The organism is Avrilella dinanensis, from assembly GCF_002807015.1.
Taxonomy (GTDB): domain Bacteria; phylum Bacteroidota; class Bacteroidia; order Flavobacteriales; family Flavobacteriaceae; genus Flavobacterium; species Flavobacterium dinanensis.
In genome coordinates this window covers 2071598-2273643 of sequence record NZ_NIPO01000001.1, presented here as the reverse complement: position 1 = coordinate 2273643, position 202046 = coordinate 2071598, and the positions used below count along the sequence as shown (strand labels likewise).

198 protein-coding genes, 3 tRNA genes and 1 pseudogene (1 of these 202 cut by a window edge) are annotated in these 202046 nt (G+C 37.6%); 102 read left to right on the top strand and 100 right to left on the bottom strand.

Features of this window, described 5'->3' with window-relative positions; all coding sequences use genetic code 11:
- The first annotated feature begins 384 nt into the window (after positions 1-384).
- The 3 genes from CDL10_RS11045 to CDL10_RS11035 all read left to right on the top strand — a co-directional run bounded on the left by CDL10_RS11045 (position 385) and on the right by CDL10_RS11035 (position 2913).
- Positions 385-1029 (top strand): carbonic anhydrase, encoded by a 645-nt coding sequence (locus CDL10_RS11045; protein WP_100678739.1) that lies wholly within the window; start codon positions 385-387, stop codon positions 1027-1029.
- 57 nt (positions 1030-1086) lie between these two features.
- Entirely contained in the window at positions 1087-2133 is a 1047-nt protein-coding gene (locus CDL10_RS11040) for a PA0069 family radical SAM protein (protein ID WP_100678581.1), read from the top strand.
- Between the two features lie 138 nt (positions 2134-2271).
- Positions 2272-2913, top strand: a complete 642-nt coding sequence (locus tag CDL10_RS11035) for a hypothetical protein (protein WP_100678580.1) — start codon at positions 2272-2274, stop codon at positions 2911-2913.
- Between the two features lie 79 nt (positions 2914-2992).
- Here CDL10_RS11035 and CDL10_RS11030 read toward each other — a convergent pair whose 3' ends face one another.
- From CDL10_RS11030 to CDL10_RS11000, 7 genes are all read right to left on the bottom strand, one after another.
- A complete protein-coding gene (locus CDL10_RS11030) occupies positions 2993-4789 on the bottom strand; it encodes an acyl-CoA dehydrogenase family protein (protein ID WP_100678579.1) in 1797 nt (598 codons plus the stop codon).
- A gap of 47 nt (positions 4790-4836) precedes the next feature.
- On the bottom strand, positions 4837-5205 hold the full coding sequence (locus CDL10_RS11025; RefSeq protein ID WP_100678578.1) for a DUF4180 domain-containing protein: 369 nt from the start codon (positions 5203-5205) through the stop codon (positions 4837-4839).
- 141 nt (positions 5206-5346) lie between these two features.
- Complete coding sequence (locus CDL10_RS11020; RefSeq protein WP_100678577.1) at positions 5347-6534, bottom strand: acetyl-CoA C-acyltransferase; 1188 nt, start codon at positions 6532-6534, stop codon at positions 5347-5349.
- A 46-nt stretch (positions 6535-6580) separates the two neighbouring features.
- Entirely contained in the window at positions 6581-7066 is a 486-nt protein-coding gene (locus CDL10_RS11015; RefSeq protein ID WP_165773011.1) for a GNAT family N-acetyltransferase, read from the bottom strand.
- 34 nt (positions 7067-7100) lie between these two features.
- A complete protein-coding gene (locus tag CDL10_RS11010) occupies positions 7101-7496 on the bottom strand; it encodes a RidA family protein (RefSeq protein WP_100678576.1) in 396 nt (131 codons plus the stop codon).
- Positions 7497-7500: 4 nt separating this feature from the next.
- Positions 7501-9891, bottom strand: coding sequence for a 3-hydroxyacyl-CoA dehydrogenase/enoyl-CoA hydratase family protein (locus tag CDL10_RS11005; RefSeq protein WP_100678575.1), 2391 nt, complete (start codon positions 9889-9891; stop codon positions 7501-7503).
- 74 nt (positions 9892-9965) lie between these two features.
- On the bottom strand, positions 9966-10394 hold the full coding sequence (locus CDL10_RS11000; protein ID WP_100678574.1) for a MarR family winged helix-turn-helix transcriptional regulator: 429 nt from the start codon (positions 10392-10394) through the stop codon (positions 9966-9968).
- 148 nt (positions 10395-10542) lie between these two features.
- Between CDL10_RS11000 and CDL10_RS10995 the strand changes: the two genes are divergently transcribed.
- The 9 genes from CDL10_RS10995 (at position 10543) to dgt (ending at position 17296) form a co-directional block, all read left to right on the top strand.
- Positions 10543-11118: a hypothetical protein gene (locus CDL10_RS10995; RefSeq protein ID WP_100678573.1), complete on the top strand. Its 576-nt coding sequence runs from the start codon at positions 10543-10545 to the stop codon at positions 11116-11118.
- Between the two features lie 374 nt (positions 11119-11492).
- Complete coding sequence (locus CDL10_RS10990) at positions 11493-11951, top strand: carboxymuconolactone decarboxylase family protein (RefSeq protein ID WP_100678572.1); 459 nt, start codon at positions 11493-11495, stop codon at positions 11949-11951.
- Between the two features lie 47 nt (positions 11952-11998).
- Entirely contained in the window at positions 11999-12418 is a 420-nt protein-coding gene (locus CDL10_RS10985; protein WP_243389340.1) for a RidA family protein, read from the top strand.
- A 98-nt stretch (positions 12419-12516) separates the two neighbouring features.
- Positions 12517-13353 (top strand): sigma-70 family RNA polymerase sigma factor, encoded by an 837-nt coding sequence (locus tag CDL10_RS10980; RefSeq protein ID WP_100678570.1) that lies wholly within the window; start codon positions 12517-12519, stop codon positions 13351-13353.
- Positions 13354-13412: 59 nt separating this feature from the next.
- Positions 13413-14015, top strand: coding sequence for a hypothetical protein (locus tag CDL10_RS10975; RefSeq protein WP_133119491.1), 603 nt, complete (start codon positions 13413-13415; stop codon positions 14013-14015).
- Between the two features lie 3 nt (positions 14016-14018).
- Positions 14019-14399 carry a nuclear transport factor 2 family protein gene (locus tag CDL10_RS10970; protein WP_100678568.1) on the top strand — a complete coding sequence of 127 codons (381 nt, stop codon included), beginning with the start codon at positions 14019-14021 and terminating at the stop codon, positions 14397-14399.
- Positions 14400-14574: 175 nt separating this feature from the next.
- Entirely contained in the window at positions 14575-15114 is a 540-nt protein-coding gene (locus tag CDL10_RS10965; protein ID WP_100678567.1) for an STM3941 family protein, read from the top strand.
- A gap of 141 nt (positions 15115-15255) precedes the next feature.
- Complete coding sequence (locus tag CDL10_RS10960) at positions 15256-15966, top strand: AAA family ATPase (RefSeq protein ID WP_100678566.1); 711 nt, start codon at positions 15256-15258, stop codon at positions 15964-15966.
- Between the two features lies 1 nt (position 15967).
- The gene (gene dgt, locus CDL10_RS10955) at positions 15968-17296 is read left to right on the top strand and encodes a dGTP triphosphohydrolase (RefSeq protein ID WP_100678737.1); all 1329 of its coding nucleotides are present in this window, start codon (positions 15968-15970) and stop codon (positions 17294-17296) included.
- A 78-nt stretch (positions 17297-17374) separates the two neighbouring features.
- On the opposite strand, the gene CDL10_RS10950 is transcribed toward dgt, so the two are convergent.
- Positions 17375-17818 (bottom strand): hypothetical protein, encoded by a 444-nt coding sequence (locus CDL10_RS10950; RefSeq protein ID WP_100678565.1) that lies wholly within the window; start codon positions 17816-17818, stop codon positions 17375-17377.
- A 131-nt stretch (positions 17819-17949) separates the two neighbouring features.
- On the opposite strand from CDL10_RS10950, the gene greA reads away from it, so the two are divergent.
- The 3 genes from greA to CDL10_RS10935 are packed head-to-tail and all read left to right on the top strand — an operon-like array spanning position 17950 to position 19644.
- Positions 17950-18426, top strand: a complete 477-nt coding sequence (gene greA, locus CDL10_RS10945; protein WP_100678564.1) for a transcription elongation factor GreA — start codon at positions 17950-17952, stop codon at positions 18424-18426.
- Between the two features lie 3 nt (positions 18427-18429).
- A complete protein-coding gene (locus CDL10_RS10940; protein ID WP_100678563.1) occupies positions 18430-18819 on the top strand; it encodes an HIT family protein in 390 nt (129 codons plus the stop codon).
- A gap of 57 nt (positions 18820-18876) precedes the next feature.
- The gene (locus tag CDL10_RS10935) at positions 18877-19644 is read left to right on the top strand and encodes a class I SAM-dependent methyltransferase (protein WP_100678562.1); all 768 of its coding nucleotides are present in this window, start codon (positions 18877-18879) and stop codon (positions 19642-19644) included.
- On the opposite strand, the gene CDL10_RS10930 is transcribed toward CDL10_RS10935, so the two are convergent.
- The 7 genes from CDL10_RS10930 to CDL10_RS10900 all read right to left on the bottom strand — a co-directional run bounded on the left by CDL10_RS10930 (position 19645) and on the right by CDL10_RS10900 (position 25425).
- Entirely contained in the window at positions 19645-20346 is a 702-nt protein-coding gene (locus CDL10_RS10930) for a class I SAM-dependent methyltransferase (RefSeq protein WP_100678561.1), read from the bottom strand. It abuts the gene before it with no gap.
- 22 nt (positions 20347-20368) lie between these two features.
- A complete protein-coding gene (locus CDL10_RS10925; RefSeq protein WP_100678560.1) occupies positions 20369-20584 on the bottom strand; it encodes a hypothetical protein in 216 nt (71 codons plus the stop codon).
- An 84-nt stretch (positions 20585-20668) separates the two neighbouring features.
- A complete protein-coding gene (locus CDL10_RS10920; protein ID WP_100678559.1) occupies positions 20669-21151 on the bottom strand; it encodes an ABC transporter ATPase in 483 nt (160 codons plus the stop codon).
- Positions 21152-21153: 2 nt separating this feature from the next.
- Positions 21154-21945, bottom strand: coding sequence for a (Fe-S)-binding protein (locus tag CDL10_RS10915; RefSeq protein ID WP_100678558.1), 792 nt, complete (start codon positions 21943-21945; stop codon positions 21154-21156).
- A gap of 21 nt (positions 21946-21966) precedes the next feature.
- Positions 21967-23307 (bottom strand): (Fe-S)-binding protein, encoded by a 1341-nt coding sequence (locus CDL10_RS10910; protein ID WP_100678557.1) that lies wholly within the window; start codon positions 23305-23307, stop codon positions 21967-21969.
- A 54-nt stretch (positions 23308-23361) separates the two neighbouring features.
- A complete protein-coding gene (locus CDL10_RS10905; RefSeq protein ID WP_165773010.1) occupies positions 23362-24300 on the bottom strand; it encodes an MlaD family protein in 939 nt (312 codons plus the stop codon).
- A gap of 12 nt (positions 24301-24312) precedes the next feature.
- Positions 24313-25425: an N-acetylmuramoyl-L-alanine amidase family protein gene (locus CDL10_RS10900; protein ID WP_100678736.1), complete on the bottom strand. Its 1113-nt coding sequence runs from the start codon at positions 25423-25425 to the stop codon at positions 24313-24315.
- Positions 25426-25601: 176 nt separating this feature from the next.
- Here CDL10_RS10900 and CDL10_RS10895 point away from each other — a divergent pair, with 176 nt between their 5' ends.
- Together CDL10_RS10895 and CDL10_RS10890 are read left to right on the top strand one after the other, a co-directional pair.
- The gene (locus CDL10_RS10895; protein WP_394363837.1) at positions 25602-28214 is read left to right on the top strand and encodes a putative LPS assembly protein LptD; all 2613 of its coding nucleotides are present in this window, start codon (positions 25602-25604) and stop codon (positions 28212-28214) included.
- A gap of 2 nt (positions 28215-28216) precedes the next feature.
- Positions 28217-28600, top strand: coding sequence for a RidA family protein (locus tag CDL10_RS10890; protein WP_100678554.1), 384 nt, complete (start codon positions 28217-28219; stop codon positions 28598-28600).
- A 66-nt stretch (positions 28601-28666) separates the two neighbouring features.
- Here the strand turns inward: CDL10_RS10890 and CDL10_RS10885 are convergent, their stop codons facing one another.
- From CDL10_RS10885 to CDL10_RS10870, 4 genes are all read right to left on the bottom strand, one after another.
- The gene (locus CDL10_RS10885) at positions 28667-29197 is read right to left on the bottom strand and encodes a hypothetical protein (protein WP_243389339.1); all 531 of its coding nucleotides are present in this window, start codon (positions 29195-29197) and stop codon (positions 28667-28669) included.
- A gap of 83 nt (positions 29198-29280) precedes the next feature.
- Entirely contained in the window at positions 29281-30972 is a 1692-nt protein-coding gene (locus CDL10_RS10880; protein WP_100678552.1) for a T9SS type A sorting domain-containing protein, read from the bottom strand.
- 65 nt (positions 30973-31037) lie between these two features.
- Entirely contained in the window at positions 31038-31577 is a 540-nt protein-coding gene (locus tag CDL10_RS10875; RefSeq protein WP_100678551.1) for a hypothetical protein, read from the bottom strand.
- A gap of 2 nt (positions 31578-31579) precedes the next feature.
- Complete coding sequence (locus CDL10_RS10870; RefSeq protein WP_133119490.1) at positions 31580-31936, bottom strand: hypothetical protein; 357 nt, start codon at positions 31934-31936, stop codon at positions 31580-31582.
- A gap of 207 nt (positions 31937-32143) precedes the next feature.
- On the opposite strand from CDL10_RS10870, the gene CDL10_RS10865 reads away from it, so the two are divergent.
- The 3 genes from CDL10_RS10865 to CDL10_RS10855 all read left to right on the top strand — a co-directional run bounded on the left by CDL10_RS10865 (position 32144) and on the right by CDL10_RS10855 (position 35358).
- Positions 32144-32713, top strand: coding sequence for an L-threonylcarbamoyladenylate synthase (locus CDL10_RS10865; RefSeq protein ID WP_100678549.1), 570 nt, complete (start codon positions 32144-32146; stop codon positions 32711-32713).
- A 9-nt stretch (positions 32714-32722) separates the two neighbouring features.
- Complete coding sequence (locus tag CDL10_RS10860) at positions 32723-34162, top strand: CCA tRNA nucleotidyltransferase (RefSeq protein WP_100678548.1); 1440 nt, start codon at positions 32723-32725, stop codon at positions 34160-34162.
- Positions 34163-34335: 173 nt separating this feature from the next.
- Complete coding sequence (locus CDL10_RS10855; RefSeq protein WP_100678547.1) at positions 34336-35358, top strand: COX15/CtaA family protein; 1023 nt, start codon at positions 34336-34338, stop codon at positions 35356-35358.
- 57 nt (positions 35359-35415) lie between these two features.
- Here the strand turns inward: CDL10_RS10855 and CDL10_RS10850 are convergent, their stop codons facing one another.
- The 3 genes from CDL10_RS10850 to porU all read right to left on the bottom strand — a co-directional run bounded on the left by CDL10_RS10850 (position 35416) and on the right by porU (position 41272).
- Positions 35416-36111 carry a DUF2971 domain-containing protein gene (locus tag CDL10_RS10850; protein ID WP_100678546.1) on the bottom strand — a complete coding sequence of 232 codons (696 nt, stop codon included), beginning with the start codon at positions 36109-36111 and terminating at the stop codon, positions 35416-35418.
- Between the two features lie 91 nt (positions 36112-36202).
- On the bottom strand, positions 36203-37381 hold the full coding sequence (porV, locus tag CDL10_RS10845) for a type IX secretion system outer membrane channel protein PorV (protein ID WP_100678545.1): 1179 nt from the start codon (positions 37379-37381) through the stop codon (positions 36203-36205).
- 42 nt (positions 37382-37423) lie between these two features.
- Positions 37424-41272 carry a type IX secretion system sortase PorU gene (gene porU / locus CDL10_RS10840; RefSeq protein ID WP_100678544.1) on the bottom strand — a complete coding sequence of 1283 codons (3849 nt, stop codon included), beginning with the start codon at positions 41270-41272 and terminating at the stop codon, positions 37424-37426.
- Positions 41273-41450: 178 nt separating this feature from the next.
- On the opposite strand from porU, the gene gldJ reads away from it, so the two are divergent.
- The 3 genes from gldJ (at position 41451) to CDL10_RS10825 (ending at position 46261) form a co-directional block, all read left to right on the top strand.
- On the top strand, positions 41451-43055 hold the full coding sequence (gene gldJ / locus CDL10_RS10835; RefSeq protein ID WP_100678543.1) for a gliding motility lipoprotein GldJ: 1605 nt from the start codon (positions 41451-41453) through the stop codon (positions 43053-43055).
- 127 nt (positions 43056-43182) lie between these two features.
- On the top strand, positions 43183-44478 hold the full coding sequence (locus CDL10_RS10830; protein WP_100678542.1) for a UDP-N-acetylmuramoyl-tripeptide--D-alanyl-D-alanine ligase: 1296 nt from the start codon (positions 43183-43185) through the stop codon (positions 44476-44478).
- A gap of 10 nt (positions 44479-44488) precedes the next feature.
- Positions 44489-46261, top strand: a complete 1773-nt coding sequence (locus tag CDL10_RS10825; protein ID WP_100678541.1) for a mechanosensitive ion channel family protein — start codon at positions 44489-44491, stop codon at positions 46259-46261.
- A 1-nt stretch (position 46262) separates the two neighbouring features.
- Here CDL10_RS10825 and CDL10_RS10820 read toward each other — a convergent pair whose 3' ends face one another.
- From CDL10_RS10820 to CDL10_RS10805, 4 genes are read right to left on the bottom strand one after another with little or no spacing between them, the layout of a single operon-like run.
- Positions 46263-46634 carry an MmcQ/YjbR family DNA-binding protein gene (locus CDL10_RS10820; protein WP_100678540.1) on the bottom strand — a complete coding sequence of 124 codons (372 nt, stop codon included), beginning with the start codon at positions 46632-46634 and terminating at the stop codon, positions 46263-46265.
- Positions 46631-46984 carry a DUF4260 domain-containing protein gene (locus tag CDL10_RS10815; protein WP_100678539.1) on the bottom strand — a complete coding sequence of 118 codons (354 nt, stop codon included), beginning with the start codon at positions 46982-46984 and terminating at the stop codon, positions 46631-46633. The genes CDL10_RS10820 and CDL10_RS10815 overlap by 4 nt, the downstream gene beginning before the upstream one ends.
- Positions 46981-47724 carry a cyclase family protein gene (locus CDL10_RS10810; RefSeq protein ID WP_100678538.1) on the bottom strand — a complete coding sequence of 248 codons (744 nt, stop codon included), beginning with the start codon at positions 47722-47724 and terminating at the stop codon, positions 46981-46983. The genes CDL10_RS10815 and CDL10_RS10810 overlap by 4 nt, the downstream gene beginning before the upstream one ends.
- A 4-nt stretch (positions 47725-47728) precedes the next feature.
- Positions 47729-48304, bottom strand: a complete 576-nt coding sequence (locus CDL10_RS10805) for a PhnA domain-containing protein (RefSeq protein WP_100678537.1) — start codon at positions 48302-48304, stop codon at positions 47729-47731.
- A 125-nt stretch (positions 48305-48429) separates the two neighbouring features.
- On the opposite strand from CDL10_RS10805, the gene CDL10_RS10800 reads away from it, so the two are divergent.
- Positions 48430-49641, top strand: a complete 1212-nt coding sequence (locus tag CDL10_RS10800; RefSeq protein WP_100678536.1) for an RsmB/NOP family class I SAM-dependent RNA methyltransferase — start codon at positions 48430-48432, stop codon at positions 49639-49641.
- Between the two features lie 7 nt (positions 49642-49648).
- The gene (locus CDL10_RS10795) at positions 49649-50701 is read left to right on the top strand and encodes an endonuclease (RefSeq protein ID WP_100678535.1); all 1053 of its coding nucleotides are present in this window, start codon (positions 49649-49651) and stop codon (positions 50699-50701) included.
- A gap of 74 nt (positions 50702-50775) precedes the next feature.
- Here the strand turns inward: CDL10_RS10795 and CDL10_RS10790 are convergent, their stop codons facing one another.
- On the bottom strand, positions 50776-52053 hold the full coding sequence (locus CDL10_RS10790; protein WP_100678534.1) for a replication-associated recombination protein A: 1278 nt from the start codon (positions 52051-52053) through the stop codon (positions 50776-50778).
- A 140-nt stretch (positions 52054-52193) separates the two neighbouring features.
- Between CDL10_RS10790 and CDL10_RS10785 the strand changes: the two genes are divergently transcribed.
- Complete coding sequence (locus CDL10_RS10785; RefSeq protein WP_100678533.1) at positions 52194-52979, top strand: rhomboid family intramembrane serine protease; 786 nt, start codon at positions 52194-52196, stop codon at positions 52977-52979.
- Between the two features lies 1 nt (position 52980).
- Here CDL10_RS10785 and CDL10_RS10780 read toward each other — a convergent pair whose 3' ends face one another.
- The 9 genes from CDL10_RS10780 to CDL10_RS10740 form a co-directional block, all read right to left on the bottom strand.
- The gene (locus CDL10_RS10780; protein ID WP_262483259.1) at positions 52981-53913 is read right to left on the bottom strand and encodes an EamA family transporter; all 933 of its coding nucleotides are present in this window, start codon (positions 53911-53913) and stop codon (positions 52981-52983) included.
- A gap of 1 nt (position 53914) precedes the next feature.
- On the bottom strand, positions 53915-54397 hold the full coding sequence (locus CDL10_RS10775; RefSeq protein WP_133119489.1) for a hypothetical protein: 483 nt from the start codon (positions 54395-54397) through the stop codon (positions 53915-53917).
- A 116-nt stretch (positions 54398-54513) separates the two neighbouring features.
- Positions 54514-54813, bottom strand: a complete 300-nt coding sequence (locus CDL10_RS10770; RefSeq protein ID WP_100678531.1) for a hypothetical protein — start codon at positions 54811-54813, stop codon at positions 54514-54516.
- Position 54814: 1 nt separating this feature from the next.
- Positions 54815-55351 carry a peptide-methionine (S)-S-oxide reductase MsrA gene (gene msrA / locus CDL10_RS10765; protein WP_100678530.1) on the bottom strand — a complete coding sequence of 179 codons (537 nt, stop codon included), beginning with the start codon at positions 55349-55351 and terminating at the stop codon, positions 54815-54817.
- Between the two features lie 2 nt (positions 55352-55353).
- Positions 55354-55857 (bottom strand): DUF4252 domain-containing protein, encoded by a 504-nt coding sequence (locus CDL10_RS10760; protein WP_100678529.1) that lies wholly within the window; start codon positions 55855-55857, stop codon positions 55354-55356.
- Between the two features lie 10 nt (positions 55858-55867).
- Positions 55868-56095: a hypothetical protein gene (locus tag CDL10_RS10755; protein WP_100678528.1), complete on the bottom strand. Its 228-nt coding sequence runs from the start codon at positions 56093-56095 to the stop codon at positions 55868-55870.
- A 131-nt stretch (positions 56096-56226) separates the two neighbouring features.
- A complete protein-coding gene (locus tag CDL10_RS10750) occupies positions 56227-56982 on the bottom strand; it encodes a T9SS type A sorting domain-containing protein (protein ID WP_100678527.1) in 756 nt (251 codons plus the stop codon).
- Positions 56983-57059: 77 nt separating this feature from the next.
- Positions 57060-59276 (bottom strand): NADP-dependent isocitrate dehydrogenase, encoded by a 2217-nt coding sequence (locus CDL10_RS10745; protein ID WP_100678526.1) that lies wholly within the window; start codon positions 59274-59276, stop codon positions 57060-57062.
- A 130-nt stretch (positions 59277-59406) separates the two neighbouring features.
- A complete protein-coding gene (locus CDL10_RS10740; protein ID WP_100678525.1) occupies positions 59407-59802 on the bottom strand; it encodes a DUF1573 domain-containing protein in 396 nt (131 codons plus the stop codon).
- Between the two features lie 183 nt (positions 59803-59985).
- On the opposite strand from CDL10_RS10740, the gene CDL10_RS10735 reads away from it, so the two are divergent.
- From CDL10_RS10735 to CDL10_RS10715, 5 genes are all read left to right on the top strand, one after another.
- Positions 59986-62619 (top strand): valine--tRNA ligase, encoded by a 2634-nt coding sequence (locus tag CDL10_RS10735; protein ID WP_100678524.1) that lies wholly within the window; start codon positions 59986-59988, stop codon positions 62617-62619.
- 43 nt (positions 62620-62662) lie between these two features.
- Positions 62663-63181: a DUF4920 domain-containing protein gene (locus tag CDL10_RS10730; RefSeq protein ID WP_100678523.1), complete on the top strand. Its 519-nt coding sequence runs from the start codon at positions 62663-62665 to the stop codon at positions 63179-63181.
- On the top strand, positions 63181-63612 hold the full coding sequence (locus CDL10_RS10725; protein ID WP_100678522.1) for a hypothetical protein: 432 nt from the start codon (positions 63181-63183) through the stop codon (positions 63610-63612). The genes CDL10_RS10730 and CDL10_RS10725 overlap by 1 nt, the downstream gene beginning before the upstream one ends.
- Entirely contained in the window at positions 63612-64265 is a 654-nt protein-coding gene (gene mnmD / locus CDL10_RS10720; RefSeq protein WP_100678521.1) for a tRNA (5-methylaminomethyl-2-thiouridine)(34)-methyltransferase MnmD, read from the top strand. The genes CDL10_RS10725 and mnmD overlap by 1 nt, the downstream gene beginning before the upstream one ends.
- A 72-nt stretch (positions 64266-64337) precedes the next feature.
- Positions 64338-64526: a hypothetical protein gene (locus CDL10_RS10715; protein WP_100678520.1), complete on the top strand. Its 189-nt coding sequence runs from the start codon at positions 64338-64340 to the stop codon at positions 64524-64526.
- Between the two features lie 97 nt (positions 64527-64623).
- Here CDL10_RS10715 and xerD read toward each other — a convergent pair whose 3' ends face one another.
- The 8 genes from xerD to CDL10_RS10675 all read right to left on the bottom strand — a co-directional run bounded on the left by xerD (position 64624) and on the right by CDL10_RS10675 (position 75924).
- The gene (gene xerD / locus CDL10_RS10710) at positions 64624-65532 is read right to left on the bottom strand and encodes a site-specific tyrosine recombinase XerD (RefSeq protein ID WP_100678519.1); all 909 of its coding nucleotides are present in this window, start codon (positions 65530-65532) and stop codon (positions 64624-64626) included.
- Between the two features lie 51 nt (positions 65533-65583).
- Positions 65584-66243, bottom strand: a complete 660-nt coding sequence (locus CDL10_RS10705; protein ID WP_100678518.1) for a porin family protein — start codon at positions 66241-66243, stop codon at positions 65584-65586.
- A 37-nt stretch (positions 66244-66280) separates the two neighbouring features.
- Positions 66281-67081 (bottom strand): porin family protein, encoded by an 801-nt coding sequence (locus tag CDL10_RS10700; protein WP_165773009.1) that lies wholly within the window; start codon positions 67079-67081, stop codon positions 66281-66283.
- Between the two features lie 155 nt (positions 67082-67236).
- Positions 67237-69426 carry a glutamine synthetase III family protein gene (locus CDL10_RS10695; RefSeq protein ID WP_100678734.1) on the bottom strand — a complete coding sequence of 730 codons (2190 nt, stop codon included), beginning with the start codon at positions 69424-69426 and terminating at the stop codon, positions 67237-67239.
- A 212-nt stretch (positions 69427-69638) separates the two neighbouring features.
- Positions 69639-70178 carry a hypothetical protein gene (locus tag CDL10_RS10690; protein WP_100678516.1) on the bottom strand — a complete coding sequence of 180 codons (540 nt, stop codon included), beginning with the start codon at positions 70176-70178 and terminating at the stop codon, positions 69639-69641.
- A gap of 78 nt (positions 70179-70256) precedes the next feature.
- Complete coding sequence (locus CDL10_RS10685) at positions 70257-71495, bottom strand: tetratricopeptide repeat protein (protein WP_133119488.1); 1239 nt, start codon at positions 71493-71495, stop codon at positions 70257-70259.
- Between the two features lie 11 nt (positions 71496-71506).
- Complete coding sequence (gene gyrA, locus CDL10_RS10680) at positions 71507-74002, bottom strand: DNA gyrase subunit A (protein WP_100678514.1); 2496 nt, start codon at positions 74000-74002, stop codon at positions 71507-71509.
- 308 nt (positions 74003-74310) lie between these two features.
- The gene (locus tag CDL10_RS10675) at positions 74311-75924 is read right to left on the bottom strand and encodes an ABC transporter substrate-binding protein (protein ID WP_100678733.1); all 1614 of its coding nucleotides are present in this window, start codon (positions 75922-75924) and stop codon (positions 74311-74313) included.
- Positions 75925-75976: 52 nt separating this feature from the next.
- On the opposite strand from CDL10_RS10675, the gene mtaB reads away from it, so the two are divergent.
- Both mtaB and CDL10_RS10665 read left to right on the top strand, forming a co-directional pair.
- Positions 75977-77323, top strand: a complete 1347-nt coding sequence (gene mtaB, locus CDL10_RS10670) for a tRNA (N(6)-L-threonylcarbamoyladenosine(37)-C(2))-methylthiotransferase MtaB (RefSeq protein WP_100678513.1) — start codon at positions 75977-75979, stop codon at positions 77321-77323.
- A 30-nt stretch (positions 77324-77353) separates the two neighbouring features.
- The gene (locus CDL10_RS10665; RefSeq protein WP_100678512.1) at positions 77354-78097 is read left to right on the top strand and encodes an SDR family NAD(P)-dependent oxidoreductase; all 744 of its coding nucleotides are present in this window, start codon (positions 77354-77356) and stop codon (positions 78095-78097) included.
- A gap of 187 nt (positions 78098-78284) precedes the next feature.
- On the opposite strand, the gene CDL10_RS10660 is transcribed toward CDL10_RS10665, so the two are convergent.
- Genes CDL10_RS10660 through porQ form a run of 5 tightly spaced genes read right to left on the bottom strand, consistent with a single transcriptional unit; the run spans position 78285 to position 82514 of the window.
- A complete protein-coding gene (locus CDL10_RS10660; protein ID WP_243389338.1) occupies positions 78285-79130 on the bottom strand; it encodes a restriction endonuclease in 846 nt (281 codons plus the stop codon).
- A complete protein-coding gene (locus CDL10_RS10655; RefSeq protein WP_100678511.1) occupies positions 79127-79522 on the bottom strand; it encodes an acyl-CoA thioesterase in 396 nt (131 codons plus the stop codon). The genes CDL10_RS10660 and CDL10_RS10655 overlap by 4 nt, the downstream gene beginning before the upstream one ends.
- A gap of 11 nt (positions 79523-79533) precedes the next feature.
- The gene (locus CDL10_RS10650) at positions 79534-80790 is read right to left on the bottom strand and encodes a nucleoside permease (protein ID WP_100678510.1); all 1257 of its coding nucleotides are present in this window, start codon (positions 80788-80790) and stop codon (positions 79534-79536) included.
- Between the two features lie 13 nt (positions 80791-80803).
- Positions 80804-81493: a (d)CMP kinase gene (cmk, locus tag CDL10_RS10645; protein WP_100678509.1), complete on the bottom strand. Its 690-nt coding sequence runs from the start codon at positions 81491-81493 to the stop codon at positions 80804-80806.
- A gap of 10 nt (positions 81494-81503) precedes the next feature.
- Positions 81504-82514, bottom strand: a complete 1011-nt coding sequence (gene porQ / locus CDL10_RS10640) for a type IX secretion system protein PorQ (RefSeq protein WP_100678508.1) — start codon at positions 82512-82514, stop codon at positions 81504-81506.
- 312 nt (positions 82515-82826) lie between these two features.
- Between porQ and CDL10_RS10635 the strand changes: the two genes are divergently transcribed.
- Positions 82827-83444: a hypothetical protein gene (locus tag CDL10_RS10635; protein ID WP_100678507.1), complete on the top strand. Its 618-nt coding sequence runs from the start codon at positions 82827-82829 to the stop codon at positions 83442-83444.
- A 66-nt stretch (positions 83445-83510) separates the two neighbouring features.
- On the opposite strand, the gene rocD is transcribed toward CDL10_RS10635, so the two are convergent.
- On the bottom strand, positions 83511-84746 hold the full coding sequence (gene rocD, locus CDL10_RS10630; RefSeq protein WP_100678506.1) for an ornithine--oxo-acid transaminase: 1236 nt from the start codon (positions 84744-84746) through the stop codon (positions 83511-83513).
- 284 nt (positions 84747-85030) lie between these two features.
- Between rocD and rlmD the strand changes: the two genes are divergently transcribed.
- The 14 genes from rlmD (at position 85031) to CDL10_RS10560 (ending at position 100396) form a co-directional block, all read left to right on the top strand.
- Complete coding sequence (gene rlmD, locus CDL10_RS10625; protein WP_100678505.1) at positions 85031-86446, top strand: 23S rRNA (uracil(1939)-C(5))-methyltransferase RlmD; 1416 nt, start codon at positions 85031-85033, stop codon at positions 86444-86446.
- 156 nt (positions 86447-86602) lie between these two features.
- Positions 86603-87478: a PstS family phosphate ABC transporter substrate-binding protein gene (locus CDL10_RS10620; protein ID WP_165773008.1), complete on the top strand. Its 876-nt coding sequence runs from the start codon at positions 86603-86605 to the stop codon at positions 87476-87478.
- Between the two features lie 31 nt (positions 87479-87509).
- On the top strand, positions 87510-89171 hold the full coding sequence (locus CDL10_RS10615) for a tetratricopeptide repeat protein (protein ID WP_100678503.1): 1662 nt from the start codon (positions 87510-87512) through the stop codon (positions 89169-89171).
- 118 nt (positions 89172-89289) lie between these two features.
- Positions 89290-89868: a 7-carboxy-7-deazaguanine synthase QueE gene (locus CDL10_RS10610; protein WP_100678731.1), complete on the top strand. Its 579-nt coding sequence runs from the start codon at positions 89290-89292 to the stop codon at positions 89866-89868.
- Between the two features lie 12 nt (positions 89869-89880).
- The gene (locus tag CDL10_RS10605; protein ID WP_100678502.1) at positions 89881-90279 is read left to right on the top strand and encodes a DUF2059 domain-containing protein; all 399 of its coding nucleotides are present in this window, start codon (positions 89881-89883) and stop codon (positions 90277-90279) included.
- Positions 90280-90428: 149 nt separating this feature from the next.
- A complete protein-coding gene (locus tag CDL10_RS10600) occupies positions 90429-91664 on the top strand; it encodes a type IX secretion system plug protein (RefSeq protein ID WP_165773007.1) in 1236 nt (411 codons plus the stop codon).
- Positions 91665-91770: 106 nt separating this feature from the next.
- Positions 91771-93399, top strand: coding sequence for an L-glutamate gamma-semialdehyde dehydrogenase (gene pruA, locus CDL10_RS10595; protein ID WP_100678500.1), 1629 nt, complete (start codon positions 91771-91773; stop codon positions 93397-93399).
- Between the two features lie 136 nt (positions 93400-93535).
- Positions 93536-94174 (top strand): hypothetical protein, encoded by a 639-nt coding sequence (locus CDL10_RS10590; RefSeq protein WP_133119487.1) that lies wholly within the window; start codon positions 93536-93538, stop codon positions 94172-94174.
- A gap of 151 nt (positions 94175-94325) precedes the next feature.
- Entirely contained in the window at positions 94326-95303 is a 978-nt protein-coding gene (locus CDL10_RS10585) for a GNAT family N-acetyltransferase (RefSeq protein ID WP_100678498.1), read from the top strand.
- On the top strand, positions 95300-96397 hold the full coding sequence (locus CDL10_RS10580; protein ID WP_100678497.1) for a DegT/DnrJ/EryC1/StrS family aminotransferase: 1098 nt from the start codon (positions 95300-95302) through the stop codon (positions 96395-96397). The genes CDL10_RS10585 and CDL10_RS10580 overlap by 4 nt, the downstream gene beginning before the upstream one ends.
- Before the next feature lie 42 nt (positions 96398-96439).
- The gene (locus tag CDL10_RS10575; RefSeq protein WP_207760153.1) at positions 96440-97684 is read left to right on the top strand and encodes an O-antigen translocase; all 1245 of its coding nucleotides are present in this window, start codon (positions 96440-96442) and stop codon (positions 97682-97684) included.
- A gap of 128 nt (positions 97685-97812) precedes the next feature.
- Positions 97813-99252, top strand: a complete 1440-nt coding sequence (locus CDL10_RS10570; RefSeq protein ID WP_100678495.1) for an oligosaccharide flippase family protein — start codon at positions 97813-97815, stop codon at positions 99250-99252.
- 65 nt (positions 99253-99317) lie between these two features.
- Positions 99318-99998 carry an LbetaH domain-containing protein gene (locus CDL10_RS10565; RefSeq protein ID WP_133119486.1) on the top strand — a complete coding sequence of 227 codons (681 nt, stop codon included), beginning with the start codon at positions 99318-99320 and terminating at the stop codon, positions 99996-99998.
- A complete protein-coding gene (locus CDL10_RS10560) occupies positions 99998-100396 on the top strand; it encodes a sugar 3,4-ketoisomerase (RefSeq protein WP_100678493.1) in 399 nt (132 codons plus the stop codon). Before CDL10_RS10565 ends, CDL10_RS10560 begins: the two co-directional genes overlap by 1 nt.
- On the opposite strand, the gene CDL10_RS10555 is transcribed toward CDL10_RS10560, so the two are convergent.
- On the bottom strand, positions 100386-101285 hold the full coding sequence (locus CDL10_RS10555; RefSeq protein ID WP_100678492.1) for a glycosyltransferase: 900 nt from the start codon (positions 101283-101285) through the stop codon (positions 100386-100388). The two genes, CDL10_RS10560 and CDL10_RS10555, sit on opposite strands and share 11 nt — an antisense overlap.
- Before the next feature lie 34 nt (positions 101286-101319).
- Here CDL10_RS10555 and CDL10_RS10550 point away from each other — a divergent pair, with 34 nt between their 5' ends.
- Together CDL10_RS10550 and CDL10_RS10545 are read left to right on the top strand one after the other, a co-directional pair.
- Positions 101320-102405, top strand: coding sequence for a glycosyltransferase (locus CDL10_RS10550; RefSeq protein ID WP_100678491.1), 1086 nt, complete (start codon positions 101320-101322; stop codon positions 102403-102405).
- Positions 102378-103487: a glycosyltransferase gene (locus CDL10_RS10545; RefSeq protein WP_100678490.1), complete on the top strand. Its 1110-nt coding sequence runs from the start codon at positions 102378-102380 to the stop codon at positions 103485-103487. Before CDL10_RS10550 ends, CDL10_RS10545 begins: the two co-directional genes overlap by 28 nt.
- On the opposite strand, the gene CDL10_RS10540 is transcribed toward CDL10_RS10545, so the two are convergent.
- The 5 genes from CDL10_RS10540 to CDL10_RS10520 form a co-directional block, all read right to left on the bottom strand.
- Positions 103484-104383 carry a glycosyltransferase family 2 protein gene (locus CDL10_RS10540; RefSeq protein ID WP_100678489.1) on the bottom strand — a complete coding sequence of 300 codons (900 nt, stop codon included), beginning with the start codon at positions 104381-104383 and terminating at the stop codon, positions 103484-103486. The two genes, CDL10_RS10545 and CDL10_RS10540, sit on opposite strands and share 4 nt — an antisense overlap.
- Positions 104383-105066 (bottom strand): cell division ATP-binding protein FtsE, encoded by a 684-nt coding sequence (locus CDL10_RS10535; RefSeq protein WP_100678488.1) that lies wholly within the window; start codon positions 105064-105066, stop codon positions 104383-104385. Before CDL10_RS10535 ends, CDL10_RS10540 begins: the two co-directional genes overlap by 1 nt.
- Before the next feature lie 78 nt (positions 105067-105144).
- The gene (locus tag CDL10_RS10530; RefSeq protein WP_100678487.1) at positions 105145-105888 is read right to left on the bottom strand and encodes a shikimate dehydrogenase family protein; all 744 of its coding nucleotides are present in this window, start codon (positions 105886-105888) and stop codon (positions 105145-105147) included.
- Entirely contained in the window at positions 105881-107302 is a 1422-nt protein-coding gene (locus CDL10_RS10525) for a tetratricopeptide repeat protein (protein ID WP_100678486.1), read from the bottom strand. The genes CDL10_RS10530 and CDL10_RS10525 overlap by 8 nt, the downstream gene beginning before the upstream one ends.
- Positions 107303-107386: 84 nt before the next feature.
- A complete protein-coding gene (locus CDL10_RS10520; protein ID WP_100678485.1) occupies positions 107387-108589 on the bottom strand; it encodes an aspartate aminotransferase family protein in 1203 nt (400 codons plus the stop codon).
- Between the two features lie 140 nt (positions 108590-108729).
- Between CDL10_RS10520 and CDL10_RS10515 the strand changes: the two genes are divergently transcribed.
- The 3 genes from CDL10_RS10515 (at position 108730) to CDL10_RS10505 (ending at position 112752) form a co-directional block, all read left to right on the top strand.
- On the top strand, positions 108730-110376 hold the full coding sequence (locus CDL10_RS10515; protein ID WP_100678484.1) for an MFS transporter: 1647 nt from the start codon (positions 108730-108732) through the stop codon (positions 110374-110376).
- A 66-nt stretch (positions 110377-110442) separates the two neighbouring features.
- Entirely contained in the window at positions 110443-112251 is a 1809-nt protein-coding gene (locus CDL10_RS10510; protein WP_100678483.1) for a peptide MFS transporter, read from the top strand.
- 48 nt (positions 112252-112299) lie between these two features.
- Positions 112300-112752 (top strand): thioredoxin family protein, encoded by a 453-nt coding sequence (locus CDL10_RS10505; protein ID WP_100678482.1) that lies wholly within the window; start codon positions 112300-112302, stop codon positions 112750-112752.
- A gap of 4 nt (positions 112753-112756) precedes the next feature.
- Here the strand turns inward: CDL10_RS10505 and CDL10_RS10500 are convergent, their stop codons facing one another.
- From CDL10_RS10500 to surE, 5 genes are read right to left on the bottom strand one after another with little or no spacing between them, the layout of a single operon-like run.
- Complete coding sequence (locus CDL10_RS10500) at positions 112757-114763, bottom strand: ComEC/Rec2 family competence protein (RefSeq protein WP_100678481.1); 2007 nt, start codon at positions 114761-114763, stop codon at positions 112757-112759.
- Positions 114764-114794: 31 nt separating this feature from the next.
- The gene (locus tag CDL10_RS10495; protein ID WP_100678480.1) at positions 114795-115436 is read right to left on the bottom strand and encodes a C40 family peptidase; all 642 of its coding nucleotides are present in this window, start codon (positions 115434-115436) and stop codon (positions 114795-114797) included.
- A 59-nt stretch (positions 115437-115495) separates the two neighbouring features.
- Complete coding sequence (gene lpxB / locus CDL10_RS10490; protein ID WP_100678479.1) at positions 115496-116611, bottom strand: lipid-A-disaccharide synthase; 1116 nt, start codon at positions 116609-116611, stop codon at positions 115496-115498.
- 1 nt (position 116612) lies between these two features.
- Positions 116613-116885 (bottom strand): hypothetical protein, encoded by a 273-nt coding sequence (locus tag CDL10_RS10485; protein WP_100678478.1) that lies wholly within the window; start codon positions 116883-116885, stop codon positions 116613-116615.
- On the bottom strand, positions 116878-117654 hold the full coding sequence (surE, locus tag CDL10_RS10480; protein WP_100678477.1) for a 5'/3'-nucleotidase SurE: 777 nt from the start codon (positions 117652-117654) through the stop codon (positions 116878-116880). Before surE ends, CDL10_RS10485 begins: the two co-directional genes overlap by 8 nt.
- Positions 117655-117785: 131 nt before the next feature.
- Here surE and CDL10_RS10475 point away from each other — a divergent pair, with 131 nt between their 5' ends.
- Positions 117786-118592: an SDR family oxidoreductase gene (locus tag CDL10_RS10475; RefSeq protein ID WP_165773005.1), complete on the top strand. Its 807-nt coding sequence runs from the start codon at positions 117786-117788 to the stop codon at positions 118590-118592.
- A gap of 11 nt (positions 118593-118603) precedes the next feature.
- On the opposite strand, the gene CDL10_RS10470 is transcribed toward CDL10_RS10475, so the two are convergent.
- From CDL10_RS10470 to CDL10_RS10460, 3 genes are read right to left on the bottom strand one after another with little or no spacing between them, the layout of a single operon-like run.
- The gene (locus CDL10_RS10470) at positions 118604-119500 is read right to left on the bottom strand and encodes a leucine-rich repeat domain-containing protein (protein ID WP_100678475.1); all 897 of its coding nucleotides are present in this window, start codon (positions 119498-119500) and stop codon (positions 118604-118606) included.
- Positions 119501-119552: 52 nt separating this feature from the next.
- Positions 119553-122252 carry an alkaline phosphatase PhoX gene (locus CDL10_RS10465; RefSeq protein ID WP_100678474.1) on the bottom strand — a complete coding sequence of 900 codons (2700 nt, stop codon included), beginning with the start codon at positions 122250-122252 and terminating at the stop codon, positions 119553-119555.
- 19 nt (positions 122253-122271) lie between these two features.
- A complete protein-coding gene (locus CDL10_RS10460) occupies positions 122272-124101 on the bottom strand; it encodes a cytochrome-c peroxidase (protein ID WP_100678473.1) in 1830 nt (609 codons plus the stop codon).
- A gap of 235 nt (positions 124102-124336) precedes the next feature.
- On the opposite strand from CDL10_RS10460, the gene dusB reads away from it, so the two are divergent.
- Entirely contained in the window at positions 124337-125329 is a 993-nt protein-coding gene (gene dusB, locus CDL10_RS10455) for a tRNA dihydrouridine synthase DusB (RefSeq protein WP_100678472.1), read from the top strand.
- 4 nt (positions 125330-125333) lie between these two features.
- On the opposite strand, the gene CDL10_RS10450 is transcribed toward dusB, so the two are convergent.
- From CDL10_RS10450 to CDL10_RS10430, 5 genes are read right to left on the bottom strand one after another with little or no spacing between them, the layout of a single operon-like run.
- Entirely contained in the window at positions 125334-126575 is a 1242-nt protein-coding gene (locus CDL10_RS10450; protein WP_100678471.1) for a hemolysin family protein, read from the bottom strand.
- 3 nt (positions 126576-126578) lie between these two features.
- Entirely contained in the window at positions 126579-126773 is a 195-nt protein-coding gene (locus tag CDL10_RS10445; RefSeq protein WP_100678470.1) for a hypothetical protein, read from the bottom strand.
- 15 nt (positions 126774-126788) lie between these two features.
- The gene (gene lptC / locus CDL10_RS10440; RefSeq protein ID WP_243389337.1) at positions 126789-127343 is read right to left on the bottom strand and encodes an LPS export ABC transporter periplasmic protein LptC; all 555 of its coding nucleotides are present in this window, start codon (positions 127341-127343) and stop codon (positions 126789-126791) included.
- Positions 127344-128630: a ShlB/FhaC/HecB family protein gene (locus tag CDL10_RS10435; protein ID WP_100678469.1), complete on the bottom strand. Its 1287-nt coding sequence runs from the start codon at positions 128628-128630 to the stop codon at positions 127344-127346.
- Positions 128627-129355 carry a type III pantothenate kinase gene (locus CDL10_RS10430; RefSeq protein ID WP_100678468.1) on the bottom strand — a complete coding sequence of 243 codons (729 nt, stop codon included), beginning with the start codon at positions 129353-129355 and terminating at the stop codon, positions 128627-128629. The genes CDL10_RS10435 and CDL10_RS10430 overlap by 4 nt, the downstream gene beginning before the upstream one ends.
- Before the next feature lie 109 nt (positions 129356-129464).
- On the opposite strand from CDL10_RS10430, the gene CDL10_RS10425 reads away from it, so the two are divergent.
- From CDL10_RS10425 to CDL10_RS10415, 3 genes are all read left to right on the top strand, one after another.
- A tRNA-Phe gene (locus CDL10_RS10425) sits at positions 129465-129537 on the top strand.
- 27 nt (positions 129538-129564) lie between these two features.
- A tRNA-Phe gene (locus CDL10_RS10420) sits at positions 129565-129637 on the top strand.
- Positions 129638-129658: 21 nt separating this feature from the next.
- Positions 129659-129731 (top strand) — tRNA-Phe (locus tag CDL10_RS10415).
- Between the two features lie 65 nt (positions 129732-129796).
- Here the strand turns inward: CDL10_RS10415 and CDL10_RS10410 are convergent.
- The 3 genes from CDL10_RS10410 to CDL10_RS10400 form a co-directional block, all read right to left on the bottom strand.
- Complete coding sequence (locus CDL10_RS10410) at positions 129797-130990, bottom strand: C1 family peptidase (RefSeq protein WP_100678467.1); 1194 nt, start codon at positions 130988-130990, stop codon at positions 129797-129799.
- A gap of 178 nt (positions 130991-131168) precedes the next feature.
- The gene (locus tag CDL10_RS10405; RefSeq protein ID WP_100678466.1) at positions 131169-131747 is read right to left on the bottom strand and encodes a DUF1572 family protein; all 579 of its coding nucleotides are present in this window, start codon (positions 131745-131747) and stop codon (positions 131169-131171) included.
- 157 nt (positions 131748-131904) lie between these two features.
- Positions 131905-132558, bottom strand: coding sequence for a DUF6891 domain-containing protein (locus tag CDL10_RS10400; RefSeq protein ID WP_243389336.1), 654 nt, complete (start codon positions 132556-132558; stop codon positions 131905-131907).
- A 170-nt stretch (positions 132559-132728) separates the two neighbouring features.
- On the opposite strand from CDL10_RS10400, the gene CDL10_RS10395 reads away from it, so the two are divergent.
- The gene (locus CDL10_RS10395) at positions 132729-133892 is read left to right on the top strand and encodes an MFS transporter (protein ID WP_100678465.1); all 1164 of its coding nucleotides are present in this window, start codon (positions 132729-132731) and stop codon (positions 133890-133892) included.
- 250 nt (positions 133893-134142) lie between these two features.
- On the opposite strand, the gene CDL10_RS10390 is transcribed toward CDL10_RS10395, so the two are convergent.
- Positions 134143-134769, bottom strand: coding sequence for a hypothetical protein (locus tag CDL10_RS10390; protein ID WP_100678464.1), 627 nt, complete (start codon positions 134767-134769; stop codon positions 134143-134145).
- Between the two features lie 179 nt (positions 134770-134948).
- On the opposite strand from CDL10_RS10390, the gene CDL10_RS10385 reads away from it, so the two are divergent.
- Positions 134949-136127, top strand: a complete 1179-nt coding sequence (locus tag CDL10_RS10385; RefSeq protein WP_100678463.1) for an acyl-CoA dehydrogenase family protein — start codon at positions 134949-134951, stop codon at positions 136125-136127.
- Between the two features lie 66 nt (positions 136128-136193).
- Here CDL10_RS10385 and CDL10_RS10380 read toward each other — a convergent pair whose 3' ends face one another.
- Both CDL10_RS10380 and CDL10_RS10375 read right to left on the bottom strand, forming a co-directional pair.
- Positions 136194-137075 (bottom strand): OmpA/MotB family protein, encoded by an 882-nt coding sequence (locus tag CDL10_RS10380; protein WP_100678728.1) that lies wholly within the window; start codon positions 137073-137075, stop codon positions 136194-136196.
- Between the two features lie 14 nt (positions 137076-137089).
- Positions 137090-137854 carry an exodeoxyribonuclease III gene (locus CDL10_RS10375; RefSeq protein WP_100678462.1) on the bottom strand — a complete coding sequence of 255 codons (765 nt, stop codon included), beginning with the start codon at positions 137852-137854 and terminating at the stop codon, positions 137090-137092.
- A gap of 137 nt (positions 137855-137991) precedes the next feature.
- Here CDL10_RS10375 and CDL10_RS10370 point away from each other — a divergent pair, with 137 nt between their 5' ends.
- The 4 genes from CDL10_RS10370 (at position 137992) to CDL10_RS10355 (ending at position 144049) form a co-directional block, all read left to right on the top strand.
- Entirely contained in the window at positions 137992-139818 is a 1827-nt protein-coding gene (locus CDL10_RS10370; protein WP_100678461.1) for a GNAT family N-acyltransferase, read from the top strand.
- A 70-nt stretch (positions 139819-139888) separates the two neighbouring features.
- On the top strand, positions 139889-140179 hold the full coding sequence (locus CDL10_RS10365) for a DUF4834 family protein (protein ID WP_100678460.1): 291 nt from the start codon (positions 139889-139891) through the stop codon (positions 140177-140179).
- A gap of 132 nt (positions 140180-140311) precedes the next feature.
- Positions 140312-142753: a YfhO family protein gene (locus tag CDL10_RS10360; protein WP_100678459.1), complete on the top strand. Its 2442-nt coding sequence runs from the start codon at positions 140312-140314 to the stop codon at positions 142751-142753.
- 12 nt (positions 142754-142765) lie between these two features.
- Positions 142766-144049: a glycosyltransferase family 4 protein gene (locus CDL10_RS10355; protein WP_100678458.1), complete on the top strand. Its 1284-nt coding sequence runs from the start codon at positions 142766-142768 to the stop codon at positions 144047-144049.
- Positions 144050-144294: 245 nt separating this feature from the next.
- On the opposite strand, the gene CDL10_RS10350 is transcribed toward CDL10_RS10355, so the two are convergent.
- From CDL10_RS10350 to CDL10_RS10315, 8 genes are all read right to left on the bottom strand, one after another.
- A complete protein-coding gene (locus CDL10_RS10350; protein ID WP_100678457.1) occupies positions 144295-144993 on the bottom strand; it encodes a sulfite exporter TauE/SafE family protein in 699 nt (232 codons plus the stop codon).
- 7 nt (positions 144994-145000) lie between these two features.
- Complete coding sequence (locus CDL10_RS10345) at positions 145001-145447, bottom strand: FixH family protein (protein ID WP_100678456.1); 447 nt, start codon at positions 145445-145447, stop codon at positions 145001-145003.
- Between the two features lie 27 nt (positions 145448-145474).
- Entirely contained in the window at positions 145475-146893 is a 1419-nt protein-coding gene (ccoG, locus tag CDL10_RS10340) for a cytochrome c oxidase accessory protein CcoG (RefSeq protein ID WP_100678455.1), read from the bottom strand.
- Positions 146894-147009: 116 nt separating this feature from the next.
- Positions 147010-147954 (bottom strand): cbb3-type cytochrome c oxidase N-terminal domain-containing protein, encoded by a 945-nt coding sequence (locus CDL10_RS10335; protein ID WP_100678454.1) that lies wholly within the window; start codon positions 147952-147954, stop codon positions 147010-147012.
- Positions 147951-148154: a CcoQ/FixQ family Cbb3-type cytochrome c oxidase assembly chaperone gene (locus tag CDL10_RS10330; protein ID WP_100678453.1), complete on the bottom strand. Its 204-nt coding sequence runs from the start codon at positions 148152-148154 to the stop codon at positions 147951-147953. Before CDL10_RS10330 ends, CDL10_RS10335 begins: the two co-directional genes overlap by 4 nt.
- 14 nt (positions 148155-148168) lie before the next feature.
- Entirely contained in the window at positions 148169-150352 is a 2184-nt protein-coding gene (gene ccoN, locus CDL10_RS10325; RefSeq protein WP_100678452.1) for a cytochrome-c oxidase, cbb3-type subunit I, read from the bottom strand.
- A 6-nt stretch (positions 150353-150358) separates the two neighbouring features.
- The gene (gene ccoS / locus CDL10_RS10320; RefSeq protein ID WP_100678451.1) at positions 150359-150556 is read right to left on the bottom strand and encodes a cbb3-type cytochrome oxidase assembly protein CcoS; all 198 of its coding nucleotides are present in this window, start codon (positions 150554-150556) and stop codon (positions 150359-150361) included.
- A complete protein-coding gene (locus CDL10_RS10315) occupies positions 150553-153021 on the bottom strand; it encodes a heavy metal translocating P-type ATPase (RefSeq protein WP_100678450.1) in 2469 nt (822 codons plus the stop codon). Before CDL10_RS10315 ends, ccoS begins: the two co-directional genes overlap by 4 nt.
- A gap of 108 nt (positions 153022-153129) precedes the next feature.
- Here CDL10_RS10315 and CDL10_RS10310 point away from each other — a divergent pair, with 108 nt between their 5' ends.
- From CDL10_RS10310 to CDL10_RS10280, 6 genes are all read left to right on the top strand, one after another.
- The gene (locus CDL10_RS10310) at positions 153130-153810 is read left to right on the top strand and encodes a Crp/Fnr family transcriptional regulator (protein WP_100678727.1); all 681 of its coding nucleotides are present in this window, start codon (positions 153130-153132) and stop codon (positions 153808-153810) included.
- 40 nt (positions 153811-153850) lie between these two features.
- Positions 153851-154858, top strand: coding sequence for a DHH family phosphoesterase (locus CDL10_RS10305; RefSeq protein ID WP_100678449.1), 1008 nt, complete (start codon positions 153851-153853; stop codon positions 154856-154858).
- A gap of 2 nt (positions 154859-154860) precedes the next feature.
- Entirely contained in the window at positions 154861-155400 is a 540-nt protein-coding gene (gene gldI, locus CDL10_RS10300; protein ID WP_100678448.1) for a gliding motility-associated peptidyl-prolyl isomerase GldI, read from the top strand.
- A 5-nt stretch (positions 155401-155405) separates the two neighbouring features.
- Entirely contained in the window at positions 155406-156461 is a 1056-nt protein-coding gene (locus CDL10_RS10295) for a peptidylprolyl isomerase (protein WP_100678447.1), read from the top strand.
- 42 nt (positions 156462-156503) lie between these two features.
- Positions 156504-157559 carry a peptidylprolyl isomerase gene (locus CDL10_RS10290; RefSeq protein WP_100678446.1) on the top strand — a complete coding sequence of 352 codons (1056 nt, stop codon included), beginning with the start codon at positions 156504-156506 and terminating at the stop codon, positions 157557-157559.
- A 643-nt stretch (positions 157560-158202) separates the two neighbouring features.
- The gene (locus CDL10_RS10280; protein ID WP_100678444.1) at positions 158203-159408 is read left to right on the top strand and encodes an NAD(P)/FAD-dependent oxidoreductase; all 1206 of its coding nucleotides are present in this window, start codon (positions 158203-158205) and stop codon (positions 159406-159408) included.
- A gap of 75 nt (positions 159409-159483) precedes the next feature.
- On the opposite strand, the gene pdxR is transcribed toward CDL10_RS10280, so the two are convergent.
- The gene (gene pdxR, locus CDL10_RS10275) at positions 159484-160905 is read right to left on the bottom strand and encodes a MocR-like pyridoxine biosynthesis transcription factor PdxR (protein ID WP_100678443.1); all 1422 of its coding nucleotides are present in this window, start codon (positions 160903-160905) and stop codon (positions 159484-159486) included.
- A 101-nt stretch (positions 160906-161006) separates the two neighbouring features.
- Between pdxR and CDL10_RS10270 the strand changes: the two genes are divergently transcribed.
- From CDL10_RS10270 to CDL10_RS10255, 4 genes are all read left to right on the top strand, one after another.
- Positions 161007-161507 carry a cupin domain-containing protein gene (locus tag CDL10_RS10270; protein ID WP_100678442.1) on the top strand — a complete coding sequence of 167 codons (501 nt, stop codon included), beginning with the start codon at positions 161007-161009 and terminating at the stop codon, positions 161505-161507.
- 21 nt (positions 161508-161528) lie between these two features.
- The gene (locus CDL10_RS10265; protein WP_100678441.1) at positions 161529-162428 is read left to right on the top strand and encodes a dihydrodipicolinate synthase family protein; all 900 of its coding nucleotides are present in this window, start codon (positions 161529-161531) and stop codon (positions 162426-162428) included.
- 24 nt (positions 162429-162452) lie between these two features.
- On the top strand, positions 162453-162683 hold the full coding sequence (locus CDL10_RS10260) for a thioredoxin domain-containing protein (RefSeq protein WP_100678440.1): 231 nt from the start codon (positions 162453-162455) through the stop codon (positions 162681-162683).
- Between the two features lie 91 nt (positions 162684-162774).
- Positions 162775-163107: a 2Fe-2S iron-sulfur cluster-binding protein gene (locus tag CDL10_RS10255; RefSeq protein WP_100678439.1), complete on the top strand. Its 333-nt coding sequence runs from the start codon at positions 162775-162777 to the stop codon at positions 163105-163107.
- A gap of 328 nt (positions 163108-163435) precedes the next feature.
- On the opposite strand, the gene CDL10_RS10250 is transcribed toward CDL10_RS10255, so the two are convergent.
- The 9 genes and pseudogenes from CDL10_RS10250 to CDL10_RS10210 all read right to left on the bottom strand — a co-directional run bounded on the left by CDL10_RS10250 (position 163436) and on the right by CDL10_RS10210 (position 170219).
- A complete protein-coding gene (locus CDL10_RS10250) occupies positions 163436-163714 on the bottom strand; it encodes a hypothetical protein (protein ID WP_100678438.1) in 279 nt (92 codons plus the stop codon).
- A 288-nt stretch (positions 163715-164002) separates the two neighbouring features.
- Complete coding sequence (locus CDL10_RS10245; protein WP_243389335.1) at positions 164003-165421, bottom strand: sodium:solute symporter family protein; 1419 nt, start codon at positions 165419-165421, stop codon at positions 164003-164005.
- 467 nt (positions 165422-165888) lie between these two features.
- A complete protein-coding gene (gene tatC, locus CDL10_RS10240) occupies positions 165889-166695 on the bottom strand; it encodes a twin-arginine translocase subunit TatC (protein ID WP_100678436.1) in 807 nt (268 codons plus the stop codon).
- A 143-nt stretch (positions 166696-166838) separates the two neighbouring features.
- The gene (locus CDL10_RS10235; protein ID WP_100678435.1) at positions 166839-167390 is read right to left on the bottom strand and encodes a DUF7010 family protein; all 552 of its coding nucleotides are present in this window, start codon (positions 167388-167390) and stop codon (positions 166839-166841) included.
- Positions 167391-167491: 101 nt separating this feature from the next.
- Positions 167492-167698 (bottom strand): annotated as a pseudogene (locus CDL10_RS11620) (SulP family inorganic anion transporter); the annotation flags it as partial.
- A complete protein-coding gene (gene arsB / locus CDL10_RS10225; RefSeq protein WP_100678434.1) occupies positions 167699-168730 on the bottom strand; it encodes an ACR3 family arsenite efflux transporter in 1032 nt (343 codons plus the stop codon).
- Positions 168731-168733: 3 nt separating this feature from the next.
- Positions 168734-169348 carry an arsenate-mycothiol transferase ArsC gene (locus CDL10_RS10220; RefSeq protein ID WP_100678433.1) on the bottom strand — a complete coding sequence of 205 codons (615 nt, stop codon included), beginning with the start codon at positions 169346-169348 and terminating at the stop codon, positions 168734-168736.
- A 19-nt stretch (positions 169349-169367) separates the two neighbouring features.
- The gene (locus tag CDL10_RS10215; RefSeq protein WP_100678432.1) at positions 169368-169832 is read right to left on the bottom strand and encodes a DUF6428 family protein; all 465 of its coding nucleotides are present in this window, start codon (positions 169830-169832) and stop codon (positions 169368-169370) included.
- Between the two features lie 57 nt (positions 169833-169889).
- Complete coding sequence (locus tag CDL10_RS10210; RefSeq protein WP_100678431.1) at positions 169890-170219, bottom strand: ArsR/SmtB family transcription factor; 330 nt, start codon at positions 170217-170219, stop codon at positions 169890-169892.
- Between the two features lie 462 nt (positions 170220-170681).
- On the opposite strand from CDL10_RS10210, the gene CDL10_RS10205 reads away from it, so the two are divergent.
- Positions 170682-171335 carry a hypothetical protein gene (locus CDL10_RS10205; RefSeq protein ID WP_100678430.1) on the top strand — a complete coding sequence of 218 codons (654 nt, stop codon included), beginning with the start codon at positions 170682-170684 and terminating at the stop codon, positions 171333-171335.
- Positions 171336-171543: 208 nt separating this feature from the next.
- Here CDL10_RS10205 and chrA read toward each other — a convergent pair whose 3' ends face one another.
- From chrA to CDL10_RS10185, 3 genes are all read right to left on the bottom strand, one after another.
- Complete coding sequence (gene chrA / locus CDL10_RS10200) at positions 171544-172659, bottom strand: chromate efflux transporter (RefSeq protein WP_100678726.1); 1116 nt, start codon at positions 172657-172659, stop codon at positions 171544-171546.
- Positions 172638-173186, bottom strand: a complete 549-nt coding sequence (locus CDL10_RS10195) for a phosphatase PAP2 family protein (RefSeq protein ID WP_100678429.1) — start codon at positions 173184-173186, stop codon at positions 172638-172640. Before CDL10_RS10195 ends, chrA begins: the two co-directional genes overlap by 22 nt.
- A 562-nt stretch (positions 173187-173748) precedes the next feature.
- The gene (locus tag CDL10_RS10185; RefSeq protein WP_100678428.1) at positions 173749-174420 is read right to left on the bottom strand and encodes a site-specific integrase; all 672 of its coding nucleotides are present in this window, start codon (positions 174418-174420) and stop codon (positions 173749-173751) included.
- A gap of 11 nt (positions 174421-174431) precedes the next feature.
- Here CDL10_RS10185 and CDL10_RS10180 point away from each other — a divergent pair, with 11 nt between their 5' ends.
- Complete coding sequence (locus CDL10_RS10180; protein WP_100678427.1) at positions 174432-174647, top strand: T9SS type B sorting domain-containing protein; 216 nt, start codon at positions 174432-174434, stop codon at positions 174645-174647.
- A gap of 92 nt (positions 174648-174739) precedes the next feature.
- Here the strand turns inward: CDL10_RS10180 and CDL10_RS10175 are convergent, their stop codons facing one another.
- Together CDL10_RS10175 and CDL10_RS10170 are read right to left on the bottom strand one after the other, a co-directional pair.
- The gene (locus CDL10_RS10175; RefSeq protein ID WP_100678426.1) at positions 174740-175759 is read right to left on the bottom strand and encodes a PLP-dependent cysteine synthase family protein; all 1020 of its coding nucleotides are present in this window, start codon (positions 175757-175759) and stop codon (positions 174740-174742) included.
- A gap of 84 nt (positions 175760-175843) precedes the next feature.
- Complete coding sequence (locus CDL10_RS10170) at positions 175844-177907, bottom strand: S9 family peptidase (protein WP_100678425.1); 2064 nt, start codon at positions 177905-177907, stop codon at positions 175844-175846.
- A gap of 145 nt (positions 177908-178052) precedes the next feature.
- Here CDL10_RS10170 and CDL10_RS10165 point away from each other — a divergent pair, with 145 nt between their 5' ends.
- The 4 genes from CDL10_RS10165 (at position 178053) to CDL10_RS10150 (ending at position 181581) form a co-directional block, all read left to right on the top strand.
- Positions 178053-178376, top strand: coding sequence for a YbaB/EbfC family nucleoid-associated protein (locus tag CDL10_RS10165; RefSeq protein WP_100678424.1), 324 nt, complete (start codon positions 178053-178055; stop codon positions 178374-178376).
- A gap of 10 nt (positions 178377-178386) precedes the next feature.
- Positions 178387-179082: a DUF4369 domain-containing protein gene (locus CDL10_RS10160; RefSeq protein ID WP_100678423.1), complete on the top strand. Its 696-nt coding sequence runs from the start codon at positions 178387-178389 to the stop codon at positions 179080-179082.
- A gap of 1 nt (position 179083) precedes the next feature.
- On the top strand, positions 179084-180208 hold the full coding sequence (locus CDL10_RS10155) for a glycosyltransferase family 2 protein (RefSeq protein ID WP_100678725.1): 1125 nt from the start codon (positions 179084-179086) through the stop codon (positions 180206-180208).
- A 74-nt stretch (positions 180209-180282) separates the two neighbouring features.
- Positions 180283-181581, top strand: coding sequence for a dihydrolipoamide acetyltransferase family protein (locus CDL10_RS10150; protein WP_100678422.1), 1299 nt, complete (start codon positions 180283-180285; stop codon positions 181579-181581).
- 49 nt (positions 181582-181630) lie between these two features.
- On the opposite strand, the gene CDL10_RS10145 is transcribed toward CDL10_RS10150, so the two are convergent.
- Complete coding sequence (locus CDL10_RS10145; protein WP_100678421.1) at positions 181631-183016, bottom strand: Do family serine endopeptidase; 1386 nt, start codon at positions 183014-183016, stop codon at positions 181631-181633.
- Between the two features lie 132 nt (positions 183017-183148).
- Here CDL10_RS10145 and dapF point away from each other — a divergent pair, with 132 nt between their 5' ends.
- From dapF to CDL10_RS10125, 4 genes are all read left to right on the top strand, one after another.
- On the top strand, positions 183149-183946 hold the full coding sequence (dapF, locus tag CDL10_RS10140) for a diaminopimelate epimerase (protein ID WP_100678420.1): 798 nt from the start codon (positions 183149-183151) through the stop codon (positions 183944-183946).
- Positions 183934-184476, top strand: coding sequence for a GNAT family N-acetyltransferase (locus CDL10_RS10135; protein ID WP_100678419.1), 543 nt, complete (start codon positions 183934-183936; stop codon positions 184474-184476). Before dapF ends, CDL10_RS10135 begins: the two co-directional genes overlap by 13 nt.
- Positions 184477-184480: 4 nt before the next feature.
- Positions 184481-185518 (top strand): endolytic transglycosylase MltG, encoded by a 1038-nt coding sequence (gene mltG / locus CDL10_RS10130; protein ID WP_100678418.1) that lies wholly within the window; start codon positions 184481-184483, stop codon positions 185516-185518.
- A gap of 106 nt (positions 185519-185624) precedes the next feature.
- Positions 185625-186224: a hypothetical protein gene (locus CDL10_RS10125; protein WP_100678417.1), complete on the top strand. Its 600-nt coding sequence runs from the start codon at positions 185625-185627 to the stop codon at positions 186222-186224.
- 152 nt (positions 186225-186376) lie between these two features.
- Here CDL10_RS10125 and CDL10_RS10120 read toward each other — a convergent pair whose 3' ends face one another.
- Positions 186377-187609, bottom strand: coding sequence for an NAD(P)/FAD-dependent oxidoreductase (locus tag CDL10_RS10120; protein WP_100678416.1), 1233 nt, complete (start codon positions 187607-187609; stop codon positions 186377-186379).
- Positions 187610-187702: 93 nt separating this feature from the next.
- On the opposite strand from CDL10_RS10120, the gene CDL10_RS10115 reads away from it, so the two are divergent.
- The 18 genes from CDL10_RS10115 to CDL10_RS10030 all read left to right on the top strand — a co-directional run.
- On the top strand, positions 187703-189223 hold the full coding sequence (locus tag CDL10_RS10115) for an HAL/PAL/TAL family ammonia-lyase (RefSeq protein ID WP_100678415.1): 1521 nt from the start codon (positions 187703-187705) through the stop codon (positions 189221-189223).
- A 10-nt stretch (positions 189224-189233) separates the two neighbouring features.
- A complete protein-coding gene (gene fabG / locus CDL10_RS10110; protein WP_100678724.1) occupies positions 189234-189965 on the top strand; it encodes a 3-oxoacyl-ACP reductase FabG in 732 nt (243 codons plus the stop codon).
- A complete protein-coding gene (locus CDL10_RS10105; protein ID WP_100678414.1) occupies positions 189966-191189 on the top strand; it encodes a beta-ketoacyl-[acyl-carrier-protein] synthase family protein in 1224 nt (407 codons plus the stop codon).
- 184 nt (positions 191190-191373) lie between these two features.
- Positions 191374-191616, top strand: a complete 243-nt coding sequence (locus tag CDL10_RS10100; protein ID WP_100678413.1) for an acyl carrier protein — start codon at positions 191374-191376, stop codon at positions 191614-191616.
- A gap of 8 nt (positions 191617-191624) precedes the next feature.
- Positions 191625-192497 (top strand): LpxL/LpxP family acyltransferase, encoded by an 873-nt coding sequence (locus CDL10_RS10095; RefSeq protein ID WP_100678412.1) that lies wholly within the window; start codon positions 191625-191627, stop codon positions 192495-192497.
- A gap of 104 nt (positions 192498-192601) precedes the next feature.
- Positions 192602-193507 (top strand): hypothetical protein, encoded by a 906-nt coding sequence (locus CDL10_RS10090; protein WP_100678411.1) that lies wholly within the window; start codon positions 192602-192604, stop codon positions 193505-193507.
- An 8-nt stretch (positions 193508-193515) separates the two neighbouring features.
- Positions 193516-194649 carry a beta-ketoacyl-ACP synthase III gene (locus tag CDL10_RS10085; RefSeq protein WP_100678410.1) on the top strand — a complete coding sequence of 378 codons (1134 nt, stop codon included), beginning with the start codon at positions 193516-193518 and terminating at the stop codon, positions 194647-194649.
- Positions 194649-195083, top strand: coding sequence for a hypothetical protein (locus CDL10_RS10080; RefSeq protein WP_100678409.1), 435 nt, complete (start codon positions 194649-194651; stop codon positions 195081-195083). Before CDL10_RS10085 ends, CDL10_RS10080 begins: the two co-directional genes overlap by 1 nt.
- Before the next feature lie 2 nt (positions 195084-195085).
- A complete protein-coding gene (locus CDL10_RS10075; protein ID WP_100678408.1) occupies positions 195086-195529 on the top strand; it encodes a hypothetical protein in 444 nt (147 codons plus the stop codon).
- Between the two features lie 4 nt (positions 195530-195533).
- The gene (locus CDL10_RS10070; RefSeq protein WP_100678407.1) at positions 195534-195935 is read left to right on the top strand and encodes a hypothetical protein; all 402 of its coding nucleotides are present in this window, start codon (positions 195534-195536) and stop codon (positions 195933-195935) included.
- Entirely contained in the window at positions 195935-196930 is a 996-nt protein-coding gene (locus CDL10_RS10065) for a BtrH N-terminal domain-containing protein (protein ID WP_100678406.1), read from the top strand. Before CDL10_RS10070 ends, CDL10_RS10065 begins: the two co-directional genes overlap by 1 nt.
- A 3-nt stretch (positions 196931-196933) precedes the next feature.
- The gene (locus CDL10_RS10060; RefSeq protein ID WP_100678405.1) at positions 196934-197692 is read left to right on the top strand and encodes an ABC transporter ATP-binding protein; all 759 of its coding nucleotides are present in this window, start codon (positions 196934-196936) and stop codon (positions 197690-197692) included.
- Positions 197682-198935 (top strand): ABC transporter permease, encoded by a 1254-nt coding sequence (locus CDL10_RS10055; protein ID WP_100678404.1) that lies wholly within the window; start codon positions 197682-197684, stop codon positions 198933-198935. Before CDL10_RS10060 ends, CDL10_RS10055 begins: the two co-directional genes overlap by 11 nt.
- Positions 198910-199356 (top strand): acyl-CoA thioesterase, encoded by a 447-nt coding sequence (locus CDL10_RS10050; RefSeq protein ID WP_100678403.1) that lies wholly within the window; start codon positions 198910-198912, stop codon positions 199354-199356. Before CDL10_RS10055 ends, CDL10_RS10050 begins: the two co-directional genes overlap by 26 nt.
- The gene (locus tag CDL10_RS10045) at positions 199329-200492 is read left to right on the top strand and encodes a beta-ketoacyl-[acyl-carrier-protein] synthase family protein (protein WP_243389333.1); all 1164 of its coding nucleotides are present in this window, start codon (positions 199329-199331) and stop codon (positions 200490-200492) included. The genes CDL10_RS10050 and CDL10_RS10045 overlap by 28 nt, the downstream gene beginning before the upstream one ends.
- Positions 200482-201099: a 3-oxoacyl-ACP synthase gene (locus tag CDL10_RS10040; protein ID WP_100678402.1), complete on the top strand. Its 618-nt coding sequence runs from the start codon at positions 200482-200484 to the stop codon at positions 201097-201099. The genes CDL10_RS10045 and CDL10_RS10040 overlap by 11 nt, the downstream gene beginning before the upstream one ends.
- 1 nt (position 201100) lies before the next feature.
- Positions 201101-201358 carry a phosphopantetheine-binding protein gene (locus CDL10_RS10035; RefSeq protein WP_100678401.1) on the top strand — a complete coding sequence of 86 codons (258 nt, stop codon included), beginning with the start codon at positions 201101-201103 and terminating at the stop codon, positions 201356-201358.
- A gap of 103 nt (positions 201359-201461) precedes the next feature.
- Positions 201462-202046, top strand: partial view of a beta-ketoacyl-[acyl-carrier-protein] synthase family protein gene (locus CDL10_RS10030; RefSeq protein WP_100678400.1) — the start only. The gene runs 606 nt beyond the window's last position; only the first 585 of its 1191 coding nucleotides appear in the window; the start codon lies at positions 201462-201464; the stop codon falls past the right edge of the window.

The window sequence follows — 202046 nt, the reverse complement described above, 5'->3', positions numbered from 1 at the left end:
TCTCGCCTTTCATGTTCAAAGCGGGTGCAAAAGTAATTACCTTTTTTCATTCAACAAAACTTTTTTGTACTTTTTTTTGAAAAAAATTCAAAGTCTTATTCCCTATCCAAAAATCTATAATGTACTTTATCCTAAACCCCCATCTCCTATCCCAAACGAGGACGCAAATATAAAACTCTTTTATCAAATAATGCAAGTGAAATGAGAAGATTTTTATCCCTTTTATTGAAATATATACTCAAGTGGCTACAAACGAACCCGTTGGAAGCGGAAATGTTTTTCACTTATAACAATTTACTTTTTTGTTTAAATCTTTTTCCTTTAATCTTTGACATATATAATGATTCGTCACTAACTTTGTTAGACATAAAAAAACCTAACAAAATGAAGTTATACAAAAAAATATTTGAGAACAACAAGGCGTGGATTGAAAAAAAGAAAACGGTAGATAGTAATTATTTCACTGATTTATCAGAAGGGCAAAGTCCAGAAATATTATATATAGGTTGTAGCGACAGCCGCGTAACTGCCGAAGAAGTTACTGGTGTGGGACCTGGGCAGATGTTCGTACACAGAAATGTAGGCAACATCATTCCGAATAACGATTTGAGTTCTGCTACGGTAATTGATTACGCCGTAAAACACTTGCAGATAAAACATATCGTCATTTGCGGTCACTATTTTTGCGGAGGTGTGAAGGCTGCTATGGAGGCTAAAGATTTGGGCATTTTAAATCCTTGGCTGAGAAATATCCGGGACGTATATCGCCTGCATAAAGAGGAATTGAACAATATCACTGATTCAAACGAAAGATACAAAAGGTTGGTTGAATTGAACGTAAAAGAACAATGTATCAACGTGCTTAAAACTGCGGCGGTGCAAACGTCTTACCTGGAAACCGGCTACCCTACTGTTCACGGCTGGGTGTTTGATGTATCAACCGGAAAACTGATTGATTTAAACATTGATTTCGACCATGAGCTGGAAGAAATCCGGGAGATTTATGACTTAGGAAATCTGAAAAAGTAATTTCATCGTACAAGCAGACTCCTTATACCTTGTATAAATTAAATACTCAATAAAACAATGAACAAGTTCAAAGGGCAGGGAGCTGTTACAAATATTCATAACAGGTTTTCGCAATCTCGTTATGAAGAATCCATTTATCAGGACGAATATGACGATGAGAAAATTCAGACAAAAACCTTAGAGGTTTTCCCTAAAACCATTGTGAATAAGGTAAAAGGAAATTCTCTTCCTTTTGTTTATTCGATGAATCCATATCAGGGTTGTGAGCATGGTTGTTCTTATTGTTATGCCCGACCGACGCATCAATACTGGGGTTACAGTGCGGGGATTGACTTTGAACGTATTGTTTTGGTTAAAAAGAATGCTCCGGAATTATTGGAAAAATGTTTCCAAAAGAAAGGCTATCGCCCCTCGCCTATTATGCTGTCAGGAAATACCGATTGTTACCAGCCCGTAGAAAGACAATATCAATTAACGAGAAAATTACTGCAAATTTGCTTAGACTACCGACATCCTGTGAGTATTATTACAAAGAATGCCTTGATTATGAGAGATTTGGACATCATCAAAGCATTGGCAGAAAAAAACCTGGTTTCGGTGTCACTAAGCATTCCTACTATCAATGAGGATTTGAGGAGAGTGATGGAGCCCCGAACCTCATCGACAAAAAACAAGCTGAAAGCTATTCTGGAATTGTCCTCTGCCGGTGTACCTGTTCACGTGATGATTGCACCGGTTATCCCAAGCCTTAACAGTGCTGAAATCCTGAAAATTGTAAAAACGATTCATGAACATGGTGCAATATCTTTCGGATACACTTTGGTGGCTCTTAATGACGAGGTACACCCTGTTTTTGAAAGCTGGCTCGAAACACATTTTCCGGATAGAAAAAACAAAGTGATTAACCAAATCGCTTCATTGCACGGCGGAAAAGTATCTGAAAAAAACATTGCCAAACGCAACAAGGGCGAAGGAAATTTTGCCGAAATGATTCATCGTACTTTTCAAATTGCAAGGCAAAAATATTTTCCTGAAAAGACAGATTTTCACTTATCTACTACCCTTTTTGACGGAACAAAAGGAGAACAATTACGGTTGTTTTAAAATGACCTATTTCCAAAGGATTTACCATTAATCAAAACCATTCCTTATTTTATTTATTATGGAATAATTATTAGTTTTGTTAGCTTACTAAACTATAAAATACTATTTTTGAAACTTTAATACTAAAAAACGTTTTTCATGAAATCATTAAAAATCATTTCAGATTTATTACCGATTCCGAGTTATACTGTTATTTTTATTTGTTTCTTTCTACCGTTTTTGAACATCAAATGTAGTGGAACAGACTTGGTATCATTCTCCGGAGTAGATTTGGCAATAGGAGTTAATATGGAAGAAAAAATGGAAAGCAGTGAATTTGCAAAAAAGCTAAATTCAGATTTATTTGGAGATACTGAATTAAACGATTTAAGCGAAGATTATTTGAGTGACGAAGATTCGGAAGAAAGCGAGGAAACTACTCCGAAAGAGGAAAAAGAGAAACCTTCTATCCTTGTTTTAGTTCCATTGATTTTTTGCATTATTGGACTGATAGTCAGTTTTTTAAAAATTAAAAACAAAGGAATTTATCAAATTATTCTGTCTTCAATAAGTTTGGCTTGCCTGGTTATTTTTGCTCTTGTTATGAAAAACTCTCCCGAACTGCAATCTCTTAATTCAATGGGAGGTATGAATTCCGGACTGGGAGGTGGTCCTATGATAAGTGTAGAACTTGGAACGGCTTATTTTGTGGTTTGCTTCTTCTTTATTCTATTGCTATCATTTTACAGTTTCGATTTGTATTGGAAGAAAAACCAACAAGAATTACAAAATATGGAATAAACGTAATTGACATATAAAAAAAATCGAGGTAAAATTTATCTCGATTTTTTTTTCTCAATTTAAAACAATAAACCGTTTTTTAGAACGGATATTTATTTTCAGCAATTACTTTACTTGCAATAGTTTCACGAAGTGCAACTACATTCGGCATATTGACGTATTTGGTAAACCTGCGAAGTCCCATAAGCATCATACGCTGTTCATCGCCTTCGGCAAAAGAGATAATTCCCTCTTTTCCTTTGGTGTAAACAATATCAACCGCATTATACAAATATAATTGAGCCATTGCAATCTGCTCTTTTACGTTTTCTGCTCCTTTGGATTTTGCTAATTTTTCAGCACGTAAAATTCCCGATTCTGCCATATAAATTTCAATAAGCATATCCGATGCACACATTAACAACTGCTGATGTTGTTCTAATTCCGTTCCGTATTTCTGAACAGCACTTCCTGCCACCATTAAAACGGCTTTTTTCAGTTTTGAGATAAGTTCTTTTTCTTCCGAAAAAAGTTCAGAATAATCCGGAACATCAAAATCAGGAATGCTCATCAGCTCATCAGCTACTTTCATTGCAGGGCCAAGCAAATCCATGTGTCCTTTCATCGCTTTTTTGATTAACATTCCAACGGAAAGCATACGGTTGATTTCGTTTGTTCCTTCGTAAATTCGGGCAATACGGGCATCTCTCCAAGCACTTTCCATTGGAGTATCTTCCGAGAATCCCATTCCTCCGAAGATTTGAATTCCCTCATCGGTACAATTCTGAATATCTTCCGAAACAGCCACTTTCAAAATGGAACATTCGATAGCAAACTCCTCAACACCTTTCAACTCTGCTTCCTGATGTGAATTTCCGTCTGCCAATCTTGCATTTATTCTTTTTTCAATGTCACCTCCTGCACGATAACAAGCCGATTCCCCCACAAAACAATTCGTAGCTATTTCAGCAATTTTTGCACGGATTGCTCCAAAATTCGCAATCGGTGTTTTGAACTGAACCCTTTCGTTTGCATAATTTACAGCTCCCGAAATCGTACGTCTTTGGGCATCAAGACAGGCAACAGCCAATTTTATACGTCCAACATTCAGGGCATTCATCGCGATTTTAAATCCCTCTCCACGTCCTGCCAGCATATTTTCGACAGGAACAAGCGTATCATTAAAAAACACTTGTCTTGTCGAACTTGCACGAATTCCCAATTTGTGTTCTTCTTCTCCCAAAGTGATTCCGTTCGGATTGTTCGGGTCGTATTCCACGATAAAGCCTGTGATGTTTTTGTCGTCTTCAATTCGTGCAAAAACAATCATCAAAGAACAAAATCCTGCATTGGAAATCCACATTTTCTGCCCATTGATTTTGTAATGCTTTCCGTCTGCTGTAAGCTCGGCTTTTGTTTTTCCCGAATTGGCATCAGAACCAGCTCCAGGTTCGGTCAAACAATACGATCCAAACCATTCTCCCGATGCTAATTTCGGAACGTATTTTTGCTTTTGCTCTTCTGTTCCGTACAAAGTGATTGGCATTGTCCCGATTCCTGTGTGAGCTCCGAAAGCAGTTGAAAACGAACCTGTTGCCCCCGAAATATAATCGCAGGTAAGCATAGTAGAAATAAAAGACATTCCCAAACCTCCGTACTGCTCGGGAACAGCCACTCCCAAAAAGCCTAATTCTCCTGCCTTACGCATAGATTCTTCCGTAAGAGCGTAATCTTTCTTTTCGAATCTTTCTTTGTTAGGCCAAATTTCTCTGTCAACGAACTCTTTAACCGAGTCACGCATCATTACCTGCTCTTCCGAGAAATCCTCGGGTGTGAAAATGTTTTCACTTTTTGTCTCTTTTACGAGGAATTGTCCTCCTCTTGTTATGTCTTCCATATCTTTATAGTTATTTTAAATTTTGAATTACCATCTGTAAATACATATCAATTTTTATTATTTGAAAGTACATTTAATGCCTCTGTTGTTGATTTTACAAAGTTAATCTGTCCTTTTTTGTTACTTTCATAAATAAAGTCGTTAATACTTTTGCTTGAATGTGATGCAAAGTTGCCAACTATTGCTAACTGAACACGATAGTTAGAAAATTTTTGAAGTATTTCCCCTGCTATTCCGTTTTGTAGGTCAAAAAAATCAGGTGTAATGTTTTTTTCCTGAATAATAATTTTGTCAAAGTCTTGATAATATAAATTTCCTAACAAGTCTAATCCATCTTCACTTGCTTTTATGATAATCGTTTCTGATACGATTTCAGCAATTTTAGTGTTGTCTATAATATGACTTTCTATTTTCATAAATTATTTTAATTAGAATATTCTCTTGTGAGGTTTTAACTATTTTGGTAATAATGTTTATAATATATTTAATTTCTTGTAAATAGAAACTAACATCAACCGAAACAAGTTGTGATTCAGACAAAATTTAAAATTCATCATTTACAACAATTCATACACTCCCGCAGCACCTTGTCCTGTTCCGACACACATCGTAACGATTCCGTATTTGTTGTTTCTGCGTTGCATTTCGTCAAAAAGCTGAACGGATAATTTTGCTCCTGTACAACCAAGTGGGTGTCCTAATGCAATCGCTCCTCCGTTTACGTTTACGATGTCGGGATTCAAACCTAATTCTCGGATAACAGCCAAAGACTGCGAGGCAAATGCTTCATTCAGCTCAAAAAGCTCAATATCATTCAGTTGTAATCCTGCCTGTTCAATCGCTTTTGGAATGGCTTTAACAGGACCGATTCCCATAATGCGTGGTTCAACTCCTGCTGCTGCATAACTTACCATTCTGGCAATCGGTTTAAGGTTTAATTCTTTAACCATTTCCTCACTCATAACCATTACAAAAGCCGCTCCGTCTGACATTTGAGAGGAATTTCCTGCTGTTACGCTTCCTCCGTTGGCAAAAACGGGTTTAAGTCTTGCCAATGCTTCAAGGGTTGTATCTGCTCGTGGTCCTTCGTCTTTGGTAACCGTATAAGATTTGGTTTCCTTTTTGCCTTTTTCGTTGATGAACGTCTGCTCAACCGTAATCGGAACAATCTGCTTGTCGAATTTTCCCTCTGCCTGTGCTTTCAGGGCTTTCTGATGTGAATGGAAAGCAAACTCGTCCTGTTCTTCACGGGAAACTTTATACTTTTCGGCTACTGCTTCGGCTGTAAGTCCCATTCCCCAATAGTAATCCTCATTTCCCTCTTTGGCTACTTCGTAATCGGGTGTGGGCTTGTAACCTCCCATCGGGATAAAGCTCATACTTTCTGCTCCTCCTGCAATAATACAGTGTGCCATTCCGCTTTGGATTTTGGCAGTTGCCATTGCAATGGTTTCCAATCCCGATGCACAATAACGGTTTACCGTAACTCCGGGAACGTCAGTAATTTTTAATCCCATTAAAGAAATTAAACGTCCGACATTCAAGCCTTGCTCGGCTTCGGGCATTGCGTTTCCGACCATTACGTCATCAATTCTCGTTTTGTCAAAATCAGGCAGTTCATTCATCAGATATTGAATGGTTTCTGCTGCTAATTCATCAGGTCTTTTAAATCGGAATACTCCTTTTGGTGCTTTTCCGACGGCTGTTCTAAAACCCAAAACTATATAAGCGGTTGTGTTTTTCATAATTCTTTTGTTTTTTCTTTTTATTTCCTAAGGCGTTGCCATTGGGTTAGTTATATATTTCCCTTTCAGGGAAAATCTGTTTTTTATTTTTTAACTTCATTTTCAACAATGGATAATTTCTTCCTTGTTCGTCTTTTTCAGTTCTTTCAAATGTTTCAAATCCGAATTTTTGATAAAATTTCAGTGCTTTTGTATTCTGCTCATTTACATCAACTTTGTCTGCACTTAATTCTTTAACCGCAAAGTTTAATAATTTATATCCAAGTTTTTGTCCAAAATATTTTGGGTCTAAAAAGAGCATTTCAATTTTTTTCTCTGCAATTCCAATAAAACCCGATACGACGTTTTCATTTATCAAACAAAAAACCTGAAAATTATTGAAATTTAGCGTATTGACCAATTCCTTAATTTCTTTAAAATCGGTTGAAGTTAAGAAATCGTGTGTCTCAAGAACTGATTTTTCCCAAACATTCAAAATTTGTTGTTTATATATGTCAGAATATTCAGTTATTTCAAAATTAGGTTTTTCCATTTTTAATTATAAAGCGGTTGTGTTTTTCATAATTTTATTGTTTTGCTGCCCAAATTTCAATTTCGATTTTTATTTCGGGAAGACCTAATGCTTTTACATAACCTATCGTCATTGATGGATAAGTTTGTCCAAACAAAGTTTCCCATTCTGCATATAAAAAATTCCAATTAATTTCTTCCGTAGCCCAGATATTAACCTTTATTACATCATCAGAAGTAAGGTTTTGACTCTCTAAAATCTGTTGAATGTTTTTAAATGTATTATCAACCTGTTCATTCAGATTTTCGGGAATATTTCCGTTATTATCAACCCCGATTTGACCCGAGAAAGTATATAAATCTGAATTTTTCGGAATAATAGTAACGTGTGAATATTTGCCAACAGGTATCGGGATATTTTCAGGATTTAAACGAATGATTTTTTTATTCATAATACTAATTTCTTAAAGGTTTTCCTTTGGTTAACATATATTGAATACGTTCCAATGTTTTCTTTTCGGTACAAAGCGATAAGAAAGCCTCTCTTTCCAAATCCAATAAATACTGCTCACTTACCAAAGTTGCTTCGGATAAATCGCCTCCTGCCATTACATAAGCGAGTTTGTTTGCGATTTTTTGGTCGTGCTCCGAAATGTATTTTCCTACTTTCATTTGGTCTGTTCCAACCAAAAACATTCCGAGAGCCTGTTTTCCGAGAACTTTAATATCGTTGCGTTGTGCAGGTTGTGTATATCCAGATTCTGCCATTAGCAAAGCGTGTTTTTTAGCCTCTGCAATTTGTCGGTCTTTATTCACGACAACCACGTCTTTTCCTTTTTGGAAAATGTTCGTATCATAAGCCTCATAAGCCGAAGTTGCTACTTTTGCCATTCCGATTGTGAGAAAATGCTCCTGTAAAACATTCAGCTCCACGTCATTTTTACGGAACAAATCAGCTGCACGAACGGTCATCTCTTTAGAGCCTCCACCTCCCGGAATTACACCCACTCCGAATTCTACCAATCCGATATAGGTTTCGGCAGCCGCTACAACTTTGTCTGCGTGAAGACAGATTTCGCAACCTCCTCCGAGAGTCATTCCGTGAGGTGCAGCCACGACAGGAATTCCCGAATAACGGATTCTCATCATCGTGTTTTGGAACATTCGGATAGCCATATTCAATTCGTCATATTCCTGCTCGACAGCCAGCATAAATATCATTGCAATATTTGCCCCGACCGAAAAATTAGTTGCCTGATTTCCGATTACCAACCCCTGATAATCCTTTTCAGCCAAATCAATCGCTTTGTTGATTCCCTGCAAAACACCGCTTCCGATAGAGTTCATTTTTGACTTAAACTCAATGTTTAAAATACCGTCTCCAAGGTCTTGGATTTCAGCCTCATTGTTTTTCCAAATAGTTTTAGTTTCCCGAATATTATCCAAAATAATAAAGGCATCTTGTCCCGAAACTTTTTTGTACGATTTTGACGGAATATCATAATAATAGGTAGCTCCGTCTTTAACAGTATAGAAACTTTTAATTCCGTTTGAAATCATTTCGGTAACCCATAAGGCAGGTTTATGGTTTTCAGCTTCCATAAGAGCCAGCGATTTCTCCACTCCGATAGCGTCCCAAATCTCAAAAGGTCCGTTTTCCCAGCCGAAACCTGCTTTCATCGCATCATCAATCTTATACAATTCATCGGAAATTTCGGGAATTCTGTTCGATACATACGAAAACATAGCTGTAAAATTCTTTCTGTAAAATTCTCCCGCTTTGTCCGTTCCTTTTACCAAAACCTTAAATCGGTCAATCGGTTTGTCAATCGTTTTGGTAAGCTCCAAAGTCTGAAAAGAGGCTTTTTTTTGAGGGCGATATTCCAATGTATTCAAATCGAGAGCCAAAATATCCTTATCAACTTTTTTGTAAAACCCTTCTCCTGTTTTACTTCCGAACCAATTATTTTCCAACATCGTTTTGACGAAATCGGGCAATTTAAACAATTCGTGAGCCTCGTCATTCGGGCAGTTTTCGTACAATCCGTTTGCCACGTGAACAAGCGTATCTAATCCAACCACATCAACCGTTCTAAAAGTTGCCGATTTCGGACGACCGATAACAGGTCCTGTCAATTTATCAACTTCTTCAACGGTAAGCCCCATTTCCTTAACCAAATGGAAAAGACTCATAATTCCGAAAATCCCGATGCGGTTTCCGATAAAAGCAGGTGTGTCTTTAGCAATTACAGACGTTTTTCCCAAAAACTTTTCTCCGTATTCATTCAAGAAATCAAGAACTTCTTGAGAAGTATTTTCAGTTGGAATAATCTCAAAAAGTTTTAGATAACGAGCCGGATTGAAAAAGTGCGTTCCACAAAAATGCTTTTGGAAATCTTCACTTCGTCCCTCACTCATAAATTTAATCGGGATTCCCGAAGTATTTGACGTAATCAAAGTTCCCGGTTTGCGGTACTTTTCGATTTGCTCGTAAACGGCTTTTTTGATGTCCAATCTTTCGACTACAACTTCAATAATCCAATCCACGTCTTTGATTTTTTCCAAATCATCGGTTGTGTTTCCCGTTGTAATTCGGGACGCAAATTTCTGATGATAAATAGGCGAAGGACTTGATTTTAAAGCAGTTTGCAGATTTGTGTTTACAATTCTGTTTCGTACAGCCTTACTTTCGATAGTCAGTCCTTTTTTGAGTTCAGCCTCGTTCGGCTCTTTCGGGATAATATCCAAAAGCAACACTTCCACTCCGATATTGGCAAAGTGGCAGGCAATTCCCGAACCCATAATTCCAGATCCGATTACAGCTACTTTTTTGATTAGTCTTTTCATTTTTTTTTAGTTTATTTTGTTTCAAGTTTAAGGTTACAAAGCTTTATAACTTTTCAACTTTCTTACTCTTTAAATTAATATATTTTTTTCTTACTTATTAATGTGTTTATCGTTTCAGATACTTCTTTGAAAATGTTTAGTTTTTCTTCTGAGATATTCTGTTTGATAACCTCGTCAAACCGCAAAACGGTCTGTTTGGATAATTCTCTTTTTTCTTGTCCTAATTTTGTCAGATGAATGATAACTCCTCGCCCGTCTTTTGGATTTTTTTTACGAACAATCAAGCCTTTTTCTTCCATAGATTTAAGTGTTCGAGTCAAGCTCGTTGGCTCCATTCCCATTTTCGGAGCGAGAGCAGTTGAAGAGGTTCCCTCTTTGTCAATGCTCAGCAAAGCGTATCCAATAGACATAGAAGCTCCGTATTTCCCCGCTTCTTCATTATACATTCGGGCGATTGCCTGCCACGTATTTTTGAGTGTATAATCTATAGATTTTTCTTTCATTTTCAAATTTATATGAAACCAAATATACGAAATATATTATGCAAGCATACTATTTACTTGTTAATTTTTAAAATATTTATTTTTCAGCTTAAATTTATTTCTGGCAAAGATTTTGTTATGGCTTAACAAAACTCAAAAACAATATATCATGAGAAAAAAGATTTTCACTTTATGTACACTGGCATTGTCAGTAGTTGCTACTGCTCAGCAAAAGGAAACCAACGATGTTTCTAAAGAAGGAATTACCATTTCCGCCATGGGAGGTTATTCCGAACCGATGTTTTACGGATTATCCTTCGAGAAGGAAAGCGAACTGAAAGCAGCAAAACGCAACACTTCTGTTATTTTTGCGGTTTACATGACTGATTTAGAATACAAAAACAGTCTTTTTGATGAAAACGGAAAAGGTTTCGGAATAGATTTAGGTACAAGAACCTATCTGCAACGCGGAAAGAAAACCGGATTTTACAGTCAAAGCTACCTTTCTTATTCACAAACCCGATTTGACAACAATTTACCCGGAGCAGGTGACGGAAAATACAGTTATTGGAGTTTGATTAACGGCGATTTCGGTTACAAAATTGATGTGGGTTCAGGAATAAGCCTTGATGTTTTCGCTGGATATAACTGGAAATGGGAAGTAAAAGGCAAAAACGGCGTGGACAACAAAGATTTTAATAACTTTGTTTTCAGAGCCGGATTCAAAGCCGGATACCGGTTTTAACTAATTAGCCATGAATTAGTGTAATTCATGGCTAATTCTTTTCTCCTCTTAATCAAACAAGTCATCTTTGTCTAAATTGTTTATTGCTTTTTTTCTCGTCAGCAAAAAAATGATAAAATGACCTACGAGAATAACTCCCCAGATAATAAGAACCACATTCAGGCTGTTGATATTTTTCTCAATATTTCCAAAATTCTTTCGTAATTTGCGTTTAAGTTGTTCATTGTAAATGTTTTGCAGTTAAAACAATTTACTGATTTTCAATCAAATGAACAACTTTTTTGTTTTTTAATTCATAATGCACATTGGGTAATTTTAATAAAATGTGTCACGTTTTATAGAAAACAGGATCTATTATAATAAAAAGAAGTTTTATGAACACACGAATTGACTTAAGCCAGATGCCAAAAGGATTATTGGATGGCATGATGAAAACGGAATTGTATATAATGAAATCAGGACTTGACCTAAAGCTGATTGAATTAGTAAAATACCGAGTTTCACAAATAAACAAATGTGGATACTGCCTGGATATGCACCACAAAGAAGCGTTGGCTCTTGGAGAGACCGAATTAAGGTTGCATACGCTTATTGCCTATAAAGAATGTCCGTATTTTGAAGATTACGAAAAAGTCACATTGGAATTTGCAGAAAATTTGACCTTAGCTCATCAGAAAGAAATCAATGATCACCTTTATGCTTTGCTACAACAACATTTCTCTATAGAACAAATATCTATTCTAACTCTGGTAATTACGCAAATCAATGCCTGGAACAGGATTAATAAAACGATTGGTGCGATACCAGGGACGTATGTCGAAAATACTATTTAAAAGAACTTATGAAACACTTATTTTTTTTAACCGCTATAATTTTTACTATGACAACTCAAGCACAGGAATTTAAAAATCCTTCGTCTCTATTCGATCCCAGTCCATACGGATTTTCTCATATGGTTACCGTTCCGGAAGGCTACAAGCTAATTTTTGTTGCCGGACAAGGTGGCGAAGAAAATACAGAAGGTAAACTGAGTCCCGATTTTAGAAGGCAGCTGGCATTTTCTTTAAAGAATATCAAGGACGCACTTGCCACCGAAAATCTTAACATGAACAACGTGGTTAAATTAACTACTTTGGTCGTGGATCATGATGAGGAGAAATTAAACATCATTGTAGAAGAGTTTAATAAGGTATGGCCAGAGAAAAATTTTCCTATCAACACATTAATACCTGTTCCTAAATTAGCCATAGATGGCATGTTGATAGAAATCGAAGCTTTGGCTGTCAAAAGTCCGAATTAATGAATAAAAACTTGCTGAAATATGTCATTAATGAAGCGTTCATTTATTCTTTTAGCTATATCTTTGATTAATTATCCAAAGCCTAAAACAATACGATCATGATGAGTATTTCCATTGAAAATTATCAGCGTATGCTGTTTCCTTATGCCTATAATGTGTTAGGGACAGTAGAAGATGCTGAAGATGTCATTCAGGACGTAGTCATTCAGTTTTCTAAAGTATCGTCAGGTATCGTAAATAATCCCAAGAATTATCTGATCAAGAGCGTGATCAATCAGGCAATCAAACTAAAACAAAAGCAGAACAAAACGGTTCCGGCTGACGTTTGGTTACCTGAACCTGTGATTACCGATGAGGATTTGCAACATCAGGAAATTTTTAATTTTTCGTTATTGGCAAGAATGGAGCAACTCAATCCCAAAGAACGGGCCGTTTTTATTTTAAAAGAAGGTTTTGGGCACTCACACGAAGAGATCGGAGAAATACTGTCATTGACTACTGAGAATTCCAGAAAAATTTTGAGCAGAGCCAAAGAAAGGTTGAAAGCAATAGGAAACATATCCAAAAGACATTTTCAGCCGGCAGTGTCTGATACAGTAAAGAAATTAATCAATGCCATCAGAAATGACAACACCGAAGAGGTGAAAACATTACTAGCCAAGGATATTCGGTTTTATGCTGACGGTGGTACTAAGGTTAAAGTGGTCGCGAAAGAATGTATAGGTGCTGATCAGGTAAGTAAATTATTAATGTATGTACATCAAACATATAACAGTGCTTTAGAAATTAAATTGACTATGATTAACCATCAGCCCGCAGTGCTATTTATACAAGGTGGTGTGATTGAGTCGTGCCAGATTTTTGACATATATGAAAACAAGATTATCCGGATTGATGCTGTTATCGACCCCGAAAAGCTTAAAATATTAATTTAACATTATATATTATTGATAATAAACAACTTAAAACAAACCCAATATAAATATTTTTAATTATGAAAACAACATCTACATTTTTTAAACTTCTATTTGGAGCACTTTTACTGCTCAATATCGTACTTGTTTCCATACTATCCTATATGCTTTTAAATGACAAGTCAAGCACCTTTATGGAAGCCGAGAAGATAACTATAAAAGACGATACGGGAAATAACAGAATCGTCATTGCAAATACCAAGTGTATTCCTGATCCTATTGTCGGAGGGAAGACTTTTCAGAGGGCTTACAAACCAGCCGGTCTTATTTTTTATGACAAAAATGGAGATGAAAGAGGAGGTTTGGCGATAACTGATAATGAGGAAACCAATTTGAACGCCCTGGCATTTGATTACCAGAATGCAGACGCTATCGGAATTTTGGCACAAGATAATAAGCACGACAATTATTTCAGAGCCGGTTTATTCATCAATGACAAAGATCTTTCGGGCAAACCCGGGCATAACATCGACAGAATCAATCTGATGACAGAAAATGGCAATGCCTCACTGATTATGAAAGACCACAATGAAGTGCCGAGAATTGTTTTAAAAGTCGACAGTTTAGGGAATCCTACCATTCAAATGTTTGACGAGAACGGAAAAACTAAATGGCAAAATTGAAAGATGAACAAACTAAAAATTACCAAAGAAGATGTTATTGAAGCCGAAAACAAACTTTTTTCGGCTCAACTCGTAAGCAATGTAGAGATTTTAGATCAACTATTACACGATGACTTAGTTGCAGTTGCACCAACAGGAGAAATTCTAACGAAGCAAATGGATTTAAATGCTCACAGAGCAAAAACAATGATTATTGAAGAGGCGTCCACGGAAATTAACGACATTAAAATAACAGGCAACACAGCACTTTCAATCGTAACTATGACAGCGAAAGGAAAAATGACGGGAACACCATTAGAAGGAACATTTCGTTATTTTAGGGTTTGGAAACGCTTTGACGATACATTAAAAATCATAGGTGCAAGTTTTATGCAACTACCATAAAACTTTATCCCCCACAAGATTATTCAATAATTCATCCCTATGGCGAACAAGTAAGCATAATTGATAAAATTACCATCCCTATAAAAGCTGTGCTAGCATATTCTGAAAATTCGGTTTACATCAGGAATATACTCCGGAAACAAGCAGATTTTGTAAAATAAAACAAAGAAAAATTATGACACAAAACAGACAAATTGAAATACCATTGAGTAAAAAGAAAATGACTTTAATACTTTTAGGTTCAATTGTTTTCGTTGGACTTGGTATTTGGTTTATAAGCAATCCATCGAAAATCAGCAATCCAATTTTTAGTAACTCTACCCTAATTTCCATCGTAGGATTTGTATCAATTCTGTTTTTCGGACTTATAGCGGTTCTTATATTTCGTAAACTTTCAGACAAAAATGCAGGACTTATTATTAATCATCAGGGAATAATCGATAATTCAAGCGGTGTTTCTGCGGGACTTGTTTTGTGGACAGATATTAAAGAAATCAGAACTATTCAAGTAGCAAACCAAAAATTCCTGATGTTCGTTGTAAAAAATCCTCAAGAATATATAAATAAAATAACTAATCCAATAAAAAGAAAAGGAATGGAAATGAATTATAAAAACTATGGTTCACCCATTAACATTTCGGCAAATTCATTACAAACAAACTTTGACGAGCTATACAACCTACTGACCAAAAAACTAAAAGAACACAAATTCTAAAAACAACCATTTTTTTTAATATCTGCTCGGAAATCCCATACTCAAACCGTTATAAATCTCAAATAAATAAACAAGCTAAATTTCAAACAATTTCACTATTTTTGTAGTTTGTAGAACATACTAAACAAGGAAAACAACTCAATGAGTAATTCCAATTATTATATCGACCGTTCCGATGTTACTTTTGAAGATTATGTGGCTTCGGAAGAAATAAAATCTCATCTCAAATCATTTTTGAACGAACAGCAATTCAAGGATATTTTCAAACAATACCGATTGCCTGTTTCCAACAAATTATTGCTGCATGGCGACAGCGGCTGCGGAAAAACCATGACTGCTAAAGTGGTTGCCAATCATCTCAATAAAAAATTGATTATTGTCAATCTGGCAACGGTGGTGTCTTCCAAGCTTGGGGAAACTTCCAAAAATTTAGAAGTTTTGTTCAAAGAATCGCAATATGAAAGTATGGTTTTACTGCTTGATGAGTTTGATTCGCTCGGGCAAATCCGCGATGCCGACAACAAAGACAACGCAGAAATGAAGCGGGTCGTTAATGCCATCATACAACTCATGGATTATTTTCCGGAAAAATCAATTCTGATAGCCGCTACCAACCGGATTAACGAGATTGACGAAGCACTTCGCCGACGTTTTGAATGGCAGATTAAATTTGAAAAACCACAACCGGAATTGCTCGACGAACTTTATACGGTTTTGAGTAAAAATATTCCGGAAAAATATTTACCCAAAGAAAAATGGTACAATATTTCGTATGCCGAAGCCAAAGATACTTTCTACAAAACAGTCAAACAAAACATCATCAAAGAACATTTACCGCAAGATGAGCAATAAAATGAATTGGCAACAACTGTTGTCCCTGAAAAAATACAACGATAAAAAGGAAAGACCTCGTAACGAAGAAAACGCAACAAGATTGGGTTTTGAAGTCGATTACGACCGGATTATTTTCTCGTCGCCTTTCCGCAGTTTGCAAGACAAAACACAGGTTATTCCACATTCCAAAACTGATTTCGTTCACACACGGCTCACGCACAGCCTTGAAGTATCGGTTGTCGGACGGTCTTTAGGGCGATTGGCAGGACTGGAGTTACTGAAAAAATACCCAGAACTAACTGAAAACGGTTACACACTCAACGATTTCGGGGCGATTGTGGCAGCAGCTTGTTTGTGTCACGACATTGGAAATCCGCCTTTCGGGCACTCGGGCGAAAAAGCTATCGGGGATTTTTTCAAACACGGAAAAGGCAAACAATATCAAAATCAGTTGACTGACAAGCAATGGCAGGATTTGATTGATTTTGAAGGAAATGCCAACGGCTTTCACATTCTGACCAATTCGGGCAAACTCGACGATGGCGGAATGCGGATTTCTTATGCCACTTTGGGCACTTTTATGAAATATCCTAAAGAAAGCCTGCCTAAAAAACCATCAGCGGATATTTCCGATAAAAAATACGGCTTTTTTCAAGCAGATAAATCTAAATTCGAAGATATTGCCCAAACATTAGGACTAATCCAAAAAACAGGCGAAAACATTCGCTATCACAGACACCCACTGGCTTTTCTGGTTGAAGCCGCCGATGATATTTGCTATACCATTATTGATTTTGAAGATGGTATCAACCTTGGCTGGATTCCGGCTGAAATTGGTATTCCGATGCTGGAAAACATCGTTTCCGGACGAATCAAACAAGAAGTTTATGCTCATCTGGACAGTATCAATGAGAAAGTAGCTTATCTACGGGCTTTGTGCGTCGGACATCTTATCAATGAATGTAAAACGATTTTTCTTGCACATGAGGAAGAAATTCTGCGTGGCGAATTCAACCAATCACTGACCGATGCCATTCGGCAAGCCGGCGAGCTGAAAAAAATCATTGACCTTAGTGTGAAGAAAATTTATCAAAGCAACGAGGTTATGGTCAAGGAAATCAAAGGTTACCAAGTTTTACACACTTTACTGGAACGTGCAATTACAGCAGTCGAAAATAAATGTGAGCAAAAAAATACACACATCGACAATCTGTTGCTCAGAATGATTCCTGCCCGATACACCGACACCAACAAACCACTGTATGAACGTTTGCTAAATATTTGCACTTACATTTCACTCCTGACCGACGGAAAGGCGTTGGAAATGTATGAGATGATGAAAAACTAATTCGTTTTAATATTTATTTGCGTTCGGGTTAATGATTTATTTTATCCGCAGATAGATGTTTTTAACGTATATATTGAGTTAATTCGTAATCACAAGCACATTTCCGTTTTGTATCACGCGATAAGGCTTTAACGGATAGTATTTCTCATCTGAATTCTCAGAATCAGGCACAACATTACCGCCAATGAGCAGATAAGTGAGTGCATGTTCGCAGTTGCAGGTTGCCTCCAGACCATTCAACGAAAGAATTGAACAATTTTCTATGTGATGATTAGAACAAGTCGCATCATAAGCCACAAAACCAACCCCTGTATTAACCAGAATAATGCCGTTGATGCCGATACCGTCCCCGCCGATATACACTGCTGCAGCACCGTACTGCAACTGATGAAATTGAGGTAAATCCAAATTAACGTGATAATTAACCGCATAGTCAGGCAGATATGGATTGTAATATTCCCAATCATCTTTTGAACAGCTAAATAACACTATCACAAATAAATAAGCAAAAATCTTTTTCATAGAAAAACGTTTGAAAAACAAATTTATTATTTTAAATTTGTACCGGAAATTATTTAACACGAAATATTAATTCAATCAGAAAACGAAATCCCGTTTGGTGGGATTTTTTCTGTTTATATAACGAAAAAAATATGAGTAAGATATCCTATTACACCGAAGAAGGTTTTAAAAAACTGAAAGACGAATTGGAACAACTAAAGGCGGTTGAACGTCCGAAGGCTTCTCAGGCGATTGCTGATGCGAGAGACAAAGGCGATTTGTCTGAAAATGCTGAATATGATGCTGCGAAAGAAGCTCAGGGCTTATTGGAAATGAAGATTGCCAAAATGGAAGAGCTGCTTGCCAACGCCCGAATCATTGACGAATCACAGCTCGACAACTCCAAAGTATTGGTTTTGTCTAAAGTAAAAATCAGAAATCTGGCTAATAAAATGGAACTGACCTATACGTTGGTTGCTGAAAGTGAAGCAGATTTGAAATCAGGAAAAATTTCCGTAACTTCCCCAATCGGAAAAGGTTTGTTGGGTAAATCGGTAGGCGATACTGCCGAAATAACGGTACCGAACGGAACGATTACATTTGAAATTTTGGAAATCTCAAGAGACTAAACAATGAGCAGTATATTCACAAAAATCATTTCAGGGGAAATTCCTTGTCACAAAGTGGCAGAAAACGATGAATTTATTGCATTTCTGGATATTAACCCGAATGCGAAAGGACATACTTTGTGCGTACCAAAAAAAGAAATCGATAAGATTTTTGATATGGACAAGACAGCTTATTCCCGTTTGATGGATTTTTCTTATGATGTGGCTCAGGCGATAGAAAAAGCTGTTCCGTGCAAACGCGTAGGAATGGCAGTTGTCGGTCTGGAAGTTCCGCACGTTCATGTACATTTGATTCCTTTGCAAAGTATGGACGATATGCGTTTTGAGAAAAAAGAAACGCTCACTCAGGAAGAATTTTCAGCCGTTGCTAAAAGTATTAATGATTGTTTATAAAAAATATTTCGCCACGAATTAACCTCTTTAATCCGTGGCTTTTTTTATCTTTAAAAAGTGAAACGACTTTTCAAAACCCTACTCAACATCATTCCGCGACCGATACTCATCAGAATGAGCTATATCGTTCGCCCGTTGTTGGTCATCTGGCTGAGAGGAAACCGTTACACCGACCCTATTGACGGAAAAAGTTTTCGGAAATTTTTGCCTTATGGTTATGAAAATCAAAGAGAAAATGTGCTGTCGCCAAGCACTTTATCACTGGAAAGGCACCGTTTGCTTTGGTTGTATCTGAAAAATGAAACCGATTTTTTTACAGCTCCGAAAAAAATGTTGCATTTCGCTCCCGAACAGGCTTTTTACCAGCGATTTCGCCAGCAAAAAAACCTGGATTATACCGCAACAGATTTATCTTCCCCATTGGCAGATGTGAAAGCTGATATTTGCAATTTACCTTTTTATGACAACGAATTTGACGTGATTTTTTGTAATCATGTTCTGGAACATATTCCTGACGACACCAAGGCTATGCAGGAATTATTCAGAGTATTGAAATCAGGTGGCTGGGCTGTTTTGCAAATTCCACAGGATTTGTCACGTGAAACAACATTTGAAGATGATTCCATTACCGACCGAAAAGAGCGGGCAAAAATTTTCGGGCAGTATGACCATGTCCGGGTTTATGGCAGAGATTATTTCGACAAATTACAAAATATCGGTTTTGAAGTTCAAGCAATAGATTACACAAAAACCCTCAGTGATTCAGATATCAAGCATTATTGTTTAGCAAAAGGTGAGATTATCCCGGTTGTAAGAAAGCCATAGCTACTCCATCGTTATCCTCGCCAGATAATCATAATTTTCGCCCTCAACAATTAATTCACAGTTAAGCTGATTGGCATCGCAAGCTCTTTTTAAAGTATTGAAATCAAGATACAACCACGGAAAACTTTCCTCATCGTTATTGTATCGAATCGTAAAATCCAATTCGCCGTAATATTTCCCGTCATACGGAATCCATTTACTGCCGTCTTCGTCCTCATCAAATAAGTAAATTAAATCAGAACTATCAATCAGAATTTGTCCGCCTTGATTCAGCAACGATTTGAGTAATTGCAGGTATTCGGAAGTTTGGTTCAAAGTTTGAAAAATGCCTGTGCCATTCATCAGCATCAAAATAGTATCATATTTTTCAGCTATGTCCAACACATTTTTGCAATAAACATTGTTGATTCCTCTGTTTTTACACGCTTCGACCGCATGAGCAGAAATATCTATGGCAGTTAATTCAACTCCTTTTTTCTGTAAATGCAAAGCGTGGCTACCGGCACCGCAACCAACATCAAGCACTTTTCCCTTACACAAATCCAACGCTTTTTGTTCAATTTGGGGCATCTCGTTATAATCACGAAAGAAATAAGCGATTTCCAATTCGTCCCAATCAGTCAGGTTGGTGCATGTATCAATAAAAACGGGCTTTTTCCGGATTTGATAATCCAAAATAGCCCGTCCGAGTAAATCTTTCATATTGTTATCTACTTATCCGAAATCAAATAAAATTATGTTCGGTTTCTAAATAGTTTTTAAGGTAGGAATCCAAATCTTCTTTGGTAAAGAATCTATCCTTGATAGTTTCTACCAACTCTAAAATAAAGTCCTTAAACCGGTCAAACCAATCGGCAATGTACCCAAAAATTTTGACAAACCACTCGTATATTACCTGAGTTCGGTCAATGATTGCGATAATAATATCTGTATAGTTCATTCTGCGAAAAATGTTTTATTCAAATTTAAGGATAATCTTCTGATTTGCGAAGTTTTTTAGTAAAATTCTAACACGCTTTTTTCATCAGAAAAATCGTCCATGCCAGCTTTCTTCTGCCGGCACTTCCCAGTAATTTTCGTATTCTTCAATAGTGTTAACTAAGTTATTGAACACGATGGTTTGTCCGTTTACTGCTTTTGCCTTTGCCATTTTTTTGAAATCAATCAATGGTTTATGAGCAATAAATTCGCCGGTTCTGTATGTTACATTCATTTTATCCAGCAAATCTATACCGTATTTTTGCTCGATTTGCTGAATAACTTTAACCGAAGCATCGATAGAACAACCGGACGCCGCATGATAGTCTGTGTCCACCGCCAACACGATAAAACGATTGTGTCTGATTTCAAACGAGGCTTTCAACGGTGTGCTGTGAGCTGCCCACTCGCCAACAAAATGGGTTAATATATCCGTAATTTCCCCTACCTCCTGGTCGGTCAATTTACGGTTGGACGGATAAATCCATATTCGTGCCTCTTTGGGCATTTCGTTAAATGGTATATACATAATTATAGGTCTTCTGCATTAGCAATTAGTTCTGCGATATCTAAAACTTCTATTTCTTCTTGCTTGTGGTTAAATTTCACTCCGTCTGTCAGCATAGTATTACAAAACGGACACCCGGCAGCAACGATATCGGGTTTTACTTCCATCACATCTTCGGTGCGTTCCATATTGATATCTTTGTTACCTTTTTCCGGTTCTTTGAACATCTGTGCACCACCGGCGCCACAACACAATCCGTTGGCTCTCGAGCGTTTCATTTCTACCAGCTCGGCATCGAGTTTCCGGATTAATTCTCTGGGTGCTTCATAAACCTTGTTGGCTCTTCCGAGGTAGCAAGGGTCGTGAAAAGTAATCCGTTTTCCTTTAAATTTACCACCTTCAATGGACAATTTTCCTTCATCTAAAAGTGATTTCAAAAACTGGGTGTGGTGCACCACTTCATATTTTCCGCCCAATCCGGGATATTCGTTCTTCAACGTATTGAAACAATGTGGACAGGCTGTTACGATTTTCTTTATTTCGTAACCATCAAGCACCTGAATGTTCATCATAGCCTGCATTTGAAATAAAAACTCGTTTCCTGCTCTTTTTGCCGGGTCGCCGGTGCAGCCTTCTTCTGCTCCGAGAACAGCAAATTTCACATCGGTTTTATTGAGAATTTTTACGAACGCTTTGGTAATTTTTTTGGCTCTGTCATCAAAACTGCCCGAACACCCTACCCAAAACAATACGTCGGGTTGCTCTCCTTTTGCCATCATTTCGGCCATAGTGGGTACTATCAAATTTTCTGACATAATTTTTCTTTTTAGTTTTGATTAATTTTCGTCTTTCCAGTTTAATCTGTCCATCTGATTATATGGCCATGGTGCTGCGTTGTTTTCGATATTGGTCATCATATTATTCAATTCGACCGGAGCAGCACTTTGTTCCATAACAAGGAATCTTCTCATATCCATAATAATAGAAAGCGGACTTATCTGCACCGGACATTCCTCCACACAAGCATTACAAGTCGTACATGCCCATAATTCTTCCGGCGTAATATAATCGTTCAATAATGATTTGCCATCATCAACAAATGTACCTTTATTGGCATCTATATTTTTACCAACTTCTTCCAGGCGGTCACGGGTTTTCATCATAATTAAACGCGGTGATAGTTTTTTCCCGGTAATATTTGCCGGGCAAGACGATGTACAACGACCGCATTCGGTGCAAGTATAAGCATTGAGTAGCTGTACCCGGTTCAAATCCATTACATCTGATGCACCGAATTTTGCCGGAACCGAATTTTCGTCCGGAGCGGGAGCTGCGAAAGGGTCAGCATTCGGGTCCATCATCAACTTAACTTCATTGGTTACTGATTCCAGATTATCGAATTGTCCTTCCGGGTTCAAATTGGCAAAATAGGTATTCGGAAAAGCCAATAGAATATGTAAATGCTTGGAAAAATACAGGTAATTCAAAAATGCCAAAACCATCATAAAGTGTCCCCACCACCCTACTCTCTCCAGAATATGCAGCGTTCCTTCACTCAGCGAACCAAATACTGCCGGTCCTAAATGTTGCGAAACCGTAAATCCGAAACTTCCCTGTCCTTCAAAATGGGATTTCCCCATATTATACAGCACTTCATCAGTTCCGTTCATGGTAAAAATACATAGCACCAGAATGATTTCCATTATCAAAATCAGGTTGGCATCTTTTTTCGGCCAGCCGAGCATTTCTTTCATGTTCAAACGTGGCAGTTTCAACAAATTTCTTCGGTATAAAAAAATGATTGTTGCTGTCAATGCCCCAACCGAAAGAATTTCGATGAGGCTAATCATAAAGGTGTAGAAACCTCCGAGTGGCTCTTTGAATATCCGGTGTGTACCGAAAATCCCGTCGATAAAAATCTCGATGAGTTCGATTTGCGTAATCATAAATGCCACATAAATAGCAAGATGCAATAATGCTGGCACAGGTCGGGCAAACATTTTCTTTTGTCCGAATGCTATGAGTAGCACATTTTTCCATCGGTCAGCAGGGCGGTCTGTCCTGTTTACCGATTGTCCGAGCATAATATTGCGGTAGATTTTCCTGGCATTTACAGCGAAAATTCCGAAACCTGCCACAGCCAGAATCACAAAGATAATACTGCTAATGATTTGCATATTTAGAACGTATTTTGTTAATAGTATTTTTGTTGTATTTGTTGTGTGTGTTGTTTATTTTTTAGGTTCTTCGTATGGTCCGGGATTTTTACCAAACACCGAGATATGAATATACCTTTTCGGATTAAGTTTAATATCTTCAATCAGCTGATTCAGTTCTTTTGAGGTACCTTCAAGGTTGTTGTACAGCTGTTCATCATTGATGAGTTTGCCGAGATTACCTTCTCCATTATCAATTTTTGCCATCATGGCACTCAGGCTTTCAGCTGTTTGTTCAAATTTATCCAAAGTTGATTTCAAATCTGCCTGAGCCAGCTGGTCGCTCATAGTTTTCAGATTACCAGACGTTTGTTCAAAATCTGAAACGATTGTCCCGATTTTTTGTTCATTATCACCGACAATTCTGTTGAATCCGCTTGTGATTTGCGTAGCGTTTTTCAACGTTTGGTTGAGTTCTGCCAAGCTGTTGTGCAAGCTGTTTTTCAAATCGTCGTCCAAGGTATTGTTGAGCCCTACAACCAGTTTGTTTACATTATATAGGACAGAATCAAGCTTAATCATAATCGGGTCGGCTTTTCCGGACAACCCGTCCACTATGCCCAATTTGATTCCGGAAACCAGATAATCGCCATTTTTAGCCAGATTAGTATCTGAATAATCCACGATTAATCCGATTTGCTTTCCACCCAGCATTCCCGGCGAATAAATTTCCGCTACTGTTGATGCAGGTATGTCTATCGGGTTATTGATAGATATTTCAACTACAATTTTGGCATTGTCACCTATGGATATTTTATTGACTTTCCCGACAACCATTCCGTTGAGCGTTACGGTAGATGCCTGGGTCAGTCCTTCCACATTTTCATAGGTTACATAAAAGATTCTGTTGTTACCGAACAAATCTTTTCCTTTCAAAAAGTTGTAGCCCCAAATCAGTATTGCCAATGAGCCCAATACCAATAATGCTGTTTTTATTTCTTTAGTTATTTTCAAAGCTTCGTTAATTTAGTTATTTTTTAGTGCTTCCTGAATGGATATTTTCTTACCGTCTTTATATGCCACCAGGAATGAAGTCGGATAATGCTTTTTCGCTTCTGTCAAGGCTTCTTTGGCAACTTCATAATTTTTGGTTCGTCTGTACAAATATTTATACAAACTACCTTCCTGTATCATTGTCACATTCGATAATCCTTTAAAATTAGATGGTACAGTTTCTATTTTTCGGCTACTTGCAGCGATTTGTACCATAAATTCTACTCCTTTAATTGTTTCATCATTCGTATCGTGTACAACTTTAGGTTCTTCCACTACCTCAGGTTTTGGTTGCTCTTTTGTTTTTGGTGCAGGTTCCGGTTCCGAGTTCTGATGAATTTTCTTATAATCAATAATTGCCTGAGCGATAGACTGTGCCAGTTCCTGCTTGCCTCGGTCCGAATCAAGATATTTCCCTTCTTCTGAATTAGATACAAAGCCCAGTTCAATCAACACACTCGGCATAAACACAGAGTGCAACACCCAAAAAGGTGCTTGTTTTACGCCTCTGTTTCTTCTTTTCAAATCATAGGTAAATTTGGTTTGCAAGCGACTTGCTAAATCAATACTTTGGGCGATATATTGGTCTTGCAATAAGGTCAAACCGATAATCGTTTCGGGTTTGTTCGGGTCGAAACCTTCATATTTCATCTGATAATCGTCCTCCAAGGTAATTACGGCATTCTCTCGTTTGGCTACTTCCAGATGCGAGGCGTTTTTACTCGTTCCCATCACGAATGTTTCAGCCCCGACGGCTTCCGTACCGTTGTAGGCATTCGTGTGAACCGATACAAATAAGTCTGCTTTAGCTTTGTTAGCGATTTCACTTCTTTTTCTCAATTCAATAAACACATCAGTTTTTCGGGTATAAATCACTTCGATATCTTTGTGTTTTTCTAAGATTTCGCCAACTCTCAATGCTACATCAAGCACAATTTTTTTCTCTACATACGGTGTACGCACCGCTCCGAAATCTTTTCCTCCGTGCCCAGGATCAAGCACTACTTTAAACTTTTGTGCATGGCTAAGCTGACCGAAAGCCAGAAGAAGTGTAATCAAAAAATACTTTAAACCATTTTGTATCATTGCTCGTTTTGTTTTATTAAATTCTCTGCAAAAATAATTTTTATCAAAAAAAATATACGTAAGTTTGAACACTGAATTTCAAACCTCAGCTACAAAAATACTATTTATACAAATTGCAAACAAAAGTTATATATATCGTTTTACATACTTTTTGTATTTTAGGGTGCGGTTTTTTCATGCACGCACAGGAAATACCGTCAAAAAAAGATTCTATATCCATTGAAAACAAACAAGATAGCCTTTTTATTGAAAGTAATAATATAACTGCCAACGATTCTATTAAAAATCATTCTAAATCAAAACCAAAACAAGGTTTGGAGGCGATTGTTTACCGCGATGCGAAAGATTATGAAAAATTAGACCAAAAAAATAAGACCCTTACTTTATATAACGAAGCGGTTTTCAAGTATCAGGATTTTGAATTAAAAGCCGGAATTATCGTTTATAATTACGAAAAAGAAGAACTTTATGCCGGAAGGATTAAAGATTCTTTAGGAAACTACACTCAATTACCTGAATTTAAACAAGGTGCACAGCAAGCACAACCAGATTCGATTCGGTTTAATATGAACAGTCAGAAAGCCTTTGTCTGGAATACACGGTCAAAATATGACGAATTCAATATCATGGCAGAAAAAACCAAAAAAGAAAATGACTCAACATATTTTCAGGAAAATGTAATATTTACTACTGCCGAGGACATTGAAAATCCTGAATATTATTTCAAAACCCGAAAGCTGAAGCTGGTTCCCAACAAAAAAATCGTTACCGGTGTAACCAATATGGTTATTGCCGACGTGCCGACACCTATCGGATTGCCGTTTGCCTTTTTTCCACTGTCGTCGGGGGCGGTTTCCGGTTTTATTATTCCGAGTTTCGGGGAAAATAACGCACGGGGATATTTCCTTCAAAACGGTGGCTATTATTTTGCATTTAGTGACAAACTCGACGTGACCTTGTCCGGGGATTATTACACCAACGGAAGTTATCGTTTGCAGGGGCAATCGAGTTATGCCAACCGCTATAAATATTCCGGTTATGTGAATTTGAGTTACGAAAATCTCATCGAGGGCGAAATCGGTTTTCCGGATTATTTCAGAGCCCAAAACTACAATATTCAATGGTCACACAGCCAAGACGCCAAAGCCAATCCGACTTCGCGGTTTTCAGCATCGGTCAACCTGGGAAGTAGCAATTATTTCCGGCAATCGATGAATACGCAAAATATGGGTGCGGCACTGAATAATACCATGAGCTCGTCTGTGAGTTATTCCAAAACATTTCAGTCTGTTCCTCAGGTTAATATGACGGTTTCTGCCAATCACAACCAGAATATCAACACACAAAGAATTACCATGTCGCTGCCGAATTTTAATGCCAGCGTGGACAGGATTTATCCTTTTGCCCCGAAAAATGGTAGTAAAAAAGGTATTTTTCAGAATATCAACCTGCAATATAATGTAAGTGCCAGAAATCAAATCAATACAACCGACTCTTTATTTTTCAAAAAACAAATGTTTGACGAAATGAACACCGGAGTCCAACACAGCATTCCAATATCAACCAATTTCAAATTGTTCAGATATTTTTCTGTATCGATGAGTGCCAACTACAACGAAGTTTGGTATCTAAACACCATCAAAAAATACTATGACAGCCAGGAAAATCGGGTTATTGATGAACGAGTGAACGGTTTTGACGCTTTTCGCACTTACAATTTTTCTGCCAATTTAGGAACGACTTTATACGGGACTTTTAATTTTGGCGATGACAAAAAAATACAAGCTATCCGTCACGTGGTGCGTCCTTCGGTTTCTTACACCTACACACCGAGTTTTGAACAATATTACGACAGTTATGCCATTGATGCCAACGGTACAACTATGGAAGAATACACCCGATTCCAGTCCGGCATTTTCGGGTCGCCCGGTCAGCAAATGTCCAATATGATGAGTTTTAGCTTGGGTAATAACTTTGAGGCAAAAGTCCGTGATGATGATTCCCCTGACGGTGAACCCAAAAAAGTGATGTTGCTCAACAACCTGAATCTCGGCACAAGCTATAATATGACCGCCGATTCACTCAAGCTGGCACCCGTCCGAATCAGTACCGGAACGACGATTTTAAACAACAAAATGCAGATTAATCTCGGCACGACGATAGACCCGTATGCGGTTAATAATTCCGGGCAACGTATTGATATGCTTAATATCGACAATGGCGGAAGTTTGTTCCGGCTAACCAGTGCCAACGTGACGGTAAACTATTCTTTATCCAGCACCGACCCGCTTTTCGGAAATCCGGACAAAGACATGAAAACCAAGAAAAATGTACAAAGCGGTGGACGGGCCGACGACTTGTTCGGGCAATCGGTTGATTTGGCAGATAACCGGGTCAGTATGTTTGACCAGGAAGAAACAGAGGAACGAAAACCGGATAAATTTTACAATAATTCCCTACCGTGGAATCTGACTATTGCTTATTCCCTGACCTACAACAATGCAAGGCGGAATAATGAAATCAGTAACAATTCACTGATGTTTTCGGGAAATATTACCCTTTCGCCCGGCTGGATGATTGGTTTTTCGAGCGGTTACGATTTCAAGAACAAAGGTGTTACCTACACCCAGCTGCGGTTTGAACGGGATTTGAAATCATGGCGAATGAATTTTACTTGGATACCAAATGGTTACAATAAACAATGGAACTTTTTCATCGGAATCAGTTCATCTATTTTACAGGATATTAAATACGAAAAACGAAACTCACCAGACAGAATTTACAGATAATCATGAAAAAAGAAATTGTTAATACCACACAGGCACCTGCTCCTATCGGACCTTATAATCAGTCGGTTAAATTTGGTAATATGTTGTTTGTGTCCGGGCAAATTCCGTACGACGAAGCCAATAAACAACTCATCAATACCGGCATTAGTGATGAAACACATCAGGTAATGAAAAACATCGGTTACATATTGCATGAAGCCGGATTTACATTCGACAACGTGGTTAAAGCAACTATCTTCATCAAAGATATGGAAGATTTTTCTGCCATTAACGAAGTGTATGCCCAATATTTTAATCCGGATACTGCTCCTGCAAGAGAATGTGTGCAGGTGGCCCGGCTACCAAGAGATGTGAATATAGAGATTTCTGTGATTTGTGGAAAATAAACACTTGTAGAAATTAAAAAGGACACAAGAATATTCTGTGTCCTTTTAAAATGATATATAAAATTTCTAATTGTTGCCCAATGCAAAATTAAAACCAACGCTAATTGCAACAGGCAACAAAGCGTTATCTATTGAAATTCGACTGTCATTTTTCATGGCGTCATAGTTGTCCATAAATTCTTTGGAACGAAAAGGCACGAATAAACCAACACTTAGTTTGTGTCCTCTACTCCCTAGTTTTATGTCCACGTTTGCTCCGACCGTTGCTCCATAAGACGTCATGTTGTAGTTCGAGGCACCTTCTACAATCGACACCCCATTATAGCCATAAAATGCCATTGGGTTGATAGACAGTTTTTCGTTAAGAAATATTTTGTAAGACACACCCGCGTTCCAACCGGCAGACAACAAGTTATATCCTGCCCCTGCAAAAAAACCTAAGTTTTTTATCGGTAAATATTCGATTTTCGCCCCTGCAATTCCACCATAGTCTAAGCCCATTCCTAATCCTCCATAAAGTTTTGTTGTGTTCTCATCTTGTGCATAGCCGGTTGTTGCCATACACAGCATAGAAAAAATCCCTATGTTACGCCACATTTTTTTCATTACAGTAATAAGTTAGTTTTTAAATTTCTGCAAATGAAAATATAATTATTTGTATTGTCAAATTTTATACAGATTTATTTTTTTACAACCTTATATGTGCCGATTTTATTATCCGATTTTACTTTGACCAGATAATAACCACTGCCCCAAGATGAGGTATCAAAAGAAATAATTTGATTATCAGCTATGTTGTTCTTTTGCATAATGCATTGTCCTAAAGCATTATACACTTCAATGCTGTCTGCAATTGTAAAGCCTTCTGTATGCTCAATAAACAATATATCCATAACCGGATTAGGGTAAAGTGTAACGTTTTCCAGCTTATGTATCGTACTACTTGCAGGTTTATCGGAAAATAATGTCAAAACACGACCATGGTAACTTCCTCCGGAAAATGTTTCGTTCAATGGCTCACCTTGGGTAATGAAATTATCCGCAGACGAATTGTTTTGTGTTACTTCCAATGAAATATACCCATTGGTTATGGGCCAAATCATTGAAGTGGTTTCATTTCCTTCGTAACCATAATAGGTGCCATACAACAATTCACTACCATCACTCGATACAATATGATGGAAAGCATCAGTATTCATTCCGCTATACTTTTCCGGCTGGTAGGCATCTTCAGTGGCATAACCTTGCGTTTCTTCTGTTGTGTCAAATAAATAAATTTGTTCTTGATCATCTACCACAAAATTGCTCACCCGCGTTGGCAGACTCCAGTAATGTGTACCTTCTTCGCCAAACTTGGTAATTACCACATCTGAATCGTCAACTTCCATATAAGGATTCTCATGTAAAGGAAATGCATTATTATCATGCAATATATAAAAATTGTTCCCAGATGTACGCAGTACTTTTAGTACTGAAGATGAGTTGTAACCATCTTTCATGTAAGTCCCCCAATCGCGTGTACCGTCAAAGTTAAACACATTAACAAATGCCCGAAACAAATCATTGGAGCCGTCTTGGTAGGGGTTTTCTATCAGAGCACCTTCGGTACTGAAAAAAGTTGGGTCCACTTCGTGCGGAAATTGCTTTATGACCTGTCCATACACCACCAATTTGTTTTGGGTGACTGCGATTTCTCTAATCCACGTTTGATGATGAGAGAAAAAAGTACGCCAAACCAGCTCGCCATCGCTGTTCAGTTTTACCAATATAGGCGTATAATAATTTTCATCGCTGAGATAATCCTCGGGGTTAGAGACGGATTGAAAAGGTGCGTCGGGTATAACCTCTGTATTGGCAATAGCCGCCGTATAGTACACATTGCCATTACGGTCCACAGCAATTGCCTTTCTTTGGTAACCTCCAATATAATGTGATTCGGCATAAGTACACCAAACCAGCACGCCTTCGGCATCAAACTTGGCTAAAAAACCGTTAGCTTCCGTTTCATCTGCCAAGTCCCAGTCATACGCACTCTTATAAACTCCTGGTGTAGCAAAACCTTCAGATGCCGTAGTATATCCCATAACATATACATTTCCTTGCTCATCATAATCTATATTCATTATAGAAGTATCTGAGTTACTACCAATACTTGCCCACACCTGAGACTCCGTATTAGGCAAATCACTCACCCTAACCTGATTAGAGCTGCACTCAAACAAACGAGCATCGTCTGTCATAAAGCTATTTCCGTATCCTGCCCCCGAGTGAGAATAATCTGTTTTCACGCCCCAATGCTTGTGGTACGCCGGCTGTGCAAATCCGTAAAAAAAGCTAAACACAGCGAGAATAAATAATATATTTTTTTTCATAACTACATAACTTTAAAAAAGCTATCCGAAAAGAAATCACTCTAATCGGACAGCTTTGCATAATATTAATCACTAAATGAAAACCAGTAAATACTTCCTACCTTTACATAATCCACAGTATATGGTGGATTACCGGGCAAAGAATTAAAGACTCCAGAATAAGAGGCTGAGTCTTCGTAATATCCTAATGCATTAACATCTGCCACCATTCCATCAGCAGAAGCGTTGTCTAACCAAAAACGCATACTTATAAACTGGTAACGGTTTACTATTGCATTAGGAGGTTCATTTCCTGCAGGTGGCAAAGGCAAACTCATAGCAGGATTACTAAACGTCACATTTCCACTAAAAGGATAGACATTTAAAAACGGAAATTGAAAATTAAGCATATCTCCATCAGTAATAGTAAACGAATCCATAGGATCTATCACAAAGTAATTAGGGGTCGTAGATATATCAAAGTGACATTCCCCTCCTGGACCTGCTACCATCATGTGTAATATCCTTGCTCTAGCTTGTGAACAATAATTCTCTATCAAAAGCGTAGTTGCTTGTGCTGAAAAAGTTCCTAAAAGAACGGCTAAGGTCAAAATTATTTTTTTCATGATTATCTGTTTTTAACTAATTCAATAAATTTTTTAAATCCTAAATAAGCGGTTTGTTCCTCGGTAGTTTTAAAGATAGGGTCAACGGTTGTATCTTCGGGCATTCCGTGTACATCTATCAATTTTTGTGCTACCGGATAAAGCAACATGGCTTTTTCACTTTCTGAATAACTCTCCCCTGAGCGGGCGATTTCTTGTAATTTTTCCCTAAATTGGGAAACTTCTCTCGGTTCGCTGCCCTTTTTAGCTTGTGCTTGTTTTTGGGCAGTAACCTGTTCTTCAGTTTGGATAATTTCTGTTTCTTCCTGACAAGCTGTAAAAGCAAACATTGCCATACAGAAAACACCATACAAAGTCATTTTTCTTACCGTAATTCATTAATTTTAGTTAAACATTTTTGCTAATATAAACAAAAAACAGCTTTTATTCTAAAAATAATCACAAGAACAGCTTTAAAAACAATTATAATCGCCAAAAAAATCTACTTTTTTTCTTTTTTAAACCCTTCAATTTCTATCTGCTTTTTAGTTTTAATTTGTAATTTTGCAAAGATTGTTTTTTTACTTATGGAAGAAATAAACAAAGTGGTTCACGAAGCCTTTGAAATAATCGAAAAAGGAGGTATTATCCTCTACCCGACCGACACGGTTTGGGGTTTGGGTTGTGATGCAACCAACGAGGAAGCCGTCAGACGAATTTACGAGCTCAAACGACGTGAAGAACAAAAAAGTATGATTGTACTGGTTAATGGCGACCGATTGTTATACCATACCTTCAGCCAGATTCCGGAGGTGGCTTTCGACATCTGGGACAGCACCGACAAACCAACCACACTGATTTTGGATAGTCCGAAAAATGTAGCCAAAAACTTGATTGCTCAGGACGATTCACTCGGGGTAAGAATGGTCAAGAAACCATTTATTTTTAAGCTTATTGAACGAATGAAGAAACCTTTGGTTTCGACCTCAGCCAATATTTCGGGCTTTCCGACACCAAACAGTTTTTCCGAGATTGATTACAGGATTATTTCTGGCGTGGATTATGTCGTTCCGCTCGAACAAGACAAAAAATGCAACAAACCCTCAACAATCATCAAACTGCAAAACGATTTACAAGTAAAAATTATCCGACAATAAACCGTGACGATGCCAAAAAATTATTCCGAAGCCCTACAACTGCCTATATTTAAAATCATTGCTCAAGCTGCCAAAGAAATAGATGTTTCTGCCTATGTAATCGGTGGTTTCGTTAGAGATTTTCTGTTAAAACGCGGGGTTAAAAAAGATATTGACATTGTTGCTGTCGGAAGTGGGATTGATTTGGCACTGAAAGTTTCGGAGCTGATTCCGCACCACCCAAAAGTTCAGGTTTTTAAAAACTACGGCACAGCCATGCTTCGTTTTGATGATATGGACATTGAGTTTGTTGGTGCACGAAAAGAATCCTATCAGTCCGACAGTAGAAAACCGATTGTTGAAAACGGTACATTGGAAGACGACCAAAACCGGCGTGATTTTACCATTAATGCTTTGGCACTTTCACTCAACAAAAATGATTATGGCGATTTGTTGGATCCATTCGACGGAGTAACAGATTTGAAAAACAAAACCATCTGCACACCACTCGACCCGGACATTACTTACTCAGACGATCCATTGCGAATGATGCGTGCCATACGTTTTGCTACCCAACTGAATTTTGAAATCGAACTGAAATCTTTACAATCCATTACCAAAAATGCAGAACGTATTGAGATTATTTCCGGCGAAAGAATTGTTGATGAATTAAATAAAATCTTGCTGACACCTAAGCCTTCTGTCGGATTTTTACTGCTGTATGAAACCGGTTTGCTTGATTTGATTCTGCCCGAACTAACTGCTTTGAACAACGTTGAGGAAGTGGAAGGACATACGCATAAAAACAATTTTTATCATACGTTGGAAGTGGTGGACAATATTTGTCCGAACACCGATGATTTATGGTTGCGGTGGGCAGCATTGCTACACGACATCGGCAAAGCACCTACCAAAAGATTCAACAAGAAAAACGGCTGGACGTTTCACGGACACGAATTTCTGGGCGGAAAAATGGTAAAAAAAATTTTTCAGCGATTACACATGCCATTGAACCACAAGATGCGTTTTGTACAAAAAATGGTTACAATGAGCTCACGTCCGATTGTGATTGCCGAAGACAAAGTAACGGATTCTGCCGTACGTCGTTTGGTTTTTGATGCAGGCGATGATGTCGAAAACTTATTGACCTTATGCGAAGCCGATATTACGACTAAAAATCCAAAGAAATTTAAAAAATATCACAATAATTTTAAAATTGTCCGTCAAAAGATTGTAGAAGTGGAAGAACGTGACCACGTGCGTAACTTCCAACCGCCAATTACAGGCGAGGAAGTGATGGAAATATTCAATCTTCCGCCGTCACGGGAAATCGGACAGATTAAAGATGCAATAAAAGAAGCTATTTTAGAAGGCGAAATTCCAAACGAATACGAAGCTGCGTATCATTTCATGATGAAAAAAGCTGGCGAACTCGGAATCAAAGCTGTAAATCCTAAACTGAATAAATAATATTACAATTAGCGTGATGTTTGTCATGTTATAAACATCTTTACAAATGCTGATTGATAAAAGATTAACTTCGTTCTGTTCGCAAGCTCGAGTCCTACGGAAATCAAAGATTCGACAAAGTCAATGGCAAACGTTGTGTTTAAGGACTTAAAAAGTAATTAATAATATAAAAAATGGAAAATAAATCATTCATTCGCTGGGCAAAAATTTCACTTATTTTGGTTTATCTGGTCATCATTGCCGGAGCCACGGTTCGTATGACTGGTTCGGGAATGGGCTGCCCCGACTGGCCGAAGTGTTTTGGTTATTACATTCCGCCGACTGATGAGCAGGAATTACTTTGGAAACCTGACCATGATTACAAAAAAGGGCAGGTAATTATCAAAGAAGAAAAGTTGTGGGTTGCCAATGAAGATTTTACTTCAGCTGCGGTTTATGAGGAAGCCCATTGGGACGAATATACCAAGCACGATTATGCGGTTTTTAACCCTTACCACACTTGGGTGGAATATATCAATAGATTATGCGGAGCTTTAGCAGGTTTAGGTTGTTTTATCTTATTCCTTAAATCTTTCAGCTATTGGAAACATAAAAAATCGGTTGTTCTTTGGTCTGGAATTGTCTTGTTTTTATTAGGTTTTAACGCGTGGCTTGGGGCAACAGTGGTTTACTCCGTACTGAATCCCGTTAAAATTACCACACACATGATTGCGGCTTTCGTCAATGTGGCGGCACTGCTTTACTTAATACGTATTGCAAAATCAGAAAGAAAATATACAGCCAAATACGACCAATCCTTCTATTTGTTCTCATGGGCTGCATTGATTTTTACATTGATTCAAATCGGATTGGGAACGCAAGTACGTCAGTTTATTGACGAACAAACCCGAAGCGGAATTACTGACGTAATGGTTTGGCTCGAAAATCCGGACGTCACGTTTTACATTCACAGAACATTTTCTTTTGTGGTGTTTTTTGTAAATCTTTATCTATTTTTAAGAAATAAGCGACTTAATTTAGGCAGTTCAAAAATCAACTGGGTAATGCTCATTTTACTGTTGGAAATCCTTACAGGCATAATGATGTATTACATTCATTTCCCGTTTGGTACTCAGGCTGCACATTTGGTACTGGCTGCAATTATGTTTGCCTTACAGTTCAGCATTGTTTTGGAATCAAGGAAAAGAATTAGTTAAAAATACCTTTTCAATAAAATATAAAACCACAAAGACAAAGCATTTATCTTTGTGGTTTTATATTAATATGTCACTTTCTAAATCTGATTTTTCAATATCAAAACGATAACCTAACTGGTTTACCACTTCGATAACCAGTTTTTTGTACCAGTTTTCTGATTTCGGGTGGATATACAACCGTTCAATCATTTGGTTGATGTCGGTTTCTATTTTCACGCCTTCATTCACATGCAAATCAAGGTGCGAAACATCTGTAATAACCCGGATTTCATTTTCGTACTGAAAACTTTTTCGTTTGAACAAAAATGGGAAAAAATCATCGTCAAACGGAATGTGTTCTTTTTTATAGTCGATATAATTTACCTCTCCAATATATTGGTCTGCCTTAGGTTCGGTCAATGATTCTTTCAAACGCCCAACCGTAGATTGGATTGCCAAACCTTCGTTATTCTTGGTAAAAACCTGCCACATGGCATAGCTTTCATACGAATTAGCATGCCAGCTACTGATAACGATATTTTTCCGTTTGGATTTGTACGCGTCCAGATATTCGGGGTTGTCTTCCAGTAATTTTTTGATTTCTTCATAAGTCGGTTCACTGAAAGTGCCTTCGTACTGGTCTTCAAACTTATCCGAACGTGCCATAAATAACTTTTCGGAAATCAATAAATCCAGAAATTTGGATAAATCTAAATATTTCCAAATAATTGTATCCTCCGCAGGAATATGTAATTTTTTGTTTTCTTTAAACATAGTTTTCTTAGCTTTCAGAACGACAAGTTAACAAAAAATCCGGAAATCTTGTGATTGATTCCCGGATTGATTTTATCATGATATCTGCTGATTAGTAATATTTCTGACCGAAATTGAATGTCAGCGAGAATCTCAAAGTACTGTCTAACGGGTTGGTGTTTCCTCCCATGTCGAACAAATACGACACGTCGATATTAATGATATTGTATTTGAAACCCGCTCCAAGTGTAGCAAATCTACGGGCTCCTTTGTCTTCTGCCTCATTAAAATATCCCAGACGGAAAGCAAATGAATCCTGATACCAGTATTCAGCTCCCAAAGCCCAGGTAAATTCTCTCATTTCTTCTCCAAATCCATCAGGTGCATCTCCGAAAGATTTGAAAAGACCTGAAGTCCAACCTGTTTCATTATATTTTCTGTTATTGGCAGACACTTCATCGGGCGTAATTACCCCGTCATTATTCAAATCTTCAGGCACTTGGCGTGACGGAACCAACAATTTAGTCAATTCAATATGTGTAGCAATTTTGTTATGCTCATCTAAAATGAAATCAAATCCACCACCCAATCTCAAATTTGACGGTAGGAAATCCTCTTGTCCTTCGGCATAGGAAATTTTTGGTCCTAAATTTTGCAAATTAAATCCGGCACGTATTTTTCCGTCAAAGCCATCAAACTGCATTTCTTCCGACTCATAAAAACCGGCAATATCCACCGCAAAGCTGTTAGCAGAGGTTTCTCTTTCCTCACTCGACACCAAGTTGGAACTGATATACCTTGCCGCTACTGCTCCTGAAAAATGGTCGCTCAATTTCAATCCGTAAGAAACATCAATTGCAAATTCGTTGGGTTCTTCTGTACCTATCGGGTCGCCTATTTCGTTGGTTTTTTGGATTTCTCCCATACCAAAATATCTCACACTAGCTGCAAAAGCACTACGGTCGTTAAACTTATTGAAATAATTCAACTGAGCCAATGAAATATCGGTCGCCAATTTCGCCATATACGGCGTATAACTGATTGAAAAACCTTGTTGCTGCTTTGAAAAAACATATTTCGCAGGGTTGTATTGTTGCGAAAAAGCGTCCGGCGAACTCGCTGTTCCAATATCTCCCATTCCCGCTGCACGTGCATCAGCACTAATCAATAAAAAAGGAACTCCGGTAGTGATTGCTCTACTCATTTTCTGTTTATACTCCGAAACAGGTGTCTGAGCAAAAGTTGCCTGAGCGGCGAAAGCTGTGATAGCCAATATGGTTAATTTTTTCATTTAATTCTGTGTTTATTCAACAAATATACTATTTATTTTTACTTACAATATAACTAACTTTTCTAATTTTTCGGTTTGATGTCCTGTTAAAGTTGATTTTACCATCAATCGGTAAATATACACGCCTTTTCCGATTTTGTCGCCGAAATCATCACGACCGTCCCAGGTAATTTCTCTGGACAGATTTCCGTCCGAAACTACGGTTTGGTTAATCGTTTTGACGATTTTTCCGGTAACGGTAAATATCTGTACCTGAACCATCAGTAATTCTGTAGGGCGGTTGTGTTCAAACCAAAATTCGGTATAATCCACAAACGGATTAGGATAATTCAACACATTTTTCAACGAAACACCTTCTTCTTTCGCTACCAAAAACTGAATTTCGGCTGAGGCAGGGTTATTGTAAACGTCCCAGACCTTGAATGTGAGCGTATGCAATCCGTTTTCGAGGTCGCTGAAAGGGTATTTGATAAATCCTTTTCTGAAATTATCTGGTTCGGTTTCATAATAATCATTCAAAACAATCGGATTATTCTCGTCGCCGTCCAAAATTGCCACCAAATCGTGTCCGATTCCGCCAGCAGTATTAATTCCGTTTTCATCTTCCATATAAGCAATAAACAACGGCGATTCGTTGGTTATTCCTCCCGACACAAAATTCTCATCATTCATATATAACGTTACCTCAGGCGATTTATTGTCTTCGGCTGCATTTTCATTGATTCCGCCAATCTGAATATCCTTATTATAACCGGTGTAATCGTCTAAATGCTGAGATTGATTTACGGCATAAAAGCTGGCTTTTCCATTACCGATATTGGTTTTAATATCTTTTGGCACAACAAATTCTACTTCAAATTTACCATTGTTTACCGTTGCATTTCCTCTGAAAACCGTTTCGCCCAAGGTTTTGAAATCCATCACATACAACTCTCCGGAACGGTAAACATTGTCATTCCCCAAAGTTTGGCGGTCGATTTCTTTGTCAAAAATCTGTATCGCCAAATCGCCATTGAAGTTACTGATTAGCTGATTGCTTTCGTTGGTTACTTCGCCTGACAATTTGATTTTGTCCAACGCTCGCAAACTTCCGTCAAAATCTTGTATCGGTGTTTCGTTGATATGCGTCAGCTCGACTTTCGGTTTCGGAATAGCCAGTTTTACCGCCGGGTCGCCTAAGAAAAACACAATGGATTTTTCGTTTTGAGAGAACGAATTTTTGGTTTGTCGCAACGCCTCTCCTATAGTAATATCATTGGAAGAAATTCCACCAATATTAAACAAATATTTAGATAATTGTATCGTAAATGTATTGGCATTACTGATACCGATTTTTCTTGTTGTTGCTAGCAATCCCATCACTCCGGCGTTTCTCTTTAACAGCAATAATTCTCCTCCTGAAACATTTTCCGGATTGTCAAACCGGGTAAATTCACAGGTTAATATAGCAAACAACGGATATTTATTCTGATTGTTCATCTTGCCGATATCACTCGGTTCCAGCAACCGCTCGCCCGCCAGCCCTAACTCGTTACCATGCCCAAGATAATTAACCATTAACGCACCAGCATCAAAAGCGTCAAGGAAATCTTTTTTTGCCTGCGGATATCTTGGTCCTCCCGATGCAACTTGCTGCTGATAAGAGTCCGTATATATTTTATTAAAGTTAATATAAGGCTGTGCCTGCTCCAAATCGCTCGCCATAACTTCGAGCGACTCCTGCAAAGAAATATCGGAAGTAGTGTCCACATCATCTGCAAGAGCGATATATTGGTTTTTCCATCGTCCGGTGTTTTCTACCGAATGATATTGGATAATTTTATTGACCACAGCACTCGCATCTACGGTGTTGCTGACCGGAATCCGCCCGACGGCTATATCAATTCCGGAATAGTTTTGTCCGGTAATATACCCTTCTTCTTCGTCCATCAATGCATAAAAATCATCTGTCATAAAACAACTCCAATCATTGTAATTAAATACATTGGCGTTGGTGTTTTGAACTGCATGAAAAACCGGCACTATATTCGTGTTGTTTTCTACTCTGTCGAGGTAGTCGTATGAAGCATCTCCGAAAAGATTCACAAAACGCAACCGGTTGGCAGGATTTGATGCGTTTTGATACACATATCTGATAAAATTCCTGATAGCCACAATATCCTGCTTGCCTGACGAAAATTCTTCATATATCAGATGAACCGGAACTACTTTAACATTCAGGTTATTGTTATTTTTGTGGAACTGTGCCAGCCTGTTGGCTTCATTCAGTAAATTCTGGTGTGTGATGATGAGGTAATCGACATCGCCATCATTAAAAATCGTTCCTTTCAAATTCTGGTTTGCCACTCTGCTGTTTGGCAAAATCACGGGCTGATAAACATCGCCACTTGATAAAGTATGAAACTTTTTGACTTCTCCCAAAGCAGATTTAAACGAAAAATTTGACTGATTGTTAGTCAGATACTGCGGATTATATATATCGGTAACGTCCCAAACTTCGTTAATATCCTGAGCATTTGACAGCTGATATTGAGCCACGCCAATCTGCGATGAGGCATCTTTGACCGAAAAACCAAACTGTTTACCATATCCCTGAAGTTTCTTTTTATAATCAATAGCGATATAATCCAGATAACCGACAGAAGTTGGCACGCCGCCGTTTTGGTATTGCAAAGAAACAGAAGTTTCTGCTCCGTTAATATTGATTTGTTCTGTAAAAGTGGTTTCTCTTGCCGAATAATTGGTACTTTTTGGTCCGATAGTTTGGTTTCCTATCTGACTTCCGTTCAGCGAAAAACGAAACGAGGTTTCTACTGCCGCCGACGCAACAACTTTTGCGGTAAGGGTTGCCGGCTCGGAAGTGTCTGCCTGCTGGGTGTTCAAAATAAAATTCTGTGAACCACTACCCGCAAAATATTCGCCTACCCATCTTCGGCTTAATTTAGCAACATTCGTCAAATCCTGTTCATGAAAAGCCCGCTCGTCAAAAGTAGTATAAGTTACTGTAGCCGCCGCCGATGGTTCTGTCAGTGCCTGCATGCGTTTTCCTGCATTGCCGCCATACGTTATATAATAATAGGTTTCGGTAGTGTACAAATTCAAGTGGCTTCCGTTTTGTTCACTCCAACCTTTATTACCCACACCATAAAACAGAAAATAATCACCATCGTTTATTACACCGTCTTCTTCACCAAAACTTCTGATAGCAATTTCAGGCAAATCAAAATGATGGTTGTCAGCATTGCCCAAAGGCATCATCTGCCCGCCATGACCATATATTTTTATTGTTCTCGGGTCGGTATTTTCAGGAATACCCAATGAAGTCAAAAAAGATTTGTCCAAGCGATAAATACCGGTTTCGTTTATTTTAAACTTAAACCAATCGCCTTGTGCCAATACCGATTGTGTTTGATTCAATGATGAAGTTGCCAGGCTGTTGACCCCCAGACTACGTTTGTAAGAGTAGGTAAAATCGAGCGAAACAACTCTCTGATAACCATTTCCTTGCCTGATAATCGGACTAAAACGAACGCTGGTTTTGATATCACCTCGCCCCGATGCACTTTTTACCTTTATATTTAAGGAGGCAGAAATATTATTCGGGTTGATGTTTTTGTACTTATTAATGTCTATTGTTTCATAACGAACATTGGTTATCTGCACAGAATTTTCATCTGCAAACTGACTGTCCGGAAAAATATCTGCATATTCGATAATCTGCTCGTCATATATATATTGAAAATTTTCAGGTTGAAATACAGGCAGTAATCCTGCTTTATTTTCTTCTGTCTGGTAGTTTTTATCTTCCCATTTCAACGCAACGTGTCTTTGCTGAGCATACAGATTTACAGCGAATAAGACCAATAAACTTAAAAGATATTTCTTACACATAAAAGTAGTCCTTATTTATTATGGAACAAAAATACATTAAAAATAATATGTATGACAACGGAATTAATTTTATCTTAATTGTTGTTTTTAAGTTTTTTTTTAATATTTTTGAACACAGCTATTGTTAATCAAAGCTTAATTATTATATTGCAACGAAATTTATTACCTACTTATAATGATGAAAATAAATAGAATGACAACTATTCGTTTGATGGCAGTTATGGCTGCATCGATAGGCTTGACCAGCTGTAGTAACAATTCCGGTTCAGCGGTATCCACTGCTACCGGTTGGCAAATCAATGGAAGTAAAAGTGGTTTTCAGTACAACACGGCTTATGACGCTTCTCAAACACCTATAGGTATGGTGGAGATTGAAGGCGGAACATTTACAATGGGTCGGGTTCAGGACGACGTAATGGGAGAATGGAACAATATGCCTACGCAGCAGTTTGTTCAATCTTTCTATATGGACGAAACAGAGGTAACCAATTTAATGTACAACGAGTACCTTTATTGGTTGAAAGCTGTTTACCCTCCTTCCGAGCCGCAGTTCAAAAACATTTATTCCGCAGCTCTTCCGGACACATTGGTTTGGATGAACCGTTTAGGTTATGGCGAAACAATGAAAAACAACTACCTGAGACACCCTGCTTATGCAGATTATCCAGTAGTAGGAGTTTCATGGGTTCAGGCCAACGATTTCTCTAAATGGAGAACAGATCGTGTGAATGAATTGAACCTTGAAAGAGCTGGCTACCTTAAAAAAGGGGCAAGAGTAAATGATGCTTATGGTTCTGACAGTTTCTCTACCGACGCTTACATAAATGCACCAAGCAAAGTACATGGCGGGAATGATTCTATCGTTTTCAGAGGGCGTAAAAATAAAGCAAAAGACGGCGACAGAAATGTTTACGCTACACAAAACTTCGGACTGTTCACAGCTGAATACCGACTACCGACAGAGGCTGAGTGGGAATATGCTGCTAATCCAATCAAAGAAGACAGAGAATACAACAATGTAAAAGGACGGAAAAAATATCCTTGGGGTTCTGATAACACAAGATACTCTTCACGAAGAACCAAAGGAGACCATTTGGCTAACTACAAACAAAATCGCGGAGATTATGGTGGTGTTGCCGGGTGGAGAACTGACGATGGAGCCGTTACTACTGCTGTTAAATCATTCCCTGCTAATGATTGGGGATTGTATGACATGGCAGGTAACGTAGCTGAATGGGTTGCTGACGTTTACAGACCAGCTATTGATTCTGACATCAACGATATCAATTACTTCAGAGGAAATGTTTACACAAAAAGAGTTCTTGATGAAGATGGAACTATTCAAATTGTAGATACTACTATCGAATACGACACTTTACCAAACGGAAAACTTCGTCCTAAAGCATTACCGGGACAAGTAGCCACAACCAATGTTTCTGAACAAGATTATTTCCTAAGAAGAAACTTTAATGAGGCTAACAGTACCGATTACAAAGACGGGGATTCTGAAAGAACATTATACAACGCTCCGACAGACGAGTTTACTTATGATGAAAACGGAAACTTTATCCCGAATTATGATAACTCAAGAGGAAAAACCTCATTGGTTACTAACCAATCAAGAGTAATCAAAGGTGGTTCCTGGAAAGACAGAGCATACTGGTTAGACCCTGCAACAAGAAGATTCATGGAAGAATATCAAGCCAGTGACTTCGTAGGATTCAGAAATGCCATGAGCAAATTAGGTTCTACTAAAGACCAAAAGAAAAAACCAAGAGGATAAAAACTCAAATTAATACAGACAAAAGCCCTATCTTATAGGGCTTTTTCTTATTTTTACACCTAGAAATGAGCCATAACCATTATAGCGAATTACATCTGACCGCTTAAAATCAAATAAAAACAAACAGATGAAACTAACCGAGTTACACAAAATATTCAGAGAATCAACAGGTGTTACTACCGATAGTCGTAACATCAAAGAAAACAATATCTTTTTTGCTTTGAAGGGGGATAATTTTGACGGAAATGAATATGCCCAAGAAGTCATTGCAAATGGTGCTAAACTTGTTGTTATTGACAATGAAAAATTTTTTACTGACAAAGACAAAATGCTGTTGGTAGAAGATTCGTTGCAAACATTGCAGGATTTGGCAAAACTACATCGGGAATATATAGGATTACCAATTATTGCCCTGACCGGAAGCAACGGAAAAACAACTACCAAAGAACTGATTCACGTTGTTCTGCAACAAAAATACAATACGCAAGCCACGATTGGAAATCTCAACAACCATATTGGCGTACCGCTGACACTACTTGCTCTTGAAGAAGATACCGACATCGGAATTGTGGAAATGGGTGCTAATCACCAGAAAGAAATCGAACTGCTTTGCTCGATTGCTCAACCTGATTTTGGCTACATAACCAATTTCGGGCGGGCTCATCTGGAAGGTTTTGGCGGATTTGAAGGGGTTATCAAAGGCAAAAGTGAATTGTATGACTATCTTCTGGATAATCAAAAAATGGCTTTCATTAATCAAGATGATGAGTTACAGGTTAAAAAATCTTCTGGTATCAGACAATTCGGATTTTCAGCCAAAAGGGAAAACGAAAACACCGATGTATATTTCAATCATATCGAGGCTCAGCCTATGGCAGCCGTTTCAGTCGGGGATATACAAATCAATTCGCAACTCACAGGTGTGTATAACGCAGTAAATATATGTGCAGCCACTTGTATTGGTACATTTTTCGGCATTAATCTAGATGATATCAAACAAGCCATTGAGAATTACACCCCGACAAACAATCGCTCTCAATGGGTCGATAACGGTTCCAATAAAATCCTTTTAGACGCTTACAATGCCAATCCGAGTAGTATGAAAGCTGCTTTGACCAACTTTTTTCAACTGCAATATACCGATAAATTATTAATTTTGGGTGATATGTTTGAGCTCGGAAATGAAAGCGGTATTGAGCATCAGAGAATTGTCGATTTGGTTACAGAAAATAATACCCCGGCTTATTTTATAGGAAAAGAATTTTATAAACTATGCAATAATGACAATGAAAAAATAAAGTTTTTCGCCGATTTCGAGGACTTAAAAAACTATTTACACGACCATAAAATCGCTAATCAAACCATACTTATCAAAGGTTCGAGAGGAATGCAATTGGAACGAGCTCTTGAATTATTAACATAAAAAATTGCCGATGAAACTTCAACGCCATATTCTGATTACACTTATTTGTTTGATTTACCCTGCATTCGGACTGTTTTCACAGGAAAATAGTGAACCCGGAAAGGACAGTTTATGGAATGATGTGCAAGCCAAAATCGGTTTATTGGAAAGACAACGAGTCCAGGATTCTTTAAAAATTGACATTCTCAGTCAGGAGCTGCAGCATTTAATTATGCTCAGAGGGGATTTTGACAACACTGAAAACGACCAGTCCAAAGTTAATCAGGATTCTGTGCTGAATAAGCAAAAGCTGGATTATATTGAAAAAATCCGGTCGAAAACAGAAGGTGCCCCGGTAGTTTTAGAGAACGATACTTTATTCAGAATTTTTGCCTCATTAGGGCCATATACACCAATTGACAGGGCAAAATCTGCCAATTTAAAAATAAAATCTCTTTATGAAAAAACATTTTTTACTTCGGATTCTCTGAAAATTGAAACCAGTTTTAACACCACAACCATATCCTACGAAGGCGATATTATTCAGGCAATTACCGACATAGACGCACTATGGGCAGGCACGACTATTGAAAATTTGGCAGATGAACATCGGAAAGTAATCAACGATTCGGTTCTGGAATTAAGAAACAAAAATAGTCTGAAAAACAAGGCTATCCGCTTGACAGAATTACTTTTTATTTTTGTTTGCGTTGGTATATTATTATACCTGACTAAACGCTTTTTTAGGTTTATCATTAAAAAAGTAAACAAAAGTGTTACTATTCTTAATCAAGGTATCAAGGTTCGGAATTATGAAATAATCAACAGAAAACAAATACGTAGATCGGTTATTAAAACTTTAAAGCTGATTAAATTTGTATTTTATTTCATTATTTTATTTTTCAGTATTCCGATTGCATTGAGAATATTTCCTGCAACGGAAATCTGGGCAACAGAGCTACAAAAAGTTATTTTGGACCCGCTACAGTCCGCATTTGATTCTTTAGTCGATTATATGCCCAGTCTCATCAAAATTATTATTATAATTGTTGTAGCCAGATTGATTTTAAGGTGGTTGCGGTTTTTATCTATCGAAATAGAAAGAGAATCCTTAACCATTAAAGGTTTCCATCAGGAGTGGGCAAAACCTACTTATGCTATTATCCGGTTTCTGTTTATATTCTTAGTATTAATTCTGATATTTCCTCATTTACCTGGCTCCGGAACAGCGGCTTTTCAAGGTATTTCCGTATTTCTTGGGGTGCTGTTATCACTGGGTTCTTCGTCGGCAATTTCAAATGCGATTGCAGGTATTTTACTGACCTATATGCAACCTTTCAAACCAAACGACTGGATAAAAACCGGAAATATTATTGGACTGGTTATCAAAAAAGATAGCATTGTAACCCGGTTAAAAACCATTAATAATGAAGATGTAACCATTCCTAATTCGACCATACTCACCAATCCGACGATTAATTTTTCTTCTATCGGCAAAACAGACGGTCTGGCTTTGACTGCCATTGTGAAAATACAATATGGCTATGACGAACGGACGGTTTCCAACTTGTTGATTTCTGCCGCATTAAAAACTTCGGGGGTAACAAAACGGATATCTCCTTATGTTTTTCAATTAGAACTCAATGAATACAATGCTTCGTATGAAATCAACGCCATTACTTTTGAGCCGGAAAATATGTTTTTTATCAAATCGGATTTAGTGAAGAATATCCATAACACATTTCTGAAAGAAGGAATACCTTTACAATCCGTACAACCTGTTAAGGTGGAAGTGAAGAAATAGTTTATTCAGATTGTTTCATAATCTCTTCCTGTACTTTTTTACTCAACTGACTAAAAATCAATTCATAAGAATGATTAATAAGTTTTTTGATTTCACTCAAAGGCAAATCCTGATGGGCAAAAACCGTATTCCAATGTTTTTTATTCATGTGATAACCCGGCTGCACCGCCGCGTATTCTTCTCTCAGCTCCAATGCACGCTCAGGGTCACATTTCAGATTAACAGACGGATTACCATTTTCCCAACCGGAAAGTCCTGTGAGCAAAAACATTTTTCCACCAACCTTAAAAACCAATGTATCTTTATCAAAAGGAAAACTTTCTGTCACTCCTCGATAAGCGGTACATATATCATATAAATCCGTGATAGTCATTGTTTTCCAATTTTACCTAAATGTGTATCTTTAAAACCTGTATTGTATTTTAATCCGTACCCCAACATTCGGTCAAAAGCAATATGACAAAACAGCGTCAAGCCTGCAAAACTTAGCCAGCTATTATCTACAAGAATTCCTGTCAGATACAAAATCACCGCCAAAAAACGATAATGAAAAATATTATATAGCACTGCTCCTATCCGATTGCCTCCTAAATATCCCAGCATAGAAACATCTGGCAGAAAAAAGCAAATAGCAAACCATTTCCACGAATGATTTCCCATATCTATCAAGAATATACCTAATAAAAGCAGGGCTAATTCTTCTGTTTTTACAATTTTGTTCATGTTAATTTATATAAAACCGGCTTGCTCGGTGCAGCATCATTTTCAAAAGAAGCAATTTGTAGATTCAGCAAATATTCGCCGTCTTCCACATCGTCAGGTACATACACAAACTCTGTAATTGTTGAATAAAAACGAGCGTCTTCATTGACATGATGCACGTCCTTAACATTCCAGAACGATTTGTGAGCCAATAACTTACCTTCATCTTTTTCTTTATCTACACTTGGCAAATCTATCAAAAGATGTTCAAAACCCATATTTCGCAGCAATGTAGCTGCCTCCTCCGTCAAATAAGGCGGATTGGTATGAGAATAATTTCTACATTTTTTTTCTGCATCATTGGGCAAAGTCCTGATAACGATAGCCTCCGCCCGATTTTTTTTAATTTTCTCCTTGAGCAATCCGGCAGTTATGACTCCATCTTCTTTGATTTTATCAGGTTTTATGCTAATCAATAAACAAGAGAAAAAATATTTTTTCAACGACTGATTAACCGAAAAAAAATCTTCAGTAATATGCCCAAGACACTCAGTGTGTGTGCCGTGGGCATGTGGGTTGAAAAATATATTATTAAAATTCGTCGAAGATTTTCCGGAAGCAACACTCCCGACAAAATCGTCCATTTTGACAGGCTCTATCCGGGGTTGGTCGATATACCACGCAATCGGATTATCTCTCTTTCCACTCAACGGGATAGAAATGTCAATCGGATCGGATAATTTGTCGAGAATTGTTTGCATATTCCTATTGCTTTTTGACGAATTTAGTCAGAATAACGATAGACTGTCCTTCGATTTTCCCTTCGATTTGCTCGGGATTATCCGGCACCAGACGAATGTTTCTTACCGCAGTACCGATTTTTGCATTCAGGCTCGACCCTTTTACATCAAGATCTTTGATTAACGTTACCGTATCACCACCAACCAAGATATTCCCATTACAATCCTGATGCAAACGATTATCGGCATCTTCCATGTGGTCGCCGGTTTCTTTCGCCCAATCTGTATATTCATCTTCCAGATAAAACATTTCCAGTAAATCAGCTGCCCAGGATTCATTTTTGAATCGGTTAAGCATTCTCCAACTCACTACTTTCACTGCCGGAATTTCGCTCCACATACTGCCTGAAAGCACCTGCCAGTGATTGGCATCTAATTGTTCTTTTTTCTCAATTTGGTTAATACATTTTTCACAGCAGTAGATTTCTTTTTCTACATTTCCGCCTCTGGACGAAACGCTGTAAACACTCAAGTTATCTGTATTTTCACAGATTTCACAAGCATTATTGCTTCTGGCTTTTAATTGATTTTCGTTCATAATTCATAAATAAATATCCAACGAAAGTATATATATTTTGTTAATATAGCAATATATCCCGACTTTAAATTACCGGAAAAAAGAAAACAACCACAAAAAACGTATCTTTGCACCGATATATAAACAACATGAGATTACACCGAAATTTAGTTTTGGCTATTCTGGATTCGCTTCACAGTATTTTTAATGAAGACGAATATGCCGATAAAATCATTGCCAAAACCCTAAAAAGAGACAAAAGATGGGGCAGTAAAGACCGAAGTTTTATTGCTGAAACCACTTACGATATTGTTCGCTGGAACAGATTATATGCTGAAATTGCAGAGGTAAAACAGCCTTATAAAAGAGAAGATTTATGGCGAATGTTTGCCGTTTGGGCAACATTACGCGGAATACAACTACCTGATTGGAAGCAATTTGACGGCACACCAACCCGACGAATCAAAGGTCGTTTTGATGAATTGTCTAGAGAACGAAAATTCAGAGAATCTATTCCGGACTGGATAGATGAATTGGGCGAAAAAGAGCTAGGCAATGACTTATGGACCAAAGAGTTGGAAGCACAAAATAAACCTGCGGAAGTCATTTTGCGAGTAAACAGGTTGAAAATCACTCCAAAAGATTTACAGAAACAACTCAAAGCCTTAAGTATCGACACATTTACCGATAAAAATTATCCGGACGCATTGATTTTGACCCAGCGTGTCAATGTTTTTATGACTCCGTTGTTCAAAGAAGGTTTGTTTGAAGTGCAGGACGCTTCCTCTCAACTGGTGGCTCCATTCCTTGATGTTCAGCCCGGAATGCGAGTTGTTGATGCTTGTGCCGGTGCCGGTGGAAAAACTTTGCACATGGCGGCACTCATGGAAAACAAAGGACAAATTATCGCTTTGGATTTGTATGAAAGCAAACAGCGACAGCTCAAACAAAGAGCTAAACGAAACGGTGCTCATAACATCGAATACCGCATTATTGAGAACAATAAAGTAATTAAAAAATTACATGAAAAAGCCGACCGGGTTCTGATTGACGCTCCATGTTCGGGATTGGGTGTACTGAAACGAAATCCGGATACAAAGTGGAAACTTAAACCGGAATTTGTGGATCACATCAAACAAACTCAACAGGAAATTCTGCAAAGTTACTCGAAGATGGTCAAAGCAGGCGGTAAGTTGGTTTATGCAACTTGTTCCATATTACCTTCTGAAAATCAGGAACAAATTAAAAAATTCCTGGCATCAGAATCTGGAAAAGATTTTAACTTTGTGAAAGACAAAAAGGTATTGGCACACCAATCCGGATTTGACGGTTTTTATATGGCATTATTAGAACGAAAATAAACATATTATGAAAAATTTCTATTTTTTACTCTGTTTTTTATTTAGCGGATTATTATTGGCTCAACCTCAATCCTATTATGATGAGATTGATTTTTCCCTGAACGGAACAGACCTAAAATTAGCTTTGGCTGATTTGATTACGGAAACTCACGTCAATCAATTATCCTACAATCAGGTTTGGAATGCTTTAAAAGAAACGGACAAAAATCCCGAAAACAGCAGTCAGGTAATTTTAGTTTACGGCTGGGAAAATACCACAAGCGGGCAACATTCCCGAACAAGAGGTAAAGACAATAACGGAGGAAATAATGGAGAATGGAACAGAGAACATGTGTATGCCAAATCTTTAGGCAGTCCTAATCTCGGGCAATCTGGTCCCGGGGCAGATGCACACCACCTTCGTGCATCAGACGTACAATGGAACAATGCTCGAGGAAGTAAAAAATTTGCTGCTGGCAGCGGAAATTCCGGCAATGTGGGAGCTTACTGGTATCCTGGTGACGAATGGAAAGGCGATGTAGCTCGTATGATGATGTATATGTACGTTCGCTACGGCACACGATGTTTACCTGCGAATGTTGGTGTTGGTTCTTCAGAAAATACTCCTGATGGTATGATTGATTTATTCCTGCAATGGAATGCTGAGGACCCGGTATCTGAAATAGAAGTTCAACGCAATAATTATTTAGGAAATGCCAGTAATTCTTACGGACAAGGCAACAGAAATCCGTTTATTGACAATCCGTATCTGGCAACAAAAATATGGGGAGGTCCTGATGCGGAAGACATTTGGGGAACGTTATCCGACACAAAACATCTATCTATTCCGTTTAACATTTATCCGAATCCAAACAAGTCAAATGTTATCTATATCGAATCGGAGGAAGATATTACTTCTATCGAAATTATGGACATCAACGGTAGGATTTTATCACAGGAAAATAATCCGGTAATATCAGACAATGCTATTGAAATTCATCATTCTTTACAACCCGGAATTTATTTTGTAAAAATAGCCAACGAAAAAGCAGAAAGCACAAAGAAACTGCTTGTGCTTTAATTTTGCACGAACTGAAAAATCAAAATCAGCCACACTTTTCTTTCGATTAATGTGGCTGATTTTTTAAATATCCATCAATAATTATACTTATTCTTCCATCTGTTTTTCAAAAAATCTCGGGTTATTTTTTCCCTTTGATTATCTCCTGGTTCATACAGATTCGTATTGGCAATTTCGTCCGGTAAAAATTCCTGCTCAACAAAATTTCCTGTATAATCATGAGCATATTTATAGTCATCTCCATATCCCAGTTCTTTCATCAACTTTGTCGGAGCATTTCGCAAATGTAAAGGAACAGATAGATTCCCGGTTTGCTTTACAACCTGCTGTGCTTTGCCGATAGCTTCGTAGCTGGCATTACTCTTGGGCGATGTTGCCAGATAAATAGCACACTGGCTCAACAGAATTCTACTCTCTGGGTAACCGATAACCGAAACTGCCTGGAAAATATTATTTGCCATAATCAAAGCAGTCGGGTTTGCCAGTCCGATATCTTCCGAGGCAGAAATCAACATTCTGCGGGCAATAAATTTCAAATCTTCGCCACCTTCAATCATTCGGGCTAACCAATAAACCGCACCGTTCGGGTCGCTGCCTCTGATGGATTTGATAAATGCCGAGACAATATCATAATGCTGTTCACCGGTTTTGTCGTACAACACTGTTTGATTCTGTACCACCTGCATCACATTTTTGTCTGTAATTTGAATAACAGAATTGGTGTCAGATTCTATAACCAGCTCAAGTGTGTTGAGCAACTTGCGTCCGTCGCCACCGGAAAATCGCAACAAAACTGAAGTTTCCAGTAATTCAATATTTTTTTCTTTCAGAAAAACATCGGTTTCAATGGCTCGCTTCAATAGATTTTCTAAATCTTCTTTGGTAAAATGATATAGTGTGTAAACCTGGCAACGCGACAACAAAGCCGGAATAACCTCAAAACTCGGGTTTTCGGTAGTAGCACCAATCAACGTAACCCAACCTTTTTCGACAGCTGCCAACAGCGAATCTTGTTGAGATTTACTAAACCGATGAATCTCATCAATAAACAATATCGGATTTCTTGTTGTGAAAATACCACCGCTATTTTTGGCTTTGTCAATCACTTCACGAACATCTTTCACACCTGAATTAATTGCACTTAGCACAAAAAAAGGTCGCTGGCTTTCTTCAGCAATTATCTGAGCCAGAGTAGTTTTTCCGGTTCCGGGTGGTCCCCAGAAAATCATCGACGGAATCACACCTTTTTTTATAGATTGTGTTAGTATCCCGGATTTTCCGACCAAATGATTTTGACCAATATATTCCTCCAAACTTCGGGGGCGGACTCTTTCTGCTAACGGTGCTTTCATTCTACAAAAATACAATTAATTTGATAGATAAAATCGAAATAAATGGAGTGATTATTTCATAACCACAGCGTGGTAACGGACTTCAAACTGCTATTTTGTCATACCAAACAAATTGGATATGTTTTTGATACACTTCTGTTATGAATACGGATAAACTAAAATATCATTCAGGGGTGTTTTTTGCACCTTTTATTTTCATACTAACCATGTGGATAGTTGCTTATGCCAACTGGAAACTGGGCTGGGATTATGAAGAATACGGGATTTTTCCACGTGAAATATCCGGATTAAAAGGCATACTTTTTTCTCCTTTTATTCATGGCGACATCAGTCATATTACGAATAATTCTCTTGCACTTATCGTGTTACTGACGATGGTTGCATTTTTTTACAGAAAAAACTATCTGACTGTCATCATTTTAGGTTGGTTGTTATCCGGATTTCTTACCTGGCTTATTGGCAGACCGAGTTTTCATATCGGGGCAAGCGGACTGGTTTATGTACTGACTTCCTATCTGTTTTTTTCCGGGCTCAAAACAAAATATTACCGGCTTATGGCAGCTTCTCTCGTTGTGGTTATGCTTTACGGGAGTTCGGTTTGGTATATGTTTCCGAATGTTAAAGACGGTATTTCCTGGGAAGGACATTTGTCGGGATTTATTATTGGTGTGATTTTAGCTTATTTGCTTCCTCAGTCTGAATATGAACCTACTTATAAATATGATTGGCAACGACCAGACTATAATCCGTCTGAAGATTCATTTATGCAACTTTTCGATGAAGAAGGTAATTTCAGTCCGCCTCCACCTCCTGAAGAAACGGTAATTAAACAAGATGAAAATGGCTATTTTTATGGCTCATCGACACAATCGGTAAACGTTCAATATACTTTAACAGAAAAATCAAAACCTGATTCTTCTCAATAAATCAGGTCTTTTTTCGTATTAAATTAATATTCATCAACACCACCGCAAACAAAATAACCGTTATACCCAGCCATTGTATCGCTGTAACTGTTTCGCTGAGCAACACAAACGCAAAAGTAACAGAAACCGGCAATTCTAATGAAGATACAATACTGCCCAACCCTACTCCCGTCAGCGGAAAACCTTTGTTTAATAAAATTGGCGGTAACACTGTTCCGAATAAAGAAAGTATGATTCCCCAGGTATAAAAAATACTGGAATCTATCGGTTTAGAAGTAACAAAATCCTGCATAAACTGCGGCGAAAATCCCAGATAATACGGCAATATTTGTGTGCATAAAGCAAATATCAATACAATAATTCCTCCTCCAAAAAGCATATACAAACTACGGATTGTCGGCGGAAAACCTGTTGCCACACTGTTTGTACTATATAACGTCAGGCTGAAAGAAATGGCTGCCAGCATACCAAATACAACACCCAACACGTTGAGCCCGGTATCAAAATTCCACATTTGCGTGGCCAAAACCGTTCCAAACAACACCAAAACAACCGCTACAACTTTAATCAAAGCAGGAAATTTTCGGGTTTGTAACATTTCAATCACTATGCCTATCCAAACAGATTGCATGAGAAAAACGACCGCAACAGATGCGTTTAAATACCTGACACAAAGATAATAAAATACACTCGTGCAACCCATCGTTGTGCCTGCAAGCATCAATTTTTTGATTTGACTTTGACTCGGTTTATCTTTTTTTCTGATTTTTGCTGTAAGTAACCATAAAACGATAATGCCGAAAAAAAACTGGGCAAGTGTTACCTCGGCAGTTGTAAAACCTTGGCTGTAAGCAATTTTAACAATCGTTGCCAACATTCCGTAACTTGACGCTCCGAGTGCTACATATAATACGCCTTTGAGTGTAGAATTCAATTTATAGCTCCTTAAATGATTGACTGATTTTTATGAACATATCCTGATAGTCGTCTTTTTTCGTTCCGTATGTCCAGCTGAGAATTTGGTAGTAATGCGTATCACCGTCCACGATGGTGTATAAATAATGTAAATCTTCACCATCAATCGTCGCTTCAATCGTGTATTGACGTGCATTTTGTCCGTTGATTTCCAATGAAGTAGTTTCTGAATATTGAATTTTACCGTTTTTGCCCACCACAGCTTCCTGAGCAACCTGCAAATAAGCAGTTATGCCGTCTATGGTATTCGGGAATTCGTCCTGAAGATTAGCGGAATACAATATTTGCTGAAAATCTTCTTTACTGTCGTCAATAACCATCAGGCAAAAATCGTTGTCAGAATTGGCATATTGCAGTGACGCAACCGGACTCAAATGGGCTACTTCTTTAGTAAATTGAGGTACTTGAATTTCGTACTGACCGTTGACTTTTACGGTATTCATATCGTGTTTTTTACAAGCAGTGAAAAAACAAACCAATAAAAACAATCCTATATAACGCATATTTATTTTTTGCCAAAGATACTACAAACGATTTGATTTGTTGAATACAAAAAAACTCACTTAGACAATTTAGATTTGCTATCTTCTGAAAAAAACCGGATATAAATCCACGTTAGCGTAAAAGTAGGGATAATATCAAGTCCGGGCACAGCTTCTTCGACAAATCCGATAACCGCTGCTACTTTTCCGACATTCCCTTTATAAAATTTCGATAGCAAATATGCCGAAACCGGTGCCCATAGCACATCAAAAAATTCGCCTAATCCGGGTAAAATATAAGTTGCCATACCGACCAAATCCAGTAAAATCCCCCATAACAACAAGTTATAACCGGGCTTCCGTTCAGACGAACTCATTTTATTTTTTGATTTTATTCGTAAACAATCCTTCAAACTTTTCTACTTTCGGTTTGATAACCGCCTGGCAATAAGATTTTTCAGGGTTATTTTCAAAATATTCCCGATGATAATCTTCTGCTTTCCAAAAAGTAGAGGCTTCAGTAATACGGGTTACAATGGGGTTCACAAAAAACTGTCCTTTTTGTAAACCTTCCAGTACTTCCTCTGCTACTTGTTTTTGTTTTTCATTGGTATAGAAAATTTCACTTCGATATTGCGTTCCGATATCATTTCCCTGACGGTTCAAAGATGTTGGGTCGTGCGTCGTAAAAAAAACTGCAAAAAGTTCCCGAAGTGATATTTCATTCGGGTTAAACTCAACCTTCAATGCTTCGGCATGATTGGTTGTTCCTGTACACACCTGCTCATAGGTCGGGTTATCTAAATTTCCGCCGATATAGCCCGGTGTAACTGACTTCACGCCTTCGAGCCGGCTAAAAATTGCTTCGGTACACCAAAAACAGCCACTCGCCAAAATAATACTTTCTGTTTGCATGTTTAATTTGTTGGTATTGCGGAAATATTCATTTTTTTGGTCAATGCCGACAATTCGTCCAGACTGAAGTTTCCTTTTATCAGCATTACTGTGTTTTTGGACGATTGTTTTGACACCATCAACAACTCGTTGATATTGGTTCTTGTGGCTGATTGATTCACGTAATAAGTTGCATTCAAACCACCTTCCGACACTTTCATCAATTCGACTAACTTATTGTTTGTCACATATTTTTGTGCCGCAGACTGCAACTGACCGGAAACCGACGAATCAGTGGTTTCATACGATTTCAGCAAATCTAATTTTTTAATCAGCTGATTGTAGGCTTGCGTTTCTTTGTCGCCCGGGTCTGATTTTACATTTGCCATCATCTGGAACATTTTTTTGTTCACAGAAATTAATTCAACCTTAGCGTTTTTCTCAAAATCTGCAAATTCAGCCTGAGCAAAAAGTGCATTGGCAGAAAATGCCAGTAACAACACGAATATTTTTGTTATTTGTTTCATCTTTATTCTTTTACTTTTTAATATTTTTTGACGGAATATTTTCCAATTCCCCAATACGTTGTACAGATTCCATGCCAGAATTGATATGTGCGGAACTCGTCATCAGCAACTTCTTTACTTTTTCTTCCTGACCTGTTGAGATATTTTCATCTTGCGTAGGATAATATATCCATACGGTAACAATTACCGCCACCAACAAAACCAATGAAACTATCCAGGAATTTACTTTTTTGTTCATCTTCCTTTTTGAATTTAAGTATAAAGATAAAAAATAGCCGGGAAATATCCCGACTATTTTTATGAAAAAGATGTTCGATACATAAATTCAAAGAAAATTTTGAAAGAACAAATTGTGTTTGTTTTACTTCTTTATTCTTTAATCAATTTAACTACATATCCTCTACCAGTATTTTCGGGCAGATTAAATTCCAATAAATAATTTCCGGCAGGTAAATCACTTATGTTTAATTGTATGTTTTCACTCCAATTTTCGGAATAGGACTTTATTTTTTTGCCTGTAATATCGTATAGATTGAAAAGTACATGTTGATATTCCGATGCGGGCAGTTCGATATTTATGACAGATTGTACAGGGTTGGGGTAGATTTTTATATCTATTGCTTTAAAAACACTTGTTGATGCAGAAGCATCGTTATAATAAGCTTTATCTCCCGATTCATTGGTAAATACAAGCTCTATATTATTGCCTTCGCCGTTAACTTCATAGTTAAACTGCAATGGGTTTATATACCAATCTCTGTCATCTTCTCTGTTTGACCAAAAATAATAATTCAAATGGTCAAAATCATTATTTTCTTCCAAATCACAATCTTGCGGAAAAGCTAATGTTGCAAGTCCTCCAACTAACAATATTTGTTCTTGTTCGTTTAATTCAGCCAAGTCCATTTGATACCCATAACAAAAACCTGTCCAACACATATCATCTGATTCATAATAAAAATTGGATGTTTTTGAATTCGCCTCTTCATTAATTGGACGCAGATATTCTTGATTTTCAATTTCTAATTTTGTCAGATACCAGTTTTTATCTTTGATATCCGCCTGCGTTTGGGCATACGAACCTACACTTAACACCAATCCGATTATTAAGATTATTGTTTTCATAATTATTGTTTTACGCAATGTACAAAAAAAACAGCGTTAACAAAAATTAACGCTGTCTTAATTATCTAAAGCTATATTTATAAACTATCAATAATCCCATTCAAAGTCTGAGAAGGTCGCATCGCTGCATAAGTTTTCTCAGCATTCGGGTGGTAATAACCACCGATGTCCTGAGCTTTACCTTGAACACTAATCAATTCTTTATTAATAACCGTTTCGTTGGATTTCATTGCATCATATACTTTCTTAAACTTTTCTGCCAATTCGGCATCATCAGTTTGCTTAGCCAACGCCTCTGCCCAGTACATGCTCAAATAAAAATGAGAACCTCTGTTATCAATCGACCCTAATTGACGTGCCGGCGATTTATCTTCTTCCAAAAACTTCGCATTGGCTTCGTCCAAAGCATCTGCCAGCACTTGTGCTTTCGGGTTTTGTTGTGTTTGAGCCAAATGCTCGAAAGACGCCTGCAATGCCATAAATTCGCCCAAAGAATCCCAACGCAAATAACCTTCTTTCAGGAATTGCTCGATGTGTTTCGGTGCAGAACCTCCTGCCCCGGTTTCAAACAAGCCTCCTCCGTTCATCAACGGTACTATCGACAACATTTTTGCCGATGTTCCTACTTCCAAAATAGGGAATAAATCGGTCAGGTAATCTCTCAACACATTTCCGGTAACAGAAATGGTATCTTCTCCTTTCCGAATTCTTTCTACGGTAAATTTAGTTGCTTCAATCGGTGATAAAATACGAATATCCAATCCGTTAGTATCGTAGTCTTTCAGATACAACTCCACTTTTTTAATCAGTTCTCGGTCGTGAGCTCTGTTGGAATCTAACCAGAATACTGCCGGCATACCGGACAATCTCGCACGGGTTACTGCCAGTTTTACCCAATCTTTGATTGGCTCGTCTTTGGTTTGACACATTCTGAAAATATCTCCTTGCTCCACATTTTGCTCAAAAAATACTTTTCCGTTTGCATCAACCGCACGGATTGTTCCGTCGGCATCTGCCTGGAAAGTTTTGTCATGCGAGCCATATTCTTCTGCTTTTTGAGCCATCAATCCTACATTCGGCACCGTTCCCATTGTTGCCGGGTCATAGGCTCCGTTGGCTTTACAATCGTCAATAACAGCCTCATAAACACCGGAATAACATCTGTCCGGAATAATTGCTATGGTATCTTGCTGATTGCCGTCTTTGTTCCACATTTGCCCGGAAGTACGAATCATAGCAGGCATTGATGCGTCAACAATTACATCCGAAGGAACGTGCAAATTGGTAATTCCTTGGTCTGAATTTACCATAGCGACAGCCGGTCCGGCTTGTATTGCCTGGTCAATCGCCAATTTGATTTCAGCTTCCTGTGCGTGACCTTTGATTTTGGCATATAATTCTCCTAAACCGTTATTAGGATTGAAATTCAGTTCTTTTAATGTTGTTGCGTATTTTTCAAACACATCTTTGAAATATACTTCCACGATAGCACCGAAAATAATCGGGTCAGAAACCTTCATCATGGTTGCTTTGAGGTGGGCAGAAAACAATACACCAGTTTCGTTTGCCTCTTTTTTTACTTCCGCAACAAAAGATTTTAATTTGTTCAAACTCATTACCGATGAGTCGATAACTTCGCCTGTCAATAGTGGCGACAAAGATTTTAATTCTTTTACCGAGCCGTCATTGCCTGCAAACTCAATTTTAAACTGTGTGGCTCCGGGTACAGTAACAGATTTTTCTGAACCGTAAAAATCGCCGTCCCGCATGGTGGCTACTTTCGTTTTTGAATCGGCAGACCATGCTCCCATTCTGTGTGGGTGTTTTTTAGCATAATTTTTTACTGCTTTCGGTGCTCTTCGGTCAGAGTTTCCTTCACGCAACACAGGGTTTACGGCAGATCCCAACACTTTAGCGTAACGAGCTTTGATGTCTTTTTCCTGGTCATTATTCACTTCCGATGGGTAATCCGGTACGGCATATCCTTGTGACTGCAACTCTTCGATTGCCTCGTTAAGCTGAGGAATTGACGCTGAAATATTTGGTAATTTGATGATATTGGTATCAGCATATTTAGTCATTTCTCCCAATTCTGCCAATGCATCTTCTACTTTTTGTTCCGGTTTTAAAAACTCGGGAAATGTTGATAAAATTCTTCCTGTCAGAGAGATATCTTTTAATTCGATATCGATACCGGCAGTTGATGCATAAGCTTCTACAATAGGCAAAAAAGAATGTGTTGCCAACATCGGAGCTTCGTCCGTAAACGTGTAAATAATTTTAGATTTAGACATATTCAATTATATTATTATCCATAAAAGTTTGACAAATATAAGAAATTTACAAAGTATTCCACTATTGTTTTATTAACAAAAAAAGGCTGCCGATAACGACAACCTTTGATATAACTATCTTTGCGATAAATTAGCTTTGACTTTGAACAACTTCACCTTTTATTTTGATGACAGTTCTTCCGTTTGTTACATTTACTGCATTAGATTCCACAGTAATGGCTTTGTTGATTTTTCCTGGTCTCATGTTGTACTTCACTTGAATTTCCCCGTTTTCTCCAGGCATAACTGGTTCTTCAGGTTTTTTAGGTACAGTACACCCACAAGAAGAATTTACTTTGGTAATAACCAACGGCTCGTCTCCCGTGTTTTTGAATACGAAAGTACGAATCCCGTCATCTTCTCCTTTTGTAACCACGCCATAGTCAATAGTGTTGTTTTCTGCTTGAAATTCAATTTTCGCACCTGACTGGGCAAATGAAATTGCTGTTACAAAAAACAAAGCGATTACTCCTAAAAACTTTTTCATTTTTTTAATTTAGTATTAAATTAGTAATTCAGTTTACATCGGCTAATTTAGCCTTTTTATTGTTTAGATTTTGTTAAAAATATCTTTTTTTACTCTAAACAATTTTTATGCCAAAACTTTATTGTTTGTAAAAAATTAATTTTTATTAGCTTTGTAGCTTAACTAAGATTAAAATAAAAGTCTATGATAATTCCGGCTCAGTTTGATGCTCAAAACGCAGAGAAAAAATGGTACGATTACTGGTTAAAAAATAATTATTTTCGTTCAACTCCGGACGAGCGTAAATCATATACCATTGTGATTCCCCCGCCAAATGTAACGGGTGTTTTACACATGGGACACATGCTGAATAATACCATTCAGGACGTGTTAATCAGAAAGGCGAGATTAAACGGTTTCAACGCTTGCTGGGTACCCGGAACCGACCATGCTTCCATCGCCACAGAGGCCAAAGTTGTAGCTAAACTAAAAGCCGAAGGCATAGATAAATCGACCCTGACCCGTGAAGTTTTCCTTAAACATGCGTGGGAATGGACAGACAAATATGGCGGAACTATCCTTGAGCAATTAAAAAAACTGGGAGCTTCCTGCGATTGGGAACGCACCAAATTCACAATGGACGACGACCTTTCTGAATCGGTTATCCAATGCTTTGTCGATTTATATAATAAAGGTTTGATTTACCGCGGATACAGAATGGTAAATTGGGACCCTGAGGCAAAAACCACGCTTTCTGATGAAGAAGTAATTTATGAAGAAAGACAAGGCAAGCTGTATCACATTAATTATCAGATAGAAAACAGCGACGATTATATCACAATCGCGACAACCCGTCCGGAAACGATTTTGGGCGACACCGCAATATGTATCAATCCGAATGATGAAAGATATCAACACCTGAAAGGCAAACAAGCAATTGTACCGATTGCCAATCGTGTGATTCCGATTATTTTTGACGAATATGTGGACATGGAATTCGGTACCGGGTGTTTGAAAGTTACTCCGGCTCACGACATCAACGATTATGCTTTGGGAGAAAGACATCAGCTGGAAATTATTGATATTTTTAATGCCGATGCAACGCTCAACAAAAACGGTTTGCATTATCAAGGCAAAGACCGCTTTGTGGTTCGTGACGAAATTACAGAAGAACTGAACAAAATCAATGCTTTAGCCAAAACAGAAGTCCACCTGAACAAAGTAGGCACATCAGAAAGAACCAAAGCAGTTATCGAGCCTCGCTTATCTGACCAATGGTTTTTGAAAATGGAAGATTTGGTTAAACCGGCATTGAATGCGGTACTCAAAGATAAAGCGATTCAACTGCACCCAAACCGGTTTGAAAACACCTACAAACATTGGTTAGAAAATATCAAAGACTGGAATATTTCCCGTCAGTTGTGGTGGGGACACCGGATTCCGGCATATTATTACGGTACCGGCAAAGAAGATTTTGTGGTAGCAGAAAATATCGAAAAAGCAGTTGAGCTGGCACGGCAAAAAACCGGTAATTCTGCACTATCAATCTCTGATTTAAAACAAGAAGAAGATGCGTTGGACACTTGGTTTTCGTCATGGTTATGGCCGATGTCTGTATTTGACGGAATCCGAAATCCTGATAATGAAGAATTCAACTACTACTACCCTACGCAGGATTTGGTAACAGGACCGGATATCATCTTTTTCTGGGTGGCACGTATGGTTATGGCAGGTTATGAATATACCGGCAAACAACCGTTTTCCAATGTGTATTTTACCGGAATCGTTCGTGACAAGCAAAGACGTAAAATGTCAAAATCACTGGGTAATTCACCCGACCCGATAGACCTCATCAAACAGTTCGGTGCAGATGGAGTACGTTGTGGTTTATTACTATCAGCATCTGCCGGAAATGATATTCTGTTTGATGAAGAAATGTGTCAGCAAGGAAAAGCGTTTGGCAACAAAATCTGGAACGCTTTCCGGTTAATCAAAGGTTGGGACATCGACGAAAATATCGAACAGCCACAAAGTGCCAAAATCGCTATCGAATGGTATGAGGCTAAGTTCCAAAGTGTATTGACCGAAATTGAAGACCATTTCGAGAAATATCGCATTTCTGATGCTTTGATGACAACTTATAAGCTCATTTGGGACGATTTCTGTTCTTGGTTTCTCGAAATGATTAAACCCGGATATCAGCAACCTGTTGATGCCAAAACTTATGCAACGGCAATCAAATTTCTGGAAGATAATTTAAAATTATTACATCCGTTTATGCCGTTTATCACGGAAGAAATCTGGCAATTAATCAGCGAGAGAAATACCAGCGAAGCTCTTATTATTTCGCAATGGCCGGAAAAGAAAAACTTCGATAATGCTATTATCAACGAATTTGACTGGGCATCAGATGTCATCGCCGGAATCAGAACTATCCGGAAAGAAAAAAATATTTCCTTCAAAGAAACCATAGAATTGAAAGTGCTGAACAAAGCACAGGTTACAGACCGTTTTGACGTACTTATTCAAAAAATGGGTAATATCGATAGCTTGGAATATGTAGATGATTCGGTGAATGGAGCGTTATCTTTCCGGGTTAATGCCAATGAATATTTCGTTCCGGTTGCAGGCAGCGTTAATGTGGAGGAAGAAATCGAAAAACTGGAAGAAGAACTAAAATATCTGCAAGGATTTTTACGTTCGGTACAAGGAAAATTATCCAACGAAAAATTCGTCAGCGGAGCACCTGAACAAGTCGTTGCCAACGAAAGAAAAAAAGAATCTGATACTTTGTCTAAAATAGCTACTATTGAAGAAAGTATCGCTAATTTAAAATAATCGATTTACGACAAAAACCGTATCTTAGCCGAAAAATTTAATCATGAAAAAAATATCTTGTATTTTGTTTTTTGCCCTTGCTTTAGCATCGTGCAACAATGAGAAAAAAAGCGAAACTGCACCGGAAACAGAGGTTGCAACAACGAACGAAGAAGTTAAATATGCTACTTTCGGCGATAGTATTTCTGCTGATGGATACATTTCTATGACAGAAATGAAAGAAAAATACGATAACCTGACTTTGGGTGACACTATCCAAGTGAAGTTCAAATCAAAAACTAAAAAAGTTTGTCAGAAAAAAGGTTGCTGGATGACTGTGGATTTGGGCGAAGAAAAAGAAAGTTTTGTACGCTTTAAAGATTACTTATTTACGATTCCGATGAATGCAGAAGACCGTGATGTTATTACAGAAGGCAAGGCCTATCTAGAGGAAATTCCGGTTGATGAATTGAAACATTACGCCAAAGATGCCGGAAAATCTCAGGAAGAAATCGACCAGATTACCGAGCCGAAACGCACACTTAGATTTGAGGCTACCGGCGTATTAATTGCTGAACAATAATGAATAGATTTTTCTGTTTTTTAATCGGTATTTTGGTTTTCACATCCTGTCAAAAAAAGGTCGAGGAAAACCAAACTACCGAACCTAAAGAGGCTTTGGAAACTTATAATCCGTCGGAAATGGCTATGCTAATGGAGCAAATGTATGCCTACAATCTGCAGTTAAAGCACCAGATTGCTAATGCCGAAGATTTGGGCGAATATCCGGCAAACTTTGATAAAATCTTTACTGCCGAATTTACCGACCCGACTGACAACGATGATTTTTTTCAGGAAAATGCGAAAATTTACATTGAAATGCAAAAGGAAATTTACCAAAGTAAAAATCCTATTGAGGCATACAACAAAATGGTAGATGCCTGCATTCAGTGCCATCAGGTAAAGTGCGGCGGGCCGATTACCCGAATAAAAAAGCTGTATATTTCTCAATAATGTACAACCGGAAAATCATTGAAACCAAAGACGGCTCTCACTCTGTTTTTGTAGAAGAAATGGGCGAAACGTATCATTCGGTGCATGGTGCAATTGCCGAAGCCAAGCACGTTTATATCCGGAACGGCGTGGCTTGTTCATCTTCAAATGATATAAATATATTAGAAATGGGATTTGGCACCGGATTGAACGCATTGCTTACCGCCGAATATGCTCACGAGAGAAAAATCCAAATCAATTACACCGCTTTGGAAGCCTATCCTTTAGAAGAAAATGAATGGTCGGCACTCAATTACGCGCAAGAAAATCAGGCTCTTTTTGAAAAATTACACCGCTGTGAGTGGGAAAACCCCATAACTATATCCGATTACTTTACATTGCAGAAACACCTGACGTTTTTTGAAGATATGGATTTCGACTGTCAATTTGACATTATTTATTTCGATGTATTCGGTTATAATTATCAACCACATTTGTGGGACAAAGCTATTCTTCAAAAATGTTTTCACGCACTAAAATCAAACGGAATCTGGGTTACTTATGCCTGCAAGGGCGTGGTTACAAGAAATTTAAAAGCTCTCGGATTTGACGTTCAAAAACTTGCCGGACCTCCCGGAAAAAGAGAAATGACACAGGCTGTTAAACTTATCTAAAACATCAATATTCCATACAATATAGGTCTGCTTTTTGCGTTATACTAACGGACTAACCAAAAGTTTAACCCCATGAGAAACAAACTGCATTTTATCAAACAGGTTTTGGAAACAGTAAGTTTTGACCCTAATTTATTTGCAAAGGAACTTAAAAAAGCTAAAACTTATTTGCTGCCGTACGAACTTGAACAGTTATACAAATGGGTAAATGAGTTCGTAAAAAACAAACCTGAATTGAGTGAGTTAAATCTGGCTTATTAATTCATATGTTATGTTTGTCGTGCCGACATTAAGAAAGCATCTTTGCAAAGATTCCTCCTATCGTCGGCATGACAATTTTTCAAAAGAACAAGTGTTATCACTGTTTTGCCCACGGATGGAATTCTTCCAATGTTTGTCTGAGTTTTTTTCTGTCCACGTGCATATAAATCTCGGTAGTCGTGATAGATTCATGTCCGAGCATCATTTGAATTGCATAAAGATTAGCTCCGTTTTCGAGCAAATGCGTCGCAAATGAATGCCGAAATATATGCGGACTTACCGATTTGCTGATGCCCGCCTCTTTAGCTAACTGCTTGGTAATCGTGAAAATCATTGCTCGGGTAAGCTGTCTGCCGCGACGATTGAGAAATAAAATATCCTCAAAGTCTTTTTGTATGTTCAGCTGGTTTCTGGAATGGTTGATGTAAATGTTAATATACTTCATAGTGGTGTCTGCAATTGGTACAAAACGCTCTTTACTGCCCTTGCCGACTACCCTAATGAAACTTTCTTCAAAAAATAAATCTGAAATACGCAACGATACCAGCTCACTCACACGTAAACCACAACCATAGAGTGTTTCAATTATAGCCTTGTTTCGCGTGCCTTCTTCTTTAGATAAATCAATACAGGCAACCATTTTATCAATTTCTTCGGTAGATAAAACTACTGGGATTTTCCGGGTTTGTATGGGTAGTTCGATAAATTCTACCGGGTTCTTTTCTACATATTTTTCCAATAACAAGAAATCGAAAAAGCTCCGTAATGTGGATATCGTTCGTGATTGCGTTGCCGGCGAAACGTATTCGGACAAATGATATAAATAGGAACGAATATCATCATCGGTAATATCCTGCACAGTCAGTTCGGGACGGTTTTCAAAAAAAGCTGAAAATTTTTGAATATCCAAAGCATAATTATGACAAGTGTTTGCAGATAATCCCCGTTCTAATTTGAGATAATCTGTAAAGATTTTTCCGTAAGACTGCCATATACTTTTTTGCATAAAAAAACCACCTGCTAAGAGGTGGTTAAATTACAAAATTTATCGATTCAATTAGAATTTGTATCCAACTGAAATTTGGATTACACCGTTTTTGATTCCGTCTTCTCCTGCATCGTCTTTAAAAATATCTGAAAGACCTAAATTATATCTTGCCCCACCAAAGAAGCCATTATCCATACTGTAACTTGCTCCAAGTCCTAAACCATAATCTACGCTATTCATTGTTTCTTTAATATCAAAAGTTTCATTAAAAGACATCGTTTGTCCTTGAACTGTATAATCTCCTTCAATTTCCATTTCTGATTTCATTAAGAAACCTACATAAGGTCCTGCTTCAATAGCTAAATTATCAATTACGTAATATTTAGCCATAACTGGAATATTTATATAACTTAGTGTAGTAGATTGCTCACCGTCTAATAATATATCAACCTGAACACCATTAAATGTACCAGAGTATGGAAACTCTCCTGATGCTTTAGCCCCTTGTTGTGAAAACACTACCTCCGGTTGCAAAGCAAATTTATCTGTAAAGAAAATTTCTGCAAAGGCACCTACATGAAAACCTATTTTCATATCTGTATCTGCTTCGCTTCCATTTAAGTTAGCAATGTTCACACCTGCTTTTGGTCCGAATTTTACTACTTGTTGTGCGTTAGCAGACAATCCCATAGCTGCCAATGCAAATAAACTTAAAATAACTTTTTTCATAATGATTGTAGTTTAATTAAAAAATGTTTATTAAAAATTAAAATCTGTATCCTACTGAGATTTGAATCACGGAATTTTTTACCGGGTCAAAACTCAGTTGTTCGTTGATGTAATCGATTTCAGCCATATAAAACTGGTATTCTTCCACCGGCATTTCCTGTGGTTTTTCCCAATGAACCAACGGGCTCAAATGGTTATCTTTTTTGTAGATATCCTGCATACCTAAGTAATATCTGAAATTAAGATACATACCATTGTTCAACTGTGCATTTATACCAAATACTACGCCGTAATCCATCGTTTCGTAATAATCTTTATGGTCTTTACTTCGATATCCTGCTTCAAACAAAGCTTGATCCAAACCGGTTTGTGCCTCGCTCAATCTGTTTCGGTACACATTGGCTTTGTGAATATCGAAACTTCCGCTGGCATTCATCAGATATCCGATTTGTCCACCGGCTTCAATGGCGAAGTTATCCCCCAGATAATATTTCAGGGTTAAAGGAATGTAGAGATAATCTAACTTAACATCTTCTAATTTTACTGAACCAAAATCTTCTTTCTGAAAAGTGATTTGTTCATATTCCTTACCTTTATATCCTTGTGCAGAATACATCAGCTCCAATTGAACAGCAAACTGTTTGCGGTAAGATAATGGAAACTCGACACCACCTGCGATATGAAACAATGGTCTAATTTCCTGAGCTTGTCCTGAAACATTGGATAAATTAGCTCCGACCTTTACACTGGTTGTAACAGGATTTGAATGATGTCTCTGTGCATTTACGCCCAAAGTAAGCATAAACACTGCTCCGACTGAAAGAATTAATTTCTTCATATGACTAGTACTTATCATTTTTTTAACAATAATACAAAAAAAAATAGTATCTACATACTTTTGCGAAAAAAAAAGTAAATTTTATTATTTTCCGCCAGTAAAAAAGATATTCAAATATACAAAAAACCACCTCTTAACAAGGTGGTTTTCAGTAATTATTTAGTGAATAACAACTCTCTGTATTTTGTGAGTGTCCACATTTCGTTATCAACGAGTAATTCCAGTTTATCAGCATGATGTCTGATAATATCAAAATAAGGTCTTATTTCGTTGCAGTAAGCATACGCTTTTTTCTCAATATCCTCGGTCAAGTTTGCCGATTTACGTTCGTCAATCATCAAATGAACATTTTCGTTGATGGCGGCGATATGACCAGATATTTTCCGGATTAATATTATTGGTTCTTTTGCCAGTTCTTCATATTCTTTCCCGAAGATTTCTTTTAATCCTTTTACATTTTCTATCAGCTGGTTCTGATATTGAATAGCTGTCGGAATCACGTGGTTTCTGGCAATATCACCAAGCACACGCCCTTCAATCTGTATTTTTTTGATGTATTCTTCCAGCTCAATTTCATATCTTGCCTCTACTTCGGTAGCGTTCATTACGCCTAAAGTATCAAACAGCTCAATCGATTTTTTAGACACTTTTGCTTTGAGTGCCGAAGGTGTGTTTTTGTTGTTAGACAAACCTCTTTTTTCTGCTTCTTTTTCCCACTCTTCACTATATCCGTCGCCTTCAAATAATATACTTTTGGTTTCTTTGATATATTCTCTCAACACATTAAAGATAGCCTCGTCTTTTTTGAGTCCTTTTGTGTCGATTAGCTGGTCAACCTGTTTTTTAAACTCAATGAGCTGACGGGCAACAATCGAATTCAAAGTCGTCATCGGATTGGCACAGTTTGCCGTTGAGCCGACTGCTCTGAATTCAAATTTGTTTCCGGTAAAAGCAAACGGCGAAGTACGGTTACGGTCTGTATTATCTAACAATACATCAGGAATTTTACCTACTACATTTAGTTTTAAATCCGTTTTTTCCTGTGGCGAAAGCTTTCCTTTCTTGACGTTTTCCAATTCTTCCAAAACTTTAGTCAGCTGATGCCCGATAAATATAGATACGATTGCCGGCGGTGCTTCATTCGCTCCAAGCCTGTGGTCATTGGACGCAGAGGCTACAGACGCTCTTAGCAAATCTTCGTATTGATGTACAGCTTTGATTGTATTAATAAAAAAAGTCAAAAACTGTAAATTGCTCATCGGGGTTTTGCCCGGCGACAGTAAGTTTATGCCGGTGTCGGTTGCCAGCGACCAATTGTTGTGTTTCCCGGAACCGTTTACTCCTTTGAATGGCTTTTCGTGAAACAGCACTTTAAAATCATGTCGCTCAGCTACTTTTTGCATTAAATCCATCAATAATGAATTGTGGTCAACCGCCAGATTGGTTTCTTCAAATATCGGTGCCAGTTCAAACTGATTGGGAGCCACTTCATTATGTCTTGTTTTAACCGGAATACCGAGCAACATGCATTCATATTCCAAATCTCTCATATAGCTCATCACTCTGGACGGAATCGATCCGAAATAATGGTCTTCTAACTGTTGCCCTTTCGCTGATACATGCCCGAGCAATGTTCTGCCTGTTTGTGTGATATCCGGTCGTGAATTTGCCAAAGCACTATCTATCAAAAAGAATTCCTGTTCCCAACCCAACGTTGGGGTTACTTTTTTTACATTTTTATCGAAATATTTCGCTACTGCCGTCGCTGCCTGGTCCACTACTGATAATGCCCTGAGCAAAGGAGCTTTGTTGTCTAACGCTTCACCGGTATAAGAAACAAACACGGTCGGAATACAAAGTGCTGTCCCGAAAATGAATGCCGGCGACGTCGGGTCCCAAGCTGTATATCCTCTTGCCTCGAAAGTATTCCGGATTCCGCCGTTCGGAAATGAAGACGCATCGGGTTCTTGCTGAACGAGCTGACTTCCGTTGAATTTTTCCAGTGGGTCTTTGCCATCAAATGAAGTTTCAAAAAAAGCATCGTGTTTTTCTGCTGTTGTCCCTGTCAAAGGCTGAAACCAGTGCGTGTAATGCGTTACGCCTTTTGACATTGCCCAGTCACGCATTCCCTGTGCTATATTATCTGCGAGCTTACGGTCGATTTTTTTACCAAAATCAACTGCGTCTTTTACTGCACGATAGGCTTCGGGAGTTAAATACTGACGCATAGCTTTGTCGTTAAAGACATTGGATCCGAATATTTCGGATTTTTTTGCAGTGTGGTTAATCGTTACCGGTTTTCTGGCATTGGCTAATTTTAATGCTTCTAATCTTATTGATGACATATATCTGATTTTTTTATAGGGCAAAATTACATTTTTTTGGTTTTTTATCAGCATAACCCCTAAAAAAATTAGTGTTAAATTTTAAAAAACTATCTTACCACATCACCCCCCCCCTATTAATACAGGTAAATCGAAAATGTTTTGATTTTCATATACAAAAAAAAACCAATCTCGAAAGATTGGTTCTTCTCATTATTATATACACTAAATAATTAATTCAGTTTTTGGATATTTCGTTCACTTAATCCAAAATGTTTCATCGTTGCCTCATAGTCAGAAAAATCAACTTGTGGTGATTGATTATTTGCAGATGAAACAGAATATGTCACATTACCCGGAATAACCACTGCTCTGAAGATTTGGTTAAGGAAGTAATCTTGGTAAATGTCTCCTGGGATAGATGAAAAATTAAAATCCAACATCAATCTGAAATCATAACGGGTAAAATCATAACTGTACTCTACAAATCCACCGTTATTGAAGTAGGCCGTTTGTGGTACTAACCTCCAAACGTCTGCCCCCGTACTATCCACTTCCCACAAAACATACATTAATACCATATCTCCATCATAGCTCGGCTCACTAAAAGTAAATGTTTGTGAATAGTTATTTGATGATGTGAAATTTGCCGTCACTTCAAAAACCTCAGCCGTAAAAATCTGTTGTTCCACTACTTCGTCGTTAATTGAACAACTTTGGAATAATCCTGCACTCAGTAGTAATCCTCCTATTATTGTAATTGCTTTTTTCATGATATAATATTTTAAAAATTAATAGCTCGTTATATTATGTCTATTAACACGAACTGTGCCAAAAATTATTTTATTCTTTTATTTGTTCAGAAACTGCTGAATATCAGTAATTAAATTTTGTATATCGGAATTTTCCGGATTGAGTTCCACAGCTTGTTTCAAATAATCCAAAGCTGATTCATATATTTCTGTTTTCTGCTGATACAATTGCTGATATTCTTCAGCGTATTTTTTGTTCATCAACTCATTTAATTTCTGGGTAATCTCGGCATCTTCAGCCAAAGCGATATTTGCCAGCATCAAATGGGCATTTTCAGACGAAAACTTATTTTCAATAGCGTTTTTAAAATATCTTTCTGCCCGTTCAAAATCGTGCCGGTTGTAATAATACACACCTATATTATATTGCAACAACGGATTATCCGGAAAAGCTCTCATCAACCTTCTGGCATACATCAGATACAAAGTATTCCGGTTGGTTTTCTGATACAGTTCCAATACTGCCAAACCAACATTCAGGTTGGAATTATCAGCGTTGAAACCCTCCAGCAAAAAGCTTTCTGCTTCGGAATAATTTTGTTTGTTAAATAAAATTAACCCGAGATTAGCATTGATTTCTGCCCATTTACTTTTTTCTACATAAGTGTCCGAATTGCTGTATTTTTGCTGTCTGAGTCCGAGTTCCTGCAGATTTTTATCATGCCCGAATGATTCCACTCGTTGCAATTCCACATTTGTTGCCAAAAACAAGGTATCGCTACCATTGTATTTTAAATCGATAAGTTGGCGGTATTTTGATTCGGCAAAATCATAATCTTCTGCTTTTACTGCCATTGATGCGGAATAGTACAAAAACAAAGTATCTTTCGGACTCAGACTATAAATCGAGTTGAACAATCTGGACGCATCATTATATTGTTTATTCTGATTGTAATCAATCGCAGTATCAACCAGATAAGCCAAATGCCGTTTGAGTGTAGGTCGGGATTTTTCCGTAAGCTTACTGTCCAGCTCCTTTTCTTCCACTTCCTTAACAAGATTGAAATTCCGGATAGCTTCTTTGGAATTTTCCTGTTTGTTTTCTTTCTGTGACAACGCCAAACCGCTGTATGCACTGGCTTTCAGATAATAAAAATAAGCCTGTTGCTGATTAGTTGCTCCGTCAGTCAGGGAATCTTTTCCTGACAATAAAGTCAGCATTTGTTCATATTGTTTCCTGTCGAGTGCCTGCTCGGCAGAATCCAACAAATATTTTTGAGAAAAAACGGGGAATGATAGTAAAACCATTCCCCAAAAAAATATTTTTTTTAATCCCATAACGTTATTCGTTACTCTGTTTGATTCGTATCGTTTTCGTCGATTTCCACATCGCCGATTTCTTCCTCTTCTTCTTTAATCACTTTCGCCACGGCAGCAATGGAATCGTTTCCTTTAATATTGATGAGCTTAACTCCTTGCGTGTTTCGCCCCATTACTCTCAAATCGGATACTCTCATTCGGATAGTCAATCCGGATTTGTTAATAATCATCAAGTCATCATTATCTGTCACCGATTTAATTGCCACGAGTAAGCCCGTTTTATCAGTGATATTCATGGTTTTCACACCTTTTCCGCCCCGGTTGGTTTCTCTGTATTCCTCCAAAGCCGAGCGTTTTCCGTAACCATTTTCTGACACCACCAAAATATCACTATCCATATCATTTACGGCAATCATTCCGATTACCTCATCATTGTCGCCTGCCAGCGTGATACCTCTCACACCCGAAGCTGTGCGTCCCATAGGGCGTGTTTTGGCCTCGTCGAAACGAACTACTTTTCCTGATTTTACAGCTACCAATACTTTTGAATTTCCATCGGTCAATTTTGCTTCCAGCAATTCATCTTCTTCTTTAATCGTGATGGCATTGATACCATTCTGACGTGGACGTGAATATTGCTCCAAAGGCGTTTTCTTTACCTGACCTTTTTTGGTCGCCATAATCACATAATGATTATTGATGTATTCTTCATCTTTCAAATCCTGCGTGCAAATAAATGCTTTTACCTTGTCATCTGATTCGATATTAATCAAATTCTGAATAGCACGTCCTTTACTGGATTTACTTCCTTCCGGAATCTCAAAAACCCGCATCCAAAAACATTTTCCTTTTTGTGTGAAGAACAACATATACTGGTGGTTAGTCGCCACATATAAAGCTTCCAGAAAATCCTGGTCTCTGGTTCCTGCAGATTTTTGCCCGACTCCGCCTCTGTTTTGCGTTTTGTATTCAGAAAGCGGTGTGCGTTTGATATAACCTGCGTGAGAGATGGTAATTACTACCTGCTCGTCCGGAATCAAATCTTCGATATTCATTTCGCCTCCGGAATATTCAATTGAAGAACGGCGTTCATCACCGTATTTATCTCTGATTTCAACCAATTCTTCTTTGATTAAATTCATTCGCATTTCTTTGCTTGCCAACAATTCTTTCAAATGATTGATTAATTTCATGATTTCTTCATACTCTGCCCTGAGTTTTTCCTGCTCCAGACCAGTCAGCTGACGCAATCTCATCTCAACAATTGCACGTGCCTGAATTTCGGTCAGTTCAAAACGGTCAATTAATTTCTGACGGGCTTCATCGGCATTGCTTGAAGAACGGATAAGGGCAATCACTTCGTCAATATTATCCGACGCAATGATTAATCCTTCTAATATATGAGCTCTTTCTTCGGCTTTTCTTAATTCAAATTGTGCTCTACGCGTTACTACATCGTGTCTGTGTTCTACGAAATAGTGAATCAAATCTTTCAGGTTGAGCATTTGCGGACGTCCGTTGACCAACGCAATATTATTCACACTAAAAGATGATTGTAACTGCGTGTATTTAAACAACATATTCAGCACAATATTCGGAATAGCGTCACGTTTGAGTACATATACTATGCGCATTCCTTTTCTATCCGATTCATCTCTAATGGTTGATATTCCTTCAAGTTTCTGCTCATTGACCAAATCGGCAGTTTTCTTAATCATTTCTGCTTTATTGACCAAATAAGGAATTTCAGTTACCACGATACATTCTCGTCCGTTGATTTCCTCAAACTGGGTTTTGGCTCGCATTACCACACGGCCACGACCGGTTTTGAATGCTTCTTTCACGCCTTCGTAACCGTAAATCACACCGCCTGTCGGAAAATCCGGAGCTTTTATATGCTCCATCAATTCGTCGATTTCAATGTCGTTGTTGTCGATATATGCCAAAGTTCCGTTAATCACTTCCGTGAGGTTGTGTGGTGCCATGTTGGTTGCCATACCTACTGCAATACCCGACGCTCCGTTAATCAAAAGCTGTGGTATTCTGGTTGGCATTACTGTTGGCTCCTGTAATGTATCATCGAAGTTATTCTGAAAATCAACCGTTTCTTTTTCAATATCAGCCAGAATTTCTTCTGCCATTTTTTTCATTCTCGCCTCAGTGTAACGCATCGCCGCCGGACTGTCGCCATCAACCGAACCGAAGTTTCCTTGTCCATCAACCAAAAGATACCTCAAACTCCAATCCTGTGCCATACGCACCATCGCGTCATATACAGATGAATCGCCATGCGGGTGGTATTTACCTAAAACTTCCCCAACGATTCTCGCCGATTTTTTGTGCGGTCGGCTGGCAGATACGCCCAAATCATACATTCCGTACAACACACGGCGGTGTACCGGTTTCAAACCGTCCCGAACATCGGGTAACGCTCTGGAAACAATTACCGACATCGAATAATCGATGTAGGCAGATTTCATCTGTTCGTCAATATTAACCGGAATTATTTTTTCCCCTTCAGTCATATTAATTTATTTTTTTGTAACCAAAATATTAAAGTGTGCTAAGATACAACTATTAACTGAATTTTTAAAATTGTTTTTTCAGAGGCATAAAAGATTTGATTCCTTTTGTCTTTTTAAAAAGTGAGTTTGTTTAAAGTTAGAATTTCAAATTATTCAATTGTGTTTTTAAACTTTTTAAAATCCTTGTTAATCTCTATGCTGTATTTTAAAGATACTTCCTTACGTCAGTATGAAATATGTCGTTTATCATACACTACATTTTTTAGTAGTCTGCACGACTTACTAACTTTTCAACTTTCAAGTCTCTCCTATTCTTTCCTAACATACTTTAAATGCAGGCTATTCATCGGGTTGGTGTCCATACCGTGTACATTTTTCTGAACAAACCGGGCTACTTTATCATAAAACAATACAATAACCGGCTGGTCTGCCTGTGCAATAGCGTCCATTTCGGCATAATGAACCGCCCGCTCATTCGGGTCGTTAATCAAAAATGCTTTTTCATACATCCGGTCAAATTCCGGATTGGAATAATGTGTATAATTCGGCCCGTTGGGCGTGAAATTTTTACTGTAAAACAACGACAAATAGTTTTCCGCATCAGGATAATCCGCAATCCAGCTACCCCGAAAAAAACTCAGTTTGTTGGTTGCAATCGCCTGACGTAATGACGAAGGTGGCATCGCATCAATAGTTACCTTTAATCCTAATTTTTGCCATTCGCGTTGCAGATATTCCGCAATATCGAGATACGTATTGTTAGTAGAAAGTGTGATTTCAATCGGCTTGGTTGATTTTGCCTGCAATTCCTTAATCAGTTCTCTGGCTTTCTGCGGATTATATTCTACCAGATTAGCTGTTTCATAACCTGGCAATCCTTCCGGAATAATACCTGAAACTTTACCACTTCCCATTCCGTTTCGCAAATAAGTAATCATTTTTTCCCGGTCGAAACTCATCGACAAAGCCCGGCGAAGTGACAACGGAATTTGCTCATCGTTCATATTGAAACCCAGATATTCTGTATTCAGATAAGGCCCGGAAAGCATCTTGATTTGCTCTTTATATTTTTCCTGCAAATCGCCAGCCGGCGTAAGCAAATCATCTTTATACGACGGGTCTAATCCTGAGATAAAGTCCAGTTTTCCCTGAACAAATTGTAAAAAACCACTTTGTTTATCGGGCAGAAAAGTAATCGCTACCGACTCTAAATACGGTAATTGCTTACCATTAATATCTTTTTCGTAATAATTAGGATTTCGCCGTAAAACCAACTTGATATTTTCTTCCCAGATTTTGAAATAAAAAGGTCCAGTTCCGATAGGATTAGAGCGGAAATCAATAGCCGGGTCTTCGGTAATTTCCTTAGGCACAACCGAAGCATATTTCATCGACAACAAACCCAGAAAAGCCGGAAAAGGTTTGCCAAGCGTTATCTGCAAAACCGTGTCATTAACGGCTTTATAATCTTTCACATTCTGGAAAACCCACGTGCCGGGCGAAGCCAGTTTTTCACTTAACAAACGGTCAAAACTATACACAAAATCGTCGGCAACCACTACCCTCGTGCTATCTGTGCCAAAATTCGCATGCTTGTGAAAATACACATCATCGCGAAGCGTAAAAGTATATACCAATCCATCATTGCTGATTGTCCAGCTTTTGGCAATATCGGGCTGAGGAATCAGACTATCGTTTAACTGAATCAATCCATTAAACAGCTGATTACAAGGCCAAATAATCGCTTGATTCCGGGCAAATGCCGGGTCGAGAGTCTGGATATTTGCACTTTCGTTGTACCGAAAAACTTTGTTTTCATCGCCCGTTTGCTTATGGCTATTGCAAGCTCCAAAAACAATACTCAACAGTAAAATAAAAAACAGTTTCCAATCCGAAATTTGTTTATAACTTTGCAACGACATTTTAATTTTGAAAATTAAGATGTAAATATATAACGATTTTTTCGGTTTGATGATGAACAGCACGACACTTAACAGAAAAAAAGTAGCCTTTTATACTTTGGGTTGCAAGTTGAATTTCTCAGAAACTTCAACCATTGCCCGTGATTTTACGCAAAAAGGATATGACCGGGTAGATTTTGAAGATGAAGCGGATATTTACGTAATCAACACTTGTTCGGTAACGGAAAATGCCGATAAGCAATTCAAACAAATCGTCAAGAAAGCGTTGCGGAAAAATCAAAAGGCTTTTGTGGCGGCAATCGGTTGTTATGCTCAGCTCAAACCGGAAGAACTGGCAGATGTGAACGGTGTGGATTTGGTTTTGGGTGCTACCGAAAAATTCAAGCTCACGGATTATATCAACGATTTGTCAAAAAACGATATGGGCGAAATCCATTCGTGCGAAATTGAAGATGCCGATTTCTATGTCGGAAGTTATTCGATTGGCGACAGAACCCGGGCTTTTCTAAAAGTTCAGGACGGTTGTGATTACAAATGTACTTATTGCACGATTCCGCTGGCACGCGGTATTTCCCGTTCAGATACGATGGAAAATGTGATGAAAAACGCTGCCGATATTTCGGCAAGAGGCATCAAAGAAATTGTGTTGACAGGCGTTAATGTCGGTGATTATGGCAAAGGCGAATTTAGCAACAAAAAGCACGAACACACTTTTTTGGATTTAGTTCAGGCACTGGATACTGTTCCGGGAATCGAGCGTTTGCGGATTTCTTCTATCGAGCCGAATCTGCTGAAAAACGAGACCATTGATTTTGTTTCAAAAAGTAAATGTTTTGTTCCGCATTTTCATATTCCGCTGCAATCGGGCAGCAATACAATTTTAAAGAAAATGAAACGCCGTTATCTGCGTGAACTGTATGCCGACCGCGTGGCGAAAATCCGGGAAGTAATGCCCGACGCTTGTATTGGCGTGGACGTTATTGTCGGGTTTCCGGGCGAAACCGATGAGTTGTTTTTAGAAACCTACAATTTCCTGAGTGAATTGGATATTTCTTACTTGCACGTTTTTACCTATTCCGAACGTGACAATACCGAAGCCGTTTTGATGGACGGCGTAGTTCCGGCAAAAGTACGTGCAAAACGCAGTAAAATGCTGCGAGGATTATCGGTAAAAAAACGTCGGGCATTTTATGAAAGCCAACTTAATACAACACATACCGTTTTGTTTGAAAGCGAAAATAAAGAAGGATACATTCATGGGTTTACCGAAAATTACGTCAAGGTAAAAACACCGTGGAATCCGGATTTGGTTAATACACTGCATGAAATTACTCTAACAAAAATTGATGACGACGGAATCGTTCGGTTGGAGTTTGTTAGTGTTGAGCATAGTGTATAAATAATTTATCTTCTTATTATACCAAAATCAATGAAAACAGCATTAATAACCGGTGCTTCTTCCGGAATCGGCTGGGCAACCGCCAAGGAATTAGCCAAAGATTTCCGTTTGATTTTATGCGGACGAAGACAAGAGCGTTTGGCACAGCTTGCCGAAGAACTCGGTGATACGCCTACACAAATCCTTACTTTCGACGTAGCAGACAGAAAAGCAGTTTTTGAGGCTGTGGACAGTCTTCCCGACGATTGGAAACAAATCGACGTGTTGATAAACAATGCCGGTAATGCTCACGGATTAGCCAGTTTTCAGGAAGCCGATTTAACGGATTTGGAACTAATGATTGACATCAACGTAAAAGGCTTAATGTATGTGACCAAAGCGTGTTTGCCTTATATCAGAAAAAATCAAAACAGCCACATCATTAACCTTTCTTCCATTGCCGGCAAACAGGTGTATGCCAACGGTGCGACTTACTGTGCAAGCAAGTGGGCGGTCGAGGCACTCACTCAGGGTATGCGAATTGATTTTCTTCCGCTGGGTATCAAAGTGACATCGATAGCTCCCGGAGCGGTGGAAACCGAGTTTTCTCTGGTTCGGTTTAAAGGCGATGCGGAAAAAGCCCAAAAAGTGTATGACAATTATGACCCTTTGGTTGCGGAAGATATTGCACGAACTATCAAATACACTTTAAACCAACCTGAACACGTACAACTGGCTGATATTACCGTGTTGCCTAAAGCTCAGGCGAGCGGAACTGCCTTTTATAAGAAATAAACTATTGTTTTTCCGTAATGCATTATCTGTTAAAAATTACTAGCACTTAATGATTTATTTTATGCTACAGATGCACAGGTAGTTTTTTTAGCACAAATACCTGCAAAAAAATAATTTTCACGAATATTGAATACTTTACATTCAATGATTAATGGTCATTTATTTGATAATCTGTGATTTTGACGAGTTATTGTTTAATTCCACATAATTCAGTGGCTTCATCAAGGATTTCCTGCCGGATTTCCGGTTTGAAATTAAAATGTTCGAGCAGCACCGGATTATCTACAATTTCTCTGACCAGCAAGCAGTTTTTGGACAGCATCATGTGTTTTTGCATATCGTTCAGCGAAGTAAGACATGTAATCGGATACAACCCGAAACGTTCGGTCAGGGATTTGATATTTCTACCCTCAGGATATGACCATGAAAGTAATTCTATGCCGTAATATTCCGCAAAAGCAATACTGTCTGAAGTGAAATGAGCATTGGTAATCAAACAGCCATACGCCGGGTGCAACTGTTTGCCGAAGTAGTCAAATTTATTCGGTTTCAGGTCATTAAATCTGGATAAAAAATACATCGGTGTGGTTACCCCTATTTTGGCAGAATCATCATTGCGGAATTTACATTCACAAACCCATAGTTCGTCTTGCCGAGCCGCCAATACATCAATTTCATGCGTAACGGCACAACCTTGAAGTGTCTGGCTGGTAACAGCGTCCATTCCTTGTTTTTGGAACAGCTTGGCTATCCATTTTTCAAAGTGATAACCTTCCGGACCTAATTGTTTAATCGCTGATTTTAGACTATAACGAGCTGCAAAAGAACGCCTTACTTTTTTGAGTGCAGCAAAAGCTCGCCCGTACAATTCTTTGGTTCCGATACCATCATAAATATCTTCGGTCACTTTTTCATAAACCAAATCGGCTTCGGTCGAACTTGCTCCCGACTGTAAAAGTGAATTCCTGAGCGATTCGGAATCGAAGGAAGCGAACTCACCGTCTTGTTTTTTTACTCTGATTGAATTATTCATTTTTCTGATGTCAGCCGGTCTTTAACAAATTCTATCTGCGTTTTTCCGTGAGGTGCTGGTTTTCCGTCCTCTCCCAGATTTACCATGATAATTTTGTCCACAGTAATAATCGTATTTCGGGTCATTTTATTCCTTGCTTCGGCCTTCAGTTCGAGCGAAGTATTTCCGAATTTGATAGCTTCAATGCCAATTTCAACAATATCACCTTGTTGGGCAGAACTCATAAAGTTAATTTCAGACATATATTTAGTCACTACGTGAGGGTTTTCCAACTGAATAATACTATACAAAGCTGCTTCTTCATCAATCCAAGCGAGCAATTTTCCTCCGAAAAGGGATTTATTCGGGTTTAAATCTTCGGGTTTGACCCATTTTCTGGTATGAAATCTCATTTTAAACAATATTAATGATTAATCGTTTCTACTTCGTCCGGATTGTGTTTATGTTTGAACAAAACTGCAAATAAAACTGCAATAATAAGGGCATAAATCGCAAATGAAATCCAGATGCTGTACCAATCTCTTACCCCATCGTGCGTAAAATATTTCTCAATCGCCCAACCTGAAACCACACTTCCGAGAACAGCTCCAAAACCGTTGGTCATCATCATAAACAGTCCTTGTGCAGAAGAACGGATTTTGGCGGTTGTATTGGTTTCCACAAACAATGACCCCGAAATATTGAAAAAATCGAATGCCATTCCGTAAACTACACAAGACAAAATAATTAGCGAAAGTCCGAAACCATCGGGACTTCCATATGCAAAAAATCCAAAACGCAGAACCCAAGCAATCATACTGAAAAGCATTACTTTTTTGATTCCGAATTTTTTCAGAAAAAATGGAATAGCCAAAATAAACAGGGTTTCGGATATTTGTGAAATCGACATAATTATGGTTGAATATTTCACTACAAAAGAGTCGGCATATTCAGGAAAATGCTTAAATTCATCGAGAAAAACATCTCCGTAGGCATTGGTCAGTTGCAAAGCTCCTCCCAAAAACATGGAAAAAATAAAGAACAAAGCCATTTTGTAATTAGCAAAAAGCTTGAAAGCTCCAAGTCCTAATGTTTCAGAAATCGATGCGTTTTCTTTGGTTAGATTTTGAGGGCGGACTTTAGGAAGTGTAAAAGCATAAACACCAAGTATAACAGCCATGATTCCGGCTATATAAAACTGATTTTCAGAAGCTTTGTTTCCTGTAAGGTTAACTGCCCACATCGCTACAATAAACCCGACCGTTCCCCAGACACGAATAGGCGGAAAAACCTTAACTACATCAAAATTATTACTTTTCAGAACCGAATATGAAACTGAATTTGATAAAGAAATCGTCGGCATATAAAAACACATCGCCGCAAACATGACATATATAAAGGTCGTAGGATTGTCAATGGTGGTAAGATAAAACAAAGTCAGACCGTACAAAATATGAAGAGTACCGTATAGTTTTTCAGCATTAACCCATCTGTCTGCTACGATTCCCGTAAGCGTAGGCATAAAAATAGATGCAAACCCCATCGTGGCAAAAACCAGCCCGAATTGTGTTCCGTCCCAGCCTTTGGTTCCAAACCAGAAATTTGCAATAGTAATCAGCCAAGCTCCCCAAACAAAGAATTGCAGGAAACTCATTACGGTTAATTTCGATTTTAGGTTCATTTTCAGGAAAATGTTAGTTATTCATGCATTGTTGTGCAAGATTCAAAATCTGTTCAAATTGTTGTTCTTTGGTCAATTCCGAATTGTCGATTACGATAGCATCATCGGCTTTGACCAAAGGCGAATCTTTGCGGGTGGTATCAATCTCATCGCGTTCCTGCACATTTTTCAAAACCTCATCATAGGTTACCTCCTGCCCTTTTTCCTGCAATTCTAAAAAACGACGTTTGGCACGGATTTCTGTTGAGGCAGTCATAAAAATTTTCAACTCGGCATCAGGAAAAACAACCGTTCCAATGTCGCGTCCGTCCATAACCACACCTTTTTCGGTTCCATAAAGCTGTTGTTGCTGAACCAGTTTAGAACGAACTTCCGAAACCGCCGCGATTTTGCTCACAAATTTTGACACTTCCATCGAACGGATTTCCCTTTCTACATTAATATTATTGAGGTACATTTCAGCAAAACCCAAATCAGGATTAAAGTGAAAAGTCAGCGAAATATCAGGTAGTTTATCAATTAGTTTCTGGATGGCAAAAGAGTTTTCGGTAATGATTTTCTGTTGTATGGCGAATAAAGTAACGGCACGATACATCGCACCGGTGTCCACATAAACATAATTCAAGGCTTTAGCCAAATGTTTCGCCAACGTACTTTTTCCCGTAGATGAATATCCGTCAATGGCTATAGTAATTTTTTTCAATCGTTTTCAATTATAATTTAACAATCAGTCCGAACAAACTTGTGTTGGACGCAATGGTGTATCTGGAATAGGAATAATTTACCGCAAAACGGTTAAATTTCAATCCCACACCTACGGACAATCCAGAGAAATGGCGTTTTTCCAAAATCCGCATTTCTTCTCCTCTGCGGAAGTTATATGCCAATCTTAAATTGAATTTCTTTTCCGGGAAAAATTCTGCACCAATAATCACGTGGCGAATAAAATCATCAAAAAAACCGGTTTTTTCTTCCGTAACCGTTCCGTCCAAATCTGTATTTGCCCGATTGGGATTGGAAAATGAAACCTTCCAGGATTGTAATTGGTCTAATGTTAAATGCCAGCGAATAGGCACATTTTCTAATTTTTTGGAAACTCCCAAAGTCACTTCAAAAGGTATATCTTCTCGCAAATCGCTGTAGGTCGTGATTTGTGTACCGATATTTCTCAACGTTAAAGCCGCATTCCAACCGGTTTCCGAGTCAGCATACATCGCTCCTAAATCAACTGCCGCTCCGACGGAATTATAGTTTTCCAGCACCGACGAGATGAATTTTGCATGAGCACCTACGTGAAAGTTTTCTGCTATCGGAAGTGCATATCCGACAGATATCGCCATATCATTTCCTGAAAAAGTTCCGGTTTTTAGTCCGTTTTCATCATATCCGTCGATAGAGCCATAGCTCAAATAAGTAACGCCGATATGAAAAGTCCGGTCTGATTTCAATGTTTTGGCATAAGCCGCAGAGCCATAAAAAACGCTGCCGTAGTAATTTCCGAAATTCAAAGACAAGTGATTATTCATTTCTGCATTAATCGCCGCCGGATTGAGCAACGCCTGATTGATATCGCCGTCGTAATTGGTAATATTGTTACCGCCCAATGCTGCCTGACGCGGCGAACCGGTCAGATTAAGAAAGCTGTATGCCTTGTCTCCACCAATTTGTGCTTCGGCAGGCAAGGCCGCCAGTATAAAAAATGCGTATAGAAATACTCGAAACATGAAAGTTTTTATTTGTAGAAACGAAGATATTAATTTTTATATTGTTGAGAAAGAGATTTGTTACTTTGTTAAACAGATTTTTTATTTATCATAATAATTGTTTAAAGTTAAGAGCCTGTTTAAACTTGAGCTGAGTACTAAAGATTAAAAAAACAATTGAATAGGTTAACATTTTAGTCGTAAAATTTCAACTTTGGTTGTAGCGATAACTCCTTTAAAACAAACATAATTATTTTTGGCACAGTAATTGTGATTTTGCAAGCGATTTAAAAATTTAATTCACTATGATCAATTGCATTGGCTGTGTTCGCTATGTCTGCAATCAGCAACAAGGCTATGGCACAGGAAAAAGAAACTACCACACCGGTATTAGAGGCAGAACAAAAAATTGAGGAAAAGGTTACTCCTATAACCTCTGAATTAAAATCCATTACGGAAGAAGAAGCCTTGAAAGCCGAAGAAGCTCAGCAAAAAGCTGAAGAAGCCAAACAAAAGGCTGAAGAAAAAGCCCGAAAAGAAGCCGAAAAAGCCAAGAAAAAGCAAGCTGATGCAGAGGCAAAAGCAGCAAAAGCCGCTCAGAAAAAAGCAAAGGCAGAAGCCAAAGCTATTAAAAATGAGCAAAATATGGCTAAGCGAAAACAAAAGTTAGAGCAAAAACAAGCCAAAGCAGCGGAAAAAGCTATCAAAAAAGCGGAAAAAGCAGAAAAAGCACGTGAGAAAGCACTAAAACAATATGAAAAAATCTCTAAAAAGCATTCTAAAGCAAAAATTGATATAGAAAAAGCGAAAAACAAATTAGAGAAAAAACAACTCAAAGGAAAAATGTCACCAATAGATATTCAGAAAGCTGAATTGAAAATCAAAGACAAAGAGCTTAAACTCAAAGAACTTGAGCTAAAAATGCAACAAGCAGAAAGAAAAGCAAATTAAAATTAATTTGTGTAAACATAAAAAGGCTATCAGATTGATAGCCTTTTTCTATGATTTTTTATCATATTATTTTTCAAATTCTTTTAAAGTTTCCGTGATGATTCTCACACAATCCAGAATCTGAGCTTCGGTCATGACCAACGGCGGTGCAAAACGGATAATATTTCCGTGTGTTGGTTTTGCCAACAAACCATTGTCACGTAGTTTCAAGCAAATATTCCACGCAGTATCGCTGTCCGGCGAATCGTTGATAACGATAGCATTGAGCAACCCTTTACCACGAACCAATTGACATATCCCGGAATTCGCGATATACTTGTTCATTTCACTACGGAAAAGCTCGCCTGATTGTGCCGCTTTTTCTGCCAGTTGTTCGTCAATAACCACATCTAAAGCAGCCATTGCTACAGCAGCAGCCAACGGATTTCCACCGAAAGTCGAACCGTGTTGTCCCGGTTTGATAACTTTCATCACTTCGTCATTCGCCAATACGGCAGACACCGGATACATTCCGCCCGACAATGCTTTTCCAAGCACCAACACGTCCGGTTTTACATTTTCATGGTCAACTGCCAATAGCTTTCCGGTTCGGGCAATCCCAGTTTGTACTTCATCAGCAATAAACAAAACATTGTGCTGTTCACACAGTTCTTTTGCTTTGGTCAGATAGCCTTCCTGCGGAACATACACACCGGCCTCACCCTGAATAGGCTCTACCAAAAATCCGGCAATGTTTTTATTGTTTTTCAACACTTCTTCCAAAGCATTTACATCATCATAAGGTATGCGGATAAAACCCTCGGTATAAGGCCCGTAATTCTTTTTAGCATCTTGGTCGTTAGAAAAAGAAATAATGGTTGTCGTTCGTCCGTGGAAGTTATTTTCGCAAACCACGATTAACGCCTGATTTTCCGGAATCTGTTTCACTTCATAGGCCCATTTTCTGGTTAATTTCAAAGCGGTTTCCACAGCTTCGGCTCCGGAATTCATCGGCAGAACTTTATCAAAACCAAAAAGTTCTGTGATTTTCTTCTCATAAACGCCTAATTTGTCGTTGTAAAAAGCTCTCGACGTCAAAGCCAAAGTATTGGCCTGCTCGGTCAAAGCCTTAACGATTGCCGGGTGGCAATGCCCTTGATTAACTGCTGAATAAGCGGACAAAAAATCGTAATATTTTTTCCCTTCCGCATCCCAAACAAATACACCTTCGCCTTTGGATAATACTACTGGTAGCGGGTGGTAATTGTGTGCTCCGTACTGGTCTTCCAAAGCGATAGCTTGTGCTGAAGTAAGTGCTGACATAAAATTTATTTTATTATTGATATTTAATTATTCCTGCTTAAATCGGAGAGAAATCATCCGAGGTGCAAGTTACGAATATTTTGTTTTTTATACCTTATAATATAGGGTTCATTTTTAGAGCCCGTTTAAAATTTATCTAATAATTTGTTTATGCTTCTTTTTGGTCATAACAAGGCAAAAATAACCTATAAACATTTTTACAATACAAATTAAACAGGCTCTTACAGGCAAAAACTTTTCCGGAGACTTGTCGTTTACATGCAAACAATTTTTATTTTTGCAATATGACAAGAAAGAACAGACGACAACCGGTTTTTTTTGAAAACCTGGAAGTGATAGATGCCGGGGCAAAAGGTGTATGCGTTGCGAAAGCTCCGGACGGGAAAATTGTGTTAATCCCCAATGTGGTTCCGGGCGATGTGGTTGATGTACAAACCACCAAAAAGAAAAAAGCCTTTTATGAAGCTCGTGCTATTAATATTAAGGAGTATTCCAAATACCGAACCGAACCGGTGTGTGAACATTTTGGCTACTGTGGAGGTTGCAAGTGGCAAAATATGCAATATGAACAGCAATTATTCTACAAACAAAACGAGGTATATAACCATTTAAAGCGAATCGGAAAAATTGATTTGCCAGATTTTGAACCGATTTTAGGTTCAGAGAAAACCTATTTTTACCGTAACAAAATGGAATTTGCCTTTAGTGCTTCGAGATGGCTTACTCCGGAAGAAATTCAGTCGGGAGCAGAAATCGAGCGAGAAAATGCTTTAGGTTTTCACATTCCGCGAATGTGGGATAAAATTCTGGATATTAAAAAATGCTGGTTACAACAAGACCCGTCAAATGCAATCCGGAATAGCATCAGAGCATTTGCCAACGAACACCAGATGCCGTTTTTCAATCCGAAAGACCATACCGGCTGGTTACGCACGTTGATGATTCGCACCGCATCGACCGGCGAAATCATGGTTTTGTTACAGTTTTTTCATGAAGATGCGGAAAATCGTGAAAAACTACTGAGTTATCTGATGCAGACATTTCCGGAAATTACTTCTCTGCAATATGTGATTAACGAAAAACTGAATGATACGATTTACGACCAGGAAGTCATTTGTTACCACGGAAGGGATTATATTTTAGAAGAAATGGAAGGTTTGCAATTCAGCATCAATGCAAAATCTTTTTACCAGACCAATTCCGAACAGGCGTATCAGTTGTATTCAATCACACGGGATTTTGCCGGACTAACGGGAAATGAAATCGTTTATGATTTATACACAGGCACCGGAACTATTGCTCAATTCGTATCAAAAAAAGCCGGAAAAGTAATTGGCGTGGAAGCTGTTCCGGAAGCTATTGCCGATGCCAAAATCAATGCTGAACGCAACCAAATTACAAATTGTGATTTTTTTGTCGGAGATATGAAAAATGTCTTCAATGACGAATTTATCCAAACCCACGGTCAGCCCGACGTAATCATTACCGACCCGCCACGTGACGGAATGCACAAAGATGTGGTGGCTCAAATACTGAAAATCGCCCCGAAACGAGTGGTTTATGTGAGTTGTAACTCGGCAACACAAGCAAGGGATTTGGCATTGATGGACGAAAAATACCGGGTGGTTCGTGTACGACCAGTGGATATGTTTCCGCAGACACATCACGTGGAAAATGTAGTATTGCTGGAACTCAGATAGACAGTAAAAATAGCAAAGAAAAACTCTGATATAACATTTAAAATGAGATTTTAGACGAATAATTTTGTTATTTATAATATAAATTTTAATTTTAGCCAAACTATTTTATTTTTAGCACAAATGCGAAAACTATACCTTTCAGTAAATATGGCTTTGATGGCAACGTTTTTAGTCGGTTGCAATGACAAAACCAATCAAAATACAACTGATACCAACGAGGTTAAAGAAACCTATTCGAGCGGAGAGGTAAATGTCTATGTAGAAGAATCAGTAGTACCGATTTTTGAAGATATTGCTATGGTTTACACATCGGAATATCCTAAAGCGAAATTAAACACTGTCGCCTCTTCCGAAAACAGAATTGTAAATTTACTGGCTCAGGACAGTATCCGGCTGGCAATCATGCCGAGAAAACTGACAAAGAAAGAAATAGATTTTTTTAAAGACAGAGTAAGCCCTAAACAAACTGCATTCGCCAAAGATGCTATTGTGTTTATTGCCAACAAAAGTTTTCAGGATACTTTGGTAAAATACGAAGATATTTTAGGGTATATCAAAAATCCGGAAAATTCTAAATATCAGTTTGTATTTGAGAATGCCAATTCTACATTGGTCAATCAGCTAATGCGTGATGCCGATGTGAAGGAAATCCCTGAACAGGTTTATTTTCGGGATAATGCGGAAAAAGTACTGGAATTGGTTACCCGGCACAAAAACCTGATTGGTGTGGTCGGACTGAACTGGTTGGTACAACCTAACGATACGATTACGGAGCTAATGAATGAAGTGCGGTCGCTTGCGGTTTATAACGCAGAAGAAAACAGTTATTTCAAAGCCAACCAATCGACAATCGCTGACGGAACTTATCCTTTGGTAAGAGAAATATATATCATAGATTTACAAGGAAAAAGCGGATTAGGAACAGGTTTTGCTTCCTTTGCTGCCGGCGATAAAGGCCAGCGTGTGGTATTGAAATCCGGACTTTTACCTGTCAAAATTCCAACAAGAGAAATAAACATTAAAGATAATTAAGCTATTAACATATAAAAGTATTCAGATACGTATGAAAAAAATTACCTACACATTATTGCTTTCGGCTTTGACAGCATCATTTGCCTGGTCACAAGATATTGCCCAGGTTGAATATGACATCAAATTCAAAAAATACGACACAGCCAAAGAAGCGTTGTATAAGTTGATGCGACAAGAGCCAAAGCCTAAAGAGGGGAAATATTACTATAATATAGGTGTAGTTCATATTGAGCAAGGTTTTCCGGATTCAGCGATGATTTACCTCAAACAAGGTTTACTCGCTGTGAAAGATATTGATATCAATAATATAGCCATTGGTCGTATTGCACTGGACGAAGGTAAAGAGAAAGAAGCCAATTCCAAATTCAATGCTTCTTTGTACAAAACCAAATCCGGAGATATTGAATTTCTTTTGTTGATAGCTAAAAATTATATCGAATCCTCTAAACCGGACACAGCAAAAGCAATTGAATTTGCTAAAAGAGCTTTGGAAGTTCAGCCTAACAGCATTGATGCCCGCCTAACATTGGCTGATGCTTATTTCGCTGAAAAAAGCATTCGAAACGCATGGGCAACTTTGTTAGAAATCAAAAGATTGGACGAAAACAATGTACCTATGTTGCATTCGATGGCAAAAATCCATAAATATAACAACGAATTTCCGGAAGCTATTGAAAAGCTGGAATTAGCCATCAAGGAAAATGAAAATTACGAACCGGCTTATAAATTATTGGGCCAGGTTTATTTGGATTATGCCCGTTTTTCCGGTGACAGAACCAAGCGTGCAGAAGGTGTAAAAAACTACGCCAAATACCACGAAATGATTGGTAAGTCTTTTGATTCAGACAACGAGTACGCTCAGTTTTTGGTTCGTTCATTTGATTTTGAAACATTGCAAAAACTTACCGACCAAAACTGGCTCGAAAGAGGAGATAACTTTCCGTTGTATAAATTCAGAGGAATTGCTGAATTTGAGTTAGGAAACCGAGAAGAAGCCTTCCAGCATTTGTGGCAATACTTTGATGTACAAGACAAAACCAAATTAAGAGGAGTGGATTTGCTGTACTACGGATTGTCTGAAATCGAAAAATCGAAAAATGCAGACGGTACATACAACGACGAAATGTACAACAAAGCGATTGACAACATTGCACAAGGCGTGAGCAAAGACCCCGCTTTGGCAGAAGAATTGTATCAATATGGGTTGGAATTGTTCAATGAAGGAAAATATATGCAATCATATTTCTTATTTGATATAGGTACGCGTAATCCGAACAACCGAAATTTGGTTTACGATTCTTATTACAAAGGCACAACTTTGTATCTGCTTAGCGACGACCCGATGTTCAAAAACCAAAGACAAAAAGCGATTGAAGCATTCAATCTGGCTATCGAAGCTTCGCCGACTTCTCACGAATCGTATTTGCAAAAAGCACGTACATTGATTCTGATGTCTGGAAATACCGTAGAAGCCGACGCAGAAAAAGCGTATGAAAAATATATTGACATCATTGAAGATAAAAACCTGACCAATGTAGAAACATTGAGAGACGGAGTGATTGAAGGTGCTACATATATTGCTAATTACAACAAAGACAAAAATCCGGAAAAAGCAAAACGATATTATCAGAAAATATTGAACCTGCAACCGGAAAATCATGCTGTGAGAGAGAGGTTAAACAGTTTGAATTAGAGAAAAAGACCGGCTTTTTAGTCGGTTTTTTTTATCCGCAATTTGTGCATTATCTTTGCATTAAAATTTAAAACAGTTGAAAAAAACAAATATTGAGCAAGGATTGGCATTACCTTTGATGGAATCTTTCTATACTATTCAGGGCGAAGGGCGATATACAGGACATGCCGCCTATTTTATCCGTTTGGCAGGTTGCGACGTCGGCTGTCATTGGTGTGATGTGAAAGAAAGTTGGGACGAAAACCTGCATCCGGTTGTGCCGATTGAAAAGATGATAGAAGATGCTAACGGAAACGGAAACCTGGTTGTGATTACCGGTGGCGAACCACTGATGTGGAATCTGAACCCACTTACGGCTTTGCTAAAACAAAATAATATGCAGACCAATATCGAAACTTCGGGAGCACACCCACTGTCCGGACATTGGGACTGGATTTGTTTATCGCCGAAAAAAAATAAATTGCCCTTGCCGGAAATTTATGCAGTGGCAAACGAGCTGAAATGTATTATTTACAATAAACACGATTTTGAATTTGCCGAAGAACAAGCCCGAAAAGTGAACAAAAATGCGGTTTTGTACTTGCAGGTTGAATGGGATAAAAGAGAAAAGATGAATCCGTTGCTTATTGAATATGTAAAGAAAAATCCGAAGTGGAAAATATCCGTACAAACACATAAATATTTGGATATTCCTTAAAAAAAGAAAGCTATGAAGAAAAATGTACTTTTATTTTTATTCCTGTTCAGCGTGACCTCAGCTATGGCTCAGGCAAACAGAAACGATGTAAGAAAATTGCTGGACTTGGACGGCACAGTGCAAAAATACACCAATCTTGTGTACAGATTTGGCAAGCAATTGCCGACAGACAAAAAGAAAACTTTTATGGCAGATGCCAACAGGGTTGTTCATCAATTTGTTGAAGTACAGGTAAAAAATTATGCGGCTGAATTTACACAGAATGAAGTATTAAAGCTGATTGAGTTTTACCAATCCCCGCTGGGAAAAAAATATGTTCAAAAAAGCGTAGAAACCAACAGCAACCGGCATGCTGAATTACAGAATTTTGAAATCGAAATTCAGGGGCTTGCCATGAAATATATGATGTAAAGCAGTAAGAGTGTTTAATGTTTAAAGTTTTTTTTTGTTTAAAGTTGGATTTTCAAATTAATCAATGTTATTCAGTACTTAACTTTAAACTTTTCCAACTTTATAAACATTAAACAAACACAATATTATCAATCTAAAAATCAATGATTATGGCAAAAATATGGATTGCATTTTTCCTTCTCGCCCAAGCCGTGATGTATGCACAGCCTGTGGCAGAAAAAAGTCCGCCTTACTATATCAAATCAGTACATTTTGAAAAATCCGGTCAATCTCAGATACCGATTTTTAAGAAAAATACTAACATCACATTCCGGTTTGATGACTTGATGGCGAGCAATACCGATTATTATTACACCATTAGTTATCACAATTACGACTGGTCGCCGTCTGATTTGGTCAAAACAGAATATCTGTCCGGAATGGACGACGTACGCATCAAAAACATGCAAAATTCGTTCGGTACGTTACAAGCCTACACGCACTATGCCGTATCTCTTCCGAATGCGGATACCAAATTATCGTTGTCCGGAAATTATATGATACATATTTTAGACCAGGACAGAAATGAAATTTTCAGCAGGAAGTTTATCGTTTACGAAGAGCAAATTAACATCGGGGTGGAAATTGCCCGTCCGAGAAATCCGAAAACCAGCATTAGTAAACAAAATGTATATTTTTCATTTGATTATGGCGATGTCAATTACAACAATCCCAGGCAGAATTTCAAAATAGCGATTTTCCAGAATGGCAGATTTGATAATGTGATAAATAACATCAAACCGCAATATGTGATGGGAACGCAATTCAGATACCGTTATGAAGAAGAAACCCAGTTTTGGGCAGGAAACGAATATTGGTATTACGAAAACAGCCGTCTTACGCAAGTGAACAACATGGTCAGAAATGTAACGTCCGACACCGGTTTGTACAACAGTTTCCTCTACACATTTGAACCTCGTAATTACTATACATTTTTTGAAGATTTGGACGGAGCTTTTATCCCGAATAACAGAGACCGTACAAATCATCAGATTGAATCAGATTATGCCTGGGTTTATTTTTCTTTAAAGATAGAAGAAAAAACTGACGAGCCGATTTACATCGTCGGGCAGTTCAACAACCACGAAATCAGTGATGATTATCTGCTTGAATATAATTCTTCAACAGGATTATATGAAATAGCCCTTTTGCTCAAGCAAGGTTTTGTCAATTACCGGTTTGTTACCGCTAAAGGACAAAAAATAAATGATGAAAATTCCATTGATGGAAATTTTTATGAAACCGAAAATCTGTATCAGGTATTGCTCTATTATCGCGGAAACAACGACCGACATGATGCTGCAATTGGATACGGCGATGCGGAAAGTATAAATATCACGCAATAATTTCATTATACCTTCAAATATTCGTAAATTTGAAACCATCTTCTCGGCAAGTAAAAACCAAGAAGAAATATCATAGATTTTTAATTAAAATAAAAAGACTAAAGTTATGCCAAAAGGTTTTTTTAACGTGCCGGTAGCCCAAAACGAACCGGTAAAAACTTACGCACCGAATTCCCCGGAAAGAGAAGAAGTTCTCAAAACGTACAAAGAAATGTACAATCAGGAAGTAGATATTCCATTATATATCGGAGGAGAAGAAATCCGAACCGGAAATACCAAAAATTTATTCCCGCCGTTTGACCACCAACATCACTTGGGAGTGTATCACACTGCTGACGAAACATTGGTAAAAAAAGCTATCGACGCTGCTTTGGAAGCCAGAAAAAAATGGTCACAAATGTCGTGGGAACACAGAGCATCAATTTTCCTGAAAGCTGCCGAATTACTTGCCGGACCATACCGAGCTAAAATCAATGCAGCAACAATGATTGCTCAGGCAAAAACCGTTCATCAGGCAGAAATCGACTCTGCGTGTGAGTTTATCGACTTCCTGCGATTCAATGTACAGTACATGACCGAAATCTACAAACAACAACCGATTTCTTCTAAAGGAATCTGGAATCGTGTAGAGCAAAGACCATTGGAAGGTTTCGTTTATGCCATCACGCCGTTTAACTTTACCGCTATTTCCGGAAATCTGCCGTCTTGTGTGGCAATGATGGGTAACGTGGTGGTTTGGAAACCAGCGGCAACACAAATTTATTCTGCAAAAGTAATCGTTGAAGTATTTAAAAAAGCCGGATTGCCAGATGGTGTTATCAACGTAGTTTATGGTAATTCAGGAATGATTACTGATACCGTTTTGGCAAGCGAAGACTTTGCCGGAATCCATTTTACGGGTTCAACAAGTGTTTTCAACAGCTTCTGGTCAACTATCGGGCAAAATATCAGCAAATACAAAACCTATCCGAGAATTGTTGGGGAAACCGGCGGTAAAGATTTCGTTTGGGCACACCCAAGCTCTGACGCCAAAGAAGTTGCCACAGCATTATCCCGCGGTGCGTTTGAATACCAAGGACAAAAATGTTCGGCGGCTTCCCGTGCTTATATCCCAAAATCGTTGTGGGAAGAGGTAAAAAAATATGTAACTGACGATTTAAACTCATTCAAAATGGGGTCGCCGGAAGATATGAGCAACTTCATTTCGTCGGTAATCAGCGAATCTTCATTTGACAAATTAGCCAAAGCTATCGACGATGCAAAAGCTTCCAACGAAGCTGAAATTGTTGTGGGTGGTGGGTACGATAAATCCAAAGGTTGGTTTATTGAACCAACAGTTATCGTAACAACCAATCCTAAATACGATACTATGCAAAGAGAATTGTTTGGTCCTGTCCTGACTGTGTATGTGTATGAAGACAACCAATGGGAAGAAAGCCTGAAATTGGTGGACAGTACTTCAGAGTATGCTTTGACAGGAGCTATTTTCTCAGGTTGCCGATATGCGATAGAAACAGCTACCAAAGCATTGGAAAATGCGGCTGGTAACTTCTATATCAACGACAAACCAACCGGAGCTGTTGTGGGGCAACAACCATTTGGTGGTGCCAGAGGATCGGGTACAAACGATAAAGCCGGTTCGATGATTAACCTGTTACGTTGGGTTTCGCCAAGAACAATCAAAGAAACATTTGTTCCGGACACGGATTACAGATATCCTTTTCTTGGGGAATAATCAACCGATTTTATTACAATATAAAAACCTGATTTTAAAAATCAGGTTTTTTTTGAATTTGAAATTTTAAACCGTACAAATTTTTCTAAAGCTCAAAAAGTTTCGTATATTGAGTTATTATATCAAACTTCATCAAGTGAAAAGCACAAATAATTTCTTTTATAAAAAGTACCAGACATTATCAAATAATGAATTGGAAAAGATTGCTCAGAATAATATTAAATATGTGTCAGAGGCAAGATTAGCTGCTATTTCAATATTAAAAGAAAGAAATTATGATTCCCACATTAATAAAAAAATTGAAAATGAATTAGATATAATTGAAAATAATAAGCTTCAACAGTTAAAAGAAAAAAACAAACAAAACGAAACTATTATTTCTACTTTAGAATCGATACAACATAGAAAAACAGCTCGATATAAACTAAGTAATGGTAATGAATTACAAGTAAAAAGATTAAAAACTAACAAATATCAAATTAGAATTGAGCATTATATGAGTATAATATCTCCTGTAGTTATTTGTAAAATAAATGAAAATAACCAAATTAATTACTTTCCTTTTTTTCATACTAATTCTATTCTATTTTCCTTAATAATTTCATTTATCCTGTTAGGATATATTTGGTATGAACTTGGAACAATTTCTAATGAACTAATTTTAATCATACTAGCATTTCCAATCATTAATACGATTTTACAATTAATCTCATTCACATATAAGCACAAATTAATACTTAGCACTTTTAAGCAGGAAATACAAAAATTTAGATAAATTCATTTCTATTCAGAAAACAGCTAAATTAGTTTAACATTCAGTATATATATTTCTGCCGATTATCTAGTATAGTTTAAATTTTCAAACGCTAAAAACAGCGGGAATATTCAGATTATCATAAAAAATACAGTAAATTCGCCTAAAATAAATGATATTGGTTTTACAAATAATCAAATATTCTCCAAAGTATTACGATTCGTGGAACGAATTTGTATTGAATTCTGTAAACGGAACTTTTTTGTTTCACAGAGATTTTATGGAATATCACAGCTACCGATTTGAGGATTATTCGTTGATGGTTTTTGACAACGATAAATTAGTTGCTGTTTTTCCTGCCAATATCCATGAAAATACAGTTTATTCTCATCAGGGATTGACTTATGGCGGACTAATTGTACAAAACGGGGAGCGAACCACCAATCAGCTCAAATATTTTGAACATATTTTTGATTATCTGACCAATCAGCAGATTGCACAGTTGATTATCAAGGAAATTCCGGTTTTTTATCATCAGTATTTTAATGATATTTTGCCTTACTTGAGTTATGTAACCGAGGCTAAAATAATTAAATCGGAAATATGTAGCGCCATCGACCTGGCTGCCCCATTTCGGGTATCAAAATCTATTCTTAGAGATGCAAAAAGTGCTAAAAAAAAAGGAATTACCATAAATGAAACCGATGATTTGTCTTTTTTTTGGGAACATATATTAACTGCAAATCTGAATAAAAAATATCATACAAATCCCGTTCATACATACGATGAAATCGCTTTACTAAAACACCGTTTTCCAGACAATATCCGGTTTTATGAATTAAAACTGGACAATAAAATCATCGGAGGAACCGTTTTATTCATCAATAAAGATGTTGTTCATGTACAGTATATATCCGGTTTGAAAGATTACCGGCAATTAGGCGGACTTGATTTATTGTTCACAGAATTGATGAAGTATTTTCAAAACACAAAGAAATATTTTGATTTTGGCACTTCCAATGAAGACAACGGAAAAAAAATCAATCAGGGACTGCTCTTTTGGAAAGAAGGATTCGGGGCGAGAGTATGTACGCAGAAAACTTATTCTTTTTCATTGAAAAACAACGCCTTAGAATCTATTTATTTATGATACCTTATTTAGACCTTAATAAAATCAACAAGCCTTATGAGCAGGCTTTTTTAAAGAAAGTACAGGCGGTTTTTGATGCCAGCCGGTATATTCTCGGCGAACAATTGCTCGAATTTGAACGAACTTTTGCCAACTATTGCGGTGTCAGAAGATGCCTGGGTGTTGCTAACGGGTTAGATGCTTTGACACTGATTTTTAAGGCATATATTGAACTTGGTAAACTTCAACCCGGAGATGAAGTTATCGTTTCTTCTAACACATACATTGCCAGTATTTTATCCATCATCAACGCCGGACTGAAACCTGTTTTGGCAGATACTAATTTGTTGAATTATAATCTGACAGTAAAAAGTATTGAGGCTCATATCAACCCGAGCACCAAAGCCATTTTGATGGTTCATTTGTATGGACAAGTAACTGAAGCAAAAGCCATAAAAGTACTGGCACAAAAGCATAATCTGCTACTCGTCGAAGATGCTGCACAAGCACACGGAGCTGTTTGTGACGAAATGACGGCCGGGGCTATCGGCGATGCCGCAGGGTTTAGTTTTTATCCCGGAAAAAATCTGGGCTGCCTTGGCGACGGAGGTGCGGTTACGACCAACGATGATGATTTGGCAAATTGTATCAATGCTTTACGGAACTATGGTTCAGAAATGAAATACCACAATAAATATCAAGGAATTAATTCTCGATTAGACGAAATTCAGGCGGCATTTTTGAGTTTGAAATTACCGGATTTAGACAGAAATAATCAGGAAAGAAGGAAAATTGCCAAGCGATATTTATCTGAAATTGACAATCCGAAAATAGCTTTACCTTCCTTGGACGTGGAGGAAGCTCACGTTTTCCATGTTTTTGCCGTTCGAGTGGAAAACCGGGAAAATTTCCAGCAATTTTTGTTGGAAAACGGAATTCAAACATTGATTCACTACCCTATTGCCTCACATCTGCAAGCCGGTATGAAAGATTTTGCCAATTTACGTCTACCTCTTTCAGAATTGATTCATCAGCAAATCGTGAGTCTGCCGTGTCATCAAATGCTGACAGCCGATGAAGTTACCCGAATTATCGAAGTTATAAATGCTTATTAATTGAACATAAAAGACTACATAAAAAACAATCTGTTGCTCAAAATGACTTCGCTAAACGGTGTGGTCATGGCGAGTAAATTGGTTATATCAGTCGTTGTACAACGGCTGATTGCTGTTCATCTCGGGGAAGTAGGTGTGCATAGAATCGGGCAGTTACGCGATATGCTGAACATGGTCACGACTTTTTCGTCATTGGGTACTTTTAACGGTGTAATCAGGCACATCGCCGAAACAAAATATCAGCAAAAACAGCTTAAAAATGTACTTTCTACCTCATTTTTACTGACACTTATCGGAAGCTTTTTGGTTTTTATCGTTTTGCTTTTAGGAGCCGGTTATATCAGCGAAAGTTTGTTTGGAACGAATGAGTATGGTTGGATAATAAAAGCCATGGCAATACTGTCACCAACTATTGGTATTCAACGGTTATTTTATGCTGTCGCAAATGGATTATCGGTATACAAAAAATTAGCCTTTATTGATTTCGTCGGGTATTTATTAGCTACAGCTCTCACGGTTCTTTTATTATTCACAAATCAACTAGAAGGCGTATTTTTAGCTATTATCATCAGTCCGATATTTCAGTTAATGATACTGATTGTGTTGCTTTTTCGTTTTTTCAAAAAACGACTTCAATTTTCGTTATCAGTCGATTCTACTATTGTCAAGAGTTTTATGATATATGCAATGATGGCGTTTGTGTCCTCGATTCTGATTAACTATGTGAGTATTGATATTCGTAATATGCTAACGGACAAACTGTCTGAAAATGATTCAGGAACCTGGACGGCAATGACGAATATTTCTAAAAACTATATGCTGTTTTCGAGTGCGGTATTCACGATGTATGTGTTACCCAAATTTTCCCAAATCCATACCGCTGCTGAGTTTAAAAAAGAAACTTTTCATATTTATAAAACCTTACTGCCTATATTCGGTTTAGGCATGTTGCTATTGTATATTTTGCGGGATTGGGTTGTTGCCCTGATTTTTCCAGGATTTGACGGTGTTGCCGATTTGTTCAAATGGCAACTCATCGGCGATTTTATCAAGCTGGCGTCGATTGTTTTGTCTTATCAGTTTCTGGCAAAAAGGCTGTTCAAATATTTTATTTTTACAGAAATTCTTTCTTTGGTTATTTTTTATTTGTTAGCCAATTATTTTGTGGATATATTTGGCGTGGAAGGTGTGGTAATCGCCGATGCTTTGAGGTATTTGATATCTTTTTTTGTAACAATATTTTGTATTTTCCTCTATTTTAAACAAGAAAAAGAAAGCTCTGCTTAAAAAGGAACATTAATATTTATCTAACTTTCTCATACAGTAAAAATTTGATAATATTAAAGTATAATGTTCTGGTTTTCATCAAGGTTGAAAAATAAGGTTTATTATTAAATGAAATAAAAATATTTTAGATGAATGGCAAAAAAGAGTATAGGAATATTCTTCAAAAAACTTCAGTTTTTGGATACGTTCAATTAGTTTCTTTACTAACAGGGATTGTTCGATCCAAAATAGCAGCTTTCTGGCTAGGCACTCAAGGCGTTGGTATTTTAGGTCTTTTGAGTTCTTCCTTTTCTTTAATTATTGCTATCACAAGCTTTGGTTTACCTACAAGCATTATAAAGTTGTTATCAAAAGAAACAGATGATGAAACAATAACCCGAAAAATATATGTTATAAGTAAGATAATTTGTATTTTAGGCATTATAGGTAGTTTACTGTGTTTTATTTTTTCGAAACAACTATCCTCTTTAGCTTTCGACACGGATGATTTTACCTGGGCATTTCAGTTACTTTCAGTTTCTGTTTTTTTTAAACAGATTTTCTCTGGATATATCAGTATTTTTCAGGCAACGAACAAGCTTAAGCTTCTTGCAAATGTGAACATTATCGCTAATATTGTTGGGATACTAATTACGATCCCATTGTATTATTATTTTAGAATTAATGGTATTTTCTATAATTTTTTAATCATCACTATTGTCGAGGTCATTATCATTTATTTCGCTTTAAAATACAACAACTACGCTAAAATTAGAGTTCACAAGAAAGAAATTATTCAGGAAGCAAAACCAATACTCAGTTCGAGTATCACCTTTAGCTTCACCGGTACAATAACTCTATTGAGTATTTATTTAGTTCAAGTATATATTTCAAAAGCTGGAAATTTAGAGGAAGTGGGACTTTATGTTGCAGCTTTCACTATTTTAAATTCGTACATAGGATTAGTTTTTGTAGTGATGGGGAATGAATATTTTCCAAGAATAGCAAAAAACAATATTACCTCGATTACCTTAAACTTAAATGTAAATCAACAATTGTATATAGGCTTGCTCATTGTAATCCCTATGTTACTTTGGCTTATCACTTTAGCACCTTTGGTAATAAACATTTTGTATAGTGAAAGTTTTTCCGATAGTATCCATTTGATGAAAATTGCTAGTTTGGGCATCTTCTTTAAAGTTTTTTCTTGGACACTGGGGTATGTAATCCTAGTAAAAGCCTCAAACCGTTTTATAATATTAAATTCTACAATATTTAATCTTGCTTTTTTAGGGCTCCATGTTACAGGTTTTTATTTTTTCAGATTAACAGGAGTTGCCTATGCCTTTTCACTTTATTTCTTTATACATTTTATCGGAAATCTATTCATTACCCACCAAATGTTTAATTTCAGAATGAATAAGGAAATTATAAATTATTTAATAATTTCCGGAACCCTATTAGTGATTAATATTTTAATTTCTCTTATATTAGAAGATACTTTAATAAGTAATATTTTTAATGGGTTATCCGCATTGATTATTAGCTTATTATCTCTAAAAAAAATATTAGATATCTATAAAAAATGAGTTTTTTAAAAAAGCAATACCTCACGTATAGAATAAAATTTCAATTGTATAAAAGTATCAATTGGATGAAGACCATTTACATTAATTTAAAATTTTTTCCAATTAAAGACGCTTTGAAATTTCCGATTATTATCTTCGGTCAATGTAGTTTTACAAGCCTATCAGGAAAGTTTATTATCAATACCCCTATCAAGGCCGGTATTATTACTTTTGGTCACAGATTTGAAATTTTTAAAAAATCTGCTAAGTCAGCTGAATTATTTATGCAAGGTACTTGGGAAGTAAATGGTCCTATTCAAATCGGCTATGATTTTAAAATATATATTGAAAAAAATGCGGTTTTAGAAACCGGATATATGTGTACCATTGCTAATAACAGCAAAGTAGTCTGTTCTAATAAAATAACAATGGGAAATCATGTTAAAATTGGAGACGAGAGTCAGCTTATCGACACTAACTTTCACGATTTGTATGATTTAAGCATCAACAAGAAAGTTTTCAAAAAAGGAGAAATATTTATGGAATCTTATATTTCAACTGGTAGTCGTGTTACAATTATGAAAAATACCAAAATACCGAATTATTCCTTGATTGCTTCTAACTCTGTATGTAATAAAGATTTAACAAAATATGGTCAAAACAACTTATTTGGAGGAGTCCCTGTTAAGTTTATAAAAAATGGACTCATTCGTAATTGGAAAGAAGAAGAAAAAGATTTAGAAGACTATTTAACCATCAAATTATAATGAAAAATCAAATACTACCCTTACCTAAAATAGAAGACCCTAGAGGTAATTTATCAGTAATAGAAAGAGCTACAATTCCTTTCAAAATACAACGTGTTTATTACTTATATGATGTACCGAGTGGTGCAAAACGAGGTGGTCATGCCCATAAAAATCAAAAAGAGTTTATCATAGCAGTAGCGGGTAGTTTTGAGGTTGTTTTAAATAACGGAAACCAAGAAAGTGTTTATAATTTATTTAAACCCAACGAAGGTTTATATGTTCCAACAAATATGTGGCGAGAGTTAAGAAATTTCTCTGCTGGAGCTGTGTGCTTGGTTGTTTCCTCAGGCGAGTTTGACGAGAGTGATTACATTAGAGATTATGAGGAATTCAAAAAATATTTGACTAGTTTGTAACTTTAATCTTATATTCAGTTTTTATTTTTAATAGGAGTAACTTCATGAGTAATTTATAGTTGCATAGCTCCTTATTATGTTTTATCTCGTGATGAATTCGTTTTAACAGGGCTTTGTACTCAGATTTTTTTTCATTCATATAATATGCTTTTTTCAACACCTTGTAGGTTGTGTTATTAATTTTTAAAGCATAATCATTTTTATTTATTTTAAAAAAACTGGATTGTGAGTTCTCCACAATCCTTTTCTGAACCAAAGGTTGATCTATAAAAACAAACTTACTGGTACGAGAAAGACGTAGCCACAAATCTAAATCTTCGTAAAACAGTTCTTCATCATACCCATTTATTTTTTCAAAACAAGAACGTTTTACCATACTGCTGACAGAACACATACAGTTTCCTCCTTGAAGAATACTTTCATAGGTGGTATTCTTAATCGAAGTTTCTGTCACTTTTTTATTTTCATCAGCATGAAAAAAATAATGGAGAAATTGTCCTTTTTCACTAATAACTTCTGCATTTCCGAATACTAAAGAGGCATCCGGATTCTTCAAAAATGTATCAATCTGAATTTCTACAGCATCTTCTAATAAAACATCATCAGTTGCAAAATCAATCAGATAACTTCCTTTGGCTGTTTGAACTGCATGATTAAAAGCTTTGTTATTACCAATGTTTGTTTCATGTTTAATAAACCGAACAGCAATATTTTTGTCTTCTATCCATTTTTCAATGATTTCAACAGAATTATCCGTACTGTTGTCATCAACAATGATAATTTCAATATTTTTGTAACTTTGATTAAGCACCGAGTTTAAACTCTCAAGTACATATTGTTCATGATTATAACAAAGACAAATAATACTTACCAAAGGCGGCTGATTCATAAAAGTTTAATTTTAACAAAAATAACAAACCTGCTTGACACTTCAAAATAAATATAAAATTGCATTGATAGCCTACCGGTTAAGCGGTGGTGGTGGCGATAAGGTTATGGCTAATTTGTCTCAGTTTTTCGATTCCTGTGGAATAGAAGTATATATTATTACAGTTATAGACGAACCTGGGTATGATTACAAAGGAATTGTTTTTTCTACACAAAAACATAAAGTAAATGATGGGCTGATAGGGCGTTTTACCCGATTAAAAGCTCTATATCAATATTTTAGAAAACACAAATTTGATTATATCATTGATTTTCGATTTCGTACCAAGAATCTTCAAGAGTTATTAATCAGTAAGTTGGTTTACAATGCACCATTCTTTCTTACTGTTCACAGCTCAGATTTAACACACTATATTCCGCCTAATAAAAGCTGGGCAAATGCAATATACAACAAGGCAAAAGCTGTTGTTGTGATTACAGATTATATGCAGAAAAAAGTGAAACAACAATATGATTTCAAGCATATAAAACTTATTTATAATCCTGTAGATTTTGATTTAGTACATCAAAAAATGCTTAAATCTATTGATTTGAAAGGTAATTTCATATTGGCAGTAGGACAAATGGAAAACACCATTAAGCAATTTGATCATTTACTAAAGGCTTATGCAAATTCTGCGATAACGATTCCTTTGGTTATCTGTGGTGATGGAAAATTAATCAACCAATACAAAGAGTTAGCTAATCAATTAAATATTTCCCAAAATGTTATTTTCACCGGCTTCCAACCAAATCCATATGCTTATATGTATCGGGCTAAATTTACCGTTTTATGCAGTGCTTTTGAAGGACTTCCTAATGTACTCATTGAAAGTTTGGCATGCGGAACGCCTGTTGTCTCCTATAACTGTGTGTCTGGACCAAATGAAATTATTATCCACGAAAAAAATGGTTTATTAGTTGAAAATCAAAATATCAATGAGCTGGCGTTAGCGATGAATCGTATGTGGAATGATGATGTTTTATATGAGTATTGTAAAACAAATGCTATAACTTCTGTGAAAAAATTTGATTTAGAAACCATTGGAAATCAATGGTTGGACTTAATGCAACTATCATGATGACAATTCTTTACATAGCTACAGAAGTTACCAATTCGGGTGGCGTGAGCCGTACATTATCCAATAAAATCAATTATTTGGTTGAAGTAATGGGATATGACATACATATTTTATCTACAAACGACAATACTTTGACACCTTTTTTTGATTTTTCGTCTAAAATCACTATTCATTACTGCCCTATTCGTATAAATAATATTTTCTCTTTTTTTACATTCAGAAAGTACCTAAAATCATCAGTTAAAAATATAAATCCTGATTGGGTTGTAGTTACCGATAATGGAATAAAAGGACTTTTTATAAAAAAATGGATTCCGAAAAATATACCTTGTATTTATGAGTTACATGCAGATGCCGATTACTTTATCAATCATAGTTATAAAGGCTTAAAAAAACACATCAATCGTTTCCTGATAAACAGAAAATTACCTCTTTTTGATAAAATAGTTCTTTTAAAAGAAGATTATCTGCCTGAATTTTTTCCCAAAGAAAAACAAATGATTATTCCTAATCCTTTACCTTTTCAACCGAAAGAACATAGCAAACTTAATAACAACAGAGCGATAGCCGTCGGAAGAATTGTCCCTTTAAAAGGTTATGAGAGAATGCTCAAAGTTTGGAAAGAAGTTGTCCAAATATATAATGATTACATCTTGGATATATACGGAATCTCAACAAGAGAAATAGATATAGAAAAATTAATAAAATCATACGGTTTAGAAAACAACGTTTTTGTTCATAATCCTACAAAAAATATTAATGAAAAATATTTAAAAGCAGATTTCTTATTACACACTTCCTATTTTGAAGCTTTTCCTATGGTTTTTATTGAAGCTATGAGTTATGGTTTACCTATAATTTGTTTCCAACTCAAAAATCAGAATTTATTGACTCATAACCAAAATGCTCTGATTGCTTCTAATGAAAGAGAGTTAGCGGATTTTATTACTTTATTTATCGAAAACAGAAATTTACAGCAGGAATTAACCGAAGGAGCAATCACTAAAGCCGAAGAATATCGTATTGATAAAATTATGCAACAATGGAAAATGTTATTTGATAAGCGATTAGAAAATAACTAAACGTGGTTTAAACGAGAAAAGTATAATAAGCGGTACAGATCAAGATATTTTACTTTCGGCTTGGCAGATAGTAAATTCTTTTCTAACCATTTTTCAACACCTAAAGCTTTATTGATGAACAACATACAGTTTATCACGCCATAGTTCTTAAGTTTTTTATACATTTTGGTGATTCCGGTATCCTCCCAGTCTAATTTTTCCTCTATGATAAGCGTATGCAATGTTTGCAATGCTGTACGAACTTTTTGTAGATATTCCCAACTCGAATCTAATTTCAAATGCCAGACAGGATTATCCAAATGCATTACTTGGAATCCTTTTGCTAAAACCTCTTTACTGAAAAGCAAATCTTCATAACCGTATTGCACAATACTATCATCATAGTGAGTTTCTGAAAAAACTTTTTTGGCAAATAAAGTATTAGAACTCAAAAAAATACGCGGGTTTATCTTAGTGCGTTTCTCTGCGGTTTGCTCTTCCCTTTCAATACCATAGGTCCAGCGTAAAAGCTCATTTTCAGGTGGTTTATTTTTATAATAACTAATTCCGCCAAAGTAAATAGGAAAAGGGTTCTTTGTTGTTTGCTGTAAATAATTTAATATAAAATCGGGTTTTTTAGGCAATACATCGCTATCTAACAACAAAATCCAATCATATCTTGACGCATCAATCAAGCGGTTTCTTGTTTGAGCCAATCCTGAGTTTTGTGGCAAAATAATGTAAGAACAATTTTCTAAATCATTAATCTGATTATTTTCTTGATGAAATAATTTTGAACCATCGTCAAAAACTACAATTTCAAAAGTAAAATTTTTGATTGCAGAACATTGTCTGTGGAGTTCTTCTACTAAAGGGTAAACATTATAATTATATGTGGGAATTAAAATGGATAGCATTAAACCGTTTTTTGCACCACTTCAAATACTTTTCCTTCGTCGCATTTGAGTGTTTTGGAAGGATATTTGAGTAATAAGGCATAATCGTGTGTTGCCATTAAAATGGTTCTTCCGTTTTGATTAATTTCTTTCAGGACCTCCATAATTTCTACGCTGGTTTGCGGATCGAGGTTTCCGGTAGGCTCATCTGCCAAAATCAATTCGGGGTCGTTGAGTAAAGCACGTGCTATCGCCACGCGTTGTTGCTCGCCACCCGACACCTGATGAGGCATTTTCCGGGCGTATATATCCATGCCAACACGTTTGAGCACTTCTTCTATCCGGGCATCAATCTCAGCATTATCAGTCCAGCCGGTAGCTTTTAGAACAAAACGCAGGTTTTCGTAAATATTCCTGTCGGGCAGCAACTTAAAATCCTGAAAAACAACACCTATTTTCCGTCTGAGATATGGGATATTTTTGTCTTTCAACGTATGTAAATCAAATCCAACGATGTGTCCCTCGCCTTCCTGCAAAGGCAAATCGGCGTACAAAGTTTTCATAAAACTACTTTTCCCGGCACCGGTTTTCCCGATAAGGTAAATAAATTCCCCTTGTTTGATATCTATATTAACCTCACGAAGAATCGGCGTTTTCCCCTGATATACAGTGGTGTTATTTAGTGAAAGAACAGTATGTGACATGGGTTCATTGTTTATCTGTAAAAGTAATAACTAATTTGGTAAGTAGCAAGAATAATAATTTTGATTTTGAAAACAGGACTATTTTTCATTCCAAATCTTCCAGGATTCTTCTGCCTGAATTGCCAACATTTCATAGCCGTTTTTGATTACCGCCCCCTGCTCTTTTCCTCGCTGCAAAAAACGGGTTTCTTCCGGATTGTAAATCAAATCGTAAAGCAAATGGTTCTCATTCAAATAAGTATAAGGAATATCAGGATAATTCTCTATATCAGGAAAAGTACCTAAGGGCGTACAATTAATAATAATTGTGTGCTCTGTCATGATTTTTTCGTCCAAATCTTCATAAGACAAGGTGTTTGCTGAATGATATCTGGACACTTTGGTTATATTGATTTTCAACTTTTTCAAAGCGTAACATACCGCTTCAGAAGCTCCACCGGTTCCGAGAACCAAGGCTTTCTGATGATGTGATTTTAACAACGGCTGTAAAGAATGGTAAAAGCCAGACCAATCGGTATTGTGTCCTTTCAACTTACTGCCAGCGAGAACTTGCACCACATTAACCGCTCCGATAGCTTCAGCTTCCGGCGACAGTTGATGCAAATATGGAATAATTTGTTTTTTGTAGGGAATCGTAACATTATACCCTGAATTTTTCTGAGCAAAAACCGCTAAAACCTGGCTGATTTCTTCTATATCAAAGTTGACATAAACAGCATCATTAATACTTTCTTCTGCAAATTTCCGGCTGAAATAATTTTGGGAAAAAGAATAATCAATATTTTTTCCGATTAATCCGAAAGTCCGACAGTGGTCAGTCATTCATTCGTTTTTCATAATTAGTAATATATTGCTGTACATCAGCCCTTTTCCATACATTTGGATAAAATCTTTGCAATGCATCAATTCCTTCATCAAAATCACCCATCATTGCATTTTGCAAACGATAAACTGCTTTTTCATTTTCGCCCAACTCAAAATAAATACCCGCCAAACGATAATCAATTTCGCTATTGCTCTGGTACTTTTCTTCTGTCCAAAGCAATAAATCTGCCGCAGCGTTCAAATCGTCTTTTGCCCAAACCAAAACGTCTGCTTTGAGAAGCCAATCAATTACTCCCATAAAAACATTATCATAGTTAGCTAATTTTTCACAGGCTTTGTAGGCTTCAATTTTGTCGTTTCTATCTATAGAAATATCTCTGAGTTTCTTCCAATAGTAAGGATTATCGTCATCGAGCTCCATAGCTTCTTCGACGTACATTTTGGCTTTGTCAAGATTGCCAATCTTTATATACAAATCGATAACGGACAACCATGATTTATCAAATAAAATATCGTGTTTCAGCGAAGTGAGATAGTTTATTTCCGCTTCGCCATGCCTGTCCTGAAGTTCATTACATCTGCCGATTTTCCAGTAAATAAAAGAAGATTCATTGTCAATTTCCAATGCTTCGTTGTACACTAAAATTGCCTTATCATACTGCTCAATTTCTTCGTAAACCCTGCCTATTTCAATCAAAGCTCCGATAAAATTATCGTCAATCACATAAGCAAAATCAAATGCCTGAATAGCCTTTTGGTAATCATGTAATTCTGCATATTTTCTGCCCAAATGATACCACGCCGACTCGTTATACGGATTGTCGTCAATAAATTTTTCTAAGAAATTCACTGCTTCCTGAGGTTGTTGCAAAAAATCGTAGCAATGAACAACATTATATAAAGATGATTGATCTTCGGGGTCGAGTTTGAGACATTTAGCAAAGAAATGCTTTGCAGAACTCAATTCGTCCATATACAGATATTCCATTGCTATCAGCGAATACACATCGGCTTCGTTGTCGGTGTGCTTCAAGGCGGTATCCAACGACTTGATTGCTTGGGTGTGCAGACCTTTTTTGGAATATAAATTGGCTTCCTGAATATAAACTTCTTCGTTATTCGGGTCTAATTTTTTGAGTCTGCGGACAATCTCAAATCCTTGTTCAAATTTATTTTCAAAAACCAATAATTCTACCTTAACAAGCATCAGCCCGATAGAATCAGGGTGTTGTTCGAGTCCGAGTTTTAGTGCTTTTTTGGACAAATTGATTTTGCCATCATCTAAATAATGCAACACAATATTCTCAAACTCTTCCGAATCAAAGAAAAGAATCTTATTGGATTTCAACATCGACTCAAACTTCGACAGCGATATATTAAAATTTTCTTCTTCCTGATCAGAAAACATCATAAAACTCCTACATTTATTTACAATAAAATTACAACAAAATATTGAATTATCGTTTAAGGCAGACAAATGTTTTGAACAATTTCATTAACAATTATCAAGGTTTATTTTTGCCTGAATTTCGTCTAAAGTGTCCAAAATTATCCGACAACCTTCTTTTATTTCTTGTTCGGAAATCGTCAGCGGTGGCGTAATACGTACTGCTCTAGGCTCAAACATCAGCCAAAAGAGAATTAATCCTTTTTCTTTACAACTCAATATCAATCGGTTAGTTACTTCTTCAGAAATCGTCATCGGAGCAAGCATCAGTCCGTTCCCATGAATTTCGGTAATCAGCGGGTGCACCAGCAATGTTCTGAAAAGTTTCTCTTTTTCAGCGATTTGAGTCATAATATCAGTTTCCGTAAGTTGTTTTAAAGTAGCTAAAGCTGCAGCAGCAATAACCGGGTGCCCGCCAAAAGTGGTAATATGCCCGCATTTCGGGTCGTGCGACAATAGCTTCATGAGTTCCATATCGGCAACAAAAGCCCCAACCGGATAACCGCTTGCCATGCCTTTCCCTATCACTAATATATCCGGAACAACATCATAATGCTCAAAACCGAAAAGTTTCCCGGTACGTCCGAATCCCGGTTGTATTTCGTCAAGAATCAATAAAGCACCAACCTCTTCACACCGTCGCTTAATCTTTTTCAGATAGCCGTTTTCCGGCACCACAAAGCCGGCACTTCCTTGTATGGTCTCCAGCACAACTGCTGCGGTGCGATTAGTTATTCGCTGAATATCATCTTCATTATTAAAAGTAATAAAATCAACATCAGGTAGTAATGGTCTGAATGCCGTTTTGCGTTCTTCATTACCTAAAAGACTCATCGAACCCTGCGTATTTCCGTGATAAGCCCTGTTTGCCGCTACAATCTGGCTGCGTCTGGTAGCTCTTTTTACCAGCTTCAACGCTCCTTCTATTGCTTCCGTTCCGGAGTTTACCAAATAAGTCTGGTTAAGCGATTCAGGTAGATTTTCTGCCAGCAAACGGCAAAAATCCACCGCCGGTTTTTGGGCATATTCCCCGTAAACCATTACATGGGCATAACAATCGATTTGTTTTTTGACCGCCTCTGTAACTGCCGGGTGCCGATGACCGAGCGTACATGCCGACACACCGGCAACGAAATCCAGATGGGCTTTGCCATCGGTGGTGTAAACATAACTGCCTTCGGCATGGGAAACTTCCAATGCCAGCGGGTGCTGTGTGGTTTGTGCCTGATATTTATAAAATTCCTGTATCATGTTTATTTCCGGTTTTCAGCAATCAAAGTTAAGGCTATTTTCTGAATTGCATTATTGCGGAAAAGAAAACGTGATTAAAAAATATTTTTTATCCATAAGCGAAGTTTTCTTACCTTTAGACGTTTTTAACTTTTTATAAAATGACAGAAAATAAGAAATCATTTGGTAAGACACTGGGTTCTTTCAACAAAAACTTCTGGCTTGCCAGCTTTATGGAACTCATGGAACGTTGGGCATGGTATGGAATTTATACCCTTTTAGGACTTTATCTTGTAGGTTCTACCGACACCGGAGGTTTGGGATTTGACCATATACAGAAAGGAAATATTATGGGTAACATTGTGGGAATCCTGTATTTTTTACCTTTAGTTTTTGGAGTAATCGCTGACCGTATCGGCTATAAATTATCGCTAACTATTTCCTATATCATTATGATTTCGGGGTATTATCTTTTAGGCGAAGTCAATACCTATTGGAGTGTTTATATGGTTTTCCTTTTGGTTGCTGTGGGTGCAGCATTTTTCAAACCTGTAGCTTCGGCGATTGTGGCACGGAACACTGATGAAACAACCGGCACACTCGGATTTGGAATTTTTTATATAATGGTAAACATCGGTGGTTTTATCGGACCGTTTTTATCTTCTGTATTAAGAAACAATTTAGGCTGGAAAATCATTTTTGTTCAGGCAACGATCGTAATTGGTATCAACTTAATTGTTTTACTTTTATTCTATAAAGAACCAAAAGTAGAAAAACCTAAAGATTCTATCGGTAAAGCTATTAGAGATTCTGTTATGGGAATCTTTGAGGCGTTAAAAGATGTTCGCTTGGGTATTTTATTATTGCTAATGATTGGTTTTTGGACGATGTTTAATCAACTATTCAACACGTTGCCTAACTTTATCGAAGACTGGATAAATTCTTCATCAATCAGTAATTGGTTAAATGAAAATATACCATTTTTAGGAAGATGGTTATCCTTAGACGGATTGATAAAGCCGGAAATGTTTACTCAAATTGATGCATTAATGATTGTTTTGTGTCAGGCATTCGTTTCCTATTTTGTAACCAAAATGCGTCATATCAATGCGGTAATTCGTGGAGCAGTAATCGCAACCATTGGTATCGGTCTGACTTTTTATTCAGGAAACGTATGGTTTACCATTATCGGAACGATGATTTTTGCTATTGGAGAAATGATGTCGAGCCCTACGGTATCTTCTTTCATCGCATTGATTACGCCAAAAGGAAAAGAAGGCTTGTATCAGGGAACATACTTTTTGCCGGTAGCGGCAAGTTACTTTGTTACCAGCTTTATTTCGGGCGGTTTGTACCAATCGTGGTCAGATAAATTATCCTTGTTGAAAAGAGAAATGGCAGGAAGAAATATCGAAATGCCTGAAGTGGTAACGAATGAAGAGTTTATAGAACAAGGTTCCAAAGCGTTGAATATGTCTATTTCAAATTTCGAAAAACAATTCAATCTTAAAGCCGAATCTGTGGACTGGAACACAGTCGCACAATCTTTCAGAGATTTTGCAGCCTCCAAAAGTATTGATGTGAGCCAGATACATTTACCTTTTTCTAAAAATGAATATTTTGCTTTGGCTGAGCAAAAACTAAATATGTCGCATTGGGAAATGACCAATATGCTTTGGGAAAATTATCACCCCAACAAAATATGGTTTGTCATCGTTGGTATCGGACTGTTTTCCATTATTTCATTAACAATCTATGACCGGTTTATTATCAAACCTTTAGAGAAGAAAACAATCAATTCTCAGTAAAAATATTCAGTAAATTAAATAATTTAGCTATCTTTCGAGCTTGAAAAAACAATAAATAGTATATAAATGGCAACAGAAACTGCTAATCCGGACTTTTTTAAATCCAAAGTTTTAGGACATCCTTCAGGATTGTTCGTTCTTTTTTTTACTGAAATGTGGGAACGCTTCTCCTTCTACGGAATGCGTGTATTACTTGTATTATTTTTAACAGCTGCTTTAACAGGAAATAATCCCGGAATGGGCTGGAGTGCAGAAAACGCAGGAGCGTTATACTCCACTTATGCAATGTTACTCTACATTACCCCTATTTTTGGAGGTATTATTGCCGATCGATACATAGGCTATCGTTGGGCTGTGGTAATCGGGTCGATCGTAATGACCATGGGACACGTAATTATGTTTTTTGATTCAGAAATCGCGTTGTACTTAGGATTAGGATGTCTGGTTATCGGAACAGGTTTCTTTAAACCCAACATGACTTCTATTTTGTCTGAAATGTACAAATCGTTCCCTGAAAAGAAAGATGGTGCTTATACCATTTTTTATATGGGGGTTAACGCAGGTGCTTTCTTTGGAATGATGCTTTGTGGTTATTTGGCAAGAGAACTTGGATGGCATTACGGTTTTGGACTGGCAGCCATTTTTATGGGATTAGGGACTTTACAATTCTGGTTAGCAAAACCACTATTTGGAAACATTGGAGAAGTACCTAAAAAAGACATAACCAATACAGAAGCAACCGTTCTTACGAAGAAAGAAGGTGAATCTGAAACAGATTATGTAGAAAGAGTTAAAGACAATAAAAGAAACCCTTTTACCACATTAGATTATATTTTAATTGCTTTCACAACTATTGTTGGATTATTATTTGCGTTTGACGCACCATTATACGTTATTGGAAACATTGATTTATTTCCTTCATTCGACTTATCGTTTATAGGTTTAGATATCGTAAGAGGAATGTACATACTAATCATTATCGGGTTAGTAGCATTCTTAGTAATGATTATATCACGTCTTATTCGCTATGATAAAGTAGTCCGAGACCGAATGATTGCAGTAATCATTTTTGCTTTTTTTACTATTTTCTTCTGGATGAGTTTCGAACAAGCTGCCTCTTCATTGGTATTATTTGCTCGTGATAGCGTAGATCGTTCGTTAGAAGGGACTTCCTTGACTGTTTTCAACACCATCAATACATTGCTGACCGTTATTCCATTAATTTTTATTTCCTGGGTACTTTTCTTGCTAGCAAAACAAACCTGGAAAAAAGCCGCAATAACAAATATTGTACTTGTCGTTACCTTTTTATTTGTATGGTTCATTGCTTTATGGATGCTTTATAATGAATTTACTAAAGAAGCATCAGAAATTGACCCTACCTGGTTTTCTATTCTAAACTCATTCTTCATCATTGTTTTTGCATCGTCAGTTTCAAAAGTATGGGATTCTAAATTCAATCCGCCGGCAGCAGTAAAATACGGAATGGGACTGATTATTATGGCAATAGGATTCGGATTATTAGCTTACGGTTCTCACGGAATTCAAGAAGGTGTTAAAGTATCAATGATGTGGTTGATTCTGGCTTATTTATTCCATACATTAGGAGAATTGTGTCTGTCACCAGTCGGCTTGTCTTATGTATCAAAATTAGTACCGGCAAGGATGATTGCCTTTATGTTTGGGATGTGGTATCTCGCTATTGCTATCGGAAACAAGTTAGCTGCCTTATTAGGAGGGCAAATCGACAATATTACAGCACAATATTCACTATCTACATTCTTCTTAATTTTTACAATAGTTCCTACTGCGGCAGGCGTTCTGATTATGTTGCTAAACCCTGTATTGAAAAAGTTAATGCACGGTGTGAAATAAAAAAAGGCATAGTTTTTGATTTAATCTATAAGTTTAAATATTACAGAAATGAAAAAAATTGTTTTATTACTATTACTGACAACCTTGAGTTTTAGCGTTAATGCTCAAGTAAAATGGATGACCATGCAGGAAGCTGTGGAAGCCCAAAAGAAAAACAACAAGCCGATTTTTATTGATGCCTACACCGTTTGGTGCGGACCATGTAAAATGTTGGACAAAAACACCTTCAGCGACGCAGAAGTTGCCAAAGTGCTGAACGAAAAGTACAATCCGGTAAAATTTAATGCGGAAGGAAACGAAACTATCGTATTTAATGGTAAAACTTACACGAATCCTAAATATGTAGATGCTCGTAAAAATTCCCGAAACGGGTTGCACGAATTTGCCAGAGTTATCGGTGTGAGTGCCTATCCTACCATGAAAGTACTTGACGCTTCCGGAAAAGCAACCAAAAATATCGTGGGTTACCGAAATGCACAGCAACTTTTAGCTGAATTATAAAACGTTATTTTTGTAAATATACATATCCCTTTTCCCGCATGTCGTGGAAAGGGATATTTTTTTTGATACAGGTTTCTCTCCACATTTTTGTTTTCCAACGTGCATTTTTTGCATGAATAATCACTTTTTTGGGCTTAATTTCAGACAAACATCTTTCCAGGTTTATATTAGGATTATCATACAACAACAGATAATCAAAAGATTGGTTTTTCGGATAAACAGCCGTGCTGTCAACCACAAGCAAACGATAATCAGCAATAAAAACACGGTTGAATTCTTCAAAAGATACCGATTCTTCTCGAATATTAAGTTCATTCCGGTAATCAGTCAAATAGTTTTTTTCTTCGACAGCTTTATTGGAGTATAGATGTAAAACTTTACTATCCAATGATGAAAAAATCACTTGTTGTGTGTCATAAAACAGAATTTTTTCTTTGATATTTTGAGTAGAAAAATGTGTAAAATAAAACGATAATTGGAATAGAATCATCATACACAAAACCGAAATCATTATCCAAAACTTTTTGTTTTTAAACCAATAAGCAATAAAAAACACCGCAAATGACAAAAGCAAACACTGCCAGCCCGAAAGCGGAACGCCGGAAATAACCACTTCATCAAAGGCTGAAATTTTATTCAAAATAAAATTGTTTATTTTTAGCAATCCATCTACAAAAAATCCGATGACCACAGATAAATCTTTCCAAACATAGTTTAAAGGAATCAAACCAACTGATAATATCAATGCGGCGGAACTCAATGGAATAGCGAATAAATTTCCAACCAAAAACAACAGCGGAATTTGCCCGAAATAATATACCGACAGGGGTAAAACACCAATTTGAGCCGCTAAAGAAACGCATAGCATAGATTGGACAAAAGCGATGATTTTATTTTTCTGATAAATATATGGCGACATCAACGGATAAAGATAAACAATCGAAAATACTGCCAAAAAACTCAACTGAAATCCGACATCAAACAGATAAGCCGGATATGCTATCAACATCAAAAATGCGGATACGGCGAGTATATTGGTAGTCGAGGAATTTCGGTAGATTAATCTTCCGGCACCGAATAGTAAAAACATCACTACTGCCCTGACCACCGAGCCACTCAACCCGGACAGACAGGCAAAAATGATGAGAAAAACAGCTATCAGAATGTATCGGACAAATTTGTTTCTACTAACGAATCCAAAAATGGTACTTAATAAAAAATAAAGAATCCCGACATGTAATCCGGAAACCGCGAGAACGTGCATCACGCCGGAGTTTCGGTAATTCAACAGCACTTCATCTGACAGTTCCGAAGTATCTCCAAAAAGCAAAGCTACAACAACACTATGCGTTTCATTATTAAAATCATGAATATCAAAGCTTTGAATCAGTTTTTTCCTGAGTTGATTGATTTGATAATAAAAATTCTTGTGATAGGATTTTGAAATAATATTTTCTTCTGTGAAAATCCGGGTTTGATAATGTACATTCAAATTAGACAAATAATTCCGGTAATCAAATCCATACGGATTTCGTGGTGCGTCAATCGGTCGCAATTCAAAAAATCCGGTCAGTTCCTCCCCTACGTCATAAGCATCGAGTTCGATTGACTGATAAAGCAACAATTTAAACCGCTCATTTTTATTGGTTTGTCCCTGAGCATAATATCGGTTATAGTATTGGTTTGATTTTAATTTTTCTGTAACCGATAAAGTCGCCACTACCTTCCCGGTAGGTAAATCTGTCGGATTCTTTTGGTATATGCCATACACCAAACCGCCGACACAAAAGAAAAGCAAAAGTGTGAATAGGTAAAAAAGATTTGACCAATTTGTCTGGAAAGCATTTGACTTCAGTCTTCGGTGCAGTAACAACAATATTACCAAACATATAGCTAAAATGACACCATACCCAAACAAGTCAAAAACCCGAAAGTATCTTGACAAAAAAATCCCACCGGCTAAAGATAAGACAATGGGAATCATCGGATATTTCGTTATCCCCTCTCTCATAGCAGAGATAAAGATAACGAATTTTTATTTTCTACAAATAGTTACGGTCGTAAATACGGTTGATTTGCGTAAAATTTCGGCTATAGTAAGCATCTTTAGTCGAATTGATGGATACGCCTTTGGAAGTTGCCGAGTGAATGAATTTTATCTCATCACCATCGACTTCAATCACAATACCAACATGATTAATAACTCGTGAACCTCCATTTTTGAAGAATATCAAATCGCCGGGCTGAGCCTCTGATTTGTTAATCTTTTCACCCATTTTAGCCATTTCTCTTGATGTTCTCGGCAGGTCAATATCAAAAGTATCAAAAGCAGTTTTTACAAACCCGGAACAATCCATTCCTGAACGGCTCATTCCTCCCCACACATATCTTGTTCCCGTATAATCCTCTGCTACATTAATCAACTGTTCGGTTAAATAACATACATCATTATTTTTTAAATTTTTCTCTGCGATTGCCGGTCCTTCGACAGCATGCAATCTTTTGTTAATTTCCTCAATAGAAATTTCCACAGATGACAGGGCATCTACCGATGCTTTTTCGGGGGATTTATAAAACTTTGAAGACTTATTCTTAGATGTTTTCTTTACTACTGTTTGTGCCTGAGCCATCTCTCCAAAAAAGAAAAAAGAAACTCCAAGCAAAGGATATAAAATTGCTTTCATTACAGGGAAAAAATATTTTTAATACTTGACGGAAACAAATATAACAGAAATATATTTCTTTAAAAACTTAAATTTTTCTTAATATTTTCAGCTACATTTTTGCTTGCGTTTCCATCTGCCAGTTTTTCCTGCAATTCCCGGTAATTTTTAAATATTTTTTCCCTGTCCGAATCCTGTAATATTTTTTGCAATTCCTCTGCAACACGTTTTGAATTACATTCGCCCTGAATTAATTCTTTGATCACTTCTTTGTCCATTATCAAATTGACCAGCGAAATATAATCCAGTTTAATTACGTTTTTGGCAATGAGATATGAAATCGGATTGGCTTTGTACATTACTACCTGAGGCACATTGAACAAAGCTGTTTCCAAGGTTGCTGTTCCGGAAGTAACCAAAGCAGCATGAGCGTGATTCAGCAGGTTATAGGTCTGATTATGTACAAAATAAATATTTTTATTCCGTAAATAGGGTTCATATAATTCGAAATCCTGTCCCGGAGCACCGGCAATAACAAACTGATAATCTGAAAATTGAGAAGTGATACTTAACATTACGTCCAGCAATTTCCTGATTTCCTGTTTTCGGCTGCCGGGTAATAAAGCAATAATCGGTTTATCACCCAATCCATGCTCTTTGATAAAATCGGTTTGGTCTGTTTGTTTAAACTGCTTAATAGCGTCCATGAGCGGGTGTCCGACATACTGCACCGGAAAATGGTGTTTTTTTTCATAAAAATCTTTCTCAAAAGGCAGGATAACATACATGTGGTTTACGTCCCTTTTGATAGCTTTGATACGGTTTTCTTTCCATGCCCAAATCTGTGGCGATATGTAATAATGTGTGTCGTAACCATTTTCCTTCGCCCATTTGGCAATACGCATATTGAAGCCGGGATAATCAATAAAAATAATCGCGTCCGGATTAAACTTTTTGATATCTTCCTTACAAAATCTGATATTATTGAGAATAGTCCGCAGATTCATCAGCACCTCGGCAAATCCCATAAATGCCAAATCTTTGTAGTGCTTTACCAGAGTACCTCCGGCTTGTTGCATCAAATCGCCACCCCAGCACCGAATGTCTGCTGCGGCATCTTCCTTTTTTAATGCTTTTATCAGGTTTGCTCCATGCAAATCTCCTGATGCTTCTCCTGCTATGATGTAGTATTTCATCTTACCAAAAAACAAATAAGGCAATAAATACAAACGAAAAAATAACCCCGCGGGCTGCCATATAATTATCTCTGTTCAGTAAAATATAAAACAGCAAAATGTTTGGAATAGCTCCCATAGACAACGCCTTGCCCCAGACATGATTGATTTTAAAAGCCTGCATACTTTCCAGAACGCTCATTTTCAGCCAGTAACTCATAATCAGACTACCGAAAATATACGCCAGTAATAAAGCAATTACCAACCCGAGTAAAAAATTTAATATCTTATTCATTTAATTTCCAATTATTTATTGATTTTATGGCGTGATATGCCGTCAAATCGAACTGCACCGGAACCACCGAAACATATCCGTGACTCAACGCCCATTCATCGGTATCTTCGCCTTTGTCGTGATTTACAAAACTACCTGTCAGCCAATAATATTCCTTACCGTGCGGATTGACTCGTCGGTCAAAACTTTCTTCCCAGGTAGCTTTTGCCTGACGACAAATTTTTATGCCTTTAATTTCTTCTTTTTTCAGTTTCGGGAAATTCACATTGAGTACCACATCTTCCGGAAGCCCGTTTTTCAATGCTTCCAATGTAATTTTTTTCACATATTCTCTGAACGGAGAAAAATCTGCATTCCAGCTAAAATCGCCTAATGAAAAACCGATTGCCGGCACTTTGCTCATTCCCGCTTCTACCGCCGCCGACATCGTTCCGGAATAAATCACATTAATCGACGAGTTGAAACCGTGGTTAATGCCCGAAACACAAATATCCGGTTTTCTGTCCAGAATCTGGTCAATGGCAAGTTTCACACAATCCACCGGTGTGCCTGAACAAGCATATTCCTTTTCAATATCTTTATCTATGTTCACTTTCTCTACAAACAAGGTGCTGTTTATCGTAATCGCGTGCCCTGTACCCGATTGCGGACTGTTTGGAGCAACTACTACAACTTCTCCGATTTCTTTCATCACGCTAATCAACATTCGGATTCCGGGGGCTGTGATGCCGTCATCATTTGTTACCAATATCAATGGTTTTTTCTTCATTTGCACTATTTCTCTTTATATGTTGTAAAAATAGAAATTATATTGCTGACAGAAAAATATCTCTTTTTAAAATTAACGTTGATAAATTAAGTATTTTTGAGCTTTTGACAAAACAAAATCATTTCGATTACATGAAAAAAATCAGCATACTCGGTGCGGGCTGGCTGGGAAGTCCCTTAGCCCTGCAACTCAAAAACAACGGACACAAAGTAAAAGTATCTACCACTACTCCCGAAAAAATCTCTTTTTTTGAAGAAAATGGTATCGAAAGTTTTATCATCAACGTAGGTTCGGGAGCAGACATTAGCAATACGGATAAACTACTTGCCGATACAGACCTACTGATTGTTACCATTCCGCCCGGACGAACTCAAAATGTTGAGGAAAATTATGTGAATAAAATAAAATTCGTAATCCCGTTTATTGAAAAACATCATATCAAAGAAGTTCTCTATACAAGTTCCACAACGGTTTATCTTTCACTGAAAGGCAATGTTGATGAGGAAACGCCCATTATTCCTGTTGCTGAAATGGATAAACAAATCGTGGAAATCGAAAATATGCTTTTAAACAATCCGAGTTTTAATGCTTCTGTTCTTCGTTTGGGTGGACTGATTGGCGAAGACCGGCACCCCGTTCATTTTATTGTAAAAAGAGAGGTAATTGAAGATGCAAATAATCCGGTAAATATGATCCATAGAAAAGATATAATCCGGTTTGTGGAAAAAATGACCGAACAAGAAATCCCTAATGAAATTTTCAATATCGTTGCTCCAATCCAACACAATCGCAGAGATTTTTATACGCAAGAGGCCAATAAATTAGGGCTTTATCCTCTACCTCAGTTTATTGATAATCCCAATGCGGATATGCGGAAAGTAAGCGGTGAAAAGATTTCAAAAAGATACCATCTAAAATATCAATATTTGCTTGGATAGATATTCAGTTTTTAATAGTATACTCTACAGTTTGGCAAAGCTTTTACAATTCGGTTTTGCTCAGCTTTGCTGATAGGATTATCCGTTAAGATTAAAGTTTTCAAATTAATCAAACCAGACAAATCATCTGGAAGTTTTTCCAATCTATTATTTGCCAACGATAGTAAGCTCAAGTTGCTTAATTTTCCTAAAGATTCAGGTAACTCTTTGAGTTGATTATTATTGAGAATGAGTATCTGAAGCTTTTCAAGCCTATAAAGATTTGCAGGCAAATGATACAAACGATTTGACTCCACATTCAACTCTTGTAAATTACTCAACATTAACCAAGAAGAACTTATTTCATGGAGTTGATTATTCGTTAAAATCAAGCTTTTAAGGTTTTTCAGCTCAGATAATTGCTCCGGCAACCGGTTAATATGATTATTGTCCAAATCCAAAGAGATTAAGTTTTGACATTTTCCGATACTTTCGGGTAAGGTTGTGAGCTGATTAAGTGAAAGTCTAAGATGTTGTAAGTTTTCTAAATTTCCGATTTCGTGAGGTAGTTCAGTTAAATTACACAACGCCAAATCAAGCTCTCGAAGATCTTGCATTTTTCCGATGTGTTTCGGCACATACTTCACCGCATTTTGTCGGATAATAAACGTTTCCAGTTGTCCCAAATTGAACAACTTAGGATTCCAAATTTCAATATTATTTTGCATAAGATTAAGAAATTTTAGATTAGATAGTTTTTCGATATCGTCAGGAATCAAGAATAAGTTTTGATTTCGCAAGTTAAGTTCCGTTACCTCCAAACGATGATGTATTGCATCTTCCATTGAATATGCTTTGGAAACAACATCTTGACCTTTTACGCTTTGTACAAATGCTATTCCAATAAAAAGAAGTATATTTTTTTTCATTTTCAGATAGAAAAAAGGTCGACCAAGGCCGACCTTGTAAGTGATGTATTAATTAATTGTTTTTTTGAATATTATAAGAATAAGACTTCCCGTCAACGGTTATTTTACACACCAATAACTGATTGCCATAAACAGAAGACAGATCAATTTGAATAACTTCCTGGCTTGCAGATGAAACAGTTTGTTTTTCAATCACTTTTCGCCCGGTTATGTCATATATTTCAACAAGAATATCTTTTCCTATACCAATATTTAACTTGATATTCACCATATCATAAGTCGGATTTGGATAGATAAGCGTACCGGCTCTTAATTCTTCTTCCTCGACAGATGTAGGTTGTTGTTCACCTAATAGATTTTTATTAGCAAATACTAATGATGCCGATGCATTAAATCTTACTGTTTGTCCGGTAGCATCAATTTGTGGTTGGTTGTTACCACTCGGATGCTGTACTGAGAAAAATCCGTACTTGTAATCCGGCGAGAAAGTTAACCCTGTAGGTTCTGCTCCTGCAGGAGTTGAACTATGTATTAAAACCTGTGGATGGCTTTGTCTGTGATTGGGTCTAACCACCCAAATATAGTTTCTTCCGCCATCTTGCACTACCCATAGGTTTCCTTTGTCATCAAATGCTAAGTTATCATTACCATCCGACCAAGATTCCATAATTGTACCTATAGACGTTTCGATAGGATAACTCATTCCTCCTACAAAGGTTTCAAAGTTAGAGATGTTATCTCCATTATCCTTAAAACGATACACTCTATTTTTTCCTTTTGAAGTAAAATAAACCATGCCATCCGGTCCTATTTCAACATCTTCCACACCATTGAAGTTTGTTCCTCCCAAAGCAGAAGCTATGGATGCCATATTATTTCGTTCAGCCTGTGTTACATTTGGTACCGGAATCCACGTAGCTGTTGCACTACTAGGTTCATCGTTGGATAAAGATAAATCTAATTTTAGCACATATACATTGCCTGAAGTAATGTCTCCCGGTGTATCCGGTACAAACTTGTACACACAGTGTGTACCGCCATCTTCACCATAATAAGCAACGCTACCATCTTGGCTTATAACCACATTTTCATGATTCATGCGTCCCAAATGGTATAATTTATCTTTCACTCCATCGTTGTCGTAATCCATTACTGAAGCTGTTACAGGGTCAATTTCTACTAACCAGCCCACATCTTGATAACCATCGCCATTACTATCTCCGGAACTTGTCGATTCTTCGGCAGTAATTACTGTATGCCACGGGGTAATACCTCCCGAACAGTTTCTTTCTGTTTTGACCAAATCGGGTGTGCTAAAATCTACTTTACGACTATCTTGAACTTGCCATAATAGGTTTTCGGGATTTTCGTCCAGTTCAAGATTAAGGATAGATACACCTCCCGGATAATTTTCGTGATTTACCGAAAGCCATCCAATCGTACTGGCAGTTTCTCCTTCAGACGGAATATAGGCCGTAAAATCATGGTTGCCCGGAACAGTACCGTTACCGTCGCTATATTCACTTCCTTGTTTGAAAAGCATTTGAAAGCGATGCTCTGAAGGGATAATCAAAAAAGAAGTTTGCGTGGTAGGCTCGATAGAAGTAAAACACGAAATATGTCCCTCTTCACACACATATTCCGGCAATTTGTTGTTTATATACATATCAAACCCCACATCCGAGCTTTGTCCATCTCTTTGGTGAATCTCAACAGCGATACGGTTGATGCCATTTTGGAAAACCGTTTTTGGAGCAAAGAAAGAGTAGTAAAGCTTTTCATCGGCTCCATCAACAATGCTATTTGTCCATGTGTTGGGTGTAATCGTTCCTTCAGGTAAATTATCCCGAAGAATCTCTTGCCCGTTAATATACACTATAGCTCCATCATCACGTCTCAAACCAATTTCAATTTCGTCAGTTAATTCATCTAAATTAACTTCCAAATCTTTGGTGAAATAATAAGTGATATGTTTGTTGGACGAATCATCTCCATACGAAATATTTGTTTTCATCGGATCTCCATATCCAAGTGGAGCGTATCCGGCAGACCAGCTTGAATTTTCAAAATCCTGTTCTTTCCAATCATATTCGAGATTACCCGGTCCAAGGTCATTATATGCCCAACCAGAACCTTTTTCGAGCGGAAACGCACTTGTTGTTACTACGTCTTCCGGTTCTTCATATAGCAGGTATGTTATACTCATGTCAAAAGCAATATCCGAGCTACTTAAACTACGATTGTGGATTTCTACAGCTATTCGGTTGTTTCCTTCTTCAAATATTGATTTGGGTAAAGTAAAACTATTATATACTGTTTCATCACCCCCGTCAATAGTGGTGGATGAAAAAGCTTGATAGTCTATTTCGCCATCGGGCATATTGTCACGGATTACCTCTTCTCCATTAACATAGACAACGACACCATCATCGCGTCGAATGTTAAAATTTACCTGTTCAGATATTTCTGATAGATTTACTTCTATATCTCTTATAAAATAATACGTGATATGTTTGTTTGACGAGTCGTCGCCATAGGATATAGTTGTCGCCATTGGGTCTCCAAATCCGAGAGGAGCTGGTCCGCTTTGCCAAGACGAATAATCGAAAGTTTCTGTCCTCCAAGTACTTTGTTGATCAGATCCATCGTCTAAATAATACCATTCGGAGCCGGGGTTTAAGATGGTTTGCTGTTCTTGTGCCCAAGTGAACATAGGTAACAGCATCCAAGCAAATAGTTTAAGTTGCTTCATTTTGATTGTTTTTAAGTTATTATTTTTTGTATTGATAATCGGTTAATGCTTTCATAAATGTGATTATATCTGATTTTTCCTTATCTGTCAGGAAGAGCTGGTCTGCGGCCAACGTTTGATTTCTAACGTTTAATCCTACGCCTTCACCTCCACCGGTGTCATAAAAATCCACGACTTCTTCGAGGGTTGAGTAAGCACCGTTATGAAAGTATGGTGCAGTAATTTCGATATTTCTTACCGTAGTTGTTTTAAAAGATTTTTCATAAATCCACAAATTTTCTGTGCTCACGCCATTGTCATACCTACCCTGATCAGTATCTAATTGATTAGATTGATGATGTGTCATTACTCCTAAAATTTCACTTTCACTATCCGTAAATAGCGGAGGGACCAAACCACTAAAAGTTGGAGCAAAATGACAAGTTGCACAATTGGCTTTGCCCATAAAAAGGTTAAACCCGTTACGAATATCTTCAGACAGAGCAGACTGTTCACCCCTCACATACCGGTCAAATTCACTATCGAAAGAGTGTAATGACAATACATACGATGCCAAAGCTTTACTCAATTCATCTCGATTAATCGAGTCTTTTCTATATAAATTATTGAAAATAGCTTGGTACTCTTTGTTTGTGTTGATTTTTTCCAATATTTGCTGGTAAGAAGTACTAAACTCACTCTCATTAAATATCACATGTTCGATTTGTTGTTCTAAAGAGAAGGCTCTCAAATCATAAAAATACCTATCGGCATACACGGCGTTGAGCAAAGTAGGTGCATTTCGCATCACGGTTTGTCCGTGCACTTTACTGGTTGATTTCGCCATTCCGTCTGTGAAGCCTTTTTCGGGATGATGACAGCTGGCACAACTCATGGTTTGGGTTTGACTTAATGAAGTATCATAAAAAAGCTTTTCGCCCAACGATTTCAGTTTTTCCGAATCCTCAGCCCTATTCAACTCAGTATAGAAGTATGGATTGAGAAAATCCGCATCAAAAATAGATTCACTTTCCGGATTCCAAGAGGTGATGTTTTGTAAATATTCATCAGCCTCTACCGGATGAGCTTTCCCTAGTGCTTTGTACAATGGATCTATATATTCAGTTAATAAAGTTAATCGGTCTAGTTGTTCAAAACTATCGTTATCTTGTAGATATTGAATAGTGCTATCAAATTGACGGATTATCTCAGCCCTCTGCTTTTTATTTTTAATGATATTTTCTGTTTGTATATAAACATTCATTCCATTTAGTGAAACGATTGCCTCGTCAATACCGTTTAGCGAACCTGGCGTATCAAATCCTGTTACACCAAGTGAAAATATACGTACCAATTGTACACGCATGGCCAAAACAGCATAATCTTCGCTAACTTGTAGTGCATTTAGCTTAGCAAACAGAACAGCATAGCTATTCTTCAATCTTCGGGTCAGATTTGCTATTTCGTTTCGTTCAGATTCGGCTTCATCTGAATAAACAAGCTCATCCAAAACTTGTAATCCTTGAGGGTTATGTAGCAATGGTTTTGAGTTTTCTACTTCGGAACCTAACAAAGGAGCTCCATTGATATTTTCATTGACATACTCCGGAAAGTAAAAAGAAAGTAGGAATTCTCCTTTTTTGTATTCTTTTCGTGCTTCGATTAATGCATTTTGTAATGAATCAAGAGAAACATTTCCTTGTCTAAAAGCATTACCCGTTTCATCTAATTCCGTAAATGAACGATTTATATCTGCAAATAAATGATACGAATAATGTTTGCTATATTCCAATGTATTAAGGTTAAAAAAAATCCAACCAGCTCCGAGAATCAGGCTTATTAAAGCACTTATTAATGTTGATTTTACCATATATTTCCTTTTTGTTACAAAGAAAATAATTGCTTGATAAAAACGATTTACCTAAAATTCAACTTAACATTAAGGCTCTGTTAGTGAAACTCTATAAATTAACATGTATGTTAAATTAAACCCGCTACTTCTAATGTGGAATAAACGCGGCCCTGTTCTGGGGTAACAGAGGGTTTTTGTCATTTAGTTTTTCTCGTTTAAATAATAAGAAGTAATTTTGCACAAAAATATCCCAATGATAAAAATCGGTTCAATCGAGTTACCCGAACACCCGTTATTACTGGCACCTATGGAAGATGTCAGCGACCCGCCATTCCGCCGTTTGTGTAAGCAGCACGGAGCAGATTTGATGTACTCGGAATTTATTTCTTCAGAAGGATTAATCAGAGATGCGATAAAAAGTAAGAAAAAACTCGACATCTTTGATTATGAACGACCGGTTGGTATTCAAATTTTTGGCGGCGATGAAGAAGCGATGGCGATGTCGGCAAGAATTGTAGAAACCGTTGAGCCCGATTTGGTGGATATTAATTTTGGCTGTCCGGTTAAAAAAGTGGTTTGCAAAGGAGCCGGAGCCGGTGTGCTGAAAGACATTGATTTGATGGTCAGACTGACAAAAGCGGTCGTAAAAAGCACCCATTTACCTGTTACGGTAAAAACGCGTTTGGGCTGGGACGAAGATTCTATTAATATTGATGAAGTTGCCGAACGGCTGCAAGATGTTGGCATTCATGCCCTGACTATACACGCCCGAACGAGAGCTCAGATGTACAAAGGTCATTCGGATTGGACGCATATTGAACGTATCAAAAACAATCCGAGAATTCATATTCCTATTTTCGGAAACGGCGATATTGACTCCCCGCAAAAGGCGTTGGAATACAAAGAAAAGTTTGGCTTAGACGGTATCATGATTGGTCGTGCCGCTATTGGTTATCCATGGATATTTAACGAAATCAAACATTATTTCAAAACCGGCGAATTGCTCCCTCAACCCGCAATTACTGACCGTATCGAAGCTGCGAGAAATCATCTGATTTGGTCAATGGAATGGAAAGGCGAACGATTGGGCATACTGGAAATGAGACGGCATTACACCAATTATTTCAAAGGGATTCACGGTTTTAAACCTTACAAACAAAAACTCGTTACCACAGACGAACCAGAAATTTTATTAGCCATTTTTGACGAAATTGCCGAGGTTTATAAAGAATACGCAAGATTATAAATTACTACTCAACGACCAATTCCACCACATCGATTTTTCTTTCGGTTGCCGACAGAATTTTGACGCTGTAATCGCTTACTTTAATCACACTTCCCTGGGTCGGAATTTGATTGCAATGCGTGATTACAAATCCTCCTAAAGTGTTGTAATCTTCACTGACAGGCAGGTTTAAATCATATTTTTCATTGAGATAATCTACCTCCAAACGAGCAGACAGAATATATTTATTCTCATCGATTTTTTTCTCTACCCATTCGTCATGGTCATGTTCATCATCTATTTCCCCAAAAAGTTCTTCAATAATGTCTTCCATCGTAACCATACCGGAAATGTCACCATATTCATCAATTACCACAGCAATGGACTTTTTCTGCAAAGACAAAGTCTGAAATAAATTATTGATAAATGTATTTTCATAAACTTCCACCACCGGACGTAATATTTCCTGCACATCTTGTGGTTGTTTCAGCAAATCAAAAACGTGGATATATCCTAAAACATTATTTCCTTTTTCATTGTAAACCAACAGTTTGGAATAACCGGTTTCCATAAAAACATTTCGGATATGCTCAAAATCATCATTAATCAGTACAGACGACATATCCACCCGCGGTGTCATCACTTCTTTGACCTTGACATCGGTAAAAGACAACGCATTTTGTAAAATCTGTAATTCAGCATCTAAATCCTCTTTTTGCTCGGCAGCATCAATTTGCCTACTGATATATGTTCCTAATTCACCTATACTCAGCAAATTCGTGTTTTCTGTTGGTTGTATGCGAAAGAATGTTTTCAAGAAAAAATCTGAAAAGCGAATGAGCGGTTTCGTAAAAGGAACCAGAATTTTGAGCAAGATACTGATTACTTTATCTAATTTGGTAATAATCAGAGTTGCATTGGGTTTGACAAGCACTTTCGGAAAGAAATGCTCGACCAGATACAGCACGAAAAGCGTCACCGAAAAATAAATCAGTAAAAAAGTAATTTCGTTATCGTGTTTAATCGTCCAGAACAACCGTAAGCTATAATAAATAATTAACACCCAGCATATTACAGAACCAAATTTGAGTGATGCCACATACAATCTTGGTTTTTCCGTAATCAGGTCGAGGGTGTAATTGGTTTTTCGGTCTTCTTTTTTGTTTTCTAACGTCAGCAAGACCTTGTTTGCGTAGCGGTAAGCCGCTATCAAAGAAGATAATATAAAAAGAAAAATAAAGGATATTACTAAAACACTTATCCCCATATATTATTGTTGATTTTTTTTCCTTTCTTCCATATTCCTGATGCTTCTCTGTCTGAAAAAGAACAGGAATAGAGCCATGGCTGCAAAAATTAATCTAATCCAGTAATCGCCTTCTCTCTGATACTCGACATAAGCATCATAAAGAAAATACAAGGCGAAACCTAAGTATAAAAATACGGTAATTCTGTAAACTTTCATAATTATATATGTTTTTTATAAATCAGCGGAATCTGTTCCCTTGATAACTCCTCTGTTTTGGTGGGCATTCATAGTTTTGAATTCGCTGTCAAAATCAACACCGATACCCTCAAAAACACTCTGGTTTTCGTCCACAACTTTGAAACGATACTCGGTAAAAAACCAGTTCAGTTTTTGGTCATAATACAACTGTGGCGTAGTCATAACCGTTCCGTTGTGGGAAGTAATTTTCACATTGCCTCTCAGGTCAATCAGTCCGGTTTTGGAATAGGCAATGGCATAATCAGCTTCAATAAAGTTTTTGTTTTTATCTTCATCAAAAACAACCACATTTACCCCTTCCGGAAAATCATTAAAAGGATATTTTACATTACTGTAATCCAACATTTTATCAGCAAACAAAATCGCTTTAATCCGGGCAGAATCAGTATATTTCACTTCAATTTTCTCCGCAATACCTGCCGGAATTAATTCTGTTGTTTGCCGGGCGGAATAATTCTGTTCATTACCGCAACTTATTAGTATCGCAAGGCTCATTATTGCCGTCATATACCCTGCAAACTTCTTCATTTAGTCTAATTTACGTTTCACAAACCAAGAGAAATCATTGAACGACAATCCGACAGAAATATTAAAATAATTTTCTTTAATCAAACCATGTGAGCTGGTTCCTCTTTGTCCGTATTCTACACCAATATTCAGATTAGACAATGAAATTCCTTGTCGCATTTCTCCAATGGGCAAGCCAATTCCTGCCGAAACCGAATAATCTTTAATTTCCTGTTGATTCAACACAAATCCGGTATTTTCATATCTGGCGCCAAAACGATAGGTCATTCTTTTCATATAGCTGGTCAGTGACCTGTGGTCGGGCGTGTAAAAACCTCCTGCCGCTATTTTGTAGCCGTCATTATAACTTGCGTTTGAATAAGTATTGTAGGCGTTGATTTGTGAAGATTGCGTACCGGTATATTCAATTCCTGCAAACCATTTATTCGGGTCGCCGATTCCTGCTCCGATACTATATTTTGAAGGCAAAACAAATTTATTTTTTCTTGTCGGCTGTTCAAAAACATCAATATCCCTATAAGACAAATCGTTGGCTAACTCAATGGTTGACAAGGCAATATCCTGCTCATTATCAATTTTCATTTCAGGGCTGTAAGTTACTCCGATATTCAACTGAATTTTATCTTTCAGTGGGTGTACATAGTTAATCCCAGTGTTGATACTCAGTCCGCTGTAACGATTATTAATCAACTCGCGTGTTCCTCTGTCCAAACTCAGTCCATGTCCGTCGTCTGTGATAAATTTAATCACACTGTTTTCACTCTGACCAAAATTATACTGTGTTTCCACCCCGATATTCAAACGGTCGGTAATGCGGTAGGCAATTCCGACAAAAGCTCTGTTTATACCGCCTTCGCCTAAATAATTTTTTCTTACCGTAAATTCGTTTTCCTGTGCTTCATTCAGTATGTCATAACCTACAAATGAGCGAGGCATCACACCCAGCGAAAAGCCAAATTTGCCTGCGGGAAAAGCCAGCGACAAATAATCGAACGTTGTCCGGTTAACGTCTACATTGTTTTGTGCCGACGTAAATTTTGTCATCGAAGTACTTAAACCTAAAGCCAAATTTGCTCCCTGTAATTGTGCCGTAGATGCCGGATTGAGTAAATTGGTATGGATACTATCCTGAAAAACCGCCAGGCTTCCCATGGTTTTGATATCATGTGTTCCTTTAAAGTGAATATCCCCTCCGTTGTAGAAAGAATAAGGGGACGCCGTACCTTGCTGAGCATAAGCGGACAGCCCGAAAACAAGCGTAAGGCTTAATATAAGTTTTTTTATCATGAATTAATATATTGATAATACAAAACCAAACTCTCTATCAGAAAGTTTGAACGTACAAAGATGTTATTTTTTATGCTTTCAGCCAAAAAAATAGCGTCGCCGCCTGTTAAAATTACTGTTAAATTATCATACCGCGTTTTGTATTCATTGATAAACCCGTCGATTTCCGCCACCGCTCCGTTGATTACTCCCGAGTGAATACTCTGATTTGTTGAAGTTCCCGTCAGCGGATATTCGTCACTTATCGACAATAACGGCAACTTGGCAGTGTAGTCATTCAGGCTTTTGTACCTCAGATTTAATCCGGGCGAAATCGCTCCGCCGAGGTATTCATTCCGCTGATTGACAAAATCGTAAGTAATACAGGTTCCGCAATCAATAACGAGCTTATTTCTTTTGGGGAATTCCAATGCAAGACCCGCAGCCAGAGCAATTCGGTCGGCACCGAGCGTATGTGGCGTTGCATATTTATTCTCGAAAGGCAACTTATCGTTGGCACTTACAATATGCAAAAATCCTTTTGTTGCCAGCCATTTAAGCTGATATTCGTTGAGTTTCCCCACAGAAGAAATTATGATAAACGGCTTTTCAGGCAGTTTTTCTGTTATATTTTCTATCTGCGAACGGAAGTCTTTTGTGGCAATATGATAAAACCCACCCCATGTATTTCGGTCATACACAGCGACTTTTATTCTTGTATTTCCCACATCAATAGCAATAATCATCTTTTGTTTTTCTTTGAGAACAAAGCTACACAAGATTTTTTTAGAAAATATTAGGTATAGATAAAAAAAACCTTTTATATTTGCAATCGCTTTGAATGGCGGTATTAATGGTACCTTAGCTCAGTTGGTAGAGCAACGGACTGAAAATCCGTGTGTCCCTGGTTCGATTCCTGGAGGTACCACAAATTTTTCAACAAGAGTTTACAACTGGTGCCTTAGCTCAGTTGGTAGAGCAACGGACTGAAAATCCGTGTGTCCCTGGTTCGATTCCTGGAGGCACCACAAAATAAAAGCGTAAACTCTGGTACCTTAGCTCAGTTGGTAGAGCAACGGACTGAAAATCCGTGTGTCCCTGGTTCGATTCCTGGAGGTACCACAAAAAAATCCGGTTTCTGTTGAAACCGGATTTTTTGTTTAAGCTATATTGACCTAATTATATTACTACAATGACAACTTTCTAGCAATCCCTTTTGGAAGTCCGTCTTTATGCACCATAATATCGGTAGCTTTGTATTTCATAAACGCTTTGGTCATATACATATATCCCTGATAATCATTGGATAATCCCCACGAATTTTTAACAATGTAATATTCTTTACCGTTTTGGTCTTTGGCGATTCCTACGATGTGCATTCCGTGGTCGTCGGTAGTTTCGTAATTATCAAACGCTTTTTGACGGTCGGCATCAGTGACTTTTTTCTCAGGTTTAGGACCGTTGAACATTGTTGCTTTTTCCTCAGTAGTCATTTGTCCAAAGTCGGTTTCAGGAATATAAGCTACTCCATTTTTCCAGCTAAAACCTTTCTCAGAAACATCTCCACCCCAAGCTACGGTATAGCCGTTTTTCAAAGCATGGTCAACAATTTCTACCAATTCGTCCTGCTTAACATTCCAAACCTGGTCAAATGCCCAGTTATCGGGAACCAACAAAGTGAATTTGGTATACCATGGATATTCCTGAAAAGAAGAAACTTCCACATAATCATCAGGATTGATACCAACAACTTCATCAGCGAAAGTTTTTGGAGTGTATTTTTTGCCTTCATACATAAACTCTTTCGGAGCTTCTCCCAGATAAGTATCAATGATAGCGGTGTAAGCATCTAACCAATTGTCTGACAGTTTCTTGTTTTTGATAACAGATGCCAGAACTGACTCCAGCATTGAAGTCATTTCAGAAAAATTGTTACGCGTTTGTCCTTCCTGTAATCCGGTGTAAGCACTTCTTGGAACAATTCCATATTTTTTGTGCATATTCATTACATCGTGAAACGCTCCACCTTCGCCTAAAGTTACCGCTCCGTGCATTTTCACATACATTTCGCCTTTCTCAATATAAGCGTTGCGAGCCGTGAAAATTTGAGCCAGTTCAACCGGTTTTTTACCCATACGAATCATTTCTGACTCAATAAATGAGTTTCCGGAATAGCTCCAGCACGTGCCTGATGAACCTTGGTCTTTTACCGAAGTATTTTCTATATTGATAACGTCTGTGAATGTAAAATGGTCTTTACTGTTGGCACTTTGATTGGCTTTAACTTTATTAATCAAATCATCTTGTGCAGACACATGTGAAGTTGCTGCCAAAGCTATAAAAGCCGCAGCCAATAAGGGTTTTAGTTTTAATCGAAACATATTTATTTTTGTAATTTTATATAATGAGTACGAATTTATGGAATTTGTTACAGAAACCATTAATCTGATGAGTTTTTTTCAGATTTAATTAATAAGCTCATTAACATTACACTTATTTCAACTTTTCTATTTCTGTTTTCCCCAGTTTCTTTTCCAATATTACTCAGCGTTGTAATATTTATTTTTCTGAATCGGTATCGTTTAAAAACTCATCTGTAAAATGAGTACGTTGTTTTTCCATCGAAAATTTTTTATCGTTATAGCCTTTCGACTGGTTTCGTGGAATGGAAAGTGATTGCCATTTTTCATTCTGAATCATTTTACCGATAAAAACAATCTGCCCAACATGATAGGGATAATGTGCTAATTGTCTGCTAATAGCTTCCGCCACTGTATGCCCTTGGTTGCGTATGTAAATAATACGGGTTAAATCTGCCTCAGAAAGAGAATCCAATGTATGAAATAGGCAATCCCAGCCTGCATTCCATTTTGCCAATACTTCCGTTTTGTCTTTAAGGTCATTTTCAAATTCAGTATCGCGGTTTCGCCATTCTTTTTCGCCGTCGGTTGTAAAAATATCCGTCCAACGAGATAACATATTTCCCCAAAGGTGTTTGACAATTACTGCAATGCTGTTACTTTCTTCATTATACTGCCAGAAGAAATCCGCCTCTGCCAGCTGTTCAAAGGTTTTGTCGCCCAATTGTTTGTAATAGGCAAACTGCTTTTTTATTCCGGTTAAATAATCATTATTCATTTTTAAAATAATGTTTGAAATTTTTATTAGGATAACGAATGTCTGTACCCAATTTAATGAAATGTAAAATCAATAACGGAAGGGGCGTTTACTTTTCCGAATTTCATTTTTGTTTAATTAGCGAATGAAAGAATCGTAAATGAATTCGCTCATTGAGCTAATTTCCCAAAACAGCATCTATCACATAATTGTAATTCAGCAAATCACGGTCGTTTTCGTTATAAATACGTTGCCATTTGAAATCGGGCAATAAAATGCGTGCATCGGCTTTTCCGTTCCATTCTGTTCTTAAACCGTGCTGTTCCAGTACCTCAACTATTTTTTTCGCAATTTCTTTGGAAACGCTATCGCTTACGTTGTCAATTTTTTGAAAAGCAATCAACAAACCTTCGCCCCTCACGGCACGTTCCAAATCCTGTCCGTGATAAAAACAATATCCTTCGGATTTTTCACCGTTTTCTATCAGCGTACGTTCTATTTCAACCACTTCATATTCGCCGTCGTCCATCGTATAACCTGCGTAATGCAATGCTGTTATTTTGTGCGTTGCCGCAAGGTCATCAAAAGCCGTTATTAAACGTTCGGTTTCTGTTGGTGATTGCCATGTTTGGCTTTCTTCCAAAAGATTATCATACACTTTGTCGATGTGTTCATACGCCCATTCTTCAGAAATTTCATCGCCAAAACCATTGTCTTCAATTTCTTCGAGAATGCTTTCCTGAATGTCTTCCAGACTGAAAAACCCGGAACGAACCTGCGTATAAATGGAATCAAAAATAAATTGCTCGTCTTCAGACATTATTTGTTTCATAGTAATTATCAGCGTTGCTGCTTCAGATTGTTTTTTATTTTTACGCTACGAATATATTAATTCCTACGAAATTACATATAAGTTACTTCTTTTTTTTATCGTTAAAAGTTAATAAATCAACCCCAAAAACTAACCTCAATTTAAGTACCTTTGCACTTTGAACCAAACTTATGAACAAAGGATTACTTGCATTAGCCTGCGGCGGATTGGCCATCGGAATGACCGAGTTTACTATGATGGGAATATTGCAGGATATTGCCAAAGACCAACAAATAGAAATTACCGAAGCGGCACATTTCATCGCCTTATACGCCCTGGGCGTAGTGATTGGTGCACCGATTCTTACTTTATTCACAGGAAGGTTTGCCCCGAAAAATGTATTGCTTTTCCTAATGGTGCTTTTTCTGGTGTTCAACGGTCTTTTTGCGATTGCTCCGGAATACAATAGTTTGGCTATCAGTCGGTTTATGTCAGGATTACCTCACGGTGCATTTTTTGGTGTGGGGTCGGTTGTGGCAGCACAACTGGCACAAAAAGGAAAAGAAGCTCGGGCAATTGCTTTTATGTTTACAGGAATGACCGTTGCCAACCTTGCCGGCGTGCCTTTGGGAACTTATATCGGGCATCATTTCTCATGGCGGATTACCTATGGCGTAATTGCATCGCTGGGATTGCTTACTTTTGCTGCATTATATTTCTGGTTGCCCACCATAGCCAATCGCTCAAAAGGGAACCTGACCCAACAGCTTTCTTATTTTAAACAACCCAAAGCTTGGTTGATTATTGCTATCATTTCGATTGGAACCGGTGGTTTGTTTTCGTGGATATCTTATATTTCTCCGATGGTTACTAAGGTTGGTAACTTAGCTGAAGAACGCGTTCCGCTGATTATGGTTTTGGTAGGTTTGGGAATGTTTTTCGGAAATATTTTAGGTGGAAAGCTTGCAGATACTATTTCGCCAACCAAAGCTTCTATTGCCTGTTTCTCAGCAATGGCGATTACATTGGTTGCGGTTTATTTCACAGCTCATATTGCTGAAATGGCATACATTATGGCTTTCGTTACCGGACTGGTGGCTTTTACTACAGGTTCGCCTCTACAAATGATGTTGATTAATTCGGCAAAAGGTTCAGAAACCATCGCAGCTGCGGCGGGACAAGCAAGTTTCAACATCGGAAATACATTGGGTGCTTATTTTGGTGGTATTCCTATCACATTTGGTTTGGCGTACAACACTCCGGTTTTAGTGGGCGTGGGAATGGCAAGTATTGGTGCGAGTCTTGCGTTGGTATATTTAAAAAGGTTTCGAATGAAGGAAACTCAGAGTGTCTAAAAACCTGATTCCGATTAATAAAGCATTGATTGTCAATTGCTGTAAGGTTTTAAAAACCTTGTAGCTATATAATTTCTTATACCTACAAGGTCAAAAAAGACCTTGCAGGATATATACAAGTACCTATGGTTTTGATTTTAGATTAATAATAATCGAACATTTGTCTAAAAACAACAAACCGATTGTCGCGAAAAAGAAGGCTTAACACTTTCAATATCAAGAAACAAACGATTCTATTAGCTATCCATTTTTACTTATTCCTTAATCCTATCCTGCTTTGATTATCTTTGTTGCCGAAACGTGCATTGGTTACATCAGTATGTTTGTAAATATCAATACTTTCGATATCATTCGGGTTTAACGAACGAAACGTTTCTTTGCTTACCCGAACACCGTCCACAATATAAGTAAACTCTTGGTTACGGGTTAAAATTTCTACGTCTTTTAGAATGGTTACAGAAGTTTGTGGGATTTCTATATTTGATTTTGGGTATCCTATCAATGGTGAGCAACTAAAACGCTCAGAAACTACTAATGTGGCACTTGTCGTATCTACGATAGTATCTTCAACCGCTACAAATTCAGCAATAATTTCTTTTATTTTTTCTTGTTCTTTTTTAGGTTCAGCCTTTTTCTTTTTCACATAAGATGATGCCACCAGTTTTTCCTTTTTTGGTTCGTTGTTCAAAACCGTTTTTTCTTCTTGTTTATTTTCCTGTTCTGGTTTTTCACTCGTCACTGTTCTTTGAGTTTCCGCCGGCACTTCTTCAATTTCTGGTTGATTGACAAACCGCACACCCACCGAAACCATAACCAACAAAGCGATTATCATACCGGCATATTCCCAAAGCTGACCTGATTTGTTTTTACTTTTCATAACTACAGAATTTATATCTTAACTCTTTCTATCTGCTTATATCTAGCAATATACTATTTTTCAGATAAATTCTCAAGAGAATTGTTTTTTTATTTTTATCACGTACTTAAAAATCTTTTCTCTTTATGGAGAAAAATAAGTATTTTTGTTCTTTAAATTTAATTAAACAATCATTATATATGAAACCCGATTTATTTCAGGCACCCGATTATTATCAGTTAGATGATTTGCTGAGCGAAGAACATAAGCTCGTCAGAGATGCTGCTCGCACATGGGTCAAAAGAGAAGTTTCCCCGATTATTGAAGAATATGCCCAAAAAGCTGAATTTCCTAAACAAATCATCAAAGGTTTGGGCGAAATCGGTGGTTTTGGTCCTTATATTCCCGAAGAATACGGTGGTGCCGGGTTAGACCAGATTTCGTATGGTTTAATCATGCAGGAAATCGAACGCGGCGATTCTGGTGTTCGTTCCACTTCATCGGTACAGTCTTCTTTGGTTATGTATCCGATTTGGAAATACGGTACCGAAGAACAACGCAAAAAATATCTCCCGAAATTAGCCACAGGCGAAATGATAGGTTGCTTTGGATTGACAGAACCTGATTACGGTTCCAACCCTGCCGGAATGGTTACTAACTACAAAGATATGGGCGACCATTATTTGCTGAACGGTGCCAAAATGTGGATTTCCAATGCTCCGTTTGCAGACATCGCTGTGGTGTGGGCAAAAAACGAAGAAGAACGCATTCACGGTTTGATTGTTGAACGTGGTATGGAAGGTTTTTCTACTCCGGAAACACACAATAAATGGTCTTTGCGTGCATCGGCTACCGGCGAATTAATTTTTGATAATGTTAAAGTTCCAAAAGAAAATTTGTTACCAAACAAATCCGGATTAGGAGCACCTCTTGGCTGTTTGGATTCTGCCCGATACGGTATTGCATGGGGAGCTATCGGTGCGGCAATGGATTGCTACGACACCGCTTTGCGTTATTCCAAAGAGCGTGTTCAGTTTGATAAACCAATCGGTGCCACGCAGTTACAACAGAAAAAATTAGCCGAAATGATTACCGAAATCACTAAAGCCCAATTATTGACATGGCGTTTGGGGGTTTTGCGTAATGAAGGTCGGGCTACATCGGCACAAATTTCAATGGCAAAACGCAATAACGTAGCGATGGCATTAGACGTCGCTCGTGAAGCTCGTCAAATGCTTGGCGGAATGGGAATCACAGGCGAATACTCCATTATGCGTCACATGATGAACCTTGAATCGGTAGTTACTTATGAAGGTACACACGACATTCACTTGCTGATTACCGGAATGGACGTTACCGGATTCCCGGCTTTTAAATAAAAACTGAATAATTCAGACATAAAAAAACCCGGAACTATTCCGGGTTTACTTATTCCTGATAAATAATTACAACTCACTCAACAGTTTGTTGATTTCGTCCAGATTAGGGGTAAGTACAACCTCAATACGGCGGTTTTTAGCTTTACCATCTGTGGTATTATTTGAGGCTATTGGGGCAAACTCACTACGCCCGGCTGCCGTCAAGTTTTTACGCACAATACTCGGATTTTCTTCCAGAATATTCACAATAGCGGTTGCTCTTTTGGTCGATAAATCCCAGTTATTGGTAATTCCGCCACCCAGATTTCCGGTAATTTTGTCTGTGTCGGTATGTCCTTCAATCAAAATAGCAATCTCAGGATTGTTTGCCAACACTTTAGCGAGTTCCTCCACCGCTTCACGCCCTTGTGAGCTGACAGTCCAACTACCGGACGGAAAAAGCAGTTTGTTTTCCATCGACACATATACCTTTCCATCTTTTTGCTCAACCGTAAGTCCTTTTCCTTCAAAAGAATACAAAGCATCAGACAAAGATTCTTTCAATCTGTTCAGGCTTTCGTTCATTCCATTGAGCTTTCCTTCCAGCTCATTTACTCGCTGGGTGCGTTCGTCCAAAGTACCTTTGAGGTGGTTCAATCGCTCTATTTCCGACTGGATAGCTTCTGCACTGGTACTTTCCAAATCGTTATAATTTTTCTCTAACTGCTTATATTTATTTTGTAATTCGTCGCGTTCTTTTGACACCTGATTGTACAATTCACGCAAATCGGTTGAACTGTTTTCCAAGTCATTATTGCGGGCTACCAGCTGGTCATATTCGCTTTGAATTAAATCCATTCGGTTATTGCATTGCTCATATTTATCATTCAACTCGTTGTACAAACGTCTGCTCACGCACGACGACATTGTGGTTATTAATAATCCGGCTACAATTATTCTCTTTATCATAATTTTCGTTTTATTTATATTTTTAAATCTATTCCAATCGGGCAATGGTCTGAATGTTTGGCTTCCGGCAGAATATAAGCTCTGTCAATTCTGTCTTTCATCTGTTCGTGTGCCAGCAAATAATCAATTCGCCAGCCTTTGTTGTTGTTTCGGGCATTGGCTCGGTAACTCCACCAACTATATTGATGGGGTTGATTGTTAAACATTCTGAAAGTATCGGCAAACCCATCTTTCATGAAAGCATCTAACCAGGCACGCTCTTCGGGTAAAAATCCGGAAACTTTCGCATTCCGAACCGGGTCATGAATATCAATTGCCTGATGACAAATGTTATAATCTCCGCCAATAATCAGATTAGGTATTTCTTTAATGAGTTCATTGGCATAGACCCTGAAATCGTCCATATAGCGGAATTTATAATCCAACCGGTCTATGTTTGTTCCTGATGGTAAATATAATGACATCACAGAAAAATCATCAAAATCGGCACGTAGATTTCGCCCTTCAAAATCCATGTGCTCAATTCCTGTGCCAAATACTACCTGATTAGGTTCTTTTCTGGACAAAATTGCCACGCCACTATATCCCTTTTTTTGTGCGGGATAATAATATTGGTATTGATATCCGGCAGCCCGGATTTCGTCAACCGGAATCTGGTCTGCTGTGGCTTTTATTTCCTGTAAACAAATAATATCCGGATTCGCAGCCTGCAACCAGTCCAAAAAACCTTTACGAATGGCTGCCCTGATTCCATTTACATTATACGATAATATCTTCATAACTAAACAATAGGGCTCAAAATTAATCAAAAATCTATCAATGAAGAAAAATTTAAGGCAAACAATCCGGCTGATGGCAAATAAAAATGACCGCCCGATACAATAATTTGATATATTTGTCTATTAATTCATTTTCGATGCCAATAATAACATCTAAGCAAATAGCCAACGTGACTAAGCTCGATCGTTTGGGGTTCATAGGCACATTTGTCAGCCGTTCCTTAATGAAAATGATGGGGATTGACGAGGCTAACAAAATATATGACAAACACAAACATTTACAGGGAATCGAATTTCTGGACGCCATTATCAAAGAATTTGGTTTTGTCTATGAAATTGACCCGGAAGAGCTGAAAAGATTGCCTAAACAAGGAGCATATATTACTGTTTCCAACCACCCGCTGGGAGCAGCCGACGGGATTATTTTGCTAAAAATGATGCTGGAGCAAAACACCGATTACAAAATCATGGCGAATTTTCTGTTGCAAATGATTGAACCGTTGAAGCCTTATGTGGTTCCGGTCAATCCCTTTGAAAACCGGAAAGAAGTCAAATCGAGTGTCGCTGGTATCAAAGAAGCATTGGCTCATGTAAAATCCGGCAAGCCACTGGGGATTTTCCCGGCAGGAGAAGTTTCTAATGTCAAAACGGAAAACGGGCATATTGACCGTACATGGCAGGAAGTTGCCCTGAAGGTTATTCACAAATCACAAGTGCCGGTTATTCCGATATATTTCCATGCCAAAAACAGTTCGGCTTTCTATACCATATCAAAGCTCAGCCCGGCTATGCAAACGGCAAAACTGCCTTCGGAAATGCTGAGCCAGCACAAACGGAATATCCGAATCCGAATTGGCAGGCCAATAGCGGTGGAAGAACAAAACGAACATGCAGGAAGTATTGAAGAATATGGAAATTTCCTGAGACAGAAGACTTATTTGCTCGCAAATGCTATTCAGAAAAACGAAAAACGTTTTATCAAAATGCCTTCATTCAAGTTGCCGCCACCGCCACCGCAACAGATTGCCAATCCGGTTACACAGGATATGCTTGAACAGGAAATCAAACTTTTGCGGGAAACTACCGATTGCAGATTATTGCAAAGTAAAAACTATGAGGTTTTCCTGGCAGAGCCAGAAAAAATACCGAATATACTCAGAGAAATCGGACGTTTACGGGAAATCACTTTTCGTGCTGTGGGCGAAGGAACCAATCAGGCAATTGATTTGGATAAATATGACCACCATTACTATCACATGTTTTTGTGGGACGATGACGCCAAAAAAATTGCCGGAGCATACCGCATGGGATTGGGCAAAAAAATATTTCCTCAATTCGGAATCGATGGATTTTATTTGCATGAATTATTCAGTTTTGAACCTGAACTTTATTCGATGATGGAGCACTCTATCGAAATGGGACGGGCTTTTATCATTGATGAATACCAGCAAAAACCTATGCCGCTGTTTCTGCTTTGGAAAGGAATTGTGCACACCACATTGCGGTATCCGGAGCACAAATATTTGATTGGCGGTGTGAGCATCAGCAATCAGTTTTCTGATTTTTCCAAATCGCTGATGATTGAGTTTATGATGTCTAACTATTACGACCCTTATATTGCTCAGTATGTTTCGCCCCGCAAAGAATATAAGGTAAAACTTAAAGATGCCGATAAGGACTTTATTTTTAATGAAACAGAAGCTGATTTGAATAAATTCGACCGTTTAATTGACGAGGTAGAACCCGGAAATTTACGTTTGCCAGTGTTGATAAAAAAATATATCAAACAGAATGCCCGCATGGTAGCGTTTAATGTTGACCCATTGTTTAACAACGCGGTGGACGGGTTGATGTATATCCGGATAGCAGACTTACCGGAAAGCACGGTTAAGCCTGTAATGGAAGAATTTCAGCTGGAGCTCGAGAGAAAAATAACTGAACAGAAAGAGAATAACAATGTTTAACGGATTTTTGTGATTATCTGACTAAATAACAACTGAAAAGTTCATTATCTTTGTCTAAAACATTTTAAACATGACACTATATACCGCAGATTTTTTTGGTTTTATCAGAACACTGTTTATCATTGTGTTGCTTTACTATTTATTTAAGTTTGCATTTCGCTTGCTTACACCGATTCTGGTCAATAAATTAGCTAAAAAAGCACAGGAAAATTTCAGGCAACAACAAGAAACATTTTACAGACAATATCAAAACCAAAATCAGGAAAATCAATCTCGGCAAACCAACAATCCGAATAAGAAACAGGAACTCAGAGAAAAGAAAAAAGTCGGCGAATATATTGATTTTGAAGAAATTGAATAACACAAAGCTACCTATAACGGGTAGCTTTTTTGTTTGAGTATCTCTGTGAAATAACCAACAAAAGAAACCCGAAACAAAAACGCTTGTATAGCCAATCTTTTATTTCTACTTTAGCAGAATAAATGTATTAAAATGAAATCTTTCAATCGTTTTATCCCACATCTGTTGGCATTGGCAGGGTTTGTTGCTATCGCACTCGCCTATTTTTACCCCGTTATACAGGGAAAAGAAATCTATCAGTCAGATATTGTTCAATATATTGGAATGGCAAAAGAGCAAAACGACTTCCGAAAAACAGAAGACGCAGAGCCTTATTGGACAAATTCTGCTTTTGGAGGAATGCCTACCTATCAGTTGGGAGCAAAATATCCGCATAATTACGTCAAAAGTCTAGATTCGGTTTTGAGGTTTTTACCTCGTCCTGCCGATTATCTTTTTCTGTATTTCATCGGGTTTTATATCTTACTTTTATCCTTGCGAATCAAACCGCTAAAGGCATTTTTCGGAGCTTTGGCTTTCGGACTTTCGACTTATTTAATTATCATTCTCGGAGTCGGACACAATGCCAAAGCACATGCGATTGCTTATATGCCGATGGTTGTAGCGGGAGTTTTGCTCGTTTTCCAGCGAAAATATATTCTCGGCGGATTGCTCACAATGATTGCCGTCGCCCTCGAAATTCAGGCAAATCACTTTCAGATGACGTATTATCTGTTGATTCTGTTACTGATCATCGGGATTTATTATTCCTATCAATTCATCAAAGCGAAAGAGTTTAAGGAACTTGGTAAAGTTTTGGGAGTATTTGCTATTGCAGGGATTCTAGCTATCGGAGCTAATGCAACCAACCTAATGGCAACTTCAGAATATGCTAAAGTAAGTACCCGAAGCAACAGCGAATTGACCACAAACCCTGACGGAAGCCCGAAAACGTCCCAAAATGCGATGTCTTATGAATACATTACGGAATACAGCTACGGGAAATCAGAAAGCCTGAACCTGATTGCACCACGACTTTTCGGAGGTGGAAATTCCGAAAAATTAGATGAAAAATCGGAAGTGCATCAATTTATGGTCAGACAAGGTATTCCGTATGAATATATCAGCCAACTTCGGGATAATTTTGGAAGAACTTATTGGGGCGACCAACCTATTGTCGCCGCACCGGCTTATATCGGGGCGGTTGTTTTCTTTTTATTTGTTCTTGCATTATTTGTTGAAAAACGTAAGATAAAATACGCATTTCTGGCAGGAGCAATCGTTTCGTTGATGCTTTCGTGGGGGAAAAATTTCCCGTTATTGACAGACTTTTTTATCAATTACGTTCCGATGTACAACAAGTTCAGAGCGGTTTCGTCCATTCAGGTTATATTGGAATTATGCGTGCCGGTTTTGGCTGTTTTAGGATTGACTTCCTATCTGAAAGCCGATAAAGCAGCACAATGGGATTCTTTGAAAAAAGCAGGAGGAATTTCGTTAGGACTTCTTTTGATTTTACTTTTAGGAAAAGGAATGTTTAGTTTTAGTTCGCCAAACGATGCAAGTATGATTGAGTACCTGAATTATTTGGTACAAAACAAGTCTTTCGGTCATGAATTTATGGAAGCGTTGCGTTCCGACAGAGCCAAAATGTATTCAGCCGATGTATTGCGAAGTCTGGTTTTAGTAGCTCTTTCTGTCTTGATTTTGTTTGGTTTCAACAAAGAAAAATTAACCCAAAATATCACGATTATTCTGATTGGCGTGTTGATGGTCGGAGATTTATTTTTGGTAGATAAAAACTATGTAAACAAAGACAGTTTTGTAGATAGCCGTTTGATGAACGAGCCTTTTCAAAAAACACCTATTGATAAATTAATTGATGAAGACCAATCGGTGTACCGGGTTTTTGAAAAAGCCGGAGCAATGAGCAATGCACGAACATCGTATTTTCATCATTCTATCGGAGGATACAGTGCCGTGAAACCAAAGAAAATTCAGGAACTGTATGATTATCAGATTGTAAAAGATAATCAGGAAGTTTTGAATATGCTCAATGTCAAATACATCATTGATACAGACGAAGAAGGAAAACAAGTTCCTCTTTTAAATGAAAATGCCTACGGAAATGCTTGGTTTGTGAATGAGATAAAAACTGTACATTCTGCTGATGAAGAAATGAAAGCTTTGGAAAGTTTGGGTAGAAATACGGCTGTTTTAAATAAACAAAATTTCAATATTGATATTTCTAATAGTTTCGTTACCGATAGCTTATCTTCCATAAAATTAGTTGAATACAAACCTAATTATTTAAAATATCAATCTCAAAACCAAAACGACGGATTGGCTGTTTTCTCAGAAATCTATTATCCAAATGGCTGGGTTGCAACTATTGACGGAAACGAAACCGAAATCTTTGAAGTCAATTATACGTTAAGAGGTTTACAAGTTCCGAAAGGAAACCACACGATTGAATTCCGTTTTGAGCCGCAGGTCGTAAAAACAGGAAGCCGGATTGCCTTGGCAAGTTCTCTGGTAATGATTTTGCTGATTGCAGGAGGAGTTTTTTACGGTGTAAGAAAAAGAGAAAATTAGGAAATCCGATTTATGAAAAAAGTTCTTATCATAACCTACTATTGGCCACCTGCAGGCGGTCCCGGTGTGCAGCGTTGGTTGAAATTTGTCAAATATCTGCCCGATTTTGATATAGAGCCGATTGTGTATATTCCTGAAAATGCGAGTTATCCGATTATTGATGAAGAACTTTGCAACGAAGTGAATCTGGAAGTGGAAGTTCTTACTCAACCTATCAAAGAACCTTATAAAATTGCCCGGCTTTTTTCAAAAAAATCTACGCAGAATATTAGTTCGGGGATTATTCCCGACGAGAAAAAACAAAGTTTATCGGAACAACTTTTGTTGTTCATCAGAGGTAATTTTTTTATTCCGGACGCACGAATCGGCTGGGTAAAACCTTCTGTTGAGTATCTTTCTGAATATATCAAAATCAATCCCGTAGATATAATTATCACAACCGGACCACCGCATAGCTTGCACCTCATCGGGAAACAGTTGAAAGAACAATTTAATATTCCGTGGATAGCCGATTTCCGTGACCCGTGGACAACTATCGGTTACCACAAAAAGCTGAAATTAACCAATTCGGCTGCCCAAAAACATAAAACACTGGAAAAAGAAGTGCTGAACAAAGCTGACCGCATTCTGGTTACGAGTCCGTCCACCAAAAAAGATTTTGAGCAAATAACTCAGCAGCCTATTGACGTGATTACCAATGGATATGACATCGAACATATCGAAAAAAAACCTTTGGACAAAAAATTCACTATCGCTCATATCGGCTCATTGTTATCCGACAGAAATCCGAGAGTGTTGTGGAAAGCATTGGCTGAACTTATCAAAAATAACCCGGATTTTAAGCAGGATTTTGAATTGAAATTAGCCGGAAAAGTCAGCACGCAAATCCTGAATACTTTAGACGAATTCAAGCTGAGTCCGTATGTAAATAATATGGGTTATATTTCGCATCAGCAAGCGATAACAGAGCAACGCACTTCTCAGGTCTTGCTATTGCTCGAAATTGATTCGGAAGAAACCCGGGCGATTATTCCCGGAAAACTGTTTGAATATATGGCTGCCGAACGTCCGATTCTGGCTATTGGTCCTGAAAAAAGCGATGTGGAAACATTAATTAAACAAACCAATACCGGGCAATATTTCTGCTATGATGAAAAAGACCGTATAGCGGACTGCATCGAAAAAATGTATCAGCAATATTCGGAAAACAAACTGAAATCTTACGGTATCGGGTTGCAATATTTCAGCCGGAAAAAACTAACGCAAAAGTTGGCTGAAATCATTCATCAGATGTAAATTAATTTTCTGGTAATGTAAAGACAAAAAAATGGGTAGCTAAACAAGTTGTCTAACTACCCATCAAAAACTACATTAACTATTACTTTTGAAAAAACTTACTTACTAAATTCTTTCAGAACTACTTTGTCTATCTAATTGCAAACGGTATGCCAGAGCCTGTTTACAACGATTTTCGTCTATCTACACATTTTTTTGTGTGGATTATTTCTATAATGTGTAGATTTTTCCTCGTTTTGTTTACACTAATAACAATCTGCTCCGGTGGTAACGAACAATTTTAATGTTCCGGGCGAAAGAAAAGGAATATCAAGCCCCATACCTCGAATGACAAAAAGTGTTCCGAGGATTATGACAAAAACCGGAACTGCTTTCAATATTTTTTCTCTCATGCGTACCGAAATAGCATTCGTCACATAAACCACTGCAGACATCATCGGAACTGTTCCTAAACCGAAAAGCATCATATACCACATTCCCTGTAAAGGCATCTGAGTGGCGGTTGCCCCGAACAAAGCCACATAAACCATGGCACAAGGCAGAAATCCGTTGAGCAAACCAATGATAAAAAATGACGAACTGTTGTTTTTCTTAAATTGTAATCCCATGAGTTTTTTTGCCTTATTGACCAACCGGTATAATGGCTGAAGAAAGGAAATCCGGTTAAATTTATTTTTGGGAATAAGTACATAAACAATCATCAATATGCCCAGAATAACAGACAATTTTTGTTGTAAACCGGCAATGAAGAGTCCTCGCCCCAGCCAGCCGAATAAACCACCTAAAAATCCGTAAGTGAAAATCCGTCCTAAATGGTAGATGATTATCTGAGATGCCCGCTTTACTTCGCTCGTTCTGCTTACCGGAAGCATCATTGCAATCGGTCCGCACATTCCGACGCAGTGCAGACTAGAAAGCAACCCGAATAAAAAAGCGGATAACATAAGCTAATTAAAAAGTGAGAGATTGTTTTGTATAATATTGATTTCCCTTATATTGCCAATCGATAATAATATCCCAGCGACCGTCTGCCAAAGCGTTTTTAGGTATAAGCATTGCGGAAGAGGACAACTCTATCGAAATATTGGTGTCCATCTTTTGGTCAGACGGTCTGTATAGGGATATATTTCCTTGTATGTTATGGTAATCAAAATCTTCCGGAAATTGTATAAAAATTCCTTCTGAAGCGGCGAAAACATTGAATTTATCCCCCAATTCATTCAGATTTTTTTCTTTCTGGTAGTTATCATCTACTTCGATTTCTTTCTCGTAGTATTGTTCTGTTACTAATTCATTATCGAATTTGCTGTCGGTTTGTACCCTGATGACATATTGTAAAATAAATATCATAAAGCACAACATTCCGATAACGATTCCTGTTCCCCAATTGAATTTCATTTTACTTATTTTTTAGGGTTGTACATTTTAATTAAACTTTCTTGGTCCCAAGAAATTGGTGGTGGTTTTGTCTATCAGCTTATCACCACTGTATATTTCGATTTCCACCTTGGTTTTATCTTCCCCCAGCAGATATTGATTAATTTCTATAAACAATGTTCCCTGAGCCATATCTTCCCGCGGGATAAATATTCCTTTTTTCCCAACTACCGTAATTGTCCCTTTTGGCTCAACCAGTTTAAAATGAACATCATCAAAATCCTTTACTGTTTTATTGACAATTTTATAGGAGTAAACATTGCTGATATTCTCACCTTTGTGTTCAAATAATTGCCCTGGCAAACGAAGGATTGTCGCTTCAACATCGCTTCTCAGGAACAACAGACCGATTAATACCGCACTCAGGATTCCTAATACTGCCGTATAGCCTTTCATACGAGGTGTGAAACGGAATTTTTTGTTTTCTGAAATCTCTGTTTCCGACGCATATCTGATTAATCCTTCCGGTAAATTAACCGACCGCATAATGTGATTACATTCGTCAATACAAGCGGTACAGTTTACACATTCGAGCTGAGTTCCGTTACGAATGTCTATACCGGTCGGGCAAACGTGTACACATTGTTTGCAATCGATACAATCTCCGAAACCTTCCTCGGCACGGTTTTGATTTTTTCTGAATTTTGCTCTGCCCTTTTCTCCTTCTCCACGAACATAATCATAGGCAACAACGACAGATTTATCATCAAGCAAAACACTTTGCATTCTTCCGTATGGACAAGCAATGATACAGACCTGCTCTCTGAACCAAGTAAATACGAAATAAAAAACTGCCGTAAAAATCAGTAATGCAATGAATGTTCCTAAATGGTTTCCGGGACCTTCTTGGACCATACTCAATACTTTGTCACTTCCTTGTATATAACAAAGGAATATATTGGCAATCAGAAAGGAAATGACGAAGAATATGAACCATTTCAATCCTTTTTTCCGGATTTTTTCTGCATTCCATTCTTGTCGGTTCAGTCGCATTTGTGCTCCTCTGTCGCCTTCTATCCAATATTCTATCCGTCTGAAAACCATTTCCATAAATATAGTTTGTGGACATATCCACCCACAAAATATACGACCGAAAGCTACTGTAAACAGGGAAACAAATACAATACCGATAATCATCGAAATTACTATCAGGTAAAAATCCTGAGGCCAAAACGGGAAACCGAATATACTGAATTTTCTTTCTATCACGTTGAACAGTAAAAACTGATTTCCATTGATTTTTACAAGCGGTGCGGCAAACAAAAACGCTAATAGTAAATAACTCACTATTTTCCGCCTGGTAAAATACTTCCCTGAGGGCTTTTTCGGATAAATCCATGCTCTCTTCCCTTCGGCATCGAGGGTACCTATTGAATCTCTGAAACTTTCGTCGGAAGTGTTTTTCATAATATTATACTGACTGGTTTAAAAATCAGCCACAGCAAAGAAATTATGGCTTCTGTAATCACTGTGGCTGAACAAACAAAACCTAACAAATAAAAATAATTTATAATCTATTTTTTTTACTCTGCTGAGCTATCCTGTTCTGTTTCCGGAATTTCATCGGTTGTTGCACCCTCTTCCTGAGTGGCTTCCTGAACATATTTATCTCCTTCAGGGGCTTTCGCATCTGGCGGATTGGTACCTTGCAACGTGATTATATAACTCGATATCTTCTGAATATCAGACGGTTTGATTTGCTGTTTCCAGGCAATCATTCCTTTACCGTCACGCCCACCTTCCATAATGGTATTGAATATATCTTTGATGCTTCCGCCCAAAATCCAATATTCATCTGTCAGATTGGGACCTATCGAACCTCCTCCGTCTGCTTTGTGGCAAGCTACACAATTGGTTTCGAACAATGCCTGTCCGGCAGCTATATCCGCTGGTTCGGTCAGCACAGTAACCTGGTCGGCAGTTAGCAAATCCGGAGCGGTTTTTTTATATTCTTCAATCTGAATACGAGCCAATTCCATTTTTTTATTGTACTCATCAATTTGCGTGTCGCCACCGAAAAGTTCATATTTTGCCAGATATACCACACTGAAAATGATTGTGGCATAGAACAAATATGTCCACCAGGGCGGCAAATCGTTATCCAATTCCTTAATCCCGTCGTATTCATGGTTCATAACCAATTCGTGTTCTTCGTCGATAGGTTTGGTTTTGGTTAGCTTTTTCATTAGCTTTTTGTACCATTCATGCTCTTTTAGAGGCAGATTATCCAAACGTTCTTTTTCTTCACGTTCTTCGGGTGTCATCAGTCGGAATAAAACCTGTTTGACTGCTCCGCCCACGGTTTCCAGAACAATTAACAAGAACAAAAAGAAAGCTAATAATATCAGAATATAAGGGTTGCTGATGAATGCCGGCCTATCGCCTGAATCTACTGCAAGCTCTATGATTCCGTAAAAAGCAAAGAACAATAAAGGTACTCTTACGTATGCTGGAAAATACTTTTTCATATTAGTTGATTTTCGTGATTATCATCTGATTCGTTATCGTCTAAAGGAATATTACTCAATTCCTTAATCGTTTCTTTTTTGTAGCAGGATACCCACACAAATAGTGCTACGAAAAAGAAGAAAAATATGAGCAGGGATATTATCGGATATATCTCAATCCCTGTGATAGTTTCTAAACTGTGTTTGATAAACTTTAGCATAACTTTCTGTTTTTTTAGTTAGCGTCTTTGACTTTTATGTCTGTTCCTAATCTTTGCAAGTAAGCAATCAAAGCGGTAATTTCTCTCTGGCTCATCGGTACAAATTCTTCTCCGCGTGCCTGAGCTGTCTTTTTACTTTCTTCATAAGATTTTACATAATCCGGGTCGGTTTCCAGATTTTTAGCAATCTGTTCTCCTTGTATTTTGATATTCTCTCTTGCCTGAGCAATGTCTTCTTCTGTATAAGGAGCTCCTAATGTAGCAAGCACTTCCATTTTCTTTTCAATATCATCATAGTACATGGATTTGTTGGCAAACAACCATTTATAAGACGGCATGATTGAACCTGTTGAGGTACTTTGCGGGTCATACATGTGATTAAAATGCCAGTTGTCGGAATATTTACCTCCTACCCGGTGCAAGTCTGGTCCTGTTCGCTTAGACCCCCACAGGAACGGGTGGTCGTACACGTATTCTCCGGATTTGGAATACTCTCCATACCGCTCAACCTCTGAACGGAAAGGGCGTATCATTTGCGAGTGACAACCTACGCAACCTTCTCTGATATACAAATCTCTACCGACCAGTTCAAGCGGTGTATAAGGTTTAACACTTTCAATCGTCGGAATGTTGGATTCGACTACCAAAGTCGGGACAATCTGTACAATTCCTCCAATCAATATGGTAATAGTGGCTAAAACTGTCAGCTGAATAGGCTTTCTTTCTAACCAGCTGTGCCAGCCTTCTCCTTTTACTCTATTCTTAGAAATAACCGCTAATGCAGGTGCTTCCGCCATTTCGTCTTCTACTTTCTGACCTGCTCTGATGGTTTTATAAATATTATAAACCAGGATAATCATTCCTACGAGATACAATGAACCTCCCGCTGCTCTCATGGCATACATAGGCATGATAGCTGTTACTGTGTCCATGAAGTTACCGTATTTCAGCATTCCGTCCGGAGTAAATTCTTTCCACATCAAATGTTGCTGGAATCCGGCTACATATAAAGGAATACAGTACAATACAATTCCTAATGTTCCTATCCAGAAATGGAAGTTTGCCAACGCTTGGGAATATAATTTTGTTTTGACCATTCTCGGAATCAACCAGTAGATAATTCCGAATGTCATGAATCCGTTCCACGCCAATGCTCCAACGTGTACGTGAGCAATAATCCAGTCGGTATAGTGGGCAATTGCGTTTACGTTTTTGAGAGATAACATTGGACCTTCAAATGTTGCCATACCGTATCCTGTAATAGCTACTACGAAGAATTTCAAAATCGGGTCGGTTCTTACCTTATCCCACGCTCCTCTCAGCGTAAGCAACCCGTTAATCATACCTCCCCAAGACGGTGCAAGCAACATCACAGAGAAAACAACGCCAAGATTTTGAGCCCACTCAGGAAGTGCAGTGTACAACAAGTGATGCGGACCTGCCCAGATATACAAAAATATCAACGACCAAAAGTGAATAATAGATAATCGGTATGAATAAATAGGTCTGTTGGCTGCTTTAGGCAAATAGTAATACATCAATCCAAGGAAAGGTGTTGTCAAAAAGAATGCTACTGCATTGTGACCATACCACCACTGCACCAAAGCATCTTGCACTCCGGCATATACTGAATATGATTTTAATCCTGATACCGGTAATGCCAAACTGTTAAAAATATGCAATACCGCAACGGTAACAAAAGTTCCCAGATAAAACCATATAGCCACATACAAGTGACGTTCTCTTCGTCGAAGGATTGTCATAATCATATTGAGCCCGAATGCTACCCAAACGATAGCAATAGCGATATCAATCGGCCACTCCAGCTCGGCATATTCCTTAGAACTGCTATATCCCAATGGCAATGTAATTACCGCTGAAATAATAACCAGCTGCCACCCCCAGAAATTTAAATTACTGAGAAAATCACTGTACATACGGGCTTTGAGAAGTCTTTGTAAAGAGTAATAAACTCCGGCAAAAATTGCATTACCCACAAATGCAAAAATTACCGCATTGGTATGCAATGGTCTTAAACGCCCGAAACTGAGCCAGGAAATACCTTCTGTTAGATTAGGAAAAATAAATAACAGCGCAAGTAACAGCCCCACAGCCATTCCGATAACTCCGTATGCAATCGTTGCATAAAGGAACTTCTTTACAATTTTGTTGTCATAGTAAAATTGTTGCACTTCCATAGTTAATTAATTTGAATTACTTTGTTTATACTTAGTTGATTGTTCTTTTTCTTTACTTTTTTTTGTTTTATTTTCAAATAAAACTCTGACCGAAGGTGTGTAATTGTCATCAAACTGCCCGCTTTTGACGGAACTGATGAACAGAAACAGAAACACTGCTGCCACGAACACGCTGATACAGATTAAGATATAAATAATACTCATGACCTAAAAACTTTACTCAAAGATACTTTCGACCGTTTACCAAAAACATGATATTTGTCATATTCAGAAATTTTTCTTAACTTTTTTTTAGATTTTTCCCGGGAAAAATAATGTGTCATCAAAGTCACAAAACCGATAATCGTTACTGTACTCAAAGGCATGATAATTGCAGCAAACAACGGTGACATTTTATTGGTCAGAGCAAACGTAAGTCCGACAACATTATAGGTCAGAGCCAGTATGTAGCTCATTCTTATCGTTTTCATTGCTTTTTTGGCATAATCCAGAAAATAATTTATCCTGTCAAACTTTTCCGCGTCCAATATCGCATCACTTGCCGGCGTAAAAACATTCACATCTTCAGCAACAGACACACCTACATTACTTTGTGCCAAAGCCCCGGCATCATTCAGTCCGTCGCCAACCATCAGCACGTTTTTCCCCTGAGATTGCAACTTTTTGATAAAGTTCAGCTTATCCTCCGGCTTCTGATTAAAAACCAAAGTTGTTTTCTCGGGTAATATCCTTTCCAATTGTCGCCGCTCTCCTTCGTTATCGCCCGAAACCACATACAAATCATAACCTCTGGCATCGAGGTTAAAGAAAAGTGCAGTCAATCCTTCCCGATAATGATTTTCAATTTCGTAATACCCCCTATACTCATCATTAATGGAAATAAACACGCAAGTTTGGTTGTTTTTCGCCTTGACCGGTGCATTAACCAATGATGCTGAACCGATTTTGTAGGTATCATTACCAATCTGTCCGATGATTCCCTTTCCTGTGATTTCCTCAAAAAAATCGGGAGTAAAAATATCTGATTCAGGCAAATTCAGATACAGTCTTCTGCTCAGCGGGTGGTTAGACCCTCTGACAAGATTTTTGATGACAGCAATTTGCTGCTTTGTCAAACGGTCGCCTTTGTAAACCACATTTTTATTGTCGTTGCTGGTTATTGTTCCGGTTTTATCAAAAACCAAAGTATCTGCTTTGGCTAATTGCTCAATCACTACCGTATTTTTCAGATACATTTTTTTTCGCCCCATAATCCGGATAACATTTCCCCACGTATATGGTGCAGTCAATGCTATGGCACACGGACAAGCCACAATCAGCACCGCCGTAAACACATTAAAAGCATCGGCAATACTGCTGAAACTCCAGACTACAAAACCAATAATCGCCAGAAAAAGCAATGCGGGAGTGAAAATCTGACTGGCTTTGTCACTAATGGTTTTATATTTCTGACTGACGTTTTTCTGGAAAACATCATTACTCCAAAGCTGTGTCAGATAACTTTGAGAAACGGTATTAACTGCCTGAATCTGTACCGGCTGACCGACTTGTTTTCCGCCGGCAAAAATTTTATCGCCTGATTTTTTCTCTACCGGAATGGCCTCGCCGGTAACAAAACTATAATCAATATGGGCTTTTTCGGAGAGCAAAACCGCATCGACCGGAATGAGTTCCCGATTACGAATAAGAATTTTATCTTTTTCCTTTATATCATAGACCTGTGTAGGAATTTCTTTTTTCCCTTCCAGCTTTGTTACAGCTATCGGAAAATAGGATTTGTAATCTCTCTCGAAAGACAAAAAATTGAAAGTCGTTTGCTGAATCAATTTGCCTGACAACATAAAAAAAACCAGTCCGCACATGCTGTCCAGATAGCCTTGTCCGTCCTGAATGAAAATATCAACCAGACTTCGTACAAACATTACGATAATCCCCAATGCCATAGGAACATCAATATTGAATGATTTGGTTTTGATACTGTTCCATGCTGACTTATAATAAGGTGTCGCGGAATACAAAAACACCGGCAAAGAAATCAGTAAAATAGCATAGCGGAAAAAATCTCTGTATTCCCGCATCCAGTAATCATCTACATTGAAATATTCAGGGATAGACAACAGCATAATGTTGCCAAATCCAAAAAAAGCTATGCCTATTTTGTACAGTAAACTCCGGTCTATCAGCTGTGGTTTTTGTTCGTAATTATCCAGACTGATATAAGGTTCATAACCGATTTTAGCCAGTAAATGAACAATTTGTTTAAGCGTTGTTTGCTGATTATTAAAGGTTATAGTTACTTTTTTCTGAGAAAAATTCACCTGAGAAGAAACCACACCTTTATCCAGCTGGTTCAGGTGCTCGAGAATCCAGATACACGAGCTGCAATGAACATGCGGAATATACAACCGGACGATAGAAGTATCTGCCTCTTCAAAATCCAGAAGCTTGGACACAATATCCTGATTGTCCAAAAAATTGAATTTGGATTCGATGTCTTTGGGCGTGGCTCCGGGGTGCTGTTCAAACTCATAATAACAATCTAAATCATGAGCTGAAAAGATTTCATAAACCGTTTTACATCCCTGACAACAAAAGTTTTTTTCGTCATACAGGATAATTCGACTATCCTCAACCTTTTCTCCGCAGTGAAAACAATTTTTCATCTTCAGAATTTTTAATGCTTAAACCTTTTGCAAATATCCTTAGCATTTCTTTTAAAAAACATGATATTTGTCATGATTTATTTCTATTTTTGCTTGGGATTCAAATTTGCTTTTATGTCAAGCTGTGAACAGTGCATAGTCCGGGAGTTGGGTTCGTTGAAGGCCTTAGACAGGCAAGAGCTCATACACTTAGCCTCTTGCAAAGAGTCATATACGGTAAAAAAGGGCGAATTCATTTTTGAAGAAGGTGAACGAATGAACGGTGTTTACTGCGTCAAAGACGGTGTTTGCAAATTAGTTAAACTCAACCCTGACGGCAAAGAATCTATCTTACGATTAGTTAAAAAAGGAGAACTCCTCGGGCAGCGTTCCGTTATTAGCGACGAAACGAGCTATCTGTCTGCCGTTGCTATCGAAGATATGCAAGTTTGTTTTATTCCTAGGATCGAGATTATGTCTTTCATCAAAGGAAACCCTAATTTTTCTCTGGAAATAACCAAAGACATCTGTTACCAGTTAAAACAAGCCAATTCTTTATCTGTTGATTTTTCCAACAAAACGGTCAAAGAACGATTAGCCAGAATACTGATTCATTTGCACGAGCTGTCTGGTGAAGACAAGCAACAAAATATCAACATTCAGATTAGTCGTGAAGAACTCGCCAATATGGCAGGCACAGCCACCGAAAGCTGTATCCGGTTATTATCGGAAATGAAAAAAGAAGGATTGATTGCTCTCGAAAGAAAGAAAATCAAACTACTCGATTTTTCTACTTTAAAAAAGATGGCACAATAAATATGCCTGAAATTATACGAAAAAAGGTTATTTTAGCCGAATGATTTCAGAAGACAACATACAACAGTTTAAAACACTTATTGAAAATGCTGAAAATATAGCCGTTATTCCGCACAGAAATCCTGACGGAGATGCTATAGGCTCTGCTTTAGCATTATGGCACATACTTCGAAGAATGGGAAAAAATGCCCGGGTAATTTCACCGAATGAATTTCCTTCATTTTTGCATTGGCTGCCCGGCTCTGAAGAAATTATTGCCTTTGAATCTTATCCCGACGATGTCAAAAGAATATTAGACCGTTGTGATTTAGTTTTCACGCTTGATTTCAACGCATTGCACCGGGCGGGTGACCAAATGCAGCTTTATCTGGAACAACTTCAGACAAAGTTTATTATGATTGACCACCATCAAATGCCGGATGATTACGCAGCAGTAACCTTTTCAGATGTGAATTACGGTTCTACCTGTGAATTGCTTTATGATATTCTGGTCACTTCCGGATTCAATCAATACCTCGATGCGGATTCCGCCACGTGTATTTATACCGGAATTGTAACTGATTCCGGCTCTTTTAAGTTTACCAAAACAACCGGACACACTCACCGTGTAGTTGCCGATTTGATTGATTATGGCGTTGATAATCCGCAAATACACATTAATTTATTTAACAACAACTCTTATAATCAGCTGCAGTTGTTGGGCAGGGCTCTCAACCAGTTGAAAATAACAGGTAATAACAAAGTTGCTTACACTTTTTTGTCACAAAATGACCTGAACGAATTTCATTACCAAAAAGGTGATACTGAAGGGATTGTTAATTACGGATTATCCATCGAAGGTATAGAACTGGCAGTGATTTTTATTGAGCAAAAACAGGAAGGAATTATCAAAATATCGTTCCGCTCGCAGGGCGATATTGATGTAAATCAATTTGCCCGAACACATTTTAACGGTGGCGGACACATCAACGCTGCCGGCGGAAAATCTTTTCATTCCTTACAGCAAACCATTGAAGATTTTGAAACCATAATCAACAGCGAATTCTGACTATGAAATACCGTATTATCATTTTACTCAGCGTTATTTTAGGGTTTTCTGCCTGCCAGAAAAAAGCAGAAATCAGGGAACCTGTGTCACAATCCGGCGGAGAGTATATTAAGGAATCTGCCGAACGAAATCAGTATATCGTTTCGGACGAACTCAAAGCGATACAGCAATATATCAAAAATGATTCTTTGCATAAATATTACCAGTCCGATTCCGGATTTTGGTATAAATATCTCAAAGCCAACATTCGTGACACTATCACGCCCCGCCCCGGAGATGTGGTTGATATTGAATTCAGTATCAAATATTTGAATAACGAAATCATTTATGATATTAATGAAACTTCCCCGAAAATTTATGTGGTTGATAAGCAGGAAATCATGCCCGGATTGCGGAGAGGAATCAAAATTATGCGTCCTGGAGAACGCATCGTTTTTCTGTTTCCTTCGCATTTAGGTTACGGATTTGTAGGCGATAAAGACCGCATCGGAAGCAATCAACCAATTATTTGTGAAGTATTTTTAAAAGAAATTAAACAATAAAGACTATGAAACTGTTCAAAAAGATTTTTTTAGGGCTTATGCTCATTGGATTTACTGCTGTTGCCCAACAAAAAGAAGAAGGGATTTATGCCCGAATCAACACAGAAAAAGGCAATATTATTATTGAACTTACTTACGACAAAACACCGGTTACTGTTGCCAATTTCATTTCGCTGGCAGAGGGAACCAACAAATCGGTCGATAAAAAATTTGCAGGCAAAAAATACTACGACGGACTCAATTTCCATCGGGTAATTAAAGATTTTATGATTCAGGGTGGCGATCCGAACGGTAACGGCTCAGGCAATCCCGGGTATCTTTTCGATGACGAATTTGTCGATGAGCTCAAGCACAACCGTGCAGGAACGTTGTCAATGGCAAACCGTGGACCGGCAACCAACGGTTCTCAGTTCTTTATCACACATAAAGCTACGCCGCATTTGGACGGCAAACACACTGTATTTGGTTATGTTACTGAAGGGCAAGATGTTGTAAACGCCATTGAACAAGGTGACAAAATCAATACTATAACTTTTGAATATGTAGGAAAATCTGCCGAAAAATTCAAAGCACAGAAAGTTTTTGCCGATTATATGAAAGGGAAAGAAAAGGCAGAAAAGGAAAAGCAAAAAAAATTCAGCAAAAATGCGAAACGATTTGCCAAAGCCGAAAAACAGGCTTTTACGACCGAAGAAGGTATAAAAATATTTGTGACAGAAAAAGGTTCAGTAGAGAAACCACAGACAGGCGATAAAATTTTTGTTGATTATTCCGGTTATCTAGCAGACGGAACGCTATTTGACAGCAGTAACGAAAAAGTGGCAGAGGAAAATTTTTCGCTCAATTTGGCAAAGAAAAATGCTAATGCTTACCAGCCACTACCCTACACTATCGGCGGAAATCAAAATATGATAAAAGGATTTTCTGCCGGGATAAACCATTTGAATTATGGCGACAAAGCCTTGATTTTCATTCCGGCTGCATTGGGCTACGGAAGCAGAGCTATGGGGTCAATCCCGGCAAATGCTGACCTTGTTTTTGAAATACAACTTATCCGATAAAAGAAAGAAAATTTGAGATTTAAAACTAAAAATATTAATGAAATGAAAAAAATAATTGGACTTTTGTTACTGTCGGCAGTAACTTTTACAGCTTGTAAAAAAGAAAAAAATGCAGATTTGCCTGAAGGCTTATATGCAAATATCGAAACAGAAAAAGGAGATATTCTCTTGCAATTAGAATTTGAAAAAACACCTGCTACGGTGGCAAATTTCATCGCTTTGGCTGAAGGTAATCACCCGATGGCAGATGAAAAATTTAAGGGAAAACCTTTCTATGACGGATTAAAATTCCATCGGGTAATTCAGGATTTCATGATTCAGGGAGGCGACCCTGACGGTAACGGTTCGGGTGGTCCGGGATATGCTTTCCATGATGAAATCGTTGCTGACCTTAAACATGATAAACCCGGAATTTTATCTATGGCAAATGCCGGGAAGGCTACCAACGGTTCACAATTCTTTATCACACATAAAGCTACGCCACACTTAGACGGCAGACACACCGTTTTTGGTCATGTGGTGGAAGGACAAAACGTTGTGGATTCAATCGCTCAGGGTGATAAAATCGTTACTGTGAAAATCATTCGTTCCGGGAAAGCTGCCATCGATTTTGACGCTGCGAAAGTGTTTGCTGACGAAGTAGAGAAACATGATTCAGCTGCGAAAAAGGTTATCAGCGACAATGCCGCTTACCTCAAAGACGCCAAAGACAAAGCCATACAAACCGGTGATGTAAAAATATTTGTTTTTGAACAAGGTAACGGAGAAAAACCTAAAGCCGGTGACCAAGTAAAAATTCATTATGCAGGATTTTTGGAAGACGGAACTTTGTTTGACACCAGCTTTGTTGAAACTGCCGAAAAATTCGACCGATTAGATGTACAACGCAGAGATCAGGGAGCTTACCAGCCCATTCCGTTTATTTATGGTAACAAAGAAGGTTTGATTAAAGGTTTTATCCAAGGTATCGAAAATTTGAACTATGGTGACAAAGCATTGGTTTTCATTCCGGCTGAATTAGCTTATGGAGAAAGAGGTATCCCGGGAGTGATTCCGCCAAGCAGCAATCTGGTGTTTGAAATGCATTTGATTAAATAAATTTGTTTTACAAAAATTACCGTTTCTAAGAGCCTGTTTAAAATTTATCTAATAATTTGTTTATGCTCCTTTTTGGTCATAACTGCGTTAAATTTTAAAACGATAGCTCTGCTATCCTTTGAAAATTTGCCTTGTTCTGCCTCAAAAATAACCTATAAACATTTTTACAATACAAATTTAAACAGGCTCTTAAATTAATTGCTTTTTAGAGGCGGTTTTTCTTTATCTTTGTTTAAACCAAAAAGTAAAAATGGATATAACAACGGTTTTGTGGTCGCTTGCAGCCTTGATAGCAGTAGTCGTGATGTACTATTTTATCAACAGAAAGAATATTACTCTCGAAGAAGCAAAAAGAAAACAACTCAAACAACAACTGGGTCAGCAGATAAATGCAACAGTTCAGAAAAAAGCTACACCGCAAACGCTTCNCTAAAACTCTAAAATATTTTTTTACTATATTTGACATGGATATTGGTTTGTTTGGCGACTTCAAGATACTGAAATACAGTATCTTGACTAATATCTAATCAATATGTTTTCCTAAAAATAATTACACCCAACGGGTTAATTTAGTATATCTTTAATTCGTTAAAACACAATACAAAAAGAAAAACTATTTTTAATTTTTCTAATGCGGTTAATTATGGATTTAAAATCAAATGAACCTTTTTGGTTAGTAAAAAACGGAATTATCAATAGTTACCCTTCGTTGCGAGAAGATACAGATTGTGATATTCTAATTGTAGGCGGTGGCATTACCGGAAGTCTTATTGCACATCAATGTATGGAAGATGGCTATAAAACGCTACTTATAGATAAACGGGAAATCGCTAACGGAAGTTCGTCAGCTACTACATCAATGTTGCAATATGAGATTGACACACCTTTGTACGAACTCATCAAAATGATTGGCAAAAAAGGAGCAGTTGCAAGTTATAGAGCCTGTTCAAAATCTATTGATATGCTACAAAAAGTCTGTAAACAGATAAAATCCAAATCGGGTTTTAAGAAAAAAGAATCACTTTATTTTGCTGCTTTCAAAAAAGACATGGGTTGGCTTAAAAAGGAATTTGAAGCCCGTAAAGAAGCCGGCTTTAAAGTAAAATGGCTGGGAGCGGATGCTATTGAAAAAAAATATCAATTACAGAAAACCTATGGAGGAATCTTGTCTGAACAAGGTGCGAGTGTGGATGCTTTTACACTGGTTCACGAAATTTTGGAATTCAACATGAAAAGAGGCTTACAGGTTTTTGATAAAACAGAATTGGTTGATGTCAAATCCAACAAATCTGGTAATGAAGCAACTCTTCAAACAGGAGCGAAAATCAAAACCAAAAAGATAGTATATTGTTTGGGCTATGAAAGTGCTACGATGATTAAAGAAAAGTTTGTTGATCTAATTAGTACTTATGCTATTGTTTCTGAAATTGATGAAACGCTAAGCAAAAAATATAATGACGTACTGATATGGAATACATCAGAACCTTACATTTATCTGAGAACGACTGATGACGGTAGATTTTTGATTGGAGGTGAAGATGAAGAATTCATAAATCCGCAAAAACGAGATAAACTCATTAGTAAGAAAGAACAGAAATTACTGAAATCGTTTGAAAAGTACTTGCCACATATTCCCTTTCATTCCGATTTTGCCTGGGCTGGAACATTCGGAGAAACCAAAGACGGATTGCCTTATATCGGAGAACATAAAGATTTTAAGAACAGTTATTTTGTTCTGGGTTTCGGTGGTAACGGCATCACTTTTTCGGTGATGGGAATGGAAATGGTTTCGGATTGGATGAAAGGTAAAAAACATTCATTAAGCGAATGGTTTAAATTTGGAAGATAATTAATCTATACATCTTCTCGATTATCACTTTCTTCCTTTTTGCCTTCTTTGATGAGTTCGTTGACCCCCTGCATTTCACAACATTTTTGCCAAAGCTATAATTCCCTCTTCTAATTCTTTTTCAGAAAGCGAGCCATAGCCCAATCTTATACCGTTTACAGTTTCAGCAAAGCTATACGTGTCAGGCGTAATTATTTTGATACCCTTGCTTTTTAGTTTTTGGGAAACTTGCGACCAATCCATTTGTTTATTTGGCACAATCCAAAAAGCCAAACCACCTTCAGGAATTGCATAAGTTGCTTTGTTCTTAATATGTTTGTTCAACACAGTTGCCATAAAATCCCTTTTGGCTTTGTAGTGGTTAGTTGCCTTTTTGATATGCCGTTTTATTGTACCGTCTTTAATAAGTTGTAAAACCGCCTGTTCCATTATGCTGTCGCCTTGCACATCAATAATTTTTCGCAAACTGCCTACCTTTTCAATCAAAGCATCGTCATTGCTTGCTAAATAACCGATACGCAGAGCAGGTGCAACAACCTTACTCATTGTGCCGATATAAACATAGTTTTTCAGCTCCGTAAAGCTGGACAACGGTAATATAGGGCGATAACCAAAATGAAACTCATTGTCATAATCATCTTCAATAATCGTAAAACCGTATTCGTTGGAAAGCCGTATCAATTCTAATCTTCTTTTCAAACTCAATGTTACGGTAGTCGGATATTGGCGGTGTGGTGTAACGTAAATTGCCTTTATCTTTTTGCCCGATTTCAGATAAGAAACAACATCATCTATCAGCAAACCGTCCTTATCTACACTTGCAGGCAACAATTTTGCCCCTGCATTCTCAAATGCAGACCAAGCAGGTTTATAACCGGGATTTTCAACGATTACATAATCATTTTTTGTAAACAAGTATTGAGCCGTCAGATACATTGCCATTTGACTACCACGAGTGATACAGATATTTTGTTCATTGACCTGCATTCCTCTTTGATGATTGAGCATTTGAACAATAGATTTTCTAAACTCCAAATCACCCAGCTCATTACCGTATCCCATCATCTGCCACCTTGCTTTTTGGTTAAATATTTGCCGGTAAGCCCTTGCCAATTCTGTAATGGGTGCAATTTTGCTATCGGGACTTCCGTCATCAAACTGCAAATGACAATGCTTACTTATTGTATTTTTTGCGGTAGCAGTTACACGATTGCTTTTTTGTACTTCCTTAAAATCGGGCAATGTGTCGGCAACAAAAGTACCCTGCCTTTCTTTGGGAATTAGCCAGCCCTCAATAATCAGTACGTTCAGAGCTTCCACAACTGTATTCCGGTTGACCTTTAGAAGTTGTGCAAGGTTTCTACTGCCCGGCAACGCATCGCCTGCCTTTAACCTGCCCGAATGAATATCTTTTATAATGGCATCAGCTATTTGCAGATAAACGGCTTTATCCGACCTTTCATCTAACTGTATTTCAAAATTCCAACGTCTCAACATCTGGACTATCTATTTATTCAAAAACTGTATCATTATAACAGTCCAAAGATACAATACTTTTGTATTGCAATAATGCAAATAACGATAAAAAATTTTCAATTATGTCAAAATTAGAAACAGCGACAGAAGTAAAAAAATCAATCCACGCAGAGCAAAAACAATTCAGCTCAAAGGACTTCCATCAAACCTTTGCAAGACCAATGTATGTGAAACCTTCACACGTAATTCACAAAAATGTTCAAAATGCAGGCGTTCACAACCAGTTTTCGGAAGAAAGAAAGCACCCCGTTTTCTTTGTGGACTTACCGAGCAAAAATGTAAGTATGACTATCGGCGGTTTATTGCCCGGACAAAAAACACACAAACATCGTCACACTTACGAAACAATACTGTATGTGCTTGAGGGCAAAGGTTCAACGCTTGTAGAAGACGAAATCGTGGAATGGCAAGCAGGCGATGCCGTTTATATTCCGTCTTGGGCGTGGCATCAGCACCAAAATTTAAGTGATAGCGAACCTGCCAAATACATCGCTTGCGAAAATGCACCTCAACTGCAAAACTTAGGCGTGGCATTGCGTGAAGAAGAGGGCAGAGATTTTTAACTTTTAAAAACAAGATAATAAATGAACAAAGTACCATTTAAAGGTGTAATTGCTTACCCGGTTACACCATTTGACAGCAACGAGAATGTAGATATTCCGTTATTCAAAAAACAGGTAGAACGCTTGGTTACGGTTGGTTCTCACGGCATTGCTCCATTGGGCAGTACAGGCGTAATGCCTTACCTCAACGATGCTGAAAAAGAAGCCGTAACGGAAGCAACAATGCAACAAGTAGCAGGTAGAGTCCCTACATTGATAGGTGTTTCTAACCTTACTACAGAGAAAACTGTTTACCACGCACAGTTTGCCGAGAAAGCAGGTGCTACGGCAGTAATGATTATTCCGATGAGCTATTGGAAACTGACCGATGACGAAATCATAAAACATTATGACGCTGTTGCATCTAAAATTTCAATTCCCATAATGGCATACAATAATCCCGCAACAGGCGGCGTAGATATGTCGCCTGCATTATTGAAACGTTTATTGGAAATTCCGAATGTTACGATGATAAAGGAAAGTTCAGGCGACATTCAGCGCATGCACTATTTAAGAAAGGAATTGGGAGAAGAAGTTGCCTTTTTTAACGGTTCTAATCCATTGGCATTGTCCGCTTTTTCGGCAGGTGCAAGAGGTTGGTGTACTGCTGCGCCCAATTTAATACCCGAACTTAACATTGCCCTTTACGATGCTATTCAGGAGAACGATTTGGCGAAAGCCCAACGAGTATTTTACAAACAGATTGATTTGTTGAAGTTCATTGTAGCCAAAGGTTTACCACGCTCCATAAAGGGAGGTTTAGACCTGCTGGGAGTAGGTGGAGGCGGTTTCAAAAGCCCTTTGAAACCTCTTAGCGAAAATGAAATAGCGGAACTTGATAGCATACTTTCAGCTATTAATAAGGAAGTTTATCAGTATTAACCATAATTCTAAAATAAAATAAACATGACAAAAGCAGTTTTTTATCACGCAGGTTGTCCTGTATGCGTAAGTGCAGAAAAGGACATTTTAGATCTCATACCTGAAAATCAGGTTGAAGTAATCCATTTGGGTACAGACAAAACAAAAGTAAAAGATGCAGAAAGTGCAGGTGTAAAATCTGTTCCTGCATTGGTTTTGTCCAACGGCAATGTGTTACACATCAACTTTGGTGCTTCAATAGAAGATTTAAAGTAAACACTATCTAAAAGCCCGAAAGCAGTAAAGACTTTCGGGCTTTATACATCATTATTGTTTCAGTGATAAGTTAAAACAAGAAAATTATAATATGAACCCGAAAGATGAAACTAAACTTGCCGAAGTCCAGGACGAACAATCGGAAAACGTGGAAGTAATATTGACATTAAACGGCGATACAAAGCATATCCAATGGAACAAACAGATACCTTTGCTCGATGCAATGCTCAATGCAGGTATTGATGCACCACATTCGTGTTGCAGAGGTACGTGTGGCACTTGTGTATGTAAATTGGAGGAGGGTGAAGTACGTTTAAGGAGGAATTTCGTTCTATCTGAAGCCCATATACAGCAAGGATTGATTTTAGCTTGTGTAGCAGTTCCTGTAAGCATAAGTATTAAGATAAACTATAATGAACTTTAGTTTAGAAAGTATATATCTCCAAAAAGTATTAAAAAAATGAAAGCAAGTGACTATTGGTATTTCCTTGATCATTTCTATACGTTTTTTTGACACCTTCTTCGGTTAGACTTCTATTATGTTTCTCTTCCCAGTAACTTATCTGTCTTTTAGGAATACTTGTTATCCGGCAAATTATCGGTAATAAAATTAGCAAAATGACGGGGTGAATGTAAAGGTAAAAGTTTTGTCATTTTTTTTGTTGCCGAATATGTTTCGTTGTACTTTTTTTGTTAGCTTAGTTCGATGAAAGATATTAGGTCACTGTCTTACTAAATTGAAATTTTCGATTTTATCCACAACGACAAGCCCCTAAACATAAACAAGCTCTAAGATGAACAGTAAAGTTGTTGAAAATATCATTGGAAAGAAAGATATGGAGACTGTCCAGATTATTATTGATATCTATTTTTTCGACTATAGTTTCTGTTTTAGCGAGTAGTGAAGCTACCTTTTTTTTATCAAATTCATTTAGAATGCGTTCTTTTGCCTCGTTCAGCATATTTTTTAGTTTGATACCATCTTGGAGGTTGTCCGGATGGGTACGGTATGTATTTAATGATATACTCACGCACGAAGGCTATTCTTTGGATTTGTTCTTTCAATATCATAGTTAATTAGAGTTAGACAGTTTCTAATATAAGTGAAATATTTAAGATAAAAAAGCGATAATGAACCTTTTTTATAGTATTTTTAGTTTTGATTAGTCCTTAGATCTGCATAAATTATGTATCAATACTGTTTATCTCAATCGAGCAATTTTAGTTACAATTTATTTAGAAATCTATTTACAATATTTTAACGAAAAGTATATTTCAATTTTTGAATTCGATTGCATAGTGATACTCGTAAATTTACTTTAACTTTTGAAAATGAAAACAATCCCATAACTAAGTACAGCCGCACTCAACCCAAAAACATTTGCGTCTAGTCCGTAAGGTAGTTCCATATCGGCGATAATTAAACCAATGGAAACACTTCCTCCTGTAATCATTGATACCAGTGCCGGCAACGGGTGACGTTTTTTTAATATTATTGCTGCCAAAACCGGAACCAGTAGTCCTGAGACCATAAAGGCATAGGCATATAGCATTAGCGACAAAACATTCTCCATTTTGGAAGCTAGCAATATGGCAAACAACCCAATCAGCAAAGTGGCAAGTTTCGACATTTTAATAATGGATTTGCTATTTTGCTTTTTGTGTTTAGGTATTAAATCGCCTACTACATTGCCCGATGCAGCCATCAGGCAACTGTCAGCTGTGGATAATACCGCCGAAAAATAAGCCGCCATAACAACTCCCGTTAACCCTACAGGCAGAATGTTTTTTATTAGTAAGGGTAATCCCAATTCTACGTCCTGCAAAATACCGCCTTCAATGGGAACTAAATTTTTCTGGATAGCAACATTTGCCAGCATCCCCAGTATCACACCGGTAAATGCCATCATAGGCCATTCCAATACGCCTGCAAAATACCAAGCTTTCTTGGCTGTTTTTGCGTCTTTACAGGCAAAAATGCGTTGATATAATGTCATGCCTACAAACCAAATCGGAATAATCGTTACGCTCCAATTAACAATTTGCTGCCAGGAAATGTTTTTAAGCGAAAGTTTATCATCACTCAGGTAAGGCTGTATACCCTCAAACCCGCCTAGTTTAAAATAAGCAACTGGAATAGCAATTAACATTAATCCCCCTAATAAAATAATCCATTGTACTGTATCGGTATAAATAACAGCTTTCATCCCACCAAGCATCGTGTAAAAGACAGCAATCGCTCCCATAATCCAAAGCATAGTCTGCGTATCAATAGCGGGAAATGCTGCAGAGGAAAGTTTTGCTCCTGCCAAAAACTGAGAACTCGTAAATCCGGTGTAGCCAATGATGCAGATAATTGCGGCGACTAAAGCTACTTTTTTGTTGTATAAAAATTGGAAAACCTGTGGTAGAGTCAGGAAATAGCTTCCTCGTTCTCGCTGCCAGTCAAAAATTCTGGGAATTAAGAAAACAGCACTGAGCCAAGCACCTATAAGTCCAGTAAACAAAAGCCACGAACCCGATAAGCCCATTGTAAAACCAACACCTCCCAGCCCTATGGAAAAACCACCTCCTACATCAGTGGCTACAACTGATAAGCCAACGTGTCCTGCCGATAATTTCCCTCCTCCCGTGTAATAATCTCGTTCGTCGGTATGTTTGTTGGCAAAATAGAACCCAACACCTAACATCGTTAGAAAGTAAATAACAAAAATTAATATATCAATCCAATGTGGCATAATCTTGTTGTTTTCTTAATTAATTATAAACAGACACTTTTGAATATCTGTCTTGACATTGTCAAATTCTATAATGGATGAAAGTAAGTCGGAAATTTGTTTTTCTGTTTCGTTTGAAACCTCTTGTAGAGTTTTGTAATAGGTATATTCTATCATAATAAAAATTTATGCAACCGCAATACTCATTACGATTTGGTTGTTTGATTTTTTTCTGAAATAAAATGGACAGCTTTTACTGAACGGAGCTAAAAGAAATTAATCCTGAAGCAAAAATAGTATGCAGCATATTGGTAAAATGAGTGCCGCTATGAATTAACTTTTGTAAAGATACGAAAAAATATGTAAACCTTACGGTTGCTGGAAACCCTATTCTTTTTATTGTTGTAAATACCCGTAAATCAACATTTTTATAAATATTAAAATTACAATAAACAATTAAAATTCATCTAAATGGTTAAAATGCTGGTTTATTGGTAAGCTGGTTTAACTTTAATAAATTTTGAAAAAAATATACTTCCCTCAAACAAAATTACCAACGGAATAACCAATATGAACTGGCTTAATATATCCGGAGGTGTGATAACAGCTGATGCTATTAAAATGATTACATAGGCATATTTCCGGGAGTTTCTCAATAAATCAGTAGATAGTATCCCCAGACGATGGAGTGTCAAGATAACTACTGGCAGAACAAACACTACTCCTGAAGCTAATAAAGTAGTACGGACTAGTGAGATATATGAATTGATGTCTATTTGATTTGTAACAATACTGCTTATTTCAAAATTCATAAGGAAATTAATGGATAGTGGTACAATGATAAAGTACCCAAACAAAACACCGGTAAAGAATAATAGACTTGTTGATAAGATAAAGTAGATACTATATTTTTTTTCATTTTTATACAATGCAGGCTCTAGAAAGTTCCAGAATTGATACAATATCCATGGAAATGATATAATTATTCCAAAGGTTAGACTGGTCCATATCATAATTGTCAATTGTCCTTCCATTTTTCGATTTTGAATCTCAAATTCAAATCCTTGCAGACAAGACGAGGGGTCTAAATTAAAATAATCAATCAACGAGCAGTACCATTTATAACTAATAAAATCAATATTTTTTGGAGCAAAAAGAATTTCATCAAAAATAAAGCTACTGTATATCACAGCAATAACAGTAAAGACAATAATCCCCATAAAACATTTTACTAAAACCCATCGTAAAACTTCTAAATGACCTAAAAAAGAATCTTTTTTTAGTTTAGCACCCATATTCTAAATAATTAGTACCACGTTTTGCGGCTATGCACAGTGGTGGTTTTTAAGCTGCTTTCGTTTTGGTTAGAGCACCAAAGATAGTTAAAATCCTTGAACTTTCTGGTTGGCACTTTCCTCGCTATTGTGTATAGTCGATATTATTCAGCTATTTTTCTATTTCGTAAAATGATTATTGTTATTATATAAATCAAAACGATGGCAAAAGGAATTGTTATAAATCTATATTCGGGGAAGAGGTACCACAGAGCTAGGATGACAACTATTCTTGTCAATGTATGAAAAACCCCAACCCAATGTCGTATAATCCATGAAAATGGTAACCACATCAAACCTGTCAGGATTCCTACAGTCATTGGAAGGGAAGAATAGTCAATCAGAAAAAATGGTATTGCAATTGAATAGACAAGTATTGCTTGCCCTACTGTAAAGAAGAAAAGAGTATCGAATTCATTTTTCGGTTTACTTTTATCCAGGAAATTTTCACCTGTGAATTTTGAAAGGAACAAAGCTATATATACGATGCTACCAGTCCCGATAAAAATTGACCACACAGCTACAAAGTCTGAAAAAAAAATTCCAGCTAATCCAATTATAACCCAAACAATTAATCCTGCCAGAGGTGTAGCAAGAAATTTACCATTTATAAACTCGATTCTTTGTTCGTCAAGAGTTTTTTTAGTTACTTTCATTTGTTTAAATTACAGTCTTGTTTAAAATATACCACAAACTTACATAAATATATCGACAACCAGAATGCTAAGTTTTTTTGCAAATTATCAAACAGACTGTTGATACGAAAGCTTACCGATTCAAATGTTCCAATAGCCACCATCATCATCACACCGACTAAAGCTGCTATAGGAATTTGCTCGATTACTGAACCTCCCACTAAAATGATGAGTAAAATAGTTACAGCACCGATATTTACCAAGGTTTGGGCAACCATCGCACATCCACCCATTCCACCAAAGAAGCCATTAGTAATGTTTGCAATACCTTATCCATAATATTTCTTTTTCAATGACAAACTTGCCTTAACCAACAGTATCAACACAGGCACTTCCACAAGTGGGCCGATTACGCCCACGAATGCCTGTGGCGAATGGATGCCAAAAACGGCTATGGCTACGGCTATTGCCAATTCAAAATTGTTGCCTGTGGCCGTAAATGCAATGGATACGTTTTTGTCGTAAGGTACTTTCAAAGATTTGCTTATAAAGAAGCTCACAAAAAACATCAGTACAAAATAGATGATTAACGGTATCGCTACTTTTATTACGTCCATTGGTAACTCTAATATTTTATCGCCCTTCAAGCTGAACATCAGTACAATGGTAAACAGTAAAGCGTATAAGGTAATTGGCGATATTTTGGGTATGAATGTCCTGTTATACCATTCTATGCCTTTTGATTTTACCAATGTGTAGCGGCTTATAAATCCTGCCAAAAATGGAATACCCAAATATATCAATACACTTTCTGTTACGTCTTGAATGGATACGCTTACGTTGAAATTGGCTAACCCTAATTTGCTGGGTAATACGTTGATGAACAGCCAAACCAAAAAGCTGTAACTCAATATCTGAAAGGTACTGTTTAGCGCTACCAATAATGCCGTATATTCTCGATTGGCTTTTGCTAAATCGCTCCATACGATAACCATTGCGATACATCTTGCCAAACCTATCAGTATTAGACCTGCCATATAATCGGGTTCGTTGTGTAAAAACAAAACGGCTAATCCGAACATCAATACTGTACCGATTACCCAATTCAATAATAAGGATATGCCTATTACTTTTTTATCCTTAAATGCTGTGGGTAATAGCGAATAATCAACTTTTGCCAATGGTGGGTACATCATCAGTATCAAACCTATTGCCAACGGAATATTGGTCGTGCCTACGGATAAGCTGTCTGTTACATTAGAAATATTGGGAAAGAAATATCCCAATCCTACACCTACCGCCATTGCAAGAAATATCCATAGGGTAAGGTAACGGTCAAGGAATTTTAGTTTTGGTTGCATCGGTTATTTTTTAATCATTGAAAAAACATAAAACATTTCGCTTGCTATCTGTAAACTTCTTTCTGCATACACTTTTGATTGCTCTGCTGTTCCGTCTGAAATCTTTGGGTCTTCAAATGTGATAGGTATTCGTTTTTCTGCTCCTGCTATAAAAGGACAGCCTCCGTCTGCCTGCGAACAGGTCATAATGGCGACAAATGCAGATACAGGGTTGAAAGGACTATCATATTTTTTGGAAAAACCGATTACAGGTAAAGCATTGTCGCTGTATTTTATGGCATATACAGGATTATTATTGTCTGCAATTTTGAAGATGCTAAAACCCTGATTAGTCAATGTTTCTGCCACTTTCGGAAATAGTGCCGCTTCTTCTGTGCCGCCGGAATAACAATGTACATTCGGAATATGATAATACGCACTTGCCACTTGTGCCCAAACCTGTGATAGATGGCTTCTGCGTGAATTATGGGTGCAAATGAAATTGAGACTTATTTCCTGCTTATTATCTGTTTTTTGCTGTACAAAATCTATCAACGGTTGCAATACGGTTTTACGTTCTTCGCTGATGTTTTGGAAGTTGATAGCCTTGTTTATTGTTTCGATTAAATCTTTATACATTTTGATTGCGTTTTAGTGTTTAGCAACAGCCCGAATTAGGTGTACAGCAAGCATTATTCAGTTCTGATAATTTTACTTTATGTTTTTCGGCAGGAATACCGCAGGCATCAATCGCCAAACAAGCGGTCTGTTTGTTCTTCAGTACAAAGTGGTTTCCGTTAAAATCCAAATCGTATTTACCGATTGTTTCACTCTGATATTCTACTTCTATTTCGGCATCTTCAATACCTAATTTTTCTTCGGATAGTTTAATGATGTTTAATAGTTTGGTTGGTTTTAATCGGTGGTCAAAGTCGTTGGCATTCCATAATTGGAAATTGACAACTTTTTCATTTCGGATAGTTCCGCCACAATCAATAAAGTGTTTTGTAATAACGCCTATTTCTGTAACGTGGAAGTGTTCCGGTACAAATGTTCCGTTCTCTAATTGAAATTTAACATTATCCAATGTTGGTAAGATTTCTTTGATTTTTGATAGTTTCATTGTTCTTTATTTAATTGTTATATTGCTTTATTACGATAAATGTCTTTAAAAAAATGCTTAACAGCATTTGTCAACCCCTACATTATCCATAAAGAAAGTATCGAGCTCTTTTTTAATCTGTTGCCAAACATTTTCATCAATGCAGTAACATACGCTTGTTCCCTCTATATTGCCTTTAATAATGCCAATGTTCTTTAATTCTTTCAAATGTTGTGAAATCGTAGCCTGTGCCAAACCTAATTCTTCTACCAAATCATTACAAATACAGGTATTCTGCTTAATGATGTATTGCAGGATAGCTATACGGGCTGGATGAGCCAATGCCTTTAACGATGTGGCTAAATTGTTCTGTTGTTCTGTAAATATTTCCGTTTTTGTTACGCCCATTTTAAGTTTGATTTTACATCGCAATATTACGATAATAAATTAAAATAACAAAACAGTTTCTAACTTTTATTACCCTTTGAGAATTCTTAATCCCTAAGACATATCAGAATATTTAGTTTAGGACACAAAATTTTTGGAGAAATCCTGCAATCTGTTTGATAAAATGCAGTGCGATGCAGTGGTGAAGGTATTTTAGCAAAGTGTTTGTTTCGATTAGAATGCGAAAAGGAGCTCCCGCCGTAATGAGGAATTGTTTTTGTCTATCCTGTGGTAAAAAAAAGTATATTTGTCTAACGTTTCTCTTTTTCAGGAAAGATATGTTAAATTGAAAGTATTGATTGTCATTTTGTAGAAATTCATTAGAATGTAACAAATGCTATTCTTTGATTTTTAATAAGCTGCTATCTGACCATCTAAAATAATCATGTAAAGCTTAGTACGAATTAATAAATAAAAAACAATATGATATCAGCAGTTTCTAAACAACTAAAAAAACAAGCAATTCTGCCATTTGCATTAGTAGTTTTTACCTTACTTCTGTCCGCTTGTGATAGTAATGATGATAAAGAGCCAACCGAAATATCAGGTTTGGGAATCCGGTTGAAACATCTTGTTACAACAAGTCAAGTGGCAAATTCGCTTGGGAATTATATGCAGGGATATGAAACACAGGGAACAGGCAGCTTTACAGATGAAGGGCATTATCCGGCAATACCACATATTTATTATTACACCGTGAATTTTAAAAATGATATTGATGGCACTGTGTATGCATGGCGTTCTATCAACGCACAGACCGGTATGGGAAAGGAAACAAAGGATAAAATATTGGATATGTTCACCGATATGGAGGAAATTACTGATGGAAGATTAGGGAAACCACCTTATGAGAACGTATTTGTCTTAGGTTACAAGAATAATGAAAAAGGTGATTGGCGGTACGAGTTGTACATTAGGCTTACCCATATCAATAATCAGGATAATCAAGTTATTACGTTATCTGGAACTTTTGGTCCAACTTCCCATCCTGATGATGAAGCAATAGCTCCTGAACCTATGAACAGTCAGGATGCTGTGTCAGCTATGTTGACCTTAGTTGAGTTAATACCAGAGTAACTTTAGGCGATCAACGGATAACCATAAAACCTAATAAAATTTAAAAAAAATCGACGAATATGCTTTTTTCCATTATTATGATTTAGACCGTAATAAAATTATAGTTACTGAAATGAAAGAGTAATAAGCTCTAATAATAAAAAAACCGGGAGTAAATAAAAAAACAACTTCCGGTAAAATACTTTCGAGAATGACCAAGAATGGATAGTCATAAAAGAACTAGCAAATATCCCAACAATGCTCCACCCAATACAATAAATGCACTGTTCATTTTCTTAAAAACAAAAACAGCTATAACGCTCAAAGCAGCAATTAAAATTGTCCGCCAATCGGTCAAGGTGTCTTTACTCATTTCAACGCACACGGCTACTATTACAGCAACTGCTGCAATGTTCACAGCGTCTAAGAATGCTGTAATAATTTTTGATTTCCGCATTTTTGGAATAAGCGGATTCAGAATAGCAACAAAAATAAACGAAGGTAAGAAAATTCCAATGGTTGCTGTGATTGCTCCCCAAAAACCGCCTAGTTGCCAGCCGATAAATGTTGCTGTTGATAATACGGGACCGGGAGTAAATTGCCCGATTGCTACAGCATCTATTAACTCTTGCCGTGTGAGCAAACCGGTACTGACTAATTCTGCATCTAAATAGGCAAATAAAACATATCCGCTTCCATAGAGTAGTGCACCAACTTTAAAGAACATCCACAGAATTTTCAGTATGTCGGTTGATGCAGTTACTTGCAGCAAAAAGAGCGGGGTAAAGCTGTTTAGATTGTTTTTTGAATTGCGAATGAAATACCGTATAAGACCAAGTATCCCACAAGCAAACAATGCCAAAATCTCATGCACACCAAACAAACAGACAATCAAGGTCAAAACACCTAAAATACCCAGCTCTACATTCTTGAGTGCTTTTTTTCCAAGTCTATAAACTGCCCCGAGAATAATGGCAATTACGGCTGGTTTTATTCCGTATAGGAAAGGTTCAACTTTCGGTAATTGTCCATATTCCTGATATAACCAAGCAAAAACCATGGTAATAGTAACCGCAGGAAAAAGAAAACAAACACCTGCCACAACCAATCCTTTCCAACCTGCTCTTTCGTGTCCGCAGTGCATGGTCATTTCTGTGGAGTTAGGACCCGGAATTAAGTTCGTAGCACCAACCAAGTCAAGAAAATGCTGTTGTGTCATCCACTTTCTTTTTTTCACCACCTCATCTTCCATCATTGCAATATGAGCAGCAGGACCACCAAAGGCGATACTTCCTAACTTGAAAAACACTAAGGCTATTTCTTTTATTTTGCTATTAGTCTCCATTTGCATAACGTAAAATTTCTAAATGCTAAGGCTGTAAAGAATGCTATTATTATTGAAATCATTACATCGGAAGGATAGTGAGCTCCTAAAGCTAATCTTGAATAAGCTACTATTACCGCCCACACCACAATAGACAAACAATAATACCATTTTAAGTATGAGAATAGTAATCCGAAAGCCAAAGTAAACGCTATAATAGTATGACCCGATGGGAACGACGGGCTATTAGCTCCTGATAAATTTATTATATCAGGGTATAAGTCAAAAGGTCTAGTTCTTAATACCGTATATTTTAGTAAGATTGCAATTAGTGTTACTGTAAAAAGCATACAGATTAATCTCAAAAAAAAGTTTTTTATGCTTTCTTTTTTATACCAAAAGACTAAAAAACCTAAATACAAAATGATACCTGTTGCTATGAGGTAAGCTGATTTTGAAAAAAAAAGCAAGCCTGCATCGAACAATTCTATTCTATGATTATGGATCAGACGAAGTATTAAAATATCTATTTCAAACAATTTGTTCATAGGATTTTCTGAATATAATTATCAATCGAACAGTTCTCGCCATTTTTGATAAATCGAAAAACACTACCTAATTGAAGTGGTCTGTCTTTTGCACCTATTTAGAGTTTAAATCAAATGTTTCGGTAGGGCTTTGGTATTCTTCATGTCCGATTATATTTTCAGTATCTGCAACAATAGTACACACCGTTGTATCTAGAAGCTAATAGAGTTAGTCTAAGAATATCTTTTGTATTCCTTCCTGAAAGAAATGAGGTTATTTTCATTTTTTAGAATTTTTACAAAACTACCTATTTTCTAATAAATCTCGGTTTTTATTACTAAAAATTTCACGTTGCTATAGCCTATAATGATATAATTAGGTATCGAACCTTTTTCTTCTGATTTCTTCAAAAAGCTCTTTTTTAAAACTTTCCAAATCTTCCTTTGTGATAAGCTCTACTTTCATTTTGCATTCGTTTTAGATTATTAAGATATTGATGCAAATCAATTCAAAATAATTACGACCTTAATGAAATTGGCACTCAGAGGCACTATTTGGCGTTCAAAGGTAGTTTATGAAAAATTATCTTTGAGAAGATGCTATTTTTAATTTTAAGTTCTGCATATCTTCACTCAACTTTTGTTCTACTACTTTAGCATAAATCTGTGTGGTTCGGATAGAAGTGTGTCCCAACATTTTACTGACAGATTCAATTGGAACGCCATTGCTTAAAGTTACCGTTGTTGCAAAAGTATGCCGTGCCAGATGAAAGGTAAGATTTTTCTTAATCTTACAAATCTCCGCAATTTCTTTTAGATAACCGTTCATCCGTTGATTGGTTATCATAAGGAACAATGTTTCGTTTGCCACAGCCGCAGAATGGTTTTTGTATTTTGAAATAAGTTGGACAGCTTGTGAAAGCAACGGAACTTTCACTAAAGTATTTGTTTTTTCTCTTTTGATCATCAGCCAGTCTTTTCCGTCAATTCCTTTACAGATATGCTCACAAGAAAGTTTAGAAATATCAATATAGGCAAGCCCCTTGTAACAGCTAAACAGAAACATATCCAACACCGATTGTAGCCGCTCAATAGAAAAATTTTTCTTTTCAAGAACAGCCAATTCTTCTTTTGACAAATGCCCTCTTTCTACTTTGTCAAAATGCAGTCTGTATTTGGCAAACGGATCTTTTTCCAGCCAATCCATTGTAATAGCCATATTAACGAGTTTTTTCAACCGTTCCAAATGCTTCATTACACCGTNATATTTGGACCTTACAGAGCCAACCTGAGTCAAAAATTTATATCTTTGACCGTCACGGGAAGTTGTTGAAACAGATCAGTCCAAACGGCGAAGGCTGGGACGGTACGTTCAACGGCAGAGAATTACCATCAACGGATTACTGGTTCCGGGTGGAGTACATCGAACCCAACACAGGATTACATCAAGAATTTAGAGGACATTTTACATTAAAACGATAAAATCCACTAAACCAACTCAATAAAACTAAAAGCTGCTCTGAAAAGAGCAGCTTTTTTGTTGGGTAAGAGTTATAGAAATAGGTTGTTGGTTTTTAAATATAAACAATCCCTTCTTCATCGCCTTTTTCCAGAAACCCTTGTTCTGTCATCCAGTTGTCACTGTATATTTTGTTCATATATCGTGAGCCGTGATCAGGAAAAATAATTACAACCTTGCTGTTTTTGTCAAATTTTCCGGCTTCGGCAAATTGGCGGGCAGCTTGTAGTGCCGCTCCCGATGTATATCCAACAAACAGTCCTTCGGTTTGAGCGATTTCTCTTGCAACCAATGCAGCGTCTTTATCGCTCACTTTAGTAAATTCATCAATTACGCTAAAATCAGTAGCGGTCGGAATCAGATTTTTGCCCATTCCTTCAATTTTGTATGGAAAAATTTCATTTTCATCGAATTCGCCTGTTTCGTGGTATTTTTTCAACACAGAACCATAGGCATCTACACCGAGGATTTGTATATCCGGATTTTGCTCTTTCAGGTATTTTCCTGTACCTGAAATAGTCCCGCCTGTGCCTGAACAAGCTATCAGATGCGTAATTTCGCCATTGGTTTGTTTCCAGATTTCCGGGCCGGTACTTTTGTAGTGGGCTTCAATATTTAATTCATTGAAATACTGATTGATATATACTGAGCCAGGCGTTTCTTGGTGTAGCCTTTCGGCTACCTTATAATAGGATTTCGGATCGTCGGCAGCTACATTCGCCGGACAAACATAGACTTTTGCTCCCATTGTTTTGAGCATATCTATTTTGTCTGTGGACGATTTCGACGACACCGCCAGAATGCATTGATAACCTTTCAGAATGCTAACCATAGCGATACTAAAACCGGTATTGCCCGATGTGGTTTCCACAATCACACTTCCGGGTTTCAGAATACCACGTGCTTCGGCAGTTTCAATGATATGCCGGGCAATTCTGTCTTTGGCAGAGTGCCCCGGATTGAAAGCTTCTACTTTAGCATAAAAATCTCCTGGGAGGTTTTGAACTGTTTTGTCTAGCTGAATGATTGGCGTATTTCCTATTAATTCGATTAATTTTGATGAATCAAAAGACATAATTTATATTTTTAAGAAGCTGTTCAAAAAGTTCAAGCACTTTCTGAACCATTTCATGATTTTATAAGGCAAAATTACTATTTATTATTCCTTAATTCCTTCTAAATCCAGTAAAAAAGTAAATTCTTTTGCCAACTCTTTCAATGATTCAAACCTTCCTGATGCACCACCATGTCCGGCTTCCATATTAGTATCGAGGAATAATTGTTTTTTGTTGGTTCTCAATGCCCGGATTTTGGCTATCCATTTGGCAGGTTCCCAGTATTGTACCTGTGAATCGTGAAAACCAGTGGAAATGTACAAATTCGGATAATCCTGAGCAGTTACATTATCATAAGGAGAATACGATTTCATGTAATCATAATAGATTTTTTCATTCGGATTTCCCCATTCGTCATATTCGCCGGTAGTCAACGGAATGGAATCGTCAAGCATGGTGGTTACTACGTCAACAAACGGTACCTGAGCGATGACGCCATTGTATAATTCCGGAGCCATATTGATAATAGCTCCCATCAATAATCCGCCGGCAGAGCCTCCTTCGGCATACAAATGCTCAGGCGAAGTATATTTTTCATCAATTAAAAATCGGGAGCAGTCGATAAAATCGGTAAAAGTGTTTTTCTTTTTCAATAATTTACCGTTTTCATACCATTCTCTGCCCAATTCCTCGCCACCTCTGATGTGGGCGATGGCATAGATAAAACCTCTGTCGAGCAAACTCAGTCTGGTACTTGAAAAATATGGATCCATGGTAGCACCATACGAACCATAGGCATAAAGCAACAACGGATTTTTTCCGTTTTTCTTTATACCTTTTTTGTACACGATTGAAATCGGAATTTTTGTACCGTCCTGAGCGTTAACCCATAAACGAACTTCTTCATAGTCGTCTTTATTGAAATCACCCAAAACTTCCTGTTCTTTTAAAACAGTCTGTTCTTTCGTATTCATATTGATTTCCATTACCGATGCCGGCGTTGCCATAGATTGAAAGCCAAATCTTAGCTGATTGGTATCAAAGTCAACGTTTGTAGTGGTGTATGCTGTATAGGTTTCATTCGGAAACGGCAGATAATAAGCATTTTCCGGAGTATTCCATGGCTGAATATTGATTTGAGTCAATCCGTTGCTGCGTTCTGAAATAACGAGGTAATTTTTGAAAATATCAATACCTTCCAGCAACACATCTTTACGGTGTGGAATAACTTCTTCCCAATAATTTTTTGCAGTCAGTTCCTCATTGGTTTTCATCAGTTTGAAATTCGTCGCACCGTCTTTGTTGGTCACGATATAAAATGAATCGTTGAAGTGAGAAATGCTGTATTCCAAACCTCTTTCTCTGGGTTGAAAAATAGTGAATTTGCCATTTGCCTGGTCGGCTTTCAGTATTTGATATTCGGTTGTCATCGTACTATTTGAGCCGATAATGATGTATTCTTTGGATTTGGAACGATAAACGAAAGTTGTGAAAGTTTCGTCTTTTTCGTGATAAACCACTTGGTCGTTTTGAGCGTCGGTATTTTTGGTGTGTCTGAATATTTTTTCAGGACGTAGCGTTTCAGGGTCTTGCCGGCTATAGAAAAGCGTTTCGTTATCGGCCGCCCAGGTAGAACCACCGGTTGTTTTTTCTATTTTTTCCGGTAATATTTCCCCGGTTTGCAGATTTTTAATTCGGATAACGTATTCTCTTCTCGAAACGGTATCGACGGCAAACGCTGCCCATTTGTTATCATCGCTGATATTGATTCCTCTGAGGTTAAAATAGGACTGACCTTCCGCCATTTTGTTACAGTCGAACATAATTTCTTCTTGGGCGTCCAAATTACCTTTCTTACGGGTGTAAATTGGGTAATCTTTATTTTTTTCATAACGGGTAATGTACCAATATCCATTGTAAAAATAAGGAACAGAACTGTCGTCTTCCTTAATCCGGGCTTTCATTTCTTCAAATAGGTCTTCTTGGAATTTTTTGGTATGAGCCGTCGATTTTTGGTAATATTCATTCTCGGCGTTGAGATAAGCAATTACTTCCGGATTTTCCCGTTCGTTCATCCAATAGTAATCATCAATGCGGACGTCGCCGTGTTTCTCTAACTGATGCGGTTTTTTCGTAGCGATGGGTTCTGCCATATTTTCGGTATTCATCGATTTGTCGTTTTTACAATTTGAGAATGCAAAAATACAGCAAATCGGTAACAGAGCGTGTTTAATCTTCATGATTTAAAATTTATGTCGATTGTTTCTACAAAATTGATATTTTTGTGAAAGATAAACAAAAAAACTAAACCGCATGTTTGGAGATTTAATGGGCATGATGGGCAAAATCAAAGAAGCCCAGCAAAAGGTAGAAGAAACCAAGAAAAGATTAGACACCGTTTTGGTAGATGAAAAGTCATCTGATGAGTTGTTGCAAGTGACTGTGACTGCCAATAGAAATATCCGGAGTATTCAGATTGACGATGAATTGTTGCAAGACAAAGAACAATTAGAGGATTATTTGGTAATGGTGCTGAACAAAGCCTTGAAACGAGCGGGCGACATCAACGAAACCGAACTGGCAGCTGCGGCAAAAGACGGTATGCCGGATATTCCGGGAATGGATATGTTTAAATAAACAGACTGAAATGAAAAAAATATTACTATTGGCGGGATTAATGACCGTTTTTGCGTCTTGTCAGAAAGAAAAATTTGAAGGACTCGATTTGTCCGGAGAAATCAAAGGTTTGAAGCAAGGAACGCTTTATCTGAAAACGGCGAAAGACTCGCAGATTGTTATTTTGGACAGTATGATTTTTGATGGAAAATCTTATTATCGTTTTAAAGTTCCGATGGAAGAACCGACCGTGGTATATCTCACTCTGGACAGGGGTGTGAGTGCTTCTCAGGACAATTTTATCATGGTTTTTGCTGAACCCGGACAGATGAAAGTAAACAGTACACTCGACCGTTTTTATGCTGATAATCAGGTGGAAGGTTCTGAAAATCATCAGCTTTATACAGAATATACAGAAAAGAAAAAAAGATATACCGACCGGCAGCTCGATGCACATCGGGCGAAAATCCTGACACCGGTTGATAATATTGCTAAACATGACAGTTTGGATACGGTAATTAACAAATATATCCGCAGAATCCATTCTAATGCTGTACAATTTTCGCTGGCTCATGCCGACAAAGAAGTGTCGCCGTATATCGCTTTGACGGAAATTATGCCGATAAGCAGGCAGTATCTGGATACCATTTACAATAAGCTGACCCCTCAGATAAAAGAAAGTCAATATGGGGTTATTTTAAAGGGATATGTTGCTGAAAATGAGTAAAATGAAGTTGTCTGTTGTTATTCTTAACTATAACGTACGCTTTTTTTTGGAACAATGTTTGTTGAGTGTTCAGGACGCACTTAAGGGCATTGATTCTGAGATTATTGTGGTGGATAACGATTCTAAAGACGACAGCTGCGAAATGGTCAGACAGCTTTTTCCGGAAGTTATTCTCATTGAAAACAAAGAAAATACTGGGTTTCCAAAAGGGAACAATATTGGCGTAGCACAGGCTAAGGGCAAATATTTATGTATCTTAAATCCGGATACGGTTGTTTCGGAAGATACTTTTTCTAAACTTTTGGGATTCGCTCAAACCAAACAAAATCTTGGCATTGTAGGGTGTAAACTCATCGACGGTACGGGAAACTTTTTACCGGAAAGCAAGCGAAATGTACCAACACCAAAGATTTCACTATTGAAAATGCTCGGGAAATCAGAAAAGTATTATGCTAATCATTTAACGGAAAATCAAGTCGGGCGAGCGAGTGTTTTTGTCGGGGCATTTATGTTCGTTGAAAGACAAAAGTATCTCGAAATGAATGGTTTTGACGAAGATTTTTTTATGTATGGAGAAGATATTGATTTGTCCTATCGGTTTGAAAAAAACGGATATGAAAATTATTATTTCGGGGAAACAACAATTATTCACTATAAAGGAGAGAGTACAAGCAAAGACAAGGTGTATTTGAAACGCTTTTACGGAGCGATGAAAATATTTTACCAAAAACATTTTACCACAAATTTTTTATTTGATTTTGCTACCGATGCAGGGATAAAAATTTTTTCTTTTCTCAGTAACTTCAAAAATAAACCGGCTGAAAAAACATTTCCGGAACATTATGTTTTTGTTTCCAAAGATGAAAATTTTCGGCGATATTTGAGTGAAGGGTTACTTAAAGATATAGATTTGATAGATAGTTACAAAGGGTACAATTTCAGTAAGTTGGTTAAAAATAAAACAGAATTTATTTTAGATAATTCATTACTTTCCAATAAAGAAATCATTGATTTTATACAAAAATATAAAAATAATAATTTTACCTTTAAAATCAGGCCGAGAGACACCAATTTTATCATCGGAAGTAATAGTAAAAACGATAAAGGGGAAGTAAGTCTTTTTTAATGAAATCTGTAGTGAGTGTTTAAAAAGTCAAATTAAAATCGTATTTTCGCAATCTGTAAAATAGTACAAAATTTATGGCAAGATTTGAACTCAAATTACCTAAAATGGGAGAAAGTGTAGCAGAAGCTACAATTACTAATTGGGTAAAAAACGTTGGAGATACAGTAGAACAAGACGAAACTGTAGTTGAAATTGCAACCGACAAAGTAGATAGCGAGGTGCCGTCTGAGGTATCCGGGAAAATAGTTGAAATTCTTTTTCAAACTGATGATGTAGTACAGGTAGGGCAAACTATCGCGATTATCGAAACAGAAGGCGATGGAGAAGCAGCGACACCAGTTGCAGAAGCTGCACCAGCAACTGTTGAAACGGTAGAAAAAACAGTAGAAACAGCCAAAGAAACCGTTCAGGTAAACTTTGCCGATTCTGATAAATTTTTCTCACCATTGGTAAAAAATATTGCTAAAGAAGAAGGAATTTCATTACAGGAATTAGAAGCTATACAAGGTACCGGAAAAAATAACCGGGTAACCAAAAATGATATTTTGGCTTATGTTGCCAACAGAGGTGATGTTGTACAGTCAGCTACTCCGGCACCGGCGGCAAAACCTGCAACCGGTCAGCCAGCAGTATCTGCGAAAGCAGCTCCAGTATCTGTAAACGGACAGGACGAAATCGTGGAAATGGACCGTATGCGTAAAATGATTGCTCATCACATGGTGCAGTCGGTGCAGACATCGGCACACGTGCAGTCATTTATTGAAGTAGATGTTACAAATATTGTAAACTGGAGAAATAAAGTAAAAAATACGTTTGAGAAACGCGAGGGCGAAAAACTGACTTTCACACCAATATTTATGGAAGCTGTTGCCAAAGCTGTTCGTGATTTCCCGATGATAAATATTTCTGTAGATGGCGATTATATCATCAAAAAGAAAAATATCAATTTGGGAATGGCAGCTGCTTTGCCAAATGGGAACCTGATTGTACCTGTAATCAAAAATGCAGACCAGTTGAATTTGGTTGGATTGGCAAAAGCCGTAAACGATTTGGCAAACCGGGCAAGAACCGGAAAATTGAAACCGGACGATACACAAGGTGGAACTTATACGGTAACGAATGTTGGAACTTTCGGTTCGGTATTCGGAACACCTATTATCAACCAACCTCAAGTAGGTATTTTAGCATTGGGAGCTATCCGCAAAGTACCTGCTGTTATCGAAACTCCGGAAGGAGATTTTATTGGAATCCGTCAGAAAATGTTTCTGTCACATTCGTATGACCACAGAGTGGTGGACGGTGCACTCGGCGGACAGTTTGTCCAGAGAGTGGCACACTACTTAGAGTCTTTTGATGTGAACAGAGATGTTTAATTAAGTGATAAATAATTAAAAAAACTCGGGAAAATCCCGAGTTTTTTGCTTACAACATCAACCTGACCCTTTCGCCGTTTGATGTGATAATATCCAGTCGGATACGGTCGGCAGAGTGATTGAGTAATTTGTTGGCAGATTCAATATCCTCGACTTTGCTGCCGTTGATACCGATAACAATCGCATTTTTCAATTCGTTTTCATAAGGTTTGAACCGCGGATTGGTAATATTGTTGATTTTTATACCATAATCAATTCCATGTTTCGATTTCTCTCTGTCGGAAAGATTTTCCAACTCAAATCCTTTATATTTAATATTCATCAATTCTTTGTTGGTCAATGTGATTTCAATCGACTGCGGTTTTCCGTTGCGGTTTAGCAAAGCTGTGACTTTGTCATTCGGGCGTTTAGTGGAAATAACCGCATTCAAATCTGAAAAGGAACGGATTGACCTGTCATCAATTTGTGTAATGACATCGCCTTCTTTCACACCGGCTTTTTCGGCTCCGGTATTCTTGCTCACATCATTTACATAAAACCCTTGAGTGGTTTTTAGGTCGAGTTTTTCAGCAATCTGGCTGTTGATTTCAAAACCTTGTACGCCTAAAATTCCTTGCTGTACCTTGCCGAACTCCATTAAATCTTCCACAATTTTCCGGGTAATATTGGACGGAACCGCAAAAGAATACCCGACATACGAACCCGTATTAGACGAAATCATCGTATTGATTCCAATCAAGTCGCCATTGGTGTTGACCAACGCACCTCCGGAATTCCCGGGATTAACCGCAGCGTCGGTTTGGATAAAAGACTGTATGCCTGAAGTGGCTAAATTCCGTGCCTTGGCAGAAACAATTCCTGCCGTTACGGTTGAATTCAGGTTGTAAGGATTTCCGATAGCCAGCACCCATTCGCCGACTTTGATATTGTCTGAATCGGCAAACACAGCATAAGGAAATTTCTCATCGGCATCAATTTTCAGCAAAGCAATGTCCATTTTAGAATCTGTTCCGATTAATTTTGCCGGAAAAGTACGGTTATCATTTAGCGTGATGTCTATTTCACTTGCCCCTCGGATTACGTGATTGTTGGTCACAACATAACCGTCTTCAGAAATAATTACGCCCGAACCCGTACCGACTTGTTCTCTGGGCTGTCCGCTCTGATAGCCATAAAAGAATTCCATAATCGGGTTTCTCACAGTGTGGTAACTCACATTTTTAACATGGACGACGGTGTTTATGGCTTTATCTACGCCCTGAGTAAAATCGAGGGAATTGTAACCATTGTAACTGACCTGATGTAAAGGTGCTTCGGTGGTGATACCGGATTCGGATAAATTACCGGAATTGTCCTCAAAAACAAGTTTGTACGCCCCTAAGGTTATCACTCCACTCAATAATGATGTGATAAAAATTGTAGATATATTCTTCATTCTTAATGATAGTATTTAAATTTAACTGTAAAATTATTATATAATATTTTTTTTACCCAAATAATTAACTATCCATTAACCGTGTTTAACTGTCCTTTAATAGTTGTAAATTTGCCTTGTAAAACAGTTTTTATGCAAACCATTCCATTCAAAAAATATCAAGGCACGGGCAATGATTTTGTGATGATTGATAACCGTACGGATTTTTTTCCAAAAAACAACGTTCAGCTGGTTGCGGCTATGTGTGACCGAAAAAAAGGCATCGGTGCCGATGGCTTACTATTACTGGAAAACGATGTTGAACACGATTTCCGAATGGTATATTACAATGCTGACGGGAAAGAAAGTACCATGTGTGGTAACGGCGGTCGGTGTATTGTGGCTTTTGCGAAAGAATTGGGTGTCATTCAGCATGAATGTAGGTTTATTGCCATTGATGGTTTGCATCAGGCAGAAATTTTTCCGGACGGCAGAATCAGTTTGCAAATGACAGATGTAAATCATATCAAATCTATGTTGAATGGTGTCTTCCTTGATACCGGTTCGCCACATCATGTGGAATGGATAACCGATGTTGAGGCGATGAATGTTTTTGAGCAAGGGAAAAAAATCCGCAACCATGATTGCTATGCTCCGGGCGGAACGAATGTGAATTTTGTCGAAACGCTGGCTGACGGCGAATATCTGGTTCGCACTTTTGAGCGGGGCGTGGAAGATGAAACGCTTTCTTGCGGAACGGGTGCTACGGCTGTGGCGATTGCAGCTCATCATCTCGGGAAAACCCAAAGTGAAAAAATAAAAATCAAAGTAATGGGCGGCACATTGGAAGTATATTTCCAATATGACGGAACAGGGTATAAAAATGTATATTTAACCGGACCGGCGGAAAAATCATTTGAAGGAAACTATCAGGTAAAATCATGCAGTTAGAAACAGAAAAAATATATCTCAGAGCTTTGGAACCTGAAGATTTGGATTATATCTATCAGATTGAGAACGATGTCCGGCTTTGGGAAATAAGTCATACGCAAACGCCATACAGCCGGTATTTAATCCGGCAATATCTGGAAAATGCTCATCAGGATATTTATGAAGCCAAACAACTGAGAATGGTTGTTGTTAATAAATCTGATAATCAGCCTGTTGGTTTAATTGATTTGTTTGATTTCGACCCGAAAAATGAGAGAGTAGGATTGGGAATTGTCGTTTCAGACCAGTCAGACCGGCAAAAAGGATATGCCTCAGATGCGGTTGAATTGCTCATTAAGTATGTATTTGAGGCTTTGCACTGCCATCAAATATTTGTTAATATTGACGTCGAGAACGAAGCCAGTACAAGACTTTTTACTAAATTTGGCTTTGAACTAATCGGTATCAAAAAACAATGGAACCGCGTTGGTTCGCAACGCAAAGATGAAGCTATATATCAGCTTATTAATGAATTATTATTAAAACTTTAAACTATTGAAAATTAAAAATATAGTCCTGTATATTGCCGTAATCCTGATGTTTGTTTTGTTAGGGTTTGGTTACGTTTGGTATCGTAAAACATTTTTACCCAACACTCGTTTCGATACGGAGGAAGCCTACGTTTATATCCCGACCAACAGCAATTATGAGCAGGTCAAACTGATACTGACTGCTTATGTAGATGATATGGATTCGTTTGACGATTTGGCTACTCAAATGGGATATACTCATGAAATTTTTTCGGGTAAATTTTTACTTCAGAAAGGAATGAGTAACTTTCAGATATATAAATCTTTACGAAAAAATATTCCTGTCAGATTAGTTATCAATAATCAAGAAAATCTCACACATTTTGCTGCTTATCTCGACGACCAACTTGAACCCGGTGCAGAGGAGTTTATCCAAGCATTTACCCACCAGAGTTTTATGGACGAATACGGTTTTACACGTGAAAATGTTTTTACCGGATTTATGCCGAATACTTACGAATTTTACTGGAATACGACAGCGATTGACGTTCGGAATAAAATTTTTAAGGAATACACCAAATTTTGGAACGAAGAACGGCTGCAGCAAGCAGAAAAACTGAGATTAACCCCACAGGAAGTAATGATTTTGGCATCTGTTGTGCAAAAAGAATCAGCCAAAGTGGACGAACGCCCGAAGGTTGCCGGAGTATATCTCAACAGGTTACAACAAGGAATGCTTTTGCAGGCAGACCCGACGGTTATCTATGCTAAAAAACTGACAATGAATGATTTTGACCAAATCATAAAAAGAGTATATTACAAAGATTTAGCAATCGATTCGCCTTATAATACCTACAAATATTTAGGGTTGCCACCTGGTCCAATCGCTATGCCGGATATCAGTTCGGTCAATGCGGTTTTGAATCCGGAGCAGCATGATTATATCTACTTTTGTGCCGACCCAGACCAGCCGGGCTACCATGCCTTTGCGAAAAATCCGCAGGAACACAGCAAAAACAGAGCGAAATATATTGCCTGGTTGGAGGAGAATAATATTGAGTAGCTAATAGAGAATAGTTTTTAGTGTGCGTATAGAAAGGAAATTAAAAAAACAGAGCTCAATAAAAATAATCTTATATATTTGCTTGGTAACAATTAGAGTTTTTAAAATGAAAAAATTAGTATTATTGTTGTTTGTGACTATGACAACATTGGCATCTGCCCAAAAAATGAAAGTAACATCAGGAGATTTTAAATTTCTGAAAGGAGAAAAAGAACTGAACCTTGTAATGGATTATTCAAATATAAAGTTTTACAAGGAAAATATGGATGAAACTGCCTATATCCAAAAGAGAGAAAAAGATATTTTAGATTCGGACAAAGACAGAACTGAGGTAGAAAAATGGAAAAAAGATTGGGAGTATTCCAAAAGCACAACTTTTGTGGATAAATTTCTGGCGTCGATGAATAAAAACTCATCTTTAAACACAGCAGAGAATAACACGACTGCAAAATATACATTGATAGTGGAAACTGTATGGATTTACCCGGGTTGGTATGCAGGAGTAATGGCTCAGCCGTCAAAAGTAAGTACGGTTTTGAAATTCGTAGAAACTGCCAACCCGAATATTGTGTTGTTAGAAATTACAAGCAACAAGGCTCCGGGAGATAATTTCGTAGGTGTTGCGAATAACAACGACAGAATCGCTGAAGGGTATGCCAAAACAGCAAAATCATTAGCCAAAATGTTGAGGAAAAAGGTTAAATAAGATAACTTCAAACCTTTTGGGTTAAAAAAAACAGAAAGGTTTTGAATATTCACTGCCAACTTCGACTGAAAATTAAGAGCCTGTTTAAATTTATATTGTAAAAATGGTTATAGATTATTTTTGGTCATAACTGTGTTAAATTTTAACAGGCTCTAAACCTCAAAATCTTTTTCCATATTCAGCATATGAGCCATGTTTTTGATAATATTTTTGTGCTTTAATACAAACGGATTCGATTTATCCCATACATACCCTGCCAAGACTGAACATATTTTTCGTTTCACTTCAGGGTTTTCGGGCTGGTGGAAAAATAACGTTTGTAGATTTCCGGTGTACCATTCTTCGACATACGTTCTGAAAGTTTCAATCCCTTCTTTCATATAATCACTGAATTCGGTTTCCCAATCCACATTTTCCCCATTAATTTCTCTCAAAGCGAGTTTGGCAGCTAACATTCCCGATTCGGTAGCAAAAGCAACACCCGACGAAAATATAGGATCTAAAAATTCGGTGCTGTTTCCTGTAAGAGCAAATCCGTCGCCATACATTTTTTTGACAGCTCTCGAATAATTCTGAAGTTTTATCGGCTCAAATAAAAAATCTAAATCGCCAAACCGGTCTTTGGAATGTTTGGACATCAAAATCGCTTTTCTCAAAGCCTCCGAAGTCGATTCCGAGGAAAGAGAATCGATAAAATCAGTAGGACCAACAATTCCGACACTCGTGTTTCCGTTAGAAAACTGAATGACCCACAACCAGACTTCCGTTTCGATAATATCAAATGAAATAATATCATTTTCAGGACGGTTAATATCTTTGATATGCGTAAAAATAGCCGAATGAGGAGCCAAACCCGACGGATAATCCAAATCTAATAATCGTGGTAAAACCCTTCCGTAACCGCTTGAATCTATGACAAATTTTGCATGAATTTTTTTGAGGTTTCCGTTTTTGTCCTTTACGGTCGTTACAGAATTTTTTCCGTTAAATTCAATATCAATTACTTCGGATTCAAATTCCAAATCAATTCCTTTTCGGATAACTTCCTGAGCCATAGTGTTGTCGAAATCGGCTCGCGGAACCTGCCACGTCCATGTCCAGCCTTCGGTATAGTTTTGACTAAAATCAAAATCACAGACTTCTTCGCCTCTGATGAAACGGGCACCCGGCTTTTTTTCAAAATTCATTTTGTCTAAAGCATCGAAAAGACCTGCTTCATGAAAGTGATCCATTGCCCTCGGAATCAGGCTTTCCCCGACCACCAGACGAGGGAATTTCGTTTTTTCGACCACCTTTACTTTCGCCCCGTTATTGTGAAGATAACAAGACGAAACGCAACCCGAAGGACCTGCTCCGATAACCAGAACATCAACAAACTCATTCATCGTTAGGATAATAAATTTTATATTTGTACCCAAAAGTAATTATATTTACCGAAATAAAATACTTTTGATTTTAAAAACTACATAGATAGACCAATGAAGATTTTGAATAATTATTTGAGTATAGCCGAATTTGAATCTGTGATTTTTAACAGAGCAGAGGTTTCAATCAGCGATACAGTTTACCAAAGAGTGAATGAAAGTTTTGAATTTCTGAGAGATTTTTCCTCTGAGAAAATTATTTACGGAGTAAATACAGGCTTCGGGCCTATGGCTCAATATAAGATAGAGAAAGAGCAGCAAACTCAATTACAGTATAATCTTATCAGAAGCCACGCTTCGGGTACTGGGCAGCCGCTTTCCGAAAAGCAGGTAAAAGCAGCTATTTTGGCACGAATGAATTCACTTTCGTTAGGGAATTCAGGAGTGCATTCGTCTGTAATTGAACTGATGAAAGAGCTGATTAACAGAGATATCACACCGCTAATTTTTTCGCACGGCGGAGTAGGAGCGAGTGGAGATTTGGTGCAGCTGGCACATCTGGCATTGGTGCTTATCGGAGAGGGAGAAGTATTTTACAAAGGCGAAAGAAAATCCACGAAAGAGGTTTTTGAGGTAGAAAATTTGGAGCCGATGAAAATCCGTTTGCGGGAAGGATTGTCGATTATGAACGGAACTTCGGTAATGACAGGAATCGGGATTATCAATTTGGTAAATGCCAGAAAGCTGATTGATTGGAGCTTGAAAATTTCGTGTGCCATTAACGAAATGGTTTCGGCTTATGACGACCATTTTTCGGAAGAATTGAATGCTGCCAAATTGCACAAAGGACAACAGGAAATTTCCGCCAAAATGCGTGAACACTTGAAAGATAGCCAACTTATCCGAAAAAGGGATAAACATTTGTACAGCGGAGAAAATCAGGAAAAAGTTTTTAAAGACAAAGTTCAGGAATATTATTCGATTCGTTGTGTGCCGCAGATTCTGGGAGCTGTTCTGGATACGGTTGATTATGTGGAACAGGTTTTGGAAAAAGAGTTGAATTCAGCCAGTGACAATCCGATTGTGGATTTGAAAAACAGGCAGGTTTATCACGGTGGAAATTTCCACGGAGATTATATTTCGCTCGAAATGGATAAACTCAAAATCGTAATCACAAAACTTACGATGTTGGCAGAACGACAACTCAATTATTTGTTGAATGCAAAAATCAACGAAATATTTCCGCCTTTTGTCAATTTAGGAACATTAGGGTTTAATTTCGGAATGCAGGGAGCTCAGTTTACGGCTACTTCCACAACAGCTGAAAATCAGATGTTATCCAATCCGATGTATGTACATAGTATCCCGAATAATAATGATAATCAGGATATTGTGAGTATGGGAACGAATAGTGCTTTGATAACAGATAAAGTAATTGAAAATGCTTTTGAGGTTTTGAGCGTACATTTGATTACGGTTGTTCAGGCTGTGGAATATCTGAGTTGTCAGGATAAAATTTCGTCTGAAACGCTGAAAATGTATAATGAAATACGGGAAATAGTACCAGCTTTCACAGAAGATGAAGTTTTGTATCCGTATGTTCAGCAAGTGAAGGATTATTTAAAAGGGAAGTAAAAAAATGAAATTGAAATACGCAATCGTTACAGGAGGTTCTCGCGGTATCGGAAGTGCCATTTGCAAAAAGATAGCCGAAGATACCGATTATCATATCTTGATTAATTATCAATCGAATAAAGACGCAGCTTTAGCTACTTTGGAGGAAGTCCGAAAAGCAGGAGGGAATGGCGAAATCATACAATTTGACGTTGCCAATCATCAGGAGGTTACCGAAGTTTTGACCCGGTGGCAGGAAAATAATCCCGATGCAGTTGTTGAGGTAATCGTCAATAATGCAGGAATCACAAAAGACGGACTTTTTATGTGGATGCCGCAACAGGATTGGAACGATGTGATTAACACGAGCTTGAACGGATTTTTTAACGTAACGAATTTTTTCATTCAAAAATTACTTCGCAACAAATATGGACGAATCGTCAATATGGTTTCTGTTTCGGGAGTGAAAGGAACACCCGGACAGACCAATTATTCGGCTGCCAAAGGAGCGTTGGTCGGAGCGACAAAAGCACTGGCACAAGAGGTTGCCAAACGAAATATAACCGTAAACGCAGTTGCTCCCGGATTTATCAAAACCGATATGACAAGCGAACTGAATGAAAGTGAACTGGTCAAGCTCGTTCCAGCCAATCGTTTCGGAGAGGCGGAAGAAGTAGCTGATTTGGTTAGCTTTTTGGTTTCTAAAAAGTCGGGATATATTACGGGAGAGATTATCAATATTAACGGAGGAATTTATTCATAAATGAACAAAAGAGTTGTCATAACGGGAATGGGAATTTATTCCTGTATCGGAACTTCTTTAGAGGAGGTAACGCAATCTTTATATAACGGAAAATCGGGAATTGTTTTTGACCAGGAACGCAAAGACTTCGGTTTTCGTTCTGCCCTTACGGGAATGGTGCCAAAGCCCGATTTAAAGCCATTGCTCAATCGAAGACAAAGAGTAAGCATCGGAGAAGAAACCGAATATGCCTATATGGCTACAATTCAAGCACTTCAACAGGCAGGAATCGAAGACAGCTTTTTTGATACCAACGAAGTCGGGATTTTGTACGGAAATGACAGTGTTTCCAAAGCAATTATTGACGCCGTAGATATTATACGAGAGAAAAAAGACACTACGCTTATTGGTTCAGGAGCGATTTTCAAATCAATGAATTCTACCGTAACGATGAATTTATCGACTATTTTCAGACTTCGTGGAGTGAATATGACTATTAGTGCGGCTTGTGCAAGTGGCTCACATTCCGTTGGATTGGGATATTTTCTGATTAAAAGCGGATTTCAGGATATGATTATCTGCGGAGGAACACAGGAAATCAACAAATATGCCATGGGAAGTTTTGATGGATTGGGTGTTTTTTCTGAGAACGAAGATACGCCGACCAAAGCCTCGCGGCCTTTTGATGCGTCGAGAAACGGGCTTGTTCCGAGTGGAGGAGGAGCAACTCTTATTTTGGAAAGCTACGAATCGGCTGTAAAAAGAGGAGCGAATATTATTGCTGAAGTAACAGGTTATGGGTTTTCATCAAACGGCGGACATATTTCAACCCCAAATGTTGACGGACCTGCTACCGCAATGAAAAGAGCTTTGGAAAATGCAGGAATTGATGCTTCCGAAATTGATTATATCAATGCTCATGCTACTTCGACACCTGTCGGGGACAGCAACGAGGCGAAAGCTATTTTTGAAGTATTCGGACAAAACAACACGCCTGTAAGTTCAACCAAATCAATGACAGGACACGAATGCTGGATGGCAGGAGCAAGTGAAATTATTTACTCGATTCTGATGATGCAGAACGGTTTTATTGCCCCGAATATCAATCTGGAAAATCCCGATGAAGATTCAGCCAAACTGAATTTAGTTGCCCAAACCCAAAAAGCAGAAATAGATACATTCCTTTCCAATTCCTTTGGTTTCGGAGGAACAAATTCGGCTGTGGTTATTAAGAAGTTCATATAAATCTGCATTATGCTTTAAGTAATAAGCTAAAATTTTGAATATCAAAGCATTCATAGTTGTAATGTGGTTTTTACTTGTCTGAAAATAGGCTTATAGCATATAGCTTACTGCCTATTGCTAAATAATAATTTCTTGCTTTTCAATTAAAAAAAACTAACTTTGCCTTCCAGAAAAAACAGACGAGATGAACAGAGATGAAATCGTAAAAATCGTAAATAATTTTTTAGTTGAAGAATTTGAAGCCGATGGTTCTATGATTCAGGAAAATGCTAACCTGAAAGAAACTTTGGATTTGGATAGTCTTGATTATGTGGATTTGGTTGTGGTTATAGAAGCGAATTTCGGAGTGAAGTTGGGAGAAGCTGATTTTGCAGGTGTTTCTACTTTCGGCGATTTTTATAATCTGATAGAGGCTAAAATTAAATAAAGCAAACCATGGCTCAATGGGACGGAAAGTCCGGAGGTACACTGCTCGGATATAAAATATTTGTATTTTTTATCAAAAAAGCAGGAGTCAGAACAGCTTATTTTGTTCTGTATTTTGTGGCTTTATATTACTTTTTGTTTGCTCGGAAAAGCAACAAAGCTATTTTTTCATATTTCATAGAAAGACTGAAATATTCTTGGTTGAAAGCCAAAGTGTCTGTTTATGGAAGTTACCTTACTTTCGGGAAAACACTTATTGACAAAGTTGCTATAAATGCGGGACTTCGCAATAAATTTACCTATGAATTTGACGGAATCGAAACCCTCAAACGACTACTTGCCGACAAAAAAGGAGGAGTGCTGATTAGTGCTCATATCGGTAATTTTGAAGTGGCCGAAAAATTTTTTGCTGATATTGATTTCGATATGCAAATCAATCTGGTCACAACCGATATGGAACGCAACGAAATCAAAAAATATTTAGAAAGCATAAGCCAAAAATCAGCAGTCAAATACATTGTTGTGAAAGATGATATGTCGCATATTTTTGATATCAATACGGCTTTGTCCAACAACGAATTAATTTGTTTTACGGGCGACCGTTACTTTGAAGGAAGTAAAACTCTCGAAGCACAATTTCTTGGTAAAAAAGCCACTTTTCCGGCAGGACCTTTTCTGATTGCGTCGAGGTTGAAAGTGCCTGTCGTTTTCGTGTATGTGATGAAAGAACCAAATCTGCACTATCATTTATATGCTCGTGAAGCCGAAGTAAAACACAGAGACGCACAGGGATTATTAGAAACTTATGTCTCAAACTTGGAATCAATGTTGAAAAAATATCCATTGCAGTGGTTCAACTTTTTTGATTTTTGGAAAGAATAATTTTCTGCCACAGATTAAAAGGATTTTTCAAAAAACCGTAGAATCCTTTAATCAGTAGCTAAAATACATTAAATTTGCTCCTTTGACTTTCTGAAAAGCACGAAATGGAAAAAAATGTTTTGGTCATATATTATTCTCAATCGGGTCAGCTAAAAGAGATAGCGGAGCAGGTTGTCAAGCCATTAGTGGAGGATAATCAGATTCAGGTTGATGTTCTGAATATCGAAATGGAAAACGACTTTCCTTTTCCGTGGACAAACGAAACGTTTTTCGGAGCATTTCCGGATACATTTTTGCAAGTTCCTCACAAAATAAAACCCATTTCCAACGAAGTTCTTTCCAAAAAATACGATTTGATACTTTTTGCGTACCAGCCTTGGTATTTGAGTCCGTCAATTCCTGCCAATTCGTTTTTGCAAAGCGAATATGCTGGTAAAATATTTGCAGATACTCCGGTAATTACCATTATCGGAAGCCGGAATATGTGGGCAATGGCACAGGAAAAAGTGAAAAAACTGTTCGGAAACTTCAATACAAAATTAGTTGGGAACATTGCTTTGGCAGACCGAAATCCGAATCTGATAAGTGCCTACACAATCGTAAAATGGATGTTTACCGGAGAGAAACGCAAATTCGGAATTTTCCCCACACCGGGAATTGCTCAACACGAAATTGATAAATCGTCAAAATTTGGCGAAGTGATTTTAAAGCATCTCAAAGAAGGTTCTTACGACAACCTCCAAACCGATTTGCTGGATAAAGGAGCAGTTGAAATCCGTCATTTTTTGATTCAGATTGACAAAACAGCCAATAAAATGTTTGCCAAATGGGCGGGGCTGATAAAAAACAAAAAAGGAAATACGAGAAAGAGATGGCTAAAAGGATTTTATTACTATCTTGTCGTCGCAATCTGGATTTTGTCTCCGATAGTGAACCTAATCTATTGGCTGACATATCCTTTCAGATATCAAAAAATTAAAAAAGAAATCACCTATTTCAAAGGTGTTTAGAGATATTTATGTTTGATGTATATATAACCGGAGCGTCTAAATTCCTGCCAAATGAACCTGTTTCAAATGATGAAATAGAAACAAAATTAGGCTTAATAAATGGAAAAAAATCCAAGGCAAAAAATATAATTTTACGCAATAATAAAATTATTACGAGGTATTATGCTTTGGACGAAAATGGCAACTCGACCCATTCCAATGCAGAACTTACCCGATCTGCCGTAGAGAATTTGCAGAATGAAAATTTTTCATTGAAAGACATTCAGGTTTTGTCTTGCGGAACATCGACACCCGACCAGCTTTTACCTTCGCATTCGGCTATGGTTCACGGATTATTGAAAAATCATTCGCTGGAGCTGAATTCGTCTTCTGGTGTTTGTTGTGCCGGAATGAATGCTCTTAAATATGGGTATCTTTCTGTAAAATCCGGAAATTCCGAAAATGCAGTTTGTACAGGGTCAGAAAAAGTTTCGACCTGGCTGCTTGCAGACCGTTTTGAACATGAAGCCGAAAATCTGAAAAGTCTTGAAGAACAGCCTGTTATTGCCTTTAAAAAAGATTTTTTACGTTGGATGCTTTCGGACGGAGCAGGAGCTTTTTTACTGCAGAACAAACCTGTCGGGAAAACATCGCTGAAAATCGAATGGATAGATTTCTATTCGTATGCCTACGAGCTTGAAACCTGTATGTATGCAGGAGGCGATAAACAGAAAGACGGAAGCATAAAGCCTTGGAACGATTACAAAACTGAAGAATGGTTGGAGCAATCGGTTTTTTCGATTAAGCAGGACGTAAAAGTTTTGGACGAAAATATCCTTGAAAAAGGAGCTTTGAGTATGCGTGAAGCATTGAAAAAACACAATATTACGACAGAAGATATAACTTATTTTTTGCCTCACGTTTCTTCGGGTTATTTTGTGGATAAACTACACGACAAACTATACGAATACGGAATCGGAGTACCGAAAGAAAAATGGTTTATGAATTTGCCGTATGTCGGAAATGTCGGCTCGGCTTCCATTTATTTAATGCTCGAAGAATTGATGAATTCCGGCAGGCTCAAAAAAGGGGATATCATATTGCTGTCTGTTCCCGAAAGCGGACGATTTTCGTATGCTTATGCTTATTTAACCGTAGTCTGATGAATTATACGTTTCCGATAACTGACGCAACATTTGTACAGGGACTTATCCCTCAAAAATATCCGTTTGTAATGGTCGATAGTTTGATTGTTTATTCAGACGAAAAAATAACAGCTTCCCTTACGATAAACGAAACCAATATTCTTGCTGATTCTGAGGTTTTTACTGCTTCTGGACTGATTGAACATATGGCTCAAACCGTTGCTTTATATACAGGTTTTCAGTATCATATTCAGCAAAAACAAGCACCGACAGGCTATATTGGTTCTATTAAATCGGTTGAAATTATAAGACTTCCCGAAATCGGACAGAAAGTAGAAACTTCGGCTGAAATCTTGCAGGAATTTATGGGAGTTACTTTGGTGGATATAACGTCAGAAATTGACGGAGAAGTAATCGCCAAAGCCCAAATGAAAACCGTTTTGGCAAAATAAAAATGACGAGAACATTACCCATAGAAATCCGGAATTTCCTGCCCCACAGAGAGCCTATGCTGATGGTAGATTTGATTACGTATATCGATGATGAAAGTGTTGAAACGACTTTTTTGATTTCTAAAGATTGTATTTTTGTAGATAACGGTTATTTTTCTGAATCAGGATTGATTGAAAATTCGGCTCAAACCTGTTCCGCCATAGTAGCTCAAACTTATTTTTCGGAAGAAAAAACAGCAGTGAAGTTAGTTGGTTTTATCGGAGGGATTAAGAAGCTATCCATAAAGGCATTACCTTTGGTAAACCAAACACTGGTTTCCAAAGCAAGGCTTATTTCAAAAATGGATACCGAAGATTATACCTTGTGTTTGATACAGTGTACTATCTTTGCGGAAGAAAAAATACTTTTGGAGACAGAAATGAATTTGTTTATCAGAGAGCAATAAGAAAATGAAAACAGACCAAATACCACAAGACGACAGCAGTTTGTCCAAAAAAGACCTCAAAGAATTGTGCTATGCAGTTGACGAAAACGGAAATTACACAACGGCATTGAGTTCAGGTTGGGAGCCGAAATCGGTCGCATTGGACGGCTCTATACAGCTCATTCAGCAGAGAATTGAAAATGCCCGGCAAATGGTTGCTAACGGTCAGGCGAGTCCGATTGTCTATTTTATGGAAAAAAATAAAATGGATTTGTCGATTTTGGCAAGTTACGTTTCGATGTGGAAATGGCGGGTAAAAAGACATTGCAAACCGAAAGTTTTTGTTACATTAAGCGATAAAATTTTAAAAAAATATGCTGTTGTTTTTGAAATTTCGACAGAAGAATTAAAGAGTTTTAAAGGATAATGCAGGTAGAATTTAAACATAACCAATCGGCTCATTGCGAGAATGGCGTAGCGTCCAATTTGCTAAAACATCAGGGAATCGAAATCAGTGAACCTATGGTTTTTGGTTTGGGTTCGGGTTTGTTTTTTGTATATCTGCCTTTTATCAAAGTTAATTTTTCGCCTGCTTTCAGTTACAGACCGATGCCTGGCTGGATTTTTAAGCGAATGGCAAAACTATTGGGAATCAAAATCAAACGACAGAAATTCAATAGTCCCGAAAAAGCACAACAGGTGCTTGACCAAAATCTAAAAAACGGCATTCCCACAGGATTGCAGGTAGGTGTTTATGGACTGACTTATTTTCCTGATGAATATCGTTTTCATTTCAATGCACATAATTTGGTTGTGTACGGAAAAACCGATACCGATTACCTGATTAGCGACCCTGTTATGCAGGAAACTACGACGCTTACACATCAGGAGCTGGAAAAAGTACGTTTTGCCAAAGGAGCTTTAGCTCCGAAGGGGCATTTGTATTATCCTGTTTATCTTCCGGCAGTGATAAACTGGGAAAAAGCAATCCGAAAAGCAGTCAAAAAGAATTGTAACGATATGTTGGCACCCGTTCCGATTGCGGGAGTAAAAGCCATTCGGACAGTAGCTAAAAATATTGTAAAATGGCATAAAAAACTCGGAGTTGCCAAAACCAATCATTATCTCGGACAGCTTATCCGAATGCAGGAAGAAATCGGAACGGGTGGTGGAGGTTTTCGCTTTATTTATGCCGCTTTTTTACAAGAATCAGCTGATATTCTGAAGAATGAAAAATTGCGTGAACTCTCCAAAGAAATGACCGAAATTGGTGATATGTGGAGAGATTTGGCTGTGCAGCTTGCAAGGGTTTACAAAAAACGGAGCAATCAGGAGGACGTTTATGTTATGCTGTCAAAAAATATGCTTGAAATTGCCGACAGAGAAGAAGCATTTTTTAAAAAGCTGAAAAAAGCGGTTTAATCCATGAAAAATAATATAGCCATAGAAATTAATAACCTCTACAAACAATACAAAAACACCGAAACTTTTGTGGTTAAGGGAGTTTCTTTGGCTATTGCTCAAAAAGAGATTTTCGGGCTTTTGGGTCCGAACGGAGCAGGAAAAACCACGTTGCTTTCGATGATGTGCGGACTTTTGAAACCTACTTCCGGAAAGATTTCGATTCTTGATAAATCCTATTCCAATCACAAAACCGAAATTCATCAGAATATCGGAGTTGTTCCGCAGGAATATGCTTTGTATCCCACACTTACAGCCCGAGAGAATATTGCGTATTTTGCGGGTATGTACGGACTGAAAGGCAGAGATTTACACCAAAAAACCAATCAGGCATTGGAAAGATTGGGACTTTTGGAATTTGCAGACAAAAAAATCGGAACTTTTTCGGGAGGAATGAAACGAAGAATCAATCTGATAGCAGGAGTTCTGCACAATCCGAAGATTTTGTTTCTGGACGAGCCGACTGTTGGGGTAGATGTGCAATCTAAAAACGTGATTATCGAATATTTGCAAGAATTAAACAGGTCAGGTACGACCATTATTTATACTTCGCACCATTTGTCGGAGGCAGAGCATTTCTGTACGAAAATTGCCATTATTGACAGGGGAAAATTGTTCGCTTGCGATACGCCGAAAAGCCTGATTCAAAATACCGAAAATACGTCAAATCTCGAAGATGTATTTATAAGTTTAACAGGAAAACAGCTTCGTGATGAGGTATAAATTGTGGCAGTCGGTCAAAAAAGAAATGTTGCTCCTGTCGAGGGATTGGGGAGGTTTGGTCATTTTGTTTGTGATGCCTTTGGTTTTGGTTATTACCGTTACGCTTATTCAGGACAGCTCGTTCAAAGCGGTTTCGACCCGAATAGAAATTGCTTTTGTGGATAACGATAAAGGCGAAATTTCAAAAACCATTATTGATAATTTATCAAAAAGTGAATCTTTTGTATTGGTTTCCGTTAGTGAACAGGAACTTCAACACCTTGTTTTTAAAGGAAAATACCAAATGGGAATCGTCATTCCCGAAAATTTGAGCAGTGATTTACAAAACAAGGTCAATCACAACGTGGATAAAGCTATCAGTGCTTTTGGTCTGGGAGATGATTCCGATACCGAAGAAAACCACTTTTCGGCCAAAGAAATCAAATTGTATTTTGACCCTGCTACGCATTTGTCTTTCAAATCGGGAGTTCAGAATGCTATTGATAAAATCGTAACTCAAATTGAGAATCAGTCTATTTACAGGGCTTTTCAGGAGCAGTTATCCGAAGAAAATTCGTTTTTTGAGCAGGAAAGTCTGATTGTTTTTGAGGAAATTTTACCAACAGCAAATAGCGAAGAGCCAAAACCAAACTCTGTTCAGCACAATATTGCTGCGTGGACGTTGTTTGCTATGTTTTTTATCGTTGTTCCGCTTTCCGTCAATATGGTTAAGGAAAAAAATCAGGGAACTTACATACGTTTGCTTACAAGTCCTGTTTCGCATTTGGTATTTTTGGGAGGAAAAATCATAACCTATCTGATTATTTGTCTGTTGCAGTTTTATGTAATGCTATTTATCGGGAAGTTTGTCTTTCCGTATTTCGGTTTGATTGCTTTGGAATGGACGAATTTGGGTTTGCTTACGATTGTCGCTTTGTTCTGCGGTTTGGCTGCCATAGGCTTTGGGGTTTTGCTCGGAACTTATGCGGAAACACAAGAGCAATCCGCACCTTTCGGAGCTACTTCGGTTATCATTTTGGCTGCGCTCGGAGGGGTTTGGGTGCCTGTTTTTGCAATGCCCGATATAATGCAGGGATTTGCTAAAATTTCTCCGATGAATTGGGGACTGAACGCTTTTTATGACATACTTTTAAGACAAGGAGGTCTTTCAGACATTCTTCCCGATATAATTTTACTATTTTTGTTCTTTGTAGCGACATTAACCATTTCGATTATTTATGACAAAAAGAAAAGAACGGTCTGAAGAACAAAAAACGATTACTTCTGCCTATAAATTCAGAATCCGTTTTAACGAAACCGACCCGCTCGGAATCGTATGGCACGGAAATTATCTCGTTTATTTTGAGGAGGGACGTGAGGCTTTCGGACGTGAGCATAATCTGACGTATTTGGATATTGAAAAGGAGGGTTATGTCGTGCCTATCGTAAAATCGGAATGTGAGCATAAAATTTCGCTGAAATACGGGGAATATGCTGTTATCGAAACAACGCTTATCCCGACTTTGGCTGCCAAAATGATTTTTACGTATAAGATTTTTAACGAAAATAACGAATTGGTCTGTACGGGACAAACCGTTCAGGTTTTTGTGGATAAAGACGGAGTTTTGTCGCTTAACAATCCCGAATTTTATGAAAAGTGGAAACAAAAAATGGAAATATTTTGATAGATAAATCGATATACATTTCCGAAACAAACTGCATTACTCCTTTAGGGTTTGATGTGCAGTCGAATATTGATTCTGTACTGAATGGAAAATCGGGAATTTCTGTTTCGGATAAATATCCGATGTTTCCGAAGGTTCTTTTGGGAGAAATTTTTGATGAAGAACTCAACCGAAGATTTTCCGAAATTTCTTCAGATAGTAATTTTACCCGATTGGAAAAGCTATTGATTTTGGTTTTGTATCCGATTGTAAAAGGAAAAAAAATAACCGAAAAATCTGTTTTGGTTTTATCGACAACCAAAGGAAATATAAGGCTTTTAGAAAATCAAGAATCAGAATTTTCCGAAGCTAATTTGGGGAAGTTAGCTCAAAAAACAGCCCGTTTTTTTGGGTTTACAACCGAGCCTGTTGTGGTTTCCAATGCTTGTGTTTCGGGAGTTTTGGCTTTGTCGGTCGCCAAACGAATGTTGCAGTTTTCGGATTATAAAGAGGCTTTTGTCGTGGCAGGAGATGAAATTTCGGAGTTTGTGATTTCGGGATTCAATTCGTTTCAGGCAATGAGTGATGAACTTTGCAGACCTTACGATAAAGACCGAAAAGGAATCAATCTCGGAGAGGCGGTTGCAGCAGTTTATTTGTCAAAACAAAAAAGTGCAAATGCAGTTAAGATTTTGGGAGAAGGTTCAATAAACGATGCGAATCATATTTCAGGTCCTTCGAGAACGGGAGAGGGGCTTTTCAGAAGTATGCAGAGTGCTTTTAAGGAAGCGGGAATTTTACCCGAACAGGTTGACTTTATTTCGGCTCACGGAACAGCAACTTTGTATAATGACGAAATGGAGGCTATTGCTTTTGACCGAATGAATATGTCGGAAATTCCGATTTTCAGCCTGAAAGCCAACTACGGCCATACGCTCGGAGCTTCGGGATTACTCGAAACGGTTGTCAGCATTGAGGCGTTATATCAGAATAAAATTCTTCCGTCTTTGGGATTTTCGGAGTCGGGAGTTTCAAAACCGATTACGGTTTTTACAGAGTTTCAAAATAAGAAAATGAACTACTTTCTGAAAACCGCATCAGGTTTCGGAGGTTGTAATACGGCGGTTTTGTTTGAGAAAATAATTAATGTTGAATAAAGAATTTTACATAGAATCAAGTGTTTTGATTCGGGATAACAAAGTTATTTCGGGCGGAAAAGAGTTGTTTGGCTCGGATTCAGAGAATTTTTCAGCTTTTTCCAAAGAGGCTTACAAGCATTTCGGGGTAGATTATCCGAAGTTTTTCAAAATGGACAATCTGTCAAAACTGGCTTTTTTGGGAGCAGAAATTTTACTTAAAAATCAAAGCCTGAACGAATCGGATAACGATATTGCTTTGGTTTTGGCTAACCGTTCTTCTTCTTTGGATACAGATTACAAATATCAGCAATCCATAACGGACAAGGAAAATTTCTATCCGAGTCCCGCTGTTTTTGTTTATACCCTGCCTAATATTTGTATTGGAGAGATAAGTATCAAGCACAAATTGTATTCTGAAAATAGTTTCTTTATATTTGAGGCTTTTAATCCTGAATTTTTGACAGCATATTCGGAATATTTATTAAAATCGGGGAAATCAAAAAAGGTGCTTTTAGGTTGGGTGGAGTATTTTCAGCAGGAATATAAGGCTTTTATGTGTTTGATTTCACAAAATGGAACACAAGAGGTTAATATAGAAACGATTAAAAAATTATATACAAAATAATATGGGAAATTTAAAAGAAGAATTAAAGGCTAAAATCATCGAAACGCTTAATTTGGAGGATTTATCTGTTGCGGATATTGCAGATGACGATGCACTTTTCGGGGACGGATTAGGATTGGATTCGATTGATGCTTTGGAGCTTATTGTACTTATGGATAAAGACTACGGAATCAGATTAGCTGACCCGAAAGAAGGAAGAGCTATTTTTACGTCTATCCAGACAATGGCTGATTATATTGAGGTAAATAGAACGAAATAGATTCCTCCCCAACCCTCCAAAGGAGGGGCTTTTGGAAAGGAAATACATATATAAAATTAACTAAATTATTCCCTCTCCTTTGGAGAGGGGTAGGGTGAGGCTTATGAAGATTGCGATTACGGGAATGGGAATTATTTCAGCTATCGGAATGAAGGTTGAGGAGAATTTTAATGCCTTAAAAAACCGTAATTCGGGTATTTCCGATTTGGAAAATATCGATACTGTTCATAAAGGTGTTTTGAAATTCGGAGAAATAAAATTAACCAATTCTGAGTTAGCAACTATTTTAAAACTTCCTGAAAATCACGACTTTTCAAGAACTACGCTTTTGGGAGCTTATGCTGCTCAAAAAGCGGTCGAAAACGCAGGAATCAAAAATATCAACGATTACCCGACAGGTTTGGTTTCTTCTACGAGTGTGGGAGGAATGGATAAAACCGAGCAGTATTTTTATGAATATTTTGATAATCCCGAAATCCGAAGATTTATTACTTCGCACGATGCGGGAGATGTTTCGCACAAAATAGCGGACATTTTAGGTATTGAGGGATTGGTAACTACGATAAGCACAGCTTGTTCTTCGGCTGCCAATGCGGTAATGTTCGGAGCAAGACTTATTGCCTCGGGACAATTAGAACGGGTAATTGTCGGAGGAAGTGATGCTTTGAGCAAATTCACAATCAACGGA

What these genes read in the sequence shown, in the direction of transcription:
- CDL10_RS10380 (WP_100678728.1), bottom strand. Translation starts at nt 137,075, where the DNA reads ATGATAAAGAGAATAATTGTAGCCGGATTATTAATAACCACAATGTCG.
- CDL10_RS10235 (WP_100678435.1), bottom strand. Translation starts at nt 167,390, where the DNA reads ATGAAAGTAACTAAAAAAACTCTTGACGAACAAAGAATCGAGTTTATA.
- CDL10_RS10700 (WP_165773009.1), bottom strand. Translation starts at nt 67,081, where the DNA reads ATGAAGAAATTAATTCTTTCAGTCGGAGCAGTGTTTATGCTTACTTTG.
- CDL10_RS10525 (WP_100678486.1), bottom strand. Translation starts at nt 107,302, where the DNA reads ATGATGTTTTCTGATCAGGAAGAAGAAAATTTTAATATATCGCTGTCG.
- gyrA (WP_100678514.1), bottom strand. Translation starts at nt 74,002, where the DNA reads ATGACTGAAGGGGAAAAAATAATTCCGGTTAATATTGACGAACAGATG.
- CDL10_RS10520 (WP_100678485.1), bottom strand. Translation starts at nt 108,589, where the DNA reads ATGATACAGGAATTTTATAAATATCAGGCACAAACCACACAGCACCCG.
- dusB (WP_100678472.1), top strand. Translation starts at nt 124,337, where the DNA reads ATGATAAAAATCGGTTCAATCGAGTTACCCGAACACCCGTTATTACTG.
- porU (WP_100678544.1), bottom strand. Translation starts at nt 41,272, where the DNA reads ATGTGTAAGAAATATCTTTTAAGTTTATTGGTCTTATTCGCTGTAAAT.
- CDL10_RS10960 (WP_100678566.1), top strand. Translation starts at nt 15,256, where the DNA reads ATGAGTAATTCCAATTATTATATCGACCGTTCCGATGTTACTTTTGAA.
- CDL10_RS10915 (WP_100678558.1), bottom strand. Translation starts at nt 21,945, where the DNA reads ATGTCAGAAAATTTGATAGTACCCACTATGGCCGAAATGATGGCAAAA.
- CDL10_RS10980 (WP_100678570.1), top strand. Translation starts at nt 12,517, where the DNA reads ATGATGAGTATTTCCATTGAAAATTATCAGCGTATGCTGTTTCCTTAT.
- CDL10_RS10210 (WP_100678431.1), bottom strand. Translation starts at nt 170,219, where the DNA reads ATGGGCGTAACAAAAACGGAAATATTTACAGAACAACAGAACAATTTA.
- CDL10_RS10370 (WP_100678461.1), top strand. Translation starts at nt 137,992, where the DNA reads ATGCCAATAATAACATCTAAGCAAATAGCCAACGTGACTAAGCTCGAT.
- CDL10_RS10735 (WP_100678524.1), top strand. Translation starts at nt 59,986, where the DNA reads ATGATAATTCCGGCTCAGTTTGATGCTCAAAACGCAGAGAAAAAATGG.
- CDL10_RS10830 (WP_100678542.1), top strand. Translation starts at nt 43,183, where the DNA reads ATGAAACTAACCGAGTTACACAAAATATTCAGAGAATCAACAGGTGTT.
- CDL10_RS10785 (WP_100678533.1), top strand. Translation starts at nt 52,194, where the DNA reads ATGAATACGGATAAACTAAAATATCATTCAGGGGTGTTTTTTGCACCT.
- CDL10_RS10990 (WP_100678572.1), top strand. Translation starts at nt 11,493, where the DNA reads ATGAACACACGAATTGACTTAAGCCAGATGCCAAAAGGATTATTGGAT.
- pruA (WP_100678500.1), top strand. Translation starts at nt 91,771, where the DNA reads ATGCCAAAAGGTTTTTTTAACGTGCCGGTAGCCCAAAACGAACCGGTA.
- CDL10_RS10305 (WP_100678449.1), top strand. Translation starts at nt 153,851, where the DNA reads ATGATTTCAGAAGACAACATACAACAGTTTAAAACACTTATTGAAAAT.
- CDL10_RS10950 (WP_100678565.1), bottom strand. Translation starts at nt 17,818, where the DNA reads ATGAAAAAGATTTTTGCTTATTTATTTGTGATAGTGTTATTTAGCTGT.
- CDL10_RS10975 (WP_133119491.1), top strand. Translation starts at nt 13,413, where the DNA reads ATGAAAACAACATCTACATTTTTTAAACTTCTATTTGGAGCACTTTTA.
- CDL10_RS10970 (WP_100678568.1), top strand. Translation starts at nt 14,019, where the DNA reads ATGAACAAACTAAAAATTACCAAAGAAGATGTTATTGAAGCCGAAAAC.
- msrA (WP_100678530.1), bottom strand. Translation starts at nt 55,351, where the DNA reads ATGCAAACAGAAAGTATTATTTTGGCGAGTGGCTGTTTTTGGTGTACC.
- CDL10_RS10820 (WP_100678540.1), bottom strand. Translation starts at nt 46,634, where the DNA reads ATGACTATCACGGATTTATATGATATATGTACCGCTTATCGAGGAGTG.
- CDL10_RS10725 (WP_100678522.1), top strand. Translation starts at nt 63,181, where the DNA reads ATGAATAGATTTTTCTGTTTTTTAATCGGTATTTTGGTTTTCACATCC.
- CDL10_RS10515 (WP_100678484.1), top strand. Translation starts at nt 108,730, where the DNA reads ATGACAGAAAATAAGAAATCATTTGGTAAGACACTGGGTTCTTTCAAC.
- dapF (WP_100678420.1), top strand. Translation starts at nt 183,149, where the DNA reads ATGCAAACCATTCCATTCAAAAAATATCAAGGCACGGGCAATGATTTT.
- CDL10_RS10660 (WP_243389338.1), bottom strand. Translation starts at nt 79,130, where the DNA reads ATGAATAATTCAATCAGAGTAAAAAAACAAGACGGTGAGTTCGCTTCC.
- CDL10_RS10295 (WP_100678447.1), top strand. Translation starts at nt 155,406, where the DNA reads ATGAAACTGTTCAAAAAGATTTTTTTAGGGCTTATGCTCATTGGATTT.
- CDL10_RS10705 (WP_100678518.1), bottom strand. Translation starts at nt 66,243, where the DNA reads ATGAAAAAAGTTATTTTAAGTTTATTTGCATTGGCAGCTATGGGATTG.
- CDL10_RS10965 (WP_100678567.1), top strand. Translation starts at nt 14,575, where the DNA reads ATGACACAAAACAGACAAATTGAAATACCATTGAGTAAAAAGAAAATG.
- CDL10_RS10930 (WP_100678561.1), bottom strand. Translation starts at nt 20,346, where the DNA reads ATGAAAGATTTACTCGGACGGGCTATTTTGGATTATCAAATCCGGAAA.
- CDL10_RS10410 (WP_100678467.1), bottom strand. Translation starts at nt 130,990, where the DNA reads ATGTTTCGATTAAAACTAAAACCCTTATTGGCTGCGGCTTTTATAGCT.
- CDL10_RS10495 (WP_100678480.1), bottom strand. Translation starts at nt 115,436, where the DNA reads ATGAAAGCAATTTTATATCCTTTGCTTGGAGTTTCTTTTTTCTTTTTT.
- CDL10_RS10065 (WP_100678406.1), top strand. Translation starts at nt 195,935, where the DNA reads ATGCAGGTAGAATTTAAACATAACCAATCGGCTCATTGCGAGAATGGC.
- gldI (WP_100678448.1), top strand. Translation starts at nt 154,861, where the DNA reads ATGAAATACCGTATTATCATTTTACTCAGCGTTATTTTAGGGTTTTCT.
- rocD (WP_100678506.1), bottom strand. Translation starts at nt 84,746, where the DNA reads ATGTCAGCACTTACTTCAGCACAAGCTATCGCTTTGGAAGACCAGTAC.
- CDL10_RS11010 (WP_100678576.1), bottom strand. Translation starts at nt 7,496, where the DNA reads ATGAATAAAAAAATCATTCGTTTAAATCCTGAAAATATCCCGATACCT.
- CDL10_RS10290 (WP_100678446.1), top strand. Translation starts at nt 156,504, where the DNA reads ATGAAAAAAATAATTGGACTTTTGTTACTGTCGGCAGTAACTTTTACA.
- CDL10_RS10655 (WP_100678511.1), bottom strand. Translation starts at nt 79,522, where the DNA reads ATGAGATTTCATACCAGAAAATGGGTCAAACCCGAAGATTTAAACCCG.
- porQ (WP_100678508.1), bottom strand. Translation starts at nt 82,514, where the DNA reads ATGTTTCGAGTATTTCTATACGCATTTTTTATACTGGCGGCCTTGCCT.
- gldJ (WP_100678543.1), top strand. Translation starts at nt 41,451, where the DNA reads ATGAAAATAAATAGAATGACAACTATTCGTTTGATGGCAGTTATGGCT.
- CDL10_RS10205 (WP_100678430.1), top strand. Translation starts at nt 170,682, where the DNA reads ATGATATCAGCAGTTTCTAAACAACTAAAAAAACAAGCAATTCTGCCA.
- CDL10_RS11015 (WP_165773011.1), bottom strand. Translation starts at nt 7,066, where the DNA reads ATGGAAAAACCTAATTTTGAAATAACTGAATATTCTGACATATATAAA.
- CDL10_RS10120 (WP_100678416.1), bottom strand. Translation starts at nt 187,609, where the DNA reads ATGAATGAGTTTGTTGATGTTCTGGTTATCGGAGCAGGTCCTTCGGGT.
- CDL10_RS10565 (WP_133119486.1), top strand. Translation starts at nt 99,318, where the DNA reads ATGAAGACCATTTACATTAATTTAAAATTTTTTCCAATTAAAGACGCT.
- CDL10_RS10185 (WP_100678428.1), bottom strand. Translation starts at nt 174,420, where the DNA reads ATGAAGCATTTGGAACGGTTGAAAAAACTCGTTAATATGGCTATTACA.
- pdxR (WP_100678443.1), bottom strand. Translation starts at nt 160,905, where the DNA reads ATGTTGAGACGTTGGAATTTTGAAATACAGTTAGATGAAAGGTCGGAT.
- CDL10_RS10465 (WP_100678474.1), bottom strand. Translation starts at nt 122,252, where the DNA reads ATGAAGCAACTTAAACTATTTGCTTGGATGCTGTTACCTATGTTCACT.
- CDL10_RS10075 (WP_100678408.1), top strand. Translation starts at nt 195,086, where the DNA reads ATGACGAGAACATTACCCATAGAAATCCGGAATTTCCTGCCCCACAGA.
- CDL10_RS11035 (WP_100678580.1), top strand. Translation starts at nt 2,272, where the DNA reads ATGAAATCATTAAAAATCATTTCAGATTTATTACCGATTCCGAGTTAT.
- CDL10_RS11020 (WP_100678577.1), bottom strand. Translation starts at nt 6,534, where the DNA reads ATGAAAAACACAACCGCTTATATAGTTTTGGGTTTTAGAACAGCCGTC.
- ccoN (WP_100678452.1), bottom strand. Translation starts at nt 150,352, where the DNA reads ATGGAAGTGCAACAATTTTACTATGACAACAAAATTGTAAAGAAGTTC.
- CDL10_RS11030 (WP_100678579.1), bottom strand. Translation starts at nt 4,789, where the DNA reads ATGGAAGACATAACAAGAGGAGGACAATTCCTCGTAAAAGAGACAAAA.
- porV (WP_100678545.1), bottom strand. Translation starts at nt 37,381, where the DNA reads ATGAAAAAATTAACCATATTGGCTATCACAGCTTTCGCCGCTCAGGCA.
- CDL10_RS10895 (WP_394363837.1), top strand. Translation starts at nt 25,602, where the DNA reads ATGCACGCACAGGAAATACCGTCAAAAAAAGATTCTATATCCATTGAA.
- CDL10_RS10260 (WP_100678440.1), top strand. Translation starts at nt 162,453, where the DNA reads ATGACAAAAGCAGTTTTTTATCACGCAGGTTGTCCTGTATGCGTAAGT.
- CDL10_RS10560 (WP_100678493.1), top strand. Translation starts at nt 99,998, where the DNA reads ATGAAAAATCAAATACTACCCTTACCTAAAATAGAAGACCCTAGAGGT.
- CDL10_RS10460 (WP_100678473.1), bottom strand. Translation starts at nt 124,101, where the DNA reads ATGGTAAAATCAACATTAATAAGTGCTTTAATAAGCCTGATTCTCGGA.
- CDL10_RS10555 (WP_100678492.1), bottom strand. Translation starts at nt 101,285, where the DNA reads ATGAATCAGCCGCCTTTGGTAAGTATTATTTGTCTTTGTTATAATCAT.
- CDL10_RS10925 (WP_100678560.1), bottom strand. Translation starts at nt 20,584, where the DNA reads ATGAACTATACAGATATTATTATCGCAATCATTGACCGAACTCAGGTA.
- greA (WP_100678564.1), top strand. Translation starts at nt 17,950, where the DNA reads ATGAGTAAGATATCCTATTACACCGAAGAAGGTTTTAAAAAACTGAAA.
- CDL10_RS10865 (WP_100678549.1), top strand. Translation starts at nt 32,144, where the DNA reads ATGGAAGAAATAAACAAAGTGGTTCACGAAGCCTTTGAAATAATCGAA.
- CDL10_RS10825 (WP_100678541.1), top strand. Translation starts at nt 44,489, where the DNA reads ATGAAACTTCAACGCCATATTCTGATTACACTTATTTGTTTGATTTAC.
- arsB (WP_100678434.1), bottom strand. Translation starts at nt 168,730, where the DNA reads ATGCAACCAAAACTAAAATTCCTTGACCGTTACCTTACCCTATGGATA.
- CDL10_RS10245 (WP_243389335.1), bottom strand. Translation starts at nt 165,421, where the DNA reads ATGCCACATTGGATTGATATATTAATTTTTGTTATTTACTTTCTAACG.
- CDL10_RS10475 (WP_165773005.1), top strand. Translation starts at nt 117,786, where the DNA reads ATGAAAAAAATCAGCATACTCGGTGCGGGCTGGCTGGGAAGTCCCTTA.
- CDL10_RS10770 (WP_100678531.1), bottom strand. Translation starts at nt 54,813, where the DNA reads ATGAGTTCGTCTGAACGGAAGCCCGGTTATAACTTGTTGTTATGGGGG.
- CDL10_RS10800 (WP_100678536.1), top strand. Translation starts at nt 48,430, where the DNA reads ATGAGATTACACCGAAATTTAGTTTTGGCTATTCTGGATTCGCTTCAC.
- mtaB (WP_100678513.1), top strand. Translation starts at nt 75,977, where the DNA reads ATGAACAGCACGACACTTAACAGAAAAAAAGTAGCCTTTTATACTTTG.
- CDL10_RS11005 (WP_100678575.1), bottom strand. Translation starts at nt 9,891, where the DNA reads ATGAAAAGACTAATCAAAAAAGTAGCTGTAATCGGATCTGGAATTATG.
- CDL10_RS10995 (WP_100678573.1), top strand. Translation starts at nt 10,543, where the DNA reads ATGAGAAAAAAGATTTTCACTTTATGTACACTGGCATTGTCAGTAGTT.
- CDL10_RS10265 (WP_100678441.1), top strand. Translation starts at nt 161,529, where the DNA reads ATGAACAAAGTACCATTTAAAGGTGTAATTGCTTACCCGGTTACACCA.
- CDL10_RS10335 (WP_100678454.1), bottom strand. Translation starts at nt 147,954, where the DNA reads ATGAAAAAGTATTTTCCAGCATACGTAAGAGTACCTTTATTGTTCTTT.
- CDL10_RS10880 (WP_100678552.1), bottom strand. Translation starts at nt 30,972, where the DNA reads ATGAAAAAAAATATATTATTTATTCTCGCTGTGTTTAGCTTTTTTTAC.
- ccoS (WP_100678451.1), bottom strand. Translation starts at nt 150,556, where the DNA reads ATGAGTATTATTTATATCTTAATCTGTATCAGCGTGTTCGTGGCAGCA.
- CDL10_RS10220 (WP_100678433.1), bottom strand. Translation starts at nt 169,348, where the DNA reads ATGTATAAAGATTTAATCGAAACAATAAACAAGGCTATCAACTTCCAA.
- CDL10_RS10545 (WP_100678490.1), top strand. Translation starts at nt 102,378, where the DNA reads ATGGTTGGACTTAATGCAACTATCATGATGACAATTCTTTACATAGCT.
- CDL10_RS10760 (WP_100678529.1), bottom strand. Translation starts at nt 55,857, where the DNA reads ATGAAACAAATAACAAAAATATTCGTGTTGTTACTGGCATTTTCTGCC.
- CDL10_RS10855 (WP_100678547.1), top strand. Translation starts at nt 34,336, where the DNA reads ATGGAAAATAAATCATTCATTCGCTGGGCAAAAATTTCACTTATTTTG.
- CDL10_RS10510 (WP_100678483.1), top strand. Translation starts at nt 110,443, where the DNA reads ATGGCAACAGAAACTGCTAATCCGGACTTTTTTAAATCCAAAGTTTTA.
- CDL10_RS10450 (WP_100678471.1), bottom strand. Translation starts at nt 126,575, where the DNA reads ATGGGGATAAGTGTTTTAGTAATATCCTTTATTTTTCTTTTTATATTA.
- CDL10_RS10270 (WP_100678442.1), top strand. Translation starts at nt 161,007, where the DNA reads ATGTCAAAATTAGAAACAGCGACAGAAGTAAAAAAATCAATCCACGCA.
- CDL10_RS10060 (WP_100678405.1), top strand. Translation starts at nt 196,934, where the DNA reads ATGAAAAATAATATAGCCATAGAAATTAATAACCTCTACAAACAATAC.
- CDL10_RS10255 (WP_100678439.1), top strand. Translation starts at nt 162,775, where the DNA reads ATGAACCCGAAAGATGAAACTAAACTTGCCGAAGTCCAGGACGAACAA.
- CDL10_RS10445 (WP_100678470.1), bottom strand. Translation starts at nt 126,773, where the DNA reads ATGAAAGTTTACAGAATTACCGTATTTTTATACTTAGGTTTCGCCTTG.
- chrA (WP_100678726.1), bottom strand. Translation starts at nt 172,659, where the DNA reads ATGGAGACTAATAGCAAAATAAAAGAAATAGCCTTAGTGTTTTTCAAG.
- CDL10_RS10375 (WP_100678462.1), bottom strand. Translation starts at nt 137,854, where the DNA reads ATGAAGATATTATCGTATAATGTAAATGGAATCAGGGCAGCCATTCGT.
- CDL10_RS10050 (WP_100678403.1), top strand. Translation starts at nt 198,910, where the DNA reads ATGACAAAAAGAAAAGAACGGTCTGAAGAACAAAAAACGATTACTTCT.
- CDL10_RS10505 (WP_100678482.1), top strand. Translation starts at nt 112,300, where the DNA reads ATGAAAAAAATTGTTTTATTACTATTACTGACAACCTTGAGTTTTAGC.
- CDL10_RS10620 (WP_165773008.1), top strand. Translation starts at nt 86,603, where the DNA reads ATGGCAACGTTTTTAGTCGGTTGCAATGACAAAACCAATCAAAATACA.
- CDL10_RS10405 (WP_100678466.1), bottom strand. Translation starts at nt 131,747, where the DNA reads ATGAATAATGATTATTTAACCGGAATAAAAAAGCAGTTTGCCTATTAC.
- lpxB (WP_100678479.1), bottom strand. Translation starts at nt 116,611, where the DNA reads ATGAAATACTACATCATAGCAGGAGAAGCATCAGGAGATTTGCATGGA.
- CDL10_RS10355 (WP_100678458.1), top strand. Translation starts at nt 142,766, where the DNA reads ATGAAAAAAGTTCTTATCATAACCTACTATTGGCCACCTGCAGGCGGT.
- CDL10_RS10940 (WP_100678563.1), top strand. Translation starts at nt 18,430, where the DNA reads ATGAGCAGTATATTCACAAAAATCATTTCAGGGGAAATTCCTTGTCAC.
- CDL10_RS10155 (WP_100678725.1), top strand. Translation starts at nt 179,084, where the DNA reads ATGAAGTTGTCTGTTGTTATTCTTAACTATAACGTACGCTTTTTTTTG.
- CDL10_RS10850 (WP_100678546.1), bottom strand. Translation starts at nt 36,111, where the DNA reads ATGTTTAAAGAAAACAAAAAATTACATATTCCTGCGGAGGATACAATT.
- CDL10_RS10600 (WP_165773007.1), top strand. Translation starts at nt 90,429, where the DNA reads ATGGCAAAAATATGGATTGCATTTTTCCTTCTCGCCCAAGCCGTGATG.
- CDL10_RS10810 (WP_100678538.1), bottom strand. Translation starts at nt 47,724, where the DNA reads ATGCAAACAATTCTCGACAAATTATCCGATCCGATTGACATTTCTATC.
- CDL10_RS10435 (WP_100678469.1), bottom strand. Translation starts at nt 128,630, where the DNA reads ATGATAAAAAAACTTATATTAAGCCTTACGCTTGTTTTCGGGCTGTCC.
- mnmD (WP_100678521.1), top strand. Translation starts at nt 63,612, where the DNA reads ATGTACAACCGGAAAATCATTGAAACCAAAGACGGCTCTCACTCTGTT.
- CDL10_RS10650 (WP_100678510.1), bottom strand. Translation starts at nt 80,790, where the DNA reads ATGAACCTAAAATCGAAATTAACCGTAATGAGTTTCCTGCAATTCTTT.
- CDL10_RS10390 (WP_100678464.1), bottom strand. Translation starts at nt 134,769, where the DNA reads ATGAAAAGTAAAAACAAATCAGGTCAGCTTTGGGAATATGCCGGTATG.
- CDL10_RS10985 (WP_243389340.1), top strand. Translation starts at nt 11,999, where the DNA reads ATGACAACTCAAGCACAGGAATTTAAAAATCCTTCGTCTCTATTCGAT.
- CDL10_RS10470 (WP_100678475.1), bottom strand. Translation starts at nt 119,500, where the DNA reads ATGAAAAAAAATATACTTCTTTTTATTGGAATAGCATTTGTACAAAGC.
- CDL10_RS10920 (WP_100678559.1), bottom strand. Translation starts at nt 21,151, where the DNA reads ATGTATATACCATTTAACGAAATGCCCAAAGAGGCACGAATATGGATT.
- CDL10_RS10345 (WP_100678456.1), bottom strand. Translation starts at nt 145,447, where the DNA reads ATGAAATTCAATTGGGGAACAGGAATCGTTATCGGAATGTTGTGCTTT.
- ccoG (WP_100678455.1), bottom strand. Translation starts at nt 146,893, where the DNA reads ATGAAAAACACTTCCGACGAAAGTTTCAGAGATTCAATAGGTACCCTC.
- CDL10_RS10910 (WP_100678557.1), bottom strand. Translation starts at nt 23,307, where the DNA reads ATGCAAATCATTAGCAGTATTATCTTTGTGATTCTGGCTGTGGCAGGT.
- CDL10_RS10885 (WP_243389339.1), bottom strand. Translation starts at nt 29,197, where the DNA reads ATGTGGCGTAACATAGGGATTTTTTCTATGCTGTGTATGGCAACAACC.
- CDL10_RS11025 (WP_100678578.1), bottom strand. Translation starts at nt 5,205, where the DNA reads ATGAAAATAGAAAGTCATATTATAGACAACACTAAAATTGCTGAAATC.
- CDL10_RS10160 (WP_100678423.1), top strand. Translation starts at nt 178,387, where the DNA reads ATGAAAAAAATATTACTATTGGCGGGATTAATGACCGTTTTTGCGTCT.
- CDL10_RS10795 (WP_100678535.1), top strand. Translation starts at nt 49,649, where the DNA reads ATGAAAAATTTCTATTTTTTACTCTGTTTTTTATTTAGCGGATTATTA.
- CDL10_RS10775 (WP_133119489.1), bottom strand. Translation starts at nt 54,397, where the DNA reads ATGAATACCGTAAAAGTCAACGGTCAGTACGAAATTCAAGTACCTCAA.
- CDL10_RS10610 (WP_100678731.1), top strand. Translation starts at nt 89,290, where the DNA reads ATGGAATCTTTCTATACTATTCAGGGCGAAGGGCGATATACAGGACAT.
- CDL10_RS10615 (WP_100678503.1), top strand. Translation starts at nt 87,510, where the DNA reads ATGAAAAAAATTACCTACACATTATTGCTTTCGGCTTTGACAGCATCA.
- CDL10_RS10790 (WP_100678534.1), bottom strand. Translation starts at nt 52,053, where the DNA reads ATGAAAGCACCGTTAGCAGAAAGAGTCCGCCCCCGAAGTTTGGAGGAA.
- CDL10_RS10035 (WP_100678401.1), top strand. Translation starts at nt 201,101, where the DNA reads ATGGGAAATTTAAAAGAAGAATTAAAGGCTAAAATCATCGAAACGCTT.
- dgt (WP_100678737.1), top strand. Translation starts at nt 15,968, where the DNA reads ATGAATTGGCAACAACTGTTGTCCCTGAAAAAATACAACGATAAAAAG.
- CDL10_RS10675 (WP_100678733.1), bottom strand. Translation starts at nt 75,924, where the DNA reads ATGTCGTTGCAAAGTTATAAACAAATTTCGGATTGGAAACTGTTTTTT.
- CDL10_RS10100 (WP_100678413.1), top strand. Translation starts at nt 191,374, where the DNA reads ATGAACAGAGATGAAATCGTAAAAATCGTAAATAATTTTTTAGTTGAA.
- CDL10_RS10080 (WP_100678409.1), top strand. Translation starts at nt 194,649, where the DNA reads ATGAATTATACGTTTCCGATAACTGACGCAACATTTGTACAGGGACTT.
- rlmD (WP_100678505.1), top strand. Translation starts at nt 85,031, where the DNA reads ATGACAAGAAAGAACAGACGACAACCGGTTTTTTTTGAAAACCTGGAA.
- CDL10_RS10330 (WP_100678453.1), bottom strand. Translation starts at nt 148,154, where the DNA reads ATGCTAAAGTTTATCAAACACAGTTTAGAAACTATCACAGGGATTGAG.
- CDL10_RS10860 (WP_100678548.1), top strand. Translation starts at nt 32,723, where the DNA reads ATGCCAAAAAATTATTCCGAAGCCCTACAACTGCCTATATTTAAAATC.
- CDL10_RS10105 (WP_100678414.1), top strand. Translation starts at nt 189,966, where the DNA reads ATGAACAAAAGAGTTGTCATAACGGGAATGGGAATTTATTCCTGTATC.
- CDL10_RS10360 (WP_100678459.1), top strand. Translation starts at nt 140,312, where the DNA reads ATGAAATCTTTCAATCGTTTTATCCCACATCTGTTGGCATTGGCAGGG.
- CDL10_RS10365 (WP_100678460.1), top strand. Translation starts at nt 139,889, where the DNA reads ATGACACTATATACCGCAGATTTTTTTGGTTTTATCAGAACACTGTTT.
- CDL10_RS10890 (WP_100678554.1), top strand. Translation starts at nt 28,217, where the DNA reads ATGAAAAAAGAAATTGTTAATACCACACAGGCACCTGCTCCTATCGGA.
- CDL10_RS10085 (WP_100678410.1), top strand. Translation starts at nt 193,516, where the DNA reads ATGTTTGATGTATATATAACCGGAGCGTCTAAATTCCTGCCAAATGAA.
- CDL10_RS10310 (WP_100678727.1), top strand. Translation starts at nt 153,130, where the DNA reads ATGTCAAGCTGTGAACAGTGCATAGTCCGGGAGTTGGGTTCGTTGAAG.
- CDL10_RS10875 (WP_100678551.1), bottom strand. Translation starts at nt 31,577, where the DNA reads ATGAAAAAAATAATTTTGACCTTAGCCGTTCTTTTAGGAACTTTTTCA.
- CDL10_RS10605 (WP_100678502.1), top strand. Translation starts at nt 89,881, where the DNA reads ATGAAGAAAAATGTACTTTTATTTTTATTCCTGTTCAGCGTGACCTCA.
- CDL10_RS10635 (WP_100678507.1), top strand. Translation starts at nt 82,827, where the DNA reads ATGTCTGCAATCAGCAACAAGGCTATGGCACAGGAAAAAGAAACTACC.
- CDL10_RS10500 (WP_100678481.1), bottom strand. Translation starts at nt 114,763, where the DNA reads ATGAGAGAGGGGATAACGAAATATCCGATGATTCCCATTGTCTTATCT.
- CDL10_RS10570 (WP_100678495.1), top strand. Translation starts at nt 97,813, where the DNA reads ATGAATGGCAAAAAAGAGTATAGGAATATTCTTCAAAAAACTTCAGTT.
- CDL10_RS10730 (WP_100678523.1), top strand. Translation starts at nt 62,663, where the DNA reads ATGAAAAAAATATCTTGTATTTTGTTTTTTGCCCTTGCTTTAGCATCG.
- lptC (WP_243389337.1), bottom strand. Translation starts at nt 127,343, where the DNA reads ATGAAGAAGTTTGCAGGGTATATGACGGCAATAATGAGCCTTGCGATA.
- CDL10_RS10900 (WP_100678736.1), bottom strand. Translation starts at nt 25,425, where the DNA reads ATGATACAAAATGGTTTAAAGTATTTTTTGATTACACTTCTTCTGGCT.
- CDL10_RS10175 (WP_100678426.1), bottom strand. Translation starts at nt 175,759, where the DNA reads ATGTCTTTTGATTCATCAAAATTAATCGAATTAATAGGAAATACGCCA.
- CDL10_RS10695 (WP_100678734.1), bottom strand. Translation starts at nt 69,426, where the DNA reads ATGTCATCAATAAGATTAGAAGCATTAAAATTAGCCAATGCCAGAAAA.
- xerD (WP_100678519.1), bottom strand. Translation starts at nt 65,532, where the DNA reads ATGCAAAAAAGTATATGGCAGTCTTACGGAAAAATCTTTACAGATTAT.
- CDL10_RS11045 (WP_100678739.1), top strand. Translation starts at nt 385, where the DNA reads ATGAAGTTATACAAAAAAATATTTGAGAACAACAAGGCGTGGATTGAA.
- CDL10_RS10745 (WP_100678526.1), bottom strand. Translation starts at nt 59,276, where the DNA reads ATGTCTAAATCTAAAATTATTTACACGTTTACGGACGAAGCTCCGATG.
- CDL10_RS10535 (WP_100678488.1), bottom strand. Translation starts at nt 105,066, where the DNA reads ATGTCACATACTGTTCTTTCACTAAATAACACCACTGTATATCAGGGG.
- CDL10_RS11040 (WP_100678581.1), top strand. Translation starts at nt 1,087, where the DNA reads ATGAACAAGTTCAAAGGGCAGGGAGCTGTTACAAATATTCATAACAGG.
- CDL10_RS10430 (WP_100678468.1), bottom strand. Translation starts at nt 129,355, where the DNA reads ATGATTATTGCTATTGATGTGGGAAATACAAGAATAAAAGTCGCTGTG.
- CDL10_RS10115 (WP_100678415.1), top strand. Translation starts at nt 187,703, where the DNA reads ATGAAGATTTTGAATAATTATTTGAGTATAGCCGAATTTGAATCTGTG.
- CDL10_RS10685 (WP_133119488.1), bottom strand. Translation starts at nt 71,495, where the DNA reads ATGGGATTAAAAAAAATATTTTTTTGGGGAATGGTTTTACTATCATTC.
- CDL10_RS10350 (WP_100678457.1), bottom strand. Translation starts at nt 144,993, where the DNA reads ATGTTATCCGCTTTTTTATTCGGGTTGCTTTCTAGTCTGCACTGCGTC.
- CDL10_RS10040 (WP_100678402.1), top strand. Translation starts at nt 200,482, where the DNA reads ATGTTGAATAAAGAATTTTACATAGAATCAAGTGTTTTGATTCGGGAT.
- CDL10_RS10740 (WP_100678525.1), bottom strand. Translation starts at nt 59,802, where the DNA reads ATGAAAAAGTTTTTAGGAGTAATCGCTTTGTTTTTTGTAACAGCAATT.
- CDL10_RS10280 (WP_100678444.1), top strand. Translation starts at nt 158,203, where the DNA reads ATGGATTTAAAATCAAATGAACCTTTTTGGTTAGTAAAAAACGGAATT.
- CDL10_RS10690 (WP_100678516.1), bottom strand. Translation starts at nt 70,178, where the DNA reads ATGAAAAAAGCAATTACAATAATAGGAGGATTACTACTGAGTGCAGGA.
- surE (WP_100678477.1), bottom strand. Translation starts at nt 117,654, where the DNA reads ATGAAGAAAAAACCATTGATATTGGTAACAAATGATGACGGCATCACA.
- CDL10_RS10750 (WP_100678527.1), bottom strand. Translation starts at nt 56,982, where the DNA reads ATGAAAACAATAATCTTAATAATCGGATTGGTGTTAAGTGTAGGTTCG.
- CDL10_RS11000 (WP_100678574.1), bottom strand. Translation starts at nt 10,394, where the DNA reads ATGAAAGAAAAATCTATAGATTATACACTCAAAAATACGTGGCAGGCA.
- CDL10_RS10530 (WP_100678487.1), bottom strand. Translation starts at nt 105,888, where the DNA reads ATGACTGACCACTGTCGGACTTTCGGATTAATCGGAAAAAATATTGAT.
- CDL10_RS10070 (WP_100678407.1), top strand. Translation starts at nt 195,534, where the DNA reads ATGAAAACAGACCAAATACCACAAGACGACAGCAGTTTGTCCAAAAAA.
- CDL10_RS10395 (WP_100678465.1), top strand. Translation starts at nt 132,729, where the DNA reads ATGAACAAAGGATTACTTGCATTAGCCTGCGGCGGATTGGCCATCGGA.
- CDL10_RS10400 (WP_243389336.1), bottom strand. Translation starts at nt 132,558, where the DNA reads ATGAAACAAATAATGTCTGAAGACGAGCAATTTATTTTTGATTCCATT.
- CDL10_RS10125 (WP_100678417.1), top strand. Translation starts at nt 185,625, where the DNA reads ATGAAAAAATTAGTATTATTGTTGTTTGTGACTATGACAACATTGGCA.
- tatC (WP_100678436.1), bottom strand. Translation starts at nt 166,695, where the DNA reads ATGGGTGCTAAACTAAAAAAAGATTCTTTTTTAGGTCATTTAGAAGTT.
- CDL10_RS10385 (WP_100678463.1), top strand. Translation starts at nt 134,949, where the DNA reads ATGAAACCCGATTTATTTCAGGCACCCGATTATTATCAGTTAGATGAT.
- CDL10_RS10540 (WP_100678489.1), bottom strand. Translation starts at nt 104,383, where the DNA reads ATGCTATCCATTTTAATTCCCACATATAATTATAATGTTTACCCTTTA.
- CDL10_RS10575 (WP_207760153.1), top strand. Translation starts at nt 96,440, where the DNA reads ATGACTTCGCTAAACGGTGTGGTCATGGCGAGTAAATTGGTTATATCA.
- CDL10_RS10755 (WP_100678528.1), bottom strand. Translation starts at nt 56,095, where the DNA reads ATGAACAAAAAAGTAAATTCCTGGATAGTTTCATTGGTTTTGTTGGTG.
- CDL10_RS10665 (WP_100678512.1), top strand. Translation starts at nt 77,354, where the DNA reads ATGAAAACAGCATTAATAACCGGTGCTTCTTCCGGAATCGGCTGGGCA.
- CDL10_RS10195 (WP_100678429.1), bottom strand. Translation starts at nt 173,186, where the DNA reads ATGAACAAATTGTTTGAAATAGATATTTTAATACTTCGTCTGATCCAT.
- CDL10_RS10715 (WP_100678520.1), top strand. Translation starts at nt 64,338, where the DNA reads ATGAGAAACAAACTGCATTTTATCAAACAGGTTTTGGAAACAGTAAGT.
- CDL10_RS10150 (WP_100678422.1), top strand. Translation starts at nt 180,283, where the DNA reads ATGGCAAGATTTGAACTCAAATTACCTAAAATGGGAGAAAGTGTAGCA.
- CDL10_RS10055 (WP_100678404.1), top strand. Translation starts at nt 197,682, where the DNA reads ATGAGGTATAAATTGTGGCAGTCGGTCAAAAAAGAAATGTTGCTCCTG.
- CDL10_RS10145 (WP_100678421.1), bottom strand. Translation starts at nt 183,016, where the DNA reads ATGAAGAATATATCTACAATTTTTATCACATCATTATTGAGTGGAGTG.
- CDL10_RS10585 (WP_100678498.1), top strand. Translation starts at nt 94,326, where the DNA reads ATGATATTGGTTTTACAAATAATCAAATATTCTCCAAAGTATTACGAT.
- CDL10_RS10485 (WP_100678478.1), bottom strand. Translation starts at nt 116,885, where the DNA reads ATGAATAAGATATTAAATTTTTTACTCGGGTTGGTAATTGCTTTATTA.
- CDL10_RS10815 (WP_100678539.1), bottom strand. Translation starts at nt 46,984, where the DNA reads ATGAACAAAATTGTAAAAACAGAAGAATTAGCCCTGCTTTTATTAGGT.
- CDL10_RS10095 (WP_100678412.1), top strand. Translation starts at nt 191,625, where the DNA reads ATGGCTCAATGGGACGGAAAGTCCGGAGGTACACTGCTCGGATATAAA.
- CDL10_RS10165 (WP_100678424.1), top strand. Translation starts at nt 178,053, where the DNA reads ATGTTTGGAGATTTAATGGGCATGATGGGCAAAATCAAAGAAGCCCAG.
- CDL10_RS10170 (WP_100678425.1), bottom strand. Translation starts at nt 177,907, where the DNA reads ATGAATACCGAAAATATGGCAGAACCCATCGCTACGAAAAAACCGCAT.
- CDL10_RS10090 (WP_100678411.1), top strand. Translation starts at nt 192,602, where the DNA reads ATGGAAAAAAATGTTTTGGTCATATATTATTCTCAATCGGGTCAGCTA.
- CDL10_RS10870 (WP_133119490.1), bottom strand. Translation starts at nt 31,936, where the DNA reads ATGACTTTGTATGGTGTTTTCTGTATGGCAATGTTTGCTTTTACAGCT.
- CDL10_RS10580 (WP_100678497.1), top strand. Translation starts at nt 95,300, where the DNA reads ATGATACCTTATTTAGACCTTAATAAAATCAACAAGCCTTATGAGCAG.
- CDL10_RS10215 (WP_100678432.1), bottom strand. Translation starts at nt 169,832, where the DNA reads ATGAAACTATCAAAAATCAAAGAAATCTTACCAACATTGGATAATGTT.